Annotated in this window: 216 protein-coding genes, 3 tRNA genes, 1 other RNA gene and 9 pseudogenes (2 of these 229 running past the window's edge); 101 read left to right on the top strand and 128 right to left on the bottom strand. The window is 61.4% G+C overall.

Annotated features, from left to right (window positions below):
- The 8 genes from RSE12_09070 to RSE12_09035 all read right to left on the bottom strand — a co-directional run.
- On the bottom strand, positions 1-1299 hold the 5' portion of the coding sequence (locus tag RSE12_09070) for an MmgE/PrpD family protein (protein WRH64451.1). It extends 90 nt beyond the left edge of the window; the window shows 1299 of its 1389 coding nt (coding positions 1-1299); it begins with the start codon at positions 1297-1299; its stop codon lies beyond the left edge, outside the window.
- Positions 1256-2614: a cytosine deaminase gene (locus RSE12_09065; protein WRH64450.1), complete on the bottom strand. Its 1359-nt coding sequence runs from the start codon at positions 2612-2614 to the stop codon at positions 1256-1258. The genes RSE12_09070 and RSE12_09065 overlap by 44 nt, the downstream gene beginning before the upstream one ends.
- 236 nt (positions 2615-2850) lie before the next feature.
- Complete coding sequence (locus RSE12_09060; protein WRH64449.1) at positions 2851-4497, bottom strand: ABC transporter substrate-binding protein; 1647 nt, start codon at positions 4495-4497, stop codon at positions 2851-2853.
- A gap of 49 nt (positions 4498-4546) precedes the next feature.
- Positions 4547-5950, bottom strand: coding sequence for an FAD-binding oxidoreductase (locus RSE12_09055; GenBank protein ID WRH64448.1), 1404 nt, complete (start codon positions 5948-5950; stop codon positions 4547-4549).
- Positions 5951-6074: 124 nt separating this feature from the next.
- On the bottom strand, positions 6075-6860 hold the full coding sequence (locus RSE12_09050) for a creatininase family protein (protein ID WRH64447.1): 786 nt from the start codon (positions 6858-6860) through the stop codon (positions 6075-6077).
- A gap of 8 nt (positions 6861-6868) precedes the next feature.
- Positions 6869-7465, bottom strand: a complete 597-nt coding sequence (locus tag RSE12_09045) for an NAD(P)H-dependent oxidoreductase (GenBank protein ID WRH64446.1) — start codon at positions 7463-7465, stop codon at positions 6869-6871.
- Complete coding sequence (locus RSE12_09040; GenBank protein ID WRH64445.1) at positions 7465-8346, bottom strand: DMT family transporter; 882 nt, start codon at positions 8344-8346, stop codon at positions 7465-7467. The genes RSE12_09045 and RSE12_09040 overlap by 1 nt, the downstream gene beginning before the upstream one ends.
- Complete coding sequence (locus tag RSE12_09035; GenBank protein ID WRH64444.1) at positions 8343-9038, bottom strand: glutamine amidotransferase; 696 nt, start codon at positions 9036-9038, stop codon at positions 8343-8345. The genes RSE12_09040 and RSE12_09035 overlap by 4 nt, the downstream gene beginning before the upstream one ends.
- 147 nt (positions 9039-9185) lie before the next feature.
- On the opposite strand from RSE12_09035, the gene RSE12_09030 reads away from it, so the two are divergent.
- A complete protein-coding gene (locus RSE12_09030; protein ID WRH64443.1) occupies positions 9186-9575 on the top strand; it encodes a RidA family protein in 390 nt (129 codons plus the stop codon).
- Positions 9576-9743: 168 nt separating this feature from the next.
- On the opposite strand, the gene RSE12_09025 is transcribed toward RSE12_09030, so the two are convergent.
- Positions 9744-10691, bottom strand: coding sequence for a LysR family transcriptional regulator (locus RSE12_09025; GenBank protein ID WRH64442.1), 948 nt, complete (start codon positions 10689-10691; stop codon positions 9744-9746).
- 111 nt (positions 10692-10802) lie between these two features.
- Here RSE12_09025 and RSE12_09020 point away from each other — a divergent pair, with 111 nt between their 5' ends.
- On the top strand, positions 10803-11255 hold the full coding sequence (locus tag RSE12_09020; GenBank protein ID WRH64441.1) for a cupin domain-containing protein: 453 nt from the start codon (positions 10803-10805) through the stop codon (positions 11253-11255).
- A complete protein-coding gene (locus RSE12_09015) occupies positions 11248-11625 on the top strand; it encodes a hypothetical protein (protein ID WRH64440.1) in 378 nt (125 codons plus the stop codon). The genes RSE12_09020 and RSE12_09015 overlap by 8 nt, the downstream gene beginning before the upstream one ends.
- 207 nt (positions 11626-11832) lie before the next feature.
- Here the strand turns inward: RSE12_09015 and RSE12_09010 are convergent, their stop codons facing one another.
- The 4 genes from RSE12_09010 to RSE12_08995 are packed head-to-tail and all read right to left on the bottom strand — an operon-like array spanning position 11833 to position 14959.
- Positions 11833-12960, bottom strand: a complete 1128-nt coding sequence (locus RSE12_09010) for a low temperature requirement protein A (protein ID WRH64439.1) — start codon at positions 12958-12960, stop codon at positions 11833-11835.
- Positions 12961-13018: 58 nt separating this feature from the next.
- A complete protein-coding gene (locus RSE12_09005) occupies positions 13019-13756 on the bottom strand; it encodes a type 1 glutamine amidotransferase domain-containing protein (GenBank protein WRH64438.1) in 738 nt (245 codons plus the stop codon).
- Positions 13757-13768: 12 nt separating this feature from the next.
- Positions 13769-14323, bottom strand: a complete 555-nt coding sequence (locus tag RSE12_09000; GenBank protein ID WRH64437.1) for an antibiotic biosynthesis monooxygenase — start codon at positions 14321-14323, stop codon at positions 13769-13771.
- Positions 14324-14326: 3 nt separating this feature from the next.
- On the bottom strand, positions 14327-14959 hold the full coding sequence (locus RSE12_08995) for an NAD(P)-binding domain-containing protein (protein ID WRH64436.1): 633 nt from the start codon (positions 14957-14959) through the stop codon (positions 14327-14329).
- A gap of 74 nt (positions 14960-15033) precedes the next feature.
- Here RSE12_08995 and RSE12_08990 point away from each other — a divergent pair, with 74 nt between their 5' ends.
- Entirely contained in the window at positions 15034-15957 is a 924-nt protein-coding gene (locus RSE12_08990; GenBank protein WRH64435.1) for a LysR family transcriptional regulator, read from the top strand.
- Between the two features lie 89 nt (positions 15958-16046).
- Here the strand turns inward: RSE12_08990 and RSE12_08985 are convergent.
- Positions 16047-16679: pseudogene (locus RSE12_08985) on the bottom strand (tyrosine-type recombinase/integrase).
- A gap of 288 nt (positions 16680-16967) precedes the next feature.
- Positions 16968-17138, bottom strand: a complete 171-nt coding sequence (locus tag RSE12_08980) for a hypothetical protein (protein ID WRH64434.1) — start codon at positions 17136-17138, stop codon at positions 16968-16970.
- On the opposite strand from RSE12_08980, the gene RSE12_08975 reads away from it, so the two are divergent.
- The 5 genes from RSE12_08975 to RSE12_08955 all read left to right on the top strand — a co-directional run bounded on the left by RSE12_08975 (position 17137) and on the right by RSE12_08955 (position 21904).
- The gene (locus tag RSE12_08975; protein WRH64433.1) at positions 17137-17961 is read left to right on the top strand and encodes an oxidoreductase; all 825 of its coding nucleotides are present in this window, start codon (positions 17137-17139) and stop codon (positions 17959-17961) included. The genes RSE12_08980 and RSE12_08975 overlap by 2 nt on opposite strands.
- 9 nt (positions 17962-17970) lie before the next feature.
- Positions 17971-18813: an alpha/beta hydrolase gene (locus RSE12_08970; GenBank protein WRH64432.1), complete on the top strand. Its 843-nt coding sequence runs from the start codon at positions 17971-17973 to the stop codon at positions 18811-18813.
- Between the two features lie 33 nt (positions 18814-18846).
- Entirely contained in the window at positions 18847-19815 is a 969-nt protein-coding gene (locus RSE12_08965; protein WRH64431.1) for an enoyl-CoA hydratase/isomerase family protein, read from the top strand.
- Positions 19816-19881: 66 nt separating this feature from the next.
- Positions 19882-20886 (top strand): NADP-dependent oxidoreductase, encoded by a 1005-nt coding sequence (locus tag RSE12_08960; GenBank protein WRH64430.1) that lies wholly within the window; start codon positions 19882-19884, stop codon positions 20884-20886.
- Positions 20887-21172: 286 nt separating this feature from the next.
- Positions 21173-21904, top strand: coding sequence for a hypothetical protein (locus RSE12_08955; GenBank protein ID WRH64429.1), 732 nt, complete (start codon positions 21173-21175; stop codon positions 21902-21904).
- A gap of 124 nt (positions 21905-22028) precedes the next feature.
- On the opposite strand, the gene RSE12_08950 is transcribed toward RSE12_08955, so the two are convergent.
- The 5 genes from RSE12_08950 to RSE12_08930 form a co-directional block, all read right to left on the bottom strand.
- Positions 22029-22709 (bottom strand): TetR family transcriptional regulator, encoded by a 681-nt coding sequence (locus RSE12_08950; GenBank protein WRH64428.1) that lies wholly within the window; start codon positions 22707-22709, stop codon positions 22029-22031.
- On the bottom strand, positions 22706-25738 hold the full coding sequence (locus tag RSE12_08945; GenBank protein WRH64427.1) for an efflux RND transporter permease subunit: 3033 nt from the start codon (positions 25736-25738) through the stop codon (positions 22706-22708). Before RSE12_08945 ends, RSE12_08950 begins: the two co-directional genes overlap by 4 nt.
- Entirely contained in the window at positions 25738-26778 is a 1041-nt protein-coding gene (locus RSE12_08940; GenBank protein WRH64426.1) for an efflux RND transporter periplasmic adaptor subunit, read from the bottom strand. Before RSE12_08940 ends, RSE12_08945 begins: the two co-directional genes overlap by 1 nt.
- Positions 26778-27839, bottom strand: coding sequence for an efflux RND transporter periplasmic adaptor subunit (locus tag RSE12_08935; protein ID WRH64425.1), 1062 nt, complete (start codon positions 27837-27839; stop codon positions 26778-26780). The genes RSE12_08940 and RSE12_08935 overlap by 1 nt, the downstream gene beginning before the upstream one ends.
- Positions 27840-28035: 196 nt before the next feature.
- Positions 28036-28599, bottom strand: a complete 564-nt coding sequence (locus tag RSE12_08930; protein ID WRH64424.1) for a TetR/AcrR family transcriptional regulator — start codon at positions 28597-28599, stop codon at positions 28036-28038.
- A 111-nt stretch (positions 28600-28710) separates the two neighbouring features.
- Here RSE12_08930 and RSE12_08925 point away from each other — a divergent pair, with 111 nt between their 5' ends.
- Positions 28711-29154 carry an alpha/beta hydrolase gene (locus tag RSE12_08925; GenBank protein ID WRH64423.1) on the top strand — a complete coding sequence of 148 codons (444 nt, stop codon included), beginning with the start codon at positions 28711-28713 and terminating at the stop codon, positions 29152-29154.
- Positions 29155-29157: 3 nt separating this feature from the next.
- Here the strand turns inward: RSE12_08925 and RSE12_08920 are convergent.
- A protein-coding gene (locus RSE12_08920) for an IS5 family transposase (GenBank protein WRH64773.1) occupies positions 29158-29927 on the bottom strand; the annotation gives its coding sequence in 2 pieces (ribosomal slippage) (positions 29158-29591 and positions 29591-29927; 771 coding nt in all).
- Positions 29928-30315: 388 nt separating this feature from the next.
- On the opposite strand from RSE12_08920, the gene RSE12_08915 reads away from it, so the two are divergent.
- The 12 genes from RSE12_08915 to RSE12_08860 all read left to right on the top strand — a co-directional run bounded on the left by RSE12_08915 (position 30316) and on the right by RSE12_08860 (position 38425).
- Positions 30316-31605 (top strand): integrase arm-type DNA-binding domain-containing protein, encoded by a 1290-nt coding sequence (locus RSE12_08915; protein WRH64422.1) that lies wholly within the window; start codon positions 30316-30318, stop codon positions 31603-31605.
- A gap of 311 nt (positions 31606-31916) precedes the next feature.
- A complete protein-coding gene (locus tag RSE12_08910) occupies positions 31917-32105 on the top strand; it encodes an AlpA family transcriptional regulator (protein WRH64421.1) in 189 nt (62 codons plus the stop codon).
- On the top strand, positions 32105-32509 hold the full coding sequence (locus tag RSE12_08905; protein ID WRH64420.1) for a hypothetical protein: 405 nt from the start codon (positions 32105-32107) through the stop codon (positions 32507-32509). The genes RSE12_08910 and RSE12_08905 overlap by 1 nt, the downstream gene beginning before the upstream one ends.
- Positions 32510-33143: 634 nt before the next feature.
- Positions 33144-33488, top strand: a complete 345-nt coding sequence (locus RSE12_08900) for a toprim domain-containing protein (protein ID WRH64419.1) — start codon at positions 33144-33146, stop codon at positions 33486-33488.
- The gene (locus RSE12_08895; protein ID WRH64418.1) at positions 33485-34984 is read left to right on the top strand and encodes a DUF3987 domain-containing protein; all 1500 of its coding nucleotides are present in this window, start codon (positions 33485-33487) and stop codon (positions 34982-34984) included. Before RSE12_08900 ends, RSE12_08895 begins: the two co-directional genes overlap by 4 nt.
- Positions 34985-35664: 680 nt before the next feature.
- Positions 35665-36105: a hypothetical protein gene (locus RSE12_08890; GenBank protein ID WRH64417.1), complete on the top strand. Its 441-nt coding sequence runs from the start codon at positions 35665-35667 to the stop codon at positions 36103-36105.
- Entirely contained in the window at positions 36102-36473 is a 372-nt protein-coding gene (locus RSE12_08885; protein WRH64416.1) for a hypothetical protein, read from the top strand. Before RSE12_08890 ends, RSE12_08885 begins: the two co-directional genes overlap by 4 nt.
- Positions 36466-36654, top strand: a complete 189-nt coding sequence (locus RSE12_08880; protein WRH64415.1) for a hypothetical protein — start codon at positions 36466-36468, stop codon at positions 36652-36654. The genes RSE12_08885 and RSE12_08880 overlap by 8 nt, the downstream gene beginning before the upstream one ends.
- 820 nt (positions 36655-37474) lie before the next feature.
- Entirely contained in the window at positions 37475-37786 is a 312-nt protein-coding gene (locus RSE12_08875) for a hypothetical protein (GenBank protein ID WRH64414.1), read from the top strand.
- Positions 37787-37854: 68 nt separating this feature from the next.
- A complete protein-coding gene (locus RSE12_08870; protein WRH64413.1) occupies positions 37855-38037 on the top strand; it encodes a hypothetical protein in 183 nt (60 codons plus the stop codon).
- Positions 38034-38240 (top strand): hypothetical protein, encoded by a 207-nt coding sequence (locus RSE12_08865; protein WRH64412.1) that lies wholly within the window; start codon positions 38034-38036, stop codon positions 38238-38240. Before RSE12_08870 ends, RSE12_08865 begins: the two co-directional genes overlap by 4 nt.
- The gene (locus tag RSE12_08860; protein WRH64411.1) at positions 38237-38425 is read left to right on the top strand and encodes a hypothetical protein; all 189 of its coding nucleotides are present in this window, start codon (positions 38237-38239) and stop codon (positions 38423-38425) included. The genes RSE12_08865 and RSE12_08860 overlap by 4 nt, the downstream gene beginning before the upstream one ends.
- A gap of 731 nt (positions 38426-39156) precedes the next feature.
- On the opposite strand, the gene RSE12_08855 is transcribed toward RSE12_08860, so the two are convergent.
- The 4 genes from RSE12_08855 to RSE12_08840 all read right to left on the bottom strand — a co-directional run bounded on the left by RSE12_08855 (position 39157) and on the right by RSE12_08840 (position 43635).
- A tRNA-Ser gene (locus RSE12_08855) sits at positions 39157-39246 on the bottom strand.
- A 65-nt stretch (positions 39247-39311) separates the two neighbouring features.
- On the bottom strand, positions 39312-40031 hold the full coding sequence (locus RSE12_08850; GenBank protein ID WRH64410.1) for an alanyl-tRNA editing protein: 720 nt from the start codon (positions 40029-40031) through the stop codon (positions 39312-39314).
- Entirely contained in the window at positions 40028-42604 is a 2577-nt protein-coding gene (locus RSE12_08845; GenBank protein WRH64409.1) for a DUF3772 domain-containing protein, read from the bottom strand. The genes RSE12_08850 and RSE12_08845 overlap by 4 nt, the downstream gene beginning before the upstream one ends.
- On the bottom strand, positions 42601-43635 hold the full coding sequence (locus RSE12_08840; GenBank protein ID WRH64408.1) for a cysteine synthase A: 1035 nt from the start codon (positions 43633-43635) through the stop codon (positions 42601-42603). The genes RSE12_08845 and RSE12_08840 overlap by 4 nt, the downstream gene beginning before the upstream one ends.
- Before the next feature lie 309 nt (positions 43636-43944).
- Between RSE12_08840 and RSE12_08835 the strand changes: the two genes are divergently transcribed.
- The gene (locus tag RSE12_08835) at positions 43945-45432 is read left to right on the top strand and encodes a nucleobase:cation symporter-2 family protein (protein WRH64407.1); all 1488 of its coding nucleotides are present in this window, start codon (positions 43945-43947) and stop codon (positions 45430-45432) included.
- A 168-nt stretch (positions 45433-45600) separates the two neighbouring features.
- Here RSE12_08835 and RSE12_08830 read toward each other — a convergent pair whose 3' ends face one another.
- From RSE12_08830 to RSE12_08810, 5 genes are all read right to left on the bottom strand, one after another.
- On the bottom strand, positions 45601-46221 hold the full coding sequence (locus RSE12_08830; GenBank protein WRH64406.1) for a helix-turn-helix transcriptional regulator: 621 nt from the start codon (positions 46219-46221) through the stop codon (positions 45601-45603).
- Complete coding sequence (locus tag RSE12_08825; GenBank protein WRH64405.1) at positions 46218-46658, bottom strand: PepSY domain-containing protein; 441 nt, start codon at positions 46656-46658, stop codon at positions 46218-46220. Before RSE12_08825 ends, RSE12_08830 begins: the two co-directional genes overlap by 4 nt.
- 136 nt (positions 46659-46794) lie before the next feature.
- Entirely contained in the window at positions 46795-47241 is a 447-nt protein-coding gene (locus tag RSE12_08820; protein WRH64404.1) for a hypothetical protein, read from the bottom strand.
- Positions 47242-47409: 168 nt separating this feature from the next.
- Entirely contained in the window at positions 47410-48807 is a 1398-nt protein-coding gene (locus RSE12_08815) for an aspartate aminotransferase family protein (protein WRH64403.1), read from the bottom strand.
- A gap of 197 nt (positions 48808-49004) precedes the next feature.
- A complete protein-coding gene (locus RSE12_08810) occupies positions 49005-49664 on the bottom strand; it encodes a GntR family transcriptional regulator (GenBank protein WRH64402.1) in 660 nt (219 codons plus the stop codon).
- Between the two features lie 204 nt (positions 49665-49868).
- On the opposite strand from RSE12_08810, the gene RSE12_08805 reads away from it, so the two are divergent.
- Both RSE12_08805 and RSE12_08800 read left to right on the top strand, forming a co-directional pair.
- On the top strand, positions 49869-50924 hold the full coding sequence (locus RSE12_08805) for a sugar phosphate isomerase/epimerase (protein WRH64401.1): 1056 nt from the start codon (positions 49869-49871) through the stop codon (positions 50922-50924).
- Positions 50925-50995: 71 nt separating this feature from the next.
- Entirely contained in the window at positions 50996-52171 is a 1176-nt protein-coding gene (locus RSE12_08800) for a Gfo/Idh/MocA family oxidoreductase (GenBank protein WRH64400.1), read from the top strand.
- Between the two features lie 15 nt (positions 52172-52186).
- Here the strand turns inward: RSE12_08800 and RSE12_08795 are convergent, their stop codons facing one another.
- The 6 genes from RSE12_08795 to RSE12_08770 all read right to left on the bottom strand — a co-directional run bounded on the left by RSE12_08795 (position 52187) and on the right by RSE12_08770 (position 58998).
- Entirely contained in the window at positions 52187-53305 is a 1119-nt protein-coding gene (locus RSE12_08795) for a gamma-glutamylcyclotransferase (GenBank protein WRH64399.1), read from the bottom strand.
- An 18-nt stretch (positions 53306-53323) separates the two neighbouring features.
- Positions 53324-53764 carry a TrgA family protein gene (locus tag RSE12_08790; protein WRH64398.1) on the bottom strand — a complete coding sequence of 147 codons (441 nt, stop codon included), beginning with the start codon at positions 53762-53764 and terminating at the stop codon, positions 53324-53326.
- A gap of 10 nt (positions 53765-53774) precedes the next feature.
- The gene (locus RSE12_08785; protein WRH64397.1) at positions 53775-54989 is read right to left on the bottom strand and encodes a cyclopropane-fatty-acyl-phospholipid synthase family protein; all 1215 of its coding nucleotides are present in this window, start codon (positions 54987-54989) and stop codon (positions 53775-53777) included.
- Positions 54990-55106: 117 nt separating this feature from the next.
- On the bottom strand, positions 55107-56528 hold the full coding sequence (locus RSE12_08780) for a deoxyribodipyrimidine photo-lyase (protein ID WRH64396.1): 1422 nt from the start codon (positions 56526-56528) through the stop codon (positions 55107-55109).
- A gap of 49 nt (positions 56529-56577) precedes the next feature.
- Positions 56578-57807 carry an aminotransferase class V-fold PLP-dependent enzyme gene (locus RSE12_08775; GenBank protein ID WRH64395.1) on the bottom strand — a complete coding sequence of 410 codons (1230 nt, stop codon included), beginning with the start codon at positions 57805-57807 and terminating at the stop codon, positions 56578-56580.
- 201 nt (positions 57808-58008) lie between these two features.
- A complete protein-coding gene (locus tag RSE12_08770; protein ID WRH64394.1) occupies positions 58009-58998 on the bottom strand; it encodes an oxidoreductase in 990 nt (329 codons plus the stop codon).
- 236 nt (positions 58999-59234) lie between these two features.
- On the opposite strand from RSE12_08770, the gene RSE12_08765 reads away from it, so the two are divergent.
- The gene (locus tag RSE12_08765) at positions 59235-60287 is read left to right on the top strand and encodes an extracellular solute-binding protein (protein ID WRH64393.1); all 1053 of its coding nucleotides are present in this window, start codon (positions 59235-59237) and stop codon (positions 60285-60287) included.
- Between the two features lie 65 nt (positions 60288-60352).
- Positions 60353-60708, top strand: a transfer-messenger RNA (tmRNA) gene (gene ssrA / locus RSE12_08760).
- Between the two features lie 124 nt (positions 60709-60832).
- Here the strand turns inward: ssrA and RSE12_08755 are convergent.
- From RSE12_08755 to coxB, 11 genes are all read right to left on the bottom strand, one after another.
- Positions 60833-62248: an FAD-binding oxidoreductase gene (locus RSE12_08755; GenBank protein ID WRH64392.1), complete on the bottom strand. Its 1416-nt coding sequence runs from the start codon at positions 62246-62248 to the stop codon at positions 60833-60835.
- A 57-nt stretch (positions 62249-62305) separates the two neighbouring features.
- Positions 62306-63112, bottom strand: a complete 807-nt coding sequence (locus tag RSE12_08750) for an MBL fold metallo-hydrolase (GenBank protein ID WRH64772.1) — start codon at positions 63110-63112, stop codon at positions 62306-62308.
- A gap of 134 nt (positions 63113-63246) precedes the next feature.
- On the bottom strand, positions 63247-63831 hold the full coding sequence (locus tag RSE12_08745; protein ID WRH64771.1) for a GNAT family N-acetyltransferase: 585 nt from the start codon (positions 63829-63831) through the stop codon (positions 63247-63249).
- Positions 63831-65090 carry a pitrilysin family protein gene (locus RSE12_08740; GenBank protein WRH64391.1) on the bottom strand — a complete coding sequence of 420 codons (1260 nt, stop codon included), beginning with the start codon at positions 65088-65090 and terminating at the stop codon, positions 63831-63833. The genes RSE12_08745 and RSE12_08740 overlap by 1 nt, the downstream gene beginning before the upstream one ends.
- On the bottom strand, positions 65087-66472 hold the full coding sequence (thrC, locus tag RSE12_08735) for a threonine synthase (GenBank protein ID WRH64770.1): 1386 nt from the start codon (positions 66470-66472) through the stop codon (positions 65087-65089). Before thrC ends, RSE12_08740 begins: the two co-directional genes overlap by 4 nt.
- Positions 66473-66482: 10 nt before the next feature.
- Positions 66483-67154, bottom strand: a complete 672-nt coding sequence (locus tag RSE12_08730; protein WRH64390.1) for an SURF1 family protein — start codon at positions 67152-67154, stop codon at positions 66483-66485.
- 110 nt (positions 67155-67264) lie between these two features.
- Positions 67265-68065, bottom strand: a complete 801-nt coding sequence (locus tag RSE12_08725) for a cytochrome c oxidase subunit 3 (protein WRH64389.1) — start codon at positions 68063-68065, stop codon at positions 67265-67267.
- A gap of 22 nt (positions 68066-68087) precedes the next feature.
- A complete protein-coding gene (locus RSE12_08720; GenBank protein ID WRH64388.1) occupies positions 68088-68657 on the bottom strand; it encodes a cytochrome c oxidase assembly protein in 570 nt (189 codons plus the stop codon).
- On the bottom strand, positions 68654-68845 hold the full coding sequence (locus RSE12_08715) for a hypothetical protein (protein WRH64387.1): 192 nt from the start codon (positions 68843-68845) through the stop codon (positions 68654-68656). The genes RSE12_08720 and RSE12_08715 overlap by 4 nt, the downstream gene beginning before the upstream one ends.
- The gene (cyoE, locus tag RSE12_08710) at positions 68845-69777 is read right to left on the bottom strand and encodes a heme o synthase (protein WRH64386.1); all 933 of its coding nucleotides are present in this window, start codon (positions 69775-69777) and stop codon (positions 68845-68847) included. Before cyoE ends, RSE12_08715 begins: the two co-directional genes overlap by 1 nt.
- Positions 69778-69848: 71 nt before the next feature.
- Entirely contained in the window at positions 69849-70721 is an 873-nt protein-coding gene (gene coxB / locus RSE12_08705; protein WRH64769.1) for a cytochrome c oxidase subunit II, read from the bottom strand.
- A gap of 202 nt (positions 70722-70923) precedes the next feature.
- Here coxB and tldD point away from each other — a divergent pair, with 202 nt between their 5' ends.
- Positions 70924-72345: a metalloprotease TldD gene (gene tldD / locus RSE12_08700; GenBank protein ID WRH64385.1), complete on the top strand. Its 1422-nt coding sequence runs from the start codon at positions 70924-70926 to the stop codon at positions 72343-72345.
- A 229-nt stretch (positions 72346-72574) separates the two neighbouring features.
- Here tldD and RSE12_08695 read toward each other — a convergent pair whose 3' ends face one another.
- Positions 72575-74917 (bottom strand): Tex family protein, encoded by a 2343-nt coding sequence (locus RSE12_08695; GenBank protein WRH64384.1) that lies wholly within the window; start codon positions 74915-74917, stop codon positions 72575-72577.
- Between the two features lie 165 nt (positions 74918-75082).
- On the opposite strand from RSE12_08695, the gene RSE12_08690 reads away from it, so the two are divergent.
- Together RSE12_08690 and RSE12_08685 are read left to right on the top strand one after the other, a co-directional pair.
- A complete protein-coding gene (locus RSE12_08690; protein ID WRH64383.1) occupies positions 75083-75820 on the top strand; it encodes an endonuclease/exonuclease/phosphatase family protein in 738 nt (245 codons plus the stop codon).
- Positions 75817-77379 carry a phospholipase D family protein gene (locus RSE12_08685; protein ID WRH64382.1) on the top strand — a complete coding sequence of 521 codons (1563 nt, stop codon included), beginning with the start codon at positions 75817-75819 and terminating at the stop codon, positions 77377-77379. Before RSE12_08690 ends, RSE12_08685 begins: the two co-directional genes overlap by 4 nt.
- Before the next feature lie 9 nt (positions 77380-77388).
- Here RSE12_08685 and RSE12_08680 read toward each other — a convergent pair whose 3' ends face one another.
- The 4 genes from RSE12_08680 to RSE12_08665 are packed head-to-tail and all read right to left on the bottom strand — an operon-like array spanning position 77389 to position 81015.
- Positions 77389-78657, bottom strand: coding sequence for a glycerate kinase (locus RSE12_08680; GenBank protein WRH64381.1), 1269 nt, complete (start codon positions 78655-78657; stop codon positions 77389-77391).
- Between the two features lie 33 nt (positions 78658-78690).
- The gene (locus tag RSE12_08675) at positions 78691-79623 is read right to left on the bottom strand and encodes a biotin-dependent carboxyltransferase family protein (protein WRH64380.1); all 933 of its coding nucleotides are present in this window, start codon (positions 79621-79623) and stop codon (positions 78691-78693) included.
- Positions 79623-80303 carry an allophanate hydrolase subunit 1 gene (locus tag RSE12_08670; GenBank protein WRH64379.1) on the bottom strand — a complete coding sequence of 227 codons (681 nt, stop codon included), beginning with the start codon at positions 80301-80303 and terminating at the stop codon, positions 79623-79625. The genes RSE12_08675 and RSE12_08670 overlap by 1 nt, the downstream gene beginning before the upstream one ends.
- A 1-nt stretch (position 80304) precedes the next feature.
- Positions 80305-81015, bottom strand: a complete 711-nt coding sequence (locus RSE12_08665) for a 5-oxoprolinase subunit PxpA (GenBank protein WRH64768.1) — start codon at positions 81013-81015, stop codon at positions 80305-80307.
- Between the two features lie 208 nt (positions 81016-81223).
- Between RSE12_08665 and RSE12_08660 the strand changes: the two genes are divergently transcribed.
- Positions 81224-81298 (top strand) — tRNA-Glu (locus RSE12_08660).
- A gap of 69 nt (positions 81299-81367) precedes the next feature.
- On the opposite strand, the gene RSE12_08655 is transcribed toward RSE12_08660, so the two are convergent.
- From RSE12_08655 to RSE12_08640, 4 genes are all read right to left on the bottom strand, one after another.
- A complete protein-coding gene (locus RSE12_08655) occupies positions 81368-81862 on the bottom strand; it encodes a tyrosine-type recombinase/integrase (GenBank protein ID WRH64378.1) in 495 nt (164 codons plus the stop codon).
- Between the two features lie 66 nt (positions 81863-81928).
- On the bottom strand, positions 81929-82405 hold the full coding sequence (locus RSE12_08650) for a hypothetical protein (protein ID WRH64377.1): 477 nt from the start codon (positions 82403-82405) through the stop codon (positions 81929-81931).
- A gap of 501 nt (positions 82406-82906) precedes the next feature.
- A complete protein-coding gene (locus tag RSE12_08645) occupies positions 82907-83143 on the bottom strand; it encodes a hypothetical protein (protein WRH64376.1) in 237 nt (78 codons plus the stop codon).
- Positions 83144-83150: 7 nt separating this feature from the next.
- On the bottom strand, positions 83151-83414 hold the full coding sequence (locus tag RSE12_08640) for a hypothetical protein (GenBank protein WRH64375.1): 264 nt from the start codon (positions 83412-83414) through the stop codon (positions 83151-83153).
- Positions 83415-84427: 1013 nt separating this feature from the next.
- Between RSE12_08640 and RSE12_08635 the strand changes: the two are divergent.
- The 9 genes and pseudogenes from RSE12_08635 to RSE12_08595 all read left to right on the top strand — a co-directional run bounded on the left by RSE12_08635 (position 84428) and on the right by RSE12_08595 (position 96904).
- Positions 84428-85030 (top strand): annotated as a pseudogene (locus tag RSE12_08635) (IS5 family transposase).
- 673 nt (positions 85031-85703) lie between these two features.
- Entirely contained in the window at positions 85704-85997 is a 294-nt protein-coding gene (locus RSE12_08630) for a hypothetical protein (protein ID WRH64374.1), read from the top strand.
- Between the two features lie 22 nt (positions 85998-86019).
- Positions 86020-86409 (top strand): ATP-binding domain-containing protein, encoded by a 390-nt coding sequence (locus tag RSE12_08625; protein ID WRH64373.1) that lies wholly within the window; start codon positions 86020-86022, stop codon positions 86407-86409.
- Complete coding sequence (locus RSE12_08620) at positions 86406-87083, top strand: hypothetical protein (protein WRH64372.1); 678 nt, start codon at positions 86406-86408, stop codon at positions 87081-87083. The genes RSE12_08625 and RSE12_08620 overlap by 4 nt, the downstream gene beginning before the upstream one ends.
- 472 nt (positions 87084-87555) lie before the next feature.
- Positions 87556-90957 carry an SIR2 family protein gene (locus tag RSE12_08615; GenBank protein WRH64371.1) on the top strand — a complete coding sequence of 1134 codons (3402 nt, stop codon included), beginning with the start codon at positions 87556-87558 and terminating at the stop codon, positions 90955-90957.
- A 333-nt stretch (positions 90958-91290) separates the two neighbouring features.
- Positions 91291-91773, top strand: a complete 483-nt coding sequence (locus RSE12_08610; GenBank protein ID WRH64370.1) for a hypothetical protein — start codon at positions 91291-91293, stop codon at positions 91771-91773.
- A gap of 251 nt (positions 91774-92024) precedes the next feature.
- Entirely contained in the window at positions 92025-92570 is a 546-nt protein-coding gene (locus tag RSE12_08605) for a hypothetical protein (GenBank protein WRH64369.1), read from the top strand.
- Between the two features lie 439 nt (positions 92571-93009).
- Positions 93010-95199: an AAA family ATPase gene (locus tag RSE12_08600; protein WRH64368.1), complete on the top strand. Its 2190-nt coding sequence runs from the start codon at positions 93010-93012 to the stop codon at positions 95197-95199.
- 598 nt (positions 95200-95797) lie between these two features.
- The gene (locus RSE12_08595; GenBank protein ID WRH64367.1) at positions 95798-96904 is read left to right on the top strand and encodes a sigma-54 dependent transcriptional regulator; all 1107 of its coding nucleotides are present in this window, start codon (positions 95798-95800) and stop codon (positions 96902-96904) included.
- A gap of 279 nt (positions 96905-97183) precedes the next feature.
- On the opposite strand, the gene RSE12_08590 is transcribed toward RSE12_08595, so the two are convergent.
- On the bottom strand, positions 97184-97867 hold the full coding sequence (locus RSE12_08590; GenBank protein WRH64366.1) for an NYN domain-containing protein: 684 nt from the start codon (positions 97865-97867) through the stop codon (positions 97184-97186).
- A 491-nt stretch (positions 97868-98358) separates the two neighbouring features.
- Between RSE12_08590 and RSE12_08585 the strand changes: the two genes are divergently transcribed.
- The 3 genes from RSE12_08585 (at position 98359) to RSE12_08575 (ending at position 101093) form a co-directional block, all read left to right on the top strand.
- Positions 98359-98700, top strand: coding sequence for a hypothetical protein (locus tag RSE12_08585; protein WRH64365.1), 342 nt, complete (start codon positions 98359-98361; stop codon positions 98698-98700).
- Positions 98701-98837: 137 nt separating this feature from the next.
- Positions 98838-100367 (top strand): AAA family ATPase, encoded by a 1530-nt coding sequence (locus RSE12_08580; protein WRH64364.1) that lies wholly within the window; start codon positions 98838-98840, stop codon positions 100365-100367.
- Positions 100368-100538: 171 nt separating this feature from the next.
- Complete coding sequence (locus tag RSE12_08575) at positions 100539-101093, top strand: metallophosphoesterase (protein WRH64363.1); 555 nt, start codon at positions 100539-100541, stop codon at positions 101091-101093.
- Here the strand turns inward: RSE12_08575 and RSE12_08570 are convergent.
- A complete protein-coding gene (locus RSE12_08570; protein WRH64362.1) occupies positions 101044-101616 on the bottom strand; it encodes a hypothetical protein in 573 nt (190 codons plus the stop codon). The genes RSE12_08575 and RSE12_08570 overlap by 50 nt on opposite strands.
- 541 nt (positions 101617-102157) lie before the next feature.
- Positions 102158-102955, bottom strand: coding sequence for a metallophosphoesterase (locus tag RSE12_08565; protein ID WRH64361.1), 798 nt, complete (start codon positions 102953-102955; stop codon positions 102158-102160).
- A gap of 272 nt (positions 102956-103227) precedes the next feature.
- Between RSE12_08565 and RSE12_08560 the strand changes: the two genes are divergently transcribed.
- A complete protein-coding gene (locus RSE12_08560; GenBank protein ID WRH64360.1) occupies positions 103228-103557 on the top strand; it encodes a nucleotidyltransferase domain-containing protein in 330 nt (109 codons plus the stop codon).
- Positions 103558-103610: 53 nt separating this feature from the next.
- Here the strand turns inward: RSE12_08560 and RSE12_08555 are convergent, their stop codons facing one another.
- Complete coding sequence (locus tag RSE12_08555; GenBank protein WRH64359.1) at positions 103611-103805, bottom strand: hypothetical protein; 195 nt, start codon at positions 103803-103805, stop codon at positions 103611-103613.
- A 68-nt stretch (positions 103806-103873) separates the two neighbouring features.
- Positions 103874-104179: a hypothetical protein gene (locus tag RSE12_08550; GenBank protein ID WRH64358.1), complete on the bottom strand. Its 306-nt coding sequence runs from the start codon at positions 104177-104179 to the stop codon at positions 103874-103876.
- A 932-nt stretch (positions 104180-105111) separates the two neighbouring features.
- Between RSE12_08550 and RSE12_08545 the strand changes: the two genes are divergently transcribed.
- Both RSE12_08545 and RSE12_08540 read left to right on the top strand, forming a co-directional pair.
- On the top strand, positions 105112-105666 hold the full coding sequence (locus RSE12_08545; protein WRH64357.1) for an NYN domain-containing protein: 555 nt from the start codon (positions 105112-105114) through the stop codon (positions 105664-105666).
- A gap of 13 nt (positions 105667-105679) precedes the next feature.
- Positions 105680-106393: a hypothetical protein gene (locus RSE12_08540; GenBank protein WRH64356.1), complete on the top strand. Its 714-nt coding sequence runs from the start codon at positions 105680-105682 to the stop codon at positions 106391-106393.
- Here RSE12_08540 and RSE12_08535 read toward each other — a convergent pair.
- Complete coding sequence (locus RSE12_08535) at positions 106385-106630, bottom strand: hypothetical protein (protein WRH64355.1); 246 nt, start codon at positions 106628-106630, stop codon at positions 106385-106387. The genes RSE12_08540 and RSE12_08535 overlap by 9 nt on opposite strands.
- Before the next feature lie 86 nt (positions 106631-106716).
- Here RSE12_08535 and istA (RSE12_08530) point away from each other — a divergent pair, with 86 nt between their 5' ends.
- The 3 genes and pseudogenes from istA (RSE12_08530) (at position 106717) to RSE12_08520 (ending at position 109267) form a co-directional block, all read left to right on the top strand.
- On the top strand, positions 106717-108162 hold the full coding sequence (gene istA / locus RSE12_08530) for an IS21 family transposase (protein WRH64767.1): 1446 nt from the start codon (positions 106717-106719) through the stop codon (positions 108160-108162).
- A complete protein-coding gene (istB, locus tag RSE12_08525) occupies positions 108159-108923 on the top strand; it encodes an IS21-like element helper ATPase IstB (protein WRH64354.1) in 765 nt (254 codons plus the stop codon). Before istA (RSE12_08530) ends, istB begins: the two co-directional genes overlap by 4 nt.
- A 149-nt stretch (positions 108924-109072) precedes the next feature.
- Positions 109073-109267: pseudogene (locus RSE12_08520) on the top strand (transposase domain-containing protein).
- A 1421-nt stretch (positions 109268-110688) separates the two neighbouring features.
- On the opposite strand, the gene RSE12_08515 reads toward RSE12_08520, so the two are convergent.
- The 3 genes and pseudogenes from RSE12_08515 to istA (RSE12_08505) all read right to left on the bottom strand — a co-directional run bounded on the left by RSE12_08515 (position 110689) and on the right by istA (RSE12_08505) (position 113096).
- Positions 110689-111117, bottom strand: a complete 429-nt coding sequence (locus tag RSE12_08515; GenBank protein ID WRH64353.1) for a helix-turn-helix transcriptional regulator — start codon at positions 111115-111117, stop codon at positions 110689-110691.
- Positions 111095-111610 (bottom strand): RtcB family protein, encoded by a 516-nt coding sequence (locus tag RSE12_08510; protein ID WRH64352.1) that lies wholly within the window; start codon positions 111608-111610, stop codon positions 111095-111097. The genes RSE12_08515 and RSE12_08510 overlap by 23 nt, the downstream gene beginning before the upstream one ends.
- Positions 111537-113096, bottom strand: a pseudogene (gene istA / locus RSE12_08505) (IS21 family transposase). Before istA (RSE12_08505) ends, RSE12_08510 begins: the two are co-directional and overlap by 74 nt.
- 384 nt (positions 113097-113480) lie before the next feature.
- Between istA (RSE12_08505) and RSE12_08500 the strand changes: the two are divergent.
- A pseudogene (locus RSE12_08500) lies at positions 113481-113600 on the top strand (major capsid protein).
- Between the two features lie 195 nt (positions 113601-113795).
- On the opposite strand, the gene RSE12_08495 reads toward RSE12_08500, so the two are convergent.
- From RSE12_08495 to RSE12_08485, 3 genes and pseudogenes are all read right to left on the bottom strand, one after another.
- Positions 113796-114626: an FscB gene (locus tag RSE12_08495; protein ID WRH64766.1), complete on the bottom strand. Its 831-nt coding sequence runs from the start codon at positions 114624-114626 to the stop codon at positions 113796-113798.
- A pseudogene (locus tag RSE12_08490) lies at positions 114624-115529 on the bottom strand (phage tail tube protein). Before RSE12_08490 ends, RSE12_08495 begins: the two are co-directional and overlap by 3 nt.
- A 24-nt stretch (positions 115530-115553) precedes the next feature.
- Positions 115554-115976 carry an acyl-CoA transferase gene (locus RSE12_08485; GenBank protein WRH64351.1) on the bottom strand — a complete coding sequence of 141 codons (423 nt, stop codon included), beginning with the start codon at positions 115974-115976 and terminating at the stop codon, positions 115554-115556.
- Between the two features lie 173 nt (positions 115977-116149).
- Here RSE12_08485 and RSE12_08480 point away from each other — a divergent pair, with 173 nt between their 5' ends.
- Positions 116150-117568: a caspase family protein gene (locus RSE12_08480; protein WRH64350.1), complete on the top strand. Its 1419-nt coding sequence runs from the start codon at positions 116150-116152 to the stop codon at positions 117566-117568.
- A gap of 150 nt (positions 117569-117718) precedes the next feature.
- On the opposite strand, the pseudogene RSE12_08475 reads toward RSE12_08480, so the two are convergent.
- A pseudogene (locus RSE12_08475) lies at positions 117719-118289 on the bottom strand (DUF6441 family protein).
- A gap of 4 nt (positions 118290-118293) precedes the next feature.
- Positions 118294-118428, bottom strand: a complete 135-nt coding sequence (locus tag RSE12_08470; protein ID WRH64349.1) for a hypothetical protein — start codon at positions 118426-118428, stop codon at positions 118294-118296.
- Between RSE12_08470 and RSE12_08465 the strand changes: the two genes are divergently transcribed.
- Positions 118418-118609, top strand: coding sequence for a hypothetical protein (locus tag RSE12_08465; protein ID WRH64896.1), 192 nt, complete (start codon positions 118418-118420; stop codon positions 118607-118609). The genes RSE12_08470 and RSE12_08465 overlap by 11 nt on opposite strands.
- A 704-nt stretch (positions 118610-119313) precedes the next feature.
- On the opposite strand, the gene RSE12_08460 is transcribed toward RSE12_08465, so the two are convergent.
- Positions 119314-120513, bottom strand: coding sequence for a hypothetical protein (locus RSE12_08460; protein WRH64348.1), 1200 nt, complete (start codon positions 120511-120513; stop codon positions 119314-119316).
- Between the two features lie 707 nt (positions 120514-121220).
- Between RSE12_08460 and RSE12_08455 the strand changes: the two genes are divergently transcribed.
- The 3 genes from RSE12_08455 to RSE12_08445 all read left to right on the top strand — a co-directional run bounded on the left by RSE12_08455 (position 121221) and on the right by RSE12_08445 (position 125102).
- Complete coding sequence (locus RSE12_08455; protein WRH64347.1) at positions 121221-122207, top strand: NAD(P)-dependent oxidoreductase; 987 nt, start codon at positions 121221-121223, stop codon at positions 122205-122207.
- Positions 122204-123325, top strand: coding sequence for a glycosyltransferase (locus RSE12_08450; protein ID WRH64346.1), 1122 nt, complete (start codon positions 122204-122206; stop codon positions 123323-123325). Before RSE12_08455 ends, RSE12_08450 begins: the two co-directional genes overlap by 4 nt.
- 601 nt (positions 123326-123926) lie before the next feature.
- Positions 123927-125102 (top strand): hypothetical protein, encoded by a 1176-nt coding sequence (locus RSE12_08445; protein WRH64345.1) that lies wholly within the window; start codon positions 123927-123929, stop codon positions 125100-125102.
- Here RSE12_08445 and RSE12_08440 read toward each other — a convergent pair.
- Complete coding sequence (locus RSE12_08440) at positions 125086-126156, bottom strand: CoF synthetase (GenBank protein ID WRH64344.1); 1071 nt, start codon at positions 126154-126156, stop codon at positions 125086-125088. The two genes, RSE12_08445 and RSE12_08440, sit on opposite strands and share 17 nt — an antisense overlap.
- Before the next feature lie 859 nt (positions 126157-127015).
- Positions 127016-127972 carry a ketoacyl-ACP synthase III gene (locus tag RSE12_08435; GenBank protein ID WRH64343.1) on the bottom strand — a complete coding sequence of 319 codons (957 nt, stop codon included), beginning with the start codon at positions 127970-127972 and terminating at the stop codon, positions 127016-127018.
- Positions 127973-130058: 2086 nt separating this feature from the next.
- Between RSE12_08435 and RSE12_08430 the strand changes: the two genes are divergently transcribed.
- Entirely contained in the window at positions 130059-130430 is a 372-nt protein-coding gene (locus RSE12_08430; protein ID WRH64342.1) for a transposase, read from the top strand.
- Between the two features lie 447 nt (positions 130431-130877).
- Here the strand turns inward: RSE12_08430 and RSE12_08425 are convergent, their stop codons facing one another.
- The 5 genes from RSE12_08425 to RSE12_08405 all read right to left on the bottom strand — a co-directional run bounded on the left by RSE12_08425 (position 130878) and on the right by RSE12_08405 (position 136583).
- Positions 130878-131711 (bottom strand): glycosyltransferase, encoded by an 834-nt coding sequence (locus tag RSE12_08425; GenBank protein ID WRH64341.1) that lies wholly within the window; start codon positions 131709-131711, stop codon positions 130878-130880.
- A gap of 1 nt (position 131712) precedes the next feature.
- A complete protein-coding gene (locus tag RSE12_08420; GenBank protein WRH64340.1) occupies positions 131713-132975 on the bottom strand; it encodes an O-antigen polymerase in 1263 nt (420 codons plus the stop codon).
- A gap of 4 nt (positions 132976-132979) precedes the next feature.
- Complete coding sequence (locus RSE12_08415; protein ID WRH64339.1) at positions 132980-134290, bottom strand: hypothetical protein; 1311 nt, start codon at positions 134288-134290, stop codon at positions 132980-132982.
- Positions 134291-134581: 291 nt separating this feature from the next.
- Positions 134582-135706: a glycosyltransferase gene (locus RSE12_08410; GenBank protein WRH64338.1), complete on the bottom strand. Its 1125-nt coding sequence runs from the start codon at positions 135704-135706 to the stop codon at positions 134582-134584.
- 118 nt (positions 135707-135824) lie between these two features.
- Positions 135825-136583, bottom strand: coding sequence for a sugar transferase (locus RSE12_08405; GenBank protein WRH64337.1), 759 nt, complete (start codon positions 136581-136583; stop codon positions 135825-135827).
- A 928-nt stretch (positions 136584-137511) separates the two neighbouring features.
- Between RSE12_08405 and RSE12_08400 the strand changes: the two genes are divergently transcribed.
- The 5 genes from RSE12_08400 to RSE12_08380 all read left to right on the top strand — a co-directional run bounded on the left by RSE12_08400 (position 137512) and on the right by RSE12_08380 (position 143579).
- Entirely contained in the window at positions 137512-138180 is a 669-nt protein-coding gene (locus tag RSE12_08400; GenBank protein WRH64336.1) for a hypothetical protein, read from the top strand.
- Positions 138180-139658: an O-antigen ligase family protein gene (locus tag RSE12_08395; GenBank protein ID WRH64335.1), complete on the top strand. Its 1479-nt coding sequence runs from the start codon at positions 138180-138182 to the stop codon at positions 139656-139658. Before RSE12_08400 ends, RSE12_08395 begins: the two co-directional genes overlap by 1 nt.
- Complete coding sequence (locus RSE12_08390) at positions 139658-140455, top strand: metallophosphoesterase (protein WRH64334.1); 798 nt, start codon at positions 139658-139660, stop codon at positions 140453-140455. The genes RSE12_08395 and RSE12_08390 overlap by 1 nt, the downstream gene beginning before the upstream one ends.
- Positions 140456-140460: 5 nt before the next feature.
- Positions 140461-142689 carry a polysaccharide biosynthesis tyrosine autokinase gene (locus tag RSE12_08385; protein ID WRH64333.1) on the top strand — a complete coding sequence of 743 codons (2229 nt, stop codon included), beginning with the start codon at positions 140461-140463 and terminating at the stop codon, positions 142687-142689.
- A 542-nt stretch (positions 142690-143231) separates the two neighbouring features.
- A complete protein-coding gene (locus tag RSE12_08380) occupies positions 143232-143579 on the top strand; it encodes a hypothetical protein (GenBank protein ID WRH64332.1) in 348 nt (115 codons plus the stop codon).
- 26 nt (positions 143580-143605) lie between these two features.
- Here RSE12_08380 and RSE12_08375 read toward each other — a convergent pair whose 3' ends face one another.
- Positions 143606-143731, bottom strand: coding sequence for a hypothetical protein (locus RSE12_08375; protein WRH64895.1), 126 nt, complete (start codon positions 143729-143731; stop codon positions 143606-143608).
- Here RSE12_08375 and RSE12_08370 point away from each other — a divergent pair.
- From RSE12_08370 to RSE12_08355, 4 genes and pseudogenes are all read left to right on the top strand, one after another.
- A pseudogene (locus tag RSE12_08370) lies at positions 143688-144784 on the top strand (IS3 family transposase). The gene RSE12_08375 and the pseudogene RSE12_08370 overlap by 44 nt on opposite strands.
- A gap of 109 nt (positions 144785-144893) precedes the next feature.
- Positions 144894-145690, top strand: a pseudogene (locus tag RSE12_08365) (IS3 family transposase).
- Positions 145691-145919: 229 nt separating this feature from the next.
- Positions 145920-146057 carry a hypothetical protein gene (locus RSE12_08360; GenBank protein WRH64331.1) on the top strand — a complete coding sequence of 46 codons (138 nt, stop codon included), beginning with the start codon at positions 145920-145922 and terminating at the stop codon, positions 146055-146057.
- 303 nt (positions 146058-146360) lie between these two features.
- Positions 146361-147176: a lytic murein transglycosylase gene (locus RSE12_08355; GenBank protein ID WRH64330.1), complete on the top strand. Its 816-nt coding sequence runs from the start codon at positions 146361-146363 to the stop codon at positions 147174-147176.
- Positions 147177-147222: 46 nt separating this feature from the next.
- On the opposite strand, the gene RSE12_08350 is transcribed toward RSE12_08355, so the two are convergent.
- The 7 genes from RSE12_08350 to RSE12_08320 are packed head-to-tail and all read right to left on the bottom strand — an operon-like array spanning position 147223 to position 155116.
- Positions 147223-148977 carry an ABC transporter ATP-binding protein gene (locus tag RSE12_08350; protein ID WRH64765.1) on the bottom strand — a complete coding sequence of 585 codons (1755 nt, stop codon included), beginning with the start codon at positions 148975-148977 and terminating at the stop codon, positions 147223-147225.
- 44 nt (positions 148978-149021) lie between these two features.
- Positions 149022-149981 (bottom strand): acetamidase/formamidase family protein, encoded by a 960-nt coding sequence (locus RSE12_08345; GenBank protein WRH64329.1) that lies wholly within the window; start codon positions 149979-149981, stop codon positions 149022-149024.
- 1 nt (position 149982) lies between these two features.
- Positions 149983-151593, bottom strand: a complete 1611-nt coding sequence (locus RSE12_08340; GenBank protein ID WRH64328.1) for an ABC transporter substrate-binding protein — start codon at positions 151591-151593, stop codon at positions 149983-149985.
- A gap of 35 nt (positions 151594-151628) precedes the next feature.
- On the bottom strand, positions 151629-152546 hold the full coding sequence (locus RSE12_08335) for an ABC transporter permease (GenBank protein ID WRH64327.1): 918 nt from the start codon (positions 152544-152546) through the stop codon (positions 151629-151631).
- Positions 152546-153430, bottom strand: a complete 885-nt coding sequence (locus RSE12_08330) for an ABC transporter permease (GenBank protein WRH64326.1) — start codon at positions 153428-153430, stop codon at positions 152546-152548. Before RSE12_08330 ends, RSE12_08335 begins: the two co-directional genes overlap by 1 nt.
- A complete protein-coding gene (locus RSE12_08325) occupies positions 153423-154031 on the bottom strand; it encodes an ANTAR domain-containing protein (GenBank protein WRH64325.1) in 609 nt (202 codons plus the stop codon). The genes RSE12_08330 and RSE12_08325 overlap by 8 nt, the downstream gene beginning before the upstream one ends.
- A complete protein-coding gene (locus RSE12_08320; protein ID WRH64324.1) occupies positions 154028-155116 on the bottom strand; it encodes a transporter substrate-binding protein in 1089 nt (362 codons plus the stop codon). The genes RSE12_08325 and RSE12_08320 overlap by 4 nt, the downstream gene beginning before the upstream one ends.
- A 283-nt stretch (positions 155117-155399) precedes the next feature.
- Between RSE12_08320 and RSE12_08315 the strand changes: the two genes are divergently transcribed.
- Positions 155400-156635: an aminotransferase class I/II-fold pyridoxal phosphate-dependent enzyme gene (locus tag RSE12_08315; GenBank protein WRH64323.1), complete on the top strand. Its 1236-nt coding sequence runs from the start codon at positions 155400-155402 to the stop codon at positions 156633-156635.
- Positions 156636-156690: 55 nt separating this feature from the next.
- Here the strand turns inward: RSE12_08315 and RSE12_08310 are convergent.
- Positions 156691-156767: transfer RNA gene (locus RSE12_08310), tRNA-His, on the bottom strand.
- Positions 156768-156917: 150 nt separating this feature from the next.
- Between RSE12_08310 and RSE12_08305 the strand changes: the two genes are divergently transcribed.
- Entirely contained in the window at positions 156918-157139 is a 222-nt protein-coding gene (locus RSE12_08305; GenBank protein WRH64322.1) for a DUF6324 family protein, read from the top strand.
- Positions 157140-157143: 4 nt separating this feature from the next.
- Here RSE12_08305 and RSE12_08300 read toward each other — a convergent pair whose 3' ends face one another.
- From RSE12_08300 to RSE12_08260, 9 genes are all read right to left on the bottom strand, one after another.
- Positions 157144-157596 (bottom strand): MmcB family DNA repair protein, encoded by a 453-nt coding sequence (locus RSE12_08300; GenBank protein ID WRH64764.1) that lies wholly within the window; start codon positions 157594-157596, stop codon positions 157144-157146.
- Between the two features lie 364 nt (positions 157597-157960).
- On the bottom strand, positions 157961-158794 hold the full coding sequence (locus tag RSE12_08295; GenBank protein WRH64321.1) for a DUF481 domain-containing protein: 834 nt from the start codon (positions 158792-158794) through the stop codon (positions 157961-157963).
- A 221-nt stretch (positions 158795-159015) separates the two neighbouring features.
- Positions 159016-159897 carry a LysR family transcriptional regulator gene (locus RSE12_08290; protein WRH64320.1) on the bottom strand — a complete coding sequence of 294 codons (882 nt, stop codon included), beginning with the start codon at positions 159895-159897 and terminating at the stop codon, positions 159016-159018.
- Positions 159898-160037: 140 nt separating this feature from the next.
- On the bottom strand, positions 160038-160355 hold the full coding sequence (locus tag RSE12_08285; GenBank protein ID WRH64319.1) for a hypothetical protein: 318 nt from the start codon (positions 160353-160355) through the stop codon (positions 160038-160040).
- Positions 160356-160470: 115 nt separating this feature from the next.
- Positions 160471-160932, bottom strand: a complete 462-nt coding sequence (gene nusB, locus RSE12_08280; protein WRH64318.1) for a transcription antitermination factor NusB — start codon at positions 160930-160932, stop codon at positions 160471-160473.
- Positions 160929-161429 carry a 6,7-dimethyl-8-ribityllumazine synthase gene (locus RSE12_08275; GenBank protein ID WRH64317.1) on the bottom strand — a complete coding sequence of 167 codons (501 nt, stop codon included), beginning with the start codon at positions 161427-161429 and terminating at the stop codon, positions 160929-160931. The genes nusB and RSE12_08275 overlap by 4 nt, the downstream gene beginning before the upstream one ends.
- A 3-nt stretch (positions 161430-161432) precedes the next feature.
- On the bottom strand, positions 161433-162530 hold the full coding sequence (gene ribB / locus RSE12_08270; protein WRH64316.1) for a 3,4-dihydroxy-2-butanone-4-phosphate synthase: 1098 nt from the start codon (positions 162528-162530) through the stop codon (positions 161433-161435).
- Positions 162531-162640: 110 nt separating this feature from the next.
- The gene (locus RSE12_08265) at positions 162641-163198 is read right to left on the bottom strand and encodes a hypothetical protein (GenBank protein ID WRH64315.1); all 558 of its coding nucleotides are present in this window, start codon (positions 163196-163198) and stop codon (positions 162641-162643) included.
- Entirely contained in the window at positions 163195-163794 is a 600-nt protein-coding gene (locus RSE12_08260; protein ID WRH64314.1) for a riboflavin synthase, read from the bottom strand. Before RSE12_08260 ends, RSE12_08265 begins: the two co-directional genes overlap by 4 nt.
- 184 nt (positions 163795-163978) lie before the next feature.
- On the opposite strand from RSE12_08260, the gene RSE12_08255 reads away from it, so the two are divergent.
- The 3 genes from RSE12_08255 to RSE12_08245 all read left to right on the top strand — a co-directional run bounded on the left by RSE12_08255 (position 163979) and on the right by RSE12_08245 (position 168571).
- Positions 163979-165268, top strand: a complete 1290-nt coding sequence (locus RSE12_08255) for a capsular biosynthesis protein (protein WRH64313.1) — start codon at positions 163979-163981, stop codon at positions 165266-165268.
- Positions 165269-165364: 96 nt separating this feature from the next.
- A complete protein-coding gene (locus tag RSE12_08250; GenBank protein WRH64312.1) occupies positions 165365-166495 on the top strand; it encodes a polysaccharide biosynthesis/export family protein in 1131 nt (376 codons plus the stop codon).
- A gap of 6 nt (positions 166496-166501) precedes the next feature.
- Positions 166502-168571, top strand: a complete 2070-nt coding sequence (locus RSE12_08245) for a capsular polysaccharide biosynthesis protein (protein WRH64311.1) — start codon at positions 166502-166504, stop codon at positions 168569-168571.
- 2 nt (positions 168572-168573) lie between these two features.
- Here the strand turns inward: RSE12_08245 and RSE12_08240 are convergent, their stop codons facing one another.
- Together RSE12_08240 and RSE12_08235 are read right to left on the bottom strand one after the other, a co-directional pair.
- On the bottom strand, positions 168574-169071 hold the full coding sequence (locus tag RSE12_08240) for a winged helix DNA-binding protein (protein ID WRH64310.1): 498 nt from the start codon (positions 169069-169071) through the stop codon (positions 168574-168576).
- An 81-nt stretch (positions 169072-169152) separates the two neighbouring features.
- Positions 169153-169428, bottom strand: coding sequence for a succinate dehydrogenase assembly factor 2 (locus RSE12_08235; GenBank protein WRH64309.1), 276 nt, complete (start codon positions 169426-169428; stop codon positions 169153-169155).
- A gap of 178 nt (positions 169429-169606) precedes the next feature.
- Between RSE12_08235 and RSE12_08230 the strand changes: the two genes are divergently transcribed.
- On the top strand, positions 169607-170809 hold the full coding sequence (locus RSE12_08230; GenBank protein ID WRH64308.1) for a pyridoxal phosphate-dependent aminotransferase: 1203 nt from the start codon (positions 169607-169609) through the stop codon (positions 170807-170809).
- Positions 170810-170820: 11 nt separating this feature from the next.
- On the top strand, positions 170821-171237 hold the full coding sequence (locus tag RSE12_08225) for a hypothetical protein (protein WRH64307.1): 417 nt from the start codon (positions 170821-170823) through the stop codon (positions 171235-171237).
- Between the two features lie 7 nt (positions 171238-171244).
- On the opposite strand, the gene RSE12_08220 is transcribed toward RSE12_08225, so the two are convergent.
- From RSE12_08220 to ppk2, 4 genes are all read right to left on the bottom strand, one after another.
- Complete coding sequence (locus RSE12_08220; GenBank protein ID WRH64306.1) at positions 171245-172609, bottom strand: MATE family efflux transporter; 1365 nt, start codon at positions 172607-172609, stop codon at positions 171245-171247.
- Positions 172610-172863: 254 nt separating this feature from the next.
- Positions 172864-173805: a hypothetical protein gene (locus RSE12_08215; GenBank protein ID WRH64305.1), complete on the bottom strand. Its 942-nt coding sequence runs from the start codon at positions 173803-173805 to the stop codon at positions 172864-172866.
- The gene (locus RSE12_08210) at positions 173790-174419 is read right to left on the bottom strand and encodes a DUF1007 family protein (protein ID WRH64304.1); all 630 of its coding nucleotides are present in this window, start codon (positions 174417-174419) and stop codon (positions 173790-173792) included. Before RSE12_08210 ends, RSE12_08215 begins: the two co-directional genes overlap by 16 nt.
- Before the next feature lie 65 nt (positions 174420-174484).
- Positions 174485-175465 (bottom strand): polyphosphate kinase 2, encoded by a 981-nt coding sequence (gene ppk2 / locus RSE12_08205; protein WRH64303.1) that lies wholly within the window; start codon positions 175463-175465, stop codon positions 174485-174487.
- Between the two features lie 127 nt (positions 175466-175592).
- Here ppk2 and RSE12_08200 point away from each other — a divergent pair, with 127 nt between their 5' ends.
- Positions 175593-176237: a glutathione S-transferase family protein gene (locus RSE12_08200; protein WRH64302.1), complete on the top strand. Its 645-nt coding sequence runs from the start codon at positions 175593-175595 to the stop codon at positions 176235-176237.
- Positions 176238-176412: 175 nt separating this feature from the next.
- Here RSE12_08200 and RSE12_08195 read toward each other — a convergent pair whose 3' ends face one another.
- On the bottom strand, positions 176413-177294 hold the full coding sequence (locus RSE12_08195; GenBank protein WRH64301.1) for an NAD(P)-dependent oxidoreductase: 882 nt from the start codon (positions 177292-177294) through the stop codon (positions 176413-176415).
- Between the two features lie 70 nt (positions 177295-177364).
- Between RSE12_08195 and RSE12_08190 the strand changes: the two genes are divergently transcribed.
- The 3 genes from RSE12_08190 to parE all read left to right on the top strand — a co-directional run bounded on the left by RSE12_08190 (position 177365) and on the right by parE (position 180029).
- Positions 177365-177613, top strand: a complete 249-nt coding sequence (locus tag RSE12_08190) for a hypothetical protein (GenBank protein WRH64300.1) — start codon at positions 177365-177367, stop codon at positions 177611-177613.
- Positions 177610-177993, top strand: a complete 384-nt coding sequence (locus RSE12_08185) for a type II toxin-antitoxin system death-on-curing family toxin (protein WRH64299.1) — start codon at positions 177610-177612, stop codon at positions 177991-177993. The genes RSE12_08190 and RSE12_08185 overlap by 4 nt, the downstream gene beginning before the upstream one ends.
- Positions 177994-178073: 80 nt before the next feature.
- Entirely contained in the window at positions 178074-180029 is a 1956-nt protein-coding gene (parE, locus tag RSE12_08180; protein ID WRH64298.1) for a DNA topoisomerase IV subunit B, read from the top strand.
- Between the two features lie 3 nt (positions 180030-180032).
- On the opposite strand, the gene RSE12_08175 is transcribed toward parE, so the two are convergent.
- On the bottom strand, positions 180033-180851 hold the full coding sequence (locus RSE12_08175) for a DUF4393 domain-containing protein (protein WRH64297.1): 819 nt from the start codon (positions 180849-180851) through the stop codon (positions 180033-180035).
- A 196-nt stretch (positions 180852-181047) separates the two neighbouring features.
- Between RSE12_08175 and RSE12_08170 the strand changes: the two genes are divergently transcribed.
- The 3 genes from RSE12_08170 to RSE12_08160 are packed head-to-tail and all read left to right on the top strand — an operon-like array spanning position 181048 to position 182372.
- Entirely contained in the window at positions 181048-181317 is a 270-nt protein-coding gene (locus tag RSE12_08170) for a BrnT family toxin (protein ID WRH64296.1), read from the top strand.
- A complete protein-coding gene (locus RSE12_08165; protein WRH64295.1) occupies positions 181296-181622 on the top strand; it encodes a BrnA antitoxin family protein in 327 nt (108 codons plus the stop codon). Before RSE12_08170 ends, RSE12_08165 begins: the two co-directional genes overlap by 22 nt.
- 48 nt (positions 181623-181670) lie before the next feature.
- A complete protein-coding gene (locus tag RSE12_08160; protein ID WRH64294.1) occupies positions 181671-182372 on the top strand; it encodes a DUF1194 domain-containing protein in 702 nt (233 codons plus the stop codon).
- A gap of 90 nt (positions 182373-182462) precedes the next feature.
- Here RSE12_08160 and RSE12_08155 read toward each other — a convergent pair whose 3' ends face one another.
- The 4 genes from RSE12_08155 to RSE12_08140 form a co-directional block, all read right to left on the bottom strand.
- Positions 182463-182882, bottom strand: coding sequence for a cytochrome C (locus RSE12_08155; GenBank protein WRH64293.1), 420 nt, complete (start codon positions 182880-182882; stop codon positions 182463-182465).
- 69 nt (positions 182883-182951) lie between these two features.
- Positions 182952-183647 carry an ABC transporter ATP-binding protein gene (locus RSE12_08150; protein ID WRH64292.1) on the bottom strand — a complete coding sequence of 232 codons (696 nt, stop codon included), beginning with the start codon at positions 183645-183647 and terminating at the stop codon, positions 182952-182954.
- Entirely contained in the window at positions 183640-184923 is a 1284-nt protein-coding gene (locus RSE12_08145; GenBank protein ID WRH64291.1) for a lipoprotein-releasing ABC transporter permease subunit, read from the bottom strand. Before RSE12_08145 ends, RSE12_08150 begins: the two co-directional genes overlap by 8 nt.
- A gap of 122 nt (positions 184924-185045) precedes the next feature.
- Positions 185046-185711, bottom strand: coding sequence for a hemolysin III family protein (locus tag RSE12_08140; protein ID WRH64290.1), 666 nt, complete (start codon positions 185709-185711; stop codon positions 185046-185048).
- Positions 185712-185975: 264 nt separating this feature from the next.
- Here RSE12_08140 and RSE12_08135 point away from each other — a divergent pair, with 264 nt between their 5' ends.
- Complete coding sequence (locus tag RSE12_08135) at positions 185976-186698, top strand: hypothetical protein (GenBank protein WRH64289.1); 723 nt, start codon at positions 185976-185978, stop codon at positions 186696-186698.
- Here the strand turns inward: RSE12_08135 and RSE12_08130 are convergent.
- Positions 186683-188020: a proline--tRNA ligase gene (locus RSE12_08130; protein WRH64288.1), complete on the bottom strand. Its 1338-nt coding sequence runs from the start codon at positions 188018-188020 to the stop codon at positions 186683-186685. The genes RSE12_08135 and RSE12_08130 overlap by 16 nt on opposite strands.
- A 174-nt stretch (positions 188021-188194) precedes the next feature.
- On the opposite strand from RSE12_08130, the gene RSE12_08125 reads away from it, so the two are divergent.
- From RSE12_08125 to RSE12_08080, 10 genes are all read left to right on the top strand, one after another.
- Positions 188195-188698: a fasciclin domain-containing protein gene (locus RSE12_08125; GenBank protein ID WRH64287.1), complete on the top strand. Its 504-nt coding sequence runs from the start codon at positions 188195-188197 to the stop codon at positions 188696-188698.
- A gap of 153 nt (positions 188699-188851) precedes the next feature.
- On the top strand, positions 188852-189943 hold the full coding sequence (locus tag RSE12_08120; GenBank protein WRH64286.1) for an AI-2E family transporter: 1092 nt from the start codon (positions 188852-188854) through the stop codon (positions 189941-189943).
- Positions 189940-190626 (top strand): DnaA/Hda family protein, encoded by a 687-nt coding sequence (locus tag RSE12_08115; protein WRH64285.1) that lies wholly within the window; start codon positions 189940-189942, stop codon positions 190624-190626. The genes RSE12_08120 and RSE12_08115 overlap by 4 nt, the downstream gene beginning before the upstream one ends.
- 125 nt (positions 190627-190751) lie before the next feature.
- Positions 190752-192941, top strand: a complete 2190-nt coding sequence (locus RSE12_08110; protein WRH64284.1) for an RNA degradosome polyphosphate kinase — start codon at positions 190752-190754, stop codon at positions 192939-192941.
- A 132-nt stretch (positions 192942-193073) separates the two neighbouring features.
- Positions 193074-194627, top strand: a complete 1554-nt coding sequence (locus RSE12_08105; protein WRH64283.1) for a Ppx/GppA family phosphatase — start codon at positions 193074-193076, stop codon at positions 194625-194627.
- Between the two features lie 2 nt (positions 194628-194629).
- Positions 194630-195244, top strand: coding sequence for a VOC family protein (locus RSE12_08100; GenBank protein ID WRH64282.1), 615 nt, complete (start codon positions 194630-194632; stop codon positions 195242-195244).
- A complete protein-coding gene (locus RSE12_08095; GenBank protein ID WRH64281.1) occupies positions 195241-195729 on the top strand; it encodes an N-acetyltransferase family protein in 489 nt (162 codons plus the stop codon). Before RSE12_08100 ends, RSE12_08095 begins: the two co-directional genes overlap by 4 nt.
- A gap of 31 nt (positions 195730-195760) precedes the next feature.
- Positions 195761-196459 (top strand): molecular chaperone DjiA, encoded by a 699-nt coding sequence (locus RSE12_08090; protein WRH64280.1) that lies wholly within the window; start codon positions 195761-195763, stop codon positions 196457-196459.
- 4 nt (positions 196460-196463) lie between these two features.
- Positions 196464-197516: an endonuclease gene (locus RSE12_08085; GenBank protein ID WRH64279.1), complete on the top strand. Its 1053-nt coding sequence runs from the start codon at positions 196464-196466 to the stop codon at positions 197514-197516.
- A 26-nt stretch (positions 197517-197542) separates the two neighbouring features.
- Entirely contained in the window at positions 197543-197881 is a 339-nt protein-coding gene (locus tag RSE12_08080; protein WRH64278.1) for an AAA+ family ATPase, read from the top strand.
- Positions 197882-197971: 90 nt separating this feature from the next.
- Here RSE12_08080 and RSE12_08075 read toward each other — a convergent pair whose 3' ends face one another.
- A complete protein-coding gene (locus tag RSE12_08075; GenBank protein ID WRH64277.1) occupies positions 197972-199306 on the bottom strand; it encodes an FAD-dependent oxidoreductase in 1335 nt (444 codons plus the stop codon).
- Between the two features lie 8 nt (positions 199307-199314).
- Entirely contained in the window at positions 199315-201444 is a 2130-nt protein-coding gene (gene scpA, locus RSE12_08070; GenBank protein ID WRH64276.1) for a methylmalonyl-CoA mutase, read from the bottom strand.
- Positions 201445-201536: 92 nt separating this feature from the next.
- Between scpA and RSE12_08065 the strand changes: the two genes are divergently transcribed.
- Positions 201537-201980, top strand: coding sequence for a DUF4174 domain-containing protein (locus RSE12_08065; GenBank protein WRH64275.1), 444 nt, complete (start codon positions 201537-201539; stop codon positions 201978-201980).
- A 4-nt stretch (positions 201981-201984) separates the two neighbouring features.
- Here RSE12_08065 and RSE12_08060 read toward each other — a convergent pair whose 3' ends face one another.
- The 7 genes from RSE12_08060 to RSE12_08030 form a co-directional block, all read right to left on the bottom strand.
- Positions 201985-202416 (bottom strand): hypothetical protein, encoded by a 432-nt coding sequence (locus RSE12_08060; protein ID WRH64274.1) that lies wholly within the window; start codon positions 202414-202416, stop codon positions 201985-201987.
- Positions 202413-204416, bottom strand: a complete 2004-nt coding sequence (locus RSE12_08055; protein ID WRH64273.1) for an acetyl/propionyl/methylcrotonyl-CoA carboxylase subunit alpha — start codon at positions 204414-204416, stop codon at positions 202413-202415. Before RSE12_08055 ends, RSE12_08060 begins: the two co-directional genes overlap by 4 nt.
- Positions 204417-204533: 117 nt before the next feature.
- Positions 204534-204692 (bottom strand): hypothetical protein, encoded by a 159-nt coding sequence (locus RSE12_08050; protein ID WRH64272.1) that lies wholly within the window; start codon positions 204690-204692, stop codon positions 204534-204536.
- 400 nt (positions 204693-205092) lie between these two features.
- Entirely contained in the window at positions 205093-205500 is a 408-nt protein-coding gene (locus tag RSE12_08045; protein WRH64271.1) for a hypothetical protein, read from the bottom strand.
- A 138-nt stretch (positions 205501-205638) separates the two neighbouring features.
- Positions 205639-205776 (bottom strand): hypothetical protein, encoded by a 138-nt coding sequence (locus RSE12_08040; GenBank protein ID WRH64270.1) that lies wholly within the window; start codon positions 205774-205776, stop codon positions 205639-205641.
- 214 nt (positions 205777-205990) lie between these two features.
- Complete coding sequence (locus tag RSE12_08035; protein ID WRH64269.1) at positions 205991-206431, bottom strand: DUF6497 family protein; 441 nt, start codon at positions 206429-206431, stop codon at positions 205991-205993.
- Positions 206432-206441: 10 nt separating this feature from the next.
- A complete protein-coding gene (locus RSE12_08030; GenBank protein WRH64268.1) occupies positions 206442-207974 on the bottom strand; it encodes an acyl-CoA carboxylase subunit beta in 1533 nt (510 codons plus the stop codon).
- Between the two features lie 183 nt (positions 207975-208157).
- On the opposite strand from RSE12_08030, the gene RSE12_08025 reads away from it, so the two are divergent.
- The 3 genes from RSE12_08025 to RSE12_08015 all read left to right on the top strand — a co-directional run bounded on the left by RSE12_08025 (position 208158) and on the right by RSE12_08015 (position 211253).
- Positions 208158-208511: a DMT family protein gene (locus RSE12_08025; GenBank protein WRH64267.1), complete on the top strand. Its 354-nt coding sequence runs from the start codon at positions 208158-208160 to the stop codon at positions 208509-208511.
- Positions 208512-208585: 74 nt separating this feature from the next.
- Complete coding sequence (locus RSE12_08020) at positions 208586-209797, top strand: multidrug effflux MFS transporter (GenBank protein WRH64266.1); 1212 nt, start codon at positions 208586-208588, stop codon at positions 209795-209797.
- A gap of 49 nt (positions 209798-209846) precedes the next feature.
- Positions 209847-211253 (top strand): short-chain fatty acyl-CoA regulator family protein, encoded by a 1407-nt coding sequence (locus tag RSE12_08015; protein ID WRH64265.1) that lies wholly within the window; start codon positions 209847-209849, stop codon positions 211251-211253.
- A gap of 37 nt (positions 211254-211290) precedes the next feature.
- On the opposite strand, the gene RSE12_08010 is transcribed toward RSE12_08015, so the two are convergent.
- The 6 genes from RSE12_08010 to betI all read right to left on the bottom strand — a co-directional run bounded on the left by RSE12_08010 (position 211291) and on the right by betI (position 217069).
- A complete protein-coding gene (locus RSE12_08010; GenBank protein WRH64264.1) occupies positions 211291-211527 on the bottom strand; it encodes a DUF465 domain-containing protein in 237 nt (78 codons plus the stop codon).
- Positions 211528-211600: 73 nt separating this feature from the next.
- Positions 211601-212254, bottom strand: coding sequence for a thermonuclease family protein (locus RSE12_08005; GenBank protein WRH64263.1), 654 nt, complete (start codon positions 212252-212254; stop codon positions 211601-211603).
- Between the two features lie 105 nt (positions 212255-212359).
- Positions 212360-214018, bottom strand: a complete 1659-nt coding sequence (gene betA, locus RSE12_08000; GenBank protein WRH64262.1) for a choline dehydrogenase — start codon at positions 214016-214018, stop codon at positions 212360-212362.
- An 18-nt stretch (positions 214019-214036) separates the two neighbouring features.
- The gene (locus RSE12_07995; protein WRH64261.1) at positions 214037-215047 is read right to left on the bottom strand and encodes a threonine/serine dehydratase; all 1011 of its coding nucleotides are present in this window, start codon (positions 215045-215047) and stop codon (positions 214037-214039) included.
- Positions 215034-216488: a betaine-aldehyde dehydrogenase gene (gene betB / locus RSE12_07990; GenBank protein WRH64260.1), complete on the bottom strand. Its 1455-nt coding sequence runs from the start codon at positions 216486-216488 to the stop codon at positions 215034-215036. Before betB ends, RSE12_07995 begins: the two co-directional genes overlap by 14 nt.
- Positions 216485-217069: a transcriptional regulator BetI gene (gene betI, locus RSE12_07985; protein WRH64763.1), complete on the bottom strand. Its 585-nt coding sequence runs from the start codon at positions 217067-217069 to the stop codon at positions 216485-216487. The genes betB and betI overlap by 4 nt, the downstream gene beginning before the upstream one ends.
- A 94-nt stretch (positions 217070-217163) precedes the next feature.
- Here betI and choX point away from each other — a divergent pair, with 94 nt between their 5' ends.
- The 3 genes from choX to choV all read left to right on the top strand — a co-directional run bounded on the left by choX (position 217164) and on the right by choV (position 220054).
- Complete coding sequence (gene choX / locus RSE12_07980) at positions 217164-218090, top strand: choline ABC transporter substrate-binding protein (protein WRH64259.1); 927 nt, start codon at positions 217164-217166, stop codon at positions 218088-218090.
- A gap of 90 nt (positions 218091-218180) precedes the next feature.
- On the top strand, positions 218181-219014 hold the full coding sequence (gene choW, locus RSE12_07975; GenBank protein ID WRH64258.1) for a choline ABC transporter permease subunit: 834 nt from the start codon (positions 218181-218183) through the stop codon (positions 219012-219014).
- Positions 219011-220054: a choline ABC transporter ATP-binding protein gene (choV, locus tag RSE12_07970; GenBank protein WRH64257.1), complete on the top strand. Its 1044-nt coding sequence runs from the start codon at positions 219011-219013 to the stop codon at positions 220052-220054. The genes choW and choV overlap by 4 nt, the downstream gene beginning before the upstream one ends.
- Here choV and RSE12_07965 read toward each other — a convergent pair.
- The 3 genes from RSE12_07965 to dprA form a co-directional block, all read right to left on the bottom strand.
- Positions 220039-221094, bottom strand: coding sequence for a DUF1036 domain-containing protein (locus RSE12_07965; GenBank protein WRH64256.1), 1056 nt, complete (start codon positions 221092-221094; stop codon positions 220039-220041). The genes choV and RSE12_07965 overlap by 16 nt on opposite strands.
- Before the next feature lie 87 nt (positions 221095-221181).
- The gene (gene topA, locus RSE12_07960) at positions 221182-223794 is read right to left on the bottom strand and encodes a type I DNA topoisomerase (protein WRH64255.1); all 2613 of its coding nucleotides are present in this window, start codon (positions 223792-223794) and stop codon (positions 221182-221184) included.
- Between the two features lie 572 nt (positions 223795-224366).
- Positions 224367-225527, bottom strand: coding sequence for a DNA-processing protein DprA (gene dprA / locus RSE12_07955; GenBank protein ID WRH64254.1), 1161 nt, complete (start codon positions 225525-225527; stop codon positions 224367-224369).
- A 188-nt stretch (positions 225528-225715) separates the two neighbouring features.
- On the opposite strand from dprA, the gene RSE12_07950 reads away from it, so the two are divergent.
- The 4 genes from RSE12_07950 to RSE12_07935 all read left to right on the top strand — a co-directional run bounded on the left by RSE12_07950 (position 225716) and on the right by RSE12_07935 (position 229048).
- Entirely contained in the window at positions 225716-226993 is a 1278-nt protein-coding gene (locus RSE12_07950) for a 4-aminobutyrate--2-oxoglutarate transaminase (GenBank protein WRH64253.1), read from the top strand.
- A 123-nt stretch (positions 226994-227116) separates the two neighbouring features.
- Positions 227117-227854, top strand: a complete 738-nt coding sequence (locus RSE12_07945; GenBank protein ID WRH64252.1) for an energy-coupling factor ABC transporter ATP-binding protein — start codon at positions 227117-227119, stop codon at positions 227852-227854.
- Between the two features lie 24 nt (positions 227855-227878).
- Positions 227879-228478, top strand: a complete 600-nt coding sequence (locus tag RSE12_07940) for an energy-coupling factor transporter transmembrane protein EcfT (GenBank protein ID WRH64251.1) — start codon at positions 227879-227881, stop codon at positions 228476-228478.
- 27 nt (positions 228479-228505) lie between these two features.
- On the top strand, positions 228506-229048 hold the full coding sequence (locus RSE12_07935; protein WRH64250.1) for a biotin transporter BioY: 543 nt from the start codon (positions 228506-228508) through the stop codon (positions 229046-229048).
- 61 nt (positions 229049-229109) lie between these two features.
- On the opposite strand, the gene mraY is transcribed toward RSE12_07935, so the two are convergent.
- On the bottom strand, positions 229110-229274 hold the end of the coding sequence (mraY, locus tag RSE12_07930; GenBank protein WRH64249.1) for a phospho-N-acetylmuramoyl-pentapeptide-transferase. Its footprint extends 918 nt past the window's final position; 165 of the gene's 1083 nt are visible here — the last part of the coding sequence; its start codon lies off the right edge, out of view; the stop codon is at positions 229110-229112.

Here is a 229274-nt window from a genome sequence, read left to right as displayed (position 1 = left end):
GGCGGCCCCAAGAACCGGATCGGCGCAGGCGTGGAACTTGCCGTGCATTTCATCGCGGCTGACCATCGCCTCAGGGTCGCCACGCGCTTCGGTGGGCGGCGATTCAAGCCGGGTTCCATCCTGTAGAACCAATACGGCATGGGCGAACCGGCGGGCTGGGAAGGCGGCGTTGTAGGCGTCGGATTCGGTGACCACCATGCCCTCAGAAAGTCGCCGGATTTCGGGGTCGGCGAATGCCGCCTCGGTGATGTCTGCGGCCCCGATGGTGCCGCGTACGGCAGCGACGGCTGCGGGAAATGCCGTGGAATACTGCGCCTCTTCGGTGGTCGATGGCGTGCGCGTCGCAAGACGCAAGGACTGGTGGAAGGTCACGATCTCGATCCGCGCGACGTCCGTCGACCGCAAACCGTGCCCCTGCATCAGCGACAGAACCGCCTGAACGGGTGGCTGCGCCCAACGACAGACCGGAAAGGGCTTGTAATACTGCTCCATCACCCGCCAGGTCTGGCCAAGATCGCCCCAAAGGTCGGCCACATCGGCTCCATCCGCTGTCACCGCAGGCGCGCCGGTGAAGCCCGACCTTGCCAGATAGGCTGCAGAAACCCCCGCCATTCCGCCCCAACCCGAGCCATCCTTCAGCATCGTCGGATGGTCGATGCAGCGCATCATCTGGCTGCGTGGGCCGTGGTATTCCGCGATGCCAAGCGCGTGGCCAGTCTGGTCAGCCGTCAGCCCCAGATAGCGGGCGCCTATGACCGCACAGGAAAGCGCCGTCCATGCCCCGCTGGTATGATAGTCGCAGGCGGTTCGGTGCAGGGCTATCCCCGCGCGGGTGCCGATCTCGTAGCCAAGCAGAAGCGACACCATCAGATCGCCACCGTCCAGCTTGGCCGTCGCCTCTGCCATCGCCATTGCGGCAGGAAGGGCCGCGCAACCTGCATGGCCCTTGGTCAGGCGATGGCCGTCATGGGCGTCATAGGCGTCAATTGTCATGCCCCCCGCAAGCGTGGCTCCCGCAGGGCTGACCGCGCGACCGTCCAGAATCATGCGGGCCGGGGCAGAACCGGGGGCGAACTGGTCCGCCGCGTGATCCCGGATGATCCGGCTCAAGCGGGTGCCGATCCCGCCCGCGGCCACGCCCAGCAGATCGACAAGGAAATCGCGCGTGCGATCCTGCACCGGGGCAGGAACATCCTGCCAGCGCAAACCATGAAGAAAGTCGATCAGGTGCATGGCGAAGTCCCCGGAAAAAGGATCACGATACAGTGTCGGCCAGCCCGAGGGCGGCTTCAAGCTCATGATGATGCGGCAAGGGATCGGTCACTCGCCGCCCGGCATTCAGGACGATCCGGTCAGCCTGATCACGCGCCAGAATGACGTTCAGGCTGCGGGCCTGAAAGATCACCAGATTGGCTGGAAGGCCCGCGCCGATGCGCCCAAGGTCAGGCCGCCCGATCAGGTCGGCGGGCACACGACTGGCCATAGCAAGGCTGCCCGCAAGCGGCTCGTCGGCCTGAAAGACCCGGATCGCCTGTTTCAGCGTATCCAGCATGTCGTGATCGCCATAAGCGAACCAGGCGTCGCGGCAGTTGTCGCCACCGATGGCTAAGGGCAGCCCGGCCGCGCGGATTTCCTTCGCCGCCGTGACCCCACGCCAACGCGGTGTGCGGCCCGGCTTTCGGTCCATCAGATACATCATCGGTGTCGGCATCGACACAAATGCAAGGTCGGCCTCGCGGGCAAGGGCCAGCGTCCGGTCGATGATCTCTGGCGGCATCAGCGAAAGATTCACGCAATGGCCCAGAACCACACGCCCCTGAAATCCGCTGCGTAACCGGGCCTTGGCGATTTCGGGGATCGTGAAGGCGGAAAGGTCCTCGGTCTGGTCGACATGCAGATCGACATCCAGCCCCCGCTCCCCTGCCAAGGCAAAAAGACGGTCAAGCGCCTGCCCCAGCGCGTCATATGTGCCGTTCTCGCCCCGGTCCAGCGTATCGGTAACCCCACCAAGGATGCCGCCCATATCCGCCGCCAGGTCCGCAAGCGCGCGCGCTTCTGGGCCAATCCACGCCTCCATCGCACAGATGGTCACGCCTTGCAGATCAACCCTGCCCGCCCACTTTGCGCGCATCCGGTCCAACGCGCGCCAATGGTGCCGGGAATAGGCAAGCGTCTCGCTATCGACATGGCTGCGCAAGGCGGCAACGCCATGCGCATGGGCGCAGCGGAGACCGAACTCCATTCTCAGATCCAGGTCCTCGTCCGTCCAGCGTGGCCAGTCCTCTGCGGTCAGGGAAAATCCGCCATGGATCGTGCCGTCCGGCCGGACACGGGGAATCGCATGGCCGCAATCAAGATGGGTGTGCATGTCGATGAAGGCGGGCCAGAGGTGGCGCCCCTCCAAGTCGACACGACCCCCGGCATCAGGCGCCTTTCCCGCCGGGAAAAGTGCCGCGATCCGACCGTCATCAACCAGCAGATCCAGCAGCAAGGCGCCCTCTGCATCCCGCCATGCTCCCAGAGGCGGGTCCACGGCCAGTTCGGCCGGAACCCGGGCGTTGGACAGAACAAAACGATTGTCCTGCGGAATGCGCAGACCGGTTTCGGGCGGCATGACGTCTTACTCCTGAGGTGATCCGGTCAGAACCCGGCCTTGATCCGGTCGAAGCTTTCAAACTGCCTTTTCCAATGGTCGTGTCCGAAAGAGCTGGTGGCGCGGTGATGTTCCGTCGATGTGATTGAATCCGACGGCATCAATCTGTGACAGGCTATTTTCCGGGTCCGTTCGCAGGGATTGGGCAGGGCCCGAAGGCAGGCTCAGTGAAGCCTTCGGGCCGGGACTTTGTTCGATCAGGCCTCAAGCCAGACGGCACCCAGATCCATCTCGAAGGTCTGGTGAACGCGGTACCCCTTCAGCTTCGGGTTTGAATGCGAATAGACGTTCTGCCAGTAAGGCTGGATCAGGACGCCATCGCCCTGCAGCATCGCCTCCAGCTCAGCCATGATCGCCCGCCGCGCGTCGACATCCGCTGTGGCCAGCGCCTGCGCCAGCTTCGCGTCGAAGTCGGGGTTGGCATAGGCGCTTTCGTTCCACGGCTCACCCGAGCGATAGGCCAGCGCCAGAACCTGCACACCAAGCGGGCGCATGTTCCAGTTGGTCATCGAGAAAGGATACTTCGTCCAATCGTTCCAGAAGGTTGCGCCCGGAATGACCGTCCGCTTCATATTGATCCCGGCATCGCGCGCCTGTGCGGCAATCGCGTCGCAGGAGGCCTGATGATAATCTTGGTCGATCGAGATCAGGTCGAACTCGAATTCCGCCTTGCCAGCCTCTTCCAAAAGCGCCTTGGCCTTTGCCGGATCGCGCGTCTGCTTTGGCAGTTCGGCGTATTCCGGGTGGATCGGGCTGACATGGTGGTTTTCACCGACCGTCCCAAGGCCCGAGATGCCCAGTTCCAGCACCAAGGCATTGTCCACCGCCGCCTGGATGGCCTGCCGCACCCGCTTGTCGGTATAGGGTTCCTGCGCCACATTCATGCGCGCCACAACGGTATTGGCGGTCGCAATGGTGTTCCGTGTCGCGCCCAGCGCATCCAAGGAGTCGAGGAAATTCTCCCCTGATTGCTGGTTCAGATCAACCTCGCCCGAGGCCCAGGCATTCATCTCGATGACGGGATCGTTGCCGTAATCCGTGAACTCGATGGCATCGAGATATGCTTCACCACCCCACCATTTGCCATCCTTGCGGCGCACGACACGCGCCTTGCTGCCAACTTCGTGGAACTCCAGTTCGAACGGGCCAGTCCCGATCGGGTTCGCCGCGAGATTGGAGCCCGTCTCCTCATAACTGCGGTGGACGACAAGTGCCGGATAGTCCGCCATGTTCGGGATGATGGCAATATCGGGCGTCGCAAGGTTCAGTTGCACCGTCATGTCGTCGACCTTCACGATCGCCCCATCGCGCGCCTTGCCCGTTGCATCGTCGATCATCGCCGAGAAGCGGGACGCCATGGAATTGCCTTCCGCCGACTTGTCGCACCACCGGTTGATGTTGAAGATCACGTCATCGGCAATGAATGCATCACCGTTGTTCCAGGTCACACCCGGACGGATGCGGAGCGTGTACTGGGTGGCATCGGCGTTCACCTCCCAGCTTTCCAGAAGCTTGCCCTCAAAGGTGAAGTCCTGCGTGTACTTGACCAGCGGCTCAAGGAACTGCCGCGCAAGGTTCGCGATCTGCGACCAGTCCGCGGTGCGGGGGTCCTTCAGGTCCATCACCTGCATGCCCACGCGCAGCGTTCCCCCTTTCACGGGTGTTTCCTGTGCCAGGGCCGGTGCAGGCAGGCCCAGCATGGCATAGGCCGTGGCCGCAGAAGCGCCAAAGGCGGTGGCGGTGGCCAGAAACTCGCGCCGCGTCATCGGGTCTCGACCGCCTGCCATGGCGGTACGGGTCAGGTGATCGGGAAGGGGTCGGCCGTTGCGATCCATAAAGGGCATGATGATCTCCTTGTTGGGGCTGGGGCGGGTGTTCCGCCTCTTTCTGGGTTCAGGTCTGGTGAAGGGCTTCGATGGCTTCGGGCGCCAAGTCGCGAACACGCGCCCATTCGCGGCTTTTCAGGCTGTTCAGCAGGCCCAGAGGATCAAGCCGCTTCTTCCATGCGAGGTGGCGGTAGTCTGCCTTCTTCATGCCGCCCTCCTCGATGATGCAGGAATGCGGGTCCGATGCCGGACAACCATGCCCCTCGTAAAGGCTCATGATCTGATAGAGCCGCTCATCGGTCGTGTAGGTCACGAGAGGCAGGTCAAAGGCGACCAACTGCCCACCCATGCGCGAGAACTCGTGATGCATATAAACGTCATCGCCCAGCACCGCCTGCAGCTCGATGATCTTCGCCACGTTCAGGGGCGCGGGGCACAGGATCTGCAGATACGTAACCTTGCGGTCGGTTTTCAGCGCCTGAAGCGTGGCGTGATTGTAGGAAAACTCGAATGCATGCGGCAACCTGCGGGCCTGTCGGTCGGTCTCGTCCATTTCAAGGTCGATCTGGCCGCCCTGCACTGCCACCAGCTTGCGGAAAGCGTCCATCTGGCCGCGCGGAACCAGCGTCACCAGCATCGCCCGGCCGTCCGCAACGATCCCCCTCAGCCTGTCGAAATAAGCACCGATCCGCGCGTCGAGGGTGGAACAAAGCTTGCGCCGGATGTCCGATGCCGCAAGGGCCATCCCGGCCGCATAGCAGGCGGGATAGCTGTCGAAAGTGGCGATGCAGCCGATCCAGTCCTCGGTCGGCACCGTCCGCAGCGTGAGTTCGGTGATGACGCCGTTGATGCCCCACGCGTGGTGGATCATGTTGATCTGGTCACCCGTGAACACCACCTCACGCGGCGTCTGTTCCGCCGACAGCACGCGAATTTCCAGAATGTTGCCCGCATCGCGCAGCATCCCGTGGCTCACCGTGCCGATCCCGGCAGACCCGCCCGAAATGAACCCACCTATGGTCGCTATGTCCTGTGTCGACGGGAAAACGGGCAGTTCCCGCCCCCGTTCCTTCAGCGCCTCGTTCAACTTCAGGATGTTGCAGCCCGCCTGCACACGCACGAAGTCATGCCCGATCTCCAGCACCTCCCCCATTGCCGTGGTGTCGATGATCAGGCCGCCTTCCATCGGAACGGACTGTCCATAGTTGCCGGTTCCCCCGCCGCGAAGCGTCACCGGGACGCGATGGCGTGCCGCCAGGGAGAGGCACCTTGCCATCTCGGCGGGGGATTTCGGCCGTGCGACCAGATCCCCGAAACAGGTCTTCAGGCGACGGTCGAGGATGGGGGAATACCAAAAGAAATCGCGGCTGCGCTTCTTGACCAGAACCGGCTCGCTGATCACCTCGACTGGGGCGAGATGTGCCGCAAAGGCGGCCCAGTCGATAGACGTCTTTCCAGAGATGCTGGCCATGCTCGGCTTTCAGGATGAAGCTGCCGAGAAAGCGTATGACTAGCTGCAGCAGCGTTCACGCAAGCAAAACAGGGACGTGACCCAAAGGGATTCGACGTCATTTCGCGGGGGCGGATAACTTGACTCAGCCAGGAGTGAACTGCGCGAAGGTGCCGACCAGCCGGGCCAGCCTTTGGGCAGCCGTACCGAGAAGCACCTCGCCCTTTGTCGCCGTCGCCGCGGCAGCATCACCGACGGCACCCTTGGGGTTGAGATCACCCATCAGCCAGCCGGGGCGGAGAGGGGCCATGCTCAATCCAAGGTCCGGGTGATCCCTGCGCCAGTCAAGATGCGCCGAGCCGAAGGCCTCCGCCCGGTCCATGCGGACGCGTTCCGGGTGGGCAGCAAGCATGGCCGACGTTTCCACATCCCCGGCATGCAGGCCGTTCGTTGCTTCGGCTTCTCCCACCACCTCCTCCGTTCCGGCAAGATCATCCCACGCGACATGCGCAGTGATCTGGCCGAACTCCGCCCGCAGGTCCCTGCAAGCCACGTCCAGGATGGACCGGTTACCCCCATGCCCGTTCAGGATCATCAACCGGCGAATCCCGGCGCGATGCACCGACGCGGCAATGTCGTGCAAAACGCGCAAAAGCGTGTCGGCCGAGAAGGACAGCGTGCCAGCCCATGCCTCATGCTCCGTGCTCTTTCCGATGGCCTGCACGGGCAAGGCAAGCACTGTCAGATCGCGGCGGATCAACGGCAAGGCGCGCGTCAGAACGGCCAGCGTCAGATCCCGGTCAACAGAAAGAGGCAGATGCGGCCCATGCTGTTCCACTGCGCCGATGGGAAGGATCGCCACAGCGTTTGCCCGGTCAAGCGCGGCAAAGTCCATGGCGGTCAGGTCGGCCCAATGTCCGATATGGCCCATGCGGCCTCCTAAAGCGGGATCCGCGCAATGCGGGCGCGGACCCGATCGACATAGCGCCGGCGTGACAGGTCTGTCGTCTCTTCGATACCGTGAAGACCCAGCCAGAAGGTCCGCGTCCGCGCATGGGTGCAAAAACGCAAACCGCGCAGGATGATCTTGCGCCCCGGCGCGCCCATCAGGAAAGTCCAGAACCACCAGGGCGAGCCGAAGGTGGTGACCACCCCGATCAGCCGGATATTGGTCAGCGTCGGTCGAAGGCGTTGGCCTTCCTCATGCAGCGTAAAGGCAATGCCGGGCCGCCATACCCGGTCCATCCAGCCTTTCAGGATCGCGGGCTGCGCGTACCACCACGTCGGATAGACGAGGATCAGTCCGTCAGCCCATTGCAGCGCCTCGACATGATGAACCAGATCCGCCGGAATGGCGGCGTCTTCGGTGTAGCCGCGGCGCTCTTCGGCGGACATCACCGGATTGAACCCATCGCCATGCAGGTCGATCAGGCGCACGTCATGGCCTTGGGCGCGGGCGGTTTCCAGAGCGGCCGCGAGAAGCGCTGAGTTGAAGCTTTCGGGCACCGGATGGGCATGGACGAACAGCAGACGCATCAGGCAGGGCTCATCGGCTGGGTCAGGCGGCGCACGGTGTGCAGCGTCACGGTGACGATGATGATTGCCCCGCCGATCAGTGTCATTTGGCCCGGGTTCTCGCCGATCACGGCCCATACCAGCAAGGGCCCGAGGATCACCTCCAGAAGCGTGATCATCGAAACTTCCGGCGCCGGCAGATAGCGCGGCCCCAGCATCAGCAGGCCGGCCGCACCGGGCAGGATGATCGCGCCGGACAGAAAGATCAGTGTGGCCTGTGTCGTGCTGACAGGTTCAAAGTCGGCAAAGGGAACGGCCAAAAGCCCGCCAAGGATCGACCCGAGCGCCAGATGCGGCAGCATGTTGCGGCTGCCTGTCGTCCGAAGGGTGACGTAATAGGCGGCGATGGTCAGCGCGTTCATCAGCGCAAAGCCATCCCCCAGAAGCCGCCCGTGACCAAGACTGCCCGAGCCGATGATCAGAACACCGGCGAACACGAGAGCGATGGCAAGTGCTGTCGCGCGGTCGATGCGCTCCTTTAAGAAGAAGAACGACAGGATTGCGGCGAGAAACGGGGCGATGGCCAGAACCAAGAGCGCGTTGGCGGCTGACGTATACTGCATGGCCGAACACCAACTGAGCACGCCGCCCGCGTTCAGCCCGATGATGAGAAGCCCTTTTCGATCGAACCATTCACCCCGTCTGGGCATGGTCTGCGGGGCGAGGATCATGTTGCCCAAGAGAAAGATGCTCCCTGCAAGCAGCCCCCGCCAGAACGCAAGCGCCAGCATGTCGCCCCCGATCAGCCGCATGATCAGCGCGTCTGGGATGAAGATCATCACACCGGCAAGCGTAACGACGATGCCGAAAGCCTGGGGATTCCGCTGGGCTAGGGATGTCATGCAGTACCAAAGAGCTTTCGCAGGAAGCTGTAGAACCAATCGGCTTGTCGCGCGTCTGCCTCAAGCATCAGCGCGTCCTGCTCGGCTCTGGTCTGAACACCGGGCTTGCCATAGGGCGCCCATGCATTCGCCTGCCAGCGCCGGAAGCCTTCGATGGTGCATTCTGGGTGGAACTGGAAAGCATAGGTCTTGTCGCCGTAGCGAAAGGCCTGATTGGGATACATCGGGCTTGAGGCTAGATGCACGGCCCCTTCGGGAATGGCGAAAGTGTGGAAATGCGCCTGCGTCATATGCAGCGTTTCCGGCAGGAAATCGCGACCCTCGGAAGTGGGCGAGATGGGGTAGTAGCCGAACTCGTGGACCGGCTGATCATAAGGCCCGACCTCTGCCCCAAGGACGCGGGCGATTTGCTGTGCGCCCTGACAAAGGCCAAGAAGGGGGATACCCGCAGCGATGCACCCCCTGATCCAGTCAGCCTCTTCGTTTAGGAAAGGGTGCTTGTCTTCCTCGAAGACATTGAACGGCCCACCATAGACAACCGAACCTGCAACATCCGGACCGGGCAGACCCAGCTTGTCGCCCTTGAAAGGGCGGCGAAACACCGGCTCGAACCCGTTCTGCACGGCATAGGTCACGACCCGGTCATCCGGCGGATCATCGCCATGGCGGACAAGCACGATCTTGCGGGACATGGGTTTCTCCTTCCAAGGCCGACGCGAGTTTAGTCCGATCCCGGTCCGGTTTGGCAAAAGGAAAACGGGGGTGTGATGATCGGTTTTTTTGCCCGGCGCGACCCGCTGCCTGGGGCATGGTGAGCCTAGACAACCGCGAGAGACGCCATGCGCCCCCTGACACCTCCGACAATCGCCGCACCTCTTGCCCGCTATGCGCACGGTGTCCTGCTGATCAGCGGCGCCCGGATCATCCGGACATCGGGCCAGTTGGGCCTCGCCCCCGATGGCACTGTGCCGGAGAGCATGACCGAACAGGCTGCGATCTGTTTCGCAAACATACGCGAAATCCTTGCCGAGGGCGGCATGGGAGTGCCGGATATCTGTCACATCTCGGCCTGGCTGACGGACCGCAACGATCTGCCAGCCTACATGGCGGCACGAGACGCCTTCCTCGGCGACTCGGTAGTTTTGCCTGCTTCGACCCTGCTGTTGGTCGCGGGCTTTGCACGACCAGAGTTTAAGGTCGAGATCGAGGTCATGGCTGCAACGGGTTAGGACACAAGAAGTCTCTAGGTTGCGGCTCCATCAATCGAACAAGGCTGTAGTCGACCTTCAATTCGACACCGCCTGCTGGTCTTGGTGCTCTAGACCTGTCCGCATCGGGGCTGAAGCAGCCGTTCGCTGGGAAGAGGACGAACGGCGGGTTTGGGCCGAAACCATTCCTCACGCGCCGGCCATCGGACCTCTATCCACCGCCGTAAGCAGAGACGCGACAACGCTTCTAAGCCAAATCAGGCCGCGTGAGCCGGAATTCCGACGGTGCCACGCTTGGTGCATCTCTTCCTTGGGAAGGTTGAATGGCAGCTGAAACATGTCCAGCCCCGCTGAAGGGGCCACGCGCTCGGCCAGTTGCCGGGGGATGATGCCGATCATGTCTGTCGCGGCTACTGCCTGCCAGACAGGCGTGAAGCTGGGCGCACGCATGGCCGTCTTTCGGACGAACCCTTTGCTTTCCATGAACCGCTCATGTGCCTCGGGTTCGTCATCTGTGACACGGAAAACCGCATGACGCAGCACGCAGAAAAGCGCGATGGGCATGGGATCACCGGCCCGAACGCCGTGGCGCTGGACCTCGGGGTGCCCGCGACGGGCAATCACTCGATAATCCGGCTCAAACAGGAACTCGGACTCCAACCCCGGTGACAAAACGTGCGCTGGGACAAACAGTAGATCAACGCGCCCGTCACGTAGATCGTCGATCGCAGTCCGTCCGATCGCGTCCGAATAGCGCAAGGTGATGCCGGGGGCGTCGCGCTCAAGGCGCGCCATCAGATCGGGCAGCAGTACCTGTGTAAAAAAATCCGGGGCGGCCAGTCGAAACGTGTCCGTCGCGGTCTGCGGATCAAAGACAGGACGGGCCAGAACCGTCGTCGCATCCTCGAGAAGTGCGCGCACGGGCGCCCTCAGGGTCAGCGCAAACTCTGTCAGCTGCAAACCCTGGCCGTCGCGGATCAGCAGCGGATCGCCAAAGGCCGCACGCAGCCGCCCAAGCGCGGCGGAGACCGCAGGCTGCGACAATCCGATCCTCTGCCCAGCGCGCACGGTGGACTGCTCGCGCAGCAGGGCATCAAGAACCTTCAGGAGGTTGAGGTCAAAGCTGGATAAATTCATAAAACAAATTCCTATCATACAAACTATCAGTTTAACATATGGCCTCGCTCCCTCCATAGACGCGCTCACCGCAGACATCCGGGTCCATCCGGCATCAGAGGGAGAGAAGACATGACAACGTCTGACGACGTTCTCAAATGGAACGGCACAACGTATCGCACGATCCTGGCGGCGGCTGAAACGGGCGGTGCCATTTCCATCATCTACGGCGAGGCAGGCCCCTTCAACGGTCCACCGGCCCATATCCACAGACACGAAGACGAGATCATCGTTGTCCTGAGAGGCGAGGTCGAGTTCGAGACTGGCGATGCGCAGTTCACGCGCGGCCCTCTTGGCCTTGCCTTTCTGCCGCGTGGGCAGATGCACAGCTTTCGGACGGGTCCGGACGGCGCGTGTTGCCTGATCATCCTGACACCCGGCGGCTTCGAAGGCTTCTTTGCCGAGGCGGCGCGTGCCGATCTCCGCTTGCCGCAGGAGATCGCCAAGGTGGCCGCCCTTGCGCGCCGATATGGATCGGACTTTGTCGGTCCGGGTCTGGCGCATAGGATGGCCCAAGATGCGTGATCCCGCGTTCCTGTTCTTCTCCGCGGCCGCAGTCTGCGCCACCGGCGGCATGGTTTGGGGCATCCAGATGGCCATCAGCGGTGATCATCTTCTGGCCTCTGCTCATGCCCACCTCAATCTGGTGGGATGGGTCACACTCGCCTTGATGGGCATTTACTATCGGCTGACGCCTGCGGCGAACGAAACTCGTCTCGCCAAGGTCCATGCTGGCTGTGCGCTCCTTGGCGTCAGCGTGATGGTTCCAGGCATCGCAATCGTCATTCAGGGCGGAACTCCCGCCATCGCAGCGGGCGGGGCGTTCTTGTCATTTGCGTCGATGCTGATCTTTATCACAACGATCTTTCGGCATGGACTGGGGGCTAGGCACTAACGAAGAAATCGACTGCGAGTGCCGCTGCGGGACGTTGCGTTCTAGCGGCACCTCAGATTGTCGAGAGGCGCAATGCGAAAGGACTGTCGCTGAAGGCCTGCTATGGGCCGGTAGTGACTAGCCCTTCAAAAAGGGCGGAAAGCGGACGGTCAGGCCTGTCGCTTTCCGCGTCTTTATGCCGATTTCATGGACAAGGCTGAGAGCGGACTAAAGTTTGGCCGGGGTGTTTCGGTTCAGGCGCAAGGAAAGGCCGATCTGGCAGGCCGCCAGGGCAGCAAGCGCGCCGAGCAGCGTAGGCGCGGAGAAGATCATGGAGGGCAGGGCTGCGGCGAAGGCAGCGATAAGGAAATAGGGCCATCCCGATACCAACGGGCGCCGGTAAGTTGCCAGTGATACCAGTGTGACGCCCACCATCGATAGGGCGGCCCCGAAGGCAAAGACCCAAGGCGCGGGCCCTGAAAGGACTGTGTGATGTGCCAAATAAACCGTACCTGCGCCAAGGCCTGCGATGCCCAGATAGAGCGGGATGTGACCATAGGCCCAAAGGCGCAGGTTGCGCCCTGCGGCGGCATCGCTGACGTGGCGTTCGGCATTGCCCTTGGCGCGGCGGAAATAGCCGACCCAATAGAGAAAGCCCAAAAGCGCGCCCAGTAGGGCCACTGCAAGGGTATCGCCGTGCAAGCCCTCGCCATGGTCCAGCGCATGGACCGCCGCTGCGGCGGTTTCGCCCAGGAGGATGATGGTGAAGAGCCCAAAGCGCTCGGGCAGATGCTCGGGGTGTGGAGGGGCGCGGTGGGTTTCAGTCGCAACCAGAAACGGCGTGATGATGTCAAGCGCCAGAGCCACGCCCCATAGGGCAAGACGCACGCCCGGATCCGCCCAGATCGACCCGGCCCACAGGGCCACCTGCACGCCGTAGATAGCACCATAGATAGTGCAAAGCCGGGCAAGACCCGGACGGGCCATCTCGCGCAGGTAGCCCAGCATCAAGAATGCCTTGAACGCCGCCACCCCGCCCGCAAAGGCCCAAGCGCGGGCCCCGAAGGCATCGCTTGCACCATAGGCGATGAACACCACCGCAACGATCTGGGCAAAACCCACTGACCATTGGTCCGGGCGGTCCTTGTCGAACCGGCTGGCGTGAAAGGTGTGTCCCAGCCACAGCCACCACAGGACAAGGAACAGAAAACCAAACTCCAGCAAACCCGTCCAGTCGTAGTGATGCGACAGGGCGCCCGCCAGCGCGGCTACGGCGCCCACAAAGACAAGGTCGAAGTAAAGCTCGAACCATGTTGCTTTGCGGTTGTCTTCATGGGTCAGGATGGGGTTGGTCATTATGGCCTCTGGTCTGATGGGGGCACGGACCAGGGGGCGGCCCACGCGCTTTTTTGCGTCAGCGACCCAGCGTCTGGACGACCAGCTCTGCCGCCGCTCCACCTGAAAACTGCTGTTGGCCGGTGATGAGGTTGCCGTCGCGAAGGGCAAAGGGCTTGAACAGCGCGTTCACCACGAAATTGGTGCCCTCGATCTTCCGCGCCTCATCCTCGATCCAGAAGGGCTGGATCTTCTGGCCGACCCAGGCATCGGCAAAGGCCTCTTCGCTGTTGGCAAAGCCGGTCCAGGTCTTGCCCTTGACCAGCAGATCACCGTTCGACAGCCGGGTTTTCAACAGGATGCAGGTGCCATGGCAGACGATCGACACGATCTTGCCCGCCTCATAGGCGTGGGCGACAAAGGCATGCAGCGCGGCGTCATCAATCATCGTGACCATGGGCGATTGCCCGCCCGCAAGGAAGATTGCGTCATAGGTGGTTGGGTCCACTTCGGCGATGGATTTGGTGTCTCTCAGCATCGCCGCATGGCTGGCGGATGTTTTGAACCCCAGCGAGATCAGGTCATGCGCCGAATAACCCGAGGCGTCCTCGGGGTCGGAATAGCCGTCGGCCACCAGATCGCCACCCTTGGGCGAAACGATTTCCACCTCATACCCCGCTTCGGCAAAGGTCCAGTAGGGATGTGTCAGCTCGGCCCACCAGAAGCCCACCGGCCAGCCAGTGGTGGGCGAGGTACCGGGATTGGCGGCGATCATCAGCACTTTTTTCTTCGAATGCACATTGATAGAGGCAGACATTTCCTTGTCCTTTCAGAGGGTTTTGGTTTTCGGATAGATGAAGCGGGCGACCCTCGGCGTCAGGCGGGGCATGATGACATAGGTCATCAGACCAACCTGAATGCAGACCGTGACCAGCACCCGCAGGGCCAAGGGCCAGCCGGTTATCAAGGGCCCCAGCGTCAGGTTCAGGGTGAGGACCAGCGTGAACACCACAGCAATCAGCACCAGCGCCATACGGTGCGGGCTGGGCTGAGGCACCTTCGTGCCCGGCGGCGGGTCGAACCATAATTCAAGGCCTGTCATCCGCTCCCACGCCGCATCGGAGGCGAAGAGGGGGGCGGCCTCGGCCAGCATGGCGGTGCGGAAATCGGACCCCTCGAAAGCGTCAAGATGGTCCAGACTGTCAAAGCGGAAGACGCTGCGATACGCGGCCCCCGGTGCTGGGGGTCGGTGGAATTCCACCCCGAGATAGCCCTTGAACTGCGCTGCCGTGCCATGGTTCAGGCGTTCCAGCCAGGCCTCATACTCCTGTTCGCGCCCCGGCCTAACCTTGCGGCGCACAGTGATGGTGACGGGATCAGCCATGGCTTAGCCCTCCACCGCCGCAAAGGCCCAGTTGCGCCCTTTGCCACGCATCAGGGCCTGATTGATCCAGACCAAGGCAAAGGGTTCCAGAAGCCGTGCCTTGGAAAGATCACCCGCATCCATTGCGGCAAAGCCAAGGTCAGCCAACAGCGTCGCGGCCTGTATCTTTGCCGCGTCATGGTTGCCAGCCATGAACATGACAGGCCGGTGTGGGAGATGGTCGTTCCGTGCCATGATCTCGGCGCCGACTTGGTTCAGTGTCTTGACAACATGGGCGTCGGGCAGCCAGCCCTGCACGATTTCCGCGCCCGAGGTTGTGTGACCAACCGTAAGACCAAACGCACCTTGTACCATACCCAAGGGGTTCATGCAGTCGATCACGGTCTTGCCCGCCAGCGGCCCCAGCGCCTTGATAGCGCCTTCGGCCACGCCCCACGGCAGGGCAAGGATGATCAGTTCAGCCGCCTCGGCGGCGGCGGCGGGCAGCAGGGGCGTGGCTTCGGTGTCGGCGGCCAAACCCGCGACCTCTGCGGCCTGCGGATCGCGTGCGCCCAGCATCACCTGATGACGCTTGCCCTTCAGCCCGCGGGCGATAGCGCTGCCGACTGATCCGGTGCCGATGATTGCGACGCGCATTGCATATTGCCCTTGCTTCATTCAGTGCGGCAGAGATATGGCGGTGGTGAAAGAAATGGTAATGAATAAGGGTCATGTCAGACTTAAGCACATCGGAACTCCGCAGGCTGGACCTGACCTTGCTGCTGGTCTTTCTAGGGCTGTTGCGGCACCGCAAGGCGCTGGATGTGGCGGCGGAACTGGGCCTGACGCAGTCGGCCATCAGCCAGTCCTTGCGGCGTCTGCGCGACATTTTCGGGGATGACCTGTTCCTGCGCCGCCCGCATGGGATGGAACCCACCGCCACGGCCTTGGCGCTGGAGGCGCCGGTGGCGGCCGCTGTTGATGCCCTGCGCGGGGCCCTTGGGGCGGCGCGGGCGTTTGATACGGCCACGGCAAAGGGCCTTGTCCGCATTGCAGCCCTTGATGCTGAACAGGCAGTGCTGATCCCGCCCTTGGCCGCACGCTTGCGCGAATTGGCCCCCGGGCTGACACTGTCTGTCCTGCCCTTGGGCCGCGCAGCCGCAATGGAGGCGCTGGCCGAGGGCCGGGCCGATCTGGTGCTGGGCTTTGTCTGGGACTTGCCAGAGGCGATTTGCGGCGAAGTGCTCTATGAGGAATCTTTTCTGGTCGCAGGCCGCCCTGATGCCTTGCCGGATGCGCCCCGGATCGCGCTTGATGCATATTGCGCCGCCGACCATGTCCTGATTTCGCCCGGCGGCGATTTGCGTGGGGTGGTGGATGACCGGCTTGAGGCGATGGGCCGGACCCGGAGCGTCACTCTGGGCCTGCCAGCCTTTCTGCCCGCGCTTGCCGCTGTGGCAGCCTCGGGCGCTCTGGTCACCTTGCCCGCCCGCGTGGCGCAGACCTTTGCTCCCGGCTTTGGGCTTGTCACTGCCGAGCCACCGGTTCCGGTGCGGACGTTTCCGGTCTCGGTCTTCTGGCACCGGCGAAACGACAGTGACCCAAGAACGAACTGGATTAGACAACACCTGCACGAAGCCGCGCCGACCCGTTGAAGGACTGCGCGAAGCAAGAGCCGCATGAGGCGTGCCGCCAACGTCCGCTATGGGCCGACCGGCACCTAGCATGCCGGTCGGGCAGTTGTTCAGAGTTCAATCCCCTCCGAGAGCGTCAAGGCGTCCTCAAGATCGACGCCAAGGTAACGCACAGTGCTGTCCATCTTCGTATGTCCCAGCACCAGTTGGACGGCGCGCAGGTTCCCTGTCTTCTTGTAGATCTGCGCCACCTTGGTCCGGCGCATTGAATGGGTGCCGTACGCGCTCGGCTCGAGACCGAGCGACGTGACCTATCCGCGAACGATCCGCGCATACTGACGGGTAGACAGGTGCGGGCTGCCGTGGAGCCGGCTTGGCCACAAGAACTCAAGGCCGGTCATCTCGGGATCGTTGACCCACCTTTCGAGGGACAGGCGGGTGGTCTCGGTGATCTCGAACCGGACCGGCTTACCCGTCTTGCTCTGCACGATCGATGCACGCTCTTTCGCGTGCCCAGCCGCGAAAACATCAGTGACCCGGATGCTCACCAAGTCGCAGCCCCTTAGCTTGCTGTCCACGGCTAGGTTGAACAGCGCGAGGTCGCGCACGGTGCCTGTCATCTCGAGGCGAACCCTGATGGACCAGACATGTCGGGGCAGCAGTGGTCGCTTCTGACCGACGATGCAGCCCTTGTTCCAGGCGACGCGGTCAGGGCGGAGGGCAGGAAGAAGATCAATGGACATGGGAGTACCTCCTGTCCACCGGGCCCACCCTTCTTCGGTCTTGCCGACGCTAGCAGGGTATCACGATTAGAGGCGTCGTGTCCTCGCATAGGGCGGAAAGCGGACATTCCTTCCGTTCCGCTGGACTCTGTCTCACCTTCCTGAACGGCCATTCGTCCGTTCAAGGATGAAAAGCAAAGCGCCGAACAGAGACTATGCGCCTCGATGCGGCCTCGTTCCTGCGAAAAGTACAATCCCCGTTCCCCGCCTCTCGCCCGTCACCTTCCCCTCTGCCGACGTCTTGGCGGGCTAGAAGCGGTCAATCTGGAGGCCGTGCATCTTTCTCGCAGCATAAGAAAAATGACGCTTGACATTAATGATGATAATCATCATTGAAGCGTAAAGATGATGAAAATCATTAAAAAGCCCGATGCGCTGCCAATCCAGCGGCGCGGGCCGCACAATGGAGGGGACGACCATGGCGACCTACCTAACCAATGCAAAGAAGACTGCCTTCGTGACTGGCGCCTCCAGCGGGATCGGCAAGGCTGCGGCCGTGGCGCTGACGCAGGCGGGCTACCGGGTGATCGGGACCAGCCGGAGCGCGGCACCGGGCGAAATGCGGGGCGGCATCCGCATGATCGCCCTTGATGTGACGGACGAGGCATCGGTCGCCAAGGCCGTGGCGCTGGCCCATGCGGAACTTGGCCAGATCGACCTTCTGGTCAACAACGCGGGCTATGCTGTGTCCGGGGCGGCCGAGGAAAGCTCGGTCGAACAAGTGCAAGCCTTGTTCGACACCAACTTCCTTGGCGTCGTCCGGGTGACCAATGCGGTTCTACCAATCATGCGGGCGCAAGGACGTGGCCGTATCCTGAACGTCGGGTCAGTCATGGGCCTGATACCGGGGCCGTTCGGCGCTTACTACGCGGCCAGCAAGCACGCGATCGAAGGCTACTCAGAGTCGCTCGACCACGAGGTGCGCCCCTTTGGCATCCGCGTCTCTGTGATCGAGCCATGGGCCACAAAGACCGCGATCGAGGCGAACTCGCCCCAAGGCGACCGCCCCATTCCAGCCTATGCCCATACGCTGGCCCGCTATCGCGCCGCCTTCGATGCCGCGATGGCCGCCGGCGACACGCCCGAGGATGTCGCGGCCACCATCGTCGCCGCGGCACAGGATGGCGCGCCCCGCCTCCGCTACCCCTCGGGCAAGGCGGCGCGGCAGACATCCTTTGCCCGGCGCTACCTGCCGCGCGGGCTGTTCGATCGGTCGCTGCGCAAACAATTCAACATTGCCTGAGAGACAATCATGACCAGCCAATCCCGCTATCTCGACGCCGCAAACCGCTTCATCTCTGTCGCGGGAACCCGGCTCGCCTATCGTGAACTTGGGCCGCGCGGCGGTGTGCCGCTGGTGCTGTTGAACCATTGGGGCGCGGTTCTCGACAATTTCGACCCGCGCATCGTCGATGGCCTTGCCAGCACCCATCACGTGATCGCTGTAAATTACCGCGGGATCGGCCTGTCAGGCGGATCGGCCCCGGTCACCATCGACGAGATGGCGCGCGACGTCATCGCGATGGTCCACGCGATGGGGTTTGGAACGATCGACCTGATGGGCTTTTCGCTCGGCGGCATGGTCGCACAGGATGTGGTGCTGAAAGCGCCCAGTCTGGTCCGCAAGCTGATCCTGACCGGAACAGGGCCTGCGGGTGGTGACGGTATCGCCAAGGTCGGCAGGGTTTCATGGCCCCTGATCTTCAAGGCTTTGCTGACGCTGCGCGATCCCAAGACCTATCTTTTCTTCACCGCAACACCGAATGGCCGCGCGTCAGCTAAAGAGTTTGTCGCCCGCTTGGCCGAACGCAAGACCGGGCGCGACAAGGGCCCCACGCCCCGCGCCTTCCTGCGCCAACTGGCAGCCGTTCATGCCTGGGGGCGTCAGGCACCGCAGGATCTGGGGCGCATCACGATCCCGGTTCTGGTGGCCAATGGCGACAATGACATCATGGTGCCCACGCCGAACAGCCGCGACCTGGCCAGCCGCATCCCGGGCGCAGAACTGGTGATCTATCCCGATGCCGGCCACGGCGGGATTTTCCAGCATCACAAGGCTTTTGTGCCCAAAGCCCTGTCCTTCCTCGCCGCCTGACCCCAAAGCCACCAACCCAACGGACCACAGATCATGAATACCTCCCAAACCAAAAACCCTGCACCCAAGGGTGGCCATATCGACATCGAAACCCGCGGTCCGGTTCTGGTGGCCCGCATCGACGGCGGTCCCCATGCGCTGTTTGACGCGGCCCTTGTCGGCCAGTTGAAGGCGCTGGTGGATCGGGCCGACAAGGACCCGAACATCCACGCTGTCGTGTTCACCGGCACGCATCCCGAACGCTTCCTCAGCCATTCCGATGTCGAATGGCTGCAGCAGGGCGGTGTCGGCTTTCCCTCGATCAACACCACCATCGCCGGGATCGTCACGCGCATGGCGCGCACGCTTAACAACGTCCCGGTGATCCGGTCGCTGGAGCGATTGACGCGGCTGAAACCGCTGCTGGACCTTGACCAGTTCCACGCAACTTTTCTGAAGATGAATGCCAGCGGGGTGGTCTTCGTGGCCGCATTGAACGGCACCGCTCTTGCTGTGGGGGCCGAGTTTGCCATGGCCTGCGATGTGCGGATCATGGCCGATGGCGACTATGTCATGGGCCTGTCGGAAGTCTTGCTTGCGCTGACACCGGGGGGCGGCGGGTCACAGCGGTTGCCGCGCCTGATCGGCAATCAACGGTCGCTGCTTACCATTCTGGAAGGCAAGCCCTTCACCCCGGCCGAGGCCCTGGCCCTTGGCGCCGTCGATGAAGTCGTCCCCAAGGATCAGGTCCTGCCGCGCGCCATCGAACGCGCCGAATACCTCAGCTTGCGGGCCAAGAAATCCATCGGGGCGATCAAGCGGTCGATCTATTTCGGCACCACCTTGTCCTTGGAAGACGGGCTTCAACTCGAGCATGCCGAGTTCCTCGTCCGCGATCAGGACCGCGAAGCGCAAAGGCGAATGCTGGCCTATATCGCCGAAACCAACGCCACGGGCGAGCTGCCTTTGATGAACCGCGCCACCTATGCCCATGCCCTGAAAGTGGGCGGCATCAGCCTCTAGACCCGCGACAGAACCGACGGGTCCCTGACCCGACAATCCCTTCACAGTCCAATTCGAAAGACCGAAATGAAAGCCTTCATCGTCGAGAAGTACAAGAAGAACGGCCCCCTCCGTCTGGCCGACATGCCCGAGCCTGAGGTCGGGGTTAATGATGTGCTGGTGCGCATTCAGGCCACCGCCGTCAACCTGCTGGACAGCAAGGTCCGGGATGGCGAGTTCAAGTTGATCCTGCCCTACCGCCTGCCATTTATCCTTGGCCACGATCTGGCCGGAACCGTGCTGCGTGTCGGCGCCAATGTGCGCCAGTTCAAGGTGGGCGATGCGGTCTTTGCCCGTCCCCGCGATCACCGGATCGGCACCTTTGCCGAACTCATCGCCGTCGATCAGAACGATGTGGCGCCAAAGCCCGCGAGCCTCACGATGGAAGAGGCAGCCTCTGTTCCGCTGGTCGCCCTGACCGCATGGCAGGCGCTGGTCGAGGTGGGAAAGGTAAAGCCCGGACAGAAAGTCTTCATTCAGGCGGGTTCCGGCGGTGTGGGCACGATTGCCATTCAATTGGCCAAACATCTGGGGGCCACGGTGGCCACGACGACAAGTGCCGCCAATGCCGATCTGGTTCGCAGCCTTGGTGCCGATGTGGTGATCGACTATCGGACGCAGGATTTTGAACAGGTGCTGTCGGGCTATGATCTGGTGCTGAACAGTCAGGATCCCAAGACGCTGGCCAAATCGCTGAACGTCTTGAGGGCGGGCGGAAAGTTGATCTCGATCTCGGGGCCGCCGGATCTGCCCTTTGCCAAATCGCTGAAGCTGAACCTGTTCCTGCGGTTCCTGATGCGGATCCTCAGCCGGGGAGTGTTGAAAAAGGCCAAGGCGCGCGGGATCGATTATTCGTTCCTGTTCATGAAGGCCGATGGTGCGCAACTGGCGCTGGTGGGCAGGCTGATTGACTCAGGCGTCATCCGCCCGGTGGTGGACAAGGTCTTCCCCTTTGCCCAAACACCCGAGGCGATTCGTTATGTGGAAACCGGTCGCGCCAAGGGCAAAGTCGTGATCAAGGTCGCCGACTGATTGCAGTGCTGTAGTTGCTGATCGGGGGCCGCATCGCTGCGGCCCCCGTTTGTTATTCTGCGCAACGGTCCAGCGCGGCGTGGCAATCGGCCCGGCAGGTATCCAGAATCTCATCCACCAGCGCAGAGACCCGTCCGGGCAGGGGCTGTTGCAAACAGCCGACTTCCTGCGCGAGTATGAGAACCTGATCTGAGTTGGCCTATGCTGACTTGCCGCCGCAACGGTCCAGCAGATCGCAAACTGCCGAAGACTTCTTTCCTTTGTCGCCCACTTCAATGGCTGCCCCATGGCCAACTCTGTCAAGTTTCAACCCCAACCCGGCGGCGATCTGGTGCGTGTAAATGCGCCGATGGTGCGCGCGTATCAGACCGTCGCGGCCTATCAGACGCAGCATGGCGAGATCGGGCTGACCAAGTCTGGCGCTTGGAACCGACATTGCATTGATTGGGTCGTGCGGCGGATAGATTTTCCAAATTGGACCGCCGAAAACCTTTACTCAGTCAACAAGGTCTTGAATGAATACGACGTTCCGCCCTTGGAGTATCTGCGTGTCCTGCTCACCCTTTTGCGGTTGGGGCGCAAAATGGGCGGTGGCTGGCGGCTGACAAAGCCCGGCATGGTTCTGGCAGGCGATCCGGAAGCGGCCTTTGCCACCATCGCGCCCGCGTTCTTGTTTCGGTTCGACCATTCCGAAGGCATGCGCGCGGGTCTGGCGCCTGTCGGAGACTGGCATTTGTGGTTGCACGCGATCAACCGGATGCCTTGGGACGGCTTCACGCTCCCTGATCTGGCGAACCCCCTCTATGGCCCCAGTGCTGGCGGTGGGTGGCGTAGTCCGACGGGCGGGTTGTTCAGCGCTGTCGCTATGCCACTGGAGTGGGCTGGCCTGTTGACTCGGACTGGCAGCGGCGGCATCGACGAAATGATATGGCGCAAGACCCCGCTTTGGGTAGCCGGACTGGAATTCCAACCTCAGAGGATTTCGACAAATGTGGTGCCATTTCCCTCGCGCGGATGACCCCATTCGAAGGCTACACGACAACAGGCCAGATCACTGACGACGGCCATCATGTTCTGTTCACTCCTCGCGTTGCGCGGACATGCTGGTCGGCAGGATTGTGATTTCGGCTATTTCCCTATCCTCATTCGGACGGGTCAAGGGTAGGGGCCAGGGCAGAGCGTGCAATCAATCCGCTTTCTGGAGGTGTGACCCGCGCAACCGGCAGGGAGGCTAGCCGCAACGCTTCCTTTTCTTCCATCGCCAGCATCCGTAGTGCGGCGGCGATAAGCGTTGTGTCATCAAAGTCCACACCCCCGGCCTGATACTGCAGCCCTACCGCCATGACCCCGGCGAGCAAATCCACCGCAAGCTGGACAGGGACCGCGCCAAAGCGCCCTTCGCGCATCCCGTGCTCTAAGATTGGCGGCAAAAGGGCGGCCATCAGATTGCAACGCTGCAAGACGTTAAACCCGGTCCGGGCCGAGAATCGTGCTAGCATCGGATGGGCCGCGCTTATCGCCAGCGCCACTCGCAGCCCCCGCGCACAGGCCTCGGCGGGGTCGGCCACATCGGCCACTTCAGTTAGAGACAGGACCAGACACTCTTCAATCAAGGCATCCCGCGCCGCCACGATCAGAGCGGGGACGTCGACGAAATGGTTGTAAAACGTCCCCCGCGACACACCCGCTGCTTTGACGATATCGTCAATCACGGTGCCCTCGATCCCTTGGGCAGCTACTACCGTCACTGCGGTCTCGATCAATCGCGCCCGCATCTTCTCACGCCGTTGGGCGGCGACAGCAGAGCGGTGGTCGGCTTTCATTCTGGTTTGATCCGGAACACGAAGCAATAAAGCGCAGGCACGAAAAGCAGTGTCGACAGCGTGCCCACGATGATTCCGCCCATCATAGCATAAGCCATAGGCCCCCAAAACACCTGCGCTGAGATAGGGATCAGCGCCAGTGATGCGGCTGCAGCGGTCAGCAGAATGGGCCGTGCCCTGCTGTCAGTTGCCTCGAAAACTGCCTGCCAAGGGGTCGCGCCTCTGTGCCGCACTTCTTCTATCTCATGCACGAGGATGATGGAATTGCGGATAAGGATGCCAACCAGTGCCAGTACCCCTAGGATCGCTACAAATCCCAACGGTGCTCCAGACATCAGCAAGGCCGCTACTACGCCGATCAACCCCAACGGGGCCACCGCCAACACAACAAAACTACGCCGAAAGCTTTGCATCTGCACCATGACCAACGATACCATGATCAGCAGCATCACCGGAACGACTGCAGCGATGGGCGCCTGAGACTCCTCGCTGCTTTCCACTGCCCCGCCAAGTTCGACATGATAGCCCGCAGGCAAACCTGCCGCGAAGGCGTCTACTTTGGCGGCAAGCTGCGTCACTAGGGTGGCCGGCTGATCCTTAGTGCCAATTGACGCCTTGACCGTGACCGTGGGCACGCGGTTGCGCTGCTGTATGATCGGCTGTTCAAGTGTCCATTCCAAGCGAGCAAAAGAGACCAAAGGAATGGGCTGCCCCGCCGCATTGCCAAGTTGCAAGTTTAGCAGTGATGCAACTGAAGACCGGTCTTCCTTGGCGCCGCGCGCTACCACATTGATGAGCGTGTTTCCGTCACGCAGTTCGGTAACCTTTATTCCATCATAGAGGCTATTCAGAACACCCGCGACATCAGTCTGTGTTAGGCCCAACTGGCGCAGTTTGTCCTGATCCAAGATCACCTTGGCCACCCGCTCCGGTTCATTCCAATTCTGAGTGATCCATTTCAGCCGTGAATCCTGCGCAAGAACGGCTGACAGGTCGCGGCCTAGATCTGCCACCTTGTCCGGATCCGGACCAGAAATTCGATATTGCACCGGCTTGCCCACCGGCGGCCCCAATTCAATAAATTTCGGATAGATATCAATCCCCGGCATCGTCGCTGCCATTTCGGCGACCGCCGCTTTCAAGCTGTCCCGCGCGGCAAGATCGGGCGTCATGACCACGATCTGCCCAAGGTTGTCGGCAGGGGTAAGCGCATCGTACGCCAGAACGAAGCGCGGTGCTGTCGTGCCGACATAGGTGGACCAATAGCTGGCTTCCTCGCGCCCTGCCAGCCATGTGTCCAGTTCTGCCATGACCTCATCGGTGGCATTGAACGAGGCGTTCTGCCGCAGGTTCACGTCGATGATCAGTTCCGGCCTGTCGGACGTCGGGAAGAACTGTTGCTGCACAAACTGCATTCCGTACAGCGACACGCCAAAGACCGCGACCGTTACCAGCACGGTTAGTCCCTTAGCTCGCATCGCCCCGCGCAGGACCAAGTGAAACACTCTACGCACCCGGCCGGGGTCGGCAGAGTGATGCTTCATTGCCTTGGGCAAGAACGTCGTGCCCAAGATTGGCGCGAAAAGTACCGCGACGACCCAGGACAGCAGCAAGGAAATCACGATCACATAGAAGAGCGAAATGGTATACTCCCCCGCCGCCGAGGTGTTCAGCCCGATCGGAATGAACCCTGCCATCGTGATTAGCGTGCCCGTCAGCATCGGAAAGGCAATCGACGACCACGCCGCTGAAGCTGCCTTTTCCAGGCTTTCGCCCACTTCCAGCCGCGAGATCATCATCTCGATCGAAATCATCGCATCATCAACAAGGAGACCCAGCGCGATTATCAAAGCGCCAAGTGAAATCCGCTGCAGCGTTATGCCCATTATTTCCAGAATAACAAAGGTCAGCGCCAGAACTAGCGGGATGGTCATTGTCACCACCAGCCCGGCCCGCACGCCCAGCGAGATGAAGCTGACCCCCAGAACGATGACGACTGCTTCAACCAAGGCGCGCAGGAAATGATTGACGGATTCCTCCACCACCTTTGGCTGATCAGCGACCTTGTGCAGGTCTATTCCCACCGGCAGGGTCGGGGCCGTCTGATCCATCACCTTGTCCAGCGCCGCACCGAAGGCTTGCACATTGGCCCCGGACCGCATCCCCACGATCAGCCCGATGGCGGGCTTGCCGTCGAACCGGAAAAGCGACGTCGCGGGGTCCACATAACTTGAGGTCACCGTCGCCACATCCGACACTGTAAAGAACGTATTCCCCACCCGCAGTGTCGTTGCAGCCAACTCGTCGGAGCCGCTAAAGCTGCCCGAAACCCGCACCATCACCTTTTCCTGCCCCGTCCGGATCACGCCTGAAGGCACAATTGCGTTCTGATCGGCCAAGGTGTTCAGCACTTGCTGGGGATCCAGCCCCAAGGCAGCCAGACGATGGGCCGAGAACTCCATGTAAATCTCTGGATCCTGCGTGCCGATCAGATCTACCTTGCCCGCATCCGGCAATTGCAGGACAGCATCTTGCACCTGTTCGACCCAGTGCTTGGCCTCGTCCGGTGTGAAATCGTCATAGGTGAAGGCGTAGATATTGCCATAGACATCGCCAAAACTGTCGTTAAAGCCGAAACCTGCAAATTCCTTGGGGAAATTGCCACGAATATCGTTCATCATGTTGCGAACGCGCTGCCATGTCGCTGCCACTTCCGGGGCCTTGGTCTCTGGCGTCAGCTCCACATAGACTGTCGCGCGACCAGGCCTGGTTTCAGAGCGGGTGAACTTCAGGTTCTCCAGTTCTTGGAGCTTTTTCTCAATGCGTTCGGTGACCTGGGTCAGCGTCTCTTCTGCCGTGGCACCGGGCAGCACGGCCTGGATGATCATGGTCTTGATGGTAAAGGCCGGGTCTTCCTCGCGCCCCATGGCAAGGTAACCTATCGTTCCCGCGATCAAGGAAACGATCATCAAATACCAGACAAAAGACCGATGCCGCAGCGCCCAGTCTGACAGGTTGAAACCTTGCATCAGTTGATTCCTTCGCCAACACTTTGGCCTTCCGTTAGGGAATGTACGCCCCGCACCACGATTTCCTGGCCGCTCTGGATTCCGCCTGTTATGACGATGCGCGAGCCAGATGCAGCCCCCACAGTCACCGGTACCTGCGCAACATTGCGCTGGTCACCTACCACCCAGACCTTGCCGTCAACGATGGCACTGGCGGGCACGGTTATCACATCCGCAGCATTCGCCGCCAATTGAGCCGAAATTAGACTGCCAATGCGATACGATTCAGGTGGGTCCTGCAGGGTCAGGCGCAGGCGGCGGCTGCGGGTGCCCTTGTCGGCCACGGGTTCCACCAGCCGTAGCACGCCCTGCACCGGATCTGATCCGCGCCCAGTGATCGTGAAAACATCGCCCGGATTTAGCAATGCCAGAAACTCTGCCGGCACATCCAGCACGGCCTCGCGCCCTAAGATCCCAGCCAAAGTCAGAATGGGCGTCCCAACGGACACGACAGTCCCTGTCTCGACCAGAGTCGCCGTCACAATGCCATCGATTGGGGCTTTCAACTCAGAATAGCGCGCAGCGTCATTCGCCCGCGACAAGTCTGCCTCCGACGCCGTAACCGACGCCTTGGCCGTGTCCAACCCGGCCTGAGCGCTTTCCAACTGTGCAGCTGTAGCCACACCTCGCACCACCAACTGCTTGACCCGGTCATAGCTTTGTTGCGCAAACTGCGCCCGTGCAATGGCGCCTTGAAGGGCGGCTTCGGCGCTTGCCAAATCCTCGTTCAGCGTCACCTGATCCAATGTCGCCAGAACCTGACCTTGCGTGACCTTATCCCCCGCCGAGACTGGAAGGGTCGCCACTCGGCCCAAAGTCAGAAAGGCCAGGTTCGTCGTCACCTCGGCCTCGATTATGCCCGTAAAGCTGCGTTTTTGCACCGGGCCGGGGCTGACAATCTCGGTCACCACAGGGCGGGCAACTTCCTCGGGGGGGGCGGCATCTTCTGCCGAAGACAAAGTCGGGATCACTGTCAGGATCAGGGTGAGAAAACGCAGCATCAATTTGCCTCCTCGACCGAAATCACGACACGGCCCGGATACAGAAGTTGCGATCCATCGGTCACTACCCTATCCCCTGCAGCGACGCCGCCTGACAGTCTCACCGTATCGGCCCCATAATCCGCCACCGTCACAGGCTTTTGCGTCACAGCCATCGTCGTTGGGTCTACCACCCAAACCGCCGGTTGCCCTGCCAAGGCCGTGAGGGCGTTCCACGGTAAGGAAATCGCAGGCTGGCGCGGTAGGGCCACATGACCTGAAACCAGCGAGCCAAACACAACACCAGCAGGTACCTCACTTTCCAGGCGCGTCCGAACGATCACTGCACCAGTATCTGGGTCAACCAGCGGCGCCACCTCGGATATGGTCGCGGTCAAGGTGATATCCGGCTGGTCCACGACGGTCAGGCTGATCCGCACACCCAGAAACGCCTCCAGATTTGCGCCATCTGCCGCATTGAAGACACCCTCCAGCGCGCCATCGGCCGCCATGGACACCACCTTTTGCCCCGGATTGACCACCTGCCCTGGCTCGACCGCCCGAGCAGTCACAATCCCGGCCCGGGCCGCGCGCAGTACAGTGTTGCCCTGCGCCGTCAGAGCTTTGGACAGTTGCGCTTCGGCCTGATCGCGCGAGGCTTGCGCTGCCAATAAGCTGCGCGTTGCAGTATCCAAGTCGGCGCGCGTGCCCGCTCCGCGTGCCAGCAACTCAGTTGCTCTGTCGCTGGCTTGCTGCGCCTCTCGTAGCGCTGCATCCGCTCCGCGCAGGCTGGCCTGCGCCGCACGCAAGCCCGCATCGGCTTGCGTTGGATCAACACGGGCCAGCTCTTGCCCGCCAATCACCGACTCGCCCTGGCGCACAGAAACTGAAATGATCCGACCGCCTTGCGGGAAACCCACAGGGAATTCTTCGATTGCTTGCAAAGAGCCTGTTACAATCGCCTCGCCCGCATCAGCGATTAGGGTGGCGGTTACGGTACGAACCGGCAAAGGCTCGGCATTCGTGGCGACGCCATATGCAGCCCAGCCCAAAGTCGTTAGAATTAATCTGCCGTGACGCATTGAGGGGCCTCAACTACCAAACGAGCCTTGCGTATTTAAAAATGACGAACATGTCAATATGACGATAATGTCATAATGACGATCATGTCACTATGTGGAAACCGGCCGCGCCAAGGGCAAAGTCGTGATCAAGATCGCCGACTGATCGGTGTGCCGTAGCCACAAAAAGGGGCCGCATCGCTGCGGCCCCTTTTTGCTATTCTGCCTGACGGTCCAGCGTGGCGTGGCAATCGGCCCGGCAGGTATCCAGAATCTCATCCACCAGCGCAGACCCGTCCGGGCAGGCCCGTGACAGCACCACCGCACCCACCGCCTGTGCCAAAAGGCTGATGGCCTGCGCCCTTGCATTCGGCTGCCCGGCAAGACCGTGCTCCAACGCGGCAAACAGCCCCCCGATCCCCGCGCCAAAGACGGCCCGTGTATCATTCGGCAACCGCGCGGCCTCACCGCTCAGCGCTGCGGCCGAACACCCCTGCCCCCGCGCATCCCTATGTGCGCGTGAGATGTAGGCATCGATCACATCGCGCACGGAATAGCCGGCATAGTGCTCTGACGTCTCGATGAACCCTTTGGCGGCGGCCTCGGCGATCAGTGCCTCTTTTGACGCGAAGTGGTTGTAGAACCCGCCATGGGTCATCCCCGCCTTTTCCATCAGATCTGCCACGCCCACGCCATCAAACCCGCGCTCACGGAACATCTCCGAGGCGACAGTGACGATCTTGTCGTGGTTTTCCTGCTTCTTTTCCTTGGTGATCCGCAATTGAGCCCCCTTTTCACAGCCTATGATTTAAATGATGTCAATCATCATCGTTATCTTGACTCTATTGCTGATGAATATCATCAATAACCCATTCAACGCAAGGAGCAGATCATGCAAGTCAGCCATGCCACGGCGCAAACCCGGTTCGTCGAACGGGACGGCGCGCGTTTTGCCTATCGCCGCTGGGGCAATGCCGCCTCAGGGAAACCGCCACTGTTCTTGCTGCAGCATTTCCGGGGCGGGATGGATCATTGGGATCCGCTGATGACCGACGGTCTGGCTGCAGGGCGCGAAGTGATCCTCTATGACCCGCGCGGCTGCGCCTCATCCACCGGCACGCCGCGCGCGCTGATCGAGGATATGGCGGATGACGCGGCACAGGTGATCCGCGCGCTGGGGCTGGCGCAGGTTGATGTCTTGGGCTTTTCACTGGGCGGCATGATCGCGCAGGACCTGACCCTCCGGCACCCCGGTCTCGTGCGCAGGCTGATGCTCTTGGGCACGCAACCCCGCGGCGGCAACCCCGATCCGCACCCTAGGCTCCAGACTCATTGATCGTCAAAGCCAGAACAAGACGGTTGCGGCCAAAGCGACGGCGGAGAGGAAGACCTTCGGGCACCTGTCGTAGCGGGTGGCGATGCGGCGCCAGTCCTTCAGCCTGCCAAACATGATCTCGATGCGGTTGCGGCGCTTGTAGCGGCGCCTGTCGTAGCGGACGGCCTTTCCGCGCGACTTCCGACCGGGGATGCAGGGGCGTATCCCCTTGTCTTTTAACGCATCCCGGAACCAGTCGGCGTCGTAGCCCCGATCAGCGATCAGCCATTCCGCGGCCGGTAAACTGCCAAGCAGCGCCGCGGCGCCGGTGTAGTCGCTGACCTGGCCTGCCGTCATGAAGAACCGAAGCGGGCGGCCCTTGGCATCGGTCACGGCGTGCAGTTTGGTGTTCAACCCGCCCTTCGTGCGCCCGATCAGGCGCCCGCGTTGATCGTCGGGCCCCCCTTTTTCGCCCGCAGGCTTGAGGCCGTGCGGTGCGCCTTGAGGTAGGTCGCATCGATCATGACGACCTTCTCCTCGCCGCCTTCGGAGGCCAGTCCCTCCATCATCCGGGCAAAGACCCCCATCTCGCCCCACCGCTTCCAGCGATTGTAGAGGGTCTTGGGCGGGCCATACTCCCTAGGCGCGTCGCACCATCTCAACCCGTTGCGATTGATGAAGATAATGCCGCTCAGCACGCGCCGGTCGTCGACCCTCGGCTTGCCATGGCTCTTCGGAAGGAACGGCTTCAACCGCTCCATCTGCTCATCGGACAGCCAGAAAAGGTTGCTCATCATCACCCCCGTCAGTTCGGGAGCTTGAATCACGCAGGCCGCGCGGCCACAAGCAAATCAATGGGTCCTGACCCTAGGGCGTCTTCCAATATCAGTAATTCAAGCGGTCTGAAGTTGTTGGGTTTATTGATGGGTAGCTTTGAAAGTCACCCGAAAAAAACCTCTTGTATCAGCGAGGTATGGCGGACAGTGAGGCCGCCCGCGCAAGTTTCGGTGACGTTCGGAGCGACCCGCGCAACCCTATAAAATAAAGGCGCTTTCCCCTTCCAAAGTCCGGCAATGTCCGGCACAATCCAACCCAAGCCGCTGCATATTGGGGGATAGAATGGCGCAATTGGGGGATAGCGGGACGCCCGCGCCGGAACGGGGGCGCAAGCCGAAGAAGGCTATGACCGCGCGCCAAGTCGAGACGGCGGGACCGGGGAAGCACTTTGACGGCAACGGCCTTTTCCTTCGCGTTGCTGAGACGGGCGGGCGGCAATGGGTGCAGCGCATTACCGTTCGCGGGAAGCGTGTTGAAATCGGCTTGGGTTCGCCCCCTGTCGTAACGCTGGCAGACGCCCGCGCCCTTGCGCTGTCGAACAAGCGGCTTGCCCTTCGCGGTTTGGACCCATCGGAGGAAAAGGAAAAGGCGGCGGAGGCGGAGCGGCAAAAGGAGGCCGCAAAGCTGACCTTTGGCGATGCTGTGACCCAATACCTTGCCGTGAAGCTGGAAGGATTCCGCAACGAAAAGCACAAGCTGCAATGGAAATCGACGCTGGAGACCTACGCTAACCCGGTGCTGGGCAAGATGGCGGTATCTGACATTCGCACGAAAGACGTGTTGCGGGTGCTGCAACCCATCTGGACAACTAAGACCGTCACGGCAACCCGCGTTCGGCAAAGGATTGAAGCTGTCTTGGCATGGTCCAAGGCACAAGGGTATCGCGAAGGTGACAACCCCGCCGCGTGGCGGAATGACCTTAAGTATTTGCTGCCGGAACCGGGCAAGGTGGCAGACAAGGACAATCAACCCGCCCTTGCGCTGGGCGATGTATCGCGCTGGTGGGGCGACCTGTCGGAGCGTGAAGGGATGGCCGCGCGGGCGCTGCAATTCCTCGCCCTGACCGCCGCCCGTTCGGGTGAAGTCCGGGGCATGACATGGGCCGAAGTGACCATAACCCCTGCCGACAATCCGACAAAACCCGACAAAACTCCCCGCACTGGCCTTTGGACCGTTCCGGCTTCACGGATGAAAAACGGGCGGGAACATCGCGTTCCCCTGACCGCCGAAGCTGTCGCCCTGCTGGAGGCCCTGCCCCGCATGAAAGATAGCCCCTATGTTTTCTTTGCCCCGCGCGGTGGGGAATTGTCGGATATGTCCATTAGCGCCGTCATGCGCCGGATGCAGGATACTAAAACCGACGCGGGCGAAGCTGGTTATCTGGACCCGCGCAATGGCCGCGCTGCCGTTCCGCATGGCTTGCGTTCAACGTTCCGGCAATGGGCGGCGGAGACGGGTTATCCCCGCGATATGAGCGAACTTGCCCTAGCCCATTTTATCGGTTCCGAAGTCGAAAGGGCTTATCAACGGTCCGACATGCTGGAGCGGCGGCGGGCGATGCTGGAGCATTGGGGGCGGTTCATTCGGGGCGAAGATGCGGGCGGAGTGGTAGTGCCGTTCGCCCGTGAAGCCTAAGCCGACGCCCGACGAAACCCGACAAAACCCCCACATGTTGAACGCAACCGCCGCAATCCACATTTTCTAGCGGACGCTATGGCATTCCATGTTGACGCGGCGCTAAAAATGACCGATGCTGAACACGCCCTTACTCTGTCCAGAGTGTGGGAAGTTGGAGAAGGCGCGGAGTAATCTGCGCCTTTCCCATTTTATAGGGGAGTCTGTCTAACGGCAGGTTCCCCTTTTTCTTTTGCCTGAGAGGCAATGCCAAGCCGCCCGCTTAACCGCGTGGCGGCTTTTTTCATTTCCACAACCCGAAAGGAACGACCATGGCGACAATTCTGCGCCTTCCTAAAGTATTGGAAAGAACTGGGCTGGGCCGCACTACAGTTTATGATGGCATCAAAGCGGGAACCTTCCCGCGCCCCATCAAGCTGGGGGTTCGTGCTGTTGGCTGGGTAGAGGCCGATATTGACGCTTGGCTTAGCGCCCGCGTGGAAGCGGCGGGGGTGAACTAATGACCGACGCGGCACAAATGCAAAACCCGGCCCCGCTGGAACGGGAACCGGGCTATTCGCGGCACGGTGATTTTATAACATCGCGCCCCACGTTTGCCCAGAGAATTACTAAGCGGGCGGACCTTCCGAAGATGCGTGACCCGGCAATCTATCTTGTCGAAGATGCTGCCGGAACCGCCCGCCATGTTGTCCAGAAACGGGCGCGGCAAGTGCTAGAGGCACTTATGCGGGAACCGATTTTCTGCGCTTCCCCTGTCCGGCTTGGCCCTGCCGTCCAGCAACTTCGCGAAATCTTTGGAGAGGGTGCAATCGAGACCGTCTGGCATGAAGTCGGAGAGGGCGACGAATACACGCGGTTCGGTAGTTACCACCTTCGCGCGGGCATTCGGAGGGCATCGGAATGACGGCCCTACAGATACGCCGCTTACAAGCCCGGTTCGGGCTAACTGCAACGCAAGCCGCCCTAGTGGCGGCTTTTGTGTTTTCTGGGGGTGCGGAATGATTGACGCCCGTTCCCTGACCATGCAGCTAGGCGGGCGCTGGCATGGGCGCTATGGCGTTGCGCCTTGCCCTGTCTGCCAACCTGACCGCCGCAAGGACCAAAACGCCCTGACCCTTGCGGACGGCGATTCCCGCCTTTTGGCAGATTGCAAGAAAACACAATGCAGCTTCCGCGACATTGCGGCGGCGGCTGGCATCGCCCCCGGTGACTTCACGCCCCCGGACCCGGCGGAAATAATGCGCCGTGAAGCCGAACGGCGGGCGCTGGAGGCGAAGCGGGCGGAGCAAGCCGAACGCCTTTGGCTGGCATCCATGCCGATAGAGGGGACGATTGCAGAGCGTTACCTAAGGGGGCGCGGGATAACTTGCGCCCTGCCCCCGACGCTGCGCTTCAAGCGGGATTGCTTCCATGGTCCTACCGCGCAACGGCATCCTGCAATGGTGGCGCTATATCAAGGCTGTGAAGGTTTCGCGGTTCATAGAACCTGGATTAAGCCCGATGGCACGGGGAAGGCGGACATACCGACACAAAAGGCAATGTGGGGGACAAACAAGGGCGGCGCTATCCGGCTGTCTGAGGGTGGCGGGCGGCTTGTGGTGGCAGAGGGCATAGAAACCGCACTAAGCCTCTTGTGCGGCTTGCTGGATGGCCCGTTTACCCTTTGGGCAGGTGGTAGCACTTCCGGCCTTCGCGGCCTGTCCCTGCCCCCCGTTCCCGGTTCACTGATTATCGGGCGAGACAACGGCAAGCCGGGTGGAGACGCGGCCTTTGCACTGGCAGAGCGGGCAACGTCGCTTGGCTGGGCGGTGTCAATTCTAACGCCGCCCGACTGCTACCCCGACTTCAACGACATGCTTACAGGAAAGGCGGTGGCGGCATGAACGCGCAACTGCAACCCATCCCCTTTGAGCCTGATTGGCCCAAGCCCCATAGCCGCTTTATCCGCAATGAACTTCCCCCCGCGCCTGTCTTGCCCTTAGATGACGTTCTAGGCCCGGTGCTGGCCCGCTGGGTGAAGGATGCGGCACGGTCAAAGGCTGCGCCTGCGGATTATGTTTTCGCGGGCTTACTGTCTGTCGCGGGTGCTTTGATTGGCAATGCGCGCTGGGCGGCCCCAAATGAAAGCTGGAAAGTCCCGCCGATAATCTGGTGCATCTGCATTGGAAGGCCCAGCGCCGGGAAAAGCCCCGCACTGGACGCGGTGCTAGAACCGTTGCGCCGGGTGGAGGCCCCTATCCGGCAAGCCGCCGAAGCGGAGCGGGCAGAGTGGGCCGAACGGGCGGAAGTCGCCAAGATTGCCGAAACCGATTGGCGCGAACGCGTTCGAGACGCAATCAAAAAGGGCATCCAAACGCCGTCCAAGCCTGAGATGGCAGACCCCGGCGAACAACCCCATATGACGCGGCTTGTCGTGAATGACGGGACCATTGAAAAGCTGGCCCATATCCTTTCGCGGCAACCGCGCGGAACGCTGCAAATGCGCGACGAACTTGCCGGATGGCTGCAAGGGATGACGCGTTATTCAAGCGGGGGTAATGACCGCCCGTTTTGGCTGGAGGCATGGGGCGGCGGCGGCTTCACTGTCGAACGAATGTCACGCGACCCGGTAACTATCGAACGGCTGTCAATCGGGGTGCTGGGTGGCATCCAACCCGACAAACTGAAATCGCTTCTAATCAAGGTGGATGATGACGGCTTGTTAGCGCGGCTTCTGCCCATCTGGCCCGACCCTATGCCAGTTATGCGGGCTGACCGCTTTGCAGATAGCGCCATGATTGAAGCGGCCTTTGCGCGGCTTCTGTCGCTGCAAATGGTGACGAATGAGGCGGGGCGGGAACGGCCTTGGATTGTTCCCTTCACGGGCGAAGCTGCGGACATGATGCACGACTTCCGCGTTGCCGTTGCCGATTGGGAACGGGACGCCGAAGGGCTGTTGCTGTCATTCGTCGGGAAGATGGCGGGCTATGCCGCGCGGATTGCGCTGGTGCTGGCATTTCTGGACATGGCGGCGGAAGGGCAAGCGGAGCCGCGTGAAATCACGGCAGGACACTTCGCCCGCGCCGCCCATCTGGTGGAGGCGTATCTTCTGCCAATGGCGCGGCGGGCTTATGCGGACGGCTTGACCCCACAAGAGCGCGCGGCAAGGCGGCTGGTGCAGCATATCCGCGACCATCGGCTTACCACATTCACGGCCCGCGAAGTCCTGCGGTGCGAACTTGCCGGACTAACGACAAGCGCGGAACTAACCCCGGTTCTATCCTTGTTGGAAGATGCGGAGTGCATCCGCTTTGTTCCCCCGGACGATAGCGCCAAGGGCGGACGGCCCGAACGCCGATACACGGTTAACCCGCAATTGCTGAGGGAGGTTCCCCGGTGACTAGATGGCTGGAAGCGGCCCGCAAGGCTGGATGGAATGGCGCGAAAGGCGGGGAGGAAAACCCCGCCCCATCGGCCCTTGGGTTATGTCAGGTTTCGTCGGGTGTCCCTGAGGGGGAAGCCGCCCGCGCGGAACTGCGGAGCGATGAAATAGCCCCGCCTGTCGAGACTAGGTTTCGTCGGGTTTTGTCGGGTGTCCCTGACCCGGCAAAGCCTGCGCCGGGGGTTTTGTCGGGTTCTGTCAGGGTGTCGGAGAGGGTGGAGCCTGTCCAAGCGGCCCCATCGGAAAGCGACCCGGAAACCCTACTTGCATGGCTTCGCCTTCACGGCCCCAGCACCTACGGGGCGGCGGCAACTGCGCTGCGGTGGGGTGCTACGCGGGCTTGGCAAGCGGAGGCGCGTCTAAGGGCATCGGGGCGCGTCTGGATAGATGGCACGGGCAAAACACAAGTGACGGATGGCGACCCGGAAAAGGGGGTGCGGGATGACGCTTGAAAGGCGACTTGCGCGGCTGGAGGCTACCCGCCCGATAGCCGCCCCAGCTTCCGCCCCGCTGGAATTGCCGCACGAATTACACTTGCGCGTCATGGCCGCGATGGAGGCCGGGACTTTCCCCGCTTCGCTTTCGGACGCTGACCTTCACGAAATCATCGAACTTGCTGAGACCCAAAGGGGGCTAGAATGACTACCCGTAAAAACGGCGGCACAACGGAAGGCCGCGACAAGTCGGGGCGGTTTGGACCCGGCAACCCCGGACGCCCGCAAGGGAGCCGCCATAGGGCCACACAAGCCGCCCTAGCCCTTCTGGACGGTGAAGCCGAAGCCCTGACCCGGCAAGCCGTGACGATGGCCCTAGAGGGAGATTCAACGGCCTTGCGCTTGTGTCTGGAGCGGATAGCGCCGCCCCGCAAGGATGCGCCCGTTACTTTCACGTTGCCCGCAATGGAGACCGCGAAGGATGCGGCACGGGCGGCGGCTGCGGTGCTGGAGGCGGTGGCGCTGGGCGACCTGACCCCGACCGAAGGCGCGCATATCATGGGGCTTGTCGAGACCTACCGCCGAACGCTGGAAACAACCGAACTGGAGGCGCGGATTGCGGCGCTGGAAGGGGGCAAGGAATGAGCCTTAAGCAACGATTGGCGAAGCTGGAAGCGGTGTCAGGGGATCCTGTCGAACCGCTTTCGGAGGGCGTTTTGCGGCAACTGGAGACGCTGGCCGATGGCATGGCGGCGCTGGGCTGGGACCGGGCGGAGGCATTGGAGGCGCTGGTTTACTTCCAAAGGCACAACGGCAAGCCGGTGGATGACGCCCCCATAACTGGGGCGGACGCCCGCGCCATAGGCCGCTTGGAAGCTGACCCGGAACTAAGGGAACTGGTTTTCGTGAAGGCTGTAATCGAGTGGCGCAACTTCCCCCTGAATTGCACGGCACAAGAGGCGGCGGGCATTATTGGCGGGCTGCGGGACATGCTGGAGGGCGAAGATGCTTAAGGGCAGGATTGCGAAGCTGGAGGCCGCGCGGGGACAAGCGCCGGACCCGGACGCGGACGCGGCCTTTCAAGCCATTGTCGCATGGCTGGAGGCTATGGGCGCGCGGATTGCGGCGGGCGACGAAAGCGCAAGGGCGGAGATGATTGCGACGATGGAAGCCCTAAAGGCGGGGGAGCGGTAATGCTGCGGAGACGATTGGAAGCCCTAGAACGCAATGCGCCCAGCGCCGCCGCTGGTGGCCCTAGCGTCATTTTCCTAGTGGGTGACGGAGAACCGGGCGGGGCATTTGTGAAGGTGGGGAAGCAATTTGAGAGCGTCACGCGGCTGGAGGGCGAGACCGCCGAAGCCTTTGAGGCGCGGTGCAATGCAATGGCGGGCGAGTGACCCAAGGGCCGGGATTGTCACGCCTTCACGGCAACCCCGGCCTGTCACTTCCGCAATTTCTTGTCCGGGGTATCACCAAACCACATCCGCCCATCTTTCGGCCCATCCCAAGGATTGCCGAACTCTTTTGGCGCTGGGGGTTCTTCGCCTTCCGTTAGTGCAATCTTAACCCCGCGCCGTTCCGACCTATGCGCGAAGGACTTGAACGCCTTTTCACTGGCGGCTGTGAAAAAGGATGCAATCGGGGTTTTGCGCCGTGACCGTGACACTACACGCCCCCGCGAACCGCAACGCCCGCCCCGACCGATACTGACCCAGCTTCTAGGAACTGGACGCCCTGCGCTTCAAAGGCGCGGCGGATGGCTTCAACGGTATCATGGCGGCCCCCTACTGGCCCTTTCGTGGCGTCTAGCCGCTGGATTGTCGGATAGCTGACCCCGGACTGTTCCGCCAAATCGGAAGCCGTCCAACCTAGCAGGGACCGGGCGGCCCTTATCTGTTCCCCATTCATCGGAAGCCCCTTTGATAGAAAATCTATTGCGCTTGATAGATAGCCTATTGCAAGACTGTCTATCATTGATTATAGATAATCTATCGAAACCGATAGGGCAACCGCCATGATTGACCGCCGCGCCGTTATGCAAGCCGCCTGGACCATCGCCCGCCGCTTCGCTGGCAACCGTGAAACGTGGGGGCAACGCCTTTCCCGCGCGCTGAAATCGGTTTGGTGGGATGCAAAGGAAAAGGCCCGCCAAGCCGCCGAAGCTATCCGCGCCGCCGCTGCCCATGCCGAAGCGATGGCCCGCACAACCGTTGCCGAACTTCGCGCCGAACTGGACTGGCTGGAAAATTCCGACGCCCGCCTAGGCTGGCAGAGACAAGAGCGGATTAGCTTTCTGCGCCGCGAACTGGACCGCCGCGCCGCCTGACCATCGCCGGGGGTGTGCGCAAAATTGCGGAGACCCCCCCTAACTTTCACGCAAGAGAGAGGAAAGACATGACCGACCCACTTCTAGCCGCTTCCGATGAAGTCGGATTCGCCCGCGACCTTTGCGACCTGATTGCAGAAAGCGGACACGCTGGAGCCGCCGCCGCTGCCCTTCACGCTTCCGACCGTCTGGCAAAGGCCCTGCAACTGATTAGGGTCGCGATGGCGGATAACACGAAAGGCGGTGCATGATGGAAGCGCACGGCGAGACCGATATGAAACTTAGCCGCGCCAAACACCTTGCAAGCGCGATTGCTGACCTAGCAGAGGCCAATAGCTACCTTTCGTCTGGCGACCCTGAGGCGCAACGGTTTGTAACGCTGGTGGAGGTGTTGCGGGACGCAATCGACGCCGCGCAAGCCTGTCACGATGCAGAATGGAAGGCCCGCACATGACCGAGGATAGGAAGGAATGGGCGGCGGCTTGGGATATGTGCGCACATTTGCAGGCGTTGCTTAGGGCCGCGTCTTTCCTGCGCGACCATGCCGATACCGACCATCTAGCGATGCACGGCCTAAGCGGAGTGTTGACCGCTGCGGAGCGGGTGGCGGATGAACTTCTTTCGCAAGTGGATAGGTGAGATATGGAGCCGACAACATGGGCGAAGGCTTCCGACCTTCACGGCCTTCTAGTCGCGGCGCAATGCGTGACCGAAAGCAGCTTAGGCCCAGAGGATAGGGCAACGGGGCTTGCGGCAATCCTGACCGTTGCGGAGCGGCTGGCCCTAGAGGTTAGGGACGCTGCGGAGGCGGCGGAACGGCTGGGGGTAGTGCCGCGAAGGGGTAATGCCGGATAATCCGGCAATATGAAACGCCCCCGCCTTAGGGCTGTCCAAATCTGGAGATACCCAAAGCCCCTGCCCAGCGCGGGGGCTTTCCTTTTGGGCGCGGGGTTAACCCCCGTGGTTATACCTTGCGGCAAGGTATCCGCTACGCGCGTAGGGCTGGGTGCAATGCACCTACCCCTTCGCCTAAGCCTGACCGCCTGTCGAGTTTTCGGACGCCGGAGAAGCGGGCGGCTTACCGTTGCGATGCTTTCATTTGCGTTCATTGGTGCCGGAGCCGATAGGGCCGCTTCCAAATACGCCCCCGCGCCGCATTATCCGGGGAAGCTGGCCCCGTGACCGTGAAGCCAAATGCCCTTGCGGAGGGGATTAGCCCGACCTGTCGCCTATCCTGTCACGCGATTGTGAGCCGCCCCAAGTCCGGCAAAATCCGCCCCGATACGGGGCAAGCCGGGTTCAATTGGGGGATTTTTTGGGGGATAGGCCAGGAGCGGACCCAATAAAATCAATACGTTAGGTATGAAAAATGGCGGACAGTGAGGGATTCGAACCCTCGAGACGGTTCCCCGCCTACACACTTTCCAGGCGTGCGCCTTCGACCACTCGGCCAACTGTCCGTCCGGCACTCCATAAGCGTTGGAAACCAGAGGCGCAAGGGGCCTGCGGCGGTCAATTTCGACGTTCACTCCAGCAGGGTGATCGACACGCGGCGGTTCTGACGGCCCTTCTTTTCGATCTTGCCGATCTCGACCCGCCCGATCTCGGCGGTGCGGGCGACGTGGGTGCCGCCGCAGGGTTGCAGGTCGACCTGAGTCGGCCCGGTGCCGATGCGGACCAGCCGCACGCGGCCCTGCCCCACCGGGGGATGGACCGACATCGTCTTGACGAGACCGGGATTGGCGGCCAGTTCGGCATCGGTGATCCAGCTGTCCGATACCGGCAGGTCCAGCCCGATCAGGGCGTTCAGCCGGTCTTCCAGCATCTGCACATCTTCGGGCGGATCTGGCATGTCGAAATCCAGCCGCCCACGTTCGGCGCCGATCTGGCCGCCGGTGACCGGCAGCGGGATCACAACTGACAAAAGGTGCAGCGCCGTATGCACGCGCATGTGGCGGTGGCGGCGGTCCCAATCCAGCCGCTGGACCACGGTGCAGCCGACCGGCGGCATCGGCGCAGGTTCGGCTGGCACCAGTGCGATGGCGCCCCCCTCGGCCTTGACGGCGGTGGCGATGGAGAGTTGCCCGCCGTCCCAGAACAGGGTGCCAGAATCGCCGGGCTGTCCGCCGCCCGTGGCATAGAACAGGCTTCTGTCGCAGATCACCCCACCTTCGGCGGTATGGCCGATCACGATGGCCGTGGCCTCGCGCAGATAGGCGTCACTGCGGAACAGGGGTTCGGTCATGGGTCTTGCTGCCTTTCGGTCGGATCGCGCGCCTCGGCGGTGCCGCCGGGATTTTGCACCCGCGACGGGGCCCGTCGCTTTGGTAAGGGGGCCTCTGGTGCCAGGGGTTCAGGCGCGGCTTCGGCCTTTTTGCTGCCGGGCAGGTCGATCCCTTCCTCAGCAAAGCGTTGCACGATCCTGTGGTTGATTTCACTGCGCACCTGCAACGAGAAGTTGACGTCGCGCAGGATGATCCGCATTTCGAAATTCATCCATTCTGTGCCGAACCCCATGAAGACGATGGATGGCGGCGGGTTCAGGATGGCCAAGGGCTGTGCCTCGGCGATTTCGCGCAGGATGCGTTCGACCTTACGGGTATCGCTGCCCAGCACGACCGAGACCGGCACCACCAGCCGCCCGGTCAGGTTGAACCGCGTCCAGTTCGTGACGCGCTGGGTCACCAGATCGGCATTCGGGACGATCACATCGGACCGGTCAAAGGTTTGAATCCGGGTGGAGCGGACCGAGATTGCCTTGACCGTGCCCTGCACATTGCCGACCTCGATCCAGTCGCCTTCGCTGACCGGGCGTTCGATCAGCAGGATGATGCCAGAGACGAAGTTCGACACGATGTTCTGAAGGCCGAAACCGATACCCACCGAAAGGGCACCGGCGACGATGGCCAGACCTGACAGGTCGATCCCTGCGAAGTTGATCGCCAGAAGTGCCGCGAGGAAGATGCCGATATAGCCGACGCCCGAGACAATAGCGTTTTGCCCCCCCTGATCCAGCGTCGTGCGCGGCAGGACCGATCCGCGCAGCGCCCCCTGAAACAGGCGCGTGAGCATGTAGCCGACAGCGAAGATGATGGCGAAGAACAGGAAATCGGTGGGCGATACGCGGGTATTGCCCATCTGAAAGCCGGTCAGAAAGCGCTGCCATAATTCGGTAATGTCAGCCGGGCGCGCGCCCCAGATCACGGCGAAGAGCGGGATCGAGGCCAGCGACATCGCAAAGCCGATCAGTACGGGGATCAGGCCTTCCTGATCGGCGGCATCGGATCGGGTGATCAAGCCGTAAAGATCACCCACCAGCCGTTGCGCGACCAGAAGCACCGCAACCAGCCCCAGCGAGATGACCGAGGGGAAGACCAGCGCCGTTGCCGCCGCGATATAGCCGACCGCACCCAACAGCACGCCGGCAAGCCCTGTCAGCATAACCCCGCGCGCGAGAAGGCCCAGCACGCGAAGCCCGAAGCTGAGCGATTCATCGCCCGCACCTGCGCTGCGCACATGGCGGCGCAGCAACTGGCCCATGCGGAAGATCAGCACCGCCATGGTGGCCAGAAGCGGGAAGCCCAGCACCGCGTTGGCGGTATCGCTGGCCGTTATCTCCAACAGCACAGCCTGACGCAGCGCCTCGATCCCCAGCACAAGGCCGATGGTGCGGGCCAGAAAGCGGCCTTCGGCGCGGCGCTCCGGAACGGGAATACCTGCGGTGTCGGTGCCATCCTCGAAGGGAAAGATGGTCGTGCCCAGCCAGTTCGCAGCGCAAATCGTGAAGATGATCGCCGGAAAGATCAGGACGGTGGCAGTGCCGACGGGGCCGGTCAGATTGGTCAGGATAACCGCTTCTGCCAGCGCCAGCGCGCCCAGTGTCGGCAGGATGATCTGCAAGAGCGAGATCATCAGCGATACGACACGTCGCCCGCGCGCGGTTTTGGGTTTCGGCAATCGTTGCTGAACCGGCTCAAGGATGCGCCGTGTCATCGACATCAGGGCAAGGCCCACCACGGCCAAAAGCAGGATCAGCGGCAGGTTGTCGAACAGGGCCTGTCGGCCAGAACTGCGCGCCCAGCGTGACGTGGTTTCCGTCCAAAGTGCCACGGTCACATCGCCAAGCACGGCGATGGCTTCGGGCCAATTCGCAGGGTTGATGGGCGAGGGCCAGAGTTGCAGCAACTGGCTGGCCTGCCGTTCGCGCAGGACGCGGTCCACTTCGCCGATCAACCCGTCGGCGCGGCGATAGGCTTCTTCGGCGGCGATGCCGGGGGCTTGCAGACGGACAAGCTGATCAGAAAGCTGCTGGCGGCGTTGGGCGATTTCGGCCGCCTCTGTCTCACCCTCGGCGGGGGTGGGGCCAAGCGCGGCGATCTGGTCGCGCAAGGTGGTGATGCGCGTGGAATTGGTGTTCTGCGCCACGAGGAATGCCGCCCGCCAATCGACGATCTGGGCGCGCAGCGCGTCGAGCACACGGCTGTCGGCATCAGGATTGGCCAGCACATCTTCGGCCCGGTCGGCAGCGCGTTCCCATTCCGCGTAATCAAGCGCGTTGCTGCGGCCTGATCCTTTGGAGACGACAACCGTGTTGCCGCTTTGTGCTGGGGTGGCGGCGGGTGTGGTGGTGGTCGTGACGACTGTCCCTACGGCCGATCCGCCCTGCCCGCTTGGCGCAGTCTGCTCTGCCGGGGCTTCTGGCGCGGGTGTGGTCGTAGTCTGGGCGTGGGCCGCTGGCAGCGCCACAATCGCCGCCAAAAGCGCAGCACAGGCGACGTGTTTCAATCGGGCCAGAACAGCTTGTGCCGCCTTGGTCATGCGTCCTCGAACACCGTCGGGATGGCGCGCGGCGCGCGGTCCAGCCAGGCCGGGACGGGCAGCCCCTTTTCCTTGAGGAAGGCAGGGTTATAGAGCTTGGACTGGTAGCGGTTGCCGTAATCGCACAGGATCGTCACGATCGTGTGGCCTGGCCCCATATCCTTGGCCATGCGGATCGCGCCCGCGATGTTGATGCCCGACGATCCGCCAAGGCAGATGCCTTCATCCTGAAGCATGTCAAAGACAAGCGGCAGCGCCTCGGCATCCGGGATGCGATAGCTGTAATCGGGGGTAAATCCTTCGAGGTTGGCCGTGATGCGCCCCTGACCGATGCCTTCGGTGATCGAGGTACCGGGGCTTTCCAGCACGCCGGTCGTGTAGAAGGAATGCAGCGCCGCGCCTTCGGGATCGGCCAGACCGATCTTAACGCCCTTGGGTTGCAGTGCCAGCCCCACGCCCGCCAGCGTGCCACCCGACCCGACCGCGCAGATGAAGCCGTCCACCTTGCCACCGGTCTGTTCCCAGATTTCGGGGGCGGTGGTTTCGATATGGGCCTGACGGTTGGCCACGTTGTCAAACTGGTTGGCCCAGACCGCGCCGTTGGGTTCGGTCCGCGCCAGCGCTTCGGCCAGACGGCCGGAATAGCGGACGTAGTTGTTGGGGTTCTTGTAGGGAGCGGCAGGCACCTGCACCAGTTCCGCCCCGGCGAGGCGGAGCATATCCTTCTTTTCCTGGCTTTGGGTTTCCGGAATGACGATCACCGTGCGGAACCCCATCGACGCGCCCACCAGCGCCAGCCCGATACCGGTATTGCCTGCCGTGCCTTCGACAATCGTGCCGCCCGGTTTCAGCGCCCCGCGCGCCACTGCGTCGCGGATGATGTACAGCGCGGCCCGGTCCTTGACCGATTGGCCGGGATTGAGGAATTCGCACTTCCCCAGAATGGTGCAGCCCGTCATCTCGCTGGCATGTTTCAGCTTGATCAGGGGGGTATTGCCGATCGTCTCGGCCAGATCGCTGTAAATCTGCATGGGCTGTCCTTCGCTCTTTGCCCAACGTGTAGGCGCGGGCGGCGGAAATCTCAAGTCATGCAGGGCAAACAGGCGGTTTCACCCTCTGGCCCCTGCACAAACAGTTTCAAATATTCCGATAGGCCGGATGTTTTCAGAAGGGCCTATCCTCCGCCCCCACCGACCGGCCTGACTCGGCGCGTTGAAAGCGTTGCGGCGGGCCACCCAAACCCCGGCACCAAGACCGGGGCCCTAACCGGACTGCAAGCCCGAGGGGGGCTGCAGAGACGGCGCGAAGAACAACACCCCTCAGGGAAAGGAACGAAACTCATGACCCAAGCGGTCCATCCGGTGGATGAAATTCTGCCAACACCCAAGCTGTTTACCCTTGGCCTTCAACATGTGCTGGTGATGTATGCCGGCGCGGTGGCCGTGCCGCTTATCATCGGGCGCGCGCTGAAATTGGAACCGGCCGATGTGGCCTTCCTGATTTCGGCCGATCTGTTCGTCTGCGGCATCGTCACGCTGATCCAGTCGCTGGGGGCGACGCAATGGTTCGGCATCCGCCTGCCGGTGATGATGGGCGTGACCTTTGCCGCCGTCGGCCCGATGGTGGCCATGGCCAACACCCAAGGCGGAGGCGACGGTGCACGCGCTATCTTTGGTGCGATCATGGCGGCGGGGGTGATCTCGATGCTGATTGCGCCCTTCATCAGCCGGATGCTGCGATTCTTCCCCCCTGTGGTGACCGGGACGATCATCCTTGTGATCGGGGTCAGCCTGATGCGGATCGGGATCAACTGGATTTTCGGCAACCCGGTCGGCCCCACCGCGCCGCAGATCGTGGACCCCGCCCATGCGGCATGGCTGACCTCGGTCACCGAAGGGATCACCGCAGGCAGCGTAACCGGCGTGCCGGAGATGCCTGCCGGACTGGCGCTGGCGGCCAAGATGAACAACCCGGCCTACGCGCCTTTGGGCAATATCCTGATTTCGGCCATCGTGCTTGTCTCGATCCTGCTGATCGCGCGCTTTGCCCGTGGGTTCATCGCCAATATCTCGGTCCTGCTGGGAATCGTGATCGGGGCGCTGATCGCCATTGCCACGGGTGCGATGACATTCACCAAGGTGGGCGAGGCGGCGTGGTTCGGGTTGATCACGCCCTTCCATTTCGGAATGCCGACCTTTGATCCGGTGATGATCGTGACCATGACCTTGGTGATGATCGTGGTGATGATCGAATCCACCGGCATGTTCCTTGCGCTTGGTGACATGACGGGGCGAAAGGTGGATCAGCCGATGCTGTCGGCAGGTCTGCGGACCGATGGGCTTGGCACGCTGATCGGGGGCATCTTCAACACCTTTCCCTACACGTCCTTCTCGCAGAATGTGGGTCTGGTGGGGGTGACGGGGGTTCGGTCGCGCTTTGTCTGCGTGGCGGGCGGGATCATCCTGATCCTGCTGGGTCTTGTACCAAAGATGGGCGCGCTGATCGAATCGCTGCCCACGATGGTGCTGGGCGGAGCGGGGATCGTGATGTTCGGGATGGTCGCCGCCACTGGCATCCGCATTCTGGCAGGGGTGGATTTCGCAAAGAACCGCAACAACCTGTTCATTGTAGCGGTCAGCCTCGGCTTCGGGATGATCCCGCTGCTGGCCCCCAACTTCAAGATGTGGATGCCCCATGACATCCATCCGTTGATCGAAAGCGGCATCCTGCTGGCGTCGGTCGCCGCAGTTGCGCTGAACGCCTTCTTCAACGGGGCGACGTTGAACGAGGCCGATATCAAGGCCGCAGCCGCAGCCGCCGATCACTGAGAAAAAAACGCAAAAGGGCGGCGGTCTGCGCGACCGCCGCCCTTTTCTTTTGTGAAAGACCGATCCTTCGCCCGTGGTGACGGGCAGAGCGTCGGCGTTCAGGTCCGTATCGACTATGCGGCGTCCGCGCGGCAACACAGCTGTGCGACACCAACCACAGGAAACCTGTCAGCGCAGTGCAAAGCTTTCTGCGGGCCTATGGATCGGCGCGTTCGCCGGCCCGTTTGTTTGCGTGATTTCGGCGGCGGGGCCGACCGCCAGCAGGTCTTCGATGAAAAGCGACAGAAACTGCGGCCGACCATTCACCCCCGCCTTGCGATAGATGGAATTCGTCTGGGTCTTGACCGTTCCTTCGGTCGTCTCGCGCAGCGCGGCGATCTGGGCCAGAGAGAACCCCTTCATCGCAAAAAGCGCCACGTCTCGTTCGGCCGCCGTCAGTCCCCATTCCGAGAACCGCTCTTCCATCAGGTCCTGAAATGCACCCGCCGCCCGGCGCAGGCGCGTTTGGGCATCCGACAGCGCGCGTTCTGCTGCCAGACAGTCCAGTTCTGCGTTGTTGCGTTCTATCAGCACGCGCATCAGCATCACCGTGCCCAGCACCACGCCTGCGATCAGCCCGAGAACCGCCCCGACCTCCAGCGTTTCGCGCGTTTCCCAACTGATCGGCTGCGTCGGGATAAGAAAGACCGAAGTGAGCATGTCATAGGTAAAGAAGGCCGAGCAGACCAACTGGCAGCACACTATCACAAACAGGGCGATCGGAGAGCCCGACAAAAATCTGCGGTTCACGGTTCAAAGCCCGTCGCATAGCCGTCAACCTGCTCGGCGGACAAGCCGGAGCCCATGGTGATCTCGGCAGAGATCACCCCATCCTCCCCTTCTTCCAGATCAACAATGATTTCGGCAAAGTCGGTCACGCGACGCGCGGCACCAACACCGTCAGAATCGTTACCGCCCCCGGCTTCAACTTCGACTTCGACTTCGATCGGGTCAAGAAAATCGCGCAACACCTCGCCCGAGGTGGGATGGACGATGATTTCACGCGCACGCCCGTCAATCCAGCCGACCACCCGCAACCGCCCAAGCCAGGTTCGGGTTACCAATATATCGCGGTAGCCTTTCTGTTGCAGGACGATAACGATCTTGTCGGTAACCATCTGCTGCGGCGGATCCGACTGCGCCGCCGCTTCGCCTGCAAACCCTGCCATGGCCAGCAGGATCGCCATTCCCGTCTTCTTCATTCGCATACTCGCAGCCGCTTAACTCAACAACACCCCAAGAACCTGCCTGTACAGGACGGCAAAGTCCATTTCCACCGAGCAAATATGACCCCGGCATGGGTGGTGCCGGGGTCCAGTGGCATCAGTTGCAGAGCAGTTCGTTTTTCTTGACGTTCGCCGCATCACATGCGGGCGTCTCTGCATCCCCGTCGCCATCGGTCGAAAACACGTCCGTGCTTCCCGACGCCAGCCCAGCGTCGGCTTCGATGATGGCCACGTCTTCGCCGATCATTTCGATGGTAAAGCTCACCACCTCGTCGGTCGATCCTGTGCATACCCCTTCGGCCATGTCTCCAGCGATCACCCCGGCTTGATTGCCTGCTTGGTACGCGCAACCCGCCATCGTGATCAGTTCAACATCCACGGTGGCGCCGGTCTCGTCCTCGACTTCGATCAAATCAATGACGACTTCGATGACGTCCTGTTCCGTGCCAGCATCGCTTGCATGATTGGTATCAGCCCAAGCTGAACTCGCACAGATCAGGCTTGCCAGCGCGACGGCACCAGCGAAGTTCTGGTCGAAAGGCATTCGTTGTCCCTCAAGAGGTACCGTGACTTGCAACTCGGACGGTGGACACGTCCGATATGCATTCAGCAATACAAAAAAAACCTGCCGCTCCATCTGCGGCAGGTTGATCCGGGTGGCTTTCAACGAAAGTTAGATACGCCCGCGCCGCATCTTACGGCGCAGGTGCCCTCAGGCCTTGGCGACCAACAGACCGTCGGCCTTCAGACCCGCATAGCTTTCGTCCAGCGATTTGGTCGCCCGCGCGATCAGCGTGTCGATCTCGGCCGGCGTGATAACCAGCGGCGGCGCGATGATCATCCGGTCACCCACATGGCGCATGATCAGGTTGTTGGCAAAGCACCGCTCGCGCGTGCGCAGGCCGACAGTGCCCGCTTCAGAGGCGAACTTCGCCCGCTTGGCCTTGTCCGGCGTCAGCGCGATAGAGCCCATCAGGCCCACCAGCTTTGCCTCACCCACGAGCGGGTGATCGGCCAGCGCGGCCCAGCGCTCGGCCAGGTAGGGATGGGCCACATCGCGCACATGCTCGACAATGCCTTCTTCCTGAATGATGCGCAGGTTTTCCAGCGCGACAGCCGCCGCAACCGGGTGCCCGGAATAGGTATAGCCGTGGAAGAATTCGCCCCCTTCGGCCACCACCGCCGCCACATCATCACAAACGATGGATCCGCCGATGGGCTGATAGCCCGAGGACAGGCCCTTTGCGATGGTCATGATGTGCGGCTTGATGCCGAAGGTCTGCGATCCGAACCAGTTGCCGGTGCGGCCAAAGCCGGTGATCACCTCATCCGCGATCAGCAGGATGCCGTACTTGTCGCAGATGCGCTGAATCTCGGGCCAATAGGTGGCGGGCGGGATGATCACGCCGCCTGCACCCTGCACCGGTTCACCGATGAAAGCCGCGACGTTTTCCACGCCGAGTTCAAGGATCTTGTCCTCAAGCTGACGCGCGCGGGCGATGCCGAAGTCGGCCTCGGACATATCCTCGCCCTCGCCCCACCAATAGGGCTGGTCGATATGGACGATCCCGTCGATCATGCCGCCATGGGCATGGATCGGGGCCATCCCGCCAAGGCTGCCTCCGCCCATGGTCGAGCCGTGATAGCCGTTCTTGCGCGCGATGATCACGCGCTTGTCGGGCTGGCCCTTGACCTGCCAATAGCGCCGAACAAGGCGGATATTGGTGTCATTCGCCTCGGACCCGGAGCCTGCAAAAAACACGTGGTTCAAATCGCCCGGTGCCAGTTCGGCGATCTTGGCCGCCAGCGCGATGGCGGGCACATGGGTGGTTTGAAAGAAGGTGTTGTAATAGGCCAGTTCTTCCATCTGCCGCGCGGCGACATCAGCCAATTCCTTGCGGCCATATCCGATGTTCACGCACCACAGCCCGGCCATCCCATCAAGGATCTGATTGCCTTCGCTGTCGGTCAGCCAGACGCCCTTGCCGCGGGTAATGACCCGCGCGCCCTTTTTGGCCAGACCAGTGGAATCGGTGAACGGGTGCATGTGATGCGCCGCGTCCAAGGCCTGCAATTCGGCCGTCGGCATATGGTTGGTGATCATGTTCATGGAAGGGCCCTCGCGGAATCAGCGGCCCGCCAAACCGGCAGGCTTCACGCATCAGCATATGATCAAACGCGCCCGCCATCAAGGAATTTGATCAAATTATCGAACGCGCGGTTCCGAAATCGACCCGGCTTCATCTTGGCCCAAATACCCTGGGGTCTGGGGCAACGCCCCAGCGGCCGGGGCCGGGCGGAACGCCCTCATATCTCGCCCTGCGCCTGAGCCTGGCGGATCTGGTCGATCCCCTGCTGGATGTCGTTCTCGATGGCACGCGCCAGCGCCACCGTGTCACCCGCCCGCATCGCGGCGAGGGCCTCTTCGTGGCGGTCCGGCAGGGCCGAAGCGCCGTACCGCGCGCAGACCACCCGCAGGGAAGGGCCAAAGCGCAGCCAGAGGGAACGCGCGATATCCACCAGAATGGGCGCCTGCGACGCCTCATAGAGCGCAAAGTGAAAGACGTGGTTGGCCTCCAGATAACCGCTCACCGCGCCCGCCCGGATGGTCTGATCCACCTGATCATCTATGGCCTCCAGCCGGTCGATCAGATCCGGCGTCAGGTGGCGGCCGGCCAGTTCGGCCAGCTTCGGCTCCACCGTCAGACGCACAAAGGCCAATTGGTCCAGCAATGCGGGCGTCAGTTGCGGCACGGCCACGCGGCGGTTGCCCTGCGGGAGCAACGCGCCTTCGGCGGTCAGGCGGCGGATCGCCTCGCGCACAGGGGTCATGCCGGCATCCAGATCGCGGATCAGGCCCTGAATCGTGACCGGCTGGCCGGGCTGCAGGTGCCCGAAGAGGATCATGTCGCGCAGGCGGCCATAGGTGACCTCATGCGACGGTATCTTGCGCGTCTCTTCGTCCATCCGCCCTGCCCTGCCAGTCTTTGCGACAGCTAACCTTTGCCTGTGGATTTGATCAAGTTGCAAAGCATGGCGCAAAGACCCTTGCGATGATCATTTTCCTTGAACCGCACCCGGTGGCGCAGTCAGATAAGGCAGGTTTACCCGGTCCGGCCCGGCATCCCTGCGCCAGAAGTGCCACGGCGAAACCAAAAGGGAGGAGTCACAATGAAAACCATCAAGGGCCCTGCGCTGTTTCTGGCGCAGTTCGCGGGCGATGCCGCGCCGTTCAATTCATGGAAATCCATCACCCGCTGGGCCGCAGATTGCGGCTATGTGGGCGTGCAGGTGCCAAGCTGGGACGGGCGGCTGTTCGATCTGGACAAGGCGGCGGCGTCCAAGGACTATTGCGACACGTTCAAGGGCGAGGCCGCCGAGGCGGGCATCACCGTGACAGAGCTGTCCACCCATTTGCAGGGCCAGCTGGTGGCTGTGCACCCGGCCTATGACAGCGCCTTTGACGGCTTTGCTGCCCCTGCCGTGCGGGGAAACCCGAAGGCGCGGACCGAATGGGCGGTGGATCAGGTCAAGAAGGCGCTGACTGCCAGCCGCAATCTTGGCCTGTCGGCCCATGCCACCTTTTCCGGGGCTCTGGCCTGGCCTTACGTCTATCCGTGGCCGCAGCGCCCGGCCGGCCTGATCGAAGAGGCCTTTGACGAATTGGCCCGCCGCTGGCTGCCGATCCTGAACCATGCCGAAGAGATGGGGATCGACGTCTGCTATGAAATCCACCCCGGCGAAGACCTGCATGACGGGATCAGCTACGAGATGTTTCTGGACCGGGTTAAGGGGCATGCGCGGGCCTGCATGCTGTACGATCCGTCGCATTACGTGCTTCAGCATCTGAACTATCTGGATCACATCGACATCTACCACGACCGCATCCGCATGTTCCACGTCAAGGATGCCGAGCTGAACCCGACCGGGCGGCAGGGCGTTTATGGCGGGTTCCAATCCTGGGTCAACCGCGCGGGCCGCTTCCGCAGCCCCGGCGACGGGCAGGTGGATTTCGTGGGCATCTTCTCGAAGCTCACGCAATACGGCTTTGACGGCTGGGCTGTGGTGGAATGGGAATGCTGCCTGAAGCACCCCGAGGATGGGGCGCGAGAGGGCGCGGAATTCGTGCGCAACCACATCATCCGCGTGACGGAAAAGGCCTTTGACGATTTCGCCGATGCGGGCACCGACCGCGCCGCAAACCGCCGGATGCTGGGTCTGGACTGAGCGGGCGGAGCGGGGGTCAGCCCCCGCACCCCCGGGATATTTTCACAGAGAAGATGAGGGAGAGGGTCAGAATGGCCATCACAAGGGCACATGTCGCGCGGGCGCCGCGCATCCGGCTGGGCATGGTGGGGGGTGGGCGCGATGCCTTTATCGGCGCGGTCCACCGCATCGCCGCGCGGATCGATGATCAGTATGAATTGGTGGCCGGGTGCTTTTCCGCCAATCCGGAAAAGAGCGCGGCATCCGGGGCCGATCTGGGGGTGGACCCAAAGCGCACCTATGCCAGCTTTGCCGACATGGCCACGCGTGAAGCGCGCCGCAAGGACGGGATCGAGGCGGTGGCCATCGTCACGCCCAACCACATGCACGCCCCCGTGGCGATGCAGTTCCTGCGACGGGGTATCCATGTGATCTGCGACAAGCCCCTGACCGCCACCCTGCCCGAGGCCAAACGTCTGGCCAAGGCAGCCGAGGCGTCGGGCGTGATCTTTGCGCTGACGCACAATTACACCGGCTATCCGATGATCCGGCAGGCGGCGGCCATGGTCCGCAATGGCGATCTGGGCGAGATCCGAGTGGTGCAGGTCGAATATGCGCAGGACTGGCTGGCCGAACCCATTGAACAAAGCGGCCAGAAGCAGGCCGACTGGCGTACCGACCCAGCACGCACCGGCGCGGGCGGATCGACGGGGGATATCGGCACCCATGCCTTCAACCTTGCCGCCTTTGTCACCGGGCTGGAGCTCGACAGTCTTGCTGCCGATCTGCAAAGTTTCGTTGCGGGGCGGCGGGTGGATGACAATGGCCATGTCATGCTGCGCTACAAAGGCGGCGCGCGGGGGATGCTGTGGTGTTCGCAGGTGGCATCAGGCTGCGAAAACGGGTTGCGGCTGCGCGTCTATGGCACAAAAGCCGGGATCGAATGGGCGCAGGAAGACCCGAACTATCTGTGGGTCGGGCCGCTGGGCCAGCCGAAATACCGCCTGACCCGGGGCGGGGCCGGATCGGGGCCAGAGGCGGGCCGCGTGACCCGCGTTCCACCCGGCCACCCCGAAGGCTATCTGGAAGGCTTTGCCAATATCTATGCCGAAGCCGCCCGCGCCATCATTGCCCGGCGCGATGGCAGCGCTCTTGACCCTGCCGTCACCTTCCCCGGATTGAAGGACGGGCTGGACGGCGTGGCCTTTGTCGATGCCTGCGTGCGGTCATCGAAACGCAACGGGGCCTGGGTGTCGCTGGCCCTGTGATCCGGTCGGGCGGGGTCAGCCCCCCGCCCGTATCCGGGCGCGTTCGCGCTGCAGCCAGAGCGCCGTCAGGATCAGGGGGGAATTGGCAATCTCGCCGCTGGCCACCAATTCCATCATCCGGTCGAAGCTGATCAGATGGCCGCGAATGTCCTCGGCCTCATCCTCTTGGCCGAAGACGCCCGCTATGCCATCGGGCAAGTCGACCAACCCGACATAAGAATAAAGATATTCCGTCATGATCCCCGGGCTGGGATAGTATTGCGCCACCGGCAGCAGCGCGCCCAGCGTCAGCCCCGCTTCTTCCACAGCCTCGCGCCGCCCAGCCTGTTCCGGCGTTTCGCCTGCGTCGATCCGGCCTGCAATCGCCTCCAATTGCCAAGCCCCGGCATCGCCGCGCGCCATCGGGCCGGCGCGGAACTGTTCGATCAGCAGGACACGGTCACGGACCGGATCATAGGGCAGCACCGTCACCGCATCGCAAGAAACGAAGACCGCCCGTTCCACCGGCGCATTCAGCGACCCGTCGAATTGCCGCCAAGCGACCTGCCATTCTTCCACCGAAAAGAATTTGGCATAGGCGAGCCTGCGGTCTGCCACCTGCAGATCATCGGGACCTGCTACCCGCCGCAGCGACGAAACGGAAGGTTCCTTCGCCCGCACGGCGCTGGCGCCCCGCACCAGCATCGCGCCGTAGCGCGCGGCAATCGCGGCAGCAGGGACGCGCCCCATCAGCGCCATGAAATCCCCCGCCGTCGCGACGGCTGCATCGCCGTAGCGCGCCACCCAATCGGACAGGGACCAGACCGCACCGGCCTTGGCATCGGCTGCATCGGGGAAATAGACGCGGGCCATGACCGCCTGCCCTTCGGCCTGCACCTGAACCTCGCGCGTGAAGTAACCAAAGCCGCCTTCGTAGAAATCCAGCCGGGCGACATCGGCATCGGTCAAGCCGTCGAGCAGCAGGCCCTCGGCCATGGCCCCGGCCTGCGTGATCAGCAACGGATAGGGCGCGTCCTTGGCCCAGCAGACAGCATGATCGGCCAGCACGGCAGGTTGACCGGGCAGGTCACGCCCCAGCACCTGCCGCAATAGCGGGGCATGGCAAAGGGTGCCGAAAAAGAAGAAGCGCGCCATGGCTGCGATGATCCTGCCTCAGCGCCAGCGCCGACCGGCGGATTCTGTAACCATTCCGGCAATGGCACCGCCAAAAAGCAGCGCCACGATCACCGGGGCCGCGACAAGCATCATGCCAAAGTCGATGAATTGGTTGACGATATCCAGAAGCGCGTCCATCGGGCCGCGATAGCGCCCGCGCATCGCGATCGACAGCATTGTTGCGACAGAGAAGGCCAGCAGCGCGATGAATGTCGCCGTGACTGCCGTTCGGATGCCGGTCGAGGCCGCTTCGTAATACTTCGCGCGCTTCGCCGCGCCCGACACGAACCATCCGGCCAAGGCCCCAGCCGCTATAGACACGGGGTAGAGATAACCCACCCGCTGATCTTCGGGCATCACGCCTTCGACGATGATGCAGACCACCCAGGCCAGAAAGGCAAAGCTCAGCGCGGCAACCAGCTTTGCGGCAGTGGGCATGTGTGTGGCCTCAACTTGGACGGGTGACCGTAATCTGTGTTACGTCGCAGTTTCCGCCCTGAAACGCCCCCGCGCAAGAGGTGAGATAAAAGTTCCACATCCGGCGGAACCTTTCGTCAAATCCGACACGGGCCACGTCATCCCAGCGGGCGTTGAACGTCTCATGCCAGCGCCGCAGGGTCTGGCTGTAGCTGTCGCCAAATTCGATGGAGCCTTTCACCTTCAGCCCGGCCTTTTCCACCTCGGCGCGCAGCACCGAGGGAGAGGGCAACATGCCGCCGGGGAAGATGTATTTCTGGATGAAATCCACGCCGCGGCGATACACTTCCCAGCGCTTGTCGGCGATGGTGATAATCTGCAACGTCGCGTGGCGGCCCGGTTTCAGCCGTTCGCGCAGGGTTTCGAAATAGACCGGCCAGTATTTTTCGCCGACTGCTTCGAACATCTCGATCGACGCGACGCCGTCATAGACGCCGCGTTCGTCGCGGTAATCCTGCAACTTGATCTCGACCCGGTCGGACAGCCCCGCCTTGGCCATGCGCGACACGGCATAATCATACTGCGCCTGCGATATCGTCAGCGCCGTCACGCGCAGACCGCGTTCCTTGGCGGCGTATTCGGCAAATCCGCCCCAGCCGCAGCCGATTTCCAGCACATGATCGCCGGGCGCGGCCCCCATCTGATCGACCATCGACTTGTATTTCTCGGTCTGCGCCGATTCGAGGCTTTCCTGCCCGGTACGGAAGATGGCCGAGGAATAGGTCATCGTGTCATCGAGCCAGAGCCGATAGAAATCATTGCCCAGATCATAGTGATAGCTGATGTTCTTCTTGGCCTGCCGCTTGCTGTTGCCCTGCAACCAGAAGCGCATCCTCTCGAACAGCCGCAACATACCCATGCCGGGAAAGCCGTCATTGATCGGGTCATTTTCCGGCAGTTGCACCAGATCCATCAGCGCCTGCAGGTCCGGGGTGGACCACCAGCCTTCCAGATAGGCATCACAAAAGCCCAGATCGCCCTCGCGCACGAGGCGGGCAAAGACATCGGGATTGTGAACCTCGACCTCACCCACGGGGCCGGGTTTCGCACCCTCGACCCGAAAGCGCCGCCCGTCCGGCATGACGAAATCAAGCCGCCCGCGGCCCATCCCCTTCAGCACGGCAAAGGCCGAAGCAAAATAGCGCGGCAGGCCGGATTGGCCCTTTATGCTGGTCAGAACGTCCATAGACTCCCCACGTTTCTTCTTTTTTGGTTCAACAGTCACAGATACGCGCGGCGCACTCAAGGGTTTCATATAGCTGAAAACTGTCTTTGCGGGGCGGTCGCACGGCATGACCTAGCGTCATGCACCGCCCTCGCCACGCGCCGAATAGGCCGCCAGCGCCCGCGCCCGCCCTTCAGCCAGATCGACAATCGGCTTTGGATAGGGACGAGACGGGTCGAGCCCCCAGGATCGCGGTGCGGCGTCAAAGAACGCAAGCGCGTCGCTGACCGGTGCGCGTTGGCCTTCGGCGATGAAGCGGCGGCGATAGACCCCTTTGGGATCGAACTTTTCCACCTGCGTCGCCGGGTTGAAGATGCGGAAATAGGGGGCTGCATCCGGCCCCGACCCTGCCGCCCATTGCCAGCCCATGGCATTGGCCGCCGGATCCCAATCCGTCAGGCAATCGGCGAACCAGTCCAGCCCCAGTTTCCAATGCGTCATCAGATGCTTGGTCAGGTAAGAAGCGACGATCATCCGGCCCCGATTGTGCATGGTGCCGGTCACGTACATTTCGCGCATCGCGGCATCGACAAAGGGTTCGCCCGTCATGCCGCGCCGCCAGGCATCCACGGCTGCACTTTCGCCCTGCCAGGGAAAATGGTCCCATTCGGGTTTCCAGTTGGCATGGGTGATGTGCGGCGTGTGGTGCATCAGGTGGTAGGAGAATTCACGCCAGACCAATTCCTTGAGAAAGGTCTCGGCCCCTGCGCTGCCACGTTCAAAGGCGACCATGGCGGCGTGCCAGACGCGGCGGATGCCGATCTCGCCATAGGTAAGGTTCTCGGACAGGTTCGACGTTCCCGCCTCGCCCGGCAGATCGCGGGCAATGGCGTAGCGGTCTACCCGCTCTGCCAGAAACCGCTCCAGCCGCGCTTGCGCTGCCGCCTCGCCCACATGAACATGCGCCGCCACGACCGCCGCGCCACGCTTCATGGCCGCGCCAAGGTGCCAGTCTTCCAATCGGTCAGAGCCGGGCCAGACATCCGGGACTGGCAGGCGCGTGGGGGCCACCGTCGGGGCCGCCACGTCGCGCCCACGCACTGCACGCCAATAGGGCGTGTAGACCCGGTAGAACCCGCCCTGCCCCGTCTCAACTGTCCAGGGTTCGAACATCAGATGGCCGGCATGGCTGTCGGCCCGCAACCCCCGCGCCTTGAGCGCGGCCTTCACCGCGCTGTCGCGCGCCTTGGAGGCCGGATCGTAAAGCCGCGACCAGAGCACACCCGCAGCGCCGGTTTCCGCGATCAGCGCGTCCAGAACCGTCAGCGCCGCGCCCCGCCGCAGGATCAGCCTTGCGCCAAGGCCTTCCAGCCGGGCGGCAAAAGCCGCCAGCCCCAGCCCCAGCCGCCATTTTGCCGCCGCTCCCAGCGCCTCGGTCTCGGGGTCCAGAATGAACAGCGGTATGACGGGATGGCCGCTTGCCAGCGCCGCCTGCAACATCGGCAGGTCGTCCAGCCGCAGATCGCGGCGAAACCAGAGTATCAGGGGGGGAAGGGTCATGCGCGCCTGTGTATTCTTTGCAGTGATACGCGCCGCCCTTCCCGTCGGATCACAGCAGATCGTCCAGAGCCGCGATCAGGCGCGCCACATCTTCGGCCGATGTGTAATGCACCGCGCTCATCCGCAGCACGCCCTTTTCCAGATCGACGCCCATCGCCGTCAGCGGGCGCACGGCATAGAAATCGCCCGCCCAGCAGGCGATCCCGCGCTTGCCCAGCTCTTCGGACAGCGGTTCTGCCGCGCGGCCCAGATCGACGGCGACAGTGGGCGCACGCCGCGCTGCATCGCGCGGGCCGATCAGCCGCAAGTCGTTACGCGCGGCCAGATACTCCAGAAGCGGGGCGATCACGGCCACTTCCTGCGCTCTCATCAGATCATGCACACCCCGGTTGCGTGCCGCCGCATCGCCGGTGACGCCATGATGCGCGGCCAGCGCATCGACGAAATCCGCCATCCCGGCGCAAGCTGCAATCTGCGCATGGTCCGGCCCGGCAGGCGTGAACCGTTTGTAAAGCGTGTCGTTGTTGAAGAAATGCGCCTGCCCCGGCAGTTCAAATCCAAAGGGCGCGCGGATGACCATGATCCCCTGATGCGGGCCATAGGTCTTGTAGGCAGAGAACAGATAGACATCGCAGCCCAGCGCCGGAATGTCGGGAAAGCCGTGCGGGGCATAGCTGACGCCGTCCACCACAGTGCGTGCCCCTGCCGCGCGGGCCATGTCGCAGATGGCGGCCACATCGTTGATCTCGGCCACCACGTTTGAGCAATGCGGAAAGCAAACCAGCCGCACCTTGCCATCCGCCAGCAGCGGCGTCAGCCCAGCCATAGACAGCGATCCCGTGGCGGGGTCGACGCGCCATTCGCGAACCTCGATCCCTTCATCCACCAGACGCCGCCAGACGCCGGAATTGGCCTCGTGGTCCTGATCCGTGACGATGATCGCCAGACCTTTGCCCGACAGCCATTTCCGCACTGCCTGTGCCAGAACATAGGTGTTGGCGCTGGTGGACGGGCCAAAAGACACCTCTTCCCGCGCCACGCCCATCATGGCGGCAAGGCGCGTGCGCGCCTCGTCCATCTCATCCCCGCCCGCCTGCGCGCCGGGATAGGGGGCATAGGGCTGTACCTTGCGGTCGGTATAGAAGCGATGCAGCCGGTCCACCACCTGACGGCAGGGATAGCTGCCACCCGCATTTTCAAAGAAGGCATGGGTCGACAGCACCGGCGAGGCAAAGGCCGGGAATTGCGAACGGACGAAATCAAGGTCTAGCGCGGTCATGGCTCTGGGGTCTTTCTCAACAGCGTTTCCGGTCGGACCCGGCCAGCCCCGCACGGGCGGGGCTTGTCCCGATCCGTGGCAGGTCTTCCAGCCGGACCGACGGGATGGCTCCCCCGCCGGCAGAGGTGCAGCGCGGACGCTGCCCCTCAATGCCTTTGTTAGCGGCAGGTTTCGCCGCCGTCAAACCACCTGACCCGCGCTTCAGCGGCGCACATCCACCACCACCCGCCCTTGCACGCCCCCGGCCAGAATGGCCCGGCCAAGGTCTGGCAGATCGGCGAGCGCGCAGTCCTGCACCATCGCCTCAAGCCGGTCCATCGGCAGTTCCGCCGCAAGACGTTCCCAGGCAATCAGACGCTTGACGAAAGGCACGGTCACAGAATGGATCCCCAACAGGTTCACCCCCCGCAGGATAAAGGGGGTGATCTTCAGCGGCACCTCTGCCCCGCCTGCCAGACCCACGGCCGCCACGGAACTGTTGGCCTGCATCTGCCCCAATACCCGCGCCAGCATTGCGCCGCCTACATTGTCGATGCAGCCGGCCCAGGTCTCGGATTCCAGCGGCTTGGCCACCACATCGGCAAGGTCCGCACGTGGCACGATCCGGCTTGCGCCCAATTGGCGCAGATAGTCGCCGGTCTCGGGCCGGCCGGTGACAGCCGCCACCCGGTAGCCCCGCGTCGCCAGCAGCGCCACGGCCACCGATCCCACACCCCCGGCCGCGCCCGTGACCAGCACCTCGCCCTGATCCGGGTCCAGCCCATGCGCCTCAAGCGCGATCAGGGCGAGCATGGCGGTAAAGCCTGCGGTGCCCACGGCCATGGCCTGCCGGGTGGTCATCCCCTTGGGCAGCGGCACCAGCCAATCCGCCTTGACCCGCGCCTTTTCCGCATGGCCGCCCCACCAGCTTTCGCCGACGCGCCAGCCTGTCAGAATGACAGCGTCACCGGGGCGATAGCGCGAATCCCCGGACGCCTCGACCACACCGGCGAAGTCGATCCCCGGCACATGCGGCCAGGCGCGCACCATGCCGCCCCCGGACCCCATGCAGAGCGCATCCTTGTAATTCAGCGTGGAATATTCGACGGACACCGTCACATTCCCGTCAGGAAGATGCGCCTCATCCAGCATCTGCACGCCTGCGCGCGTTACCCCTGCGGCATCCTTTTCCACCACCAAAGCCCTGAACATCTCCCCTCCCTTTCCATTCTGCATCTTCAATCTGACCCATTTCCGGGGAAGATGCCCAGTTTGCGGGCATTCTTGCCGGAAAAAACAGCATGGGCCCGCTGCGCCCCTTGTCGTTGGGGCAAACAATTCCAATGTCGCATGGGGGCTTGAGACCGGGCCATGCCTGAAATAGCGTTAACTGATCTTTTTGGTCGAAGAGGGAAAAGCGGCCAAGGATCCAGCAGTGAGGAAAATAAATGAAGCATACAAGAATTCTGCTTGCGACTGTCGCGACCATCACCGCGCTGTCGACCGCAGCCCGCGCCGCCGATCCCGAAATGACAGTCTTTGACTGGGCCGGATGGGAGATCGAAGGTGTCCTGACCGACTTTGTCGCCAAGCATGGCGCGAATCCGACCTATTCCTTCTTTGCCGATGATGACGAGGCCTTTCAGAAGGTCTCCTCCGGCTTCAAATCCGATGTGACCCATCCTTGCGTGGCCAGCCTGCCGCGCTATCGCAGCGCCGATCTGATCGAGCCGTGGGATACGTCGAAGATCCCCGAATTTGCCAACATCAACCCGGCCCTGCTGAATTCCACCTATGTAAAGGATGACGGCGGCATCTGGTTCATCCCGACGGATTACGCCTATACCGCCGTGGCCTATAACACGACCGAAGTTCCGGCCGAGGATGTTGCCTCGCTTCAGGTCTTTGCCGACCCGAAATATGCCAACCGCATCTCGCTGCCCGACAACTCGGACGATATCTGGGCGCTGGCCTTCCTGGCGACCGGCGTAACGAGCTGGGACAATGTGACCGATGAACAATTCCAGGCCGCCGCCGACTGGCTGCGCACGGTGCATCCCAATGTCCGCGCTTATTGGGCTGATCCGGCAGAACTGTCGCAGCTGATGGCGACGGGTGAGGTTCTGGTGTCTTGGTCGTGGAATGACGGCGTGGCGCTGTTGCAGGCCGAAGAGTTCCCCATCGGGTTCAACCGCTCTCCGGCGGAAGGGGCATCGACCTGGTATTGCGGCTATGTGAACATGAAGGATGCGCCGGGTTCGGAAGACAAGGCCTATGACTTCATCAACTCGCTGCTGGCCCATGGCTCGGCCAAGACGCTGCTGGATGAACTGGGCTATGCCCATTCCAACAACGCCGCAATGGCGGAAATCCCGGCAGAAGAGCTGAAGGCCGCCTTCGTCGACCCGGTCACGACCACGCTGCTGGCCCAGACGCCGGTATCGCCCGAGTTCCGCGAAAAGATGATCCAGGAATTCGAGAACATCAAAGCGGGCTTCTGATCGTTCAGACCAGCTTGCAAGCGGCGCCCGGGGGCAACCCCGGGCGTTTTGCATTTCCGGCGGAATGACTTGCGGCCCGCGGTGACCGCCCCTATATCAGATGGTGTTCGGGGCAACCCGGACTATGGCGATAAACGCACCTGTAATAGACGGCTCGGACCCGGGGGCGGTACCCGGCGGCTCCACCAATCCACCCGATCATTGCGGGGGTTCGGGGCCGAAATAGGATCGACGAACGTTCAAAGAGGCCAGCTTTTGCTCGGTGAGGTACCACCGTTATCGGTCCAAGATCACAGTTGCCAATGACAACCGTGCTCCGGTGGCGCTGGCCGCGTAAGCGGCTCGCAATACCAAATCTAAGTCCCTGCGCTTAGCCGCGTAGGGCGGGGTTCGCAGGTACCTGGCAACAGAAACCTGCACCTTTCCCCAACCGTTGCAGGAAGATTTTCCATGGAAAATCTTCAGAAGACGAAAATCTTTCAGGAAAGATTTTCCGGCTGCGCCCGCGCAGCCTGACCGAGAATTTTCAGGAAAATTCTCGGGCCTCAGCCTTGCCGCAGGACAGCGCCGGGGTTGAGGATGCCCAGCGGATCGAGCGCGGTCTTGATCGCGCGCATCGCCGCCAGCTTGCCCGGATCGCCATAGCGCTCCAGGTCCCCCACTTTCAGCCGCCCAATCCCGTGCTCTGCACTGACCGATCCGCCCATTTCATGCACGAGATCATGAACACAGGTCTTGATCGCATCGCGCTGATGCGCGTGGTCCTGTCGGCTGCGGCCCGGCATCGGAAAGACGTTGTAATGCAGATTGCCGTCGCCCAGATGCCCAAAGCTGTTGATGCGCCAATCGCCCAACCGCGCCAGCGCCGCATCGGCCCGCACAAGAAAATCCGGCACCGCCGCCAGCGGCAGCGAGATATCATGCGATGAGATCGCGCCGATCTTGCGGTTCGCGGCGGGAATGGATTCGCGGATCCGCCAGAGACCGCTGCGCTGCGCCTCGGACGCGGCGATCACACCGTCCAGCACCAGACCGGCTTCATCCGCCTCGGCATAAAGTCCGGCCATCACCGCCTCGGCCTCAAAGGCTGAAGGCAGGCCAAGTTCCAGCAGCACTGACCATGCGGGGGCCGTGGGAAAGGGGCAGGCCACTTCGGGCATCGTTTCTGCAAGGAAGGCGAAACCCATGCGGCTGATCAGTTCAAAGGCCGATATCATGCCCGGCATCCGGTTCTGGCACAGCGTCAGCAACTGCAGCGCCGCCGCAGGGTCGGGCACGACAAGCAGTGCCGTCACTTCGGCCGCCGGGCGTGGCACCATCCGCAGGGCCGCCGCCGTGATGATGCCCAGCGTGCCTTCAGCCCCGATCAGCAGATGGCGCAGGTCATAGCCGGTGTTGTCCTTGCGCAGCCGTTTCAGTCCGCCCAGCAGCGACCCATCGGCCATCACCGCCTCGATCCCAAGGCAGAGGTCGCGCGCATTTCCATGGCGCAGTACGCCAATGCCACCCGCATTGGTGGCCAGAACCCCACCGATCCGGGCGGTGCCTTCGCTGGCGAGCGACAGCGGGAATTGCCGCCGCGCCTCTGCCGCCGCTTCCTGCACGGCGGCCAGCGTCAGGCCCGCCTCTGCGACCAGCACGTTTTCCTCGGGCCAGATGCCCCGGATATTGGACATGCGTTCCAACGACAGGATCACTGGTGCGGGGCCATCGGGCATGACCTGCCCGCCCACCAGCCCGGTACCACCACCCCAGGGCAGAATGCCCACCCGCGCCTCGGCGCAGGCGCGCACCACGACCTGCACCTCGGCAGTGGATCGGGGCAGGACCAGCACGCCGCCCTGCCCTGCCCATTGGCCGCGTGGCTCTTCCAGATACCGCGCCTCGGGCGCGCGCACCGCGCCATCGGGCAGCAGGGCGGCAAGCTGTGCGGCAAAGGCGGCATCGGCAGGGTTCAGCATGGGCGGGGCTCCTTCCGCCCCTTCCTATCCCCCGGCCGCCTGACGGGAAAGGGGGCGTCACGGAAGATAGGCCGGCTCCAGCACCATGATCGTGGGCCGACCGGGCAGGTCCTGCAAGGACAGATCCAGTTCCGGCCCGCCGGTTTCGACCACGTCGAACTGACCTTCCATCTCGTCGAGGAAGGTCACCAGCGACGCGCCGGAAAACCAGTGCATCGGGATCACGACCGATGCCCGCAGGCGCCCCACCACCTCGGCCATGGCCTCGGTGCTCATGGTATAGCCGCCATCCACCGGCACCATGACCACATCCAGCCGCCCGATCGAGGCGTATTGTGCATCATCGGGGATCTGATGCAGGTGCCCAAGGTGGCCGATGCACAGACCGCCCGCCTCGAACACAAAGATCGAATTGCCATCCGCCCGCGCACCTTCACCAAAGGGGCCGCGCGTATCGGTTGTCACATTGCGCACCAGCATCGACCCAAGGTCCAGTTCGTGAAAGGCGGGTTGCCCCTCTTCGGGCCAGCCGTTCAGCACATGGGGAATGCGCGGATCGGGGTTGCTGGTCCAATGGGTGGAATGGGCGTTGTTCATGGTCACCACATCGGGCACCACATCCGGGTTGCCGATATACCCGGTGTAATCCGTCACGGCGAGGGTGCCATCTTCGGTCTCGATCGCGAAACTCGCATGGTCCAGATAGTGGATGCGCACATGGCCCGTTTCCAGCGCCGAGCCGATCGACGCGCGCCAGACGCGTTCCACGGGGGCCTGTGCAAGGGCAAAACAGTTCGAAGGTATTCGTTCCTGTGCCGCCGCAGGCCGTGCCTGCGCCCCGATCACCAGCGCCGCACAGAGCATCATCCCGCGCCCAATCCGCACCATCGCGCCATCCTTCGCTGCCTGCCGTGAGGAAACCAGCCTGCCATGACAGCCGGCCTTCGGCGCATCACGCTTTCGTCAGGCGCCTTGGTTTTCCACAGGAAAGCGCGCGCTCAGCCCACGCCCGTTCGGCCCCGCCGATCCAGCCGCAGCGCGGCGTAAAGGACATGGTTCCGCCAACGCCCCGAAATTTGCAGATAGCTTTGCGCCACGCCTTCGTATTTGAAGCCGCATTTTTCCAACACCCCGCGTGAGGCGATGTTTTCCGGCAGACAGGCCGCTTCGATCCGGCTGAGGTCGAGTGCGGAATAGGCGTGATGCACGACCGACTGAATCGCCTCGCGCATGTAACCCCGGCGGCTGAACCTTTCACCGATCCAATAGCCCAGCGTCCCCGATTGCGACGGCCCACGGCGGATATTGTCCAGCGTGATTGCCCCCAGCAGCGCCTGATCTTCCCGCCGGATCAGCAGCAGGGGCAGCGCGGTTCCCTGCGCCTCGGCCCGGGCGGCCCAGTAGACGCGGTTGGTGAACGCCTTGCGCGTCAGGTGATCCCCGGCCCAGACCGGTTCCCAAGGCGTCAGGAACGCGGCGCTTTCGTCGCGCAGGGCGGCCCATTGCGTCCAGTCGCCATGGGTGGGCAGGCGCAGCGTCATCCGCTCCGTCTCGATCTTGACCTTGCGGCGGAAGGGCAGCATCACGCCGCCAGCCTTGCCCGGATCGCCTCCAGATCCGGGGCATCGGTGACGGGGCCATAGAGCGCGAGCGCCGATTTCGCCCCGACCAGCCCCGCGCCATAGGCCCGCACATCGGCGGTAGAGACGGCGTCGATCTTTTCCACCGTTTCGGCCACGCTGGGCACCCGGCCCCAGATCGCCAGAAGGCGCGCGTTGCGTTCGGCGCGGCTGGAGGGGCTTTCCAGCCCCATCAACAGCCCCGCCTTCAACTGCGCGCGGGCGCGGTTGACCTCGGCTTCGGTCATGTCATCGGCGGCGCGTTTCAACTCATCCAGCGTCAGCCCGACCAGATCGCCGATCTCTTCTTCCGACGTGCCAGCATATACCGTGATCTGCCCGGTATCTTCATAGGCGCCGGACTGGGCAAAGATGGAATAGCACAGCCCCCGCTCTTCGCGGATCTTCTGGAACAGGCGGCTGGACATGCCGCCGCCCATCGCGGTGGCATAGACTTGCGCGGCATAGACATCGGGCGCGCGATAGCCCGGCCCCTCGAACGCCAGCGCGAAATGGACCTGTTCCAGATCCTTGACCTCGCGCCGTTCACCGCCGCCAAAGCGGGCGGGTTGCAGGCGGGAATTGCCAACGGGTTTCAGATGCCCGAACAACGCTTCGGCCTGCGCCACGATGGCGTCATGGTCCACGCCCCCGGCGGCGGCCAGGATCATCTGATCGGGGCCGTAATGTTCGGCCACAAAGCTGCGCAGATCATCGCGGCTGAAGGAAGATACCCGTTCGGTCGGCCCCAGGATCGTCCGACCAAAAGGCTGATCGGGGTAGGACACTTCCTGCAACCAGTCGAAGATGATGTCGTCAGGCGTGTCCAGCGCCTGGCCGATTTCCTGCAGGATGACGTGGCGCTCCGTCTCGATATCATCGGGGTTGAACACGGGGTTCAGCACGATATCGGCAATCACATCCAAAGCCAGCGCCACATCGGGCGACAGGACGCGCGCGTAATAGGCTGTCATCTCGCGGCTGGTATAGGCGTTGATATATCCGCCCACATCCTCGATCTCTTCCGCGATGCGCAGCGACGAGCGGCGCTCCGTGCCCTTGAAGGCCATATGCTCAAGGAAATGCGCGATCCCGTTCTGTTCGGCCCGCTCATGCCGCCCGCCTGCCGTAACCCAGACCCCGGCCGAGGCCGACAGCAGGCCCGGCATCGCCTCGGTCACGATGCGAAAGCCGTTCGAAAGCGTGGTGATCTTAAGGCTCAACGGCCGGTCCTTTCGCGAATGATGGCCTGCAATGCGGCCAGATCGTTGGCAACCCGCGTCAGACGTTCGGGCCGGTCGTACAGATCGCCCATCCGGGCGGGCAGCGCGGGCCGCACGCCCATTGCGCCTGCGACAGCATCGGGGAACTTCGCCGGATGCGCGGTGGCCAGCGTGATCATCGGCACATCGCCCAGATGTTCCTCGGCCACCTTCACGCCCACGGCGGAATGGGGGCACAGCACCTCGCCCGTCCGGGCATAGGCGGCGCGAATGGTGGCGACCGTCTCCTCCTCGGAGCAGCGACCCGAGGCGAAGGTTCCGCGCAGCATTTCCAGCGCGCCTTGGCTGATGGCAAAGCCACCGGCCTTCAACTCGGCCATAAGCTGCGCCACTGCCCCACCGTCGCGGCCATAGGCATCAAACAGCGCGCGTTCAAAGTTGGACGACACCTGAATATCCATCGACGGGCTGATCGACGGGCGCACGCCATCCGTGACATAGGACCCCGACCGTATGGCCCGATCCAGAATGTCATTCTGGTTGGTGGCAATCACCAGCTTGTCGATCGGCAGCCCCATGCTGCGCGCGATGTATCCGGCGAAGATATCGCCGAAATTCCCCGTCGGCACGGTAAAGGACACCGCCCGATGCGGCGCACCCAAGGAGACCGCGGAGGAGAAGTAATAGACCACCTGCGCCAGAACCCGCGCCCAGTTGATGCTGTTTACCCCCGCCAGCCGCACGCCATCGCGGAAGGCGAAATCGTTGAACATGTCCTTCACGCGGGCCTGACAATCATCGAAATCGCCATCCATGGCGAGGGCGTGAACATTCGCCTCAGCAGGCGTGGTCATCTGCCGGCGCTGCACTTCGGACACGCGGCCATGCGGATACAGGATAAAGAGGTCTACATTCGCCAGCCCCCGGAACGCCTCCATCGCCGCCGATCCGGTATCGCCGCTGGTGGCACCCACAATCGTGATCCGCTCGCCCGATTTCGCCAGCGCCGCCTGCATCATCTGCCCGATGAGCTGCATTGCGAAATCCTTGAAGGCCAGCGTCGGCCCGTGGAACAGCTCCAGCAGGAAATGGTTCGGCCCCAATTGCACCAGCGGCGCGCGGGCATCATGGCCGAAACCTGCATAGGCCTTGGCGATCAGACCGCGAAACTCGGCCTCGGAAAACAGACCGCCCAGATAGGGCCACATCACGCGAAAGGCGACTTCTTCATAGGGCTGGCCAGCCAGCGCCGCGATATCGGCCTTTGCCATCACCGGCACCGCTTCGGGGACGTAAAGCCCACCGTCGCGGGCAAGGCCCGTCATCATCGCTTCGCCGAAAGTCAGAACCGGTGCCGCCCCGCGGGTCGAGATGTAATTCATCGTCATGCCTTCAAACCGTCCGCTGCCTGATACGCCACAGAAGATACGCTGTCATCCCCAGCCAGACTGCCGCCAGCGAAAACCACGTGATGGCGTAATTCATGTGGTCATTGGGAATACCCGACGTGTCTACCGGCATCGGCTCAATCGCGCCACCGGTCGGCCTGCGGGCGACAATAAATGTCGGCTCTGTCTTCAGCGCCTCGGCCAGCGCCCCGACATCACGCGCAAACCACAATCCGGTGGTGGCATCGGGCGGCGGGGTAAAGCCGTCGGTTTCATCGGGCCAATGCAGATTGCCCTCAACCCGCGCTGGCCCCGACTCGCGCGGATTGCCCCGGTCGTCGTCCCGCAGGAAGCCTCGATCCACCAGCACGCGCCGCCCGTCATCCGTCTCGAACACCTCGATCACGCGGACACCCGCGCCGATCTGCTTACGGCTGACCAGCACGTCGGCATGTTCCCCGGTAAAGCGGCCTTGTGCCGTCACGGGCATATACCGATCTGCCTCCGGTTCCAGAGTGGCCGGCAAGGGAACGGCTTCGTCAGAAATCCGCGCCGCAATCTCGGCCAGCACGCCCTCTTTCCAGGCCAGACGCTGCATCTGCCAGACACCCAGCGAAATCAGGATCGCCCCGCCCAAAAGGCCGATGGCCAAGGGAAAGATCATGCGGCGCAACATGGGCAAAGCCTCCGGTCAAAAGGAAAGGCGCGCACCCGCCCGGGTCCGCGCCTTTCGGCAAAGGGTGGGGGGCGGGGCGCCGCCCCCCGCGCCTTGATCAGGCCCGGGGTTCAGCGACCCCAGACATAGATCGAGGCAAACAGGAACAGCCAGACCACATCGACAAAGTGCCAGTACCAAGCCGCCGCTTCAAAGCCGACATGCTTGTCCTGCGTGAAATGGCCCTTCATCGCGCGGATCAGGCAAACGCCAAGGAAGATCGTCCCGATGATGACATGGAACCCGTGGAAGCCCGTCGCCATGAAGAAGTTCGCGCCATAGATATTGCCCGCAAAGCCGAAGGCGGCATGGCTATATTCATAGGCCTGAAAGCCCGTGAAGACGATCCCAAGGACAATGGCCAGCGCCAGACCGTTGATAAGGTCCTTGCGGTTGTTCTCATGCACCAGCGCATGGTGCGCCCAGGTCGCCGCGGCGCCCGAACACAGCAGGATCAGCGTGTTGATCAGCGGCAGATGCCAGGGGTCGAATGTCTCGATCCCCGCCGGCGGCCAGACGCCATCAATCGCGGGGCTTTGCGGCCCCATCGGATACAGGGCGTGCTTGAAGAACGACCAGAACCACGCCGCGAAGAACATCACTTCCGACATGATGAACATGATGAAGCCGTAGCGCAGGCCGATCCGCACCACCGGGGTGTGATCGCCAACCTGGCTTTCCTTCACCACATCCGCCCACCAGCCGAACATGACATAAAGCACGCCGACAAAGCCGATCAAGCCCAGCCACGGCCCGCTGCCATGCATCCAGAGCACTGCGCCAAACAGCATAACAAAGGCCGACACTGCCGAAAGGAAGGGCCAGATCGACGGCGGCAGAATGTGATAATCGTGGTTCTTGGCGTGTGCCATTCCGGGTCCCTCGCGTTTCTTGTTAGTTTACCGCCTCACCCGTGGCTGCATCAAGTGCAGCCTGTTCTTCGGGCAGGGGTGTTTCATAGAATGTGTAAGAGAGCGTGATCTCTTTCACGAATTGTCCTTCGGCGTCTTTCACGATTTCCGGATCGACGAAAAAGCTGACCGGCATCTCAACCCGTTCACCAGGTTGCAACACCTGTTCGGTAAAGCAAAAGCAGGCGATCTTGTCGAAATAACCGCCGGCCGCTTCGGGTGCCACGTTGAAGCTGGCGGTTCCCGCCACCACCCGATCCGTCGGGTTGTAGGCCTCATAGAAGGCAAGGGCGTTCTCGCCGATGCGCACGGTCATTTCGCGCTGTACCGGGCGGAAGGTCCAAGGCATGCCCCGCTCCAGCGAAGCGTCAAACTTCACGACAACCGTCTGATCAAGGATCATGTCAGGCGCAGATGACGCAACACCCGTCGTTCCGCCAAAGCCCGTGACACGGCAGAACCAGTCATAGAAAGGCACGGCCGCAAAGGACAGCGACGCCATCAGCGCCACCACGCCCACCAGATAGGTTGCCGTCCGCTTCTGCCCTGTCATTGTCCCTCCTCCTCGGTCGCCAGTTCCGGGCGCACCGAATGGTCAAATCCCTGCATCGGATCGCCGCGCGTCACCTTCACCACGGTGAGCGCAAAGACCAGCATGATGAACAGGCCCAGCGTCACAGCCACGCCCACATTGCGCCCCAACCGCCGCTTGTGGATTTCATGTTCCGGGGGAAAAGCCATCACCAGCCCCCCAAGCCATAGGGTTTCAACGCCGCCTCGGCCAGAAACGCCCCAAAGAGCAGGAACAGGTAGTAGAGCGAAAAGCGGAACACCGACTTCTCGGTCGCATAGCTGTCAGCTTCGGCCGCCGCCTCATCCCGCCGCCAGATGCGCCATGCCCCGATCAGGAACCACACGTTCAGCAGCACGGCCGCCGTCAGATAGACCGGGCCGCCGATGCTGGTGAAGGCCGCGCCGATGGCGACGGGGGCCAGCAGGATGGTGTAGATCAGGATATGGTTGCGGGTGGATCGCCGCCCATGCGTCACCGTCAACATCGGCACGCCGGCGTTGGAATAGTCATCCTTCATGAACAGCGCCAACGCCCAGAAATGCGGCGGCGTCCACATGAAGATAAGTGCGAACATCAGCAGGCTTTCGATAGAAACCGTTCCAGTCGCGCAGGCCCAGCCGATCATGGGCGGAAAGGCCCCAGCCGCGCCGCCAATGACGATGTTCTGCGGCGTGGACCGCTTCAGCCACATCGAATAGACGACCGCGTAGAAAAAGATCGTAAATGCCAGCAGCGCCGCCGCCAGCCAGTTCGCCGCCAGCCCCAGCATCACCACCGACAGGCCCGAAAGCGCCAGCCCAACCGCCAGGGCCTCGCCCGCCTCGACCTTGCCAGCAGGCACGGGGCGGCTTTTGGTGCGGCGCATCACAGCGTCGATATCGGCATCCCACCACATGTTCAGCGCGCCCGAAGCCCCTGCCCCAAGCGCAATGAACAGGATCGACGCGAAGGCAATCACCGGATGCACGCCAACCGGGGCCACCAGCAGCCCGACCAGCGCCGTGAACACCACCAGCGACATCACGCGCGGTTTCAGCAACTGCACATAGTCGCCAAAACCTGCCTCACCGGGCGCTTCAAAGGCGCGGGTATCGCTCATCTGTCTGTCTTCCTATCGGTGGGTAAAATGCCCCGGCGCACCGGGGCAACCCCTGCCTGTTACAGCGTGTGTCAGTTCGAAGCGACGTCGACCGACGCTGCCAGATCGGCATCCGACAGCATCACGTCGCCTGCCTCGGCCTTGGCAACCCAAGCGGCATAGGCCTCTTCCGACACGACCTTCACGGTGATGGGCATGTAGGCATGGTCCTTACCACACAGTTCAGAGCACTGACCGAAGTAGATGCCTTCCCGCTCTGCCGCGAACCACAGCTGTGCCAGACGGCCCGGCACGGCATCCTGCATCACGCCAAAGGCCGGGATCTTCCACGAATGGATCACGTCGGCGGCGGTCACGTTCATCACAACCGTCTTGCCCACGGGCACCACTACAGCGGTGTCGGTGGCCAGCAGGTACTGGTTGTCTTCATAGCCGAATTCGGCCAGCTGCTCGCGTTGCAGCATGAAGCTGTCAAAGGCGATCGGCGCGGCTTCCGGGTCTTCGGTCACGCCGTTGTCGGTGTATTCATAGGACCAGTACCACTGCGCGCCCGTCACCTTGATCGTGACATCCGCCACCGGAATTTCCTGCTGCTTGAACAGCACCGGCAGCGAGAAGGCCCCGATGAACACCAGGATCAGGATCGGAACAACCGTCCATGCCACTTCCAGCGGGCTGTTATGCGTAAAGGTTGCCGGCGTCTTGTTGCGCTTTTCGCTGTAGCGGAACATGACCCAAAGCAGCAGCGCCGTCACGAAGATGGTGATCACCGTGATGATGATCAGGATCATGTGATCCAGCCCCTGCAAATCGCGCGCAAGCTCTGTGGCCGGCGGCTGAAAGCCCATCTTCTCCGGCAAGGGCTGACCCACGACCTCAAGCCCCTGCGCAAAGGCCGTGCCAGACAGAAGCAAGCCGGTGCCAGCAGCAGCCACAGCTTTCATAGTGGTCAAAAGACGCATGTTCTTATCCCGTTCGCGTGCGCGGCCTTGGGCCGCTGCCGTTTTCCCCGCACGTTGCCCGCAACAGACAGCCGCGCAGAATCCCGTTGTTTCCTGTTCGCTTGAAACCATATTAAGGCCTCTACAGCAAGCCAAAGCGTTGCGGCAAAAGCGCGCCGCTTGACCCAGATCAAGGACAGCCCCCATGACCGATGCCCCTTTCCGCCCCTTCGAGACGGCACTGGATGAAGGGGCAGCCCTGGCGATCCTGCGCGACGCCACGGCCGGGGCCGATGACGGCGAGCTTTTCCTTGAACGCAAACGCTCCGAGGCGATCGTGCTGGACGATGGCCGCATCAAGACCGCCGCCTATGACGCGTCTGAAGGGTTCGGCCTGCGCGCCGTGCGGGGCGAGGTTGCGGGTTATGCCCATTCGACTGAGATTTCCGAAAAAGCCCTGCGCCGCGCGTCCGAAACCGCACGCATTGCCGTGGGCGATGGGGGAGGCACGCTGGCCGCATCGCCCAAAGGCACCAATACCCGCCTCTATGGCGATGCTGACCCGATGCTGGACGCCACATTCGCGGGCAAACTGGACCTGCTGAAGGAAATTGACGCCTATGCCCGCGCGCTTGACCCCCGCGTGGTGCAGGTGTCGGCAACGCTTGCTGCGGGCCTGCAAGAGGTGGAAATCCTGCGCCCCGAAGGCCTGCGCCTTGCCGACATCCGCCCGATGGCGCGGCTGAACGTTTCGGTGATCGTTGAACAAAATGGCCGTCGCGAACAGGGCGGCACGGGCGGCGGTGGCCGCTTCGGCCTGGCCCGCCTGATGGAGCGCAGCCACTGGCAACCCATGGTGGCCGAGGCGCTGCGGATTGCTCTGGTCAACCTCGACGCCGTTCCTGCGCCTGCGGGGATGATGGATGTGGTCCTTGGTCCCGGCTGGCCCGGCATCCTGCTGCATGAGGCGATCGGTCACGGGCTGGAGGGTGACTTCAACCGCAAACAGACCTCGGCCTTTGCGGGCCTGATGGGCAGCCGCATCGCCGCAGCGGGGGTGACAGTGTTGGATGATGGCACCATTCCCGACCGGCGCGGGTCAATCAGCGTCGATGACGAAGGCACGCCTTCGGGCAAGAATGTGCTGATCGAGGATGGCATCCTTGTGGGCTACATGCAGGATCGCCAGAACGCCCGCCTGATGGGCGTGGCCCCCACCGGCAACGGGCGGCGCGAAAGCTTCGCCCATATCCCGATGCCGCGCATGACGAATACCTACATGCTGGCCGGCCCGGATGATCCCGCCGCGATCCTCGCTGATCTGAAGGATGGCATCTATGCCGTGGGCTTCGGCGGCGGTCAGGTCGATATCACCAATGGCAAGTTCGTGTTTTCCTGCACCGAGGCCTACCGCGTGCAGAACGGCAAGATCGGCGCCCCGGTCAAGGGTGCCACACTGATCGGCGACGGGGCCACCGCCCTGCGCCAGATCCGCGCCATCGGCAATGATCTGGCGCTGGATCCCGGCATCGGCAATTGCGGCAAGGCGGGGCAATGGGTGCCGGTGGGCGTTGGGCAGCCTACCTTGCTGATCGGGGGCCTCACCGTCGGCGGCAGCGCGGCCTGAGGTGTTGATACGGGGGGCTGTCTGCCCCCCACGGCGCGTGCCGCGCCTCCCCCCGAGGATATTTGACCAGACGAGAGGCAGCAGGATCAACAGGCTTGGGCATTCAAACTGGCGATCATCCACCTGCCCTATCTTCTCTGCGAAAATATCCTCGGGGGTGAATGGGCCGCAGGCCCAGAGGGGGCAGACAGCCCCCTTTTTCTTTTCACCGCAAAGCCCCGACGCGCTTTCAGCGCCCGAACTTCCCCTTCAGCGCATCGGCAAAGGCATTGCCTCCCGTCGCCTCTTTCGGACCGGCCGATGAGGGCACGGGTTTGCCGCCACCGCTCCGCATTTGGGGCTTGGGGTTTGCAGCGCCCCGCTCTGCCGCACGCTCGCGCGCCTCGCCCGAATCCGCTTTCATGGTCAGCGCAATCCGTTTGCGCGGCGCGTCCACCTCGACCACGCGCACCTTCACCACATCGCCGGCCTTCACCACCTCATGCGGGTCTTTGACGAAACGGTCGGCCAGCTGGCTTACATGAACCAACCCGTCCTGATGCACCCCGATATCGACAAAGGCGCCAAAGGCCGCGACGTTGGTGACCGTCCCTTCCAGCAGCATCCCCGGCTTCAGATCGCGGATTTCATTCACGCCATCGGCAAAGGTGGCCGTCCGGAACGATGGCCGGGGATCGCGGCCCGGCTTTTCCAGTTCCGCGAGAATATCCTTCACCGTTGGCAGGCCGAACCTTTCATCCACGAATTGCCGCGGATCGACGGATTTCAGCGCCACCGCATCGCCCATCAACGTACGAATGTCGCGCCCGCAGGCCGCCACGATGCGGCGTGCCACGTCATAAGCCTCAGGGTGGACCGAGGATGCGTCCAGCGGTTCCGCCCCGCCCGCGATCCGCAGGAACCCTGCCGCCTGTTCAAAAGCCTTGGGTCCAAGCCGCGCGACTTTCAACAGATCACGCCGGGTCTTGAAGGGGCCGTTCTGGTCGCGATGCGCGACGATGGCATCGGCAAGCGACGCCCCCACCCCTGACACCCGCGCGAGCAAGGGGGCCGATGCGGTGTTCAGATCCACGCCCACCGCGTTCACCGCATCCTCGACAACCGCCTCCAGCGACCGGCCCAGACGGTGCTGGTCAACGTCATGCTGATATTGACCCACGCCAATGCTCTTTGGTTCGATCTTGACAAGTTCTGCCAGCGGATCCTGCAATCTTCGGGCAATAGAGACTGCTCCCCTGATCGAAACGTCCAAATCCGGGAATTCCTTCGCCGCGAGTTCCGAGGCCGAATAGACCGACGCCCCCGCCTCGCTGACGATCACCTTCACCGGTTTTTCCGCCCCCGGCAGCACGGCCAGCAGGTCAGCCACCAGCTTTTCCGTCTCGCGGCTGGCGGTGCCATTACCGATCGCAATCAGCTTGACCCCATGCTTGCCGATCAGCTGCGCCAGCGCCACCTGCGCCCCGCGCAGGTCGTTCTTGGGCTGGAACGGATAGACCGTATCCGTCGCCAGCACCTTGCCTGTGGCATCCACTACCGCGACCTTCACCCCGGTCCGGATGCCGGGGTCCAGCCCCATCGTGGCCTTGCCGCCCGCAGGGGCCGCCAGCAGAAGATCCTTCAGGTTGCGCGCAAAGACGCGGATCGCCTCTTCCTCGGCCCGTTCCCGCATCTCGCCCATCAGATCGAGCGTCAGAGAGGTGCGGATCTTCACCCGCCAGGCCCAGGCTGCCGCTTCGCGCAGCCAGGCGTCCCCCGGCCCGCGACCCAGATTCTGGCCCTGCGTGGCCAGAACAGCGGCACAGGCACGCTCCGCCGGGCTGTCGCCCTTGGGGGCGTCGGCGTCGATCTCCAGATCCAGCGTCAGAAAGCCCTCATTCCGCCCGCGCAGCATCGCCAGCACGCGGTGCGAGGGCGCACCCGCCCAGCCTTCGGAATGGGCGAAATAATCGGAAAACTTGGCCCCTTCGGCCTCTTTCCCATCCACCACCTTCGCCACCAGCTTGGCCACCTGTTTCATATGCCCGCGCAGCCGCCCCAGCAGATCGGCATTTTCGGCCAGCCCTTCGGCCAGAATGTCGCGCGCGCCTTCCAGCGCGGCCTTCACATCGGGCACCGCCTCGGTGATGAACGCCTCGGCCAGCCGGGCCGGATCGGCCATCCGGTCGGCCAGAATCGCCTCGAACAGCGGGCCCAGCCCGTTTTCCCGCGCGATCATTGCCCGCGTGCGCCGCTTGGGCTTGTAGGGCAGATAGATGTCTTCCAGTTCCGCCTTGGTCGTGGCCTTCACGATCGCGCCTTGCAGGGCGTCGGTCATCTTGCCCTGCTCGGTGATCGACGACAGGATCGCCGCCCGCCGCGCCTCCATCTCGCGCAGATAGGCAAGACGTTCGGCAAGCGTCCGCAACTGCGTATCGTCCAGCCCGCCCGTCACCTCTTTGCGGTATCGCGCAACGAAGGGCACAGTCGCGCCTTCATCCAGCAATCCTACAGCCGCCACCACCTGGGCGGGCTGCGCGCCAATTTCGGTTGCGATGGTCTGGGCGATGCGGCGCGTGGTATCGGGGGTCATGGAATTCCTTCTCGGAGAGGGTCGAGTCGCGGGCGGCGACCATAGCCGCGCCCTGCCCCGCATCCAAGCCCGCCCGCACCCGCCCGACACCGCAAGGGGACACAGGTTCGGCACAGGTGCGCAACCCCCCTGCACAAAGCCCGCCACACCGCCTAGATTGGCGCAATGACAGATGTCCCCCCCAATTCCGGCCAGCCCGCCCTGCGCGTGGCGTCGTGGAACATCCACAAGGGTATCGGCACCGACCGGCGGCGCGATCTGATGCGCACCACCGCCGTGATCGCCGAAATCGCCCCCGATCTGATGACCCTGCAAGAGGCCGATCTTCGCTTCGGCACCCGCGCGGGGCTGCTGGACCTTGACCATCTGCATTCCGAAACCGGCCTCAGGCCGCTTCCCATCGGGCTGGGCGGGCCGTCGCATGGCTGGCATGGCAACGTGATCCTCTTTCGCGATGCAGAGGTTATCGACCATCACCGTCTGTCCCTGCCGGGGCTGGAACCGCGCGGGGCGCTGGTCACTGATCTTGACCTCGGGCATGGCCGCCTGCGCGTGGTGGCCGCCCATCTGGCCCTTTTGCGCCAGTCTCGCAGGGCGCAGGCGCGCGCGATCCTTGATCTATTGAACCAGCTGCCACCCCTTCCCACCCTGCTCATGGGTGATCTGAACGAATGGAAGACCGGGCCGCGCACGCCCCTCGCCGATCTGGCCGGTCACTTTGTCCTGCCCGATCCGGTGCCCAGCTTTCCCACGCGCCGGCCTTTCCTTCCGCTCGACAGGATGATGACCACCGCCGAGGGGCGGCTTTCCGACATCGCCGCGCATGACACGCCCCTCGCCCGCCGCGCCTCTGACCACCTGCCGCTGACGGCCCTCCTGCATCTGCCGGGGCTTGGGGCATGATCCCCGGCCTGATCCTGTGGATCGGCGTTGCGGTGGCGCTTTTTCTTGGGGCTTCGGCGCTTGCCATGCGGTCCTACAACCGCTTTGCCGCCCGCGCCCGGGGCAGCCACAGCACCCATCTTCCGGTCGAGGGCCCGCAAACCCCGCTGGACCGCCTGCTTCAGCCCCAGATCGAGGCCCATCCCGGCCGCAACGGACTGGCCAATCTGCTGGGGCCAAAGGATGCTTTTGCCGCGCGCAGCCTGTCGGCCAGCCATGCCGGGCGCAGCCTTGATCTGATCTACTATATCTGGCGGGCCGATACCTCTGGCCGGCTGCTGATGGCCGATCTTCTGGCCGCCGCCGACCGGGGGGTGCGCGTGCGCCTTCTGCTGGATGATGTGAACGTGCAGGGGTTCGATCTGGCCTTTCTTGGTCTGACCCAGCACCCGAACATCGAGGTGCGGCTGTTCAACCCGACGCGCAATCGCGGCCATTGGCTGCGCCGCTCTGCTGAGTTCCTCCTTGGCCTGTCCCGCTTCAACCGCCGCATGCATGGCAAGATCTGGATTGCGGATGGTCGGCTGGCCATTCTGGGCGGGCGCAATGTGGGCGACCTTTACTTTGGCGCATCCGACAAAAGCGGGCGGCTGGCCCATGATGCCGACATCATCCTTGCAGGCCCCCTCGTGGCCGAGGCCGCCGCCCTGTTCGACCGGTTCTGGAACCTTGGTCTTTCGCTGCCTCTGGTCACGCTCTGGCCAAACCTGCGCCTGAACCCGGCGCGGTTTCGCCGCCGCCTAGCGCAGCGCACTACGGCACCGTTTTCCCAGCAATATCGCGATCAGGCCATCGCCGGGCGCAGCGCCGACGATCTGCTCTGCGCTCCCTTGCGCTGGATCGAGGAGGTCAGCCTGCTTGCCGATCCGCCAGAAAAGGCGATGGGGCAGCGGGCCGAACCCTGGTTGGCCGACCGGATCGGCGACCTGCTGCAAAGCGCCCAGTCAGAAATCCGGCTGACCACACCCTATTTCGTGCCGGGATCGCGCGGCCTGTCGGCAATCACCGGGCTGGCCGAACGTGGGGTGGCGGTCAAGGTGCTCACCAATTCGCTGTCGACAACCGATGTGGCCGGGGTTCACGCGGCCTATGCCCATTACCGCCAGCCGCTTCTGGCCTCTGGCGCGGCACTTTGGGAATTCGCGCCGATCCGAACCCGCCGCCGCGGCCTGCCCGCGGGGATCAGGGGCAGCCGGGACAGGCTGCATGCCAAGATCTTCCTGATCGACGGCACCTGCGCGCTGGTCGGTTCGCACAATTTCGATATGCGCTCTGCGCATCTCAACACCGAATTTGGCCTGCTGTTCCGCGATCCGGTGCTGGGCGGTGAACTTGCGGCGCTGTTTGACCGGCAAACCGCACCGGACTCGGCCTTTGCTGTCACACTTGAGAATGGCGCGCTGCATTGGAACATCGTCGAGGATGGCCGCAGGGGCAAGGAACGCAACGAACCCGAAGCGTCCGTCCTGCGCCGCCTTGCCGCCTGGGCGATGGCCTTTCTGCCGCATGACTGGCTGTAAGGCGCTGAGTCAACCGGGCGGCAGGATCAGCACGGCCCTGAAATCGTTCACATTGGTCAGCGTTGGCCCGGTGATCACCTGATCGCCCAGCGCGGCGAAAAAGCTGTGCGCGTCATTGGCCGCCAGCGCGCGCCCTGCATCCACCCCGGCCCGCGCCGCCCGCGCCAGCGTATCGGGTGCCACCCGCGCGCCCGCCACCTCTGCCGCGCCATCCACACCGTCGGTATCGCAGGCAATCGCATGCACCTGGGGATGCCCGCGCAGCGCCAGCGCAAGGGCGAGGCAGAATTCCGCATTCGGCCCACCGATGCCATCGCCCCGCCGCGTCACTGTCAGTTCCCCGCCCGACAGCAGCAGTACGGGCCGATCCCCGGCGCGCAGCCCTTCCGCCGCCTCTACCGCCAGCCTCGCATGGGCGATGGCCGCCTCCCGCGCCTCACCCTCCAACGCATCGCCCAGCAGCCGGACCTCTACGCCCTTTGCCATCTGGGCTGCCGCCCTCAGCGACTGGATCGGCGCGGCATAAATCACATTCTCCACCCGCCCCAGCCGCGCATCGCCGGGCGGCACCACGCCCGAAGGCCCGTTCAGCGCCGCCGTCACACTGTTCGGCACGGCCACCTTCCACCGCTCCAGCACCGCCCGCGCCTCGGCCACGGTCGAGGCATCGCCGACGGTCGGGCCTGATCCGATGAAAGCCGGATCATCGCCCGGCACATCCGATATCATCAGCGTCAGCATCCGCGCAGGCCAGGCTGCTGCCGCCAGCTGCCCGCCCTTCACCCGGCTCAGATGCTTGCGGACCGTGTTCATCCGGTGAATCGGCGCACCAGAGGCCAACAGCGCGGCATTCACCGCCTGTTTCTCCGCCAGCGTCACCCCGGCAACAGGTGCCACCAGCAAAGCCGAAGCCCCGCCCGAAATCAGCGCCAGCACGAAATCCCCCTCGCCCAGCCCCGCCACCAAATCCAGCATCCGCGCGGTGGCCGCCGCCCCGGCTGCGTCCGGCACCGGATGCGCGGCCTCCACGATCTCGATCCCCCGGCACGGGCGGCCATAGCCATAGCGCGTGATCACCAGCCCCTCGCAGGGGCCCCAAGCCACCTCCACCGCTTCGGCCATACGGGCGCTGGCCTTGCCTGCGCCAATAACAACCACCCGCCCCGCAGGTTTGGGTGGAAGGACCTGCGCCAAGGACCGCATCGGATCGGCCACTTCGACCGCTCGGTCGAAAAGGGCCCGCAGGAACGCCGCCGGTCCGATTTCAGAAAGATTCATCCGCCCCTCCCGCGTTGCGCAAATCGCGCAACCTCATGTCCGTTCCAGCAACCGCCGCAGGGCCGCCGCCCGCAATCGCACCATGGCCACCGCCTGTTCCGGGGTCACCGACCGGAAGCGCACCTCTGCATGTGGCCGCAATTGCGCGAAAGCGTCCAGTTCGGAACCGACCAGCGTGGCGATCTTCGGATAGCCCCCGGTCGTCTGATGATCTGCCATCAGCACGGCCGCCACCCCATCCCCCGCCACTTGCAGCGATCCGCGCAACACGGGTTCGGACGGGATGCCCAGCGCACCTTCGGGTGCCAGCGATGGCCCGCGCAGGCGCACCCCCATCCGATCATAGGCATCGGTCAGATGAAAGCGCGCGCCCAGCAGCATCTCGATCCGTTCTGGCGCAAAGAACCGCTCTTGCGGCCCGATCACCAGCGCCACCGCATCCCCGCGCGGCCGTGCCCAGACCGGGCAGGCCATCGGCCGCGCGCCCACCGTTCGCGCCTGTTCAACCACCAGCCGCCGGCTTGCCACAACGGCACCACCGCCCAACCCGGACAGCGCATGGGTGGCCACACTGCCCAGCCACGGTTCAGCCACCAACACCCCGGCAAAGGCGATCGTGCACCATGCCCCCCAAGGCCCGCGCCGGATCGCCAGCCGGTCGCCTTCGCGCAAGTTCACCACCGACCATGACCCCGTCCGCGACGCCCCGGCCTCCACCACAAAGCCGCCACCCGCCACCGCGACCGACAACGCCCCCGACTCGACCTCCAGCACCAGCCCGCCCAGCGATACCTCAACCGCGGCCGCGCCCGGCGCGTTGCCCAGCGCGTGATTGGCCAGCGCCAGCGCCGCCCGGTCCATCGCGCCAGAGGCCGGCACGCCAAAGCGCATCAGCCCGGCCCGCCCGCCATCCTGGACCGAACAATGCGGCCCGGCCGCAATCACCCGCAGCACCGCCCGCGCCATCAGCCGCGCTCCGCTGCGGCGAAATCGTCCAGCCCCACGCGCCGGAACTGCACCCGGTCACCCACATCAAACAGAAAGGGCCGCGCCGTATCGCCCGTCAGAATCCGCGTGGGCGACCGCCCGATCACCCACCACCCTGTCGGCATGGTCAGTGTCGTCACCAGACATTGCCCGCCCGCGATGATGACGCTGCCCGCCGCGACACCCCGCACGGGGGCCGCCTTGCGCGGCAGGTGAATCGCCTCTGGCACGCCGGTCAGATAAGCATAGCCGGGGGCAAAGCCGTACATGAACACCCGGTAATCGCCCGCCAGATGCGCCGCGATCACCGCTTCTACGCTTAGCCCCGTCGCACTTGCCACAGCAGCCAGATCGCGCCCGAACTCCCCATCATAGCAGACCAGAACCTCGTGCCCTGCCCCTTCCGCCCTGTCCGGCCGGGCAAGAGAAAGCCGCGCCTCCACCCCGGCCGCGACAGCCGCGTGATCGGTCATCAGCGGGTCAAAGACCACCAGCAGGTTCACCATGGCAGGCACCACCTCTACCTGCCCGCCCACCGGATCGTCGCGCAGCACCCGGTCCAGCGCCAACACCGCGTCATGCACGCCGTCCGTCACAGCTGCGCCGAAATCCACCAGCACGGCACGGTCGGCCACCGGGGTCAGGCGCGGATAGTCCATCTCAGACCCCGGCAAAGGGGCGGATGGCAAGCCCTGCCGCCTCAAGGCTTGCGCGCAGCCCGCGCGCCAGTGCCACCGCACCGGGCGTGTCGCCATGCACACAGACCGACCGCGCCGCCAAGGCGACCTCACCCCCGCCCAGCACCGGCATCCGGCCCGTCTCGGCAAAGCGCAGCAGCCGCTCTGCCACCATCGCAGGTTCGTGCAATACCGCGCCCGCCTGCCCGCGCGGCACCAGCCGCCCGTCGGCGCGATAGGCGCGGTCGGCAAAGACCTCGGACACCACCTCCAGCCCGGCCTTGCGCCCCTCTATCTCCAACTCCGTTCCGGAAATTGCCAGCAGCGCCAGCTTTCCCGGCAGCGCCCGCACCGCCCCGGCAATAACCGCCGCCACTTCGGCCCGGTCGGCGGCCAGATTGGCCAGCGCCCCATGCGCTTTGACGTATCGCACCGTCACCCCGGCCAGCGCGGCCACGCCCTGCAAGGCACCCACCTGCGCGGCCACCATGCGTGCAATCTCATTCGGCGTCATCGGGATCACCCGCCGCCCGAACCCCTCGCGGTCGGCATAGCCGGGATGGGCACCCACGACGACGCCGCGCTCTGCCGCCAACCGAAGGCTGGCAAACATCACCTCGGGGTCGCCCGCATGGCCGCCACAGGCCAGATTGGCGCTGCTGACAATGTCCAGCATCGCCGCGTCATCGCCCATGGCCCAAGGCCCAAACCCCTCGCCCAGATCGGCATTCAGGTCGATCTCTTGCAGCAATGGCCCATCCCCCCGATTCGCACCGCCCGTCCCGTGATCCTGCCCGTCCACCGCCCCGGGGAAAACCCGAAAAGCCAACGCGCCCACCGACCACACTTTTCCTCTTGCACAAGGGTTTGCCCTTCGTTAGACCGCCCCCACCAAACGCCGTGGCCCGTTCGTCTATCGGTTAGGACACCAGGTTTTCAACCTGGGAAGAGGGGTTCGACTCCCCTACGGGCTGCCACTCTCGATAAAAAGCACTTTAAAATCAGCGAGCTACAAGCGCCTTTGACCAACCTGTAAAAAAGGTTGGTCAAGGTTTCTTTGCCTCGACCGGCCTCAGACGCGCCATGCCATTGTCCGCGAGAAGCGCCCGGTTCGCCTTCTGAACGTAAATCGACGCCATCTTGGTGTCCTTGTGCGCAAGGTAACTGGCAATCTCCCACTCCGTAGCACCGGCCTCCGCCAGACGTGTCGCACCCGCCTTGCGCAACCCATGGGCAGAACAATGCGGCAGACCCGCCGCAACGCATTGATCCCGAAACCAATTGCCCAATGTTTCTGCCTTGTATTTGCGCCCGGCACCATGCGCGAGCAACGGCACCTGGTCTTCCGGCAACAGAGCAAGCTCTTCAGCCAGTTCGGGCAAGATCGGCAGCAGCGCTGCCACGCGCGTCTTTCCGCGTGAGTAACTCACCCGCCCTCCCTCCATATTGTTCTTCTCGAGGGCCGCTGCGTCCTGACGTGATGCACCTGTAAGGAGAAAGATCAAAAGGGCGAGGCGAGCCTTGCTTCCTTTCGGATGCACAGCAAGATACTGGGAAATCTCCTCGTTGGTCCAAGTATGGTATCCATCCGGATTTGTTTTGCGCTTTTAAGCGAGCTTGGCGGGATTGTCCTTCAGGATTTCCTCACCAATTGCAAAATTGAAGAGCATCGACAGGTTCTTTTTGACAGTGTTTGCGGCCACCGGCCCCGCCTTTTTCTTCATCAAGGCTTCAACATGCTTCTTTTGGAAACTGCGAAAAGGCAGATCACCGATCTGATCCATCAACCAAGCCAGTTCACGCTGCAGGGTCTTCTTCCTGCTCAAAGACAGATCGGCATACCGCATGGTCGATTTGTAGCGCACGATCAGGCCTGCAAACGAATTTGGATCCACACGAGCTGCTTTCGGTGAAGGCTCCGTCAATCCGGCGATCGCACGATCATAGGCGATACAAAACTCTTTGGAGCCATAGGGCCCGGGAAGATACATGTCGATCTTACCATAGACACGAAAACGATAGCGCACCTTCTTATGTCGATCAGTGACTCTACTCACTCCAGGAAATGGGTTTTTGCGCTTCATCTAATGCCTCCAGACCACTGATTTTTCACTCTAAGTTTCTGTTTGGGCGTCACACACGCGGCACACTTGGCCTGCACTACCCAAAACCGAAATCTGCTGATTGATAAGTTCAAAACGAGGTTTATCAAGAAAATTTTCACATGATCCCATAAAAAAGCTCCGGCACAAAATGAGCTGCCAGTGCTACACTATCTCTGCTCTCAACCCTTCACTTCGATAGATTGATACCTTACTCCATCACGGTGACAGAGCCCGAGAGGTTCAAAACGGAATGCGTGTGGTCAGCTTTCGATAAAATTGAGACCGACTGAGAAGCAGACTGAGAGCCTGCGAAGGATCTCTAGAGAAGCTGGCAACTCCTGTGGCAAATTCTTTCTGAGCTAACAACAGTCTCAGCCCAATGGCACCATGGAGCACGAACCCATAAACAGCGCAGAGACACGGCCACTTCATTGAATACTTTGAGAGGCGGTACCTGCCGTTCTTTGAAAGACACTCAAGTCAGGCTGATCCATCGATTTCTGCAAGAGGCCTAGCCGCAAAACTTGGATAGCTGGCATTCCCGCAATTCTTGCTGTTGCAATCGGCCTCAAGAACGCGCGGTTCCTCTGAGATCAGCCGCTGTGCATGATGCATCACGACCGGACGAATGGCCATGTGCCGCTGGCACCACTGACTCTCATCTTCAACCACATCGCTCTTTTCCCCCAAATCCCTCTTCAGAAGGAAAAAGACCATCTTCAACTTACTCATCCAACAACCGATCACAGGGATTTACATCGCTGCCCAAGTCCACATCATATGCACTCGGCAGGGTCAACAGATACTGATCCAGTTCGCGTTTAATCCAGACCCGCACATTCGATCCAAGCCGTCTCGGAGAAGGGAGCGCACCAAGAGCAACCATGCGGTCAAAGTACACGGCGCTCACCCCACAGTAATGAGCGGCAGCCTCACGTCGCAGGGCGCCGGGATCAATGGTTGTAATTGGGTTGTTGCGCTTGGTCATTTCGGGTTCGCCCACTGTCTCCCTCACAAAGGGAGAAAATCTACTGTGATCGGTGCGTTTTCTCGGCATATGAAACCTCACAAGTTCACGTCTGCAAGAATCTTGGTAGACGGCGGAGAAAATCGCTAGAGCTGTCCATAAAAATCACGCACGTGACTGTGGATAATGTAAACTCTGAGACCAAAAGACGATTATCTGAGAGGTGGATGAGGATGTACTTGGGGTAAGTTTAGAAAATCGCCCTATAATTCGGAATTGTTCCTTAAATTATACGTTTTTCATAATTATTTCTGACACAAGCTTTCTGGAAAATGTCAACTGGTTTCTTCTATCTTTCCACGGCATATGCTGAACGTATGCACTATCTTTTGGCGAGTTGATTCTGCTTTCGGTCGGTCCGCGGAATGAGGTGAAGTTCCATGTGCGTTTCTGACGGAGCCGTTTCAGGGTAGATCAGGGTGAAGGCCTTGGCCGCCAGATTGATGCCGTGCGACAGACGCAGGGCGATGCCCTCACGTTCCCTAGCTCCTTCTCACATTCGGCGACAATCCGGCGATACTGCCCCATTTGGTCGCCACGGTCGGATGGTTTGTAGTCCTCACCTTTCGACAGCTACACCCTCGCTGCGCGTGCCAGTCGGTTGGCAAAGGCCGCTGCAACCAGAATCGTTGCCGTGAGTGCCGTCATGCGTCCCAGACAGGTCGCTTCGGGTGCGCCCCATCGTACAGCCCACCGCACCACCGCGACGGTCTCAATCATCAGTAGCCTTCGAATGTCACGCTGACCCATCTTGGCGGCTCGGCCCAGCGGGTCCTTGCCGCGGTACGAATGCTGACGCGGCGTGAGGGCAAATCAGACAGCGAAGCTCCGGCCCTTCGGGAAGGTCGCCAGCGGTGGCATAGGGGTAATGATGGCTGCTGCGGTCATCGCCTCCACTCCTTTGGAACGTCTGAGAAACTCTGCACTCAGCTTTCGGTGTGGTATGATCGGGCCTTTCGCCACGGAGTTTGACGATGCGGAAGCAGCCCGCCCTTCCCAGCTTTTCCGACGCATGGAAGAAGAAGCGGACGCGGCGTGAGGCGTTTCTCGCGGAGATGGATATGGTCGTGCCGTGGGCACGGCTGGAAGCATTGATTGAGCCGCATTACCCCAAGAAGGGCAAGAAAGGTGGTCGCCCGATCATGCCGCTCGGAACGATGCTGCGGATCTACTTCCTCAAGAATTGGTATGCGCTCAGCGACCCTCTGGCGGAGGAGATACTGTATGACTGCGAGGCCATGCGCCGCTTTGCTGGGATAGAATTGGGCGATGATCGCGTCTCCGACGAGACGACGATCTTGAACTTCCGGCATCTTCTGGAGCGCCACAATCTGACCAAGGCGCTCTTCGCTGAGGTCAATGTGCATCTCTCCGAGAAAGGCCTGACGCTGCGCTCTGGGACACTGGTTGATGCGACGATCATCGACGCGCCACCTTCCACGAAGAACGAGGCAAAGAGCCGCGACCCCGAGATGAGTTCAACAAAGAAAGGCTATGATTGGTACTTCGGCATGAAGGCGCATGTCGGCGTGGACGCTCAGAGTGGCACCGAGCACAGCATGGAAACGACCACAGCTAAGGTGCATGACAGTCAGGTTTGGGATGCGCTGTAGCACGGCGAGGAAGCGTCCGTCTGGGCCGACAAGGGCTATATCAACGCCGACCGTCAGGCTGCATTTGAAAGCTAGGGCAGCAGTATACCTTGCCAGAATGACAACGGAGAACTCGAGCTACACCCGAGATGCAGTTTGCGGGGGGGCCGCCGATTGCTCATTCACCGTAGACGAGCTGTTGAGGGTGACAGCCGCACGTCCAATTACCAAAAAGAGCGGAGTGCTCCGGGGAAATCATAACGTCGTCGGCTTCATCGAGGACACGTCCTCACTACCGGTCGCTGGTGGCGGTGAGATGGATGGATATATCGAACGCGATGCCGCTGAATGGCCGGAAGGCCCTATTTTCACTGTACATATCTCCATGCGTTAGATTGACGATCCGAGCGAGGACTAGGGGTACAGCGGAGCATGCACGTGCCCTACCACCAACCACGTTTGGCCCAGAGTGGACGGTCGGTCCATCGCCACGCGATGCGGCAGTACTCCTAGAAGCGTCATTCGAGGGATTCTGCAGCAAACTCTTGCAGGCGCCGCAAGCTACCATCTGCTAATCTAGTGAGTGGCCACGACAAAACCTCCGAGTGTTGATTCTCGCTCAGAAGTGACTCAGTTGAAGGTGTCCTAGGCTGGCGGCATGACCCGTGGCCGCCGCCACCGCGACGTCTGCGGCGCGGCGGACCTGACGATCAGCGTGCAGGACACGGTGGGGTCGGTCATCGCCTTTGCCGGAATTGTCCACCTTGGCGCGACCGTGCCCGAACGCTTCCTGCGCTGCATCCTCGACTGCCGCGATATGGTCACCCTGACCACCGCCGATTTCGACGCCCCCGTCCGTGATGGCGGCGTCCTGCCGCCAATGGCCCCCGGCCTTGGCATCACCGTCCGGCGCGATGCTCTGGGGGGATCGGTCGCCCGCTGGTCGGCCTGAAACCGGTCAGGGTGGGAAAGCCATGACCCCAGACAAACAAGACCAAACCGACAACGAGAAACCCATGAAGATGTTGACCGCCACTTCGGCGCTTGCCCTTGCGATAATGGTAGGGCCGTTGTTCGCCAACGACACCCCCGGCGAGGGCGTGACCGTCCGCCCAGTCCGGCAACACGCTTTCGCCATCTCAGTTCACAAAGCACAAAGATCTCAATGGCGCCGCGTCATTATCCCCATCTTCCCGTCCCGCCTGCTGGACAGAACACTGGTTTACACAGCCATTGCGCGTGTGGCCGAGCAAGTTATATTATTGGGTGATGAACTCGCCTTGGCATCGGCCATTAAGAGCGCGCCCGCGTCCACCGTACAATCCATTGGACTGGATAAACGACTACATCAGGTATGCCGATGAACGATGCCGAGCTTGATTCCCTGATCGCGGCACTTCGAAACGAGGCTGACGAGGCCGCTTGGCACGTCGGCTACATGAAAATTGCGGTCGATGAAAATCCCTTGATCTCGGATCGCCTGAATGGCTCGTATTCCGGATATGCTGGGGCAATCGCAAGTAGTGCAGTAAAGGCTGCGCTCATTCTCTACTGCGCCCGTGCTTGGGACAAAGCAGAGGATGCGGTATCTCTTCGAAGAACGATTGCCGAACTTCCTGACCTCGATGGGCTTCTGAAGCGTCGCAGCATTCAGTTGGCCGCTCTTGGGGTAAATTTTGACGACACCTACACTTTCACAAGTAGACATACCGCGCTTTTGAAGGCATTTGGTGAGGCCGAAGCTTCAGTGACCCATGGTCACATCCGACTTCTGCGCACTGAATACTTCGCTCATCGGGTTATCGAAAGCAAAGAGCGGAAGAAGCTCGCAAGTTCGGGAGTGGCGATAGAGCCTGCGACATACGATGCCCTGTTGCAGCTTGCCGAAGCCACCATCTTGCTTGTTGGGGAGATTGGGTATCTCTGGGATAGGCAGAGCAATCCGTATGCAGATCGTATCGCGCGCGCAGAAGCCTATTGCCGCGAGTTCTGGCAGAACGTCCCGGTCCTCCGTGACGTCGAAAAAGCCCTTCGATAAGACGGTCGGTCGTCGGAGCCAAAACTACCTTAAGAATGCTGCGCCAAGCCAAAATTACCGGCAAAATACTGGTTCTTTAAACCGGTTCAGCAAGCCTGCAGTCTAAAGGCATCCAAAAGGGTACGATGTCACACACACAGTTGCCAGTGTCGCATTCTCTTCATTATCTGAAGCGCGCCTGCAAACTGGGTAATTTCGCAACCGACTGGCGCCCTGAACTGAATGGCTATCTGTCCGGATAGGGCGGAAAGCGTATTTTCCGCTGATCTACTGGCACGGTCCTGTATCGCGAAAATGTAGCATTATTCAGGCGTTTATTGGTATAATGTTGAAAAAGCGGCACGTCTCAGAACAGCCTCTTCATCGGAGAAATCTCAATTTGACTACTAGCCTTCACAAAGTTAGATCTCTTGGAGATGGGTCAGCCTTTGATGCATTCGCTAAAGCACTATGGGCGAATGAGGCAGCCGTTATGGTCGGTGCCGGCTTCAGCCGCACTTGTCGCCGTGAACATGATGCACCTGCTCCACCGCTCTGGGGAGATTTTGCCGCCCGCATGGAAGGCTCGCTTGGCTATGCCGAGGGGAAAGGTCCTAACGCCCTGCGTCTTGCGCAGGAATACCAGGCGCAACACGGCGAAGATGGGTTGGACCGCTTGATTCGGGAGTTAGTGACGGATGACAGGTGGGAGCCATCGAATCTTCACCTTCAGCTGATGGAGTTTCCTTGGGTCGATGTGTTGACGACGAACTGGGACACCCTACTGGAGCGCACCTCCCCGAAGACACCAGATCGCGTCTATAGTTGCGTCCAGACGATCAGCGACCTCGCGCGTTCGCGCGCACCGCGCATAGTTAAGCTGCACGGCTCTTTGCCGTCTTCTAAGCCGTTCATTTTTACCGAGGATGAATTTCGCACCTATCCCGCAAGATTTGCCCCCTTCGTGAACCTAGCCCAGCAGGTGATGCTAGAGAACGAGCTTTGTCTCATCGGCTTTTCAGGGATTGATCCGAACTTTCTGGCGTGGAGCGGCTGGGTGCGTGACACATTGCACGTATCTGCCCGCCGAATTCGACTTGTCGGCGTGCTTAACCTGACTCCGGCGGCGCGATCTTTGCTTGAGCATCGCAATGTCACTCCAATTGATCTGGCACCTCTCGTTGAAACTGATCTGCCCGACGAGCAACACGAGAAGGCGCTTGAACTGTTTTTCTCCGCCTTGATTGAGGCAAAACCGCCGTCGCCCTTTGAGTGGGCGTTATCACCAGATCGCTTTAATGCTTCCCGAAGTGCGTCAGATGACGACAAGGCAAGCCGCAAGGACGTCGCGGCAACGTGGGCTGCAGATCGGCGCATTTATCCTGGCTGGGTTGTCGCCCCTGAAAGGGTTACCCGTCCCCTGCGATACTCCTTCCCGACTCTAAGACGCATAGAAGAAACGCCAGCAGATCATTTGAGATTTGCGGCTGAGCATATCTGGAGAAGGACCATTGCGGGTATCGAACTGTTTCCCCGTGACCTCGAGGAGGCAGATCGACATTTCAACGCGGTTTCATGCCTTTCTACGCAACAGCGCACCGACCTCTGCGTTAGCGCCGTAAAGCATTGGCGTAAGTTTCGCGACTGGGACCGTTGGTCTACATGGATGAGGCGGCTGGCGGCCACCTCAGGTGAAGACGCCAACCTGTGGCACGCCTATGAGACTGGCTGGAAGGCTGTACTCGATTGGGACGATGACGGCGTACAAAAAGCAACCCTAGCGATATCTTCGGACGCACCTATATGGGTGATGCGGCGTGCAGCACTTTGTTCGACCCTCTTTTCATACCGGGACGCAGCCTTAGATTATAAGGCGGCGCTTTTATCCGTCCGGCAAAAGTTACGATCAGCCCCGCGGTCGGCATGGCTGATCTCAATCGAGGGATGGGCGGCATTGTTTCATAAAGTGACTTTCAACGCACTGACGGATGACCTGCTCTCCTTTGCCGAACATGAAACGGATGAGACCCGGCTGCGCTATGCCGGTGCAAAAGTCGATCCTTGGGACGAAATCTCACGCCGAGACAGGCTTGCAACTGAACGGTCTGAGCGAAACAGAACCGACGGTGAAGGGTGGGCTCTGTCGTTCAAACCCGGGCGCTATAGGCCAAGTGGAGTTAGACGAATTCGCGGTGATGACGAATGCCCGTTCTACGGTCTACTGGATCTTATGGAGCGAACTGGCGCGCCAGAGAGGAGCATACATGCCAATCTTTTCTCCGACAGGCTTGTCGCAGGGTATCTAGCGCTCAAAGGCCCCGATGACGATGATCTTATGACGCTTCTAGCGCGCTATCGCGGTACCGATGTCAAGATCCTGGATCGCATCCTTCCGCGAATGAGAATTGCACGGTTAAGTGATGTCGCAATCAAGGTGTTGCTGGATAATATTGGAAATCGGATAGATCGAACACTAAAAAGCCATGGCGCTTGCCGTCACGATGACCATGTGCGCTTCTTGTTGGGCTTACTTGCACGCGTGGTGGTACGCGCTGAAAGCCCAAAGGCACTCGAGATTTATCAATGGTGCCTTGACCTGTTGAACAACTCAGAGCTTTGGTGGACCTGCCTCCGCGAGTGCGGTGGCGTACTGGCAACGGCAATTGAAGCGATGGATGCCGGCAATCGGCAAACTGCGTTGCAACTCGCGCTCGAATTCAAACTTCCATCGGAGGGTAAGGCCACGGGAGTTGAGGACGACTGGCCGGAGCTTATCGATGATTTCACATTCAATGATCTTTGCAGCTTGACGGTATCCCAAACACTTTGGAATCGTGTAGAGGTCTTGATCGCAAGCGCAAAAACAGCTCAGAAACTGGACAGGACCCGAGCATTGATGCGGCTCGCTAGGTTGCATCGCGCAGGAAAGTTGACGAAGGATCAGAATTCCGCATTGGAGGATGCGATCTGGAGTCGGCGCACCGAAGCAGGTTGGCCAGAAGATCATAGTCTCTACCTGTGGGTATTTTTGGAGCTTCCGGGACGGGATAGGGCCGAAGCGCTGTTCGCGCCTTCTTTTTTAGAACCATTGATGCAAGGCCAGATCGGTGAAGACCTGCTACGAAACTTGCGCTTTGGGCTTTCAAAGCTCGATAGAAAGCCGGGCGTCGATACGTTGACATCCTGTGTGGCGGCATGCGTGAATTGGCGACCTCGATCTCGCGAAGCTTCGGAAAGATCTTCTAAGTTGTTCGGAGATGTTGATCCTGACGTAGGCGTCGCAAAAGAAATTGGATATGTTCTAGCAAGCGCACTTTTGCCTGCTTGTGCCATTCCTGCGCAGGATGGCGATTTGGCCAGCTTGATCTCCAGCATAACCAGCCATGGCCATATCTCCACTTTGTCTGCGACAGCCTATCAGATTTTCCGTCTTTGTCCGAACATGAGTGATGAGGCTATTGCTCTTGTCCGATCGTCAATTGCCAGCCGCGATCCTACTCGAGTGTATGCGTCATTCGTAGCCATTGGACAGTTTTTAGATGCCGCGGACAACAAGGATTCGATTCCAGCTGAGATCGTCGAGATTTTGCTGCAGATAGCTGAACAAAGGTTGCAGCCAGGCTTGGCAAATGCGCTGGAGTGTCTCGCGACCGTTGTGGACCACGCGACCAAATTGGAAAAAGTTACACAGCGGCTCGCTAAAGCCTTGCCGCCAATTATCGAAGAGTATCGGTATGACCAAGATCGGTTAGATGTGCCCTCAATGGCGGAGCTCCCGTTGGTGAGACGGCAGGTGCGACGTTTGGCGCAGCTACTGGCAAATGAGCATGCGGAGTTGCACACTATCTTGACTCAGTTGAATACGGACCCGATGCCGGAAGTCTGCAATGTATGATAATGTAGTGATGTGATGGGAAGTCATTGGCGTCGCGGCTCATATCATTGATCGCCTAGACCATCTCCTGTGGCAGACGCAGGATTAGGTCGTCACTATTTTTTTCTTGTTTTCCATGCGTTAGCCGATCCGGCAAGGTTTTTTTCACTGCCGACGTTGAAGAATTCAGGATTTTGGCCAGAATATAGTGGTGATGACCAATTTACGTCTGTGCGTCCATCCAAATCGGCGTGCACACTTCCATTAGTCAGCCACGCTCAGTCGGGCGAAGAAGAGAGTTGGCCCTCTCCCCTCCGCCCTCGCCACCAACAGATCTTGATAGGAGATTTGCCGATGACTGTTTTCGACCCTAGCAGCGCCAATCGCGCGCTGAAAGACCCGCTCTTCCCCACCCCGACCTTTGTCGCCTTCACGGCCCTCGTTGCCGCGCTGGCAAATGCCGCAGAGATTGCCGAGATGCAGTCCGATCCGGCAAGCTTCGATCCGGCCTATGCGTCGCTGGACGCCGACGAGGCTGAGATCGCCGCTGTGATCACGCGGGCCACCACGGCCGCGATCCAGGCCACGCCTGTGCTGGCCGTTGACGAACGCCTCTCCTGTGCGGCGGTCTTCATCCGGTCCTTCTTCGGCATTGAGGACAATAGTGATCGCCGCCATTTCCTTGAGCAGATGCGCGACTGTGAACTCTGGGAGCCCGGACGGGGCAGCAGGAATGATCAGATCGTGGCCCAGATGATCGGGCTCGCCTTCCAGCGCCTTGACCGCTTGGATCGCGCGCTGTTCGGCCCCGACCCCGAGGACATCCCTGCGCTGTAACCAGGGCGCGGCGTAGACCCCGCCAGGGGACGGGCCAGCCATGCGCTGCGCCCTGCCTCGGTCCGCGCATGGCTAGGCCAAGAGACCAGCTGTGTCACTTGCCCCTTTGGGCAACGACTTCGCTGCCCACCTCGTGCCGGTTCTGCCCTCTCGGCGTGACCGCTGCGCCGCCGCCCCTTCTCCCATCGTTTCCCCGTGTCGGCCTTTGGACCGCACGGGGCTCATCCTGCGTCTTTTCATGGAGGTCTTTCATGACCCAGCTCACCCTTCCGGGCTTTGCCCCGCCCCCGACCCTCGCCTCTCTCATCCGTCGCTTTGATCACCCGATGCACGCGCTTGCCGCCTATCCCGAAGTCGAGCCGGCCATCCGCAGCCAGTTTGCCAAGCAGATCGGGCGTTCCGGCGAATTTCTCGTCGACTCCGTGACCCACCGCTATGGCTTGCGGAGCCTCCCCTCTTTCGAGGACGAGCCGTTTGACCGCCACCTCATCATCACGCCGCGGGTCTTCGACCGCATGCAGATCAAGACCCAGACCGCGCCCAATGCGATGGGCAATTATGTCTTCACCTTCGCGAAGGGCTATAGCCGCAGTGGTCAGGGCCGGCGTCCCTATGAGGCCGGGGATTACGACATCAAGGTCTGTGTGATCTTGCCACTCAACGCGGTCTATTTCACGAGGGAACAGGGGCACAGCGTGACGATCACGCCGCTTCTTCTGCGCCACATCCTCGACTTTCCCCAAGAGAGCCTCTTTGCCGCCCTCAGGCCGCATATGATGGACGTCACCCCCTCCTAAGGAGCCGCTCCCGCCCCTGCCCGACAGTGTTGCAAAGGGTCAGCCCCTCCGACGCCGGGCATACCGCAGCGCGGACAGACGATCTTCACCCCGTCTGACCCAAACCTCCTCCCTCGCAGCCGCGTGGCTGCGAGCCCCCCCACTTTTGTCCTTTTCACGGAGAGCACCCATGAGCCACATCCCTCCCCCGCCGATGGCCACCGACACCGCAAGCTTCACGGAGACGCCCAAGACCGGCTTCACCACTGCCCCCCACGCCAGCAGCGCTCCTGCCAGCCCGTCGCCCGACAGCCAGCCCAACGGCAGCGCGCTTCCCGACAGCGCCTCGCCCGCGGACAGCAGCCCCACCGCCGAGGCCAGCATCACCACTGGCCAGGCCCCCGAGGCATCCGGCCTGCTCCTTAACCGCCTGAAGCGCAGTGCGGAAGAAGAGGGGGACATGCTGGATGACATCATGGCCGACCTGCAGTGGGATCCCGAGGACGTCGAGGTCCCGAAGGCAGAACGGAAGCGCAAGCCGCGGAAGCTTGTGACGATCCGTCCCAAGTCCCCTTGGCAGCAGCTTGGGGTGCAGATGCTGAACACGCTTGCGGCAAATCCCGATACCGCAAGCCTGTTCCGCGGCTCGCCGAGCGATCTTGCCACTGCACCGGCCCGGTCTGCCGCAGGTTCTGCGGCCGCAGCCATGTCACGGGAGGCGATCCGCGCGGAGATCGAACGCGGAAGTGACCCCTATGCCCGCCCTGTGGACAGCGAAGACGCGCGGCCTCAGGTGATGCTGCAGCCGGGCTTCCTCATCCCGCTCGTCGCTCTTGCCCGCAGCTTCGGATCCCTCGCGGCCATGAAGGCCCGCACCCGTCCGGGCGAAGTGCTGCTTCTGGAGGTCTGGGGCGAAGAGCATGTGAGAACGACCGCCAAGCTGTGTCGCAAGGCGCTCCTGCCCCTCCTCGAGACAAAGGCACGGAATGGGGGCATCACCATCCTTGAACTTACGGAACGCGCCCTGCGCAAAGAAGCGCTGAGCGAGGAGACCCGCATGGCGCTGTCATCGGGGGCCCCGGTGATCGTGATCGCACCTGCAGACCTGCCCATTCCCAGAACCTTGCGGCAGAGAGCGGATCACTCTTTTTCCGTGACCCCCTTCGATCAGGAGAGCCTCACGTTTCTGCTTCGGTTGAGCCATTCCGTGACGGGAACCGTAGCCTCCGCTGCCTTGAAGAAGCTCCTTCCCGAGGATGCGGCCCTCCGGACGCTCAAGGTGGAGGACCTTGAACTTTCCTTGCGCAAGCCAACCTCGCTGCAGGTTGCAGCCGATATCCATCGCGCTCTGCCGAAGAAGCTGATCGAGGGCGATTTCTCGGCCTATCCGCTGGCACCTAAGGCGCGCGCCGCAGCACAGCGGTTGATCACGGATCTCGAAGCCTGGAAGAGCGGCGCCCTGGATTGGGACGACTGCCTGCGCGGCGTGGTCCTGCACGGCCCCCCGGGTACCGGCAAGACCGACTTTGCGCGCGTGCTCGCCGCCCATGCCAAGCTCCCCCTGATCGAAGCCGGGCCGTCAAAGGCCCAGGGAGCAGGATCCTTGCACAATGCAATTCGCTCCATGAACGACGCCATGGCACGCGCAAAACAGACGGCACCCTCCATCTTGTTTCTGGATGAGGTCGATGCGATCGGCAATCGGAACCGCCGCGATCACAACAGCGCCTATACCGATGGTCTGGTGGCGGCCTACCTCGCTCTGCTCGATGGCGTAGGCGATCGCGAAGGCGTCGTCGTGATTGCGGCAACGAACCATCTGCACAACGTCGATCCGGCGCTGATCCGGGCCGGAAGGTTCGATCTGCACATCCGCCTTGATCCCCCCTCCTCCGATCTGCTGCCGCAGGTCTTTCGGTGGCATCTGCGGGATGACCTTCCCGATGCGGATCTGTCGAGCCTTCGTTCGCTCGCCATGGGCCGTTCGCCTGCGGAATGCGCCGCTGTCGTGCGCGACGCGAGGGCGCAGGCCCGGCAGGAACGTCGCCCGATGCGACTTGCCGATATCGAAGCCATTCTCTCGGCCGGCCTTGGGGCGATGTCGGTCGAAGAACGCAGGCGCATCGCCGTGCATGAAGCAGGCCATGCCGTGGCCATGATCGCATCGAGGGTTGGTGCCGTGGAGAGCATGACAATCAATCCTTCTGGGGGCATGGTCGTCCGGCATCGCACGGAAGGATTTTCGACGGCGCGCGACATCCAGGATGAGATCAGCACCCTGCTGAGCGGCTTTGCCGCCGAACAGTTGGTCCTTGGCGAGGCCAGCCTCGGCTCCGGGGGCAATACCGAAAGCGATCTCGCCCGCGCAACCAGCGCCGCCGCGGTCCTCGAAAGCAGCACCGGCCTTGGGTCCTCCGGGCTCCTCTGGTCCGGCCCGCCGGAGGAAGCCCGCGCCCTGCTGCGGACGGATTTCGAACTGTCAGAACGGGTGACGGCCCATCTGAACAGAGGCCTCGACCAAGCCAAGGAGATCATCCGCAAACATCGCGCTCTGCACACCGCGTTGAGTGATGCCCTCTTCAATGCCGGGCACCTCACGCAGGAGCAGGTCGCAGAAATCGCGGCAGAGTTCACGGACCGGAAAGCGTGATCGGCATCGTCATGTGCAGCGAACGGTGGATCGAAGCCGTTTCGCCGGCGACATTACAACCTACCCCTGCCCTGTCGGTTGATCTTGTAAACAGATACACCGATGGGGCGGGACGAAGAGGCGCCCACATACATCACCGAGTGGGCCGCGCGCAGTTGGGCATTCAGCAGCAGCTTCTTCAGTTTGCTCATATTTCCAGACTGGTATTTTAACATATTTTAAAAGAGAAGCATCTCTTCCATCCAAAGCCTTGATAGTTATTCATCCTCACAACCCGCCAGCCAGCTTTCTCCACCTTTGTCATTTTTTTCCTCAGCGGTTTATGATTTTTTAGTACACCGTTCAGAGGCGCTCACCTGCACGCTTGATTCCTTAACTGAGCAAAAGGATCGTGCTTTTTGTGGGCGCACAGGTCACGGGACAACGACCAATACTTAAAATGTTAACATTCATTTTAACAGTACAAACGAAAGAATGGGTTTTCTCTGCCGTTAATATGTACGCCACCCATAGTTCACACCCAAAACAGACCCATAGAAGCCCAAAAACACCTACGGCCAGCTAAAAAGGAAGTAACGCAAACCGTAGGGAGCCAATCATGTCATGCCACTGGAGTGAAGTTGAAGTCGCAGCGCAGCCCGCACCTGTATCGACCGCGACACTTGCCTCTATCCTCGTCGGCGAGACGACCCCGATGGTAAAACTGAAGCGCATGATTGCGGCGGTAGCAACCTCTGATGCGTCCGTCATGGTCAATGGCCCAACCGGCGCCGGCAAGGAACTGGTTGCAGAGGCTATTCACCGCGCCTCCGGTCGCCAAGGCGCACTGATCGCTGTCAACTGTGCAGCGATCCCTGCGGAGCTTCTGGAAAGCGAACTCTTCGGGCACGAGAAAGGTGCGTTTACCGGTGCAGATAAGATGCGCGTTGGCCGTATTGAACAAGCCGCAGGAGGCACGCTCTTTCTCGACGAGATTGGCGATATGCCTCTGGCGCTGCAAGCCAAGCTTCTGCGCGTTCTGGAAACGCGTCGGGTGCAGCGGGTCGGTGGCGCCTCGGAAGTTGCGGTCGATTTTCGGCTGGTCACGGCAACGCACCGGAACATGGAGGCTGCTGTCGAGAAAGGCGCCTTTCGTGCTGATCTCTACTTCCGGATATCAGTGTTTCCAGTGACTGTCCCGAGCCTCGTGGAGCGCAGCGCGGATATCCCGCTGATCCTCGCAAGGCTTATAGACCTTCAAGCCCGTTCGAACCCCATAGTCGATGTCCCGCATTTCGATCTTGGCGCTCTGCGAGCGCTTCAGGGCTACGCTTGGCCCGGTAACGTTCGCGAACTCAAAAACATTGTCATGCGTGCCTTCGTCATGTTTGGCGGTCGAATGATTACTGCTCGCCATGTTCGGGAAAATCTTCTCGCCATGGAAATGCCCGATACGGAAACGGCCGATTGTGTCATCCCTCAGGTTGCCCCGGGTACGAGGGACGAACTCCCCGATCCCACCGAGTTCCACGATGCCTTGGCACGCCTCGGGGCAATCGATCTGCGTTGCTACATCAGAGACATCGAGGTGGCACTGATCGAAGCGGCTATCGACAAACGTGCGGGCAACATTTCACAAGCAGCCGAGGCGCTGAGGCTCAACCGGACCACAATGATCGAAAAGATGAAGAAATACGGGATCCGGCGAGGAGCATTGGTCGCATGAGCGCTCTCCCCAAAGATATCAGTTTTTCGTCGCCTCGACATAAAGCTGTAACTGCGCAGCCGTCGAGTAGGCTCTTTTCCGAGTCGCCTTACTGCTCCCTTGCGCGGTCGGCCTCGACTCTGGAGCCAACAAAAGAAGGGATTTCGTGCGTGCAACCTTTGCTGCCGCGGCATTCGAAAGCAGTACCGGTCTCGACTCTTCTGGGCTCACCGGGGCTCGATATTCGGAAGTCCCCCAGCTAGGTTTCCCGCCAAACAAAGGGGGTGTGGCAGCTTCCCGCTAACTTTGGCGAAAGCCTTCTGGCAAGCAACGAACGCGTGCATCTGCTCCACGCGGATCCAGCTCAAACAAGTGCGGACGTGCGCCTAGGTATCCGCGCCAAGTTTTCTCAGGTAGCGTGCTGATCTTTACGCCATGCTTGAGATGCATCTTCGGAGCAAGTTCTGAAATCCGCATTCCCTGTGCATCGCTGCTACTACCCTTGATTACGTCTCGGATTTTCTTATCCATATCCAGAACAATCGAACGCGTGACAACCGCTTTGGTCGAAGTTGTCTTTTCTTCAAGTTCTACGAACGTGTCGCAAATCGCACGGAATGCCTCAGAGGTCTTCTTCTCACCAAGGCCCGTTACACGCGCTCCGTTCTCCCGCAAACGGATGACCAGATGGGAAAAATCCCGATCTGAGCTCACAAGAACAAACTGCCGCATCGATTTGGCAAGCCGAAGCTCAATCGCATCAACCGCCAAAAACATGTCAGTGACATTCTTTCCAACGCCGGTGTGTATGAGGCGATAACCATTTACGTTGTGCCAACCAGAGCCGCTACGAGCGTCGAGGTAGACACGGACCACCTGCGGGACGCCGATCGACTGCGCCACCCTTAGGATTGCAGCCGCATGCTTTGAACTGACATTCTCGCCATCAACGAGAACCGCAACACCGTCCAACGTGTCGACCATGACTTTGCTCCCCTTTATGCAGCTGGAGTCAATTTCATGTTAAACGGTAATACGACGAAAGAAAGCATGGCCACCATTTTCGAAAAAGTAGAACCACACTGTAGGTTCGTTTTTTTAACGACCGGCGCCACTTTCATGGCCCAAGTTCGTCTATATCCCAGTGCCTCCGCTTCAGACAGAAGCCATAGGTTTGGGAGCCCATTGACGAAGACGGGGAACGGCTAACTCCATCGTCAGCCTGCTCTACTGTTTTAATTTAGGTTAGGCTGTGTGACAAGATGACTAACTTTAGCTTCTCAATCCAGCTACCACGACAAATGCTCTACGCCACGGCCACAAGAAACCTGCCCCCCTCGAAAGATTTGTTGACGGGCTAAGGCCGGATGCCTACGTTCTGACCATCATGTCCCACGTATCGATCATATGAACCAAACGCGCTGACGCCACCTGAGGTGGCGTGGGTTGGTTCGTGTGTTCGAAAGGAATAGGTCATGACGCCCCTCCCCCTGTTGCACTCTCCACTGTCTATTGCTGTGCCGCTTCTTTTGAGCGGTCGCTTGGTCGCGTCCGCGTTGCATGATCGTAGCGGTATCCTCGATAACCATGAGAAGCAGATTGTGGTCGCCAGCATGTTGCTGATCCTTGGTCACGCGGCGGATAGCGTTGGTTTCTGCACTGCTGATGCGCCGGACCTCTGCCTCGAGCCGCAGGTCGGTCCTGCGGCGCGTGTCACGGCCATAGCCGTCACCGCCGCCTCCGTCACTATCACTCCTTCGGTGATTACGAGCGCGGCCGGACGTCAGGCCAAGACCCCCTCTCTCCCCCGGAACTGATCTTTCTTCCCGAAACGCGACTCGAATGAGCGGTCAGGGGGTAGAATCCCCGGCCGCGCCCCTTCTTGCGCCACCCCGGAAGCAGATCAGTCGCATCAGCCCTTTTCCATTTCTCCGTCCGTGATTGAGGTTTCGCTATGCTCACGCCCAAAAGTCCCTCTGCTGCCGCACTCGCCGCCATCTATGCAGATGTCGCAATCAAGCGCCTGACTGCGGCCCATCCCAAGCCCTTGCAGAACGCAGTTGTCCTGCGGGATTACCTTATCCGGCAGGGGAGCGAGTTCTGCTGCGCAGTGATCGTGGCTCTAAATGACGGAACCGACAGCGTTGAGCTTGAGAAGGCCCGGCGCGTCTACTTGTCTCCACCTTTGGGCAAGAACGAGGCGACGGTGGCTGACGCCGCTCATGACGCTGAGGCGGACGACCTGGACGATAACGCGACCGATTCTGGCACTGGATTGCCCTGGTTGAGCGCTCTCGACGCAACCGAAACGCCGGAACAGCCTCCGGAGCCGAACCCTCCGGCATTCGATCTCGACAAGGTCATCTTGACTCTCACGGAACTCCACGGCGCGCCCGTAGATCGCGCGCGTGCAGAGGCAAACCTGAAGCGCATGCCGGCGTGGCATGTCGAAACCCGTATGGCTGAGATCGACGCAAGGAGGCTCGACCCGACTGTGGCTGCGGTTTGGTTCGATGCGCCTCCCTATGAGTGCGAGCTTCCGGATCTCTCCGAAGTCGGAATCACGGAGAAGCTGCCCCTCGTCGCCTATGAAGCCTATCGGAAGCTGAAGCGCGAGCTGAACAGCAAACGCGAGCGCATCGTCTTTCCGGCGACCGTGTCGGCCTTCAACATCGACAGCAGCAAGAAGGACCATGAGGTCCCCCTGAAAGAAGCCTCAAAGCCGCGTCTCGCCCTGCGCCTTTCGCGCGACGAGATCGATGTCGCATTTGCTGCAGCCTATGAAGACGCCCCCTGGCTGGGCAGGCCGCTTGCTTATCTTCACCGCGCCGCTGTGGAACGGACTGGGCAAGATTTCAGCTTGCCGCCGGTGCTGATCTATGGACCGGCAGGCTACGGAAAGACGACGCTTGCCAGCAGCCTCGGGCGTCATCTCGGCATTGACTCGCGTCGTATCGAAATGGCAGGCGCGACAGCCGTCTTTGACATCTCCGGCAGCGAGCGCACTTGGTCGACTGCTTCCTCCGGCGTACCCGTGACGCTGGCAACGAGTGGAACCTATGCCACCTCGCTGTGCGTCTTCGATGAAGTCGAGAAGGCGGGGGGCCGCGGTGGAGGACGCACCGGCGGCAACCCGCTTGATGCGCTTCTCGGCATTCTTTCAGAGGTCAGCCGCAAAAGCTATCGCTGCCCTTTCCTCAAGACCGAGGTCGATCTCACGCATGTTAGCTTCATCCTGACCGCCAACAGCATCAACGGCGTCTCGGCACCGCTGAAGGACCGCTGTGCAATCTTCGAGGTCGGCATGCCGAGTTTCGATCAAGCTCTTGACCTGATCGAAAAGGCTGACCCGGAAGGTCTGATCCTCAACGAAGTCAGGACAAAACTCGCGGAACTCGTGTCAAACGGGGCGTTGAGCCTTCGCAAGATGCACCGCGCGATCGAGGACATGCTGATCCGCGCACGGCGTCGGCCGTTCAACTAGGCCGGCAGCTATCGACCCAAAAGGCGCCGCGCGCTGGATGCGTTCATCGCGTGGCACCGCAACGCCGCGGCACCAATAATGCTCACACTGCCGTCTACCATAGCGGCTTTACACCTGCACTGATCCAACTGCCGCCCCACGAGAGGCCCCTTCGGGCCGGGAGAATTAAAAATGCACTGGTATACCGCCGACCTTCACCTGAACCACGCGAACATCATTCGGTTCTGCAATCGTCCGTTTCAGACGGTATCAGAGATGGACAGCCATCTGTGCAATGCGATCAGTACGAAGGTCGCGCCTGAGGACGATTTCTGGATCGTCGGGGATTTCGCGTTCGGAGGCGCAAGTGACCGCGACCGCGTTGCGCAACGTTTTCACTCCCTGCCCGGCCGCAAACACCTCGTCATTGGCAATCATGACCAGGCATGGGTCCGCGAACTGGCATGGCAAAGCGTGACGGACATTGCCTATGTCAATGACGAGGGTCAGCTCTTCGTGCTCTGTCACTATCCGATGATCACCTGGCTGCATGCGCGGCGCGGCGCGATTCAGCTCTTCGGACATGTGCACCAAAACTGGCCGGGCAGCCGGAATGCCGTAAATGTCGGCGTCGATCAGTGGCAGTTCGCACCTGTTGGACGTCGTGACATCCTGCAGCGCGCCAAGAAGCTCCCGGTCAATAAGCACTGGTTTGATGTGGAGCCCCGAACGGGAATGGAAGACTGAGGTCCTCAGCGCCAGCATTAGCGGGCGTTTTCTGCCCATCCCTCCGCGAAACGGTGAGCATTCTTTCGAGGATCGAGCCGACGCGATGGTCCAAACGCGGAGCATCCATTTGCGAGAGGATGTTCTCCACCTCGGCTGCCGGATATTCGGCACGGATGAAAGCGTCCCAATCGATCAACTGAACGGTCACTTGCAGATCGCAAGCTGCAAAAAGCCGGGCAAGACACTTGCTATCGAAACGAGGTGTGGCGGATACAACCGGTCGCCTCCAGATTACCGACAGAAGTTGGCTCGCCACATCAGCAGCCGCAGGGGCACCCGCGAGAGTTTCCAGCGAAATCTGATGCTGTTCTTGCGATGTGAAGGACCAGCCGGTGATCGGCCAGCTCTCCTGGCGCCGGATCAGCGAGGACCAGATGACGGGCTCGTCATTTTCCACCGTGGCGAGACCCACCTCTATGGGCCAGCCATCATGAAACAAAGAGGACGCCAAAAAGCTGATCAGGACAACGTCGTGTGGCAACAAGATCAGGTGTCTCGATCATCAATCGGGTTGGAAGCCAATAAAGCGTCTAGGGCTCCTGTAACAGAACAAAGGCGCTCTGTAACGGAAGGAGATGATCCTTTTTGGGTGCACATCACAATCCGATGATGCGCGGGTATCTGATTGTCGTTCATCTACATCCTGCAAGGAACATCGAGCAGGCACGGGCACGCATCATGTTTTCGTTTTCGGTTGAAGGCGACTGTACCTGACGACAACCCTCTCCCTGACCTGTTGCAGGTTCAGATCCCCAGTGACGAATGCTTCGAGGTCCGAAAGAATGGCGCGACAATCTGGATGAGAACGCGTCTCACCTTGATTGTCGCGCGGCACCGAAAGCGCGACAGGATAAACATACACGCCCTGTAAACGCTGGCTGGCGACAGCGCATCTCACGGCAGCACGGCGGCTAGCTGCATTTGATAGACATTCGCACACGCCCAGCGTCCCATTACCCAGCATCAGTAGCGCAACTCGCCTAAAATCAGGTAGCTCCAAATATGCGCAACGCGACAGCCACCTAAACAAGAATACCAAACACACTCGGTGTAACCCTGTGTTCAATCGGATATCCGAGGCTTGCGCAGAGGATCGGAACCCCCTCGAAGTCACTAGGCCCTTGAAAATGGGTATGTCCATGGATCCAGCCGTCAAGGCAGCCAGATGCCTTCTTCTTGCGGATGAACTCTGAAAGATCGGATACATAAGCGCAGGCGATATCTTCTTCCGGCTTCGTACAGCAAACTGGCAGTGGTGCATGGTGCGTTACAATGAAACTGCGCCCCTCAAACGGCGCATTGAGACGATCCTCAATCCATCGTAAATGATCGTGATGCACACTTGCGGCATAGGCAGGATACAGCTTTCTGAAGCCCGCCGCCTCGATTCGGATGGAGCGAAAATCGTTCATTTTCCCTTCCACCGCATGCCGGTGAAACTGAACGCCGTTGGCACCCCATTTCATGTCTGTCCAGAGCGTGGCGCATAGATAGCGATCACTTCCAACAATGACTTCCGCTTTTTGGGCAAAATTTGCGCCTGCCTCTCTACAGATGGCAGCCAGCTTGTCGTCCCGATCGATCCGCCCTCCGTAGTAGTCGTGGTTTCCAGGAAAGAGATGGACCTTACCGAGATCAACCCTCTCGCTTAACCAACGCAGCGCGTGGCGCCATTGAACATGGCCTTTGTTCGTAACATCCCCTGCAAGGATCAATGCATCCACGCAATCGAGGAGGCCAGCCTCCATATTTTCAAAGGGGTCGCGCTTCTTGGCGAGCCAGAAATCCAGGTGAAGATCAGCAACGATCAAAGCAGGCATAAAACCCTCGAAGGCGATACCATGGTATCGGATCTGAAAGAGTCAGATCCCGTTAGGGTAAACATCGTAAGGTCATGAAAGAAAAAACACCCATCCATTTGCCTTGTTTCAAAGAAGAAAAAAGCAAGGTATCAATCAACTCGCACAGCCCCTCACCGTAACAACGCTGTAAGTAGCGCTTTCATCGTGGTGCCGAGCCGCATGGCGAGGCCATGAACGAGAACCCCTAACTCTTGTAAAGTACCTCAACAGTGATACTAAGAGCAGCATTCATGACAGCGAGCCTCTACAGGCAAGAACCCTGCCTCTCTCTCCTCGTCCAACTGTGTAAATCGAACCTCTCAGCGGAGGAAGTTTGGCTCTTTGGAAGTCGCGCGCGCGGTGATCACAGACCGGACAGCGACTGGGACATTCTTGCTATTTTGCCTGATACTTCGCCCGAGTCCTTTCTTGAGCCAGTGCTTCTTTGGGAACTGCGCCGAAAATCCGGTTTGAAAGCAGATCTTTTCGCTGTTAAACGATCGGAGTTTCAAGATGCCTTGGACAGCGTCACTACATTATCTCGCGCGGTCCATGACGAAGGTGTGCGCCTCGATGTGTGACCACTGTTTCGCAATTCAGTATTCCGAATCGCGTCTTTTCTCGCCGGTCGACATCATTCCTGCCCGCCGAAGGCGACAAGCGCGATTTGAAGGACGTCGCGTTCGATATCGGCCTTAAAGACGATGGTCAGGCGATGTCCTTTACCGCCGTGTCGCACCAGCCAGCCTTCAAGATTTCCGGCAAGACGCATACCAAATGTCGGTGAGCAGCGCATCGATTTTATGGAGGCGTCGAGAAGCGGCCGCAAAATCGCCTTGGGTGATATCAATGATATTCTTAACAATACCGGTCAAGTCCTGATCAACCAGCCGGTGTTTACTTTGGCGCATCAGGCGTCTCTTTGCCGTTGCGCGCCGACTGGAGCCGGTTCAGATGGGCGCGGGAACCTGCTGTGAAGGTGCCAAGTGCTGCAACGGGTTCCCATTGATCAGATCGCAAGGCGAGGTGACGTTGAACCTCAGGCTCCCACAATGCCCGTTCCCTTTCCCTTTCGGCCTTTGCGCGGGCCAGTTCGCCGGAAACCGCCGCGCTCACATTGGGGTACTCGCCAGCCTCGACCAAGTCGCGCGCGAAGCTGAAGGCTGCATCAGTGAAGCTGACACTTTGTTTGTGCACGGTCATGAGAATATCCCGTCATGGTGCTCCATTGGAATACCGTGGCCTAGATTGCTTCTTCATGCAAATGCTGGCTGCCTTTGAGCGGCAAGTCTGTACCTCCGCCGTTGTTCTGTAAGGTCCACGACGAAGGCCTTCGCCTCGACCCGTAATTTACACTTTAGGAAGTCACCAGCAAACGGTCGTTTTTGCATGTCTGCCAGCTCAATCTTCTTCTGTCTGCCCTTTGTCTGCTCATGATAAAAATTATCACAAAACAACCATTTACAACAAAGATCATCACATCGTCACGTCGCTCCACCCTTATTCCTGCCGGAGGTTACCCAAGCAATCTTGCTTGATAAATTCAATCATACCCTGTGTCACCCAAAGCTGCTTAAAGTCACTCCAGTAAGTAAAAAACCAACGAAAAACATTACTTACTCTGACAAGCTTCTGATTTAAACAGGTTTTTTACAACCTTTTGTGTGACCCGTTACTGTCCATTGGTAACCCTGTTTGATCCTTCGTATGTCTATCGATGTACCTCCTGATGTCCAACGGCCTGGCTAGTGACCCGTTCGTTGAACAAGCCCCTCAGGAGTTCCCCAACGTTATGTCCTCAAGCAGAAACAATGTCTTGCTAACCATATTTCATGCGCGAAAACCACAATCACTGGTGTTTGCCGACACTGATGCTCTTGTGAAGTCCTGCTGCTATATCGATCAATCAGCTTCCCAGCCTTTCATCTGGGTCTTCACCCCAGACTTGATCCACCGTGATTTTTAATGTCTAGCAATGCGCCACGAAGTTTATCATAACTTTCAATCTCTAAATTTATCGTTCTTCTTGAGTCATTCTTAAGGATTTATCGCGGTCCTGCCCGTTACACTTGTCGCTCGACCTCTTGATTAGCTTTGAAGAACCTTTATACTCAGACACCTTAAAGGAGATACTCATGTTCTACAAAGATGAACGTTTAGCTTTACTTATTGACGGTGCCAATCTTCACGCCACGGCGAAGAGTTTGTCTATAGAGATTGATTACAAGCTTCTCCGTCAGGAGTTTATGAGGCGTGGAAAGCTTGTTCGTGCAATCTACTACACAGCCATGTTGGACGGCGAGGAACACAACCCAATCAAGCCCTTAGTAGATTTTTTATCTTACAATGGCTTTCATCTTCGCACAAAGTTGGCCAGAGAATTCACAGACTCGCAAGGTCGGCGCAAGATCAAGGGGAATATGGATATTGAGCTTGCGGTTGATGCCCTTGAGTTGGCCCCGCGCCTGGATCATATTGTTCTGTTTTCCGGCGATGGAGATTTCACACCTTTGGTTGAGTGCCTTCAAAAAAAGGGTGTGAGAGTCACTGTGATTTCGACCATTCGCAGTCAACCTCCGCTGATTGCGGATGATTTGCGAAGGCAAGCCGAGAACTTTGTAGACCTTTATGATCTGCGTGAGGTTATTGGTAGAGCGCCTCGGGACGTTCAGCATCTTCAATCAAGTTAATTGTGGTTCAGGAATGAAATTAGACACACCACTTGATGTTTGGTTTAAAGATGTTGTCAATTTCATTGATAAACATCTTTTTGGTGCCGTTCTTTTTGTAGATGCGCGCGGCCTGTCTTACGACTTGATCACGGAGCTTGCAGTCCGTCTTGGTATTGCTTCTGGTAATGCCTATCTTGTTACGAGGCATTCTGATGATAAATGTGCTCCTCCTGAAGATTTGAGAGTAGAGGATGTTGTTGTGGCTCTTTTATCATTTGGTCTTTATGAAATTCATATTACACGGAACTCTGCAGACGAAAATTACAGTTTCATGCGTCCCGTTTGTATGGGTGATGAAATCCTTTTCGTTAATGAGGATCTTCTAGCAGCTTTTCAGACGATCGGCGTTGTTTCTGACGGCTCCTTTATTGATGGCTCTCACAAGCTCTTGTGGAGTGCTGGAATCTTGGAGCCACCTGTAGATATTCTTGTTGAGAAAGCTTTTGAGGAGATGCCCGCTTCTGTCAGAATGAACATTGAAAATTTAACAAGAATGCCCAGTACCGGTGATGTATCTGCTGATGCATTCTTGGTGTCACTTTCCACAAGCGGCATCTTGGCGGATAGATGGCGTCCGGAATCTGGGTGGCTTTATGGTCGTGAGAGGGACAGGGCCATGTTTTTGAGAACCAATCTTGCGCAGGCGGTGGGTGACAAGTTAGTTGAAAAGCTCAAGTTATGTTAAGAAAAGATTTTGAATTGGTTTCACAGTTGTGATCTCGGAAGGTAAAACTTGAACATCCTTGTCCTTGCTGACCTTCACCTCGATGATGTTGGGTTTGAGGTTCATTTTGATGCTTTGCGTGAATCCATTCGAGAGGCCGGTGCTCAGGCTGACCTGATGATCTGGAAACGGCGGTGCAAAATTAGGCCACGGTAGCGGCGGGATCGTCTCGCTGCGGGCGGAGTAAAATCCGGCCACTTTTCCCTTCTTGCAGCAGCAGGGAGGGTGGGGAGATCTATACCGTGGAACTTTACAAGAAGGTCCGTCTGGCGTGTGCCGAGGGCATGAGCGCGCGGGCGGCGGCGAAGCATTTCAACATTTCGCGCGGGACGGTTGATAAGATGTTGGCCTTCTCGGTGCCGCCTGGCTACCGGCGGGACAAGCCGATCAGGCGGCCGAAGCTGGACGGGTTCACCGAGTTCATTGACGCTTGGCTTGAAGCCGACAAGGCCGTGCATCGCAAGCAGCGTCATACGGCCAAGCGGATATGGGAACGGCTTCAGGCCGAGCATGGCTTCACCGGCGGCTATACGATCGTCAAGGATTACGTGCGTGAGCATGAGCGGCGGACCCGGGAGATGTTCGTGCCACTGGCCCATCCGCCGGGCCATGCTCAGGCCGATTTTGGCGAAGCGGTCGTCGTCATCGCCGGTGTCGAGCAGAAGGCGCATTTCTTCGTCATCGACCTGCCGCACAGCGATGCCTATTTCGTCCGGGCCTATCCGGCGGCGACGGCGGAGGCCTGGATAGACGGCCATGTCCGCGCGTTTGCCTTCTTCGGCGGGGTGCCGCAGTCGGTGCTCTACGACAACGACCGCTGCCTGGTCTCGAAGATCCAGCCAGATGGCACGCGCATCCGCGCCACGCTGTTCAGCGGCTTGCAGTCGCATTACCTGTTTCGGGATCGCTATGGTCGGCCCGGGAAGGGGAACGACAAGGGCGCTGTCGAGGGGATGGTCGGCCACGCCCGCCGCAACCACATGGTGCCGATCCCCCACTTTGTCAGCTGGGACGCCTTCAATGCCGATCTTGAAGGGCAGTGCTGCGCACGCCTCACACGCATTCTTCGGGGTCACAAGGAGACGATCGGCGAGAGGCTGCAGCGCGATCTGGCGGTGATGCGCCCATTGCCTGCCGCCCCGTTGGACGCCTGCGACCAAGCGGGCGGCAGGGTCAGCTCGCAGTCTCTCGTGCGCTATGACACCAACGATTACTCGGTCCCGGTCGCCTATGGCCACCAGGATGTCTGGATCCGCGGCTATGTCGATGAGATCGTGATCGGCTGTCGCGGGGAGGTCATCGCCCGACACCCGCGCTGTTACGATCGCGAGGACATGATCTTCGACCCGGTTCACTACCTCCCGCTGATCGAGCGCAAGATCAATGCCTTGGACCAGGCAGCGCCTCTGGCGGAATGGGACCTGCCCGAAGAGTTCCAGACTTTGCGCCGCCTGATGGAGGCACGCATGCTCAAGATGGGCCGCCGCGAGTACGTGCAGGTGCTGCGTCTGCTCGAGAGCTTCGATATAGATGACCTGCATGCCGCCGTGAAGAAGGCCCTGAAGCTGGGCGCGGTCGGCTTCGACGCCGTGAAGCACCTCGTGCTCTGTCAGGTGGAGAAGCGCCCCCCAAGGCTTGATCTCGATGTCTACCCCTACCTGCCGCGGGCGAACGTCGAGACGACGCGTGCGGCCAGCTACATGGCCTTGATGTCGGAGGCGGCGGAATGACCGAGGCCCCGAAGATCCTGCTTGCCCACCATCTGAAGACGCTGAAGCTGCCCACATTCCTGCGCGAACACGAGAAGGTTGCGCGCCAATGCGCCGCTGAAGGGTTGGACCATGTCCAGTTCCTGTCGCGCCTCGTCGAACTGGAACTGATCGACCGCGAGCGGCGGATGGTCGAGCGCCGTATCAAGGCTGCGAAGTTCCCGGCCACCAAAAGCCTCGACAGCTTCGACTTCAAGGCGATCCCGAAGCTGAACAAGATGCAGGTGCTGGAACTGGCGCGCTGCGAATGGATCGAACGGCGTGAGAACGTGATCGCCCTTGGCCCCAGCGGAACCGGCAAGACCCATGTTGCCCTGGGCCTGGGGCTGTCGGCCTGCCAGAAGGGCATGTCCGTCAGCTTCACCACCGCCGCCGCGCTGGTCAACGAGCTGATGGAGGCGCGAGACGAACGCCGCCTGCTGCGCGTCCAGAAGCAGATGGCTGCCGTGAAGCTGCTGATCATCGACGAGCTCGGGTTCGTGCCCCCGTCCAAGACCGGCGCCGAGCTGCTTTTTGAGATGATCTCCCAGCGCTACGAGCGCGGTGCCACGCTGATCACCAGCAATCTGCCCTTCGATGAATGGACCGAGACCTTCGGCACCGAACGGCTGACCGGCGCGCTCCTCGACCGGTTGACCCACCACGTCAACATCCTCGAGATGAACGGCGAAAGCTATCGCCTTGCTCAAAGTCGCGCGCGCAAGACCGGCGACAACACCTGATCCAAAGCATCAGACTTGGACCTGACGGTCCAAGGCGGCCAGTCACCCGCAAGCTATATGGAGAGCGCGGCTGACTGGCCGCCGCCCATCTCCCACGTCTCGCTCAAATCCAAAGTGGCCCAGTTTTGCGCCGCCCCATGGCCCAATTTTACTCCGCCGTTGACACCGGAGCCTAAAGCTGGGCTATCATCGCCTCGCTGATCGAGACCCGCAAAATGAACGGTGTCGATCCCCACGCACGGCTGTTAACCACGCTTATCGCCATCGTCCAAGGGCACAGGCAAAGCCAGATCGACGATCTGCTCCCATGGAATTGCCGCGATAGGCTGTCGCGCACTAAGTAGTTTAATCTGAAGAGGCCGATTAGCGTCAGGAGCCAGCGTCCAGTGGACTCCTTATTAGTGGCTCTGCGCAGCAATGGATGGCCTCGACACTTGCCGACGAAGGCTACTATGTGATGCCCACCCCATACGCAGAGCCAAACATATTGTTCTTTAACTGCGCTCAAAAAACAAGAGATGTGGCTCTGCATCGGAGTGGCTGGCCACAGCATCCCAAGCACTTGGAGGGATCTGACTTCCAGCCTCTTTGCAGATCCAGTTGTCAAATACTATTTGAAAAGCTCAAAAACAAGTCTGTTCCGATTATACGCGATCGCTCCAGGGTGCCTCCGCGGCAACGCTTACATCTGAAGAGCATCGAGCCCCAGTCTACACTTTCTTTGCGCAGACAGGATCTGTTCTCCTGAGTGCGAAGGTACAGCGCCGGAACAAGCGATAGATGCTGGACTATTTGCCGAACTCGTATGCCAAGCCGCACCACTAAGGCCGCATGCTCGCGATCCAGAATATCCCCACCACACCAGTACTATGGTTCCTGGACCTACCTCCGTTCGAGGCGCGGGCCAACAGGATAAAGCGATCGAAAAGCGCCTACTCGTCGTCGGACAACAGGTCTCATGTCAAGCCCGCATTTATCGCAGGCATTATCGTGAGCCGCGACCAAATCGGCAAGGGCTTCGATTTTCAACGCGACCCAGCCTGCAGTAGGCCGTTGCAGAAAGCCACGTGCGACAGTGAAAGGCTCCAGTCCTTTGGATGAAAGAACACCAGAAACGACCGGGCTCGAGAACAGCGCTTATCCTCAGATGAACACCCGACACGAGGGGTTCATAACCCTCCAAAATTGACCCCAACGCGGCGAAGACAGACATGCGAAAACAGACGGATTTGCCTGACAACCTGTCATTCCTTGGAACACTTAGCTCTCGCAGGGAGTGGATGCTCGCCTGCCTGGATGGAAAAAAATTTTCCGAAAAAGAGTAATAATCACTGACGTATATCTCAAAAAACGATTTTGAATCAGCACTTTAATAAGAGGACTCTGCGAACTCTTTACAAACCGCTTTTGTAATTTTTTTTCACTTGCGGTAGGCTTGGATCGGGAAAATAGCGTTGAACGCTCGATAGGAACAAACGAAGTTTCGGTGACTTTCCTACGGAGAACGACGAACGGTTTGAGGCCCACAGAACGTCGGATCGAGGATTGTAAAGAATCGAAGTCTGGTATCCATAAGTGGGAAGAATATGCAAAACGGACCGTTTCATGGAATCTTGCTCCTCACACGCACCGTCGGTCTGCCCTTCTCGGTCTAGTGGAGACAACACACATGGCCGGAGTCTAACGGTTGCTACAACCTTGTGTTGCGGCCAGGTTCAGGAACCTGAACTAAAGAGTTCGCTCACCTGCAAGGAACACACCCGGCTTACCAGTCTCCATCTCGCACTTCTCGCAGCAGTGTCTCTACTTCAGCATCGGGTCGATCCCGCACCGCGCGAACAAGGGAGCTCAGAAGCTCCGGGCGCGCGCGAATGGCATCTTTCAAATCAGAGGCAATCTTCCCCCCCAGCGCCAACAGGCGGTCTGGATCTTCCCCAAGTCGGCGAGCAATTTTTACGATCAACTCTTCCGAGGGCGGGGCAAAGACGCCCCGTTCTATTTTCGACAGGTAGGCAGGCTCAATTCCAAGCTCTCCCGCAAGTTTCCTGACCGACAAGGCCTCGCCGTTCTGTTTCAAGGTCTCTCGGCACAGGCGAATATACGCTCCAAAATGTGGGTCGGGCGGCGCTGACGCCGCCCAACGTCCTCGGGGTTCTTCTGTTTCTGGACCCTCAGTTTGTGCCGTCAGTTCCATGGTTTGCTCCATCCACCTTTTGTCGTGATTTCCGCCAGGGCGCGTCCTGTTCCCAGTCCCCCGCCATGATGTTGCCATATGGATCGATCCGATCCGTCACCTCTGCAAGGCCAAACCGTTCCATCGCAGAAAGGATCGCCGAGGCTGGCTTGTATGCACTGGGAAGCTCCGTGATGTCGATCTTCCCGCAGTAAAAGCGCATATCAACGCTCTGCGTCTCTTCTTGAAGAATTTCTAGCTCTGTCACATTTCCCAGAAGCCGCTCGCGACGATGGCGGTCGCGAGATACAAACCGCCCTGCCCCATGCGGAGCGAAGCCCAGATTGGTGGCGGTCGTGCTGCCTCTGATGATTGCAATAGGCTCCGTTGCATTGAAGGGCACAATCATGCGGCCGTCACTGTCCGGCAGGAACGACTGCTCAACCGGCGTTGCGCCTTTTGCATGGATGTAGCTGGCGGCCTCCCGCGGCGATCTGGCTGCGCAGAGCGTCATAGCGTTCGACATTGGCCTTGGGCTCGCGCCGCAGGATCAACGCTTGCGGGGTATCCAGCGGTGGACCACCGATCACCTTGCCGTCGACCAGCCGGTGCAGAAGGTTCAACACATGGGTCTTGGTCGGCACGCCCTCAGTCAGTGCCAATCCCACAGCGGTCAGCACGGCCTGTTCGTCGTGCTGCAAGACGAGTGAAGGGATGTCCACCATCTCGCGGTCACCGCCAGGCTTGCGCAGCATATGGTCCTGCAACTGCCTGAAGGCAGGCGGCAGTTCGATGAAGGGTGCGCCATTGCGAAGAGCCCCGGGCTTCCGTTGCACGACCGCCAGATAGTGACGCCAGTCATAGATCGTCTTCGGGGGCAACTTGTGGCTGCGCTGGATCAGGCGGACATGTTCGCACAGGATGTTGCCCTCCGCCGCCACGACCAACCAGTCGGGATAGATCCGAAGGCTGACAGGCCGGTTCGCAAAGGATGCGGGAACGCTGTAGCGATTGCGCTCGAAGCTGATCAGGCAGGTGGGTGAGACACGCTTACTCATCTCGACAAAGCCGTCAAACGCCACTGGCAGAGGCATCAAGGTCCTCCGTTCCTCTGCCAAGACATCGGCGATGGTTCCGGGCAGCATGCCGTGGGCGGTCTCGTGCCAGAGTTCGAAGCAGCGCTCTTCCAGCCAGGCGTTCATCGCGGCGAGATCAGGGAAGTTTGGCATGCCCTGCAACATCTGGTGACGGGCGTCGCGGACATTCTTCTCGACCTGTCCCTTCTCCCAGCCTGCCGCTGGATTGCAGAACTCCGGCTCGAAGACATAGTGGTTCGCCATGGCGAGGAAGCGGATATTGACCTGTCGTTCTTTGCCGCGGCCAACACGATCCACTGCCGTGCGCATGTTATCGTAGATCCCGCGCTCCGGCACGCCACCGAAGACCCGGAACGCGTGCCAGTGCGCATCAAACAACATCTCATGGGTCTGCAAGGAATAGGCGCGCAAGAGAAAGGCCCGACTGTGCGACAGCTTGATATGGGCGACTTGAAGTTTCGTGCGCTCACCGCCGACAACCGCGAAGTCCTCGCTCCAGTCGAACTGGAACGCTTCACCAGCACGAAAGGCCAGCGGAACGAACGTCCCTCGACCCGTCGTTTGCTGCTCTCGCTACCGATCTGCTCGCCATTCTCGCGCGAAGGCCGCCACACGATTGTAAGAGCCAGTGAAGCCGAGCGTCACCAGATCGGCGCGCATCTTCGTCAGCGTTTGCCGCTCTTTGCGTGGCTTGCTGGCATTGGTCTTCAGCCAGCCCGCCAGCTTCTCGGCGAAGGGATCAAGCTTGCTCGGGCGCTCCGGCGTCGCGAAATGCGGCTCGGTGACATCAGCCTTCAGATACTTCTTGACGGTATAGCGCGACAGTCCAGTGCGCCGCGCGATCTCGCGGATCGGCAAACCCTGTCGAAGGCGCAGCTTCCGGATCACGTTCAGTAGTCCCATGTCGATCACTCCGTTGACCCCCTCGCACTTCGCTCGGGGGAGGGTCACATGGGTCAAATCTCAATGGAAATCCGGTGCCGAACCGGGTCAGCTCTCAGTGGAAATCAACACACGAGGCAATAAAACACCAGACCGGATCGCTGCACCGATCCCCAGAGGCCGAGACCAACCCCGGCGGCCGCCCAGCCGGCCCCATCGATCTGCATATCCGCCCTCGCGCCCTCCACTCAGGGCCCGCGCCAGAACCACAATCCCCATAGTGACAGACACCCCGCAGGTTCGTTCAATCCGGCTTCAATGAGGTCCGCCCGGTACCCGTCCGGCTGCATCGGCATTGCGCCCGCGAACCTCACAGAACCCTCCAGATTCCCCCAGAGCGTGAACTATGATTCCCGCCAGCATCTCGACGAGAAAAGCCGCTGGATCGACGTGATGACCGAGGCCTCGATCCTGCCGGTGAACAAACGGCCGCGTCTGGCCGTCAGGATCCACAGCTCGAACTGATCCTGTCCGTCCTCAAATCCGCCATGGACCGCATCTTCACCCATGCCTCCATGGCGGCCCCGTGAACTGGCCCCCATTTCGACCGGACACTCAGGCTTAACCATGGAGGCTTAAGGCTATGCCTAAGCACATGCTTAATGCCTGAGATTGAGATCCTACCTGATGGTACTGGTTCAATCCTGCAAGCCTCAGCGCTCATGCGGACAGGATCCCGACTTCGGCAGGCAGGGTCACGCTGGTCCAGGCGCTGCTGCCAGCGGGGTTCAGCGCCCATGTAGAATAGGCCGACCTTGGCGCGGGGGTCGGTACGGTCACCGGAGCGGCATCATGATTGACCCAGCCCATGCGCAGGAAACCCGCGACCGCCTGCGGCCCCACTGTCCCCGCCCGCGCGACCTGCTTCACATGCACGCCCGCGATGGCCGCGACCGCCGCAGGCCCGGTTGGCCCAGTCAGCGAAAACGACAACCTCTGCCCGGTCGCGTTGCTCGACACCCGGGTTCTGACATCCTCGTCCTTCAGCGCATCGATGCTGCCCGCCATCTGACTGAAGGTCGCGATCGCGTTGGGGGTATACCGCACGAAGCGCCGCCCGATCGTCGACACGCCGTCCAGCACCGCGAAATGCGCATAGTACCAGGTGCGGGTGCTGCTGGTGCCACGCAGTCCGACATTCGGAAAGACGATTTGGACTGGCTTGCCCTTAGCTTGGGTATTGGCGGCCGTGGCCGAGCTTTGCAGGACGCCATCGATGTAGAAGTCGATGGTGATGCTGGCCCCCACCGCCACGCGCATATCGATCCATTGTGGCTGGCCATTCGGCGGGGTGTAGCTTGAGTTGCCCTGCACGGTCGTGTCGCCCCGCGCGACGGCATGGTAGTGGTTGGTACTGGCCACCGGCTGGATCTGTGCGATGCGACCCTGGTTCGCGTCGAAGAACTCGATGAAACTCGCATTGCCTTCGGTGATGAGGTCCACGTCCCCGTTGGGCGGCACGTATCGGAAGCCGAGCCAGAGATCGTCCATCCGGCCCTGCGTGGCGTCGCGTGCGGCCAGCCAGTCGAAGGTGGCCTGAATGCCTTGCGGGCCGGGGATCTCGATCCTCGGGCGCGGCAGATAGACGGCGTGCGCCGTGAAGCTGAAACTCTCCCCCGAGGGCAGGCTGTGGGCGAAGGTCAGCGCGCAGGGATCGCCAGCGATGGCCTAGTTCACCAGCACCTGGTCGGCGAAGCGCGCCTCGATCTTGCCGGTCAGCGCGACAATGGACGGGTCCGCCCCGTCGATCCGGCCGTCCGAGCGGATGGTCTCCACACGGTCGAGGTTTTTGGCAAAGGTGATCTCGGCCGAGATGATGTTGCCGAGCGGCTGGCCGTTGCGCGTGATCGCCCCGTTGAAATGGTCGAAGCGTTGAAGGTCGACGGCAGCCAGCGTGCCTGCGGCGGAGGTGCTGGCGATGGTCTCACCCTGTGCCACAAGGCTCTCGGTCGCGGTGAGCAGCCCGGAACGCTGCATCTGCCAACTGAGACTGTCACACACGCAGCCCGAATACATCGCGAAGCGCGGCACCTCTGGCATGCCGGTCTCGATGGACATCGACGGCAAGGACCAGGCGCCGGAGCGGAACTCGTGAGTGAAGGGTCCCGGTGCCGCACCGGTGGTCACGAGCGACCCGAAGGTCGCCTTCAGCCAGAAGCCGAACGCCGAGGCATCGATGGGTACGACGACATTGCCATTCGCCGTGACCGCATCCTTGATCGGCGCCGGCGGGTCGCGGCCGTAGCCAAGGAGTTCGCTGTTCAGGAGCGGCTGTTCCGATCTCAGCGTGGTGCTGGCGAACGGCATCTTCGTGAACCCGCCCGCGGGCGGGGTGCCATAACTCGTTTCGAACGCAAGCGCCATCTGCGCCCGCGCGCCTTGCGCAGGTGCCATTTGGGACTCCTCGGATGTGGGGTGTCAGGCCAGAGGGCCGGTTGTGGTGTAGTGCAGAACGACCATGATCACCGCCGCCGTTAGGGCGGCCGCGCCTTCGACGGGGAGATCAACCGAGGCCGGGGCCTCGGGTTCCACCCAGTCGCAGAGGCCGCCGAGGGTCCGGTCAGCTTCCAACGCCGCACCGATGGCGGCGATCAGGTCGTCGAAGGCGCTGGCCCGACCGGTGCCCGCCTGGACGATGATCTCCAGTTCCGCCCGGTGCTGGTAGTGGTAGCGCAATGGCGACAGGGTCACCTCCGGCTCGCCCGGCTGGCCGTCGCGCAGGATGATCAGCCCCGCCACCGGGATCCGCTCGGGCAGCACCTCGTCACGCAGGGTGAGGGCGGCAAGCGGCTGCAGCCGCGCGTGCAGTGCGGTAAGGACGGTTTTGCGGGTGGTGGGCATTCTTCGTTCCGAGAACAGATACTTTGGTTGCCAGCAGCGATGTGCCGATCTTCGGGGCGATGAATGATCTCCGCCATCCTGTGCCTAGCAAACCCTACAGTTCGGCTTTAGTCTCGTAGGGCAAGATCGGCCGCAACATGGCTGATCGAATGCTTTTGGGTTTGAGAGGCAGTATGGGTCAGAGCATCGCAGTCTTGATCGGCAATACAAAATATGACGAGCTGTCGAGCTTGGAATGCTGCGCCAATGATGTCTCCAAAATGCATGAGCTGCTTTCCGCTACCCGAAAGTTCAGTCAGATCCTCGACTACGTCGACAAACCAGTATCTTCGGTAAAGGATGAGTTGCGTCGCCTCTCAGAACTGGATGGCGGCTTCGAAGAGATCTTTCTGTATTTTTCAGGTCATGGTCTGTCAAACACTGACGACTTCTATATGTGCTTTGAGGGTTTTAAGGAGTCATCCCCGAACACAACAGGTATCTCACGCTCAGACGCTTTTGAGATGATCCGACAATTTAACGCTGAACTATCAGTAGTTGTTATTGATGCTTGTGAAGCCGGCAGAAATCTTATCAAAGGCAATCTGACGCCTCTGGCATGGTCGTTGAAATCCGGCTTCACAAATTTCGTACAAATCTCATCCTGCACAGAGAGTCAGTATTCTTTGGCGGGGGACCAGATCAGTCTTTTCACTCATGAGTTCGTCAAGGCCTGTCTGCATAAAGAGCAAGGTGCCATATACTACTCCGATGTCGAAAACGCTCTGCGGGACGCTTTCTTAGGTCATTCCAGCCAAACGCCACACTTTATACGCCAGGGAACGTCGCAGGAGAAATTCTGTAACGATGCTAGCAATCTCGACGGACTTCGTAAGGCGTTCTTCGAGCCACACGAAACTACCAGTGAAAGAGCGGGGGTCGATCTGCCCAGAACGGCGCTTGCTTCGGCTCTAGCTGCTATCAAGGGTGTTGAAGCACGAGTGCCATCCAAGGAGAAGGCGCAGGAATTCATCGATCAGGTGTTCGAAGTGACTTTAAGGAATTCCGCACATACTCTAGAGGTCAAAGACTTCTTTGATGTTCGCACAGTCAAGTACGACGATTTTGAGTATGCACAGAACAAGCGCGCTATCATCAGCCTATTAGAGCGTCGCGGCGGATCCGACTCCTTTGTGGAAAGTGATGTGGTGCGGAAAAAGCAGCGACAACCCTTCGGTGGACTTGGTCTAAGCACACTTGCGGCTATGGGTATACCTGACGAATATGACGAGACCTACAGTTTGTTCAATCACTGCCAGCTTAAATCAGTGCACGTTGGTATCTACTTTGAACCGAAGTTCATGGCACTTAATAGAATATTTTCAGAGATATTATTCCTGCCCCGGTTGACCGAGTGCCTCATACTGACATGCAATACTAAGGAACGTCGTTCCGGCTGGGGTTCTTTCAACGAGTATGAAGGTACCAAGAAATGGAAGTGGTCGCATCATAGCTGGTCGGAAGATCCTGTGGAAGTTGCAAACAAGTATGTGTCAGACCCGTATGACTTCGCCAAGCAGTATGTCCTTTCGTTTGGGGGAGAAAAAGGTTGACGAGTTGCAAGGATTTATTTGAATCGCGCTTCAATCAATGTGTGCGAATGCTGTTAATCCCCATTAAAAACTGTTTGTTCACGCTTTTTGCCATTATTTTTGTCATCTCTTCCACCCTGCCACGATCAGCTCCGACACTCCTTCAATCGCTCACTCCGCATCCCGCGCGAGGTCCAGCCGCTTGCGCAGCATGACCTGCGGCACGAGCCGGAAGATCGGCACCGTGGTGAGCCCGCGCTCGGTCTTCGACCGCGACGCTACCGCCCGCCCTTGGAATTCAACCGCCCCCCGCCATGAGCAGGCTCGGGCCCCGGCGGCGATAGATGAACCGCAGGCGCAGGCCGGTGCGGCGCTCTCATTCGCCTGAGGTGATGCGGCCGTCGCGGGTGGACTTGTCTGCGGCCGAGGTGGGGATGGCCATCCAGAACCCGTCACGCGAGCGGATCAGCGGTCCGGTGTTATGCGCGCCTACGATCATCGGCGCCTTCGACCAGACCGGCGCGGCAGCGTTCAGACTGTCGCGCCCCATGGGATAGGTCGCGAGCCGGATCGAGTTCGCCAGCCGGTTGCCCAGCCCCGCGCCAGTGATCTGGCCGCGCCAGGCGGATTTGAGGCCCGCGCCCGCCTCGCGTATTGCTGTCGTGACAGCTTTCTCGCCCGCGCGGATTTCAGCTTCCATCGGGGCGACGAGGTCCGGGCTGATTTCCAGTTTCAGTTTCATCTGGTCACGCCGCGCGCAGATCCAGCGTCCAGATCAACCGCTCGCGGTCGCGCAGCGGCTCCCCTTGGATGAAATGGCTGTTCGCGCCAATGACGATCACGTCGCCCGGACGCGGGGCGGGCAGATCCGTGACGCGCACATCCACCACCGTCGTGTCGGTGACGAACCGGCCCGCGCCGAAATCGGTGACGCGGTCTGGCGCGCGGGCAATGATGCGGATAGGGCGTTCCTCGGACGTCGTGGCCGAGATCCAGAGGGTCGGGGTGATCTTGCCCCCGTTTGACCGGACACTCAGGCGGTTGCGGTTTGAGGTGCAATGAACTCACGAGGCGAGCGCATTTTCAACCCTGAGTGTGGGTGGTTTGTGTTTTAATCCTCGATCCAGCTTCCGATCAATCGCAGTGCGGTGGCCACTCTGCCGTTCTTAAAACGCCGCGGTCCATAAGCAAATCATGCATAATTTGTATGTTCTTGGTTAAAAGTTCTCGCAAGATCCTACGAACTGGACTTCCATGTGAGACAGCCAAAGCCTACGTTCACTGAAGTCGCATCTGGCATGTCTCGAACGCTTCACTGCCCCGCGCTAAAGTGTTGGAATGTAGCAGTGTGTTCAGGTCGTTGCTTAGCACGTTGCAGAAAGGGTACATGATGTCGTTCTCCACAGAGTTCTTTGGTTTTCTTTCTCTCTGGCCCCTTTGGTTGGTTCTCATCGGCATTTTCGCATTTCTCTACCTCACCCGACCCAAACAGGCTGCGCAGAGGCGCCACGCGTCCGACCAACCGGTCGATGACCAACAACACGTAAACTTTCTCGCAAATTCTGCGTTGTCGAATGATCCTTAAGGTGATCAAATAAGTGCGCAACCATCCATGAACTGACTGTGTGTGTCACCTTCGATAAACAGCTCGATTTAGCACAGATAGCTGAACGTAAGTTAATAACTATCATATGATTCGAATCTCTGCTTCGAAGTAGGGGCCATTACAATTCGATAAGCTTATCAGCTTAGCTCATTCAAGTTATCTATTCACAGACTTGGCTAACATTAACTGACCCACCAACTTGGCCATAGGTATTTTCAAGCATGTACGGGATAGTCTTGAACGCATTTTCTTCACCGTTTAGGCTCAACGCCTGTTCGACAACGGAGAAATCAGCTGCTGCTCCGTCATTCCACGTCTCATCTGTTTGAAGGTCACGTGCAGTTGCACACCAGACATAGGTGCCGGATTTGACTGCCGATGCGGGCAAGGACGCCTCAAGAGATACGTAGGCCTCGTAAACATCCTCTGCGACTTTTGTGAACTCCCGTCTTTGTGTGACAGTAGCCGCAGAAGTTAGCACATTGCCTTCAAGATCCCTGAATTCCACCGCCACTTCGAGATCTCTTTCAATCCCCGCAACCACCAGAACTTCGATCGTTTCATCGACCAACACAAGGTCAGAAGGATCCACATTCTCCCAATATGCAGGGTCCTCTACGTTGGGATTATTCGCGAGGTTCTCAAGATCGAAGGTCGAAAGCTCTGTTTCGAGTTGAAACCACATGGAGCGTGGCGACAGATTGACATAGCGCGTGGCTTCGGCGGATTTTGTAGCCTCAGCATCTCGGTATGCCTTTTGAAGCTCTCGTTCTTTGGCTTCAAGCAAACGGGCTTGCTCCTCTGCCAAGCGCGCCGCTGCTGCAATCTGACGCTCAGCATTTTCTAATGCGCGCTCTCTTTCAGCAGCTTCTCGTTCCTCTTCAGCGGCTTGGCGTTCCGCTTCTTGCAGTAGTCGCTCATTCTGGGCTGCTGCGCGCTCTGCGTCCTGAGCCCTGCGTTCCGCATTCTGCAGGGCGGCTTCCAGTGACGCCAATCGTTCCAGCGCTTCCAGCCGGTTCCGAAGTTCTTCGGTCATTGCTTTGAAGCGTTCCTCTGTCCCAGCCACACCGGCCAAAGTCTCACCAACGTCTTGGGCATAGGCTGCAGTGACCGTAACTCCAGAAACGGCTCTGTGCCCGAACATGACGAAGCAACTGACGAAGATCACGGATAACAGCAGAACGGCCTCATCGCGCTTTTCTTGCGGAATGAGCGATTTGAGATTTGGCAGCTTCCAATACGCCAAGAGGGCAGCACCGGAAACGAGAAAGCCGAACAGAGACCATTCGCGGGCTAAGCTGAATGCATCGGGCAAGACAGCAGGTAAACATGCAAACGCTACGCCAAGATACTTTCTCACGAGTCCGTCTCCAGAAGTTTAGCCGGGCCATGTTTTGTTCTGAATTTGTCGAACGTCAAGTGTTCGGGCCTGACCCAGCTAAAGAGATTTATTGTGGTACCAATGGTCCAGAAACGAGCTATTGGCAGAAACGAGTAGCAAGTAAGTGAGCTCCTCGCCTTCTCTAGAGCTAGCATAAGGATTCCATTGATAAGTCAATACTTTCGGAGCGGATTTTGGGACAGTCTCGGAATTCAGGGTGACGTTGCGCCTCTCGGATGCCCCAGTTCGTCTGTGTTAGCATTCATAGGTCGCCACTTGCCCGATCATCTTGAAACATCAATTCTCAAAGACTGAGTGGACGCTGCCAAGGCAAGACGAAGAACCCAAACGGCGCGGCTAAGTTTTCCTTTGTGATAAGTCTATGGACGGCAGTCACGACCCATTTGCCAGTGAGGAGCGAGGCAGCATGACGTGGTTTCAACCCCTTTCCTGTATCCTCGCTAAACTCACCAGCGATAAACCGTTGGTTGACACTTAAAGTCCGACTTCTCGTCCTAATGAGTGACCGCTTCAGCTTGAAGTTCTGTGGATATCGCAAACAAAAACTGGCGCCCCGCCGCGACGCACACTGGCCGTTGCCTGCTCTACAGTGTGGTATGTCCGAGGAAGGCTAGGGACTAAGCTCAGTCCTTCCTTTCCTACGCCTGCACGATATTAAGGGGTTCATGAAGATTTTGGTAACCGGCACAAGTGGGTTCGTGGGCGGAGCAGTGGGGCGCTTTCTGCGGTCACGCGGTCATCACGTCACGGGCCTGTCCCGTCGTAAACCCCGGGCTGAGGCAACGGACGAGTCCGTGACCTACGACCTGACACGCCCTGTCCCTGAGTTTGGTCAGTACGACGTGGTCATTCATGCTGCGGCCCTCTCTGCACCTTGGGGTAAACCTGAGGCATTCGATGCGGCGAATGTAGACGGAACGCGCCATGCCATCGACATTGCGGCTCGTTCAAGCGCGCGCTTCCTTCTGATTTCGTCCTCATCGGTGCTTTATGCGCCCGGCGACCAGCACCTGTTGCTAGAAGAGACGGCCCCCGCAACACCTCCGGTCAACGACTATGCTCGCACCAAGCGCGTGGCCGAAAACCTGACAGTCGCTTACACCGGCGCTTGGGCGATACTGCGACCCCGCGCTGTTTATGGTGTCGGAGATACGGTGCTTTTCCCGCGAATTGCCCGCGCGGCGCGGCTGCGCCTCCTGCCGCGCTTTCGCCAGGAGATCCCAGCCCATGGAGATCTCGTTTCTATCGACACCCTCGTGAGGCAAGTCGCGCGCGCGGTCGAAAGAAACGCACAAGGCATCTTCCACCTCATCGATGAGAACCCGGTCAGCATTGAAGATTTTGTTGCAGATGTTCTCGAACAACTGGGCCTTCCCGGCCCACGCTTGACAATCAGCACGGATCAGGCACGCCGAGCTGCCGCTGGGCTGGAGGCGGTCTCACGATGGACGGGCTGGTGGGAGCCCCCGCTCACGAAGTTCGGGGTAGATGTCTTCACTGCCACCAAAACATTTGATGACCGCCGTACCCGCGCCCACTTGGGGCCGCCCGACATTCCGACGGCGCTGGCCGTCGATCGTTTCCGGCGGTGGTGGCAGAAGGGGGCACAGCTGGATGATCCGGCGCTTGGTAGGGTGGGAGACGATCCATGATTGATACTGTGCTGCTTGTTCTGGGGGCTCTCTACGCAGCAACGCACGGGCTGCGTTTGGCACTTGCTTGGCATCCCAACAAAGTCGGCAATGGGCTTAGTGGCTCCTTGACCGTCTTGCAGCCAATCCTCTCTGGCGATCCAGCTTTGGCCGCCACGCTCGCCCATGGCCCTGATCAAACACCTGGCGCGAAGTTTATCTGGCTTGTTGACGAGGACGATGCAGAGGGTCTTTCCATTGCAACCGAGCTTGCTGAGACGCGGACGAATGTTGTGGTGATTGTCGGCCGACCGCCACAGGACGGAGAGAACCCCAAGACGCTGAAGCTGATCCGGGGTGAAGCCCTTCTCGAGACCAGGTCGGTCGCAGTTTTGGACGATGACACGATGCTTGCATCTGGCGGTTTGGAGAAGCTTGCTGCGGAGGCTCAAACGAGCGGCGGGTTGGCTACGGCGCTGCCAACGTGGGGGCGTAGGCCGCAGAACGTCTTTGAGGCCCTTGTGGCTGGTTTCGTAGAAGGCCAAGGGGCGTCAGCCTACTTGGCCATGGCAAAACTCGGCCGGAACCGCACGATAAACGGCATGGCCTATGCCGCCGATGCGCAGACGCTGCGCCAGATCGGAGGCTTTGCGGCCATGGGCCATTCGGTGACAGATGACTGGGCGATTGCGAGACTTTTCACGGAGCATGGCCGTCCGATCATTCAGACCGCTGTTCCAGCGCGAGTTGCTGTGACCTTGGATGGACCACTCGAGGCCCTGCGACTTCTGCGGCGTTGGACGGTCTTTGCGCATCGCTATGTTGCGGCAAACCTCGACGTGGCGATGACGGGATTGGTGCTTTTACCCGCCATCCTGCCCCTTTTGGGGCTGGTTCTTGCGAGCTTTTTGGGGCCAATTGCTGTGGTGCTGTGGTGTGGCCTGCTGATGATACGGGCCGGGCTGCACCGCCTCCTCATACGACGGATCGGCGGAACGGGAGCAGCGCCAGTCTGGGCCATTGTCGCGTCGGAAGTTGCGCTGCCGATCTTATCTGTCGCAGCTGCCCTGCGGCCCCATCGTATACGATGGAGGAGCCGCCGAATGCGGCTGACGGCTGACGGGATCCGATACGAGTGATCTTACCCCGCGTCGCTTTGTTGACTGGACGCTCTGATCCGGTGCGTACCGGTTTGCCACAGGCTCAAACGGAGTTTCTTGATGCTGTAACCCCGTCCGGCATGGTCGCAGTACAGGACGGCTACCCTTGGATTGGCGCCCCTCCTGAAGGTGCGGTGCCTTTGCCTCTTGCCGCGTGGCGCAATGCGGTTCAATGGCAGGCCGCCCGCACCGGTGCCGCACGCGCCAACATCTCAACTCGTCTACACAGCCTCGCAGGCGGGCCATTGGCCATCATTACTGGCAGCTGCGGGCTGGACCTGCTGGAATGTGGCTGGATAGAGGGCGCTTGCCAGCTTGTCATTGCCCTTGGGCCGGTCATGCAGAAACGACCCGTCCTGCCCGGCGTGCGCCTCGTCACCGTAATTGGACGCAAGGATATGTTGTCCCGTATTCTACACCGCTCGACGCCCGACATCTCTGTGCCCTGTCGCCATATGGGCTACTGGACTTGCCCGGAAACACGAGAGGCTGTCGCAGCTGAGCTACGCGAGTGGCTACCTTGAGGGTGCTTTTCGTCGCACCGCCCTTTGCGGGTCATCTCGACCGTTTGGTCCCGCTCATGCTGGCTGCACAAAGGGCTGGCCACGAGGTGCGCGTATTGACCGGCCATGCGCGACTGCCCTTCCTTCGCGCGCTGGGGATCGATGCGGATGCGCCACCCTCGCTGCCACAGGGCGCGCTGGAGCATGTGGCTGAAGGGTTCGGGCGAATTCACGGTCGTCCTTCCGCAGCATTTGCACAATTGCGCGCGAACATCGCGCTTGTGGCTCCGCTGATCGGGGATCTATGCACGGAGATTGACAGATGCCGAGCCGACGTCCTTGTGGCTGACAGCGTAGCGCTCATGGCCGGACCGGCAGCGATGCGTATGGGCATCCCTTGGATCACCACCTTGTCCTCTCCTCTCTCGCTGTACGCGGCCGAGGGCACACCTGCCTTCTGCGGTGGTTGGAGCCCGCCGCACGACTGGTCCGGGCGCGCTAGAGACGCAATCGGCCGTGTGGGACACCGATTGTTACGCGAGGCGATCTTTGCCCTGATGCGCTGTGAGCTTCCCAAGGAGCTGCAAAGTCCGTTCCGCTCAGATGGTACTGAGACCATCTATTCCCCTTCTGCTATCCTTGGCTTTGGCATGAAAGAACTTGAGTTTCCACGTTCTTGGCCGCCAGCATTTGAAATGATCGGTCCTGTCGCTTCAGCGCCGTCTACGGATCCAGCCCCCGCATTTCCATCGGCAAAGCGGCGCATCTTTGCCACCCTCGGCACGCATCTGCCTTGGGCCCGCGCGCGGTGGCGTGCAGGGCTGGAGGCAATTGCGCTCGATCGCCAAGACTGGCTGCTGGTCGCTTCTGAGGGGCGCATGGAGGGGGAGTTGGCACAGCAGAACGGCCCACAGAACCTGCTATTCGTGTCACGCCTGTGCTATTCCCGCGACTTACCGCAGTTCGACGCAGTCATTCATCACGGAGGTACCGGTATTGCCTATTCTGCGATTGCAGCAGGACTTCCCAGCCTTGTCGTGCCACATGACTTTGACCAGTTCGACATGGCGGCACGGATCGCCTGGCATGGTCTAGGGTTTCGGGCAAAGTCGCTGAATGGCGCGGTGCAGACATTGGATCGCATATTCAAAGAGGATTGGCCCGCTCTGTCGCGCCTTAAGCAGGCCGCCTCACGTTATGATCCAGAAGCGCGCTTCTTGGCCTGCCTGGACCGTATCATGGGAGCCGCATGACCCTCCGTAGCTTCATATCTTTCGGCATAGACAGCGGGCGTGTCTCAACCCGGACGGGGCGCTCCAACAGCGCCGTGAGCGCGGCACTGGGGCCTGAGGTGTCTTCTCCAGGTAGCAGCATGAGGATCGGGTCAGCATCACCATGCTGTACGAGCCGAAAATCCGCGACGCCTTGTGCGAGGACAGTATCACGCAAAGTATCAGGGGCGTGGCCGCAAATCCGGTCTGACGCGCGCCCTGCAACCACCACCGCCCGCAAGGGGGACTGACAGGCACAATGAACCACGCGCAGAAGATCACCGGTCCGATAGCGTGCCATAATCTGAGCGGTCCGGCTGAAGTCTGTGATCACTGCCTCTGAGGTACCATCGCCCGCTGGTTCAAGGTCGAAGCGCATACAATCCTCTGCCAGATGTAGCGTGCCATAACGACAACTCACTGCGAAAAGACCTTCGGTCGCCATGTAAATCTCGCCCAGTTCAGCCGAGGGGAAACCCGTTCTGATGGCGGTGCGATCTGGTGGGTCTAGCGTTTCTGCCGCAGAGAAGATGCGGCGCGGGGCCAAAGGCGCATCTTGCTGGGCAAGCCAGTACAGAAACCGTGGGGGCGCGACAATCACCTCCGGACGAAAAGCCGTCAGCTTCGCCATAGCCGCAGAGAAGCCTTCGCCTAATGAGACAAAACACAGCGGCAAGGCATGGCCTTGGCTGGCCGCATCATAAAGTGCCGAACCACGCGGCAAGGCAACTGCCACACGCGGGCGTCGTAAGGCCTCTGCGCCGAGACTTTTGGCCAAGATCGTTCCCAACCAGACAAAGCGCTCCACCTCGGAAATCACGTAAGGCATCCGCTTGCCCGACGTCGTCCCGGTGCTGAGCCCAACGTGATATCCACTCAGATCAGGCGCTCTGCCTTCAGCGATGGCGGTGGCCGCTTCGACCGTCAGGCCTGCGCGGTTGAACGTTGCAAACTCCGCCATCAGCGTATCGCGGTCCATTACGGGAAGATCGGACAGCCGATTGACCCCGGCCCGCGTCCTGAGCCAGATCTGCAATTGGCGTTCTTGCCACGCCTCGAGTGATGCGCGGTCTCGAAGCCGAAGCTTTCGCAGCAGCGTGGCGCCAAAAGCTCCGATGGCCAGGGATGTACCTCTGAGGGTCACGTCACGAAATCCGGAACAGGGTCCGGGTCATGACAAAGGACGAGCCGCCCGCCCTGTGCGGCAAAAGCGCGGACGAGGGCGAGACTTTCCATGGCAGCACGAGCGTCGCTGTAGACCGCCTGCGCAGGTCCTCGTGGAGGACGGTCTTCAGCGATGGCTGACAAAACCCATTGAACATCCGCTGCATAAAGCACGGGTGGGTCAAAGGCCGGAAGCAAGAACCCGGTGTGCCCATCAGCATGACCGGGCAAAGGGACCGAAAAAACCGACCCGTCGCCCAGAACGTCCCTGCCAGTCCCAAGACCGAAGGGCAGTTTAACATCGCCCACCAAGTCGATGACGCGGTCTGGTAGAAGGCCCGCCATGACGCCATGCCTTAACGCCCGCCACGGATGACGGCGCGCGTGGATCAGAGCCTGTGCCGGAGCGTGGACTGGTACGTCGTGCCAGTGCCGCGCAGGTCCGAGATGGTCCGCGTGAAGATGGCTCAGGAGCAGCGCGCCGGGCGCTCGATCTCCGAGTATGACGACCGGAGATTGTGTTGCATCTACCTTTGGCCGCAAAAGCGAACGATAAATCCTAAGTGCGACGCCCTCGCCCTTGCTGCGCTCTGGCCAGCCCGCATCGATCAGGACCGGCGCCTGCCCCTGTCGTTCCAGCAAACCGAAGCGAACGGCAAGATCGAGACGCCCAACTCCGCCAGAGAGGACCAGTCGGGCCGGCACCGGGATCCGGGCCTGGGTGTGGAATGTCAGCCGGATGATGCAGCCTCCAGTAATGCGGTACCAAAGGTCACTCCTGCGGCTGTCCCCAACATGAGTACCCGCTTGCCGGGAGCAATCCGTCCTGCGCGACGTGCATGATCGAGCGTAATCGGCAGTGAGGCCGCCACCTGATTGCCATGGGTTGCGGAAAGGTCAATCACTCGATCCTCTCCCAGACCAAGAGCGCGAGCCATCAATTTCAATGCAACCGGGCTGGCTTGGTGGGGCACAACCAGATCGATGTCTGCCAAATCAAGGCCCGCTGCCCGAAGATTGTCCCTGACGAAGGCCTCAAAACGACGGCGTGTCAGTCCGAAAAGTGCTGGTCCGTGCATGACAAAACGCAAATCCTCTGCGGTCGCCCCAACGCCAAGTCGTGTTCCACCGGCGCGCAACTGTGCTGCATCGTAGCCTGATGGGTGCGTTTGCAGCACAACTTGCCCTACCCGCAATCCGTTCGGTCCCTGCCCGATAACGGCTGCACCGGCACCGTCGCCAAATAGACCTGCGGTCGACGGGACCGCCCAGTCGAGGTTATCGCTGATTTTCTCCGAAGCAACGACCAAGACACGCGTCCATCGCCCGGCCTCGATCATTGCAGCTGCATGTTGCAATGCGGCGAGGAAACCAAGACAGGTCGCTCCGATGTCATAGGCTGCAAGTGCCCCGTCTTGCAGTCCAAGCGCTTGCTGAACCAAAGGCGCAGTCGCTGGAATGGTCTGGTATGGAACGGCTGCCGTATGGAGGATGGCATCAAGCTCCTTGGCGTCCGTTTCGGCGTCGGCAAGGGCGGCAAGCGCGGCTTCGGTTGCAAGCTGCACCTGGTCTAAAGCGTCAGCACGATGTCGCTGGACAACGCCGGTCAATCGTTCAACGTCGCCTGGGTTAAGGCCATGCTCAGCATCCAGCCCAAGGCTGGTGATGATTGGGAGGTTGCGCGCCACCCCAGTGCCGAGAATAGATGCAGTCGGCAATGCGCTTCCCCGGTAAATCCTGCAGTGAACAGCCACGTCGACCTAGCGCGGAGCAAGGTCCTCTGTAAAGCCAACCCTGCTTTTGAGGCCACGATAGAGAACAGGCGCACCAGTTCGCCCGGTCTGCTTTAAGAAGACGATAGCATGTTTTACCATCATACGAGCGCGTTAAATCGACCCAGACAGTCTGTGTATTGAGTTTATCGCACGGAAAACTCAGTTGCGGGCTCCGTCGTCCTGTCGGCTTATGGCTTATGCTCTCCCTGTTTTTTCGCGACGACGTCGGCCTCATTGCAACCGCTGTGTAGTGTCAATCAGTCAAGCTAGAGCTGAACGCCAAGGTTGAAACTTTTCTTCAAGGATGATCGTTGTTATTGAGTAACCGCTAAAACATCAGGGAAGACATTATAATGAAATACGCTCTCATGCTGGGACTCGCGGCTGTCTCGCTGTCCGGCTGTATGCAGACGCCCACTGAACGTGGGATGGTTGGCGCCATCGCTGGTGCTGCGATTGCTGATCGGACGGACGAGAATATGGTTGCGGGTGCTGCGCTTGGCGCTTTGGCGGGTGCCGCATCTTGCGGTGTTCCTGGTCTTCCGCCTTGTCGCCGCTACTGAGTATGTCCAGGTCGGTCCTGTCATGATCATGTAGCACTTTTCGAGAAACAAGGAATGCTACCAACCTTGGCCAGACTCGATTGGAAAAAGCTTGTCAACGAGACCCGCTTCCAAAAGTGATGCCTCGTTGACCGCTACTTCGGCAAGTTTTCCATCGACATGATAGCGCACTGCCTACCTAGGCCTCACCCTTTACCCACATTCTGTCCGGTGGCCTGACGCGGCCACTGCATCCAAACGCTGAACATGCTCATGGCGTACAACTTACTGCAGCGCCTTGTCTAATCGCAGCTTTGGAATGTTTTAACCTGATGAACACATCACCGAGATTGTGAGACCACTTTAGTCGCCGTCGGTTCCCCAACCACTGTTGTGAACTTGGACCTCAGTGCACGGAGCTGCGCCTAGACTGAATGAACGTGAGTGCATGAGACACTTTCTTGACCAATGAGTGCGACGCAGGACATTCCTGCAACTGGGACCTTGGCCAAAAAACACCAGAGGCTCAACACAAGGTTTGACCTTATATCTTTACCCCCTTGGCGCATAAAAACTGACCAGAAAAACCAGTTCAAGTGCTCAGTTCAGCTTCGCCTTGAACGCGTCCAACACCTCTCTGGGTGTGACCTGCCCCCCGGTCGTCCCTCATTCATAACGAGAGTCCTTGGGCGATTGATCCGACCGAAGCATGCACCCGAGTTGATCTCAAAAAAAAGCGGTAGTGACAGCAGGGCGGCCCAGAAAGAACAGATGTTCAAAACCGCACCCCGGCGGCAGACCTCGCGTGCACAAAACCGCTTGACTGAGACGGGCCCGTTACCGAAGTGCTGAACCTTCTGTATCTCGGTTCTGCTAGACTGGCCACGTCACTGGCCCCGGCCAGGGTCCGTGACGGGGTGGTGCGCCACGTCTGACCCATTTGGCATGACCACGTTCTCTAGCCTGTCGGCACCGCCTCTCTCCATCGTCTCGAACAGTTGATTGCAGTCTTGCAGAAACGCGTACCAGAAGGAAGCGAGCATGGACAACCTATCACTTGGCCGCTTTATCGGCACAGATGTCAGCCGCGATTGGCTAGACCTTCATTGCCTCCCCAACAGACATAGCTGCAGAGTGGCAAACGATCCGGCAGGTCATGCTGCTGAGGCGGATCCTGCCCGGAACCGAGAAGCCGTCGTCTGTTTTGAATCGACTGACGGGCAAGAATGGCAACTCTGGGCAATTCTTGAGGCAGAAGGAATAAACGTATGCAAAGTGCCACCGGATCAGGTGAAGGCGTTTGCGCAAAGCCGTGGCCGAGCGCCAAGAACGACCGGATTAATGCCGAACTCATCGCCCGCTTCTTCACCTTCCGGCCCGAAGCAGGCCGCAGTCTTCCAGCGGAAAAGTTACGCCTTCTCAGAGTCTTGCCGACCTAGAGAGCGAAGTTGGTTGAAATGCGCAAACGGCTGCTGGCCCAAATCCGTGCGAAACGAAAGCTCGGCGTAGCCGTGATTTTTCAGGACGTCGACACCGGGTTAAAGCAACGAATCGACAGCCTGATCAAGACACTAGAACACCGTATCACCCGGGCCATCGAAAGTGATGATCGTCTGTCGGAGACCGCCATCGTCCTTCGCTCCATTCCGGGGATCGGCCCCTTCGCCAGCGCGATGCTGATCGCAGAAATGCCCGAGATCGGCACCATCAACGGCGAAGCGGCTGGAGCACTCACTGGATTGGCGCCGGTCCCGCACGACAGCGGAACCCTGCACGAAAAACGGGCCATCGACGGAAGTCGCCGTGCCCTGCGGCACGTGATATTCTAGGCAGCACGGGTAGCAGCACATCATAACCCAAGCCTGAATTGCTCCGCAGATCGTATTCGGAAGGCCGCAAAACCGCACGGAGTCAAAATAACCGCCGTCGCAAGATAGCTCGTCATCATCGCCAACGCCTTGTGCAAGAGCCGACAGAAATGGACCGCCGCAACGACGTGAGCGATACAGTTCCTAAACGGGCGATACCAAGCCCAACTGCATTGGCCCAGCGTCGAAACGAAGGCAGTAAGCAGTCTGATATTACGTCGGTGAAAAGTTATCCGAGTTGATCAACGTTCCTTGAAGTCTAGACAAAAGCGAGATCACTGCTTTGAAACTCAACCGGACCCCGATGATCAAAAAGATGGAGAAGCACAGGATCCGGCTAGGGGCATGGGTCGCATTAACTCTCCTCCCTTGACCATCGGTTCTTAGTCGCTCGGACGGAAAAGCAGTTTAATCGAGCAAAGGTAGCACCGCCTTGTGAGCCTCCCGCAAATGGCCTACGATTTCCCGGGATGGAATCAACCCCATCGCACCATGATTTTTGTGGGAATAGGTCAACCGAGGTTCAAAAATACACGCGAGGCCTGCCTTCTCGCATTCCAAGCCTACAAAAACCTCTTCACAAAATAAAAAAGCGGGATGGGCGAAACCCGCAGTTTGCGCAATGTAGGCACGTGTAAAAATCATTAGTGCGCCATGAGGAGCGAAAATGAATCTTGGCGTTTCTTTTCGATTTCTAGAGCAACCCAAACGACGCTTTGTATCCGCGGCAAGTCGATGCAAAATCGTTAAAGGATAATTTGAGAAAATCCGAACAAGGTGAGCATAGTGTGCACGTGTAGGTTTTTCTACGTAGTGTAACTGCGGCTTCTCGCCTTCGTCGCGCATAGTCAATCGTGGCGCAATTGCGCCCACATGCGTGTGTTCTCGCTTTGTCTCTGTCAAAACTTTCTGGAAAGCACTGGCATCAAAAGCTAAGTCAGTATTTGACAACGCTACATAATCATACTCCGCCAATTCGGGCAAGCGCTGCAAGGCAAAGTTTGCAGCGCCTGCGTAGCCAAGATTCTCCGGATAAGCCAAGAGTACGGTAACATCAGAGCGCACTGAAAACCGATCTAGCGCTAGTTGATCCACCCTTGCGTGGGGAGTGTTGTCTACGACAATGAAGCGTAACAACTCTTTCGTTGACCCTTGAGCATTAAGAAAAGCTTCCGTGTCGGCATAGGAGTTATAGAGAACGAGAATGACAGCAAGTGATACTGAATCGTCCGACTGTTGCATATCAATTGTTCCGATATTTATGCGAGATTGTGGTACCGGATATGGAGAAACAGAAGCTTAATAGAACTGGAAAAACAGCAAAGGCGGTAAGATTAGCAGTGTAAGCCCAAAAACTAAAAACAAAACTCCATGATAGAAACGACATGACCGCAACGTATCCTATCAGCGAAATAGCAACGTTCCGCAATAACGTCCCGTGTAATGAAAGACCAGCGAGCATACTTATCAGTCCAAGAAATATGGCAGATCCGACTGCACCAAAGTCGTGCCAAAGCCCCCGAAACACCGTGTAAATGTTTGCAACCTCGGTGCTTGTCAAATGCAGATAATCGCCAAACCCTCCCACTTGGCGATCGGAGATGCCAAGAATGTCATAGAGCCCCATAAACGTGTAATATCCCGATGGTCGCGTCTCGACTGAGGCACCATATCCATCGAACCACAAGGAAAAACCGGGCAAGGACCCCCAAGGCCACCGCCGTAAATGTTCCCAAACATCGGCGATACCGCGTGTCGAACTTTCACCAAATCGCAAAATCTGAAACAGAAAAAACATACCCGCCACAAACGTTACACCAACAAAACCGATGCGCACAACATGAATGGAAAACATCGGCGGCAGCCGGCCATACCGTAACTTAATACTAAAGACCAAGCTAAAAACCATCATCAACAGCATGAATAGAATTGGCGCACGAGTTGTGATAAGTATGTTGGATGCCACAAAGATGCCCAATGGCAAAAGTAGATGCAGTCGGAAGCTACGCTGATAAGCCAAAATGACCGCAACGGCCATAGCGTACGCTAACAAAAAAGCGTTGGAAATATTGTAGTAAATGGCAAAATCGATCCCCTGGGTGTAGCGCTGATACGTGGCAGCCTGAGCCACCCTCATGATGCCCTGAGGCGACAGCACGTCTGCAAGGCGCACTCCAATTGCTTGCAAGGTCAAGACAAAAGATAGAGACGAAAAGAATAATCCGAATAAAAACAAGGTTTTCGGCTTGGTTACAGCGATATCAACCTGATGTGAACCGCTCTGACCCATTGCAGCCGCGACGAAACTGCAGACGCTAGCAACCATTGCCAAAATCGCCAGATACACATTCGCAGAAAAAGACATGTAATACTCAGGAGCAAAAACAATTGTGCCAACACCCGACACCCACATAGTCAATGCGAGAAAAGCGCCAGGCGACCACCATGTGCGTTCCAATGTTCGCGCAAGCAATGCTACAAATGTCCACAATACGATAACTATCATGCTTCTACCGGCTTTTGATAGGAACGATTTTGATGGGGGTTCGCAGCGACAACCAAAGAATCTGCCAGCTATACTGAACGAAGAACGCGGCAACCGTGGCCCATGCAACCGCAGAGGGGGCTTTATCGATCAGTAGGCTTGCAATAGCTACCTGAACCAGCAGCGCAGTTCCAAGGGACCACAACACGATATGAGTTTTTCCGATCATCTTAAGTATTTCATCGGACAGACCGCCAAATGCCTCGGCGACGCCGCCCAAGATCAAAACCGCAACCACGGACACTGCCAACGCATAGCCCCCTCCCAGAAAGAGAGGCACCACAGTATCGCCCACGGAAAAAAGAAAAGCGATTGCAACGACCGGCGGAACCATGGCCAAGCGTGATGCACGGTAGTTAAGCTTGACAATGCTTTCGTATTGCTGCCTGTGGTAATTAAGAACGATGCTCTGCCTAGATGTGAATCGCAACGCACCTATTAATGCAGTAACAATGACCATCAATCGAGAAGCCGCGGCGTAGATGGCCGCATTTTCTGCGTGATCAGAGGCAATAAATAACCAAACGGGCACCCAAGGCAACGAAGCTTGTATAAACCTAGAAAGAACTATTGGCAAACCGGTGGTGACGATGAGGATTGCATTTTCGCAGCTCGCGGGTGTTACTTTAGAGGTTGTAAGATCTTGCGTTAGAGGGCGACCCAACCGAACCAGAACTACCACAAAAGACGCGATCACGGCCAAGGATGACCCCGCAGCAGCAATTGATAAAGCTCCGATCAAGGTGGGGGCGTTGGCAAGGAAAAGGTAGGGAAGCAGCGTTGCCAGATAACCTATATTTATGGACGAATATGCGAAAAAGGCACCAAGTCCGGGCGTTCCCAATGCGACAAGTATTTGGCCATTTAGAAAAACTGCTGCATATCCGAACCACCAAATTGCCAAAATTAAAAAATATAAGTCAGCTCGCAAATCCAACAGAAGCAAAGCGGTCGCTGATACTAGAGCAGCCAACATCGAATTCAAGGCCATGGTCGCCACCATGCATTGAAGCGCTAGACTACGCCCTAGCATCACGTCTTTGTCCAGCCAATTTGGCAGATGGCGCACAAGACCGTCGGGCAACCCTAAACCCGAAAGGGTGAAAAATACCCCTACAACGCCAAACAAAGAAAAATAAACTGCAGCATCTTCAATTTTCAAGCAGCGCACAACTGCCACAACAACAAAGAATTGAATTGAGATAGCAAAGTACCTCCAAAAGATACCAGACACAAACTTGTTCCTTCGGATGTATTTCAGAAACAGCTTACGCATGCGTGTTATGATGTTATATTCTCTGTTGATTATCTATACTTATTTTGACCTGTCATTTTCCCTCTGGCATGACCCCTTGGCTCGAGCGCTATATTACGTAATCTCGCAGTTGTTCACCAACTCTACCAATCAACACATGCAGAATGCAATCAAGTCGCATTTCAATCCCCCCAACCTTGTCCGATCAACGCACTAGGCGGCTTGTCGCACAACGCGCGGGCAATTACCCAACGTATTCTAGTTCGGCTCGCCCATATTTTACGCCTAAGGATGGCGTGTCAACAAGTCCATTTAACGCGATTTTGCCGGGCTCCACACTGAAAAAGTCCTCCCGCGAACAGCATGAATGATCCCGAGCTGTGTTGCTAGAAGAGCAATGATTACTTCCATTATGGACGCCATCGGTCCCTTATTGGCGCGCAACCCAACCAAAATAAGTCCTGCGCAGATCACCAGACACACAAGCGCCAGAAACGGCGAGACCAACCACGCTGCGAGCATCGCAAACAGCGCAGCCAGTATAAGGAAACCACCGCCAAACCAACGCAGTAGTTTGCGGGAACTGTATTTGAATTTATCTACTGCGTGCATCTGGTTTAGCTTTTGCCGCAGAAACACATGAGTGTGAAAAGCGCGAGCGGCGATGCGAATCTTGCGTGCAATTTCGTCAGAGCGCTTTCCGACAATACGCTCATAGGCAATCACGTCGTCGGCCTTAATTAGCCGCAGTCCAGCAAATATCACGTGCATTGATACCGTTAGGTCATCAAGCACTGTATCGGGAAAGTTGGGATAGAGCTCTCTCCTTATTGAGAAAATTGACCCGTCTGCGCCCATCACATTGCCAGTGCGGGATTCCTTAGATTTGAGCTTTTCCTCAAGCCGCCAATAGCGCGACCCCACTGCGGCAGTTGCGGAACTGTCGGTGCCAAGATAGATAAGCGATCCACAAACGCCGCCCACTTGCGGGTCGGCGTACCAAGCCATAAGCGCATCAATGGCATCTTCGCGCAATGTGACGTTGGCGTCGGTAAACACTATGATCTCCCCGCCAGCTCGGGCGGAGAGCTGCTTCATCCCATGCGCCTTACCGTTGCGCCCGCTGCCCGTAATCACGGTAAGCAGGTCACGACGCGACAGCAGTAGATCGAGCGAGCCGTCCGAAGAACCATCATCGAAGGCTAGAACTTCGAGATCGGGGTGACGCAACTTCAATGCGGCAATATTGTCAAGCTTCTGGGGTAGACTTGCAGCCTCGTTGTAGGCGCAAAAAACAAGTGTTGCGGAACAATTGTGTCCTAGCTTCGGATGCAAAGGCTGACTTGGAACAACATCGAGCAGCCTGCCATAAAGTAGGTAAGGATAAGTCACCGCAAGAGCACACAAGAGCGATAGCAGCAAGAAAAACAGGGACATTATGGTACCTCGGGCTTCGGGCGCCAGTTGGAAGAATCTGTCGCCCTAATGTTTCGTCCTAGTGTTCGGCCAAAAATGCATTCTCAATTTTTGAAACGCTGATTTGCACTGATGAAACTCACCTACCTGTAAGTCGAAGTACCACCGGAACAGTCAAAAGTACCATCTTTATGTCAACAAACAATGATGCTCGCCTCGTATACTCTACGTCCAACGCTATTCTTTCGTCGTAGCTTACATCGTTTCGACCGTACACCTGCCACATCCCCGTGATGCCCGGACGCATACTTTGATAAAATTCTACTCTCGAACCGTATCGCTTTAACTCCACTGCAGTTACCGGGCGGGGGCCGACAATACTCATTTCCCCACGAAGAACGTTCCACAGCTGCGGCAGTTCATCAAGGGAGGTTCTACGAATGAATTTCCCGTATGTAGTGATCCTAGGATCATTCAGTAGTTTCTGTTTTTCGTCCCATTCGGCCTTTGCCTCTGGATTAGAAGCAAGATAGTCAACAAGCTTTTTATCAGCTCCAACAACCATCGAGCGGAGCTTAACGATCCGGAAAACTTTGCCATTCCGTCCGATTCGGCTCTGAAAGAAAAGTGGCCTTCCACCGTCCAACATTGCACCGACCGCCAAGAGAACTGTTAAAGGTAGCCATGCAGGAGCGGCGATGAAGACCAATAGTATATCAAACATTCGTTTTCCATAGCGGGCATAGAAGCCAATCACATGATGGCGCTGTGCCTTTTCTTCTGTTGCAGGAGCAGTTTGGGTTGGAAACGCTTTGGAAATTGGCAACCCGCCCGCAGGAAACGGGTTCTCGCCCGTGGGCGCGTTTCGTTCTTCTTTTGAGTACGATGAGTAAACCATGACAATTTTTCTCGTTGCGGTTACATCGAGCGCCCAATAGATCGTATTGCGGAAGACCGCTTATATTTTGCGTTCCTCTACTAGCTGATCAACTTGGATACGTGATGAAGCTTCGAATTTCGCTGCAGGCTGGATTAATTGCCGCTTGCGACTTGATCGTTTATTCCGCTTCCGCCATTGTCAGAATTACCCCCGTTAGTTCCCGCTTGAGTACCAACGACGGCAGATGCCGCTGCTCCTTGCGCAACAGCGCTAAAAGGAACCGGGTTGCCCGCCTCAACACTGGCAAGAGCCACCGAGATAGATGCAACAGTTGCTGCCTGCCCAGCGGAGGAGGCAACCGCTTGCGCAGCGCTCAACGCAGCGGATGCAATAGTCGCCGGTATCGCGCCTGAGTTGTACGCGTCAGTCACGGCAGCAACCAGTGAAATCAACAGCAGTTCCAATTCGCTCCCGGGGTTAGCCGTTTGTAGTTCGGCAACAACTGCAGTGAACGCTGCGGTACAAGCCGCACCTCCAGCGGCACACCCACTCGCAATCTGGTCCAGTGCTGCCTGAGATACGTCAACGGCCTTAGCAGTCGCTTCGAGAGGCATCAGGGAATATAATGCCAATGCCACTGCCGGCAAAGTTCTTCTTAAAATTACACTGTGGTGCGCTTGATTCATGTTGAGCTGCCTTGTCCCGATGTCACTCAGTCTCTAACTCTAAACGCAAAGCCGCGCCAAGTTCGATCAATTGTAAATGCTGCAATTAGTAAATGTTTTTTCAGTTGATAACTTTTTCCTGCTGACTTTAGTTACTCAAATCTGTCCATTTGACGATGTTTTGCTTTTCTTCTCTTTGCATCTTCACTTGAACGCGCACTTGGATGATGACAGAACGTGGCGACAGATGCTTGTTTCAGTTCTGTTTTTGGAGCACTGCCATGACGGTTCGCCGTTTTTTGAGGACTGGGACTCCTTACCTGCTTTGCGCCGCAGTACTCGCAGGCGCTGCAATAGAGTTTTTCAAGGAATATAGCCTCGTATTCTTTTTACGCGGCACAACAAATCAGCAGATCGAACAACTTGCGGCAATCGAAGAGGCATTGCCCTTACCAGCGAGCAGTAAGACTTCCAGGGACCTTCTTGTCACATGTGCCAAAGTCGTTCTAGAAGCCCCTCTGCTCAAGGCGGACGAGAAGCTCAACAGGCTTGTTCGATTTAACTGTGCCCGTTTCGCCCGATCTGTTCTTTCTAGTGCTCCTCTAAGCGGCCGTGCTCGAGCTACACTCTTGCTGATGGAAAGAACAGTTGATGATGCGGTCCAACTAGCCATGGCTCAGACTACGGCACCCAATGAGCCGGTTCCCCTCCAAATCAGGCTGGCCGCTTATACAAGCTATGGCTCTCCACCGTCCACGACCCGTGAACTAATAGTTCGAGATTTTGAGAGAGCTGCAGAAACGTGGTGGGGCAGACAGGCCGTGGCGCGGATCTATGTATCTGTTCCAGCGTTCCGAGATGTGATCGTTGAAGCAGGACGGAACCTTAAGGCCGAAAAGCAAGCTGATCTTGTCAAAGTTGTAAGACGCGCCGCAGGGGAGCAGAATTGATGGCTCCTCCGACGCCACATCGTAGTGCGCTGTCGATCTTTCATGACAGACTTGCGATCTTTCTTGCCTTTCTTGTCCCGCTTTCAGCCGTTCCGCTCGCTTCAAACCGTGCTGCATGGTGGTTGCTTTGGTCCGCATTGTTTGCGGCTCTAAGTGCCCTATACTTACGCCGCTTTTTTATCATTGAACCAGAAGGGCGACTGCGGTTCATCAATTTCAAATGGAGCTTCTGCATGCTCCTACTGGTGCCGCTATGGGGTTTGCTTCAGTCCCTCCCGCTGGGAACTTGGTTTCCCGAGGAGCTTCTTGCACTGCCGAATGGACTCGACCCCAAAATACTGGCTGCGGTATCCATTCAACCCTACGTGGCAATGTCTGCGGTGATCAGGTTTGCAGGATACGTTTTCCTTGCAGCGCTGGTGCTTGAAGTTGCTCGTCGTCCTGAGCGTGTGATGTTGGTGGGGAAAATTGTTTTCTTTGGTATTGTTTTGCAAGCGGCTTATGCTCTCTTCGCCCTGAAGGTGCTGGGTGATTTCTCTCCGTGGGGTCCGAAGGAACAGTATGCGGGCTCCGCAACCGGCACCTTCGTGAACCGTAACTCCTTAGCAACATTCTTAGGCTTTGGGATGATCCTCGGAATAGGGTTGCTTGCAGAACAAATCACTAATCGTAGGATTCGGGAAACACGCAAGGCAGACGTTCTTGGCAGGTTTTGTCCGCTTACTATCGCTGTTATCATCGGCGAAATGTTTCTGTTCATTGCCCTGCTGGCTACTCAGTCACGGTTAGGGCTCGCAGCAAGTATGTGCGGAGTCCTCACATCTTTAATGGTTTGGCGCTGGATCGCCACGCGAAGCTTACGCTTGCTGATCCGCGACACCGTTCTGTCAGCCACGTTCTCCAGTCTGCTGGCTACTTCACTGTCAATATCCGAGGGCGTTGCAACTCGGTTTTTGTTCACGGCTGGTGATGGAGAAGACCGACTGGAGATATACAGGCAAGCAATAGGGATGATTGAGTTAAGGCCCATTACAGGCTTTGGCTTGGATACATTCAGTGCGGCCTTTGAGATGTTTCGCGGCCCCCCTTTGGATAACCCAGTTCACTATGACCTGGCTCACAACACATACTTGGCACTTTGGGCAGAGGCCGGAATCATTGTCGGCTCCTTTCCACCGATGGTTTTACTGCTTGCTTTGGTAGTGCTTGCCCGACGCTTGACCGAAATGGACGGATTCTTTGGCTTTGCGTTGGCTGGCATAGGCTCCATTGTTACGGCTGGTGTGCATTCCTTGGGCGACTTCAGTTTGGAAATTCCTGCAAACGTCTATGTGTTCACAACGATTGTTTGCCTTGGTCTTGGCTATCGCTCGAAGAAAACAGTTAGGGGGAGTACCGGCAACGATTTACCACTACGCCAGACGAGAAGTTTTCACTTGGTGAATGTCATCCTCTCAAAGCACAGGACTGACAAGTAATGCTCAAGGGGTTACTTCGAAATTTCCTCGATGGGCGAACTAGTTTCTTTGGTGGGGACGAAAGTTTAAGGGTCTGCACGTTAGAAGTAAACGGTGGTGCAACCTACATTGTGGGTGACGTGCATGGATGTCTTGATGAACTGACTGAACTACTAAGACGTATAGCAACTGATGCAGCAGCTAACGCCCTACCCTACAGAGTACTGCTCATTGGAGATGTAATTGATCGCGGCATGAACTCTGCAGGAGTCATGGATTTTCTATGTTCTTCCACGGCAGAGAACGTAATGGCAATCCTTGGGAACCATGAAGAGATGTTTCTTCGGTTTTATGATGACCCGCGATCCAACATAGACTGGCTGGACTTTGGCGGATTTGAAACATTGATGTCATACGGCTTGGCGCTCGACCGGTCAGCGCTTCGAAAAATGTCGGCGCGGCGTGCGAAGCAGGTCCTTGAAACACATATTCCATATGCACACGTGGCTTACTTGGCCTCACTGAACCATGTTGTCGAATTGGTCACTCAAGATGGGACTTTTATTGTCAGCCACGCTGGGTATGACGCAGAGCGCCCAATTCACGCGCAGAGCCTCAAGACATTGCTCTGGGGAAAACAGACTTTCGACAGGAGCGTTGGCGTGCGACGTGTTCATGGTCATGTGATGGTCGAAAGAACGGAAATCACGCACACGACAATCATGGTCGACACTGGCTGCTACCGAACTGGGCGCTTAACCGCTCTCCGGGTTGGCTCGAACATGCCATTGACTCTCATTTCAAACAAGGACCCATAGTTGATATGAAGTATGGCCAAGACAATTCTCAAGGTAGTTTTCATCAGCTTGAGGGCAGCGAAATCGATCTTAAGGCGATCCTTGCAATTCTCTACAGGCAGCGGAGCCTCCTAGTTGCGACGGTTGTTGTTATCCTCGCTGCTGCTGCTGCGTACCTTATAGTTGCGACACCCATCTATCGCTCAACCGTACTTATTCAGGTAGACGGTCGCTCATCAAACCTTCTTGACCCCAACTTGGTCGGGCAAGAGCAGAGTGCCGTATTGAACTCTCGCGTAGACAGTGAAGTCGAAATCCTGCGATCCGACGCAACTGCACTGGCTGTAATACTTGAAGCCGGATTAGTTGAAGATGCCGAATATGGCCCTAGGCTGAGTTATCTCGAAAAACTAGGTATCGCTTTGGGCACAGAACTCGACGGGAACTCAATACGCCGCATCTTTGGCTTGAAGCCAAGGCCAGAAGTAACATCACAGGACATAGTAAAGTCAACGCTCATTCGTTTTAAAGAAAACGTTTCAATTAGTCGTCGCGGCCTAACTTACCTCATTGCAATATCTGTTAGCTCATCTAGTCCCGAGCGAGCTGCCCGGATCGCAAATATGTACGCGAAAGTATACATCGAACGTCAAGTAACGACTAAAACACAAGCAACGCTATCTGCTCGGGACGTTTTACGGAACCAAATTGAAACAGCGCAAGCAGACCTTTCAAGGTCGGAATCTGCTGTTAACTCGTTTATTGAAGTCAACTTGGTCCGTCTCGAGAGTGAAACAGGTAATCCTGAGGTTTCGGCGCTTCGTATTCGCCTGAACGAGGCAAAAGCTGCACAAAGCCAATCGAAAGAAACACTTGCATCGGCTGAGTCAGCTCTGCAAGCAAGTGATTATGATACGCTGGCCGAAATTCTGGGTGATCAGGCTCTTAGCCAACTTGCGCAGCAACGTAGAGCGCTTGAAGCTCGTCTTAGTGCCGTACAGTCAGCATCGTCGGAAGCTATTGACCTTCAAAGTGAACTAGCGAGCCTTGAAGTTACACTGTCGACAACGTCAGATGAGATCCTTTCCTCAATACGCTCTGAAATAGACACAACGCGTGAGCGGGAGATCGAAGCCCGTCAGCAACTTCGAGGCGTGCTTTTGGAAAGCGATCTTTCCGCAGATATGCTCACTCAGCTATTCAATCTGCAGCAAAGCGCAACTATTGCTCGCAACCAATATCAAACACTCCTTTCACGAGAGCAAGACCTTGGCACACTGGCAAACCTGCAAATTGCAGATGCACGGGTCGTTTCGGAAGCTCTCCCTCCAACAGGCGCAGCATTGCCCAATGTGCAACTCATAATTATGTTTGCACTCCTTGGGGGTGTTGGCTTCGGAACGGTGTTTGCCTTCCTGAAAGAATTCTACATAGGCGGAGTTGTTTCGCCGAGCCAACTTTCCAACATCTTGCAAGCGACAGTACCCGTCACGTTCGGTACACTGAACGTCAGTGGAGGAACCGTCGACCCAGCTGATATACCAATAGATGCTCCGATGTCGGTTTATGCGGAGAGTTTCCGAAAGCTCCGGGCGGCCATCGATATCCACTTCAAGACCGATCTGAACAGCGCTGATGATCGGGAAAAATGTGGTCGCGTCATCCTTGTGTGTTCGGCACTCCAGGCAGAAGGGAAGTCAACAACCGCCATAGCCCTGGCCCGCACTTACGCTCTCGCAGGCGTTCACACTCTGTTGATAGATGCCGACATGCGGAAACCTTCAATTGCGGGAAGAATCAAGATTGAGACCAAGGGTGGATTGATCAGCTACCTGGCCAACTACTCAAGAAATCCCGATCAAACCACCGAAGCGATGCACGATCCCGCAAGCACAGCTATCGTTGTGCCTGCAGGCGCACGTAGCTCTGTGCCGACTGATCAACTCCTTGATAGTGAAGGTTTCAAAAGATTGATGAAGGTTGCGAAGAACGGATTTGATATCATCGTTATCGACAGTCCTCCAATCCTTCCGGTCGTCGACACCCGCTACCTAGCTCGTTTCGCCGATGTTGTGGTTCAAGTGGTTCGATACGCTACTACGACGCAGGGCGAGATCCGCGAGGCGTCCCTTCAACTTAGAGAACACATGCCGCAGTCTGCCCATTACGTTGGTGTCCTGAACCTGGAGGAAGGTACGCAGAAGCGATACGGCTACTATGGAAACTATAGCTATTACGGCTCGGACAGCCCCTGATCTGAACGCTGTGATGAACCAGCAGGCAACTGAGGTTCAGCTCTACAACTGAGCGAGCTTTTTCTAGGTTCGTCCAACTGTCCTTGTTGATCGGATCGCAACGTGATGATCCTGCCCATGTGCGATCTGCCAGTTCTTCCGCGACGCGACAGAAGAATTAAAAGCTCTCCAATAAATTCCTTAAGTTATCTTTTAACCTAAGTTCCTCTGAGTTCTAAAGCAACTTGGATGTGTACCCCCATCCTGACGGACAGCTCACATACCTATCAAACAGGGCTCCATCCTTTTCCTAAGGCGATTTCTTTCAAGGACTTAAGCAAAAGCACCTCAGGTCGCAACGTCAGTGGAAATGAACCACTAGAAGATTTCTAGTGAATTAGAGAAGTCCGCAATCTTTCGATGCGACCCTACGCAAGATCAACGCGCCAGAGGTCGAAATGAACAGGTTTGCGCTAGAAATTATACGTTTTTGTACGGTTACGTTTTCTCTCACGTATTCTACTTTTGCAGCCGAATCTTCCGGCCTCGTTATACGCAAAGACATGGGTGGATCCGTTGAGGCCCGTGTAGTCGAAATAAAAGAGCTTGATCGAAAACAGACAAAGATTGAGATCTCTGGAACTTGCGTTTCTGCCTGTACCCTCTATCTCGGTGCCCACAATACATGCGTGAAACCAAATGCAAGACTTGGGTTTCACGGCCCATCCTCAGCTTTGCGCGGAATTCCATTAGTTCCACGAGAGTTTGATCGCGTTTCCATGATGATGGCAGATTACTATCCGCCCAAAATTCGCGCTTGGTTCTTGGCAAAGGCCCGCTATGTTTTTGAAGATTATATTACAATTTCCGGACGACAAGCCATTGAGATGGGTGCTAAGCCATGTAGTTGAGGCTCGAGTGTGTCATTTGTTTTCTGTCATCTGATCTCCAGAAACTGGGCCGACTGAAGCTGAGGTTTTCCGCTACGCTTTCCTGGATGGGAGAGGAGCGGAATCGCGATGAAGGCGTCGAAGTTTTCAGACGCGCAAAGGGCGTTCATCATCAAGCAGGGCGGAGACGAGACCCCGGTTGCGGAAATCTGCCGCAAGGCGGGGATCAGTTAGGCGACCTACGTCAACTGGAGAAAGAAGTATGCCGGGTTGCTGCCGACCAAGATGAAGCGGCTGAAGCGGCTCGAAGACGAGAATGCCCGGCTGAAGAAGATCTTCGCGGACCTGTCGCTGCACCGCGAGATGCTGCAGGACGTGATCCGCCGAATTTTGAAGCCTGGTCGGATGCGCGAACTGGTTCGCAGGACGTGCAGCGATCGGGCGGTATCGATCCGGCAGGCTTGTGGGGCCATCGGATTTGACCGCTCGACGTTCCACTACCAATCCCGCCGCACCGATCAGGCTGCCGTGGCCAAGCGGATCCGGGAGATCTGTTAGACGCGCGTGCGGTATGGTTACCGACGGGTTCATGTCCTGCTGGACCGTGAAGGCTGGGGCATAGACGTCAAGAAAGTATACCGCATCTACAAGGAGTTGAGCATGCAGCTCAGGCACAAGACGCCGAAGCGGCGGGTGAAGGCGAAGCTGCGCGATGACCGCGCCGTAGCCGTCGGGCCGAACGAAGTGTGGGCGATGGATTTTGTTCATGACCAGTTGACAACGGGCAAAAAGCTGCGAGTGCCGACCGTGGTCGACACATTCTCGCGGTATGTGCCCGTGCTCGACGTGCGCTACAGCTACCGTGGTGAAGATGTGGTCGCGACCCTCGATCGGGTGTGCCGAACAGCAGGCTATTCCAAGACGATCCGCGTTGATCAAGGCAGCGAGTTCGTCTCGCGCGATATGGACCTCTGGGCCTATCAGCGCGGGGTGGTCTTCGACTTCTCACGTCCCGGAAAACGACCGACAACGCCTTCATCGAAGCGTTCAATGGCCGCTTCCGGGCCGAGTGTCTGAACCAGCACTGGTTCCTGACCCTTGCGGACGCGGCCAAAAAGTTGGAGGCTTGGCGTAGATACTACAACGAGGAACGGCCACACGGCGCGATCGGCAACAAGGTCCCGATCATGCTGACGAAATCAGGGGGCGCCACCAGCCCATCACCCAGAGCGAAGCCGGAAAACTCTGCCTCCGGGCAGTCCAACGTTGAGGGTCGGATCACCACGGGCCGGACTCTAATCGCAGATGGAGGAAAAATCCTGTGGCAGGTCACAGTTGGCGCGCAGCTCTTATTTGTACCACCGCGCCCGTATCACTCTGGAAGATAAAAATCTTCCAGTGCGCCGTACCATGATTGACATCTTCGAAAGTAACCACCGCTGCTAGGGCTCTCGCCGGCTCGCAGCAATTCTGATGCGGCATTTCATCTCGATCTCCGAGAAGGTGATCCGGCGCCTTATGAAACAGGAGGCTTTGATCGTCCCTAAGCCCAGACTGCGGCGGTATAGTTCATATCTGCGCGAGATCAGTCCGGCGCCGGAGAACATCGTTTAGCGTAGCTTCCAAGCCTCTGCGCCAAACGAAAAATGGCTATTTGACATCACTGAGTTCCATATCCTCGCGGGCAAAGTTCACTTCTCGCCGATCATAGATTACTTCGACGGGATCGTAATCAGTTGGGCTATCTGGACCAAAGCGGATGCGGGCTCGCCAACTCCATGTTGGATGCAGCGCTTTAGATCATCGCGGGCAGCGAACTGCGGCCTATCATCTACAGTGATCGGGAAGGCCATTATCGGTGGCCCGGCTGGCTGGAGCGGGTCAACGCAGCGGGGATCATACGTTCAATGTCTCCCAAAGCGAGTTCGTAAGACAATGCCGCATGCGAAGGGTTCTTCGGGCGCCTCAAGACTGAGATCTTTTGTCCACATGATTGGCAAGCCTTCACTCTTACTCAGTTCATCGACGCAGTGGATGCTTACATCCGCTGTTATAATGAAATACGAATCAAACTGTCACTTGGCGGCCGCAGCCCCATCGAATACCGCAAAAGCCTCGGCCTTATGCCGTGAAACCAGTCCAAGTTTTTATCCGCACTCCTGGTTCGGTACCGGATTTCCATTAAGATTTGACCCATGTGACTTTTCCCCGAGCGAAGTGCGAGGGGGTCAACAAACTGATGGACATGGGACTATTGAACGTGATCCGTAAGCTGCGCCTTCGACAGGGTTTGCCGATCCGCGAGATTGCGCGGCACACTGGACTGTCGCGCTACACCACCAAGAGTATCTGAAGGCGGCCATGATCGAACCGCATTTTGCGACGCCGGAGCGTCTGTGCAAGCTTGATTTCTTTGTCGAGAAGCTGGCGGGCTGGCTAGAAGACCAGTACTGGGTAGCCGCGCAAAGAGCGGCAGACGCTTACGAAGATGCACGCTGACCTTGCCGCTCGCAACTTCACCTGCATCATCGGGTCCAAATCCGGTTAGCCAACACACCAAAATTTCCTTTAAAAACAATGAAGCCATTTTCTTGGGTTAGTCAAACTAAGTGTCTGTTTTCTTTGACATCCTGTAGTCCCCTACGGGCTGCCACGTTCTCCCCTCCCGAAATTGCTGTTCGCATGGAAACGCCGCGCCTAGGCGCGCGCTTGCCCGGCAAGGCCCCCTTTGCGCCAAGAAGTCTTGCGTCATGCTGCGGCTTGCCTATCCTGCGCCGAACCAGTCCTTTTTCACGGTGCTCTATGACACGCCCGCGCAAGCCCCTTTTCGCCCGTTCGCTTTTCTTTTCCCTTTTCACCCTTCTGCCCGGCCTTGCGCTGGCGGCCCCCTGTTCCGATACCGGGGGCCAATATGAAGAATGGAAACCCCTGATGGCCGCCGAGGCCGAGGCCGCAGGCGTTGGCCGCCGGGGGATCGAGGCGCTGATGGCGACCAGCTACTCCAAGGCCACGATAGGGGCAGACCGCAACCAAAAAAGCTTCAAATACAGCCTCGACAAGTTTCTTGAGGTGCGCGGTGCAAATGCCATCATATCGCAAGGCCGCAAGCGCAAGGCGCAGAACCCCGATTTCTATGCCGCACTTGAAGGGCAATACGGGGTGCCTGCGGGCGTTCTGATCGCCATTCACGGGATGGAAACGGGGTTCGGCAATTTCATGGGCGATACCAATGTCGTTTCGGCCATCGCCACGCTGGCCTATGACTGCCGCCGCACGGATTTCTTCACCCCCCATCTGATCGGGGCGCTGAAGCTGATCGATGCAGGCGCCATCAGCCCGCAAACGCAGGGCGCAAAACATGGGGAACTGGGCCACACCCAGTTCCTGCCCGGCAATGCGCTGACCTATGGCGTCGATGGCAATGGCGACGGTCGTGTCGATCTGACGGATCTTGTTGATGCCATGGCCTCGACCGCCAATTTCCTGCGCCAAAAGGGCTGGCGTCCCGGCGCGGGCTATCAACCGGGCGAGCCGAACTTCGCGGTGATCGAGGCGTGGAACGCCGCCACCGTCTATCAGCAGGCCATCGCCCTGATGGGTGCGCAAATCGACAGTTGAACTTGCGGGTGGCGGGGGCAGCAGCCCCCGTCCTGCGGCTGCACGATCAGACCGCCACCATATGCCCGCCCCCGACATCGATCAGCCGCTGGCGATCCGGCCCCTTGCCGATAGCGTGAACCGGGCTTGGCACTTCCCCCACCAAACGCGCCGAAGCGGCGCGGCGATGCGCCGGGTCAGGCACCGGCACCGCTTCAATCAGGCGCTGGGTATAGGCGTGGCGCGGGTCGCCGAAGACCTGCGCCCGCGTCCCCATCTCGACGATCTGCCCCAGATACATCACCGCCACCCGGTCCGAGATCGTATCCACCACCGCCATGTCATGGCTGATGAACAGAAACGCGACGCCCATCTCCTCCTGCAATTCCTTAAGCAAGGCCAGTACCCGCGCCTGCACGCTGACATCCAGCGCCGACACGCTTTCATCCGCGATGATCAGATCGGGCTTCAGGGCCAGCGCGCGCGCAATACAGATGCGCTGCCGCTGGCCGCCAGAAAATTCATGCGGGTATCTGTCGATCTGGTCTGCCGACAATCCCACCCGCCGGATCAGATCGGCCGCCCGCTCGCGCCGGTCCGCCGCCGTGCCGATGCCGTGGATCAGCAGCGGCTCCGCGATCAACTCGCCCACCCGCATCCGCGGGTCCAGCGCGGCCATCGGGTCCTGAAACACCATTTGCACCCGCCGCCGCAGCGCCTTTGGCGCATCCCGCCCTTGCCCGGACAGGACATGATCCCCGATCCGGATCTCCCCCTGATGCGGCACAAGGCCGACCATGGCCTTCGCAATCGTGGATTTGCCGCAGCCGGATTCGCCCACCAGCGAGAAAGTCTCGCCACGCCGGATGTCAAAGCTGACCTGTTCCACCGCGTGAACATTCAGCGTCGTCCGCCCCAAGAGCCCGCCCTTGATCGGAAAGCGCACGACCACATCCGTCAGGCTTGCCACCGCATCGGGGCTGCCCGGAGCCGGACTGTCGGTCCGGCTGCCCATGCGCGGCACGGCGGCTAGCAGGTCGCGGGTATAGGTCTGGGCCGGGGCGTGAAACAGGGTGGCGACCGGTGCCTCCTCGACCATGCGGCCTGATTTCATCACGATGACGCGGTCGGCCATCTCGGCCACCACCCCCATGTCATGCGTGATCAGGATGATCGCCGTGCCCAGATCGCGCTGCAAATCGCGCAGCAGATCCAGCACCTCGCGCTGCACGGTCACATCCAGCGCCGTTGTCGGCTCATCAGCGATCAGCACCTCGGGCCGAAGGGCCAGCGCCATGGCGATCATCACCCGCTGTCGCATCCCGCCCGAAAGCTCATGCGGGAACTGGTCCATCCGCCGTTCCGGCTGTGACAGCCTGACCGATGTCAACGCCGCCAGCGCGCGCCGCCGCGCCTCGGCCCGGCTAACATCTTCATGCGCGCGCACCGCCTCGGCCAGTTGGGTTCCGATGGTCAGCACCGGGTTCAGGCTTGTCATCGGTTCCTGAAAGATCATCGCAATCCGATCGCCCCGCACAGCGCGCATTTGCGCCTCGGACGCGGCGGTCAGGTCGGTCGTGCCAAGGCGGATGCTGCCAGCGGTGACGCGCACCGCGGGCAGCGGCAACAGGCCCATGATGGCCAGCGAGGTGATGGATTTGCCCGACCCGCTTTCCCCGGCAATCGCCAGCGTCTCACCGCGGTTCAGGGTGAAGGACAGGTCTTCGACAAGCGGCTTCAACCCTGCCTCGGTGCGCACCGAAACAGTCAGCCCCTCGACCGACAGCACGGGTCCATCGGCCGGGGCCATGACTGGGGCCATGACCGGGGCCGCTGCGGCCCCGGTCGTTTGTGCATCGACAACCGTCATTCAAACACGCAGCGCGGGAAGTAGAAGCTTACCACCCAGTTCGGCATGTCGACGATTTCGGAAATCCGAAGATCACCGCAGGTGGACACCAGCATATAGGCATCCACCGCCGCCATGCCGCGCGTGGCGCAGAGCAGGTCGATCATGTTGGCCACCGCATCGCGGCTGGCGGTCATCAGATCGGGCCCGATCCCTGTGGTCACCTCGTATCCTTTGGCATCCAGATGCCGCGTCACCGGCCCCGGTGTGGTGAACCGCGGCGTCTTCAGGTTCGCCCCCTTCACCAGATCGAGCGTCAGGACAACATCCATGGGCGCTTCAATGGCCGTGCCGCAGACCTCGCCATCACCCTGCGCAGCATGGGTGTCGCCCACGCTGAACAGGGCACCCGCCACTTCGACCGGCAGGTACAGCACCGTGCCGGCGTTCAGATCGCGGATATCAAGGTTGCCACCCACCCGGCGCGGCGGCACCACCGAATGCAGGCCCGGTTCCGCCAAGGCATTGCCGATGGTCCCGGCAAAGGGCTTCAGCGGCACGCGCCCCTGATCCGACCACAGCGCAGGCGCCATGCTGACGGGGTCGTACTTCCACACCTTCAGCGCGGGTTCGGTGAACTGATCGGCCAACAACCCAAAGCCCGGAATATTCGCCGTCCAGCCGAACCCTGCCCCATCAAAGGCGCGCGGGGCAAAGCTGTCGATCGTCACCTTGACCGCGTCGCCGGGTTCCGCCCCTTCGATATAGATCGGCCCAGACACCGGGTTGATCTTGCCGAAATCAAGGCTGACCACATCCGCCACGGTCGACGACGGGCCAAGCTGGCCCGCCGAGGAATCGTTGCAATGAAACAGGATCGTCGATCCCGGTTCAGCGCGCAGCGCTGGCGGCAGGGTGTTATCCCAGCCGAAATGATGCTGCGCGCCGTGGATCGTATAGTTGCAGTCCTTGCACATTTTACTTCACGAAAACATAGTCATAGTTGACCGGGATCGACACCGGATCGACGTAGAGCGCATCCTCGCCCCCCATGCGTTCCGATTTCATCGTATAGCGCTCCTCGTTGAACACCGGCACCCAAGGGGCCTGTTCCATCACGCCCATGTAAACGTCAGACCACATCTTCAGCCGGTCCTCGGCCTTGGCCGGATCAGACATGCTGTCGGCCTGCACCGCCATCGCATCCAGCGCCTCATCGCAGAACTTCGACCAGTTCCAGCCGCCTTCGCCTGCACCCGCACAGCCCAGGATCGGGCCGTAGAAGTTCGACGGATCGGGGAAGTCCGCAATCCAGGCCATGCCGCCGGACCAGATCATCGGCGCGGTGCCCGCACCGCCTGCCTCGATCACATTGGCCTGCGCAAGCGACTGGATATTGGCGGTGATCCCGATGGCCGCCAGATCCTGCTGGATCGCCTGCGCGATCCGCGGGTTCGGGTCGGTGTTCATCACGTAAAGATCGGTCTCGAACCCATCGGCAAACCCGGCCCCGGCCAACAGCGCCTTGGCCCCTTCGACGTCATAGGGATAGCCCGCATAGCCCCCGGTATAACCCGGCATCGACGGCGGCAGCGGCTGGGTGGCAGGCGCGGCGCGGCCGTTGATGATCTGCGTCACGCGGTCCTTGTTGATGGCCATGTTCACGGCCTTGCGCACATCGACATTGTCAAAGGGCGGGGTCGTGACGTTCAGCGTGATATAGCCGGTGTGCAACTGCCCACCCTGCACCACGCGCGCGGCCTGTGCCGGATCTCCCATCACTTCCACGAACTTCGCAGGCGGGATGCCATCGCCGGGAACGTCCACCTCGCCATTCTGCAACCGGAGCAGGGCGACCACAGGCTCCTGACCCACCTCGAACACCACGCCGTCCAGATAGGGCACGCCTTCGCGCCAGTAATCGGCGTTCTTTTCGAACACCAGCCGTTGGCCCAGCGTCCATTCCGCCAGCTTGAAGGCCCCGGTCCCGACCGGCAGCTTGCCGAAATCGCCCGCCGCCGCATCGACCGCCTCTTTCGGCACGACAGACGCAAAGTTCAGCGCCATGACATGCAGGAAGGTCGCATCCGGCCGCGACAGGGAAATCTTCACCGTCAGCGGATCAACAACCTCCACCCCCGACAGGCCACCCGCACCGGCCGCCTCGAACCCGGCGATCGAGCCGAAGAAGCCCGCCCCCGGCGATTGGGTTTCGGGATTGGTCACACGGTCGAGCGAGTATTTCACATCCTCGGCCGTCATCTCGCGCCCGTTGTGGAACTTCACCCCGGCGCGCAGCTTGAAGGTATAGGTCAGCCCGTCCTCGGAAATCTCATAGCTTTCCGCCAGACCGGGGCGCAGCGTGGTGGTGCCGGGGACATAGTCCATCAGCCCGTCGAACAGCGACTTGATCATCGACCAGTTCTGCCAGTCATAGCCGATGGCCGGGTCAAGCGTGGCCACGTCATCCTTGTAGGTCACTGTGATGGTCCCGCCCGCCTTGGCGTTCGGATCGGGCGTGTAGTCCTGTGCAGCGACGGGCAGCGCCAGCGTCAGGACAAGCGCGGTGGAAGTCAGCCATCTGTTCATTTCTTCTCTCCTGTTGGGTTTTGATTTGTGCCGCATCAGCGCAACCGGATGCGGGGGTCGACAAGCGGGGTAACAAGATCGGCCAGCAGGTTGCCGATCACGATCGCAAAGGCAGAAACAAGGGTGACACCCATGATGATCGGGATGTCGACGCGCTGGATCGCCTGCCAGGCCAACTGCCCAATCCCGGGCCAGCCAAAGACGGATTCCACCACGACGATCCCGCCCATGAAGATGCCGATATCAATGCCGATCATGGCGATGACAGGCAGGATCGCATTGGGCAGCGCATGGCGCAGCACGACGCGCGCGCGGCTCAGCCCTTTGGCGCGTGCAGTGCGGATGTAATCGGCGCGCAGCACCTCGATCATGCTGGATCGCATCATCCGCGAATACCAGCCGGAGCCAAGGATGCCCAAGGTTATGGCAGGCAACACCAGATGCGCCGCCGTCCCGTAGCCCCCGATGGGGAACCAACCCAGCTTGACGGCAAAGACATACAACAGCAGCAGGCTCACCACGAATTGCGGGGCCGATACGGTAACAAAGGATGTCATCATCAAAAGCTGATCGCCAAGCCGCCCCCGCATCAGGGCGGCGGCAATCCCCATGGACAGCCCCAGCACAAGTTCGGCGAATATCCCCGCCGCCATTAGTTGCAGGGTGGCGGGCAGGCGCGACAGGATCAGTTCCGTCACCTGCGTCTTCTGCAGATAGCTGCGCCCCAGATCGCCCTGCACCAACCCGCCCAGATAGCGGCCATATTGCACAATGAACGGCTGATCCAATCCCAGCTGCTGGCGGATATTCTCCACCGTTTCCGCCGTTGCGGCCCGCCCGGCGATCTGGCGTACCGGATCGGCGGGCAGCACGAACAGCAGCAGAAAGGTGATGAAGCTCACCCCCAGCAGGATCAGCGCCGATTGGATCAGCCGGTTCAGGACATAGACCATCAGTCTCGCCCCCGCTGTGTCGGGTCCAGCACATCGCGCAACGCATCGCCCACAAGGTTGAAGGCCAAGGCCAGCAGGATGATCGCCGCACCGGGGATGAACACCAGCCAGGGCGCAGCCTGAAAATAGGTCTGGTTTTCAAAGATGATGTTGCCCCAGCTTGGGGTGGGTGGCTGCACCCCAACGCCAAGGAAGGACAGCGTCGCCTCCAGCAGCACGGTGGTCGAAATCCCCAACGTGCCCCAGACGATGATGGTGGGCACCAGATGCGGCAGAATGTGGTGAAACAGGATGCGCCCCGTCCCCGCACCCAGCGTCCGCTCCGCCGCGATGAAATCGCGCTCGGCCAGCGAGGTGGTCTCGGTATAGATCACCCGCGCCGTCTGCACCCAGTTCACCAGCGCAATCACCAGCGCCACGATCCACAGCGACGGCCGAAAGATCGCGGCCAGACAGATCGCCAGCAGCAGCGCCGGAAAGGCCATCATCAGATCGGTGAACCGCATGAGCGCGGCCCCGATCCAGCCCCGGAAGAAGCCGGCCGTAATTCCCACCAGCGTGCCGATGAACAGGGCCAGTCCGTTCGCCACCACCCCGATGATCAGCGACGTCTGCGCGCCGTAGAGCATGCGGCTGAACAGATCGCGCCCCAGCAGATCTGTCCCCATCAGGAACCGCCCATCAGGCGGCAGCGGCGCGCCTTCCAGCGTCAGCCCGTCGAACATCTGCTCTTCCGGCGCAAAGGGCGCAATCAACGGGGCCAGCAGGGCCGATCCGACCACCAGCACGATCAGCGCAAAGCCGAACAGCGCCAATTTGCGCTCCAGCAAGCGGCGCAGGGTGCTTTTGGGGCGGACAGCGCCGTTGACCACCGCATCAGACATCCTGCACCCCCGCACCGTCAGAGGCAGACCCATCCCGGCTGGCCACGATCCGTGTGGCCGCATCCTCGAAACTGATGCGCCAGGCCATCGCCATCTGGCGCAGTTGCGCGTAGGCCTGTTCTTCCGTCTTGCCCCGCGCCGCCAGCAGTGTCACCGCGCGCACCACCGTCTGTCGCCCGTCCAACCGCCGCTTCAGTTCGGCAATCTCTGCCGACAGCGCCTTTTGCGCGTCAAACGCATCCCGCGCGATCAACAGCGCCGAATAGGCCCCGTTATCCCCCACTGGTTTCAGCAATTGCGCATGCGACCCCGCCCGCAACGACCATTCAATCCGCCCCGGTGCCTCTGACCCGATCAGCGCGATCATCGGCATGGGGGATTGGCCCGCAGGCCAGGGAAACATGCCGTCATGCCCCATATCGGCATCGAAAAAGACGTAATCTGCGCCGATGGCATCCGCCGCAAGTTCCGGCCAGGATTGCGTCACGTCCAGCCCGATCGCCGTCAACTGCCGCACCAGCGCCTGCACCGTGGGATGTGGGCGATGCAGGATACAGGCCTGCGCGCCACCCAGATTGGGAATGCGAATCGACCGCCTCATGACACGACCCTCAGCTTCGGCGCGACGGTCACATGGGCCGACCGCGTCAGATAGGGATCCCCCGCCACCGCCTCGCGCCGATGCACCAGACGGAACGCCCCGCCCTCGACCCGCGCAATGATCGCAGGCAGCGTGGTATGGTGGGTCTCAGGATCAATGATCCCACCCCCCGCCTCGGCAAGAAGTTGCGACAGGCTCAACGCCTCGGCCCCCGGACGATGGGCCAGAAGCCGCCCCAGTTCGCGCACTGCGACATAGGCCGCCGCTTCATGCGATGATCCGAACCGCCCCTTCCCCGGCCAGCCGTCGATCCCCCGGAAATACGGCCCCGCCGCAACCAACCCCTCGGCCGCCGGTCCGATGGCGGGCAATTCGCATTCCGTCATATTGCAAGACAGGACCGGGCACCGCTCGGGCCGGAAATGATCATCCTGCTGGCCCAACGCCCGGAACGCGGCAAGAAACTCATAAGATGACGGCCCGATCAGGGAATTCAGCACGAAATCCGGACGCGCGAAGCGGATCTCCTCGATCATCCGGCCCACATCGCGCGATCCGATGGGCAGATACCGCTCTCCCGCGATTACGCCCCCGCCCAGAACGATCCGCTCGCGCGCAAGGCGGTTCATCTCCCAGCCCCAGATATAGTTCGACCCCGTCAGATAGGCCTTGCCACCATGGGCGGGCATCACCCAATCCAAAAGCGGAAGCAGATGCTGGTTCGGGCAGGCATGGGTATAGACGACATGATCCGATGCCTCGAACCCTTCATAAGGCACCGCATACCACAACGTGCCTCCATGGCGTTCCAGCGTCGGGATCACTTCCTTCCGGCTCCAGGACGTTACACAGCCGATGACGTGCCGCGCTGCGGTTTCGCTCAGGATTTCCTCACAGAGCGGGCCATAAAGATCGACATTCCCCTCGGGATCGCGCTCGACCGGCACGAAGGACAGGTCAAGCTCCGGATCGGCGTTCAACTCGGCAATCGCCGCCAACGCCCCGGACCGGCACGCCTCCGAGATCAGGGAGTAACTCCCCGACCGCGAATACAGAAGCCCGATTTCGATCCGCCGCTTCGTCACGTTTCAGCCCCCAAAACGCAAATGCCCGACGCAGCAGCCAAATGCTGCTGTCGGGGCACAAATGCCGATTTTTGATGTTCGAGTAGATATTCAGATTAATGCAGCGGACCGGCACTGCAACCTTCTTCTTTGTCAGACAGGCCCGGAAAGTGAAGAACGCACAAAATTCGGGCAATGCCATCCGGGCCGCGCAGCCCACCCGCGCCGAAGTTCACGCTGGAATCGGCACGCAGGCCGTGACATTTGCCAGATGATCCGCAGACCGCCAGCAAAGGGTGCGCACATGACGCAAGGACGGCTTACCCCGCCGACACTGCCCGCAACCGCGTTGCCCGAAACGCTCGCCCTCGATGCGGGGCTAATGGTTGATCCGGTCACCGGGGCAATCCAGCCCAATATCACGATGTCGGTGAACAATCTGGTGGTCCCCGGCGAAGGGGCTTTCTCTGCCGCCGGTCTGACCGATATCACGCAGGAACCCTTTACCTATGCGCGCTGGCTGAACCCCACGGTGCGCGCGTTAGAAACGCGCATGGCCGCGCTGGAAGGGGCCGAAGATGCACTGGCCTTTGCCACCGGCGTTGCCGCCATCGCAGGCACCTTCCTGACGCTTCTGAAACAGGGCGACCATCTGATCATCAGCGACGTAACCTATGCCGGGGCTGCCGAACTTGCCCGCGCCATCCTGCCCGATTTCGGGATCGAGGTGACGCCCGTCAACCTCTCCCTGCCCGGCGCGCTTCAGGCGGCGCTTCGGCCCAACACCCGGCTGGTCCATTGCGAAAGCCCCTGCAACCCGATCCTGCGGCTGACCGATCTGGAACAGGTGGCCCAGATCGCCCATGCCCATGGCGCGCTGGTATCAGTTGACAGCACCCTTGCCACACCCGTCGCCACCCAACCGATCAAGCTCGGCGTTGATCTTGTCATCCATTCCCTGACCAAATTCATCAATGGCCACGGCGATGCCCTGGGGGGCATCGTTGCAGGCCGCAAAGATCTGATCGCCCGGATGCGCGGGCGGGCGGGCGTCTATCTGGGCGCGGCCATGCCCGCGATGAATGCCTGGCTGATCCTGCGCGGGATCGACACGCTGTTCCCCCGGATGCGGCAGATTGCGGACACGGCGCAGAAGGTGGCCACGTTTCTGGAAACCCATCCACAGGTCACCCGCACCATCTATCCCGGCCTTGCCTCTCACCCCCAGCGCGCCCTTGCCGCAAAGCAGATGGCGCTGCCCGGCGGGATGATCTTCTTCCAGACCGCCGATCCCGCCGCCATGGCGCGCCAGATCGCGGCACGGCTTCAGGTGATGCATTACGCCTTTTCCCTCGGCCATCAGCGCAGCATCATCGTGATGCTGGACACGGCCGACATGATGCAAGGCAGCTATGCCCTGTCTCCTGACCAACTGGATGATTATCGCACCTATGCGGGAGATGGTGGCTTTCGGCTTTCCATCGGGCTAGAGGCCGCCGATGACCTGATCCGCGATCTGGATCAGGCCCTTGCAGGGTAAAGGCTCGCGCCACGGAAACAAGGCACGCCATGAAGGCCGCGAAGATAGGGAAGGATGGTACCGACGCCCCGGCTCGAACGGGGGACCCCCAGATCCACAATCTGGTGCTCTAACCAACTGAGCTACGTCGGCGCTCTCGTGGGCGTTTATCCCCCCGGTTCCGGGATTGCAAGAGGGTCATTCCCCCTGCCGCCCTGCCCCACCGCAGCACCGCTTGCCTCGCCCTGCATCCCGCGATAGGCCGGATACAGGCAAGACCACAGCTGCAAAAGGGGGCCTCCCATGGGCATCGACAAGCAAAGCGACATCGCCGCCAATATCCAGATCGGTCCCACCGATATGGGCATGGTCCGCATCTATATCGAAGCCGAAGGCGGCATCGAGCTGCCGCTGGATTTCGATCCCGAAGAAGCCGAGGAAATCGCCGAAGAACTGCGCGCCGCAGCCGAGGCAGCCCGCGCCATCGGCTCTGGTCCAGTCAAGGGCAAGCCCGGCCGCCGCTAGGCCGCTACCACACCACGCCCGCGCCCGGATCGCGCAGCGATTGCAGGCGCAGCGCGGCATGGCGCGCGAATTTCTGCATCATCACCTTGCGCCGCGCCGGGGCCATCGGCGCCTCTGGCCCCATTCGCAAAATCTCGGCGTCATAGGGATCGGCAAGGATCAGCCCCGTGCCTTCGGGCAGCAACTCCACCGGGAAATCCGCATCCACCGCCCAGAAGAACCGGTCGCACCATTCCAGATAACCCTGCCACTTTCGGTCGGCGCGGTAATCCGCCCGGCCCGATTTGCATTCGACCACCCAGATTTCGCCCTTCGGCCCCACAGCCATCACATCCACGCGCAGCCCCGGCGCGGGCACCAATTCCTCGACCGTCACGAAATCCATCGCCAACAGACCACGGCACACCCCGCGCTGAAGGCGCTGTCCGGGCAAAAGGGCAAGGGGTTCGCGGTCCATCTCCATGCCGCAAAACATGAACCAATCGTGAACATCTTGCAAGCCACCCCGCCAACCCTTCCATCACCCCCTGACCCACAATCTGAACTCGGCCCTTGCCCCGCTGCCCCGTCGCGCCTAAGTCTGAAGACGGCGGGTGCTGCTCTTCGCGTGTGAGGCTCTTTTCCAGTGGCCGATAAGCAAACGAATGGGGGCTGGCTCTGACAGGATCCTGGTCCTGCTACCTGGCTCCCACCTGAGACCTCTGGCTCTCGGGAAACCATGCCATCCACGGCTGCTGCGGGCCCGCCACTTATTCCCGGCACAGATGAAAGAAGGGGCGCGATTGCTCGCGCCCCCAAGGTTCGACACAGAAGAGACGGCGTCAGAAGCCGAAAACCAGCGACACGCCCAGCTTGTTGTCGCTGCGGATCGCGCGGTTGTCGTTGTATTCGGTCAGATAGCTGACACGGGTCGACACGGCATCCGTCACGCGGAAGTTCACGCCCAGATCATTGTTCACCCGCAGCGCCGAATCCGACGAAAGGATATCGGTGTCATTGGTCATGAACATGCTGTCGTTGATCTTTGCGTAAAAACGCGACGCGGCCAGATAGCCGGTTTCCGTTTCCGAATTGCGCAGGCCATCCTCCAGATAGCTCACCCCGATACCGGCCTGCACGCGCCAGGTCATGTCAGGCGAGTTGATCACCCGGTAACCCGGACCAAATCCCAGAAACCCGTCGCGCCGCACATCGCCCGCCGTGCTGGCCAGCCCGTCCGCTTCCAACCGCGCCAGAACAAAGCCATAGAAGTTCTGGTCGAAATAATAGTTGGCATCATAGACCGCGAGGATGTCTTCCTTGGTCTTGCCCACGTCATCCTCGGCGAAATCCAGCGCCGCGCCCAGGGTTTGCACGAAATTGCCCTGCGCATAGGACAGGCGCACGCCACCCGAAAACTCCTGGCTTTCGTTATTGCCGGTCTTGCCCGAATAACCGATCGACGCGCTGCCGGTCAGGCCCTGCCGGGTTTCCGGAGAACCGAACCGGGCCGCATCCTCGGCGCGTTCCATATCCTCGTCGACGATCTCATTGATGTCGTCGATCCGGTCATTCACATCGCGCACCCCGGTGATCGTGGTCTGCGCCACCGCAGGCATTGCCAACACCATCGCCAGAATCGAGGCACCCGCCGCTTTGGTCGCCGTTTTGGTCATGGTCGTCATCTCATATCCTTTCATGCAAGGCAGCCCGATCAGGGCCGCTGAACTTGTCACGACGGCTGAGATAACCGTTTGTTTTTATTTGAAAATCTTAAAAATACTCAAGTCTGACCCAAGTATTTCTCATGTCCCTCAACCCTTGAAATCCCGCAGAACCGATCCCACTCCCGGCCCGCGCAGATATTTCACAATGGTTTCAGCCGCTTGTCCGGGTGTCAGACATCGCCCAGCAGATCGGCCACCTCGGCCTGCACCTGCGAAATCGCGGCACCCAACGCCGTCCGGGCCACCTCACGCAGCTGTGACTCCACATCATTCCGCCATACGGCCCAGATTTCCTGCGCAAAACTCGGCGCATCCTCCACCGGGAACAGCTGCCCCGCATCCACATAGCTCCGGACCGACCGCGCCGGGACATAGGCCGCCAGTGGCCGCGTCGCGATATAGCGCAGAATCAGCGTCCCCAGCGCCATTTGAACATCCGGAATGGGCAGTTCCGGCAGGGCCGCCTCGTGAAAGCGCAGGAAGTCCTGCCCCCAATCCACCAGAACATAGCGCCCCCGCACATCGGCCAATTGGGCATCCTCCCAAGGCGAGACGAGGATCAGCTCATCCTCCATCAGCATCTCGCAATCCAGCCCAGACCTTACCGCCGGGCTGTAGGTCAGCGCCGCCTGCAACGTCCCCTCGGCCAGACGGCGCATCAACGCTTCGGGTCCGTCCACCTCGCTGCGAATGGCGATGCGCGGCTCATGCGCAGCCAGCCCGTCCACCCAGCGAAACCCTAGCCGCGACCACAGCGACACCTCCGCCCCGATGGTCAGGCTATGCGCCGGCCCTTCGGCCCCGCCCACCTGCATCCGCGCCTGATCCCAACTGCGCAGGATCGCCGCCGCATGACGCCGAAACTCGCGCCCCGCCGTGGTGGGTGTCACCCCGGTCTTGCCACGGTTGAACAGCGGGCGGCCCAACTGCCCCTCCAGCCGGTTGATCCGCAACGACACCGCCGATTGCGTCACCCGCAGCCGATCCGCGGCCGCCGCAAAAGAACCGGTATCGATCACATCCAGAAATGTCCGCAAAAGCTGCATATCCATTCGAAAAAACCTTACATAAACGGCCGCACAGAAAGATGCGGCACAGTCAGACACATCAAACCAAAAGGCCTCCTCCCACCGGGAAAAGGCCCATCATTTCATTCCATAAGGAAAGCCTCAGTCGGACAGCCCCCGTCGCCTCAGCGCTGGCCGCGCTTCAGATGCTGCGAGCGTTGTTCCACCCGCACCGGGATCGGCACCAGATGCTGGCGCAGCCCACCGCGCGGTGTGTCGTCATCTTCGGCCATTCGCATCACGGCGATGGCGAATTGCACTCCGCCAAAGAACACGCCGTTGAACATCACCAGCATCGCTGCCGCCAGATATCCCGAAGACGACCCGAAGATCAGCCCGCGCAACCCCGCCACATCCATCCAGATCAGGCCGCCAAGAAACACGACCGACAGGCCAAAGCCGATGGCAACACTCTGGATATATAGACGGATGAGTTTGGGCATCGGACGCTCCTCTAAGCATGAGATAAGCCTAGCCCCTCGCCGCGCCACTTCCAGCCCCAAATTGCCGCAACCCCGGCAATGGCGTGAAATGCGCGCCTTTCCGCCCGAAAAAGCGTCAGAAGGCCGCAGGCTTTTCCTCGCGCGCCATATGGTCCAGCACGGCGTTCACGAATTTCGATTCCTTTCCCTCGGGGAAAAAGGCCTTCGCCACATCGACATATTCGTTGATCACCACCTTGGGCGGCGTCTCCATCGACACCAATTCCGCCCCAGCCGCGCGGAACAGCGCGCGGATTACCGGATCAATGCGGTCGATGGGCCATTTCGCCACCAGCGCGCGATCCGTCATCTGGTCGATCTTGGCCTGCCAGTTCACCGCACCATCCACGACCTTGCGGAAATGCGCCGGGTCGCCCTCGGCCATCTCCACATCATCGAACACCTCGCCAAAGCGATGCGACTCGAACTCGCGCACGATCTTTTCCACGGTCTGTCCCGATGATTCCATCTGGAACAGCGCCTGCACGGCAAATAGCCGTGACGCCGATTTCATCTGCTTCTTGTCAGGCGCGGTCATGCCCGGAATCCGATCCCCTTGGTCTGGCCGGCCCAATTGCGCGAAAGCGCGATCAGATGCAAGGCCGCCGCTGCCGCGCCGCCACCTTTGTTTTGCCCCGCCGGATCGGCACGCACTTCGGCCTGCGCCCGATTTTCCACCGTCAGGATACCGTTGCCAATCGCCGCACCCTGCAACCCCAGCAGGCTGATCGCGCGGCTGGAATCGTTGCAGACCGTGTCGTAATGCGTCGTCTCGCCCCGGATCACACAACCCAGCGCGACATAGCCATCATATTTCGCCAGCCGCTCTGCCATGGCAATCGCCGTGGGCACCTCCAGCGCGCCGGGCACTTCGACCAGGTCCACCTCGGCCCCACAGGCCGCCGCAGTCGCCCGCGCGCCCGCCACCAGATTGTCCGCGATGTCCTTGTAATAGGGCGCCACCACGATCAACAGCCTGACCGGCTTGTCAAAACTGGGCAATGCCAGCGTGTAATGCGTCTCGGATCCAGCCATGGATCATACCTCCCGCAAGGGCTGCGTCCCGGCGATGGACAGGCCATAGGCCTCAAGCCCAACCACCCTCGGCGCGGCCGAATTTGTGACCAGCACGATCTGCGACAGGCCCAGCGCCGACAGAATCTGCGCCCCCAGCCCGTATTGGCGCAGCGTCTGCGGCGAATGCTCGCCCCCTTCGACCATCTTCATCGCCGTGTCGCGCAGCAGGACCACCACACCGCGCCCTTCGGCCGCGATCAGGCGCATCGCGGCGGGCAGATCGCCCGCGCCACCCACACCCAGCACATCCTCCAGCGGGTTAAGCGAATGCACCCGCACCAGCACCGGCACATCGCCGGTCAGGTCGCCCTTGGTCAGCACCACATGCTCGGCACCCTGCGTTTCATCGGCAAAGATGCGCATCAGCCAGTCGCCGCCATGCACCGATTGCACGGCCTTGACCGCCTTTTCATTCACCAGATTGTCGTGCCGCCGCCGATAGGCGATCAGGTCGCTGATCGTGCCGATCTTCAGCCCGTGCTTCTGCGCGAAAGACACCAGATCGGGCAGCCGCGCCATGGTGCCATCGTCATTCATGATCTCACAGATCACACCCGACGGGTTCAACCCGGCCAGACGGCTCACATCCACCGCCGCCTCTGTATGGCCCGCGCGCACCAGAACACCGCCATCCCGTGCCCGCAACGGGAACACATGCCCCGGCGTGGCAATATCTGCCGCGCCCTTGGTCGGGTCGATGGCGACCGACACCGTCCGCGCCCGATCCGCCGCCGAAATGCCCGTGGTCACGCCTTCGCGCGCCTCGATCGACAGGGTAAAGGCCGTCTCATGCCGGCTGGAATTCTTGGGGCTCATCAGCGGCAGCCCCAGCGCCTCGATCCGCGCTGCCGGCAGGGCCAGACAGATCAGCCCGCGCCCATGGGTGGCCATGAAATTCACCGCCGATGGCGTGCACATCTGCGCCGGGATCACCAGATCCCCTTCATTCTCGCGGTCCTCATGGTCCACCAGAATGAACATGCGCCCGTTGCGGGCATCCTCGATGATCTCCTCGGTCGAAGAGATGGCATCCGAATAGTCGGTCTTGGTCTCGCTCATGCGCGTTACGCCCTTGCAGCTTTGCGCCATGTCCTAGCGCGCGCCGCATCCAAAGGCCAGAGCAGAGCCGTCGCACAGCGACTGTGCAGCCCGCGCAGGCCCGGCACCAGTCACGCGCCGAAAAACCGATCCGCCGTCAGATATCCGGCAAGCCGCCCCGCCGCGCACCAGTCCCGCTCCAGCGCCATATCACCGACCAGGATCACGCGGTCCCCCGGCACCGATCCCAGCGCCGCGCGGATCGCCGCTCCCTGCTCGCGCCACGGCCCCATCAGCGCAGGCGCAGGATGCGCCGCGTCGATCAATCCGCCCGCCGCCGCCATCACCGCGCCCGAAGTCAGCGGCCGCACCGCCAAGGCAAGCCGCCCGCAATCGCGCAACACCGCCAGCCGGTCCGCTTGCGCTTGCGGCAGAACGGGTTGAGGCGGCAACAGGCGCAGCGCGTTGGACGAAAACAGGAATGCCACCACATCATGCCCTGTGGCGGCGCGGACAGATGCATAGGTCCGGTAATCAAGGCCCAAATCTGCCGCCCGCTTCACCCGCAGACGCACCACCTCAAGCGGCAGGGTCGGCAAAAGCCGCGCCCGCGCCGCCGTCCAGCAATGCTTGCGCCAGCCAAAGCCCGACTCCAGCGTCGGGCCGCCGTTATGGCCGATCCCCGTCATTGCCCCCATTCCCGCAGCCGCGCGACATAACGCGCCATCGTGTCCACCTCCAGGTTCACCCGGTCCCCCACCGCCACCGTGCCCCAGGTTGTAGCCTTTTGTGTGTGCGGGATGAAGTTGATCCCGAAATCCACCCCTTCGACCTCATTCACCGTCAGCGAGGTGCCGTTCAGCGCCACCGATCCTTTCGGCGCGATGAACCCGGCCAGCGCATGGGGCGCGCGCATCGTCACCCGTTTGGAATCGCCCTCGGGCGTCACGCGCACCACTTCGGCAATCCCGTCGATATGGCCCGAAACGATATGCCCGCCCAGTTCATCCCCCACCTTCAACGCGCGTTCCAGATTGATCCGCTTGCCGGGTGCCCAGGTATCCAGATTGGTCTTCGACAGCGACTCTGCGCTGATCTCCACATCGAACCAACCGCGCGGCGCACGTCCCAGCGCGATCACCGTCAGGCAGACCCCGTCACAGGCGATAGAGGCGCCGATGTCGATCCCGCCCACATCATACCCCGTCCCGATCCGCGCGCGCAGGTCGCCCCGCCGTTCCGTCTCCAGCACCTCGCCGATATCGGTGACAATCCCGGTGAACATGGCACCACTCTCCTTTTGATCTCTGACCCAAGACCTAGCCCCGCCTGCCGCCCTCGGCAATCCGTCCCGCGCTGCCCTAATTTTGCCCACAGCCCGGGCCAGACTGGCAGATGTAATGATTTCCGCCTATCTTGGTCAAAGGAGCAGTCCGGTGGCGCAGGGGGGCCGTCCAGTGGGGCGCAAGATGCGAGTATCCGGCGACAGCCGCAGTTTCCTATTCCTCCAAGGGCCGCATGGCCCTTTCTTCCACCGGCTGGGCGCGATGCTGCGCGCCGCGGGCGCACAGGTGCACCGCGTGGGCTTCAACCGCGGGGATCAGGCCTTTTGGCCCGACCGCGCGACCTTCATCCCCTTTCACGGCACGCCGGAAGACTGGCCCGCCGTGCTTGATGTGCTGCTGGACCGGCACCGCATCACCGATGTTGTCCTCTACGGCGACACCCGGCCGATCCACGCCGCAGCGGTCAGCGCGGCCCGCGCACGCGGCCTGACGCTGCATGTATTCGAGGAAGGCTATCTTCGCCCCTACTGGGTTACCTATGAACGCGGCGGATCGAACGGCCATTCCCGTCTGATGCGGCTGTCGGTCGATGACATGCGCGCAGCACTTGCGCGCAGCACATCCGATCAGCCCGACGCCCCCACCTCATGGGGCGACATGCGCCAGCACATCTTCTGGGGCGCGTTCTATCACTGGTTCGTCTTCGCAGGCAGCGGCAGCTATCCCAAATTCCGCCCGCACCGCGCCCTGACAGTGTGGCAAGAGGCCAAGCTGCACCTGCGCCGCCTGATCGCCCAGCCCATCCACCGCTGGGAACGCATCTTCAAGACCGCCGCCATCCGCCAAAGCGGCCACCCCTTCCACCTCGTCCTGCTGCAACTGGAACATGACGCCAGTTTCCGCACCCATTCGCCCTTCCGCTCCATGACCGAATTTCTGGCCGTGGTGATGGAAGGCTTTGCCGCCGGCGCGCCACCGCACCACCATCTGGTGTTCAAGGCGCACCCGCTCGAAGATGGCCGCGTTCCCCTGCGTGCCGAAATCCGCCGTCTTGCTACCCTGCATGGCGTGTCGGATCGGGTGCATTTCATCCCCGGCGGCAAGTTGGGGCCATTGCTGAACCTTGCCCGTTCGGCGGTGACCGTGAACTCCACCGCAGGCCAGCAGGTGCTGTGGCGCGGCCTTCCGCTGCGCACCTTCGGCGAGGCAGTCTATGCCAAGCCTGAATTCGTCTCTTCTCAACCCTTGCCGGAATTCTTTGCCCAACCCACGCGCCCCGATCTGCGCGCCTATCGCGATTTCAGGCGCTATCTTCTGGAAACTTCACAGGTTCCCGGCGGCTTCTACTCGGCCCGCGGGCGACGCGAATTGCTGCGCCATGTCACCGACATGATGTTGTCTGGCGATGATCCTTATGATGCCCTGCGGCTTGGAAGCGCGGCGCATCGGCAACAGTTACACCCTGCGGCGTGATCCGGAAACAGAGTGTTTGTCAAAATCACACATCGTCCTGTACAGTTACTGACAAAACTTGAGGCAAACTCCACTTAAGGAGCCCGAGCAGTGAAAATGTCGGTATCTAAAGGGGCCAGGGCCACGGCCCTTGTCGTTCTCGTTGGCGTGGTTGCCGCTTGCGGTCTGCCACGCACTGGCCCGAACAAGAAGGAAATCTTCGCAGGCTCCGTCCTGCGCCAAGGCGATGCCTTTGTCGTGTCGGTCAACAGCCGCGTGACCAAAGCCACTGCCGTGACCCCATCGCTGGGCTTTTCAGGCAGCTTCCTGTCTGCCGGTCCGGTCGGGTCTGACGTGATTTCAGCCGGTGACCGTCTGACGATCACCGTCTATGAAAACGTCAAGGATGACCCGCTGCTGGGCAATTCCGGGCAGCGCCTGTCGCAACTGGCCGAATTGCAGGTCGATGGCGAAGGCTTCATCTTCATCCCCTACGCCGGTCGTGTGCGTGCCGCCGGGGCTTCGCCCGAAGATCTGCGCATCGAGATCGCCAAGAAACTCGATCCCCAGACGCCGGACCCGCAGGTCATCGTGCAGCGCGTGGCCGGGGATGGATCGACTGTCACCATTTCGGGTTCGGCGGGGGCGCAGGGCGTCTATCCGATCGAACGGCCCACGCGCACCCTGTCCTCCATGGTGGCCCGCGCCGGGGGCGTGACCATCGATCCGGAAACCGCCATTGTGCGCGTCACCCGCAATGGCCATACGGGCAAGGTCTGGCTGCTGGATCTGTATGAAAACCCGCAACTCGACATCGCCCTGCGCGCAGGCGACCAGATCGTGATCGAAGAAGACACCCGCGCCTTCGTCGCGATGGGGGCCACCGGGGCGCAGAACCGCGTGCCGTTTGAAAGCCAGAACCTTTCCGCGATCGAGGCGCTGGCCATCGTCGGTGGTCTGAACACTAGCCTCGCCGACCCGACCGGCGTCTTCGTGTTCCGCAACGAACCGGCAGAAATCGCCAATACCGTTCTGGGCCGCAACGATCTGATCGGGGCGCAGCGCATGATCTATGTACTGGATCTAACCCAACCCACCGGCATGTTCGAAGCGCGCGATTTCCTGATCCGCGATGGCGACACGGTCTATGTGACCGAAGCGCCCTATGTGCAGTGGCAAAAGACCATCGGCGCGATCACCGGCACGGCATCGGCGGCCAACTCGATTGCCGGCGCCAGCGGCAACTGATCTGCCATGGCCGATCCGGCCAACGACCGCGAACCCACCGCCGGGGCCATCCCCCGGCGGCTTCGCTTTCTGAACGGCGGTTTCTTCAACCCCGCTCTGCGCCGAATCCTTGCCGCCGCCGGGCATGACCTGATCCCCGGCCTGCCCCGCCCGGGCGAAGGCGTGGTGGTCTGGGGCCGCTCGCCGACGGCAAGCCGGGGCGAGGCGGCAGCCGCCCGCCGCAACGCCCCCCTGATCCGGGTCGAAGATGCCTTTCTCCGCTCGCTCCGCCCCGGCCGTCAGGGCGATGCCCCGCTTGGCCTGCTGATCGATCCGGTCGGGCTGCATTTCGATGCCAGCGCCCCGTCGGTGATCGAACAGATCCTCGCCCGCGATCCATTGGACGATTCGAACCTGCTGGCCCGCGCGCGTGACGGAATCGCGCGGCTGATGGCGTCGGACTTGTCGAAATACAACATCCACGATCCTGGCTTGCCGCCGCCTCCCCCCGGCTATGTTCTGCTGATCGACCAGACCCGGAATGACGCCTCGATCCGCTTTTCGGGTGCCTCGGCGGCGACCTTCCAGACCATGCTCGCCACCGCGATGGAAGACCACCCCGGTGCACGCATCCTGATCAAGACGCATCCCGAAACCCGGCTTGGCCTGCGCCCCGGCCATTTCGACCCTTCCGCCCTGCCCGCCACCGTGGCCTTGGTCACCGACGCCGTCTCGCCCTGGAAACTGCTCGAAGGTGCCATTGCCGTTTACACCGTCTCGTCGCAGATGGGGTTCGAGGCGATCCTTGCCGGGCATCGCCCCCGCGTCTTTGGCCAGCCCTTCTATGCCGGCTGGGGGCTGACGCAGGATGAACAGCCCATCCCTCGCCGCCGCCGCACCCTCACCCGCGCGCAGTTGTTCGCCGGTGCCATGATCCTTGCACCCACCTGGTACGATCCCTGCCGCAATCGCCTGTGCAGCTTTGAAGAGGCCGTCGATCAGCTGGAGGCCGACACCCTTTGCTGGCGCGCGGATCGAACAGGCCATGTCGCGCTTGGCATGCGCCTGTGGAAGCGCCGCCATTTGCAACAGACCTTTGGCCGCCACCGCCCGCTGGTCTTTGCCAAGACCCCCGCCCGCGCCGCCGCCCTTGCACAAGAAACCGGGCGCCACGTGATCGTCTGGGCGGGCAAGGCCCCCGATCCCGCCCCTGCCGACCTGCCGCTGATCCGCGTCGAGGATGGCTTCCTGCGCTCGCGCGGGCTGGGGGCCGATCTGGTGCCGCCGTTGTCGCTGGTGACCGATGATCTGGGCATCTACTATGACCCGATTGAGGAAAGCCGCCTTGAACGCCTGATCCTTGCGCCCCCGCCACCCGGCGGTATCGCCCGTGCCGAACGCCTCATCGCGCGCATCACGGCGCTGGGTCTGTCGAAATACAACCTTTCCGCAGCAGCCCTGCCCGATCTTCCCCCCGGTCACCGCATCCTTGTTCCGGGGCAGGTCGAAGATGACGCCTCCATCCGCCTTGGCGCAGGCGACATCCGAACCAACCGCGCATTGCTCGAGGCAGTCCGCGCCGCCAACCCGCAGGCAGTGCTCCTGTACAAGCCCCACCCCGACGTCGAGGCAGGCCTTCGCCCCGGCGCGATCCCGGCGGATGATCTGGCCCAGCTAGCAGATGCCGTTCTGCACCGCGCCGATCCTTTGGCCCTGATCGCCGCCTGTGATGAGGTCTGGACGATCACCTCCACCCTTGGGTTCGAGGCGCTTTTGCGCCGCACCCCCGTCACCACGCTGGGCGCGCCCTTCTATGCTGGCTGGGGTCTGACGCGCGATCTTGGCCCTGTGCCCCACCGCCGCCTGCGCCGCCCGGATGGCAGCCTGCAACCCCGCCCGACGCTGGCCGCTTTGGCCCATGCTGCGCTCATCGCCTATCCGCGCTACGTCGACCCCGTCACCCGCCGCCCTTGCCCGCCCGAAGTTGCGGTGGATCGCCTGGCACAGGGCAGCGCCCCAGCGCCCGGCCCGGTCAACCGCAGCCTGGCCAAACTTCAGGGCCTGTTCGCGGGCCATGCCCATCTCTGGCGACGCTGAGGTCAATAGATATAGCGGATCTGTTCCATCCAGAACCGTTCCGTCCGCTTCAACCCCTGCGTGATCTGGTCCAGTGCGACCGCATCCAGCGTGCCGCGCCGGTGCATCACCCCGGCATGGCGGGCGAACAGTTCGGCGATCGTCGCGCGCAGCTTGCGCCCCTTTTCCGTCAGCTTCACCCGGACGGACCGGCGATCCACATCCGACCGCTGATGATGCATATAGCCCGCATCAACCAGCTTCTTCAGATTGTAGCTGACATTCGATCCCTGATAGTAGCCGCGGCTTTTCAACTCGCCCGCGCTCACCTCATTCTCGCCGATGTTGAACAAGAGCAAACCCTGCACCGGGTTCACCTCGACAACGCCCAGCCGTTCGAACTCATCCTTGATCACGTCCAACAGCAGCCGGTGCAACCGCTCCACCAGACCCAATACCTCCAGATACCCCGCGTGAAAGGCCCGGTCAGACCCATCAAGCACCGCTTCCTGAACCGTCATTGCAACCCTCCGTCCAATCCTGACGAAGGGGAGATTCGGCGAAAATTCCCAATATCCGGTAAAGGCAGATCCGCAGCAGGATCAGGTCTTTGGTGCCAACCTTGCCCGCGCGAAATCGGCAATTTCTGCCAGCAGCGGCGCAATCTCGGCGGGTGCCTGCCCCTGCCCCAGAATCCACGCCATCAGATCCTGGTCATTCTCTTCCAGCAGGCGGTCATAGACCGCCAACCGCCCGGCATCGAGCGTTGCCAGATGCGCATCCGCCCATGGCCCCAGCACAAGGTCCATCTCCTTGGTGCCGCGCCGCCAACTGCGCATCGCCATGCGTTTCAACCGCGCCTCTGCCGTCTCGCCCATTCCGCCGCTCCTGCCAAACCCGTCGCGCCCTGCCTGCATGGCTTCGCCCATCGGGCGGGCAAAGACAAGCGCAGCCCTGCCGCGGCCGGATGCCGCGCACCGATAGCGCTTGATCGCGCCGCAGGCCAACCCTATGCCTTGGCGCGGTCCCGTTCCCCCATGCAAAAGGTGCCTGATCATGGCCTTCCTGTCCGATACGCTTGCCCGAGTGAAGCCTTCGCCGACTATCGCGGTCACCAACAAGGCGCGCGAACTTGCGGCGGCGGGGCGCGACATCATCGGTCTGGGCGCAGGCGAGCCGGATTTCGACACGCCGCAAAACATCAAGGATGCCGCCAAACGCGCCATTGATGCGGGCAAGACCAAATACACCGCCGTGGACGGCATCCCCGAACTCAAGGCCGCGATCTGCGCGAAATTCCTGCGCGAAAACGGCCTCACCTACACACCGGCGCAGGTCTCCGTGGGCACAGGCGGCAAGCAGATCCTGTACAACGCCCTGATGGCCACCCTGAACCCGGGCGATGAGGTGATCATCCCCGCCCCCTACTGGGTCAGCTATCCCGATATGGTCATGCTGGCGGGCGGCACCCCCGTGCCGGTCGTGGCCGGGATCGACACACAGTTCAAACTCACCCCCGCCCAGCTTGAGGCCGCGATCACGCCAAAGACGAAATGGTTCATCTTCAACTCCCCCTCCAACCCCACCGGGGCGGGCTATACGCGGGATGAGTTGAAGGCGCTCACCGATGTGCTGATGCGTCACCCCCATGTCTGGGTGATGTCGGATGACATGTACGAACACCTCGTTTTCGACGATTTCGAATTCTGCACCCCGGCCGAGGTTGAACCCGGCCTCTATGACCGCACCCTCACCTGCAATGGCGTCTCCAAAGCCTATGCCATGACCGGCTGGCGCATCGGCTATGCCGCAGGCCCCGTCGCGCTGATCAAGGCGATGGGAACGATCCAGTCGCAATCCACCTCCAACCCTTCCTCCGTCGCGCAATATGCGGCGGTCGAGGCGCTGACCGGCCCGCAGGATTTCCTCGCCGACAACCGCGCCCTGTTCCAGCGTCGCCGCGATCTGGTGGTCTCGATGCTCAATCAGGCCAAAGGCATCACCTGCCCCAATCCCGAAGGCGCCTTCTACGTCTATCCCGATATCTCTGGCTGCATCGGCAAGGCCACCCCCGCGGGCAAGATCATCACCAATGATGAGGTTTTCGCCGACGCCCTGCTGGAAGAAACCGGTGTCGCTGTCGTCTTCGGCGCGGCCTTCGGGCTTTCCCCAAACTTCCGCGTCAGTTACGCTACGGCAGATGCGGTTCTGGCCGATGCCTGCGCCCGCATCCAGAAATTCTGTGCGGCATTGGTTTGAGGGGCATTTGAATGGCGGGCGATCTGCCGGACTACTACTTCCGCATTCGCGAAAACGGCGCTGTCCTGTTCAAGGTGGATACCGAGAACCGGCAGCGCCGCATCGAACTGGATGAGATCGCCACCATCAACCTCAAGAATGGCAACATCAAACCCCATGGCGATCATGTCCTGACGCCCGAGGAAACCACCCTGATCCGCGACTGGATGGATCGCCGCACCGCCCAGCTTGCGCGCCGCGACATCGACGATATCCACCGCACCGTTGATCACCTGAACCTCACCGCCCAATGGGTGCAATCCCGCGCCTCGGATGCGGAACTGGATGAGGTGACCGATGCCCTGTTGCTGGCCATGCACGACCTGCGCTCGGTGCTGATCAAGCGCAAGGCCGACCGCCTGCTCAAAGCCACCAAAGCCGCCGAATAAGCCGCGTTCAGGCAGCGGCAGACGCCGCAAAAGCCATCCGCCGGAACCGCGCCCAGAACCGCAGCATCAGCGCGGCGGCCGCCACCGTCAGGCCCACCACCAGCCCCAGCCACAACCCCACCGCCCCCATTCCCAGCGGAAAGGCCAGCACATAGCTGACCGGTATCCCGATCAGCCAATAGCTGATCGCGGCCAGCACCATCGGCACCTTGGTATCCTGCACCCCGCGCAGCAGGCCCAGCGCAATCACCTGCATCGCATCGGCCAACTGGAACAGCGCCGCCAGCGCCAGCAACACCGTGCCAAAGGCCACGATCTGCGCGCTTTCCGGCTTTGCCATGTCCAGAAACAGCGCGATAATGGGCTCTGGCACGGTCAGGAACACCGCCACCATCGCCACGCCGAACACGGCTGACAGCGCGATCCCCACCAGCGCCCCGTCGCGCATGCCAACCCGGTCGCCCGTGCCATCGGCATGGGCCGTGCGGATCGTGACCGCGTTCGACAGGCCCAGATGCACCATGAAGGCCAGCGCCGCCACCTCCATCGCGATCCCATGCGCCGCCAGTTCCACCGTGCCGATCCAGCCCATCATCAAGGCGCTTGCCTGAAACAGCCCGCTTTCCGCCAGCCCGGTGATCCCGATGGGCCAGCCCAGCCGGAACACCCGCCCCATCGCCACCCAATCCGCCCGCCAGAACCGTTGCCACAGCCGGAACCGCCGCAATTCCGGCAACCATCCGGCATAGATCCCCAAGGCCAGAACGCTCGCCACCTGCACCAGCAGTGTGGCCAGCGCCGCTCCCACCACGCCCAGTTCCGGCGCGCCCCAGTTTCCGAAAATGAACACCCAGTTTATCAGCACATTCAGCCCGACAGCGCCCAGCGTGACCCAAAGCACCACCTGCGTCCGCCCCAGCGCCGCCAGATAGCTTTTCAGCGCCATCACCATCAGCGCGGGGATCATCCCCAACCCCGCCACGCGCAGATAATCCTGCCCCAATGCCGCCACCTCGGGTTGCTGGCCCAGCGCCAGCAGGATCGACCCCGACCACCAGAACAACGGATAGCACCCCGCCCCGAACAGGATCGACAGCCACAGCCCCATCCGCGTGTCGCGGCGCACCTGCGTCTCGTCCCCCTCGGCCACAGCGGCGGCCACCATCGGCATCACCGCCTGCGCGAATCCCGATCCCAGAATGAAAATGACGAAAAAGCTCGACGCGCCCAGAACCGTGGCCGCGAGTTCGGTAACCCCGTACCAGCCCATCATCACGGTATCGGCCACATGCAGCGCCATCTGCGCCAGATGGCTGCCAATAAGCGGCAGGCCCAGCGCCAGCGTCGCCCGCGCGTGTCCGGTATGGGTCATGGGTTGTGTCATGTCCCCCGCTTACCCCCACCGGGTGACACGGACAAGACACCACCCTCGCCGCAACGCAGCGCAATCTGCGGCAGGGCAAGCGTTTTCTGACGCGAGACAAACGCGCCGGAAAATGACACATTTTCCCCCACCGCCAATGGCTGGCGGTGTACCACGATCCCGCGGCCACCCAACTCCGCAGGAGTTGTCCGTTTTCTGCGTCAGAAAACGCCGCGGAAAATGCGTCATTTTCCGCCCCGCCGTCAGACCGGGGCCGCCAACATCCCCAAGGCCAGCGCCGCGATCACCGCGCCCGCCGCCAACTCCAACACCGGCATCATGCGCCAGATGCGCGCCTCGCCCAGCCCCGCCAACGCCCCCTCGCGCGACCAGACGGCCAGCACCGCCACGCCGATGGTCACCACCGCCACGCCCAGCCCCATTGCAAAGGCCCCGGCCACACCCGCCGCCCCGATGCCCAGTTGAAAGGTCAGGATCAGCAGGAACAGCGCCCCCGAACAGGGCCGCACCGCCACGCTGGCGATCAGCGCCGCCGTGTCGCGCCACCCGGTCAGCTGTGCGACCTCCTCCACCGTGGGGCCATGGGCATGGCCACAGCCGCACTCTGCCCCGTGATCGTGGTGATGGTGCTCGTGGTGATGATCATGGTCATGCCCATGCCCGCCGTCCTGAGCCACTTGCTCCGATCGCAGCCCATGCAAAAACCCACGCGCGCCACGCCAGACCAGCCACAACCCGATGGCCGCAATCGCCGCCCAACTGGCCATGGCCAGCGCCCCTTCGGCCATGCCCACCATCCGCTCGCGCGTCCAGCCCAAGGCCAGCACACCCGCATAGACCAGCGCTACCGCCACGCCCGCCTGCGCCAGAGAGGACGCCAACGCCACCCCCGCCAGCGGCAGCAGCCGCACCCGCCGCGCCACGCCATAACCGCCGATCAGAAACTTGCCATGCCCCGGCCCCGCCGCATGGGCCAGACCGTACAGGAAACAGACCGACAGCAACCCCGCCCAGGCCGCAGGCTCACCCGCCTTCACCGCCCGCACCGCCCCCGCCAGCGGTGCCTGCAAGGCCCGCTGCACCTCTGCCGCCCAGCGGCTCAGCATCTCCAGCCCGCCCAGCGCCCAGACCAGCGCCAGCGCCGCCGCCACGCCAAGCCCCGCCAGCATCACGGCGCGCCGCATGTCACCCGCACCTCTTGCGCAAACAACTCACCCACTTCGGGAAAGCCCATTTCCACATCCACATCTGCCGGGATCTCGGCAAGGATGGCCTGCATCTCCCGCTCTGCCTCAGACAATTCGGGTGCGATCACCTCGGTCTCGCAGCCCTCTGCCGTGATCTCGCGGATCGTGTATTCGGTGTAATAGGTGGGGTCATAATTCTTCACCACCAAAAGCCCCGCCACAGGCTCGGACAGATCGCGGATATGCGAGGATATGATCTGCCCCCCCTCATAGCGCGCCACCCCATCGCGCGGCGCGGATAGGCCCAAGGCCCGCTCGCCAGCAAAGGCATAGGTGTCACCCGGAAACCCGGGCTCCCATGCCATGTCGAACCCCTGCAAAGCCGCCGTCTCGGCCTCGGTCAGCACGCCATCGGCATCCGGGTCCAGCCCGCGTTCGGTGATCAGCACCAGCGAAAAGAACGGGTCATACGTCCAGGTCACCCGCAAGGCTGCGGCCCGCCCGGCCTCATCGCGGATCACCTCCAACGCGGTCTCCATGAAGACATGCGGATGCGCGCCCGCAGGCCCGCCCAGCCCCATCAGGGCCACAACCGCCACCGCCCACCGCATCCGCCCCCCCAGCCAGCACACCTGCCGCCAGAGTTAGGCCCCATCCCCCGCGCCTGCAACCACCCTCAGCGGCGGATTGCCGGGTGGGTCGCCGCATCCAGGATATGCCCCGCCCCGTGGATCACCTGACTGGCCTGCCCTACGATCAACGGATCGGGCACACCGATCACCTCCCAATCCTTTTCGGGATAATCCACCGTCGACAGGAAATGCCGCAAACAGTTTAGCCGCGCGCGCTTCTTGTCATCCGATTTCACGATCACCCAAGGCGCGTCGGCGGTGTCGGTGTAGAAGAACATCGCCTCCTTCGCCTCGGTGTAATCCTCCCACTTATCAAGGCTCGCCTTGTCGATAGGCGACAGTTTCCAGCGTTTCAGCGGGTCCGTCTCACGCTCCACAAAGCGCCGCCGCTGTTCCTCGCGGCTGACCGAGAACCAGTATTTCCGCAGCCGCACGCCCGACCGGACCAACATCCGCTCCAACTCCGGCACCTGCCGCATGAATTCCAGATATTCCGATGGGGAACAGAACCCCATCACCCGCTCCACCCCCGCGCGGTTGTACCAACTGCGGTCATACAGCACCATTTCCCCCGCCGTCGGCAGATGCGCGATATAGCGTTGAAAGAACCACTCGCCCTTTTCTTTTTCCGTGGGCTTGGTCAGCGCCACCACACGCGCATAGCGGGGGTTGAGATGTTCCATGAACCGCTTGATCGTGCCGCCCTTGCCCGCCGCATCACGCCCCTCGAAAAGGATGACGAACTTCTCGCCCGTCTCCTGCGCCCAGATTTGCAGCTTCAGGAGTTCGGCCTGCAACCGGGCCTTTTCCTCCTCATAGGTACGCCGCCCAAGGGCGCGGCCATAGGGATAGACGCCACCCTCAAAGGCCGCGCGGATCGTATCCGCATCCACCTTGGGGTATTGCCTCGGGCCCTGCGGACGATCATCCGCCTCTGCCACGACCGCCGCCGCCGTTACCGGTTGCGCGGTGCCGGTCCCTGTCTTGCCGTCGCCGTCCATCGCACACCTCCGGTTCAGGATCATCTGCCCACCATGCCACAGAAACCGCGAAAGTGCCTTGATCCCTGTCAAAAACGGCCCCGAATGCCCCTTTTTTATCCGCAAAGCCCGGCATAGGCTCAGTGAAAGACTGGCTCCCAGAGGTTTTCCGATGATCACGCTGCACGGCGTCTACCGCTCCCGCGCCACCCGCCCGCTCTGGCTTTTGCTGGAAACTGGCACCCCTTTCACCCATGTTCCGGTGATTCAGGCCTATCGCCTGCCCGATCCCCATGCACCAGACGCGCCACTGAACACCGCCTCGCCTGATTTTCTGTCCATCAACCCGCAGGGTCAGATTCCGGCCATGCAGGACGGCGATCTGATCCTGACTGAAAGCCTGGCCATCGCGCTCTACCTCGCCCGCCGCTATGGCGGGGCGCTTGGCCCGCAAGACGATGCCGAAGGCGCTCTGATGGACCAATGGGCGCTGTTTGCCGCAACCGCCGTGGAAACACCGGCACTGGAAATCCTGCAAGCCCCGGCCGGCGAGATGGGCGAAGCAATCCTGAAGGTTGCCGCGGAAAAACTGCGCCGCCCGCTGGCACGGCTGAATACGCATCTGCACGGGCGCGACTGGCTGGTGGGCAACCGCTTTACCGTGGCCGATATCAACACCGCCGAATGCCTGCGCTATGCCCAAGGCCATGCCGCGCTGATCGCCGAATTTCCCGAAGTGCAGCGCTGGCTGGAGTCTGCACAATCCCGCCCGGCCTTCCAACAGCTTTGGGCCGCGCGCATGGCCGAACCGGCCTGAACCGCTGCTTTGGCAAGGCGAGGGGGGCGCATGGCGCCCCCCTAGACCCCGCAACGCCCCATTTTTCAAGGGCGCGCCAAGCGGGCCGCGACGCATGGGTATTTTTGCCAAGGTGAATGGGCAGGCAGCATTATCCCTTTACCGCCCCCCCCATTAGCAAAAACGATGGCCCCGGTCAGACGTATTTCCGCCAATCATGCTGTTCCTTGAACCCCAGCACGTCGCGGATCTTACGGTTCGACAGCAGCCCCTCATTCGGCCCCACCTCGCGCGACAGCGGCACATTCGGAAAGAACCGCGCCAGCAGTTCCGCATTGGGTTGCGGCACCGCATTGCTGTCATTGGCCGCGTTGAACACTTGCCAACCCAGCCCATCCTTGTGAAGCGCAAGGTCGACAATCTGCCCCAGATCGCGCGCATCGATATAGCTGAAGGTGATCCGACGCCGCAGCCCCGGATCGTCCTTCAACGGCGGGAAGAGCGTCGCATATTCCTGTGGCTCGATCACATTGCCGATCCGCAGGGCATAGATATCGAACCCCGACCGGCGCTGAAAGCTGCGCGCCGTGACCTCGTTCACCTTCTTGGACATGCCATAGCTGTCCATCGGATCGATGTCGTAATCCTCATCCAGCGGCAGCACCTTGGGATCGACCACGCCTTCGCTGAAACAGACGCCATAGGTCGTCTCGCTTGAGGCGATGATGATCTTCTTGATCCCCAGCTTCACCGCCGCCTCGATCACGTTATAGGTGCCGAGGGTGTTCACCCGGTATGTTTCCGTATCCGGTGTCATCATCAGCCGCGGGATTGCCGCGAAATGCACGACCGCATCAAAGGGCTTCGCTGCGCCCTGATCCAGTTCGTCATAGCCCGCATGGCCCGACATGACCGAAAACATCTGCCCCGCATCGGTGATATCGGCGATGAAATCATGCACGCCAGGGTGGCCCAGCGGCACCCGGTCCACATTCACCACGCGATGCCCCTTGTCGGCCAGATAGGCCACCACATGCTTGCCCGCCTTGCCCGACCCGCCCGTAAACAGAACCCGCATCCTCATCCCCCGTTTGAAATTTGCCTACTACAGTGTATATTACACCGCACATTCTTCAAGGGAGCCGCCCATGACCCGCCTCGCCACCCCCAACATCTGCACCATGACCGAGTTGCGCGAACCGCAAAAGGTGTTCGATCGCGCCAACGGCCAACCCGTGGCCATTCTGAAAAACTCTGCCCTTGTCGGCTACCTCGTCCCGGTCGAGGCGGTTGAGAAAGCCGAGCACCGGGTGGCAACCCTTGAAGAGGTGATGGAAGTTCTTGAACGCTCGCGCGAGCGCGTGCAACCGGTTCTCGATTACCTGCGTGACAAATGACCTTCATCCTCCTGAGTGCCGAGTTGGTCGAGCGTATCCACGACCATGTCCTGAACCCCGGCGAATTGCCCGGGCGCGCCCGTGACAAATCCCTCGAAGGGGCGCTTGCCCGTGTCGACAACCGCCTGACCTATGGCATGATCGCGGATGCCTTCGATCTGGCCGCCGCCTATGCCATCGCCATTGCCCAAGGCCATTGCTTCAACGATGCCAACAAGCGCACTGCGTTTCGTTCGATGCATGCCGTGCTTGCCTTGCACGGCCTGAACATCCAGCTTGATACCGAAGACATCGGCCAAACCATCATCCGCGCCGCCCAGCGCCTGATGGATGAAGGCGAACTCGCAGAATGGCTGCGCCAGCGCGCCATCCCGCGCTGACCACCCCACATCTTGCGCCCATCCCCCCCGGGATGCTCTAATCCCGCCCCACAGCCGCATAACCAAGAATCGAGCATCCCATGGCCAATGACCTCCTCTCCTCCGGGGACCAGTCCTACAACGCCTCCTCCATCGAGGTGCTCGAAGGGTTGGAACCCGTCCGCAAACGCCCCGGCATGTATATCGGCGGCACGGATGAACGCGCGCTGCACCACCTTGTCGCCGAAATCCTCGACAACTCCATGGACGAGGCCGTGGCCGGTCACGCGACCCGGATCGAGGTGGAGCTTCACGCCGATTACGCCGTCACCATCCGTGACAACGGGCGCGGCATCCCGATCGACCCGCACCCGAAATTCCCCGGCAAATCCGCGCTGGAGGTGATCCTCTGCACCCTGCATGCGGGCGGCAAGTTCGGCGGCGACGCCTATGCCACCTCGGGCGGCCTGCATGGCGTGGGGGCATCCGTCGTCAACGCGCTGTCCGATCACATGCGGGTTGAGGTGGCGCGCAACCGCGAGCTTTTCGTTCAGGAATTCTCGCGCGGCATCCCGCAGGGCCCCGTCACCAAGATTGGCCCCGCCCCCAACCGGCGCGGCACATCCGTCACCTTCCATGCCGACCATGAAATCTTCGGCTCTCAAACCTTCAAACCCGCGCGCCTTCTAAAGATGGTCCGCTCCAAGGCCTATCTTTTCTCGGGCGTCGAAATCCGCTGGAAATCGGCCATCAACGACGGTGAAACCCCGTTAGAGGCGGTGTTCCACTTCCCCGGTGGCCTTGCCGATTACCTGTCCGACCAACTCACCAAAACCTCCACCTATGCCGACCGCCCCTTCGCCGGAAAGGTCAGCTTTACCGAGAAGTACAACGTCCCCGGCTCTGTCGAATGGGCCATCAACTGGACGCCCGCCCGCGACGGCTTCATCCAATCCTATTGCAACACCGTGCCCACCCCCGAAGGCGGCACGCATGAGGGCGGGTTCTGGGCCGCCATCCTCAAGGGCATCCGCGCCTATGGCGAGTTGGTAAAGAACCGCAAGGCCGAGCTAATCACCCGCGATGACCTGCTCACCGGGGGCTGCGCGCTGGTCTCCTGCTTCATCCGCGAACCGCAATTCGTGGGCCAGACCAAGGACCGCCTCGCCACGGAAGAGGCCGCAAAATGGGTCGAAGGCGCGGTTCGCGACCATTTCGACAACTGGCTGGCGAATGACACCAAATCCGCCGGTGCCATCCTCGATTTCCTCGTCCTGCGCGCCGAAGAACGCCTCCGCCGCCGCATGGAAAAGGAAACCGCCCGCAAGACGGCGACCAAGAAGCTGCGCCTTCCCGGCAAACTCACCGACTGCACCTCGAAAACCCGCGAAGGGACCGAGCTTTTCATCGTCGAAGGCGACTCCGCCGGTGGCTCCGCCAAAGGCGCACGGTCCCGCGAAACGCAGGCCCTGTTGCCGTTGAAGGGGAAAATCCTCAACGTCCTCGGCGCGGCCTCCGCCAAACTGCACGACAACTCTGAGATCCGCGACATCTGCGAAGCGCTCGGCGTGCAGATGGGCACCAAGTTCAAGGTCGACGATCTGCGCTACGAAAAGATCATCATCATGACCGACGCCGATGTCGACGGCGCGCATATCGCCAGCCTGCTGATGACCTTCTTCTTCACCCAGATGCGCCCCCTGATCGACAAAGGCCACCTCTACCTCGCCTGCCCCCCCCTCTACCGCCTGACCCAAGGTGCCAAGCGGCTCTACGTCGCCTCGGACGCGGAAAAAGAGGAATGGATGGCCAAAGGCCTCGGCGGCAAGGGCAAGATCGACGTGCAACGCTTCAAGGGTCTGGGCGAGATGGACGCCAAAGACCTCAAAGACACCACGATGGACCCGGCCAGCCGCAAACTGATCCGCGTGAGCATCGATGAGGACGAACCCGGCATGACCGGCGATCTGGTGGAACGCCTGATGGGCAAGAAGCCGGAACTGCGCTTCCAGTATATCCAGGAAAACGCGCGGTTTGTGGAGGAGTTGGATGTGTGATGGTTAGGCAATACATGCCTTGGCGAAACGTGCACCAAAAACACTCAGCGTAACATGGCCTTTGGCAACTGCCAGGTCATAACCCTCAGATTCACCCTCTTTCAAAACATCTACCATGGAGGGAAGCTCGAATACCCGATCATACTCGTCCTTTTTTTCCACCATGAACGAGTCGTCGTCATACTCACAAATCTGAAGCCGCCTTAGATTGTCCAAGTATAACTGGAAGTCCTCAGGAAACGTGCAATCAGCATCAAAGGGAAGACAAGACAACCTGCTTCGATAAGTTTTGCTGCGTGACTTTTTATGGTCGATCAGCATTGGAAGAACAATAGCTGCAGGCCCTGATTTGAAGATGTGTGCTATTAACTTTGCTTCATCTTGGGTAAGCTGTCCTATTAGGTGCACAAAGCCAGGATGAGCGTTTCTTCGTTCATCCTTAATCATTGAAGTGGCCAAAAGCTTTGCATACATTTCAGTTAGTGTAGTGTCCTCAGCAACATACTTCATGGCGTTAACTAGCGGACCGGCTATAGCAAGGTCTGGGCTGCCTATCTGGGACGAATCTACGTTCGAGAAATGAGGCTCCACTTTCGAAACGAGCCAAGACTCGAATATTTCATAACTCCAAACGACACCCCGGAGAGGGGCCAAAGCCAAGTTGGTCGTTTTCCCAATAACGGTCAGTGCTCGCCCGACTTCTTTGACGCCCGGTTGCAAAAGATCATTATAAATTGGCACCGCAAGTTCGGCTAGGATACGCTTACTGTTGGAGTTTTCCGATTCATCAGCCATACGTTTACCTAAGAAAATCATGCACATGAGCAAAGATGCTAGCGCAAAGTTTCCTAGACACCAAGTAATATAAAAAGCGCACCTCGCGCTTTCTCAACTAGCAGCCAAAATGCGCGCTGCGAGTATAAACGCTCCTCCTACAGCAACGGGGTCTCCCTTAACCCCACCTTAACCCTGCCCAACCCACACTCCCCTTGCCCGGCAACTTAATGTATGCATATAAATGTGGGACTGGGACGAAGCCAAACGCCAGACGAACCGCGATAAGCACGGCATCGACTTCGCCGCGCTTGCGCAGTTCGATTGGACGACAGCGCAGATCGAGCCGGACAACCGGCGCGACTATGGCGAAGATCGGTTCATCGCTGTCGGTTACATCAAGGATCGGCTGCACAAGTTGATCTTCACAAAACGGAACGGGCGGGTGCGCGTCATCTCATTCCGAAAGGCCAACAGACGGGAGCAACGCAAATGGGCAAGCCGAAACATCTGAAGCTCGCACCGATTTCTGATAAGGAAGAGGAAGCCATCAACCATGGCATCGCCCTTGATCCGGACAATCCGGAACTGACGGACGAAGACTTCGCTCGCCTCCGCCCCGTCTGGGATTTCCCCGAACTCGTTGAAATCCTCCAAGCCCACGGCAAACTCGGCCGCCCGCCCCTGCCCGCCTCGGAACGCAAGCAACGCGTCACCCTGCACCTTGATCCCGATGTCCTGACGGCGCTCAAGGCCGATGGCCGCGGCTGGCAGACCCGCGCGAATGCGGCCCTACGCCGGGCCCTGAATCTTCCCTGACCGAAATGTGATCCCCTCCCCAGCCGCATCCGCCCTATCCTCCCTCTCATGCGGCATTGGCTCCTCCCCCTCGCCTTCCTCGCCACCCCCCTCCACGCGCAGGAGGTGGACCTTGAGCTTGTCCTCCTCGCCGATGCCTCCGGCTCCATCGATCAGGCCGAGATCGAGTTTCAGCGTCAGGGATATGCGCAGGCGATCACCCACCCCGATGTGCTTTATGCCATCTCCTCCACCCTCACCGGATCCATCGCCGTGACCTATGTGGAATGGGCGGCCAATCAGGCCGTGGTGGTGGATTGGACCGTGATCGCCACGCCCGAGGATGCCGAAACCTTCGCCGCCAACCTGCTGACGCCGCCCCGCCTCGCCTCCGGCCGCAACGCCATTGGCGCCGCGCTTCTGGAAGGCAAACGCCTCATCGACGAAAACCAGATCACCGGTCTGCGCCGCGTGATCGATTTCTCGGGTGACAGCGCGAACAACTGGTCAGGCCCCAGCATCGCGGATGCGCGGGCCGAGGTGCTGGCCGCCGACATCACCATCAACGCCCTGCCCATCCTGCGCCCCGACAGCCCCCAGCGCGCGGGCGGCAATCTGGAAGAAATCTACGCCACCCAGATCATCGGCGGGCCCGGCGCCTTTCTCGTGACCGCCGACACAGGCGACAGCTTCACCGCCGCCGTGCGCCGCAAACTGATCCTGGAAATTGCGGGCAGCCAGCCCGAGGTGATCCCCACCTCGGCCCCCTAGGACGTGGGCGTCACCCGTTACCAACCCCGGAACGCACAGCCCGCTGCGTGCATACGCCCGTCTGCACCGCCATCTGCACCGCCTGCTGCACTACTTTTGCAGCGTCTTCAGATGCTCGGCCAGTTCCACCAACCGGATCGGCGTAGGCGAGGCAATGCCGTCGCCGCCATCATAGGGCACCAGCGCCCCATCCAGCAACGCGCTGAACTGCGGCATCACCCGCCCGCCATCCCGGCCCCCGGTATAGCCCCAGATCTGCGCCATTACCCGCGTCGTCGGGAACGTGCCTTCATTGCGCGCTGTCAGCCCTGTCAGGTCCGCAGGCCGCTTCGCCAGCCCTGCCGCCATCTCGCCATCGCCTTTACCGCTTGGCCCATGGCAGGCGGCGCAGAAGGCCGCATAGTCGCCCGCCCCGGTGGTCTGCTCAGGCGCATCCGCCCCCGGCAGGACACAGGCCGCCAATCCGAAAACCGCAATCATGCCAATGGGATATAGGAATACGCGCTGCATCTCGGCCTCCGTTCATACTGGTTACCCAGTCAAACACGAAGTAGGGCACACATCAACGCCCGCCGTGAGTCAGGCCACCGGATCGGCCTGCACGACCCGCCCTTGATCCAGCCGCACCACCCGGTCCATCCGCGCGGCAAGCTCCATGTTATGCGTGGCGATCAGCGCCGAAAGCCCCGTTTCCCGCACCAGTTCCATCAGCGCGCCAAACACCTGATCCGATGTTGCGGGGTCCAGATTGCCCGTCGGCTCATCCGCCAGCAGCAGTTTCGGCCCGTTCGCCAAAGCCCGGCAGAACGCAACGCGCTGTTGTTCCCCACCCGAAAGCTGCGCCGGCCGATGCCCCGCCCGCGCCCCCACCCCGACCCGGGCAAGCAGTTCCTGCGCCCGCACCTCGGCGTCGCGCCGCGAAACGCCATTGGCCAGTTGCGGCAAGACGATGTTTTCCAAGGCAGAAAACTCCGGCAGCAGGTGGTGGAACTGATAGATGAACCCCACATCCGCCCGCCGCGCATCGGTGCGGGCCCGGTCGGACAGCCCGGTCATGTCCCGTCCGGCATGGCGGACCTGCCCGCGATCCGCCGTATCCAGCAGCCCCGCGATATGCAGAAGGGTCGATTTCCCCGCCCCGCTGGGCGCGACCAAAGCCACCACCTCGCCCCGCGCCACTTCCAGCGTCGCGCCGCGCAGCACGATCACCTCGGACGGCTTGCCGCGGTTGTAGCCTTTTTCGATCCCCTCCAGAACCAGCGCCGGATCACTCATACCGCAGGGCCTCCACCGGGTTCATCCGCGCCGCGCGCCGCGCCGGAAAGATCGTGACGACAAAAGACAGAAACAGCGACAACCCCACCGCCGACAGCACGTCATTGATCTGCAATTTCGCGGGCAAAGCATAGATCCCCCGGATCGACGGATCCCAGACCCCGCCCCCCGCCATGTAGTTCACAAAGGAAAAGATCGGGTCGATATAAAGCGCGAACAGACAGCCCAGCAGCACGCCCAGCGCCGTGCCGACCAATCCGGTTGACGCTCCGCAGATGAAGAACACCCGCAGCACCGCCCCTTCCGTCAGCCCCATGGTGCGCAGGATGCCGATGTCGCGGCCTTTGTTCTTCACCAGCATGATCAGGCCGGAAATGATGTTCATCGACGCGATCAGCACCAGAATGGACAGGATGACGAACATGATGTTGTCCTCTACGTCCAGCGCGCGCAAAAAGGCCCCCGAACTGTCGCGCCACGTCCAGAGCATCCCCTCCGCCCCAGCAGCGGCCAGCAGCGCAGGTGCAAGGTCATCCACTTTTTCCGGTTCGGTCACCATGACCTCGATCTCGTCAGCCATGCCTTCCTTGTTGAAATAGGACTGCGCCTCGTCGAACGGCATGTAAATCCGTGTCCGATCAATGTCATAGCGCCCGGCGGTAAAGATATAGACCACCTCATAGGCATTCACCCGCGGGCTGGTGCCAAAGGCCGTCTTCACCCCGGATGGCGCGATCACGCGCACCCGGTCGCCTAACCCGACGCCAAGCTCGCGCGCGATGCCGGACCCGATGGCAATGCCTTCGGCAAAGCGGGCAACGTCGCCTTCGGCATTGGCGCCGACGCCCACGCGCGGAATTGCCTCAAGGTCGGCGGGGCGAATGCCATAGACTTCGGCCCCGGTCGATCCCTCGCCCGCCGTGACCATGACCTGACCCTTGATCAGCGGCGCAGTCCGCGTCACCCCCGGCACCTCGGCCAGCCGTCCGGCCAGCGCGTCATACTCGGCAAAGCCGCGCTGCAATGCCCCCGTCTCGCTGACACGCCCCGCGGAATAGACGGTGACATGGGCATTGGCCCCCAGGATCGTGTCCACGAATTCGGCCCGGAACCCCGCCCGCACCGACAGCGTGGCGATCAGCGCAAAGACCGCCAGCGTGATCCCCACAAGGCTGATCCAGGTCATGACCGACACGCCACCTTCGGCCCGCTTGGCGCGCAAATAGCGCCAGGCGATCATCCATTCAAAGCCTGCAAAAGGGGGGGTACTCGCCATGATCTGCCCGTGTTTTCGCCGTTCCCGGCCGTGGCGCGGACAGTGTCGGCAAGACCGGGCAAGGTCAAGCCGCGCGCCATCACAGCGCCGTCAAAGCGGGGGTAGGCGCAGAAAACCGGGCGTCAGCTGGCCACGGCCACCGCCACGGCGGCGAAATGCAACGCCGCTGCAATGGCCACACACAGATGCCAGATCGCATTGTGAAACCGCAGCGCGTGCCAGCGATAAAAGGCCACGCCCGCCACATAGGTGACGCCCCCCAGCACCAACAGCACCAGCGATGGCCCGGGCAGCGCCTCACGCGCGGGGCCGATGGCGGCAAGCCCCACCATGCCCAGCGCGATATAGGCCAGCACCGCCAGCCCATCCAACCGCCCCGGCAGCGCGATCTTGACCACCGCGCCCAGAATGGCCCCGGTCCACACGATCCCGGCAAGGATGGCGGCAAAGACGACATTGTCGAAATGCACCACAATCGCGGTGTAAGTCCCCGCAATCATCACATAAATCGCCGAATGATCGAACCGCCGCAGCACCCATTTCAGCGGCGATGGCGGCACCATGTTATAGGCCAGCGAAAAGCCGAACATCGCGAAATATCCCGCCGCATAGACCGCCAGCGCGGCGAATTTCCCCACATCGCCCGCCCCCAGCACATACCCAAGCAAAAGCGAAAAGGCGATCAACCCCGCCACCAGCGCCACCGCATGCACGATCCCGTCGGCCAGCAATTCGCCGGTGGAAAAGGGGCGCTTGGTCAATCGGGGGTGGTTGGCGGGCAGCGACATGAGTCTCTCCAGAACGACAGGCAAAAGGATGCAAGCCGTCGACGCCAAGTCAATCCATCCACAAGTCGCATGACGCCGCGTCAGCCCACCGCGCGATTTCATCCCCTGCACGACGGCGCAGTACAGGCTTGGCTTCTTCCCGACATTCCCCGCCGCCGCCCTCTGCCATGCCTGCCGCCACATCCCGGACCAGTCACCAAGACCCCCTCCGCTTGACAGCACGGGTCGCGCCAAGCCATCCTTGGGCCTGTGTCGGAGGTGCAGATGTTAAAGATTTACCAGGAAAGTTTCCGCTTCTTCCGCAACAGCTTTCCCGCGCTCTTGACGCTCGCGGCGGTCATCGAAATCCTGATCTGGGCGTTCGAGCCAAAGGCAGAATCCACAGCGGTCGGCGTGGCCGTGATCTTCCTAGCCTATTATTTCCACCGTCACTTCTTGTTTGGTGAGTCATTCGCCTTGCGCGGCAACACCCCCGCCGAAGGCGCGCCGCCCCTCAAATTCGGCTGGTTTCTCCTCATCAGCCTCGCGCTGATCCTCGTGCCCACGGCGATCGTGCTGACCCTCATCCTCGCCATGTGGAACATCAACAACAGCTTTCTGGCCATGCTGTCCTTGATCTTCCCGATTTACCTGCTCTCCCTCAGCCTTTTCGGCACCGCGCTGCCAGCCACCGTAGCGCGCGACGGCACCTACAGGCTGGCACAGGGCGTGCGCGCCACCTTCGCAACAATGTGGCGCCTCATCCTTGGTCCCGGTGTCGTGGGGACTGTTCTGCTCATCGGGGCCATCGCCGCAAGCCATGTCATGGACAACCTCGGCATCGCCGCGGACAGCCCGGCTGCACTGGCCTTCAACATCATGCTCCGCGCGCTGGGCTTCCTGACCACGATCTTCGCCGTCGCCGTCCTGTGCGAGATGTATCGCAGAACACGGCCGGAACCCCACGCAACGCAGGGTTCCGACCCAGCCGGTCACCGCCCGGCGTAGATCTGCGCGATCCGGTCCACCGCCGCTTCCGGCGACATCTCTTCGCTTTCGCCCGTCCGGCGCGAGGTGAGTTCCACCACCCCGTTTGCCAAACCGCGCGGCCCCACGGTGATGCGCCAGGGCAGGCCGATCAGGTCCATCGTGGCGAATTTCGCCCCCGCCCGTTCGTCACGGTCATCATAAAGCGCTTCCAGCCCCTTGGTCGCCAGCGCTTTGTAAAGGCCTTCACAGGCCGCATCCGCTGCACCATCGCCCTGCTTCAGGTTCACGATCCCCACCGGGAAAGGCGTCACGCCCTCGGGCCAGATGATCCCCTTGTCGTCATGGCTCGCCTCGATGATCGCGCCCAGCAGGCGGCTCACGCCGATGCCGTGCGACCCCATCTCCACCGGCACGCGGCCGCCATCGGGGGTAACCACCGTCGCCCCCATCGCCTCGGAATATTTGGTCCCGAAATAGAAGATCTGCCCCACCTCGATCCCGCGCGCCACTTTGCGGCGCTCTTCAGGGATGGCGTCGAACAGGGCGGCGTCATGCGTCTCATCGGTGCGGGCATAAAGCGTGGTGAACTCTTCGCAGACCTTCGCCACGGCGGCGCGGTCATCGTAATCAACCTCGCGGTTGCCCAGCTTCAGCTCGGTCACGGCGCTGTCGAAGAACACCTCCGACTCGCCCGTGCTGGCCAGCACCAGAAACTCATGCGTGTTGTCGCCACCGATGGGGCCAGAGGCCGCCCGCATCGGAATCGCGGTCAGACCCATGCGTTCATAGGTCCGCAGATAGCTGACCATGTGGCGGTTATAGGCGTGGATCGCGGCATCACGGTCGACGTCGAAATTGTATCCGTCCTTCATCAGGAACTCGCGCCCCCGCATCACGCCAAAGCGCGGCCGCATCTCGTCGCGGAACTTCCATTGGATGTGATACAGCGTCAGCGGCAGGTCCTTGTAGCTGTTCACATGGCTCCGGAAGATGTCGGTGATCATCTCCTCATTCGTGGGGCCATACAGCATCTCGCGCTTCTGCCGGTCGGTAATGCGCAGCATTTCCTGCCCGTAATCATCATAGCGCCCGGATTCGCGCCACAGGTCCGCCGGTTGCAGCGTGGGCATCAAAAGCGGGATATGGCCCGCGCGGATCTGTTCCTGATGCACGATCTCTTCGATCCGCTTCAGCACACGATAGCCCAGCGGCAACCAGGAATAGATGCCCGCCGCCTGCTGCTTGATCATCCCCGCCCGCAGCATATAGCGGTGCGACACGATCTGCGCCTCGGCAGGGTTTTCCTTCAGGACGGGCATGAAATAGCGGCTCAGGCGCATGGGGCGTCTCCAGTGGATGCGCGATTGGCTTACGCAATTGAAACATTCCCCGCAAGCAGGTCACGCCGGATAACGCTTTTGCCAAGACCGTGAAATGTAATGATCGCTAACAGAAAGCCCTGCGTATCCCGTCCGACAGTGCAGTGACGCCTGTCACAACAACGGGGACACCACATGAAACTGAAACTCGCACTGGCCGCTCTGGCCATCTCGGCCACCACGGCTCACGCCCAGACCATCGTCGACATCGCCGCCGGGGATGAACGCTTCACCACCCTCGTCGCCGCCGTCACCGCTGCCGGTCTGGCGGAAACGCTGGCCGGTCCCGGCCCGTTCACGGTCTATGCGCCGGTGAATGACGCCTTCGCCGCCCTGCCTGCAGGCACGGTGGAAAACCTGCTCAAGCCGGAAAACAAGGGCCAACTGACCGATGTCCTGCTCTATCACGTCGATGATCGCAACCTGCCTGCCGCTGGAATTCCGAACGGCTCCACCACCTTCAAGCCGCTCCTCACCTCGCAGCGCCTGTGCATCACCAAAGGTGCTGATGGCGTGACCATCGCCGATGGCACGGGCGACGTGGCCAATGTCATCATCGCCGACATCAAGGCCGATAACGGCGTGATCCATGTGATCGACAAGGTCCTGCTGCCCGGCCAGCGCCCCGCCTGCCACTAAGGCCGGTCATCAGCCGATCTGAAAGCCCGGGGCCCATTCGGCCGCCGGGCTTTCTTTTGCGATACCGCGCCAAAACAACGCCGACACACCCCGCCCCTTGCGCCGCACCGCAGCAGACGTGATATGTTGCAGTCTCGAAACCCGGAGGCGACCATGGCCCTGCCCGTTCGGCTACAGCTTGTATACTGGGGGATCGCGGCTGCGGTCTTCTTCATCCTGCTCTGGGCCTTGGGCAATGTGATGCTGCCCTTCCTTGTGGGCGGCGCCATCGCCTATTTCCTTGATCCCATCGCCGACCGGCTGGAACGCGCGGGCCTGTCGCGCGTCGGGGCCACGGTCACCATCTCGCTGGTGGCGGTGCTGGCGACGGTCCTGCTGATCCTTGCCATCATCCCCACGCTGATCCAGCAATTGACCGGCTTGATCAACGCCGCCCCTGAAATCGCGCAGCGGCTTCAGGCCTTTCTCGTGGAACGCTTCCCGGAACTCAGCGACAGCACCTCCACCATGCGCCAGACACTGGCCCAGATCGCCGCGACGATTCAGGCGCAAGGCGGCGAACTGGCCAACACGCTGCTCTCTTCGGCCATGAGCCTTGTGTCCGCCGTGGTCTTCATCGTCGTCGTCCCGGTCGTGGCCTTCTACCTGCTGCTCGACTGGGATCACATGGTCGCCCGCATCGACAGCCTGCTTCCGCGCGACCACGCTCCTGCAATCCGCCGGATCGGGCGCGAGATCGACTCCGTCCTCGCCGGTTTCGTGCGTGGCCAGCTGTCCGTCTGCCTGCTGCTGGGCAGCTTCTATTCCATCGCGCTGATGATTGCCGGGCTGCAATTCGGCCTGATCGTGGGCGCCATTGCCGGCGCAATCACCTTCATCCCCTATGTCGGCTCGCTGGTCGGCGGCACGCTGGCCATCGGCCTTGCGCTGTTTCAATTCTGGGGCGATTGGGTCTCCATCGGCATCATCGCGGCGATCTTCGCCGTGGGTCAATTCGTCGAAGGCAACATCCTGACGCCGAAACTGGTTGGCAATTCCGTGGGCCTGCACCCCGTCTGGCTGCTCTTTGCGCTGTCGGCCTTCGGGTCCATCTTCGGCTTTGCCGGGATGCTGGTCGCCGTGCCGGTCGCCGCCTCCATCGGTGTGATCACCCGCTTCGGGATCGAAAAATACCACGCCAGCTTGCTCTATCGCGGTTATGACACCCCTCAGGCACCGCAGCCCAAGGACGAGGCGGCCGAGTGATCCGCCAGCTTGCCTTTGACCTGCCCGCGCGGCAGGCCTATCGGCGCGAGGATTTCTTCGTCTCTCCCGCCAATGCCACGGCCCTGGCCGCCATCGACGGCTGGCAAGGCTGGCCGGGCGGCAAGATGCTGCTGGTCGGCCCGCAAGGCAGCGGCAAGACCCACCTCGCCCGGCTCTGGGCCCAGGAAACCGGAGCCGCCTGCCTGCCCGCCGCTGATCTTGCCACTGCCGACCTGCCCGCGCTGTCCGCCCATGGCGCCGTCGCGGTCGAGGATGCGGAAACCGCCGCAGGCCAGCCGGGGGCCGAGGCGGCCTTTTTCCATCTGCACAACCTTGTCACCCAGTCCGGCCATCTGCTCGTTACCGCCGCCACCCCGCCGCGCGACTGGGGCCTTGCCCTGCCCGACCTTGCCAGCCGGTTGCAGGCCGCCCCCGTCACACGGATCGAAGCCCCCGATGACGCGCTGCTCTCTGCCGTGCTGATCAAACTGTTTGCCGATCGGCAGATCACCGTTCCCCCCACGCTGATCCCCTATCTTGTCCTGCGCATGGAACGCTCCATCGCCGCCGCCCGCGATCTTGTGGCGCGGCTTGATGCCCATGCCCTCGCCGCTGGACGCCCGGTCACCCGCCAACTCGCCGCGCAATTGCTCGACGCCGCGCCGCCCGACGCGCAAGACTGACCCCGCCACTTCAACTTGGCGAAAATACCCATTCCGCCGCGCGCCGCTGCACAACGCTGGACAGTCCGCTGCGCCAATGGTCATCTGTCACACAGTTGTTGCCTTCCCCCCTTACCCCGCGTGACATGACCCAGGCCGATTTCCTCAAAACCCCGTTCCCCGCCCCCGTCACCCTCTCGGAAGAGGAACGGACCGGCCCTCGCCGCTTTTTCAACCGCGAAATGTCGTGGCTGGCCTTCAACTGGCGCGTGCTGGATGAGGCGTCCAATCCGCTGGTGCCGCTCTTGGAACGGCTGCGCTTCCTGTCGATTTCGGCCACCAACCTTGACGAATTTTATACCGTTCGCGTCGCGGGCCTGCGCGCGCTGGTGCGCAACGGCAACGCCAGTCACTCCGAAGATGGTCGCAGCCCGACCGAACAGCTTGGCCTGATCCATGCCAACGCCCGCCGCCTGATGCTGACGCAGCAGGCCGTGTTCAACAAACTCCGCAAAGAGATGGAGGCGCAGGGCATCACCCTGCTCACACGCTCCAAACTCACCGCGCGCGATCTGAAACACCTCGAAGACCACTTCCTGAACAAGGTCTTCCCCGTTCTGTCACCCTTGGCCATCGACCCGGCGCATCCCTTCCCCTTCATCCCCAACACGGGCTTCTCGCTCGCGCTGGAACTGGAACGCGAAAGCGATCACCGCACGCTTCAGGCCCTGCTGCCCATCCCGCAGCAGATCGCCCGCTTCGTGGCCCTGCCCGGCAAGCCGGGCGAAAACCGCTTCCTGCCGCTAGAGGAATTGCTTCTCCTCCATCTGAACATGCTGTTCCCCGGCTATACCGACCGGGGCCACTGCATCTTCCGCGTCCTGCGCGACAGCGATCTGGAAGTGGAGGATGAGGCCGAAGATCTCGTCCGCGAGTTTGAAACCGCCCTCAAACGCCGCCGCCGGGGCGAAGTGATCCGCCTGAAAATCTCATCCGGTGCGCCGCCGGAACTGCGCGCGCTCATCATGGATGAACTGGGCGTCACCGAAGACATGGTGGTTGAGATTCGTGGCCTTCTGGGCATCGCCGATCTCAAGGAACTGGTCCTCTCCTCCCGCCCTGATCTCTTGTGGCCGCCCTTCGTCTCGCGTGTGGCCGAACGCGTGCAGGACCATGACGGCGACATCTTCGCCGCCATCCGGCAGAAGGACATCCTGCTTCACCACCCCTATGAAACCTTCGATCAGGTCATCCGCTTCCTCGAACAGGCGGCGCGTGACCCGAACGTTCTAGCAATCAAGCAAACGCTCTATCGCACCTCGTGGGACAGCCCCATCGTCTCCGCCCTGTGCGAGGCGGCAGAGGCGGGTAAATCCGTCACCGCCCTTGTCGAACTCAAGGCGCGCTTTGATGAGGCCGCCAACATCCGCCAGTCTCGCCGTCTGGAACGGTCCGGCGCGCATGTCGTCTATGGCTTCATGCAGTACAAGACCCACGCCAAAATCAGCACGGTTGTCCGCCGCGAAGGTGAAAACCTTGTCACCTATACCCATTACGGCACGGGCAACTATCACCCGATCACCGCCCGCATCTATACCGACCTGTCCTTCTTCACCTGCGATCCGGCGCTGGGGCGCGATGCGACCAAGGTCTTCAACTACCTGTCGGGCTATGTGCAGCCCGAGGGGCTGGAAAACCTCGCCATCTCGCCCATCACGCTCAAGCCGCGCCTGCTGGAACTGATCGGGATCGAGGCGGATCACGCCCGCGCCGGCCGCCCCGCTGAAATCTGGGCCAAGATGAACAGCCTGATCGACCCCGAGGTGATCGACGCCCTCTATGCCGCGTCGCAGGCCGGGGTGAAGATCAGCCTCATCATTCGCGGCATCTGCGGCGTGCGCCCCGGCGTGCAGGGCCTGTCGGAAAACATCCGTGTCAAATCCATCGTGGGCCGCTTCCTCGAACATTCCCGCATCGTCTGCTTCGGCTCTGGCCATGGACTGCCCTCTCAAAAGGCGCGGGTGTTCATTTCCTCAGCCGATTGGATGGGCCGCAACCTGACGCGCCGGGTGGAAACGCTGGTGGAAATCAACAACCCCACCGTCAAGGCGCAGATCGTCAGCCAGATCATGGCCGCCAATCTGGCGGATGAGGCGCAAAGCTGGGTACTGCGCCCCGACGGCACCTATCGCCGCGAACTGGAACCCGCCGACGGCACCCTGTTCAACTGCCACCGCTTCTTCATGGAAAACCCGTCCCTATCGGGCCGTGGCACGGCAGGGGCCAAGGACGTGCCGCGTCTGGCCCAGTTGCGCGATGATGCCCCGCCGATCTGACCGGTCGGCAGGGTGATCCGTCAGGCCTGACGCCACGACACGCGCCCATCGCCCCGCCGCGATGGCGTCAACCACCTTGACCCCGCCCCGCATCCGCGCCACCTTTCGCCCGCAAGACGAAGGACTGCCAAGATGAACGACTCCGCCCCCGCCGCCGATACCGGCAGTGATGATGATTGGGGCCCGTTTGGCCGCCCGCTTTTCGATGACCCCTCCGTCCGCGCCTTGTCGCGCGTGGGTGTTGTCGATGTCGGCTCAAACTCCGTCCGTATGGTCGTGTTCGACGGTGCCGCCCGCAGCCCGGCCTATTTCTACAACGAAAAAATCATGTGCGGCCTTGGCAAGGGTCTGGCCGAAACCGGCCGCTTGAACCCCACCGGCCGCATCCGCGCGCTGGCCGCGCTGAAACGCTTCGCTTTGCTGGCCGAAGGCATGGGCGTCGACCCGCTGACCGTCGTCGCGACCGCCGCCACGCGCGAGGCAGAGGATGGCCCCGAATTCCAGGCCGAAGTGCTGCGCGAAACCGGCCTGCGCCTTTGGGTGATCAACGGCGATGAAGAGGCCCGTCTGTCAGCGCAGGGCGTTCTTCTGGGCTGGCCCGAGGCGAAGGGTCTGGTCTGCGATATCGGCGGCAACTCGATGGAACTGGCCCGCATCGGCGATGGTCAGGTGGGCAAACGCATCTCTACCCCCCTTGGTCCCTTCCGCCTGCAACAGGTGACGGGCGGCGATGTCAAACGCCGCGCGCTCATCGAACGCATCCTGAAAACCGCGCAATCCGCCGTGAAATCCAGCGGCGAACGCATCTACCTCGTCGGCGGCTCCTGGCGGGTCATCGCGCGGCTCGACATGGAACGCCGCAACTACCCGCTGACCGTGCTGCACGAATACCGCATGACGCCGCAAAGCCTGCTCGACACGCTCGACTGGATCGCCGGCAGCGACCTGCCCCTCCTGCGCGCCCGCACCGGCACCTCATCGGAACGGATGGAGCTTGTCCCCCTCGCCTGCGAGGTGCTGCGCGAACTGGTGCGCATCTTCAAACCGACGGAAATCGACGTCTCGGCCTATGGCATCCGCGAAGGCCTGCTTTATGAACAGATGCCCCCCCGCCTGCGCCAGCGCGACCCGCTGATCGAAGCCGCGCGCATGGCGGAAATGACATCCGCCCGCGTGCCAGGTTTCGGCAAGAAACTTTATGAATTCCTGCTGCCGCTGTTCAAGGATGCCGACAAGGAACGCCACCGCCTGATCAAGGCCGCCTGCCTGCTGCACGATACCACATGGCGCGCGCACCCCGATTATCGGGCCGAGGTCTGCTTTGACAACGCCACCCGCGCCAACCTCGGCGGCCTCGATCACCCTGGTCGCGTCTTTCTGGGCCTATCGCTCTTGCACCGCTACAAGAATTCCCGCTCCGGCTCGCGCCTTGAACCCCTGTTCCGCCTTCTGACCGACGAACAGATTCAGGATGCCGAGGTGCTGGGTAAGGCCATGCGCTTTGGCGCCATGTTCTCGGTCGCCGACCCGTCCGAAGCGGGATCGCTGCGCTGGCAGCCAAAGAAGCGCGTCCTTGAACTCAGCCTAACCGAACGCGGTCGTGATCTGTTCGGCGAGGTTGCACAATCCCGGTTCACCTCACTCGCCCTCGCAATGAAGGCCAAGACCAGCATCAGCAGCCTTTGACCATGCTCACGCTGGATCACCTCGCTGTCGCCGCCACCTCCCTTGAAGAAGGGACCGCCGCGGTCGAGGCTGCGCTTGGCGTCACCCTCGCGCCGGGGGGGCAGCACCCGCATATGGCGACGCATAACCGCCTGCTGTCGCTCGGCCCCGACCTTTATCTTGAGGTGATCGCCGCCGATCCCGCCCAGCCCCGCCCCGCATGGCCGCGCTGGTTCGATCTGGATCGCTTCACCGGGCCGCCCCGCCTGACGAACTGGATCTGCCGGTGCGATGACATTGGCACTGAACTGGCCCTTTCACCCCCCGGCACCGGCACCCCGGTCGCCTTGGCGCGCGGCGATTTCCGCTGGCAGATGGCCGTTCCAGCCTCTGGCATCCTGCCCTTTGACAACGCCTTCCCGGCGCTCATTCAATGGGAAGGCAGCGCCCACCCCGCCCCGCGCCTGCCCGATATTGGCATCCGCCTGACCCGGTTCGAAATCGCCCATCCCGATGCGCTGGCGCTGCGCGCGGCGCTGCACACCCGCCTGAATGATCCGCGTGTCGTGTTCACCCCCGGCCCGCAGGCCATGCGCGCGACCTTTGCCACCCCGCATGGCGACCGGCATCTGGAATGATCCGCGACGCCACCCCCGCCGACGCCCCCACCATCGCCGCGATCTGGAACCCGGCGATCCGCGATACCTCTGTCACTTTCAACGCCGCCGAAAAATCGCTCTCCGACATTACCACGATGATCACCGACCGTCAGGCCGCAGGGCATGCCTTTCTTGTGGCAGAAATGTCAGGCCGCATCGTGGGCTTTGCCACCTATGCCCAGTTTCGCGGCGGTGTGGGCTATGCCCGCACCATGGAACACACCATCCTTCTTTCCCCCGATGCGCAGGGCACCGGCCTTGGCCGCGCCCTTCTGACCGCCATCGAAGATCATGCCCGCGCGGCTGGCGCGATCAGCCTGTTCGCCGGGGTTAGCGCCGAAAACCCGGCCGGGCGCGCCTTTCACACCCGCATGGGTTATACCGAGGTGGCGATCCTGCAACGGGTGGGCTTCAAATTTGGTCGCGCCATGGATCTGGTCCTGATGCAGAAGTTCCTCTCCTGACTTCTGCCAAAATCCGACGTAACATCGTCATATGTCGATCTGGACCCGCATCGCCGAAGCGCTGTCTGCACTCGCCCAGGGCGAGCCGCTTTCCGTTGTCTTCGACAAACTTCAGGGCAAGGTCGACCACCACCCCGAACTGACCGTCGGCTTCACCATCGCCGTCATCGCGCTGGGGGCCAAGATCGCCAAGGCCGATGGCGAGGTGACGCGGGATGAGGTCACCGCCTTCCGCCGCGTCTTCACGATTGATGAGGCCGAGCTTCAGAACGCCGCCCGCGTCTTCAACCTCGCCCGTCAGGATGTGGCGGGCTTTGATGCCTATGCCCGCAAGATCGCCGCCATGTTCGGGGCCGGTCACCGCGACGTGCTGGAAGACGTGATGGAGGGGCTGTTCCTCATCGCCCTAGCCGATGGCCGCTATCACCCCGGCGAGGATGATTTCCTGCGCGAGGTCGCCCGCATCTTCGGCCTGACGGATGCCTGCTTCCGCGCCCTTCATGCCAGTTTCGTCGAAGGCGCGCCCCGCGACCCGTATGAGGTGCTGGGCATCCCCCCCGACACACCCATCGAACAGGCCCGCGCGGCATGGAAGGCCGCGGTCAAGGAACACCACCCCGACAGGATGCTCGCCCGCGGCGTCCCGGAAGAGGCGATCAAACTGTCCGAACGCCGCCTGATCGCGCTGAATGCCGCATGGGAAGAGATTTCGGCGAAAGAGGCGGCCTGACGCCATGGCAGGGCCAAGCCTGCGCCTTGCCACCTACAATGTCGAATGGTTCAACGCCCTGTTCGATGATGCGGGCCATCCGCTGAACGACACCCACCCCTCGGCCCGTTATGGCATCACCCGCGACCGGCAGTTGACCGCCCTACGCGCAGTCTTTGCCGCACTGGATGCCGACGGGATCATGGTGATCGAAGCGCCCGACACCGGATCAAAACGCTCCACCACCCGCGCGCTGGAACGCTTTGCCGCCAGCGCGGGCCTGCGCGCCCGCCGCGCCATCATCGGCTATCCGTCTGAAACCGAACAGGAAATTGCCTTTCTCTATGATCCGGACCGGCTCACCATCCGCCACGATCCGCAGGGCGACCCCGCCCCTCGCCAAGGGGCCAGCAACGCTCCGCGTTTCGACACCGCCTTCCGCTATGACCTTGATGCCGATGGCGTGGACGAGGTGATCCGCTTTTCCAAACCACCCCTCGAACTGGCCGTCACCCATGCGGCGGGAACTCTTCGCCTGATCGGCGTACATGCCAAATCCAAAGCGCCCCACGGCGCGCGCGATGATGCCGAACTCACCCGCCTTGCCATCGACAACCGCCGCAAACAACTCGCCCAATGCCTCTGGCTGCGCCAGCGGGTAACGGCGCATATCCGGGCGGGCGACAGCGTCATCGTCATGGGCGATCTGAACGATGGCCCCGGTCTGGATGAATATGAAAAGCTGTTCGGCCATTCCGGGGTAGAGGTCGTCCTCGGCCCCGACGACCCGCCCGACCTGCGCCTCTTCGATCCCCATGCCCAGATGGCCATCACCCAGCGCCTTGGCGTGGCCCCCGCCACCGCCCGTTTCTTCATCGCGCCCCAAAACCGCTGGCTGGATGCGCTCTTGGATTTCGTCATGGTCTCGCCCGATCTGCGCGCCCGCGCGGCGCCCGTTTGGCGCATTTGGCACCCCGATGATGACCCGGTGATCGCCGCCAATCCCACCCTGCGCGCCGCGCTACTGGATGCGTCCGACCATTTCCCCGTGTCGCTGGACCTGGCCCCTGTTGAATAGCCGCCCGCCGTCCCCATCTATGGCCCATGAAACACGCAGTCCTGATCCTCGCCCTCGCCCTTGCCCCGCTCCCCGCCCTTGCGCAGGAATCCCCCGCGCCCGAGGCTGAGGAAGGACCCAGCCTCATGGAACGCGGCCTTGCCCTGTTCTTCGAAGGCTTCCGTCAGGAACTCGAACCCGCGCTGGAAGGCATGGGCGACGCGTTGACCGAACTGCAACCCGCCCTCGACAGCATGATGGGCATGATTGACGACATGACGAATTACTCGATGCCCGAAATGCTGGAAAACGGTGACATCATCATGCGCCGCAAGCCGGATGCGCCGCCGGTTGAACCGCCTGCGGCACCCGGCACGGATCTGTAACGCTGCGCCAGAACCCCGCGCCTGACGGGGGCATCGCCCCTGTCAGATTTTTCGCAGAAAAATCGTCCCTTCACATCCGGCCAGACCGCATCAACCGGCCAGCATGGACCGCGCCACCCCGCGCCCCGACAGCACCGCCCCATGCGCTGTGCCGAAATAATCCGGCTCCGCAGCCTCGCCCGCGAACCACAGCGCCCCGTCCCACTCGGCCCCCGCCAGCGCGCGTCGGCTGTCCGGCCCGCTGCCCACAGCGTGAAAACTGTAACTGCCCAGACTGAACGGATCGCGCCCCCAGCTCGTCACCTGCGCTGCGACCGGGGCGGGAAAGCCGGATCCGAACATCGCGCGCAAGGCATCGGATGCCGCCGCCACCGTGGCGCGGTCATCCAGCCTCTCCAACGCGGCCGCCTGATCGCCGGCATGGAACCCCAGCAGAACCGGCGCGCCCATCCCCCGCGTCAGCGACACCCATTCCGCCCAGATGCCCGGCTCCGGCCCCAGCCAGCCGATCCAGTCCACATCATCGGGCCACTGCACCCGGTCAAAGCGCAGCCAGCATTTGTTCAGCAACCCCATGCCCAGCCCGTCAATCGCCGCCTGCCGCGCAGGATCCAGCGCCGCGCCAAACCGGACACGCCCGGATTGCAACACCCCCAGCGGCAGCGTGCAGACGATCCGCCCTGCCGGAATCACAGATCCATCCGCCAGCGTCACCCGCCCCGGCGCAATCTCCACTACCTCGGCCCCCAGACGCAGGTTCACCCCCTGCGCCATGTGGCGCGCAACCTGATCGAACCCGTCGGGGAACAGCGCATCCGCACCGTCAAATTCCTCCCCCTCCGCGCCCCACCAGGCCGACAGACGCCGCGCAGGCCCGCCATATTCCTGCTCCAGCGTGCAGTTGATCAGATACTGCACCAACCGCCGTTCCCCGGCGCTGGCCTTCCGCCAACCCTCTGATGCCTCCACCGCCGCCATGACCGAAACATCGCTGTCACGATCCTCGGCAGCCGCCAGTGCGCGGCGCAGGATCCGCTCCGCCCCCCGCAGGTCGGGATCAATCTCCTCCCCCGCCGCATCCAGCAGGATCGCCCGGTCATAGCTCGTCTCCACCAGACGCGCGCCCGCATCCCGCGCCAACGCCTCCAGCGGATTGCCCTTGCGCCCGTGAATCCAGCTCGCCCCCAGATCCATCGGCAGATCGGGCCAAAGGCGTGAGGTGTGGATGCGCCCGCCGGGCCGACCCCGCGCCTCCAGCACCACCACCTCCTGCCCCGCATCCGCCAGAGCCCGCGCCACAGATAGCCCGGCTAGCCCGGCCCCGATCACCACGACCGGCCCCTCCGCCGCCCGTGCCGCCCGCAGGCCAAGCCCCACCGCCCCCAAACCCATCACCACCGCACGCCGCGTCACACCAGAAACCATCGCCGTCCTCAGGTCCGGGTCGCCCGGATCAGCTCCAGAATATCCTTCGCTGCCTCGGGGATATTCGTCCCCGGCCCAAAGATCGCCTTCACCCCGGCATCATAAAGGAACTGGTAATCCTGCTGCGGGATCACGCCCCCGCAGATCACCAGAATCTCTCCCGCCCCGGCATCCTTCAGCGCCTGCACCAGCTTGGGGGCCAATGTCTTGTGCCCCGCCGCCTGCGACGAAATCCCCACCACATGCACATCATTGTCGATGGCATCCTGCGCCGCCTCTTCCGGCGTCTGGAACAGGGGGCCCACATCCACATCAAACCCGATATCGGCAAAGGCCGTGGCGATCACCTTCGCCCCCCGGTCATGCCCGTCTTGCCCCATCTTCACGACCAGCATCCGCGGCCGCCGCCCTTCCTCTTCGGCAAAGGCTTCCACATCCTTCTGGATCTGGGCAAAGCCCTGATCGCCCTCATAAGCCGCACCATATACCCCGGCCAAGGTCTTCACCTCGGCGCGATGACGCCCGAACACCTTTTCCATCGCCATGCTGATCTCTCCGACTGTGGCCCTTGCGCGGGCCGCAACCACGGCCGCCTCCAGCAGATTGCCGCCCTCATCCGCACGGCGGGTCATTTCTTCCAACGCGGCCTGACAGGCGGCCTCGTCCCGCGCCGCGCGGGTGCTGTTCAGCCGCGTGATCTGCGCCTCGCGCACCGCCACATTGTCGATATCCAGGAAATCGATCGGGTCTTCCTTGTCCTTGCGGTACTTGTTGACCCCGACGATCACTTCCTCGCCCCGGTCGATCATCGCCTGCCGCCGCGCCGCACTTTCCTCGATCCGCAGCTTGGGCATCCCCGTGGCCACCGCCTTGGTCATGCCCCCCATCGCCTCGACCTCTTCCATCAGGGTCCAGGCCTGCTCGGCCAGTTGCGCAGTCAGCGTTTCCACATAGTAAGACCCCGCCAGCGGATCGACGACATGGGTGATCCCCGTCTCTTCCTGCAAGATCAACTGTGTATTCCGCGCGATCCGGGCGCTGAATTCGGTCGGCAAGGCAATCGCCTCATCCAGCGCATTGGTGTGCAGCGACTGCGTCCCGCCCAGCGCCGCCGCCATCGCCTCATAGGCGGTGCGGATCACGTTGTTATACGGGTCCTGCTCCTGCAAGCTCACGCCGCTGGTCTGGCAATGGGTCCGCAACATCAGGCTGGATGTCTTCTGCGCCCCGAACCCTTCCATGATCCGATGCCACAGCATCCGCGCCGCGCGCAGCTTGGCCACTTCCATGAAGAAATTCATCCCGATGGCAAAGAAGAAACTCAGCCGCCCCGCGAATTCATCGACATTCATCCCCCGCGCCAGCGCGGTGCGGACATATTCCCGCCCATCGGCCAGCGTGAAAGCCAGCTCCTGCACAAGGTTCGCCCCCGCCTCCTGCATATGATAGCCAGAGATAGAGATAGAGTTGAACTTCGGCATCTCTTTCGCCGTGTATTCAATGATATCCGCGATGATCCGCATGCTGGGTTCAGGCGGATAGATATAGGTGTTGCGCACCATGAACTCTTTCAGGATGTCGTTCTGGATCGTCCCCGAAAGCGCTGCCCGCGACACACCCTGCTCTTCCCCGGTCACGATGAAACTGGCCAGAACCGGGATCACCGCGCCGTTCATCGTCATCGACACGCTGACCTTGTCCAGCGGGATGCCGTCGAACAGCACCTTCATGTCCTCGACACTGTCGATGGCGACGCCCGCCTTGCCCACATCCCCCACCACGCGGGGATGGTCGCTGTCATAACCGCGATGCGTGGCAAGGTCGAAGGCCACCGACACCCCCTGCTGCCCCGCCGCCAGCGCCTTGCGATAGAAATTGTTGCTCTCTTCGGCGGTCGAAAACCCAGCATATTGCCGGATCGTCCAAGGACGGCCCGCATACATCGTGGCCCGTACCCCGCGCGTGAAGGGGGCCACCCCCGGCAACTCGCCCATCTGCGGCAGCCCCGCCACATCCGCCTGCGTATACAGCGGCTTGACGGCGATCCCCTCAAGCGTTTGCCATGTCAGGCTGTCGGGGTCCGCACCCTTCAATTCCTTGGCAGCCAGCGCCCGCCATTTCGACAGATCTTCCGTCATCTTTCTTCCTTCCACTGCCGGGGTGGGCATCCCGGCCATATCCCTTGGGTTTTCAGCCGCCTGCCCTATATTCAGGGTCAAAGAGGAACCGCATGAAAACCCTGTTTGCCTTGCTTGTCGCAGCCCTGCTGCCGCTTTCGGCCTTCGCACAAGAGGCCGCCGATTTTGCCCCCGTCCCGGCATCCGAGGTGGTGCTGGACGAACTCATGTATGTGAAACGCCCGCTGGTCGTTTTCGCGGACTCCCCGAACGATCCGAACTTCATCCGCCAGATGGACCTGATCGGTCGCGATCCCGCCTCGCTTCTGGCGCGCGATGTGGTGGTGATCACCGACACAGACCCCACCGCCCGCTCCGAACTGCGCAAGAAACTGCGCCCGCGCGGCTTTTCACTGGTGATCCTCGACAAGGATCTGAAAACCACCCTGCGCAAACCGCTGCCCTGGGACGTGCGCGAAATCACCCACGCCATCGACAAATTCCCGCTGCGTCGGCAGGAAATCCAGCAAGGCAACCGCCCCGCTGCGGGTGGCTGATCGCTCACTGGCACGCCCTGTCGCGCACGAGAAAGACTCCGGTCAGAACATAAATCCAAACCAGCACCGCAGCCCCCTGCTCTACGGTGACCAACCCAACCCTCCATAGGCCCGCCACCGCGAAGATCAGCACCGCGAACACTGCCCAGAGCAGGACCAACCGCCACAAGACCACCGCCCGCCCCATGACGCGCCAGATCAGCGCATAGGACAGCGCGACACCCGCGCCCCAGATTGGCAGATTGAAAAGCAAGAAGCGGGGCGGGGCCGAAGGGTACAACCACGGAAATCCTGTCAACGCCGCCAACCAGTGCAAGCCCTCTCCCCCGTCCCGCGCAGCGTCCCAAAGCAGAGCATTCGCCACGGCCCAGAAGGGAACTGTGACCAGCGCGCCAAGGGTCGCAACTGCGGAACGGGCGAAGGGGTGCCACCTCACTCGAACTCCATGATCACTTCATCCACCTTCAGGCTCGCCCCCGCACTGGCGGTGATCTTCTTCACCACACCGCGCCGCTCGGCCTTCAGGATGTTTTCCATCTTCATGGCCTCGACTGTGGCCAGCGCCTGCCCTTCCTGAACCTCGTCGCCCTCGGCCACGTTGATCTTCACCACCAGTCCCGGCATCGGGCAGAGCAGGTATTTCGACGTGTCCGGCGGCATCTTCTCCGGCATCAGCAGCGCCAATTCGTGCTGGCGCGGGCTGCGGACATGGCATTTCACCTCGGCCCCGCGTAGCCGCAGGCGGAACCCGCCCGAGATCTTGCCCACCTTCATCACCAAAGGCGCACCATCCACCATCAGCCGTGCCAGCGGCTGCCCCGGCGTCCAGTCGCTGGTCACCCGATGCGTGGTTCCTTCCGCAAAGGTCACGGTCGATCCATCGCGATCTGCACGGATCGTTACCGCAAACGCCTCGCCCTGCACCGCGACTACCCAGTCATCGCCCACCCGGCGCTGATGGTTGTCCATCGTCCCGGTGATCCGCGTGCGCCGGATCTCGGCCACCCGGTTCATCGCTGCCGCTGCCGCCGCCACCCGGCGCAGCATTCCCCCGTCCAGCGTGGCACCCTGGAATCCTTCGGGATATTCCTCGGCAATGAAAGCCGTGGTGATATTGCCCGAAACAAAGCGCGGATGATCCATCACCGCGCCCACGAAGGGCAGGTTGTGGCCGATCCCCTCCACCTCGAACGTGTCCAGCGCCAGCCGCATCTCCTCGATTGCCGCCTCGCGCGTCTCGCCCCATGTGCACAGCTTGGCGATCATCGGGTCGTAATACATGCTGATCTCGCCGCCTTCGAAGACGCCGGTATCATTGCGCACGATCCCCCCGCGCGGCGTCGTCCCCTCTACCGGCGGGCGATAGCGCGTCAGACGTCCGATCGACGGCAGGAAGTTCCGATACGGGTCTTCCGCATAGAGCCGGCTTTCCATCGCCCAGCCGTTGATCTTCAGATCATCCTGCTTGAACGGCAAAGGCTCGCCCGCCGCCACGCGGATCATCTGTTCCACCAGATCAACCCCGGTGATCAGTTCCGTCACCGGATGTTCCACCTGCAACCGGGTGTTCATCTCCAGGAAATAGAAGTTGCGGTTGCCATCAACGATGAATTCCACCGTCCCCGCGCTGGTATAGCCCACCGCACGCGCCAAGGCGCAGGCCTGCTCCCCCATCGCCTTGCGCGTCGCCGGGTCCAGAAACGGCGACGGCGCCTCTTCGATCACCTTCTGGTTCCGCCGCTGGATCGAACATTCGCGCTCATGCAGATAGACGCAATTGCCATGCTTGTCGGCCAGCACCTGAATTTCGATATGGCGCGGCTGGGTGACGAATTTCTCGATGAAAATCCGGTCATCGCCAAAAGACGCCGCTGCCTCGTTCTTGGATGACTGGAACCCTTCTGCCGCCTCGGCATCGTTCCACGCAATCCGCATCCCCTTGCCACCGCCCCCGGCGCTGGCCTTGATCATCACGGGATACCCCACCTGACCGCTGATCTTCACCGCCTCGTCCGCATCGGCGATCAGGCCCATATAGCCCGGCACCGTCGACACCCCGGCCTCCTGCGCCAGCTTTTTCGAGGTGATCTTGTCCCCCATCGCCTCGATCGCCGGGCTGGGCGGGCCGATGAACACCACGCCCTCCTTCTCCAGCGCCGCCGCGAAATCCATCCGCTCGGACAGGAAGCCGTAACCCGGATGCACCGCCTCTGCCCCCGTCGCGCGTACCGCCGCCATGATCTTGTCGATCACGATATAAGACTGGTTCGCAGGCGCGGGGCCGATATGCACTGCCTCATCCGCCATCTTCACATGCAGCGCATTGCGGTCGGCATCGGAATAGACCGCCACCGTCTTGATACCCATCTTGCGGGCCGTCTTGATGACGCGGCAGGCGATCTCGCCCCGGTTGGCGATCAGGATCTTCTTGAACATCTCTCTCCCCTTGCACCGCGCCCGGGCCGGGACGCGGAAATGACAAAGGCCACCCGGGCGGACTGCCCGGATGGCCTTTGCGATGTGGCATCAGGCTGCCCGAAGGCAGCCGTCAGATCAGTAGCGACGGCAGGGCGGCAGGCCCGGCAGGCCGCAAGACGCAGCACCGGCCAGCGCGCCGAGTGCGGCACCGGCAACCATGTTTTCATCCATCGCGTCTGCGATGGCGGCACCGGCGACCGCGCCGCCAAGGCCGCGCTCGGTCGGGGTCGCCATGCAACCCGCAAGGGTCGTGGTGGCAAGTGCAAAAAGGACGAAATATTTACGCATGGCTCGTTGCCTCTCAAGGTTGTTATTGAGCACGAGTTTACCGTGTTCACAGCCGCAATAAAGTGAAATTCGCGGCAGAACGATCCCGCTTTCGTGTGATCGGCAGAAGCGCGCGCATACAGCCCGCTGTCGTCATTGGAAAAAAGGTCCGGCCGCCCCAGCTGCGGGGCAGGCCGGACTGCAAGGGAAGGGGTACAGTCTAGGCAGAGACGGGGGCCGTAGGATGAACACCCCGCATGTTCATCAGCTTGGCCGACCACGGCACGCATGGCAAACCCGAAGTCAGCAGCGAAATCGCACTGTGCGAAACCTTGCCGGAATGCGGATGCGGTCGGCAAAACCATGCCTAGTCATCCCCCCCATCGCCGTCATAATCATCCTCGGCAAAGCCAAAATCAGGGGCGTTCTTGGCGAACACCTCGGGAAAGCTTGCCTCGGCCCGCTTCACGTCGATGCGCAGCATCGCGTCATAGGAACAGGGATCGAACGGGTCTTCCGCCGGAACCACCTCGCGCCCGAACAGCCAGGACAACCGCCCCGCATCCAGATTGCCCCGCTCGAACGGCTCTTCGCCGAACTGCGCCCAAAGCGCCGCCATGAACCCCTGATCGGCCATGCGGTCGGCGTGCTTGCGGTCGCGATAGCGTTCCCGCTTCACGATCTTTGCCGGCCCGTCCTTGCGGTTCTCGCGCCGGATGACGAATTGGAAATCTGTTCCGGGCAACCGCCCCGGAAAACCGCGATGCTTCAGCATGTCCTGCCCCCATCAATACCAAGGGGGGCGTCATGCCGGATCAAGCGGCCAAGGTCAAATCCGGCGCCCGGTTTCAGGGCGCCAGACAGAATCGGGGCGGGCCGGGGCTGACACGCCCCATTGGCCCGCCCGGATGTCTTACTTGTACTTGCCGGTGTAGGTCGGCTCGGTCGAAACGGGGGTATCCACGTATACGACTTCTTCTTCTTTGGCAGCGCAAGCTGCGACAAAGGCAACCATGGCCAGGGCCAGAATGGTTTTCGTGCTCTTCGACATCCTCTACTCCTATTTTCTTGGAGGGTCAGACCGAACGATACGCCGCCGGACTGCCCCCGATGCGAGGCATAGGCCGCTTGGGTTCGGCCTTCGCGCACCATATCCGAAAAATCGGCGAAAGCACACGCAGGCAGAGCCAAGTTATCAGCCTGTGGCCGTGCTACATCAGCAAGGCCCCCACGGGCAAGACGCATCATGCGTGCATCGGCGGACATCAGAACATCTCCCAGACGCAAACACCCTCTTCGATCCGGTAGGATTCAAAGAATTGCGTGGCCTCGGGCGCGGCCTCGCCAAAGGGCACCGCCACATCCGACAGCGAGATGATCACCTGTTCCGGATGCGGCCCCTGATCGGCGATGCGCGGCAGGGCATAGCTGTCGCACAGATGCTGCATGTCGGCGGCGGCCGTCTCAAACTCAACCCCGCCCCCCGGCGCAATCCCCGGCGCCAGAAACCGGAACCGCAGCGCCAGCCCGTCCGGCCCCGGCGCGTTCCAGATCACATCCTGCAAAGTGATCTCTTGCCCCGACGGCACCTCGATCCGCGCCCCGTCGCCCGGTTCCACCACAAGCTCCGCCCCCGCCTCTTGCGCAGCCGCAGACCCCGCCAGAATGGCGGCCATCACGGCAATACGGGCAAGGGCGGCGGGCATCACTCGGCTCCTACAGCGGAATATTGTCGTGCTTCTTCCAGGGGTTGGTCTGCTTTTTCCCGCGCAGGCTGGCAAAGGCCCGGGCCACCCGGCGGCGCGTGGAATGGGGCATGATCACCTCGTCGATGAACCCTTTTTCCGCCGCCACGAAGGGGTTGGCAAATCGGTCCTCATAATCCTTCACCCGCGCGGCGATCTTCTCCTTGTCGCCCAACTCGCTGCGATAAAGAATTTCGACCGCACCCTTGGCCCCCATCACGGCCACTTCCGCCGTGGGCCAGGCATAGTTGAAATCGCCCCGCAAATGCTTGGACGACATCACGACATAGGCCCCGCCATAGGTCTTGCGCGTCAGCACCGTCACCTTGGGCACCGTCGCCTCGCCATAGGCGAACAGCAGCTTTGCCCCGTGCTTGATCACGCCCGCATACTCCTGCCCCGTCCCCGGCAGGAACCCCGGCACATCCACCAGGGTCAGGATCGGAATCTCGAACGCATCGCAGAACCGCACGAACCGTGCGGCCTTGCGCGACGCGTCAATGTCCAGACATCCCGCCAAAACCATCGGCTGGTTTGCCACCACACCCACCGACTGCCCTTCGATCCGGATGAAACCACAGATGATGTTTCCCGCGAAATCCTTCTGGATTTCAAAGAAATCGCCCTCATCGGCGATCTTCAGGATCAGTTCCTTCATGTCATAGGGTTGGTTCGGATTGTCCGGCACCAGCGTATCCAGCGACATTTCCACCCGGCCCGGATCATCAAAGAACGGCCGCACGGGCGCCTTTTCGCGGTTGTTCAGCGGCAGGAAATCGAACAGCCGCCGCGTTTCCGCGATCAGTTCCACATCATTTTCGCAGGCCCCATCCGCGACCGATGATTTCTTCGTATGCGTCGAAGCGCCACCCAGTTCCTCGGCCGTCACCACTTCATTGGTGACGGTCTTCACCACATCCGGCCCCGTCACGAACATGTAAGAGGAATCCTTCACCATGAAGATGAAGTCCGTCATTGCGGGCGAATAGACCGCCCCCCCGGCGCAAGGCCCCATGATCAGGCTGATCTGCGGCACCACACCGGATGCCATGATGTTACGCTGGAACACCTCGCCATAGGCCGCCAGCGAACTCACCCCTTCCTGAATCCGTGCACCACCGGAATCGTTCATCCCGATCACCGGCGCGCCGTTCTGAATGGCCATATCCATGATCTTGCAGATCTTGGCCGCATGGGTTTCCGACACGGACCCGCCCAGCACGGTGAAGTCCTGCGAAAACACATAGACCATGCGGCCATTGATCGTGCCCCAGCCGGTGATCACGCCATCGCCGGGATGGCGGTTCTCTTCCATCCCGAAATCGGTGCAGCGGTGTTGCACGAACATGTCAAACTCTTCGAAACTGCCCTCATCCAGAAGCAGTTCCACCCGCTCCCGCGCGGTCAGCTTGCCCTTGGCGTGCTGCGCCTCCACCCGGCGCGCGCCACCCCCGGCACGGGCCACGGCACGACGGTCTTCCAGTTCCTGCAGGATATCCTTCATAGACACGCTCCCCCGAATTTCGCCGGAACATAGCGGCCCCGGCGGCCATGGCAAAACGGAGTTTCGCATATTTGCAATTAATTGGCAGAGCATTGCCTGCAAAACGCAAATTAGCAAATCTCTCGCCTTCCCCCCTGCCCCGCCTTACACCCCAGACAGAACATCCGCCGCCTTGAGGCCCCCATGACCCAGCTTCCCGTCCCCGTCATCACCATCGGCCTTCTGCTGGCCTCCAACATCTTCATGACCTTCGCCTGGTATGGGCATCTGAAATACAAATCCGCCTCGCTGGTGCTGGTGATCCTTGCCAGCTGGCTGATCGCGCTGCCGGAATACGCGCTGCAAGTGCCCGCCAACCGCATCGGCCACAGCCATTTCTCGGCCGCCGAACTCAAAACGATGCAAGAGGTGATCACCCTCACCGTTTTTGCCGTCTTTTCCGTCTTCTACCTCAAGGAACCGCTCACCTGGAACCACGCCATCGGCTTTGCCTTCATCGCGCTGGGGGCCTTCTTCATCTTCCACAAATGGGCCTGATCGGCCCCACCCGCACACAACCCTGTGCATTCCGGCCCATGGACAGCGGCAAGGCCAAAGCATAGGGCAACACAATGACCAACTCCCGCTTCCTTGACCGCCGCACGCCCCCGCACATCGCCACACTCATCCTGATGGCGGGGCTATCGGCGCTGACGATGAACATCTTCCTGCCTTCGCTTCCGGGCATGGCGGCCTGGTTCAACGTACCCTACGGGCTGATGCAACTGTCCGTCGCGCTTTACCTCGCGCTTTCAGCCCTGCTGCAAATCGTCATCGGCCCGATTTCGGACCGCTTCGGTCGTCGCAAGGTGCTGCTCTGGTCGATCGCGCTGTTTCTGCTGGCCACCATCGGCACGCTCATCGCGCCCGATGCCACCACCTTCCTGATCTGCCGCATGGCGCAGGCCGTCATCGCATCCGGCATGGTGCTCTCGCGCGCCGTCGTGCGCGACATGGTGCCCGATGCGCAGGCCGCATCCATGATCGGTTACGTGACCATGGGCATGTCCATCGTCCCGATGATCGGCCCCGTCATCGGCGGCCTGCTGGATGAGGCATTCGGCTGGCAGGCCAACTTCGCCCTTCTCCTGATCCTCGGCCTTGCAACGCTTGCGCTCGTCTGGGCCGACCTTGGCGAAACGGCCACCCTGCGCCGTGTGTCGCTGATGGACCAGATCCGAACCTATCCCGGCCTGCTGCGCTCACGCAGGTTTTGGGGCTATGTCGGTTGCGCCTCCTTCACCTCGGGCTCCTTCTTCGCTTATCTCGGCGGTGCGCCCTATGTGGGCAATGTGGTCTTTGGCCTGTCCTCGTCCGAAGTGGGCCTGCTCTTCGCCATCACCGCGGTGGGTTATCTGGTCGGCAATTTCATCGCCGGGCGCTTTTCCGTTCGGCTGGGCATGAACCGGATGATCCTCTGGGGCACCCTCGCCTCCATCTCCGGTCTGGCGATGCTGACCCTCGTCACGCTGGCGGGCGTGCATTCGCCCTATGTCTTTTTCGGCTTCACCCTCGCCCTCGGCCTCGGAAACGGCATGACCCTGCCCAACGCCAATGCCGGGATGCTGTCGATCAAGCCGGAACTCGCAGGCACTGCCTCGGGCCTCGGTGGCGCGATCCAGATCGGCGGCGGCGCAGCACTGGCCGCCCTCGCTGGCACCCTGCTGACCGAAGGCGCGACTGAGATGCCGCTCGTCCTTCTGATGCTCGCCTCGGCCATCCTCGCGCTCTTCTCCATCCTCGCCGTCATCCGCCGCGCCCGTACCCTCGGCCTCACAGCTTGACGGGCACGCTTTGCAAAGCCGATAACGGCTTTGCAAAAGGGGGCGCGCCATGGCCACACAGAAACTCTATGCCGGGGCCAAGCTGCGCGAGATTCGCGGCCGCCTGTCGCTCACGCAAAAGACCTTTGCCGACAAACTGGGTGTGTCGCTGCCCTATCTCAACCAGATGGAAAACAACCACAGGCCCGTTTCGGCCTCGGTGGTGCTGGCCTTGGCCCAGGAATTCGGGCTCGACGTCACCGAACTGACCGTGGGCGAATCCGAACGTCTGGTATCTGACATGCGCGAAGCCTTGGCCGATCCCGTCTTCGCCCAGACCACGCCTCCGTTGGCCGACCTGCGTCTTGCCGCCTCCAACGCACCCGCGCTGGCCCGCGCCTTTCTCGATCTGCACCGCGCCTATCGTCAAACACACGAACGCCTCGCCTCACTGGACGAGGCCTTGGGTCGCGAAGACGCCTCCCTCCGCCCCTCCCCGTGGGAGGAGGTCCGCGATTTCTTCCACTATTGCGACAACTACATTGATGCCGTTGACCGCGCAGCGGAAAACTTCGCCGCCCCCGCCACCCCCACCGGCCCTGCAACCGACATCACCCGCATCGCCATCGCTGCGCTGGAACGCCGGGGGATCACCACTGTCTTCACCGATCAGCCCGAAACCCGCCGCTATGACGCGGCCAGCAAGCGGCTTGCCCTGTCGAACCGCACCGCCGTGCCCACCCAGCGCTTTCAGCTTCTGCTCCAGGTCGCCCTGCTGACGCAAAACGAACTGATCGAAGCAACGCTGGACCTTGCCCGTTTCGCCACACCCGAAGCGCGCGACATCGCCAAGATCGGGCTGGCGAACTACTTTGCTGGTGCCGCCCTGCTGCCCTACCGCGCCTTTCAGGCCGCCGCGCTGGAAACCCGGCACGATCTGGAACGCCTCGCCGATCTGTTCGGCGCCTCCATCGAACAGGTCGCCCACCGCCTTGCCACGCTGCAAAGGCCGGGTGCCAAGGGCATCCCCTTCTTCTTCGTCCGCGTCGATCAGGCCGGCACCATCACCAAACGCCACTCGGCCACACGCCTGCAATTCGCCCGTTTCGGCGGGGCATGCCCGCTGTGGAACGTCCATCGCGCGTTCGAAACACCGGGCCATTTCCTGCGCCAACTGGCCGAAACCCCGGATGGCGTGCGCTATCTCTGCCTTGCGCGCGACGTGTCAAAACCGGGTGGGGCCTTCCTCGCCCCGGTCCGCCGCTATGCCATAGGCTTGGGCTGCGAAATCACCCATGCCGCCAGCCTCGTCTATTCCGATGGGCTGGATCTGAAAGGCCGGTTCGAACCCATCGGCATCTCCTGCCGCATCTGCGAACGGCGCGACTGCCACCAACGCTCCGTCCCGCCCCTCGAACGCCGCCTCAAGGTCGACCCCGACAAGCGCGGTCTCCTCCCCTACGACATCGCAGATTGATAAAGCCCCGGCCTCGCGCCGGGGCCTTCTGCTACCCTCAGGCGGCAATCTGCTTCCAGATTGCATCCTTAAGCCGCATCCGTTTCTGGCGCAGTTCCGTCTCGTGCTCGGCTGAGGTCGGTTCAATCAGCGTCTCGGCCCGATGCACGGCACGGTTCACCTCGTGATACTCTTCCACCATCCGGGCGAAATGCGCATCCTTCGCCTTCATCGCATGGATCGCTTCGGCCTTTTCCGGGAAATCTTCATAAAGGTCGTGCGGCGTGTTCGACATGGTGCATCCTCTCTGTCTGTTCTGACGCAGACCTTACGGAACCCCGGCACCCCGCGCCTTGACCTCGGTCAACTTACCGCGCCGCGCGACGAAATCCTTCCGCTTGCGCCTCGCTTTCGGAACAGAACCACCGCTCCCCCGCCCGCTCGTTGATCCGCGTCGCGTCATAATCCGCCTGCCCCGGCAGGTGATAGATGCGCCGCCCCTGCGCGCCGATATTGCCCTTGATCGCGCAACCAGCCTCTGGCACCGGCTGCGCCGCACCAGCGCCCGCCTTGCGATGCGCCTCCGGCTCTATCCAGTCCGACGCCCAGACCCCCAACCCCTCACGCCGCGCTGCGACTTCCGCATTCACATAGCGGTCCGAATAGCGGCGATAGGCGATGGCACCGCCCTGCCGGACCATCTGCGCGGCCACATCCTTATCCTGTCGCAGGCAAACCGCCACCGCGCGGCCATAGCGATCCACATCCTGCACCGTGCAGGTCAGGCGCGCGCGCCCCACGATCCCGGCCAGCATGGCGCGCGCCTCTGTCCCACAGGCCCAGGGCGTGCCGTCCCGGTCACAGACCTGGTCCAGTTCCGGCGCATCGATCCCGAACAGCCGTACCTTCTGCCCCGCCAGTTCAAGCGTATCGCCGTCCACTACCCGCGCCCGCCCCTCAAGGGCAAAGGTCGGGCCCGCCAGCAGCGCCAGAACGATCAGTGAACGAATTATTAACATCATTCCCCGATTTCCGCCGCCACCGGGCGGAAATCAAGGTTAATGTTAACACTTGCTTAACTGGTCAAGAACGAAAGGCGAACATCATCACCAGACGACACGCGAACATCACCGCTGCGCCACCCGCCAATTCGGGTTGATCCAGGGTTCCTGGTTCGATGCCGGAAGCGGCGTCCGCCCCAGCAGGTGATCCGCCGCCTTCTCGCCCACCATGATGGACGGCGCGTTCAGATTGCCATTCGTCACCTGCGGAAAGATCGAACTGTCGGCCACGCGCAGCCCCTCTACCCCGATCACCCTGCATTCCGGATCGACCACCGCCATCCGATCATCCCGCCGCCCCATCCGCGCCGTGCCGCAGGGGTGATAGGCGCTTTCGGCATGGTGGCGGATGAAATCGTCCAGCTCTGCATCCGTCTGCACCCCGGCGCCCGGCTGAATCTCATGCTTCACATGCCCCGCCATCGCCTCTTGCCCGAAAATCTCGCGCGTCAGGCGGATGCAGTTGCGGAAATCCTCCCAATCCTCGGGATGCGACATGTAGTTGAACACGATCTTCGGCGCGACTGCCGGATCGCCCGACCGCAGCGTCACAGCCCCCCGCGATTTGGACCGCATCGGTCCGACATGGGCCTGAAACCCGTGCCCTTCGGCCGCGACTTTGCCGTCATAGCGCACGGCGATCGGCAGGAAATGATACTGGATATCGGGATATTCCACCCCGGCCTTCGACCGGATAAAGGCACAAGCCTCAAACTGGTTCGATGCACCCAACCCCTTTTTGGTGAACAGCCACTGCGCCCCGATCACCGCCTTGCCCATCAGGTTCCAGTATTTGTACAGCGTGATGGGCTGCTTGGAGGCAAACTGCAGATACAGTTCCAGATGGTCCTGCAAATTCGCCCCCACGCCAGGCCGATCTGCCACCACCTCCACCCCGTGCTCGCGCAGATGCGCGCCCGCGCCTATCCCTGACAGCATCAGGATCTTGGGCGTGTTGATGCTGGACGCCGCCACCACCACCTCGCGCGCTGCGGGGATCACCTCGATCTGCCCACCGCGTTCAACCTCCACGCCCACAGCGCGGCCAGCCTCGATCACCACCCGTCGCGCCAGCGCGCGGATGACTTGCACCTTCCCGGTCTTGATCGCGGGCTTCAGATAGGCATTCGCCGCCGACCACCGCACGCCGTTAAAGATCGTGGCCTCCATCGGCCCGAACCCCTCTTGCTGCTGGCCGTTATAGTCGCGCGTCACCGGATAGCCCGCCTGTTCGCCTGCCCGGATGAACGCCTCGAACAGCGGGTTCTCGCGCGGCCCACGCGTCACATGCAGCGGCCCCTTCGCGCCGCGCCAGCTGGGATCGGCCCCGTCGCGCTGCCCGTGCCACTGCTCCATCCGCTGGAAATAGGGCAGCACATCAGCATAAGACCACCCCTGCGCCCCCATCTCGGCCCAGGTGTCGAAATCCCGCGCATGGCCGCGCACATAGACCATCCCGTTGATACTGGACGACCCCCCGATCACTTTGCCGCGCGGCGTGGCCAGCACCCGCCCACCCAGATAGGGCTCCGGCTCGGTATGGAATCCCCAATCATAGCGCGCCATGTTCATCGGATAGGACAGCGCCGCCGGCATCTGAATGAACGGCCCCGCATCGGTGCCGCCATGTTCGATCACCGTCACCATGGCCCCGCCCTCGGCCAACCGCCAGGCCATGGCCGATCCGGCCGAACCTGCCCCGATGATCACGAAATCCGCCGACATATCCGCAGTCCTTCTTGTTCAGTTCGTCCGCCCGGCCATGGCCAGACAGTCGGCAAAGCGGTCAAAGGCGACATTCCCGCCCGAGGCCACCACAAGCACCACCTTGCCCGCCACTGGCACCTGCCCGCCCATCACGGCGGCCAGCGCCACCGCGCCCGACGGTTCCAGCACCAGCTTCAACACCTCGAATGCCCGCGCCATGGCCTGCGCGACGGGCGCATCCGCCACCGCAAGCCCCGTAACCCCCGCCGCCTGACAGGCGGCAAAGGTCGCCACGCCCGGCATCGGCGCCTGAAGCGCATCGCACAGCGTCGGCCCCCCGGGTGCTGCCACCCGTTCGCCCGCCCGCAGCGACCGGCCCATGCCATCATGCCCAACCGGCTCGCAGCCCCAGATCGCCACACCGGGATGCGCGGCCCGCATCATGAGCGACACGCCCCCCATAAGCCCACCGCCGCCCACCGGGCAGACCACCACATCCGGCACTGCCCCAGCGTCACGCATCTGCGCCAGCGCCTCGACCGCCGCTGTCCCCTGCCCTGCGATCACCGCCACATCGTCAAAAGGATGCAGCAACACCAAGCCCCGCTCTGCCGCCAGATCGCGCGCCATGCCTGCCGCCACCACCTCGCGCGGGGCATCACCGTGATGCGACAGCACCACCTCGGCCCCCAGCGCCACGGTCGCTTCCCGCTTTGCCGCGGGCGCATCCCACGGCATCACAATGGTCACCGGCACCCCCAGATCGCGCCCCGCCGCAGCAAGCCCTTGCGCAAAATTCCCGCTTGAGAACGCCACCACGCCCCGCGCCCGTTCCTCTGCCGTCAACTGCATCAACCGCCATAGCGCTCCGCGCAGCTTGAACGACCCCGTCCGCTGCAACCCTTCGGCCTTTACGAACAGCCGCGCCGCGCCGCAGTCCCGCGCCAGAACATCGGATTCGATCAACGGTGTCAGCCGCACGGTGCCGCGCAGCGCCCGATGCGCCACGCCGATCCGTTCCGGGCTGGGCAGATCAATAAGGTGCATCGACCGGCCCCATCCCCACATAGACCGATTTGACCTGCGTATAATGCTCCACCGCCGCGCGCCCGTTCTCGCGCCCCACGCCCGACATCTTGGCCCCGCCGAACGGGCTTTCGACCGGCGTCAGGTTATAGGCGTTAATCCAGCAGGTCCCCGCCTCCAGCTGCGCGATCACGCGATGCCCGCGCGTCAGGTCCGCCGTGAACACCCCCGCCGCCAGCCCGAATTCCGTCGCATTGGCTCGCGCGATCACCTCATCCTCGGTGTCGAAATCCAGCACCGCCATCACCGGGCCGAACACCTCTTCCCGCGCGATGGTCATGCTGTCGGTCACATCGGCAAAGACGGTGGGCTGCACAAAATACCCGGTATTGATCGCCGCCCGTCCACCGCCGCAGACCAGCCGCGCGCCTTCGGCCTTGGCGGTTTCCATATAGCCCAGCACCTTGTCCATCTGCACCGCGCTGACCAAAGGCCCCATCTGCGTGGCCTCCTCCAGCGGATCGCCCAGCAGGATCGTCGCCGTCCGCTCTGCCAGCCGCGCAAGGAAGCGGCCCTTGATCCCCTTCTGCACGAACACCCGCGTGCCATTGCTGCACACCTGACCGGCGGAATAGAAATTCCCCAGCATCGCCGCGCCCACCGCATCCTCGACCGACGCATCGTCGAACACGATGAGCGGCGACTTGCCGCCCAGTTCCATCGTCACATTGCGCACGCCATCCGCCGCCGCCGCATAGACGCGCCGCCCCGTCGGCACCGACCCGGTCAGCGACACCTTCGCCACACGCGGATCGGTCACCAAGGACGCCCCCACCGCACCGCGCCCCTGCACGACGTTGAACAGCCCTGCCGGCAGCCCAGCCGCCACGAAGATCTCGGCCAGCTTCAACGCCCCCAGCGGCGTCACCTCGGACGGCTTGAACACCATCGCATTGCCCAAGGACAAAGCCGGGGCCGCTTTCCAGCAGGCGATCTGGCTGGGGTAATTCCACGCCCCGATGCCCACGCAAACCCCCAAAGGCTCGCGGATCGTATAGACGAAATCCCGCCCCAGCGGGATCGTCTCACCCGTCACCGTCGGCGCCAGCCCCGCGAACCATTCCAGCGAATCTGCCCCGCTCGGCCAATCGGCCACCCGCGTTTCCTGAATGGGCTTGCCGGTATCCAGCGTCTCCAGCAGCGCCAGTTCCTCGCCCCGCTCGCGGATCATGTCCGCCGCCCGCCGCAGGATGCGCGACCGCTCGACCGGCTTCATCGCCGCCCACGCGCCCTGCGCCCGCTTGGCCGAGGCCAAGGCCGCCTCCACCACCGAAGCTGTGGCCTCATGCAGTACGGCGATCACCTCGCCGGTCGCCGGATAGATCACCTTGATCGGCGCACCCGCGCTGTCCTCGACATAGCGGCCATCGACAAAATGGCTTCCCTGCGGTTGCGCCTTCATGCGACCCGTCCCTTCAATTGAGCATTCAGATAATCCAGCGCGACCGCCACTGCCGCCGGCCCATCAGGCGGCCCGGATTTCAGCACCTCGCGCAGGTACAGCCCGTCAATCAGCGCGCCCAGCCCTTCAGCGACCTCGCCCGCCCGCGCGCCTGCAAGGGGCCGCAGACACACCATCAGGTTCGACCGGAGCCGCCCCTGATAAATGGCCAGCAACCGCTTCGCCTCGGGAACCGTCTGGGCCAGCACATAGAAATTCAGCCAGGCCCCCACCACCTCGCGCCGGAAATTCCCTGCGCTGAAGGAGGCCGCCAGAATCGCCCGCAAACGCGCCTCCGGCCCCGTCGCCACCGCCAGCGCCCCGCGCACCTCGGCCCCGTACAGCGTCAGCACATGGCGCATCGCGGCAAGGAACATGTCCTCTTTTGATCCGAAATAATGATGCGCCAACGCGCTCGACATGCCCGCCCGCTTGGCAATCTGGCTTACCGTCACGTCCAGCGATCCGACCCGCCCGATCTCGGTGATCGTGGCTTTGACCAGCGCCGCCTTTCGGATAGGCTCCATCCCAAGCTTCGGCATATCGGTCTGGCCCCCAAGAAAATCCTTGCCAAACCGAATAAGCGTGAAGTCTATTGACTCGTCAATCAACAAAAACTGCCAGGGAGACCCGCTCATGTTCAAACACCTCCTCCTCGCCAGCACCGCATCGCTTGCGCTGGCCGGGGCCGCCGCTGCCGAAGGCTGCGACACGGTCATCTTCTCGGATGTGGGCTGGACCGACATCACCGCCACCACCGCCGCGACGACGCTCGTCCTCGAAGCGCTCGGCTACGAGACGGAAACCAAGGTCCTATCCGTTCCCGTCACCTATACCGGCCTCGCCGAAGGCGATATCGACGTGTTCCTCGGCAACTGGATGCCCTCGATGGAGGCCGACATCGCCCCCTATCGCGATGCGGGCACCGTCGACACCGTCCGCGCCAACCTCGAAGGCGCAAAATATACGCTCGCCACCAACGAACATGGCGCCGCGCTCGGCATCACCGACTTCGCGATGATCAAGGATCACAAGGACGCCCTCGGCGGCCAGATCTATGGCATCGAACCCGGCAATGACGGCAACCGTCTGGTGCTCGAGGCCATCGCCAGCCCCGCCTTCGGCATGGACGGCTTTGAAATCGTCGAATCGTCAGAGCAGGGCATGCTCGCCGAAGTGGCCAGCAAAACCGAAGGCGGCGAACCCATCGTCTTCCTCGCCTGGGAACCCCACCCGATGAACGCGAACTTCAAGCTGACCTACCTCACCGGCGGCGATGATCTGTTCGGGCCGAATTTCGGCGGCGCGACGATCTATACCAACACCCGCGCGGGCTATGTCGCCGAATGCCCGAACACCGGCAAACTGCTGCAAAACCTGTCCTTCACCCTGCCCATGGAAAACGAAATCATGGGCGCCATCCTCAATGACGGCGCTGACCCGCGCGACGCCGCCAAGGCATGGCTCACCGCCAATCCCACCGTCTGGGAACCCTGGCTCGAAGGCGTGACGACCAAGGATGGCGGCGACGCCAAGGCCGCCGTCACCGCCGCCCTGCAATAAGCGCTCCGCCCTGCGGCAGGCACCCGGGGGCTTTGCGCCCCCGGACCCCCGCAGGGTATTTTCCGCCAAGATGAAGGGGGAAGGCCGCAGATGGAGTGGCTGACAGACACAAAGATACCCGTCGGCAAGGCCGCCAAGGCCGTATTCGACTGGATGAACACCAATCTCGGCCCCCTGTTCGACCTGATCTCCCTGGTGATGGAGGCGATGATCGACGGCATCCTCTGGGTGCTGCAAACCCCCCATCCGCTGATCATCATCGCAGCCTTCATCGCGCTGACCTGGTATCTGCAACGGTCCTGGAAGGTATGCCTCGGCGTTCTTGTTGGTTTTCTCTTCATCCTCAATCAGGGGTATTGGGAAGAAACCACCGAAAGCCTGACCCTGATCCTTGCCGCCTGCGTCGTCTGCATGGGGCTTGGCGTGCCCATCGGCATTGCCGCCGCGCACCGCCCGCGCCTGTATCGCGCCATGGTCCCCGTGCTCGATCTGATGCAGACGCTGCCCACGTTCGTCTACCTGATCCCGGCCATCGTCTTCTTCGGCCTCGGCATGGTGCCGGGCCTGATCGCCACGGTGATCTTCGTCCTTCCCGCCCCCATCCGCCTGACGCATCTGGGCATTTCCACCACCCCGCAGGCCTTGCTGGAGGCTGCAACCGCCTTTGGCGCCACCCCGAAACAAACCCTGTGGAAGGTCGAACTGCCCTATGCGCTGCCGCAGATCATGGCGGGCCTGAACCAGACCATCATGCTGTCGCTGTCCATGGTCGTGATCGCCGCCCTTGTCGGCGCGAACGGCCTTGGCGTGCCGGTCGTGCGCGCGCTGAACTCGGTCAACTCCGCCCTTGGCTTTGAAGCCGGCTTCATCATCGTGGTGGTGGCCATCCTCTTGGACCGCATGCTCCGGGTGACGCGCAAATGACCGCCACACGCAACGCAGTAGAATTCGACCGTGTCTCCATCGTCTTTGGCGACAACCCCGACCGCGCCCTTCCCCTGATGGATGACGGCAAGACAAGGGCCGAGGTGCAGCAGGCCTGCGGGCAGGTGCTGGGCGTGCATGACTGCACCCTCACCGTGGCCGAAGGCGAGATTCTGGTCCTCATGGGCCTGTCCGGTTCGGGCAAATCCACCCTGCTGCGGGGCGTCAATGCGCTCAACCCCGTGGTGCGGGGCGAGGTGCGGGTCTGGGACGGCAACAAAATGGTTTCCGTCACCAAGGCGGACCCCGCCACCCTGCGCGAATTGCGCCTGTCGCGCATCGCCATGGTGTTTCAACAATTCGGCCTCCTGCCCTGGCGCACGGTGCGCGAAAACGTGGGCCTCGGCCTTGAACTCGCGGGCATCCCTGTCGAGGGTCGCCGCGCCAAGGTGGATGAACAGCTTGCGCTGGTAAACCTTACCGCCTGGGCCGACCGCAAGGTGGGCGAACTGTCTGGCGGGATGCAGCAACGCGTGGGCCTTGCCCGCGCCTTCGTGACCCAGGCCCCGATCCTGCTGATGGACGAACCCTTCTCCGCGCTCGATCCCCTGATCCGCGCGCGGTTGCAGGACGAGCTTCTTGATCTTCAATCCAAACTGAAACGCACCATCGTCTTCGTGTCCCACGATCTGGATGAGGCGTTCAAGCTCGGCAACCGCATCGCTCTGATGGAGGGTGGCCGCATCGTCCAATGCGGGACCGCGCGGGAAATCATCGCCAACCCGGTCAGCGAATACGTCGCCGATTTCGTGGCCCATATGAACCCGCTCTCGGTGCTGACCGCGCGCGACGTGATGGAGGCCGGGGCCTCGACCGGCCCCAGCGTGGATTGCGAAACCCCGGTCCGCACGGTGATGACCATGCTCTCCGAAGGCGCGGCGGAATTGCAGGTGACCGACGACGGCCACCCCATCGGCCTGATCCGCGCGCCGTCCCTGATGGCGCGGCTGATCGACCCGCGTGGTCAGGGACGCACGTAAACGAGCGTGTTCCCGCGCCCCAGATAGGACAGCTCCATACGGTCGCCGTCCACCGACAGCACCTCATAACACTGCATATCCGCAGGGTCATACCCCATCCGTTGCTGGCTCAGCAGCACGCCGCCCTGCGCCTCACCGCAGCTGTCCGACAGCGTCAGGATCGCCACAGCCAACAGCTCATCGCCATAAATGTCGGTCCATTCCGACCCGGCAATCTGCACCTGGCTTTGCGGATCATCGGCGCTGACCCAATTGCCCTGCATCGCCGCACGTTGAGCGGCATAAGGGTCCTCGATCTGTTCCAGCGAGGCAATCGCCGCCTCGGCCGTGATATCCCCGAATGACAGCAAGTCGCCCGAAACCCGCAACGCCGCCCCTACCGGCAAGGCCGCCATCGCCTGCATCGCCGCCGGATTGCTCTGGCCAGAGGTCGTGGCAATCCAGCGTGCCCCCTCGGCATAGAAGGTACAGGCATCCCGGCCCTCGGTCGGCCCGCAACCCTGCAGGATCGCATCCACCAAAAAGGGCTCGCCCAACACCCCGCGCTCGAAACTCGGCATCGCAGCCGAATCCAGCAATGAGGCCACATCTTCGGCCTGCAACGGAATCTCATCAAAAACAGGCGCGGCGGCATCTGCCTGCTTGCCCGCATTTCCCGCCGCCAGACGGAAGGTGAAATCCGTCGCCTCCGGCCCGGTGTCGATATGCGCAAAGGCCCGGCTCTCCGCCCCAAGGCCGGCGCAATCGCCATCCGCCCCGGTCAGGGTAAAGGCGTCGGGTTTCGTGCAAAAGGCAAAGCCTTCACCCGCGAAATCCGTGCCTGACAGCGTGTAATAATAGTGCTGCTGCTGCAAATCGCCCGCCTGCACCACGGCACAGGCCCCGGGTTCGATCCCCCACCAACCCTCGCTTGTCCAGACACCCTCAGCCGCATAGGCAATGGCGACCGAGGCACGGTCGCCCCCGTCATTGCACAAGGTCAGCCCCGCCTCGGCCTGTCCGGCCATCAGCACCAAACCCGCTATCAAACCCGCACGCATCGCACCCTCGATTCTCCCACCACGCCCCGAATGAAGCCGGGGCAGAGCGGCCTGTCCAGTGCCTTGCCTGCCGGATCGACGCGCTGCCTATTCGGCGGCGGCCTTCTTCGTGGCGGGCTTCTTCGCCGCTGGCTTCTTCGCCGCGGCCTTCGGCTTGGCGGCAGTCTTGGGCTTTGCGGCAGCCTTCGGTTTCGCTGCCGCCTTGGGTTTCGCGGCCTTCTTGCCACCCGATTTACCGGCCTTCTCGATGATCAGCGCCAGCGCCTCATCCAGCGTCACCGCCTCGGGATCCAGATCCTTGGGCAGGGTCGCATTCACCTTGGCCCATTTCACATAAGGCCCGTACTTGCCCGGCATCACCTGAACCTCGCCGCCATCAGGGTGCGCGCCCAACACGCGCAACGGCCCTGCCGGTGCCGATGCACCGCGTCCCCGCGTAGCCTTCTGCGCCAGAACCTCGACCGCGCGGTTCATCCCGATGGTAAAGACCTCCTCCACATCCGGGATATTGGCGTAAACCGACCCATGCTTCACATAGGGGCCAAATCGCCCGATGCTCGCCTCGACCAACTGCCCATCCTCGGGATGCGGCCCGATCGGGCGCGGCAACGTCAGCAACTGGATCGCGCGTTCCAGCGTCATGCTTTCGGGTGACCATCCCTTCGGCAGGCTGGCGCGCGGCGGCTTGGGTGCCTCGGTCGTGGCCTCGCCCTTCTGGACATAGGGCCCGAACCGCCCCGCCCGCAGGCTGATCGGCTGGCCATCCGCATCCAGACCCAGCACGGTGCCATCGGCGGAAAGCGCGCCGCCTTCCTCACCGCCGCCAATCGGGCGGGTATAGCGGCATTCCGGGTAATTGCCGCAGCCGATGAAGGCCCCGCCCGACCGCGCGGTCTTCAGGTTCAACCGCCCTGTGCCACAGACCGGGCAAACCCGCGGATCGCTTCCATCGGCGCGTGCGGGGTACAGATGCGGTGCGAGGAATTCGTCGATCTTTTCCAGCACCTCGCTGATGCGCAGATCGGCCGTCTCGGCAATCGCGGCCGAAAAATCGCGCCAGAAGCGCGACAGCACTTCCTTGTAATCCCGCTCTCCGGCCGACACGTCATCCAGCTGGCTTTCCAGATCGGCGGTGAAATCGAAATCCACATAGCGGCGGAAGTAGTTGGTCAGGAACGCCGTCACCAGCCGCCCCTTGTCCTCGGGGATCAGGCGGTTCTTGTCCTTGCGCACATATTCGCGGTCCTGAATCGTGCCGATGATGCTGGCATAGGTCGACGGTCGCCCGATCCCCAACTCTTCCATCCGCTTGACCAGCGTCGCCTCGGTGTAACGCGGCGGTGGCTGGGTGAAATGCTGATCCGGGGTCACGGCGCGCTTGTCCACGCCCTCGCCCTGCATCACCTGCGGCAGACGGCCCTCATCCTCGCCATCATCATCGCGCCCCTCGTCATACACGGCAAGGAACCCGTCAAACAGCACCACCTGCCCATTGGCGCGCAGCACCACCTGCCCGTCGGCACTGGCCACATCGACCGCCGTCCGCTCCATCCGCGCCGCGGCCATCTGGCTCGCGATCGTGCGCTTCCAGATCAGCTCGTACAGCTTCTTCTGATCCGCCTCGACAAGACGCAGCTTTTCCGGCCCCGCCGCCATATCCGTGGGGCGGATGCATTCATGCGCTTCCTGCGCGTTCTTGGCCTTGTTCTTGTACATGCGCGGGCTGTCGGGCACGTAGGTCGGCCCGAAACGGCGCTTGATCTCGTCCCGCGCGGCCATCACCGCCTCCGGCGCCATGTCGATGCCATCGGTCCGCATATAGGTGATATGCCCCGCCTCATAGAGCCGCTGCGCCGCGCTCATCGTGGCCTTGGCACCCATGCCGTATTTCCGGCTGGCCTCTTGCTGGAGGGTCGATGTCATGAAGGGCGGCCAGGGGTTGCGGGTGGCGGGCTTGGCCTCCACCGATTGCACCGCCAATGTTCGCGAAGTGACAGCCTGCACTGCCAATTCGGCCGCTTCCGCCGTCGGAATGTCGAATTTTGACAGTTTCTTTCCGCCCAGAACCGAAAGCGTCGCCTCGAATTCCTGGCCCCTTGGCGTGGCCAGCACCGCCTTTACCGTCCAATATTCCTGCGCGCGGAAAGCCTCGATCTCCATCTCGCGCTCGACGATCAGGCGCAGGCAAACCGATTGCACACGCCCGGCCGATTTCGCCCCGGGAAGCTTGCGCCACAACACGGGCGACAGGGTGAATCCCACCAGATAATCCAGCGCACGCCGCGCGAGATAGGCATCAACCAGCGCCTCATCCACCTGGCGCGGTTCCTTCATCGCCTTGGTCACCGCCTCTTTGGTGATCGCGTTAAAGGTGACGCGCGAAACCTTCTTGCCCTTCTTGATCGACGTGGCCAGCGCTTCCTGCAAATGCCAGGAAATCGCCTCGCCCTCGCGGTCGGGGTCGGTGGCAAGGATCAGCGTGTCATCGGTTTTCAGCGCCTCGGCAATCGCGCGGACATGCTTTTTCGATTCCGGCGCAACTTCCCATTCCATCCGGAAATCCTGCTCGGGATCGACCGATCCATCCTTGGCAGGCAGGTCGCGCACATGGCCATAAGACGCCAGAACCGTGTAATCAGACCCAAGGTATTTGTTGATCGTCTTGGCCTTCGCCGGGCTTTCCACAACGACAACAGCCATAAAAAATTCCCTTCATAAGCCCGGATCAACAGCGCGGCACCATGTGGGCGAACCCCTGCGCTTGTCAATGCAGCCATATGACCGCCCTCCCGGCCGGAAAAAGGTAGGCGCGCGCCATACCCGATGCGGCTTGCCCGCCGCTTATACCTAGCCGCTTGCAGGCTGCCTCGCCCAGCCCGCAGTTGCTCGTATACCCGCCCGCTTCCAGGCTGCCGCGCCCAGCCTGCATTTGCTCGCCCTGCAGCATATACCGCACGCGCCGTAAGCTCCGCACCCTCGCCCGATATCCCTCAGGCGTGCACATTTCCCCGCAAGCGCCCAATGTGCCGTATCCGGCTGCGGAGTTCGTAGGCGTGCCCTGTATCTTGCACGCGGTTCGCAGGCCCCACTCGCGTCAATGTGTCCCGCGGGGCGATGTGTTCCGCACCCTTTCCGACAGGCCATCGCACGCTCCCAGTGTCCAGCCCACTGCCCGGCCGGGCCGCGCGCATGCCCCCCGACAGGTCGGCGCGCATGCCGCTGGTCCAGGGGCGGCACAACGTCCCGCACGCCCTATTCCGCCCCCGCTCTGATCAACAACGCGACAGCAACCCGCCCGCCTGCCGCAGCACGCGTCCGTCCATTTCCAGCGCCACCAGTTCGCGCGCCACCGTCTCGGTCGGCAGGTCCAGATCGCGAATCAGCTGATCCTCGGCCACCGCGCTTGGCCCCAACCGATCCAGAATCATGCCGTGCAGCGCCGCCACTTCGATCAGGGGCCGTCGTGCGGGCACCGGGCCGGGCAACCCTGCCAGCGGCTTTTCCGCGCCCGGCGGGTCCGCCGCCACAGCCTGCCCTTCGATCGTCGCGCCCTCGGGCCGGCCAAGGCCCCCTCCCGCTGCGCCAATCGCCTCAAGCACATCTTCCGCGCTGCGCACCAGAACCGCCCCGTCGCGGATCAGCATGTTGCACCCGGCGGCACGCGCGTCGAAGGGATGCCCCGGCACGGCCAGCACCTCGCGCCCCAGATCCAGCGCGTCGCGCGCCGTGATCAGGCTGCCAGACCGCGCCGCCGCCTCCACCACCACCACGGCCCGCGCCATCCCGGCGATGATCCGGTTGCGCAGCGGGAAATGCCGCGCCTGCGGCTGCATCCCCATGGGCTGTTCCGAAATCACGCATCCCGCCTGCGCGATCCGCCCGGCCAGACCTGCATTCTCCTCGGGATAGATCACATCCACCCCGCCCGCCATCACCGCCACCGTCCCGGTGGCCAGCGCGGCCTCATGCGCCTCGGTGTCGATCCCGCGCGCAAGGCCCGACACGACCACCTGCCCCGCCGCACCAAGCGCCGCTGACAGCCGCCGCGCCATCCGCACGCCCAGCGATGACGCATTCCGCGCGCCGACCATCGCCACCATGGGCCGCGCCAGCCACGCCACATCGCCCCGCGCCCAAAGGATCGGCGGCGCGTCCGGCATCTCCTCCAGCCCCGCCGGATAGCCGGGGCCACCGGGCACCAGCATCACCGCACCTGCCAGCCGTGCCTGCGCCATCTCATGCCGCGCCACCTCAACCGGGCAGGGCGCGTACTCCGCCACCCCCGCCGCGCGCGCCACATCGGGCAACGCGGCAAGCGCCGCCCGCACCGATCCATGTTCCGCCACCAGCCGGTGAAAGGTCACCGCCCCCACCCGCCGCGACCGGATCAGCCGCAGCCGATCCACCGGATCATCGTCCTGGAAATCCCGCATCTGGCCCGCCTTCTGCTGCCCTTGATGCAAGCATGGCGCTGATTCCTTAATCTTGAGTAAATCCCCGCGCCCATCCCGGCGCATTCCGCCCGTGCTGCGTCGCCTTCGTCATTGAAGCCCGCGCAAAAGTTTGATCAAATGGCGTCAAAGACAGGTCCGCGCCGGACCCCGCAGGATGGAGCCCAATCATGCAGAATGCCGAAGTCGCCCTTCGCCGGGATCAAGCCATTTCCCGCGGCGTCGGAATGATGACCCAGATCTACGCCGACCGCGCCCTGAACGCGGAAATCTGGGATATCGAGGGCAACCGCTACATCGATTTCGCCGCCGGTATCGCCGTGGTCAACACCGGCCATTGCCACCCCAAGGTGATGGCCGCCGTCACCGCCCAGATGGCCAAGTTCACCCATACCTGCCATCAGGTTCTGCCCTATGAAAATTACATCCACCTTGCCGAACGGCTGAACGCTGCCGTTCCAGGCAATTTCGCGAAAAAGACGATCTTCGTCACCACCGGGGCCGAGGCCTGTGAAAACGCGGTGAAGATCGCCCGCATCGCCACCGGGCGGAACGCCGTCATCGCTTTTGGCGGCGGCTTCCACGGCCGTACCTTCATGGGCATGTCGCTGACCGGGAAGGTTGAGCCCTACAAGAAAGGCTTCGGCGCAATGATGCCCGATGTCTTCCACGTCCCCTTCCCGATGGGGCCGCATGGCATCTCGACCGAAGACTCGATGAAGGGCATCGAAAAGCTGTTCAAGGCCGATCTCGACCCGAACCGCGTCGCGGCCATCATTTTCGAACCCGTTCAGGGCGAAGGCGGCTTCTATGAAGCCCCGACCGATCTGGTCCGCGCCCTGCGCGCGCTGTGCGACAAGCATGGCATCGTCATGATCGCGGATGAGGTGCAAACAGGCTTCGCCCGCACCGGCAATCTCTTTGCCATGGAAATGCACGGCGTCGCGGCGGATCTTACCACCATGGCCAAAGGTCTGGCTGGTGGCCTGCCGCTTGCTGCCGTGACCGGCAAGGCGGAACTGATGGATGCCGCCAACCCCGGCGGCCTTGGCGGCACCTATGCCGGCAACCCGCTGGGCATCGCCGCCTCGCACGCCGTGCTCGATGTGATCGAGGAAGAACAGCTCTGCGCCCGCGCCAATGAACTCGGCTCGCGGCTGAAACAGCGGCTGGAATCGATCCGCTCCACCACCCCCGAAATCGTGGATATCCGCGGCCCGGGCTTCATGGTGGCAGTGGAATTCGCCAACCCTTCCACCCATGAACCCGATGCCGGCTTTACCGGCCGTGTGCGGACCGAGGCGCTCAAGCGCGGGCTGATCCTGCTCACCTGCGGCGTCTATGGCAATGTGGTGCGCTTCCTTGCCCCAATCACCATCCCCGACGCCCATTTCGCCGAGGCAATGGATATTCTTGAGGAGTCGGTCGCCGCAGCCCGGCAGGCCTGAGTATCGGGCCTGAGTATCGGGCCTGATCGCCTTCGGATCGCGGGGATTTGGGTATTTTTGCCAAGATGAAAGACAGGGCCGTTCCAACTGGAATGGCCCGTTTCATTGCGCTAAGCCTCCTGCATGAGCGCAGCGCCCACCTCCCCCGGTTTCCGACTGACCGGCGTTACCGTCCAACTGGGCGGCAAGCCCGTGCTGTCCGACCTCACCCTGTCCCTGACCGAGCCGCGCATCGGCATCCTTGGCCGCAACGGATCGGGCAAGACCACCCTTCTGCGCCTGCTCGCGGGCCTGATCCCGCCCACGACCGGTTCGCTGACGCTGGACGGGATCGATCCGTTTCGTGACCGCAAAGAGATGCTCTCCCGCCTCGGCATTCTGTTCCAGAACCCCGATCACCAGATCCTGTTCCCGACGGTGGAGGAAGAGCTTGCCTTCGGCCTGCGCCAGCAAGGCCAGACCGACGCCACAGCCCGCGCCGCCGCCCGCGCCGTTCTGGGGGCCGAGGGCCGCGCCCATTGGGCCACGGCCTCCACCGCCACGCTCAGCCAGGGCCAGCGGCACTGGCTTTGCCTCCAAGCGGTGCTGATGATGGCGCCTGTGACGATCCTGCTCGATGAACCCTTCGCCGGGCTCGACCTGCCCGCGCAGGCCCGCCTGACCCGTCGCCTTGCCGCCCTGCCGCAGCGGCTCATCACCGTGACGCATGATCCTGCCAGCCTGTCAGGGGCCGACCGCATCCTCTGGCTCGATGCCGGGCGCATCGTGCAGGATGGCCCGCCTGCCACTGTCCTTCCCGCCTTCACTGCCGCGATGGACCGCATCGCCCGCGACGACCACGATACCGCCCTTCCCTCCTGATCGCCGCAGCACAAGGCCCCGCCCATGCTCGCCCTCACCTCGCCCGTGCAAACGCCCCTGCACCGCCTGCCCGCCGGGGGGAAGCTGGCGGCACTGGCTGTCTTCACCTTCCTGCTCTTTCAACTGAACAGCCCCATCACCCTCGCCGTCGCCCTTGCCGCCATCGCGGCGCTGCACCTGCCGGGCGGCTGGCCCTTCGCCGCCCATGCCCTGCGCCTGCTGCGCCCGCTTTGGCCCTTCGCGCTGATCCTTGTGCTCTGGCACCTCTGGACCCAAGACCCGCGTGGCGGCGCCATCGTCCTTTTGCGCCTGACCACCGCCCTCGCCGCCGCCAACCTTGTGACCATGACCACGCGCCTTTCCGACATGATCACTGTCATCGAACGCCTGGCCGCCCCCCTCGCGCGCCTTGGCCTCTCCCCGCGCACCCTTGCCTTGGCCATCGCGCTGACCATCCGCTTCCTGCCCGTCCTCTCCGACCGCCTGACCCGCATATCGGAGGCATGGCGCGCTCGCTCCCCGCGCCGCCCCGGCTGGCGCATCCTCACTCCGGCCACGCTCGCCACCCTCGACGATGCCGATCAGGTGGCCGAGGCCTTGCGGGCCCGCGGCGGCGCAGGCTAGATGCGCGCCACCCATAAGGAGACGCCCATGGAACGCAGCCTGTCCCACATCGCCCTCTTCGCGGCCCTGATCGCGGTTTTGGGCTTCGTGCCACAGATCACGCTGGCCACTGGCGTGCCGATCACCGCGCAAAGCCTTGGCATCATGCTGTGCGGCACCGTGCTGGGGGCCAAACGCGGCGCGCTGGCGGTGCTGCTGTTCCTGCTTCTCGTCGCCATCGGCCTGCCGCTTCTGTCCGGCGGGCGCGGCGGTCTGGGCGTTTTTGCGTCACCCACCATGGGTTTCCTGATCGGCTTCCCCATCGCCGCCTTCGTGGCGGGCCTGATTGTGGAACGCAGCCGCGCGCCCATCGGCCTCGCAGCGGGCCTTGGCGCCTTTCTTGGCGGGGTCATCACGCTTTACGCCTTCGGCATCCCCGGCATGGCGCTGATGCTGGGCAAGTCCCTGCCCGAGGCCACACTTCTGATCACACCCTACCTGCCCGGTGACCTGATCAAGGTGGCGGTCACGGGCCTCATCACCCACAGCCTCGCCCGCATGCGCCCGGACTTCCTGCCCTCGCGCCACTGATCCAACGGAAAAGGGCGGTCCACCGGACCGCCCCCCCAGATTTTTCGCAGAAAAATCGCCCTCACCGCAGCTTCAGCGTCGCCAACCCCACCAGCGCCAAAATCAGTGAGATGATCCAGAACCGGATCACGATCTGCGGCTCGGCCCAGCCCTTCTTCTCAAAGTGGTGGTGGATCGGCGCCATCAGGAACACGCGCTTTCCCGTCGCCTTGAAATAGGCGACCTG

The organism is Fuscovulum sp., from assembly GCA_035192965.1.
In the GTDB taxonomy this organism is placed as follows: Bacteria; Pseudomonadota; Alphaproteobacteria; order Rhodobacterales; family Rhodobacteraceae; genus Paragemmobacter.
Note: the sequence above shows the minus strand (reverse complement) of the source record. Positions and strands in the feature narration are given on the sequence as shown.

Bases quoted from the DNA above. Each gene is read 5' to 3' on its own strand.
- RSE12_09065 (WRH64450.1), bottom strand. From the start codon at position 2,614: ATGCCGCCCGAAACCGGTCTGCGCATTCCGCAGGACAATCGTTTTGTT.
- RSE12_09060 (WRH64449.1), bottom strand. From the start codon at position 4,497: ATGCCCTTTATGGATCGCAACGGCCGACCCCTTCCCGATCACCTGACC.
- RSE12_09055 (WRH64448.1), bottom strand. From the start codon at position 5,950: ATGGCCAGCATCTCTGGAAAGACGTCTATCGACTGGGCCGCCTTTGCG.
- RSE12_09050 (WRH64447.1), bottom strand. From the start codon at position 6,860: ATGGGCCATATCGGACATTGGGCCGACCTGACCGCCATGGACTTTGCC.
- RSE12_09045 (WRH64446.1), bottom strand. From the start codon at position 7,465: ATGCGTCTGCTGTTCGTCCATGCCCATCCGGTGCCCGAAAGCTTCAAC.
- RSE12_09040 (WRH64445.1), bottom strand. From the start codon at position 8,346: ATGACATCCCTAGCCCAGCGGAATCCCCAGGCTTTCGGCATCGTCGTT.
- RSE12_09035 (WRH64444.1), bottom strand. From the start codon at position 9,038: ATGTCCCGCAAGATCGTGCTTGTCCGCCATGGCGATGATCCGCCGGAT.
- RSE12_09030 (WRH64443.1), top strand. From the start codon at position 9,186: ATGCGCCCCCTGACACCTCCGACAATCGCCGCACCTCTTGCCCGCTAT.
- RSE12_09025 (WRH64442.1), bottom strand. From the start codon at position 10,691: ATGAATTTATCCAGCTTTGACCTCAACCTCCTGAAGGTTCTTGATGCC.
- RSE12_09020 (WRH64441.1), top strand. From the start codon at position 10,803: ATGACAACGTCTGACGACGTTCTCAAATGGAACGGCACAACGTATCGC.
- RSE12_09015 (WRH64440.1), top strand. From the start codon at position 11,248: ATGCGTGATCCCGCGTTCCTGTTCTTCTCCGCGGCCGCAGTCTGCGCC.
- RSE12_09010 (WRH64439.1), bottom strand. From the start codon at position 12,960: ATGACCAACCCCATCCTGACCCATGAAGACAACCGCAAAGCAACATGG.
- RSE12_09005 (WRH64438.1), bottom strand. From the start codon at position 13,756: ATGTCTGCCTCTATCAATGTGCATTCGAAGAAAAAAGTGCTGATGATC.
- RSE12_09000 (WRH64437.1), bottom strand. From the start codon at position 14,323: ATGGCTGATCCCGTCACCATCACTGTGCGCCGCAAGGTTAGGCCGGGG.
- RSE12_08995 (WRH64436.1), bottom strand. From the start codon at position 14,959: ATGCGCGTCGCAATCATCGGCACCGGATCAGTCGGCAGCGCTATCGCC.
- RSE12_08990 (WRH64435.1), top strand. From the start codon at position 15,034: ATGTCAGACTTAAGCACATCGGAACTCCGCAGGCTGGACCTGACCTTG.
- RSE12_08975 (WRH64433.1), top strand. From the start codon at position 17,137: ATGGCGACCTACCTAACCAATGCAAAGAAGACTGCCTTCGTGACTGGC.
- RSE12_08980 (WRH64434.1), bottom strand. From the start codon at position 17,138: ATGGTCGTCCCCTCCATTGTGCGGCCCGCGCCGCTGGATTGGCAGCGC.
- RSE12_08970 (WRH64432.1), top strand. From the start codon at position 17,971: ATGACCAGCCAATCCCGCTATCTCGACGCCGCAAACCGCTTCATCTCT.
- RSE12_08965 (WRH64431.1), top strand. From the start codon at position 18,847: ATGAATACCTCCCAAACCAAAAACCCTGCACCCAAGGGTGGCCATATC.
- RSE12_08960 (WRH64430.1), top strand. From the start codon at position 19,882: ATGAAAGCCTTCATCGTCGAGAAGTACAAGAAGAACGGCCCCCTCCGT.
- RSE12_08955 (WRH64429.1), top strand. From the start codon at position 21,173: ATGGCCAACTCTGTCAAGTTTCAACCCCAACCCGGCGGCGATCTGGTG.
- RSE12_08950 (WRH64428.1), bottom strand. From the start codon at position 22,709: ATGAAAGCCGACCACCGCTCTGCTGTCGCCGCCCAACGGCGTGAGAAG.
- RSE12_08945 (WRH64427.1), bottom strand. From the start codon at position 25,738: ATGCAAGGTTTCAACCTGTCAGACTGGGCGCTGCGGCATCGGTCTTTT.
- RSE12_08940 (WRH64426.1), bottom strand. From the start codon at position 26,778: ATGCTGCGTTTTCTCACCCTGATCCTGACAGTGATCCCGACTTTGTCT.
- RSE12_08935 (WRH64425.1), bottom strand. From the start codon at position 27,839: ATGCGTCACGGCAGATTAATTCTAACGACTTTGGGCTGGGCTGCATAT.
- RSE12_08925 (WRH64423.1), top strand. From the start codon at position 28,711: ATGCAAGTCAGCCATGCCACGGCGCAAACCCGGTTCGTCGAACGGGAC.
- RSE12_08915 (WRH64422.1), top strand. From the start codon at position 30,316: ATGACCGCGCGCCAAGTCGAGACGGCGGGACCGGGGAAGCACTTTGAC.
- RSE12_08910 (WRH64421.1), top strand. From the start codon at position 31,917: ATGGCGACAATTCTGCGCCTTCCTAAAGTATTGGAAAGAACTGGGCTG.
- RSE12_08905 (WRH64420.1), top strand. From the start codon at position 32,105: ATGACCGACGCGGCACAAATGCAAAACCCGGCCCCGCTGGAACGGGAA.
- RSE12_08900 (WRH64419.1), top strand. From the start codon at position 33,144: ATGTGGGGGACAAACAAGGGCGGCGCTATCCGGCTGTCTGAGGGTGGC.
- RSE12_08895 (WRH64418.1), top strand. From the start codon at position 33,485: ATGAACGCGCAACTGCAACCCATCCCCTTTGAGCCTGATTGGCCCAAG.
- RSE12_08890 (WRH64417.1), top strand. From the start codon at position 35,665: ATGACTACCCGTAAAAACGGCGGCACAACGGAAGGCCGCGACAAGTCG.
- RSE12_08885 (WRH64416.1), top strand. From the start codon at position 36,102: ATGAGCCTTAAGCAACGATTGGCGAAGCTGGAAGCGGTGTCAGGGGAT.
- RSE12_08880 (WRH64415.1), top strand. From the start codon at position 36,466: ATGCTTAAGGGCAGGATTGCGAAGCTGGAGGCCGCGCGGGGACAAGCG.
- RSE12_08875 (WRH64414.1), top strand. From the start codon at position 37,475: ATGATTGACCGCCGCGCCGTTATGCAAGCCGCCTGGACCATCGCCCGC.
- RSE12_08870 (WRH64413.1), top strand. From the start codon at position 37,855: ATGACCGACCCACTTCTAGCCGCTTCCGATGAAGTCGGATTCGCCCGC.
- RSE12_08865 (WRH64412.1), top strand. From the start codon at position 38,034: ATGATGGAAGCGCACGGCGAGACCGATATGAAACTTAGCCGCGCCAAA.
- RSE12_08860 (WRH64411.1), top strand. From the start codon at position 38,237: ATGACCGAGGATAGGAAGGAATGGGCGGCGGCTTGGGATATGTGCGCA.
- RSE12_08850 (WRH64410.1), bottom strand. From the start codon at position 40,031: ATGACCGAACCCCTGTTCCGCAGTGACGCCTATCTGCGCGAGGCCACG.
- RSE12_08845 (WRH64409.1), bottom strand. From the start codon at position 42,604: ATGACCAAGGCGGCACAAGCTGTTCTGGCCCGATTGAAACACGTCGCC.
- RSE12_08840 (WRH64408.1), bottom strand. From the start codon at position 43,635: ATGCAGATTTACAGCGATCTGGCCGAGACGATCGGCAATACCCCCCTG.
- RSE12_08835 (WRH64407.1), top strand. From the start codon at position 43,945: ATGACCCAAGCGGTCCATCCGGTGGATGAAATTCTGCCAACACCCAAG.
- RSE12_08825 (WRH64405.1), bottom strand. From the start codon at position 46,658: ATGGCGATCCTGCTGGCCATGGCAGGGTTTGCAGGCGAAGCGGCGGCG.
- RSE12_08820 (WRH64404.1), bottom strand. From the start codon at position 47,241: ATGCCTTTCGACCAGAACTTCGCTGGTGCCGTCGCGCTGGCAAGCCTG.
- RSE12_08815 (WRH64403.1), bottom strand. From the start codon at position 48,807: ATGAACATGATCACCAACCATATGCCGACGGCCGAATTGCAGGCCTTG.
- RSE12_08810 (WRH64402.1), bottom strand. From the start codon at position 49,664: ATGGACGAAGAGACGCGCAAGATACCGTCGCATGAGGTCACCTATGGC.
- RSE12_08805 (WRH64401.1), top strand. From the start codon at position 49,869: ATGAAAACCATCAAGGGCCCTGCGCTGTTTCTGGCGCAGTTCGCGGGC.
- RSE12_08800 (WRH64400.1), top strand. From the start codon at position 50,996: ATGGCCATCACAAGGGCACATGTCGCGCGGGCGCCGCGCATCCGGCTG.
- RSE12_08795 (WRH64399.1), bottom strand. From the start codon at position 53,305: ATGGCGCGCTTCTTCTTTTTCGGCACCCTTTGCCATGCCCCGCTATTG.
- RSE12_08790 (WRH64398.1), bottom strand. From the start codon at position 53,764: ATGCCCACTGCCGCAAAGCTGGTTGCCGCGCTGAGCTTTGCCTTTCTG.
- RSE12_08785 (WRH64397.1), bottom strand. From the start codon at position 54,989: ATGGACGTTCTGACCAGCATAAAGGGCCAATCCGGCCTGCCGCGCTAT.
- RSE12_08780 (WRH64396.1), bottom strand. From the start codon at position 56,528: ATGACCCTTCCCCCCCTGATACTCTGGTTTCGCCGCGATCTGCGGCTG.
- RSE12_08775 (WRH64395.1), bottom strand. From the start codon at position 57,807: ATGACCGCGCTAGACCTTGATTTCGTCCGTTCGCAATTCCCGGCCTTT.
- RSE12_08770 (WRH64394.1), bottom strand. From the start codon at position 58,998: ATGTTCAGGGCTTTGGTGGTGGAAAAGGATGCCGCAGGGGTAACGCGC.
- RSE12_08765 (WRH64393.1), top strand. From the start codon at position 59,235: ATGAAGCATACAAGAATTCTGCTTGCGACTGTCGCGACCATCACCGCG.
- RSE12_08755 (WRH64392.1), bottom strand. From the start codon at position 62,248: ATGCTGAACCCTGCCGATGCCGCCTTTGCCGCACAGCTTGCCGCCCTG.
- RSE12_08750 (WRH64772.1), bottom strand. From the start codon at position 63,112: ATGCTCTGTGCGGCGCTGGTGATCGGGGCGCAGGCACGGCCTGCGGCG.
- RSE12_08745 (WRH64771.1), bottom strand. From the start codon at position 63,831: ATGCTGCCCTTCCGCCGCAAGGTCAAGATCGAGACGGAGCGGATGACG.
- thrC (WRH64770.1), bottom strand. From the start codon at position 66,472: ATGAATTACATCTCGACCCGCGGGGCGGCACCGGTTCTGACTTTCGGC.
- RSE12_08730 (WRH64390.1), bottom strand. From the start codon at position 67,154: ATGTTGCGCCGCATGATCTTTCCCTTGGCCATCGGCCTTTTGGGCGGG.
- RSE12_08725 (WRH64389.1), bottom strand. From the start codon at position 68,065: ATGGCACACGCCAAGAACCACGATTATCACATTCTGCCGCCGTCGATC.
- RSE12_08720 (WRH64388.1), bottom strand. From the start codon at position 68,657: ATGACAGGGCAGAAGCGGACGGCAACCTATCTGGTGGGCGTGGTGGCG.
- RSE12_08715 (WRH64387.1), bottom strand. From the start codon at position 68,845: ATGGCTTTTCCCCCGGAACATGAAATCCACAAGCGGCGGTTGGGGCGC.
- cyoE (WRH64386.1), bottom strand. From the start codon at position 69,777: ATGAGCGATACCCGCGCCTTTGAAGCGCCCGGTGAGGCAGGTTTTGGC.
- coxB (WRH64769.1), bottom strand. From the start codon at position 70,721: ATGAAAGCTGTGGCTGCTGCTGGCACCGGCTTGCTTCTGTCTGGCACG.
- tldD (WRH64385.1), top strand. From the start codon at position 70,924: ATGACCGATGCCCCTTTCCGCCCCTTCGAGACGGCACTGGATGAAGGG.
- RSE12_08695 (WRH64384.1), bottom strand. From the start codon at position 74,917: ATGACCCCCGATACCACGCGCCGCATCGCCCAGACCATCGCAACCGAA.
- RSE12_08690 (WRH64383.1), top strand. From the start codon at position 75,083: ATGACAGATGTCCCCCCCAATTCCGGCCAGCCCGCCCTGCGCGTGGCG.
- RSE12_08685 (WRH64382.1), top strand. From the start codon at position 75,817: ATGATCCCCGGCCTGATCCTGTGGATCGGCGTTGCGGTGGCGCTTTTT.
- RSE12_08680 (WRH64381.1), bottom strand. From the start codon at position 78,657: ATGAATCTTTCTGAAATCGGACCGGCGGCGTTCCTGCGGGCCCTTTTC.
- RSE12_08675 (WRH64380.1), bottom strand. From the start codon at position 79,623: ATGGCGCGGGCGGTGCTGCGGGTGATTGCGGCCGGGCCGCATTGTTCG.
- RSE12_08670 (WRH64379.1), bottom strand. From the start codon at position 80,303: ATGGACTATCCGCGCCTGACCCCGGTGGCCGACCGTGCCGTGCTGGTG.
- RSE12_08665 (WRH64768.1), bottom strand. From the start codon at position 81,015: ATGGGCGATGACGCGGCGATGCTGGACATTGTCAGCAGCGCCAATCTG.
- RSE12_08650 (WRH64377.1), bottom strand. From the start codon at position 82,405: ATGAAGCGCAAAAACCCATTTCCTGGAGTGAGTAGAGTCACTGATCGA.
- RSE12_08645 (WRH64376.1), bottom strand. From the start codon at position 83,143: ATGGTCTTTTTCCTTCTGAAGAGGGATTTGGGGGAAAAGAGCGATGTG.
- RSE12_08640 (WRH64375.1), bottom strand. From the start codon at position 83,414: ATGACCAAGCGCAACAACCCAATTACAACCATTGATCCCGGCGCCCTG.
- RSE12_08630 (WRH64374.1), top strand. From the start codon at position 85,704: ATGACCCGTGGCCGCCGCCACCGCGACGTCTGCGGCGCGGCGGACCTG.
- RSE12_08625 (WRH64373.1), top strand. From the start codon at position 86,020: ATGACCCCAGACAAACAAGACCAAACCGACAACGAGAAACCCATGAAG.
- RSE12_08620 (WRH64372.1), top strand. From the start codon at position 86,406: ATGAACGATGCCGAGCTTGATTCCCTGATCGCGGCACTTCGAAACGAG.
- RSE12_08615 (WRH64371.1), top strand. From the start codon at position 87,556: ATGGTCGGTGCCGGCTTCAGCCGCACTTGTCGCCGTGAACATGATGCA.
- RSE12_08610 (WRH64370.1), top strand. From the start codon at position 91,291: ATGACTGTTTTCGACCCTAGCAGCGCCAATCGCGCGCTGAAAGACCCG.
- RSE12_08605 (WRH64369.1), top strand. From the start codon at position 92,025: ATGACCCAGCTCACCCTTCCGGGCTTTGCCCCGCCCCCGACCCTCGCC.
- RSE12_08600 (WRH64368.1), top strand. From the start codon at position 93,010: ATGCTGGATGACATCATGGCCGACCTGCAGTGGGATCCCGAGGACGTC.
- RSE12_08595 (WRH64367.1), top strand. From the start codon at position 95,798: ATGTCATGCCACTGGAGTGAAGTTGAAGTCGCAGCGCAGCCCGCACCT.
- RSE12_08590 (WRH64366.1), bottom strand. From the start codon at position 97,867: ATGGTCGACACGTTGGACGGTGTTGCGGTTCTCGTTGATGGCGAGAAT.
- RSE12_08585 (WRH64365.1), top strand. From the start codon at position 98,359: ATGACGCCCCTCCCCCTGTTGCACTCTCCACTGTCTATTGCTGTGCCG.
- RSE12_08580 (WRH64364.1), top strand. From the start codon at position 98,838: ATGCTCACGCCCAAAAGTCCCTCTGCTGCCGCACTCGCCGCCATCTAT.
- RSE12_08575 (WRH64363.1), top strand. From the start codon at position 100,539: ATGCACTGGTATACCGCCGACCTTCACCTGAACCACGCGAACATCATT.
- RSE12_08565 (WRH64361.1), bottom strand. From the start codon at position 102,955: ATGCCTGCTTTGATCGTTGCTGATCTTCACCTGGATTTCTGGCTCGCC.
- RSE12_08560 (WRH64360.1), top strand. From the start codon at position 103,228: ATGACAGCGAGCCTCTACAGGCAAGAACCCTGCCTCTCTCTCCTCGTC.
- RSE12_08550 (WRH64358.1), bottom strand. From the start codon at position 104,179: ATGACCGTGCACAAACAAAGTGTCAGCTTCACTGATGCAGCCTTCAGC.
- RSE12_08545 (WRH64357.1), top strand. From the start codon at position 105,112: ATGTTCTACAAAGATGAACGTTTAGCTTTACTTATTGACGGTGCCAAT.
- RSE12_08540 (WRH64356.1), top strand. From the start codon at position 105,680: ATGAAATTAGACACACCACTTGATGTTTGGTTTAAAGATGTTGTCAAT.
- istA (WRH64767.1), top strand. From the start codon at position 106,717: ATGAGCGCGCGGGCGGCGGCGAAGCATTTCAACATTTCGCGCGGGACG.
- istB (WRH64354.1), top strand. From the start codon at position 108,159: ATGACCGAGGCCCCGAAGATCCTGCTTGCCCACCATCTGAAGACGCTG.
- RSE12_08515 (WRH64353.1), bottom strand. From the start codon at position 111,117: ATGGAACTGACGGCACAAACTGAGGGTCCAGAAACAGAAGAACCCCGA.
- RSE12_08510 (WRH64352.1), bottom strand. From the start codon at position 111,610: ATGACGCTCTGCGCAGCCAGATCGCCGCGGGAGGCCGCCAGCTACATC.
- RSE12_08495 (WRH64766.1), bottom strand. From the start codon at position 114,626: ATGGACGATCTCTGGCTCGGCTTCCGATACGTGCCGCCCAACGGGGAC.
- RSE12_08485 (WRH64351.1), bottom strand. From the start codon at position 115,976: ATGCCCACCACCCGCAAAACCGTCCTTACCGCACTGCACGCGCGGCTG.
- RSE12_08480 (WRH64350.1), top strand. From the start codon at position 116,150: ATGGGTCAGAGCATCGCAGTCTTGATCGGCAATACAAAATATGACGAG.
- RSE12_08455 (WRH64347.1), top strand. From the start codon at position 121,221: ATGAAGATTTTGGTAACCGGCACAAGTGGGTTCGTGGGCGGAGCAGTG.
- RSE12_08450 (WRH64346.1), top strand. From the start codon at position 122,204: ATGATTGATACTGTGCTGCTTGTTCTGGGGGCTCTCTACGCAGCAACG.
- RSE12_08445 (WRH64345.1), top strand. From the start codon at position 123,927: ATGCTGGCTGCACAAAGGGCTGGCCACGAGGTGCGCGTATTGACCGGC.
- RSE12_08430 (WRH64342.1), top strand. From the start codon at position 130,059: ATGCGCAAACGGCTGCTGGCCCAAATCCGTGCGAAACGAAAGCTCGGC.
- RSE12_08425 (WRH64341.1), bottom strand. From the start codon at position 131,711: ATGCAACAGTCGGACGATTCAGTATCACTTGCTGTCATTCTCGTTCTC.
- RSE12_08420 (WRH64340.1), bottom strand. From the start codon at position 132,975: ATGATAGTTATCGTATTGTGGACATTTGTAGCATTGCTTGCGCGAACA.
- RSE12_08415 (WRH64339.1), bottom strand. From the start codon at position 134,290: ATGCGTAAGCTGTTTCTGAAATACATCCGAAGGAACAAGTTTGTGTCT.
- RSE12_08410 (WRH64338.1), bottom strand. From the start codon at position 135,706: ATGTCCCTGTTTTTCTTGCTGCTATCGCTCTTGTGTGCTCTTGCGGTG.
- RSE12_08405 (WRH64337.1), bottom strand. From the start codon at position 136,583: ATGGTTTACTCATCGTACTCAAAAGAAGAACGAAACGCGCCCACGGGC.
- RSE12_08400 (WRH64336.1), top strand. From the start codon at position 137,512: ATGACGGTTCGCCGTTTTTTGAGGACTGGGACTCCTTACCTGCTTTGC.
- RSE12_08395 (WRH64335.1), top strand. From the start codon at position 138,180: ATGGCTCCTCCGACGCCACATCGTAGTGCGCTGTCGATCTTTCATGAC.
- RSE12_08390 (WRH64334.1), top strand. From the start codon at position 139,658: ATGCTCAAGGGGTTACTTCGAAATTTCCTCGATGGGCGAACTAGTTTC.
- RSE12_08385 (WRH64333.1), top strand. From the start codon at position 140,461: ATGAAGTATGGCCAAGACAATTCTCAAGGTAGTTTTCATCAGCTTGAG.
- RSE12_08380 (WRH64332.1), top strand. From the start codon at position 143,232: ATGGGTGGATCCGTTGAGGCCCGTGTAGTCGAAATAAAAGAGCTTGAT.
- RSE12_08375 (WRH64895.1), bottom strand. From the start codon at position 143,731: ATGATGAACGCCCTTTGCGCGTCTGAAAACTTCGACGCCTTCATCGCG.
- RSE12_08360 (WRH64331.1), top strand. From the start codon at position 145,920: ATGATCGAACCGCATTTTGCGACGCCGGAGCGTCTGTGCAAGCTTGAT.
- RSE12_08355 (WRH64330.1), top strand. From the start codon at position 146,361: ATGACACGCCCGCGCAAGCCCCTTTTCGCCCGTTCGCTTTTCTTTTCC.
- RSE12_08350 (WRH64765.1), bottom strand. From the start codon at position 148,977: ATGGCCCCAGTCATGGCCCCGGCCGATGGACCCGTGCTGTCGGTCGAG.
- RSE12_08345 (WRH64329.1), bottom strand. From the start codon at position 149,981: ATGTGCAAGGACTGCAACTATACGATCCACGGCGCGCAGCATCATTTC.
- RSE12_08340 (WRH64328.1), bottom strand. From the start codon at position 151,593: ATGAACAGATGGCTGACTTCCACCGCGCTTGTCCTGACGCTGGCGCTG.
- RSE12_08335 (WRH64327.1), bottom strand. From the start codon at position 152,546: ATGGTCTATGTCCTGAACCGGCTGATCCAATCGGCGCTGATCCTGCTG.
- RSE12_08330 (WRH64326.1), bottom strand. From the start codon at position 153,430: ATGTCTGATGCGGTGGTCAACGGCGCTGTCCGCCCCAAAAGCACCCTG.
- RSE12_08325 (WRH64325.1), bottom strand. From the start codon at position 154,031: ATGAGGCGGTCGATTCGCATTCCCAATCTGGGTGGCGCGCAGGCCTGT.
- RSE12_08315 (WRH64323.1), top strand. From the start codon at position 155,400: ATGACGCAAGGACGGCTTACCCCGCCGACACTGCCCGCAACCGCGTTG.
- RSE12_08305 (WRH64322.1), top strand. From the start codon at position 156,918: ATGGGCATCGACAAGCAAAGCGACATCGCCGCCAATATCCAGATCGGT.
- RSE12_08300 (WRH64764.1), bottom strand. From the start codon at position 157,596: ATGGACCGCGAACCCCTTGCCCTTTTGCCCGGACAGCGCCTTCAGCGC.
- RSE12_08295 (WRH64321.1), bottom strand. From the start codon at position 158,794: ATGACCAAAACGGCGACCAAAGCGGCGGGTGCCTCGATTCTGGCGATG.
- RSE12_08290 (WRH64320.1), bottom strand. From the start codon at position 159,897: ATGGATATGCAGCTTTTGCGGACATTTCTGGATGTGATCGATACCGGT.
- RSE12_08285 (WRH64319.1), bottom strand. From the start codon at position 160,355: ATGCCCAAACTCATCCGTCTATATATCCAGAGTGTTGCCATCGGCTTT.
- nusB (WRH64318.1), bottom strand. From the start codon at position 160,932: ATGACCGCGCCTGACAAGAAGCAGATGAAATCGGCGTCACGGCTATTT.
- RSE12_08275 (WRH64317.1), bottom strand. From the start codon at position 161,429: ATGGCTGGATCCGAGACGCATTACACGCTGGCATTGCCCAGTTTTGAC.
- ribB (WRH64316.1), bottom strand. From the start codon at position 162,530: ATGAGCGAGACCAAGACCGACTATTCGGATGCCATCTCTTCGACCGAG.
- RSE12_08265 (WRH64315.1), bottom strand. From the start codon at position 163,198: ATGACGGGGATCGGCCATAACGGCGGCCCGACGCTGGAGTCGGGCTTT.
- RSE12_08260 (WRH64314.1), bottom strand. From the start codon at position 163,794: ATGTTCACCGGGATTGTCACCGATATCGGCGAGGTGCTGGAGACGGAA.
- RSE12_08255 (WRH64313.1), top strand. From the start codon at position 163,979: ATGCGAGTATCCGGCGACAGCCGCAGTTTCCTATTCCTCCAAGGGCCG.
- RSE12_08250 (WRH64312.1), top strand. From the start codon at position 165,365: ATGTCGGTATCTAAAGGGGCCAGGGCCACGGCCCTTGTCGTTCTCGTT.
- RSE12_08245 (WRH64311.1), top strand. From the start codon at position 166,502: ATGGCCGATCCGGCCAACGACCGCGAACCCACCGCCGGGGCCATCCCC.
- RSE12_08240 (WRH64310.1), bottom strand. From the start codon at position 169,071: ATGACGGTTCAGGAAGCGGTGCTTGATGGGTCTGACCGGGCCTTTCAC.
- RSE12_08235 (WRH64309.1), bottom strand. From the start codon at position 169,428: ATGGGCGAGACGGCAGAGGCGCGGTTGAAACGCATGGCGATGCGCAGT.
- RSE12_08230 (WRH64308.1), top strand. From the start codon at position 169,607: ATGGCCTTCCTGTCCGATACGCTTGCCCGAGTGAAGCCTTCGCCGACT.
- RSE12_08225 (WRH64307.1), top strand. From the start codon at position 170,821: ATGGCGGGCGATCTGCCGGACTACTACTTCCGCATTCGCGAAAACGGC.
- RSE12_08220 (WRH64306.1), bottom strand. From the start codon at position 172,609: ATGACCCATACCGGACACGCGCGGGCGACGCTGGCGCTGGGCCTGCCG.
- RSE12_08215 (WRH64305.1), bottom strand. From the start codon at position 173,805: ATGCGGCGCGCCGTGATGCTGGCGGGGCTTGGCGTGGCGGCGGCGCTG.
- RSE12_08210 (WRH64304.1), bottom strand. From the start codon at position 174,419: ATGCGGTGGGCGGTGGCGGTTGTGGCCCTGATGGGGCTGGGCGGGCCT.
- ppk2 (WRH64303.1), bottom strand. From the start codon at position 175,465: ATGATCCTGAACCGGAGGTGTGCGATGGACGGCGACGGCAAGACAGGG.
- RSE12_08200 (WRH64302.1), top strand. From the start codon at position 175,593: ATGATCACGCTGCACGGCGTCTACCGCTCCCGCGCCACCCGCCCGCTC.
- RSE12_08195 (WRH64301.1), bottom strand. From the start codon at position 177,294: ATGCGGGTTCTGTTTACGGGCGGGTCGGGCAAGGCGGGCAAGCATGTG.
- RSE12_08190 (WRH64300.1), top strand. From the start codon at position 177,365: ATGACCCGCCTCGCCACCCCCAACATCTGCACCATGACCGAGTTGCGC.
- RSE12_08185 (WRH64299.1), top strand. From the start codon at position 177,610: ATGACCTTCATCCTCCTGAGTGCCGAGTTGGTCGAGCGTATCCACGAC.
- parE (WRH64298.1), top strand. From the start codon at position 178,074: ATGGCCAATGACCTCCTCTCCTCCGGGGACCAGTCCTACAACGCCTCC.
- RSE12_08175 (WRH64297.1), bottom strand. From the start codon at position 180,851: ATGTGCATGATTTTCTTAGGTAAACGTATGGCTGATGAATCGGAAAAC.
- RSE12_08170 (WRH64296.1), top strand. From the start codon at position 181,048: ATGTGGGACTGGGACGAAGCCAAACGCCAGACGAACCGCGATAAGCAC.
- RSE12_08165 (WRH64295.1), top strand. From the start codon at position 181,296: ATGGGCAAGCCGAAACATCTGAAGCTCGCACCGATTTCTGATAAGGAA.
- RSE12_08160 (WRH64294.1), top strand. From the start codon at position 181,671: ATGCGGCATTGGCTCCTCCCCCTCGCCTTCCTCGCCACCCCCCTCCAC.
- RSE12_08155 (WRH64293.1), bottom strand. From the start codon at position 182,882: ATGCAGCGCGTATTCCTATATCCCATTGGCATGATTGCGGTTTTCGGA.
- RSE12_08150 (WRH64292.1), bottom strand. From the start codon at position 183,647: ATGAGTGATCCGGCGCTGGTTCTGGAGGGGATCGAAAAAGGCTACAAC.
- RSE12_08145 (WRH64291.1), bottom strand. From the start codon at position 184,923: ATGGCGAGTACCCCCCCTTTTGCAGGCTTTGAATGGATGATCGCCTGG.
- RSE12_08140 (WRH64290.1), bottom strand. From the start codon at position 185,711: ATGTCGCTGCCCGCCAACCACCCCCGATTGACCAAGCGCCCCTTTTCC.
- RSE12_08135 (WRH64289.1), top strand. From the start codon at position 185,976: ATGTTAAAGATTTACCAGGAAAGTTTCCGCTTCTTCCGCAACAGCTTT.
- RSE12_08130 (WRH64288.1), bottom strand. From the start codon at position 188,020: ATGCGCCTGAGCCGCTATTTCATGCCCGTCCTGAAGGAAAACCCTGCC.
- RSE12_08125 (WRH64287.1), top strand. From the start codon at position 188,195: ATGAAACTGAAACTCGCACTGGCCGCTCTGGCCATCTCGGCCACCACG.
- RSE12_08120 (WRH64286.1), top strand. From the start codon at position 188,852: ATGGCCCTGCCCGTTCGGCTACAGCTTGTATACTGGGGGATCGCGGCT.
- RSE12_08110 (WRH64284.1), top strand. From the start codon at position 190,752: ATGACCCAGGCCGATTTCCTCAAAACCCCGTTCCCCGCCCCCGTCACC.
- RSE12_08105 (WRH64283.1), top strand. From the start codon at position 193,074: ATGAACGACTCCGCCCCCGCCGCCGATACCGGCAGTGATGATGATTGG.
- RSE12_08100 (WRH64282.1), top strand. From the start codon at position 194,630: ATGCTCACGCTGGATCACCTCGCTGTCGCCGCCACCTCCCTTGAAGAA.
- RSE12_08095 (WRH64281.1), top strand. From the start codon at position 195,241: ATGATCCGCGACGCCACCCCCGCCGACGCCCCCACCATCGCCGCGATC.
- RSE12_08090 (WRH64280.1), top strand. From the start codon at position 195,761: ATGTCGATCTGGACCCGCATCGCCGAAGCGCTGTCTGCACTCGCCCAG.
- RSE12_08085 (WRH64279.1), top strand. From the start codon at position 196,464: ATGGCAGGGCCAAGCCTGCGCCTTGCCACCTACAATGTCGAATGGTTC.
- RSE12_08080 (WRH64278.1), top strand. From the start codon at position 197,543: ATGAAACACGCAGTCCTGATCCTCGCCCTCGCCCTTGCCCCGCTCCCC.
- RSE12_08075 (WRH64277.1), bottom strand. From the start codon at position 199,306: ATGGTTTCTGGTGTGACGCGGCGTGCGGTGGTGATGGGTTTGGGGGCG.
- scpA (WRH64276.1), bottom strand. From the start codon at position 201,444: ATGACGGAAGATCTGTCGAAATGGCGGGCGCTGGCTGCCAAGGAATTG.
- RSE12_08065 (WRH64275.1), top strand. From the start codon at position 201,537: ATGAAAACCCTGTTTGCCTTGCTTGTCGCAGCCCTGCTGCCGCTTTCG.
- RSE12_08055 (WRH64273.1), bottom strand. From the start codon at position 204,416: ATGTTCAAGAAGATCCTGATCGCCAACCGGGGCGAGATCGCCTGCCGC.
- RSE12_08050 (WRH64272.1), bottom strand. From the start codon at position 204,692: ATGGCGACCCCGACCGAGCGCGGCCTTGGCGGCGCGGTCGCCGGTGCC.
- RSE12_08045 (WRH64271.1), bottom strand. From the start codon at position 205,500: ATGCTGAAGCATCGCGGTTTTCCGGGGCGGTTGCCCGGAACAGATTTC.
- RSE12_08040 (WRH64270.1), bottom strand. From the start codon at position 205,776: ATGTCGAAGAGCACGAAAACCATTCTGGCCCTGGCCATGGTTGCCTTT.
- RSE12_08035 (WRH64269.1), bottom strand. From the start codon at position 206,431: ATGCCCGCCGCCCTTGCCCGTATTGCCGTGATGGCCGCCATTCTGGCG.
- RSE12_08030 (WRH64268.1), bottom strand. From the start codon at position 207,974: ATGAAGGATATCCTGCAGGAACTGGAAGACCGTCGTGCCGTGGCCCGT.
- RSE12_08025 (WRH64267.1), top strand. From the start codon at position 208,158: ATGACCCAGCTTCCCGTCCCCGTCATCACCATCGGCCTTCTGCTGGCC.
- RSE12_08020 (WRH64266.1), top strand. From the start codon at position 208,586: ATGACCAACTCCCGCTTCCTTGACCGCCGCACGCCCCCGCACATCGCC.
- RSE12_08015 (WRH64265.1), top strand. From the start codon at position 209,847: ATGGCCACACAGAAACTCTATGCCGGGGCCAAGCTGCGCGAGATTCGC.
- RSE12_08010 (WRH64264.1), bottom strand. From the start codon at position 211,527: ATGTCGAACACGCCGCACGACCTTTATGAAGATTTCCCGGAAAAGGCC.
- RSE12_08005 (WRH64263.1), bottom strand. From the start codon at position 212,254: ATGATGTTAATAATTCGTTCACTGATCGTTCTGGCGCTGCTGGCGGGC.
- betA (WRH64262.1), bottom strand. From the start codon at position 214,018: ATGTCGGCGGATTTCGTGATCATCGGGGCAGGTTCGGCCGGATCGGCC.
- RSE12_07995 (WRH64261.1), bottom strand. From the start codon at position 215,047: ATGCACCTTATTGATCTGCCCAGCCCGGAACGGATCGGCGTGGCGCAT.
- betB (WRH64260.1), bottom strand. From the start codon at position 216,488: ATGAAGGCGCAACCGCAGGGAAGCCATTTTGTCGATGGCCGCTATGTC.
- betI (WRH64763.1), bottom strand. From the start codon at position 217,069: ATGCCGAAGCTTGGGATGGAGCCTATCCGAAAGGCGGCGCTGGTCAAA.
- choX (WRH64259.1), top strand. From the start codon at position 217,164: ATGTTCAAACACCTCCTCCTCGCCAGCACCGCATCGCTTGCGCTGGCC.
- choW (WRH64258.1), top strand. From the start codon at position 218,181: ATGGAGTGGCTGACAGACACAAAGATACCCGTCGGCAAGGCCGCCAAG.
- choV (WRH64257.1), top strand. From the start codon at position 219,011: ATGACCGCCACACGCAACGCAGTAGAATTCGACCGTGTCTCCATCGTC.
- RSE12_07965 (WRH64256.1), bottom strand. From the start codon at position 221,094: ATGCGTGCGGGTTTGATAGCGGGTTTGGTGCTGATGGCCGGACAGGCC.
- topA (WRH64255.1), bottom strand. From the start codon at position 223,794: ATGGCTGTTGTCGTTGTGGAAAGCCCGGCGAAGGCCAAGACGATCAAC.
- dprA (WRH64254.1), bottom strand. From the start codon at position 225,527: ATGCGGGATTTCCAGGACGATGATCCGGTGGATCGGCTGCGGCTGATC.
- RSE12_07950 (WRH64253.1), top strand. From the start codon at position 225,716: ATGCAGAATGCCGAAGTCGCCCTTCGCCGGGATCAAGCCATTTCCCGC.
- RSE12_07945 (WRH64252.1), top strand. From the start codon at position 227,117: ATGAGCGCAGCGCCCACCTCCCCCGGTTTCCGACTGACCGGCGTTACC.
- RSE12_07940 (WRH64251.1), top strand. From the start codon at position 227,879: ATGCTCGCCCTCACCTCGCCCGTGCAAACGCCCCTGCACCGCCTGCCC.
- RSE12_07935 (WRH64250.1), top strand. From the start codon at position 228,506: ATGGAACGCAGCCTGTCCCACATCGCCCTCTTCGCGGCCCTGATCGCG.